We start from the raw sequence: 230,686 nt of genomic DNA on the forward strand, positions 1-230,686 counted from the left end.
ATCCAGAGTACGTGACTACGAACCTCTATTTTGGCTAAAGCTGGCAGGCGAGGCCTACATAAGAAAAAATAAAAGAGGGGCTGTCGCAGAGACAGCTCCTCTTTTATAGTAAGTAAATAGCTAGAAAAAGTTATATTGCTTGTTTTAAGGAAAGGAGAAGTCTATGTATGGTCGTTTTTTTGTGTTGTTTGCCCTGATGGCTACGGGGTATATTCTAGCTAGAAAAAAGGTTTTTGACCAATCCACTACACAGGCTATCAATAAGTTTATCGTATATTTTGCCTACCCCTGTCTGGTGGTGGAAAAAATCAGCGGTCTGGAAATGGCCGGGCAAACGCTGCTTGACTTTCTTCTGACTTTGGCGCTTTCCACGCTTTTACTGTATTTGGGACATGGAGCGGCCTATTTGTATAGCAAGGTCCGGCATTTTCCCAAAGATAACACGAATGTCGCAGAATTCGCAATGGCCAGCCCTAACGATGGATTTATGGGCTTTCCTGTAGCATTGATGTTCTTTGGCGATTGGGGTCTTCTCTTTATGCTGGCCCATAATGCAGCCTTGAACTTGTACTTCTTTACCTTGGGTATTTATACCATGAGAGCAAGTCGGCAGGAACGGCAGAAACTGACTTTTAGTCGTTTCTGGAAAGGAACTGCTGACTTATTGATGAACCCTAATATTTTGGCTCTTATGGCAGGACTGATTTTGTGTGGCACCGGGATTTCTCTGCCGGGGCCGGTGAAAGAGTATTTAGTATACATTGGTAATGTGTCCACGCCGATGGCTATGATTTACATCGGCACCTCTTTGGCAAAGAGTAACTTTCTGAAGATCGTTAAGAACAGACAAATCGTAGAATGCAGCTTGATGAAACTGATTTGGCTGCCGCTGCTGACTTACGGATTGATGCTGCTGCTGCCTGTCAGCCAGATTATTAAGATTACCTGTGTGCTGGGAGCTTGTTTCCCGACAGCGGCTACGGTGCCTATGCTGGCCCAGCAGGAACAGCAGGATGCAAAGCTAGCCAGTGAGATTTTGTTCTTGAGCACGATTCTTTCGGCAGCAACAATCCCCTTGTCGGTCCAGTTGATTCAGCTGTTTGTACACTAGGCTGGAAGATGTGAAAATAACTGGAATTTGATTATTATTAATGGTATACTTATGAATAATTTCATATGGAAATAATATGAAAAGGGTTATATCAGGCGAAAGCTTGAATATAGAAAATAATATTGATTATAGGAGGGAATTCATATGGCAGGTATTAAAGGATTTTTTACATCCATAGCCACCATGCAAGGCCTAGTGGCGGTGGTCATAGCGGTGGTGTTATGTACGGTGATTTTGTTCTTTGGCAAAAAATTTGGAAAGCCCATGAGCACCAAGACGGTGGTAGCTATCGGCATCGGAGCAGCTCTTTATGCAGCGCTTTCTACTCTTTCCATTCCAATTGGACCCAACACGTCATTTCGTATCGCTATTCTCTTACTGCCCATCTTTGGTGCTTTTTTTGGGCCTACAGCAGGTTTTCTGGTAGGCTTTATCGGCCATGCACTGAATGATGCATTCTTGTGGGGCAATGTGTGGTGGAGTTGGGTATTCATGTCTGCTATGCTGGGATTTTTTGGTGGCTTTGTACGTATGGACAGGCGGTTTGATCCGTTGAATGGCCTTTGCAATCGGTTTAACCTGCTTAGTATGTACATATGGTCTGCCGTGGGCATGGCTGCCGGCAGCTTCATGGCCTATTTTGGAGATGTATACCTGTATGGGGAGCCAACCGAGAAACTGTTTATTCAGATTACTTTGGCCAACATCTCTAATCTGGTCGTCATTTTTGTCATCGGCATTCCGGCCATCGGTTTGATTGCCAAGAGCCGGGCCAAGAGCAGCGGGTTAAAAAAGGAAGAATAAGAAGATGAGCATCATTTCTTTTAAGAACTTTTCATTTCGATATCACAACTTAGATGAAAGTACGCTGACAAACATTGACTTAGAGATTCAGCCGGGAGAAAAAGTTCTGATTACCGGAAAGAGCGGAAGCGGTAAATCTACCATAGCCCATTGTATCAATGGGCTAATTCCATTTAATTATAAGGGGGAAATGTCGGGGCAGATTTTGGTGGACGGTATTGTGCCGTCCCAAGCGTCTTTGTTTGAAATGGGTGGCCATGTCGGTACCATCATGCAGGACCAGGACTGTCAGTTTGTGGGCTTGTCTGCGGGGGAGGATGTGGCTTTTGCTTTTGAAAATGACTGTATGCCCGTTTCAGAAATGCGTCAGCGGGTGGACAAGGCCTTGAGGCAGGTCGGCATGCTGGAGCAAAAAACCGTCACGCCCCAGAATCTGTCAGGAGGGCAGAAGCAAAAGGTAGCTATTGCGGGTATTTTGGCCCTGAAGGCACCTATCCTGCTCTTCGATGAACCCCTAGCTAATTTAGATCCGGCCAGTGGACAGCGAGCCATGGAGACCATTTGTCAGCTGAATGAGCAGGAAGACAAGACCATCCTGGTCATCGAGCATCGCATTGAGGAGGTGCTGGAGCATGGATTTGACCGAGTCATCATCTTGGAAGGAGGAGGCATTGCCTTTGACGGCACGCCGGATGAACTTCTAGCCGGTGGGCAGCTAACGCAGTTGGGCCTTCGACAGCCGCTCTATGTAGAGATGCTTAAGCTGTGTGGGGCAGAATTGACTGCGGCAGACCAGATTGCTGACCTCAACCATGCTTTGCCTTTCAAAGAGTTGGTGGTATCCCAATATCTGGCGGATACGTTTAAAAAGAAAGACATTCAGCGGGAAGAACTGCTGAGATTGCAAGGCGTATGCTATAAATATTATAAGGAAGATCCTTACGTCATAGAAGATGTGAGCTTTCAGGTAAAAAAGGGAGAAATATTGGCCATTGTGGGAAACAACGGCTCAGGGAAATCCACCCTACTGAAAACCATTGCCGGCATCGCCAAGTACCAGGAAGGCTCCATGTTTTACCAGGGAGAATGTATGGACAAGTGGTCGGCGGGCAAGCGGGCTTCGGCTATTGGCTTTGTCATGCAGAATCCCAACCACATGATTACGAAGAACCTTATTTTTGATGAGGTGGCCTTTGGACCCAGGAATTTGGGGATGAAGGAAGATGAGGTGAATGAGCGGACAGCGGGCGTGTTGAAGACCTGCGGATTGTATGCTTTTCGTAACTGGCCGGCCGCTTCCTTGAGCTACGGGCAAAAAAAGAGGCTGACTATTGCTTCGATTTTGTCCATGGGGCCTAAGCTTATTATTTTAGATGAGCCGACGGCAGGCCAAGATTATACCAGTTATCGGGAATTTATGAATTATTTGACCCAAATACGAGAAATGGGTACGGCCATTATCATGATTACTCACGACATGCACCTGGCTCTGGAGTATGCAGACCGCGGGGTGGTTCTGTCCGGCGGACGGATTATCGCTCAGGATACGATGGACAAGATTCTGTCAGATCCTTCCTTAATCCAGAAGGCTAACTTGAAGCATACGTCTATAGAGCGAATGGGACGATTGTATGAGGTGGAAGATTTGAGCAGCTTTATTGCATACTTCACCAGGCGAGTGACAGGAGGCAGCGCACATGACTAAAAGTGGATCTTTATATATTGAAAGAGATTCGATCTTTCATCGGTTGGATGGCAGCATAAAGCTTTTATTGCTCATTGGTTGGACGGTTTTTGTCTTTGCGTTTTTGGACCTTCGGGTTTTCGCGGTGCTATTGCTCTTAGGTATTTGCATGCTTAAAGCCTCTAAATTGCCTGGCAAGGCTGTTTGGCCATTTTTTGTGTTCATCCTCTTATTTACCATTTTTAACTCCGCTTTTTTAGTAGCGGTAACCCCCGCGTATGGGTCAAAGCTGACAGGTACTTATAGTGAGGTGTTTACTTTATTTGGGGTGTATACGGTTACCTTCGAGACCGTTTTTTACTGTCTGACGCTGACCTTAAAATATATCTGCATTTTGCCGGTGACTATTTTATTTGTCTTTACCACCCACCCCAGCAGCTTTGCTGGAAGTATTAACCGATTGGGCATCTCCTATAAGGTCTCTTATGCAGTGAGCATTGCGCTGCGATACATACCGGATGTAAAATCGGAGGTGGAGCATATCATTCAGGCACAAGAGGCTAGGGGGGTAGCCTTTAAGAAAGGGGATGCAGGCATTTTCGTGCGGCTTAGAAACTATGGCAATGTGATGATGCCGCTGCTGATGTCTTCCTTCAGTCGGATTGAGGCCATATCTAACGCCATGGATTTGCGGGGATTTGGTAAAAGCAGAAAACGGACTTGGTATCACCGGGAGCCGTTGACAGCGGTAGATTTTGTGTTTGCGGCTGTATCTGTGGCAGCGCTGATGGCGGGAGTGGCAATCAAGGCTAGTGGGGCTGTCGGGTTTTGGTATCCGTTTTGAGGAATAAGCGTTGATTGCCAAGTGTGAGAAGCCTCATAAAGATATTCTCAATTAAAACTCAAGGAATACGAGATTAATCGTTAATTAAAAATATACGATATAACAAGTTATAATTTAAAGCTGGGAGCGGAATCTGTTCAGAAGATTCCGCTCCCAGCTTTTTTATAGAAAACCCCCTGACATTAAAGCTGCCGGGGGGCGTAGACTATTCTGTTTTTTCGCCGTTTTTCAATTGGCCCTTAAAGGTATCTATAGCAGAGTCCAAAGTGGATTGGGCACTGTCTACTTCACTTTGGGTCGCCTGCCTTTTGTCGTAAACAGTATTTGCTGAATTGATGGCGGCATTGAGAGTATCTCGCTCACTAGTGGTCACCCACTGATTCCCAGTAGGTACATCGGCGGCGGAATCCGCTATGCGGATGTTGTCCAGTGAGTTGTTAGCCTTGGTGATAGTGGATTTTAATGATGTCCGATTTGCCATTAAGCCTTCTTTTATGGTGGCTTCAAAAGCCTTTCTTGCCGCATTCAAGGTATCGGTTCTGGAGGATACTTCTATGGATGTACCAATATTATCCATATCTTTTTTTGCAGTGGCAATGGCCGAATTTAAAGCATCTTTGACACCTTGAGTCACCCATTCCTTGGCCGGAGAGACATCAAATCCGTCGGTGCTAATCACTACGCCGTTGATAGCATTTTCTGCATCGGATATAGCTGCGGTTAAAGCAGATATATTTGCACGGAACTTGCTTCCGGATGTTAATGTTCCCTTAAAGGTAGCCGTGGCTTTGTTCAAGGTGTCAGCAGCGGCCTTGGCTGCATCAGTAGTAGCGACGGTATCTCGCGTCTTGATTGCCGTGGTGAGGGCGGTGTCAAAGTCGTTCCATACATTTTGAGGTACCCACTTTAAATCTTCAAAGACATCGGTGCCATTAGTACTGATTTTTACACCTTTCTGTGCATTTTGTGCGCTGACAATTGCGGCCTCCAGTGCACTTAGATCGATATCCCTCTTGGCTGTAAAGTTAGAGCTGGTTCCAGCCACAAACAGACCAGAACTGTTCTTAAATCGGCTACCTACCACGGAAATGTTATATGTGTTTCCAGAGGTCAAGGCCTTAGATGGTGTCAAGGTGATAGTGGAACTGCTAATGTCGGCTTTGTAGTCCACGTTGGCATTGTTAGCGCTGGTATTCTTCAAAGAAACAGCGGTTTTCACATAAGCCTCTGTTAACGCACTACTGGAGTTATTGTATACGGCCTCCGAAAATCTTAACGTAATCTTAGAATCCAAAGCTACATCAGCAGCATTGTTGGCCGGGCTAAAACTAACAGTGGGTTCTGTTGGTTTAGTAGTGGTCCAGGTTACACTGCTTTCTTCGATAGCTTTTTGATCAGAAGATGTCCGGAATTTTTTAGCTGGGATTGCCAAATAATATTTTTGTCCTTCCTTCAACTTACTTTTAGGTTCAATCGTAATCTTCTTTTTAGCAGAATTGATTTCGGCATCAAAAGAAACTTTGGAGCCGCTGGAACTTCCTACCCTGAAGATAATGTTACTCTCTAGATAGGAATCTGTTATTTTACTGCCAGAATACGTTTCAATAGCATAGTCAAAGGTAATGGTCGGGCTGACAGAAAGGCTGACGCCAGTTTCGCTCTTCTTAGGTTTAAAGGTAATGTCTTTATCTGATTCATCGCCTGTTTTAAAGGAAGTCGTCTGAGCAGCATTGGTGTCATCGTTGCTGTATAAAAACTCTTTTTTCGGAATGACGACGTAATACTTAGTGTCTTCGTCTAAATCGTCATCTGGAGTTAAAGTGATGACCTTTTTACTGCTGTTGATAGTGGCATCAAAGGATACCTTAGAGCCGGAGGAAGAACCTCGGCGCAGCGTAACCATATCTTCAATGTCGGAATCTTTGATAGTGGAACCGTTATATTTTTTTACGGCTTTGTCAAAGGTCAGAGTAATCTCTGTATCCAGGTCCACTTTGGTGGCCCCGTTTTTCGGTTTTACGTCAATTTCTAAATTTTTATTATCGCCGTCGTCGTCTTTGTCCGGTGAAGAAACACCAGAACCCATTTTTAAATAACGCGGCTTGGTTTCGTAAGTAATGTTGCTGGAATTGGCATTCATGGTGTTGATGGTACCGCTCCCTTTGAAGGCAGAGGCGGCATTGACGTTGGCAGTACCGATGTTGCTTTTGCTATCTAAAGTGATTTCACTGTTTTTGCCGGAACTATTGACGTTAAAAGTGGTAATAGAACCAGATTCTACGTCAACATCTGCTGAAGAGCCGGTCAGATTAACTTTGACAAAGCTGCCTTTTAAAGTAGTTTTCGCAGAACCCTTGATATCTACCTCGTTAAAACCGGTTCCATACAGCCCACCGGATAAGCTGGAGGTTTCTAGAATGGCTGTGTTGCCAGCAGTCGTCTTGTTGATGGCCGTCTGGCCTTTGGCTAACAGCCGGACAGAGGAAGAACTTCTTTCTACATAAGCGTTGGCTACTCGGGAATTAGATACAGTGATTGTATCATCCCCTCCGCCGTACACGTAAAGGGTACCCAGAACAATACAGTTGGATAATTCGGCATCGCCATCACCTAAGTCAGCATGCATAGTTACATTATTGGAATAAATTCGGCCAGATAAAGTAGTCCCCTTACTCTTTACCGTGGCACTGGAGGATACAATATTTTCTTTTGCTAAAATATCACAGAGAATTTTGGCAGTCATGGATCTGGTCAAGGCGTCTGAGGGGTGAAATTTTCCGTCGTCATACGCTCCCATATAGCCCTTACCGCTGATTTTTGCCACCGCATCTGTGGCCCAACTGGAAATCGAGCCTTTGTCACTAAAGGACGAGATGCTGCCGGAGACCCCATAAGTAGGTACAAACCGAGCAATCATAGCCGCCGCCTCTTCTCGGGTTACCGCATTGTTAGGCCGAAATGTCTTATCATCATAGCCGCCGACAAAAGTCGCCGATACGCCTTTGGCTACATCGCTGTAAAACCATTCACTGTAAGGCACGTCAGAAAAAGAGACGGTGGTGGTGCCAGAATTGCCTAAAGCCTTGTTGACCATGCTAGTAAATTCTGCTCTAGTCACCGAGCTATCTGGCTGAAAGGTTCCATCGGGATAACCTTTAACAAAGCCGGCGGAAACCGCCTGATTTATGTAGGATTCTGCCCAGTGACCCCGTATGTCGCTGAAGGTAGCACCATAAGACGTGGATGGGATTCCAATAAAAGGAATGGCCACGATTATTGCTAAAAACCAGCTTAGTGTTCGTTTCATAATGTTAGTTGAGACGCGTTTCATGAGTTTTCCCCCTTTGATGTACATGGAATTGATATCCATTGTTTTGTTAATGATATATTAGCACTTAGGCGTGCGAAAAACAAGTCGAATCAGGCGAACAGGCAGCCTGTAAAGTTGAACCAGAATTATGCTGACACCCAAGCTAACAGCGAAAACAATCACTCCGTTGATGGGTAGTGAATTAGCCTGAACTGTGGGAAACAACCAATCCAACCGACGACACCAGTCGATAATAAACGGATGAAGCAGATAAACTGTCAGTAGATACTGAGGTAGGCAAGCAATCCCCTGTTGGATTGGCTTCGGTGGCTTTAGAAAGTCTAACTTAGCAAACAGCAGGAATACGCCAAAACTCATGAAGAAGATTGTCGGCGAGTAGTTGCTGAAATAAATCAGACTGGGTTCTCGGAAGCCAAACATGGGGTTCATCCGCCAAGTTTCTTGGTAGGTAAACCGAAAAGCCTCTAAGGCCAAGGCAAAAACTACCAGAGAGAGCTTCCAGCCGAATCGGTGTTGTCGAAACAGAAAACCGGCGAGGAAATAGCCAATATACCCAAGGAAAAAGCCAAGAGAAAGCTTTTCTAAAAACATATCCACGATTTTTAAGTGCCAGAGCACCTCGTTCATTTTGGTCACGGCAGTAACTAAGACGCACATTAGGACGAAATAAATCAGCTGCGTCCTAGAGGCTTGGGCGGCAATGTGCTTCAGCAGCGGCGTAATTAGATACAGACCCGCCAGCATGTAGAGATACCACATGTGATAATGCCCTTGTATGAAATAAGGCCAGAAAACCTTCCATTCCACAGCCTGCCAACTACGAGAGAAGCCCCACTGCGGAACATGATAGAAAAAGTTCTGTTCTGCCAGCGAGTAGAAAAATGACCAGCATACAAAGATGATAATCAACTTGGGCAGGTACTTTTTAAATATAGCAGATAGAGAAACTTCCTTGTCCGAGTGCAGCAGAAAAGCACCGCTGAGCATGACAAAAAGAGGAACCCCTACCCGGGAGGCTGCACTGAATTTGACGGCCTGCTGCCACTGGAGGTAACCCTCTACCGAATCTGGTGCTTTATTAATGTATTGTACGGAAAGATGCAGCATGACGATGAGGTAAGCGGCTAGTATTCGCAATATATCATAATGGAGTAACCGCTTTTCCTTATCTAAAAGATCTCCCTGTTTCTCTGTTGTTTCCATCGCTCTCCCCTGAGTGTTGTTATCTAAAATTATATAGGATAATATATGACTATTATTACCATTATAATGTTCAAATAAAGCTATATCAACACTGAAGGCCAATTTATCATGAAATTTTAATATAAGAGCAATTTTGCTTTCCAGAATGGTCACAAAAGTGCCTCGAGGGTTTTAGGTGCTAGACAGTGCCCGCCACAGGCGATATAATAAATTAGATAAAGTTTTCACCAAGGTATATTAGCCTTTGGGGAACAAAATAAGAAACTTTAGCGTCAGATAGATGAGAAGAGGAGGGGAAAACATGAAAAAGAGAGTGCTGGCTATGACACTTTCAGCGGTTATGGCATTGACCGTGAATGTCGGATTTGCGTCAGCAGGTACCGATAAATTTACAGATCTTAATGGCCACTGGGGGCAAGCTATCATCAATGAGGCCGCCTCCCTAGGGGTGGTAGGAGGTTATCCGGAAGGGTATTACCTGCCAGACAACCTGATGAAACGAGAAGAATTCTATAAACTGATTACCAACGTCTTGACCACAATACCGGAGACTTCTGGTACAGTACTTTCCTTTCGGGATGTGGACCCTATTGAATGGTATGTACCGACTGTTAAGATTGCTGTGGCGGCAGGTATTGCTAAAGGCTATGAGGATGGAACCTTTGGCGTAGGACAGATGATTTCCAGACAAGAAGCAGCAAAGGTGGTGGCTTCGGTTATTTCTACAAATAATTTAGACACCTCTAAAAATGCCTCAGGGGTTAAGGATGTATCCTTAATTGGGGATTGGGCCTTGCCTTATGTCAACATCATGTTCCAAAAAGGGTACATGCAGGGTGATGATCAAGGTAACTTCCGTCCCACTACAGCCTTAACTCGGGCAGAAGCTGCTACATTACTGCTGAACGTCAAGAAAAATGAGAGTGTAATCAAAGGCCCAGGCGTTACAGGAAGCGGGACTACCGTTACTCCGCCGACTACCTCGACTGGCATTGCGGTCTGCCAGCCTTCCCATGCTGTTACCGCCGGTGCATTTACTGTTGGGGAAGGTACGGCCAAAAATCCTTACAAGATTTCCACAGCCGCGCAGTTGGACCATATCCGCAAGCATTTGAGTGAAGGAGGATACTACATACTGACTCAAGATATCAAAGTTAGTGAGGATTTGGCCACCACAGCCCCAGCAGCAGGAAATAATTTACCGGACTGGAGTGAAGGTAATTTTGAGCCAATTGGAACAGAATCATCTCCCTTTGTAGGTCACCTTGACGGCGATGGCCACACCATCAGTGGATTGGAAATAAGTGGAACAGTCAAGGGGCAAGCTGATATGGGGAACATTGCAAGCAACGCGGGCCTGTTTGGCTACGTGGATGCAAAGAGCAGTGTTGAAAACCTCACCTTAGACCGCTCGTCCATCATTGGAGCAGTCAATGTAGGCGGTATTGCTGGATACAATAAAGGAAGCCTTATCAATTGTGTTCTGGGCGATGGCAGTTCTGTCAGTGGACAGACTAATGTAGGTGGTATTGCCGGATATTCTGCCAATCTAATGAAAAGTGACATCAACAAAGGTAAAGTTCAAGGCACCGTCAACACTGGAGGCATTGTGGGGCAGATTGATCTGGACGGTAAAGCCTTGTACAGTTGTGTTAATAAAGGTACCGTTTCTGGTAAATCTAAAACTGGTGGCGTGGTAGGATATATGCCAGCTTCTAGCGCTTCTATGACCATCGAAAGCTGCAGCAATTCCGGAGAGGTAAGCAGTACGGCCAATTATGCCGGAGGAGTTGCTGGCCAGGTGGATGGTAACACTTATGGTGTCTATGTGACAGATTGCTATAACACCGGGGCCCTTTCCGGGGAAGGGTCTAGCGGTGGAGTCGTGGGCTATGCCCGAGGCAGCCGTACTAAGATTAGTGACTGCTATAATACTGGTGCTGTCAATGGGAAGAATTCCGGAGGAATCGTGGGCAACAACGAAGGCGATGTAGAGTTATGTTATAACAAAGGACGAATTGTTGCAGATTCTGAAGCTGGAGGCATTGTCGCCTACCAAAATACCGGAGAGGGGCGAATCCAGAACTGCTATAACATGGCTAATGTGACCGCTAATTCCAATGCTGGAGGCATAGCAGGTTTGAGCAAGGATAAAATTTTTAATGTATATAATTCTGGTACGGTTAAGGCTACCAATACCGCAGGAGGACTGGTGGGCACCAATTATGCGGCTATCCAGAGGTCTTATAATGCAGGAGAGGTGAATGGAACCAACGGGGCAGGGGCCTTGGTAGGCCGTAATCGGGATAAATTGACTAACTGCTTCTGGCTGCTGGGGACCAGTGATGCCAGCATTGGCTATGAGGATTCAGGGTCGGAGAAGAGTATCGTCATGGTGTTATCGAAGGAACAGCTTTCCGGCCAGTTGAAGGTAAAGCTGGGAAATGGCTATCAGTTGCTGACTAATTATTTGAATGACAAGGCTGGTTCCAAGGTTTGGACTTATACCTATAGAGTGGATGAAGCTGCCAGCGGAGAAAGTAGCAATATCATCTCTGATGGGGGCGGCGTGGTTCCTCCTATTTCCATCTCTACCACAGAGGATAAGGGTAACGTGATTGCTACATCCGACTTGAAATCAGCCTACCTGTATCCAGAGCTGGTAGAAGTACTGCGGTAAGAGATAAAAAATTGTAATATGTGTGTAATAGCTTTCAGCATACACTTTGTTATAATGATATAGTAAACATAAAGAAATTGACATTTTTTAAGTAGCATTTATTGGATTAGGAATTTGTATGTTGGCGTAATACGATAGATGCGAAAAAATTTTATGAATCAGGAGGGAAAATGATGATTAGAAAAAAAATTACTGTATTGGCTTTGTCCACTATTATGATAGTGAGCAGTGCTATGCCTGCTTTTGCTGCTGGGGACACATCCACCTGGAATTCCGGTAATATTTATCCGCAGGATGTAATGAATACAGAGCTGCTTACACCAGTGAAGTATTTGATGGATAAGAAGATTATAACTGGAGACACGGATGGTCTGTTTCACCCAGAAAAAAGTATTACCAGAGCAGAGTTCGCTACCATGATGGCTAAGGCTACCAATCGCACCAATGAATTAGAGGTTGTGGCAAAACAAAACTACTATGATGATTTAGCCGGATATGATTGGGCTAAAGGCTATATTAACGCCTGTACAAAGGACAGCTTGATACAAGGTCTGGGCAATCAGAAGTTTGCTCCAGGCAAGGAAGTTTCCTATGCAGAGGTGATTACCATCATCATTCGAAGCAAGAACCCATCTGCCGTCGGTTCGGGAACCTGGCCCGACAATTACATCCAGTATGCTCAGATGTATATGAACAGCATGATTGCTGATCGAAACATCACTGACTGGTCTGCTCCTGCTACTAAGGGAGACGTGGCGACTATGTTGTACCGGAGCATGCCGAAAAGTTCTTAAAGATGGTGAGGACAAAAAGAAGACATTAGAAACAACAAATAAGGACGAATAGAGAAAGAAAGGATATATATCATGAAGAAGATTGCTCAGAAGCTATCACTTTTGCTGGCTTTCCTGCTGTTGTCTACCACTACAGCCTTTGCTGCAAATATTCCAGCAGATATAGTGGGGACTACTCATGAGGAGGCTATTAAAACCCTCATAGAAGCTGGTGCTATCACGGGAGATACAGATGGTCAGTTCCATCCCGATGCCCAGTTGACCAGAGCACAGGCTTGCATCATCTTGGTGAAGACCATTGACCCGCCGGCATCCATGGTAAACGGTACACCGACTCAATCGGTGACGAAGACTGCATTTAGTGATCTCAGCGGATACAGCTGGGCAGAGGGATACATCTCCTATGCAGTAGAGCAAGGCATTGTAAAAGGGTATCCAGATGGCACATTCAAGCCAGGGGCTAACGTAAGCACTAACGAAATGCTGACCATGATTCTGCGGGCAGCGGGTTATACAGAAAGCACCATCGGTGCCAACTGGCCAACCGATTACATTGCAAAAGCCAAGGAAATCGGCATTTTGAATAATGTCGATGAAGCATATCCGGAAAAAGCTACGAAAGGTATAGCTGCGCAGATGACTTTTAACCAGATGACTAAGCTGCAAGCTATGGCTCCTACAGAAGAGGGAAAGCCTCAGGGCACAGAGAAGGATCGGCCGGAAAACCTTCCTTCTACTTCAGGCATGACCTTTGCTACGGGCAGCTTTGACAACAATATGACAACTTTCGCAGGCAAAGCCGTGTCCAAGGGAGTGGATATCTATATCTACGGGCTCAAATCTGAATATAGCAAGGATATGTCTTTTTCAGATAAAGCGGACGACTATCGGAAAGATACTTTATATAAGTTTAAAGATGTGAAGACTCCGGCCTGGTATCTGGAGGAAGACGGAAAGATTATCAAGATGATTTTGCCTCAGAATGTTGGATTTTCCGGCTACGTATGTGCGGTAGTGAATGGGGTGATTACTGACGTCAATGGGGAGGGCGATTCAGTTGCTGGTTTTGAGACCTTAACAGCTACCAAGGCTATCACCTGGTTTGGAAAGAAAGGCCTAACGGCACCAAACATTGAGCCCGGAAACGGACAGTTATATGAGCTGAGAACCTCTGATGGCGAGGTGCAGAGTGTGGCTCCGCCAGCAGCTACCAAGAGCAAACGTTTTGTTGAGTTTACGGATAAAGAATGGACAGAAGTGACTGAGTACAGCGATAAAGTAATCACTATAGACAAAGGGCTAATTTCTGTTAAGACTAATGCATCGATTTACGTATGGGATGATAAAAAGAGCGAATATCGGCAAGGAAATCTATCCAGCATTAAGGCAGGCAAGGAAATACGTGCGTATGATACTAGCGATGATGATGTGCAATCAGCCGATGTAGTCATTATTAAGTAATAGAATATCAAACATTAATACTCCTGTAACATTGCTGTAATAGACATCGCTAAAATTTTTGGTATAATAGCAATGTACCAAGAAATGCTTTAAAACTCTTGGGAAAGGGGTTGGTAGAACTGTCTGTTACAGTTTTGTTACATTTCGTCCCATAGGTTGACGAAGGCAATTCGCACAGGGTATAATTCACTATGATAGGTTATGAGCGGAGGTATCTCTAAATCATATCCCATTCAACATGTCAAATTATCTTCGGAAGGGGAAGGTGGTTTGCTCACAATAAAAAAACGAAAACCCCTTCGAAGAACTATTCTAAAGGAGGAATATTAGAAATGAAGAAAGTACTTTCATTTGTGCTAATTTTAGCACTGGTACTGTCCAGTTTCTCTATGGCTTTCGCAGGAACTTCCACAGAGCTTAAGGAATTAAGCGATATCTCTGGAAATGCTAACGAAGAAGCTATTGAAGTAAACTATGATTTAGGAATCGTAACTGGTAATCCAGACGGTACCTTCCAGCCAGAGAAGGCTGTAACCAGAGCAGAGTTTGCTGCTATGATTACAAGAGCTTTGGCTATTCCTGACAGTGCACTTGCTGCTTATGCAACATCAAGCTTCAAGGACACTACTGGATACACTTGGGCAGTGCCTTACTTAGCATTTACCAACTCCAAGGGTATCATGCTGGGTGACGGAGCTGGTAACGCTATGCCAGGAAAGACTATCACTGTAAATGAAGCTGTAACAATGGCCCTGAGAGCTATTGGTTACACTGCAAACAGTGCTGAGTTAACTGGTGTTTGGCCATCTAACTATGTAACAAAGGCTCAGGAATTAAAGCTGTATGACGATGTAGCAAAAGATGCTACTGGCGTTGACAAGGCTAATGCTGCTCAGGTTATCTACAATGTGTTAGGCGTACAGAAAGTCGCTGTAAACTCAGATGGTAAGACTGAAAAGCTTTGGGATAAGACTCCAGTAGTTGGTTCCAGCGATCCTGCTAAAGAGGCAGGAACTCCTACAACTCTGTTATCTTCCGGTTTAAACTGTGAAGGATCCCTGGGTGTTGTAGGTGCTGATGTTGATTATGATGATTCATTAATTAACATTGCTAAGCACATTGGTAAGTATGGTACAATCTACAAGAACGATGACAAAGAAATCGTAGCATTTATTGCTAAGGATTGCGAACAGATTGTTGGTAGATTTACAGCTAACGATGAGTTTAAGACTACTGATGAAGAAAAAGACTACAATATTAAGGTTGAAGATGTTAATTTTGTAATCAAGAATGGTACAAAAACAGATAATGCTACTAGCATTTCTGCTATTGACAAGACTAAAGAATATGTTCTTAGCGGAGACATTTCTGGTAAGACTGTAAAGGAAATCTATTCTGTTGTTGCTTGGAATGTAACTTATGCAGACCAGATTGAAGCTGATGACATCGCAGACATCAAGGATGACCAGAGCTTATTGAGTTCTGACTTTGCTCTTGACGACGATGACAACATTGACTTTACTCAGTTCCAGTTAGTTGGTGTTAAGAGCTTATCCGAGATTAAGGCTGACAACATCGTATACGTATACGCTGACTCTTCTTCCGATAAGAACATCAGAAGAATTGAAGTAGGTACTCAGGTTGCTGAAGGTGTTGTTAAGAACTTCAAGAACGCTAAGGACGATGTAGCAACTAAGTTTGCTATTGGAGCTAACACTTACAAGAATGCTCTTGACGTTATCAATGACCTTCCAGAAGATGAAGATCGCGTTACTGCTGATGCCGTATCAGATGATGTAAAGGCATTCCTGGATGGCAGAGGCTATGTTTATAAGTTTGACAATGCAACTTCTGCTAACAACTATGCTGTAGTTGAGAAGGTAGCTTCAACTATCGATGATCAGGCGAAGTTAATGCTTGCTGATGGAACAGAAAAGACATTCACATTTGATCTTGATGATCCATTCTCAACTATTACTCACGCATCTGTAATTGGATATGGTTTAGACAAGAGTGGTCAGGTTACAGAAGTTAACACAAATGCTGCTGTTTCAACGAACACTACTTTAGACAGCATCAGTGTTGTTAAGTGGAACGATGGTACAACAACAAGATCTGCTAAGATTGACAAGGATGTAGTCGTATTCACTTATGAAGGTACACCAGGAACTAATGATTCATCTAAGGATTATGACGTAACTACTATCGACAAGGTTGACACTACTGAAGACATTGGCAAGGTTGTTCTGTTATTTGATGATGGCGATGGCTTATCTGTAAAGACTAAGGTTGTTGCAATGATCGTTAGTGATGAACATGCTAAGGGCGGAGATTCTTCTTACGCTGTATTCAATGAAGTAAACCTTTCCTCTAATGACGATAACGACAAGGCTTGGGAAGTTGTTGGATATATTGATGGTAAGGGCCTGAAGAGCTTCACTGATGGTGACACTAACATCTTTAAGAACCGCGATGGCGCTAAGGAAACTGACAATCCGGCTTACGTTAAGGGTGTTGGTATCACAGCTAACCTATACAAAGTAAAGGTTGATGCGAAGGGTCTTATCACCAGAGCAGAGTTGATTACTGACCAGCACGAAGGTAGTAGCGAAGCTAAAGATGTTCAGGTAGTAAAGAACATTAACGTTACATCTGTTGATGGTAAGAGATCTATCAATAATGGTGACTATGCACTTTCTTCCAAGGTTATCATTTATCAGGTAACTGATGATAAGGAATACAAGAATGGTTCCATTAAGAAGGGCGATTGCGTTACTTTATATGAAGTAGATGACGATGAAGACGGTTATGACGTTGTAATTGTTGCTAGACCTTCAGATTTTGAATAAGATTCTAAATCAATAATATTTCAAAAGACGAGCGAAAGCTCGTCTTTTGTTTTAGATTTATAGTATTAATATTCATAATAGAAGTTCAGGCAGATTCCGAAACAGACCATTATATATGGTAAATACCACTAAAAGAGAGGCTACATAAAATTAGTGGATTTAATTCTGTCTTCTGACAAACTATGCTTTGATTGTTCTAGTATTTTACAGTTGCTTTATTCCTTAAAGCCAAATAACATATGTTGAATTCCTTCCTTTAACCCGTATTTAGGTTGCCAGCCTAATTGCTCTAGTTTTTGGGTGTCTAATACACACCTTTGCGTTTTAAGAAATATGACATTGGAGGGAGCTGATCTCGGCTCATAACGGAGAGTTACGCCGCCAATATCCGCAAGAGCTTGTGCATATTCTTTTAACGTAACAATGCTTTTTTCATTTCCAATATTATAGACTTCACCACTGTCACCTAGGAGGGCAGCATAGAGCATACCAGAGATACAATCGCTTATATAGCAATAGGAACGGACTTGTGTTCCTTCACTGTACATGGGGATATCTTCATGACGAAGAACCTGTCTAAGAAAATATACATCAGCTCGTGTATTTGAATCAAGAATATCTTTTCCATAAATAAAAGCGGGCCGTACAATCACAACATCGGAGTTATATTGTTTTTTAAAACTCATACAAAGAGTTTCAGAAGCTCGTTTGCTTTCTGGGTAGCAAGATCGGAATTTTGTGTAATCGACTTGTCCAGGCATTTCTTCACTGAATTTTTCTACTCCATTTAGATTTTCTCCATATACCTCGGAGCTTGATATAAATATTAATCGGGAATTGGAATATTGTGCAGCATATTGCAGTAAATTCAGCGTACCGAGAAAATTTGACTTCATCACATCCACGGGAACGGAGTTAAAGGCCTCGGGGTCTGCTGAGCTTGCTCCATGAAAAATATATTGAAAATGAATATCAAGATCTAATGGACTAGAAACATCTTGGATAATTAAATGAAAATGGTCTATAGCTTTATATGCCCCAAAACGTTGGGCAGCTTTTTCGGCATTTCTGCACAAAACATATATATTTAAATCTAAAGAAAGTTTGCTGTTTAGCTCCATTAATGCATCGGCAAAGCTGGAAACAATTAATCCATTTCCGCCCGTCAATAGGATGTTTGCATGCTGCAGTTTTTTCCAGGGCAGTTTTAAGCTAAGTAATTCTGTATATTTCATTCTATTTTATTTCTCCAATCATATATTGTTGATACTCTTATTTCTAAGATTTAAAAGAGACTCACATAAGATGATATCCTCTTGTGTAGTCAATCTAATATTTACTTCCGAGCCTTGTGCAAAGTGAACCTTTTTATTTAATTCAAACATAAGTGTATTTGTTGCACCAAGAGATAATAATTGTTCTTCACTCGCCATATGAAATAATTCGTTAAGCAAGTTCATTTTATAAGCATCAGGAGTTTGTATGCGATAAAGGGTTTTGCGGTCTAGAAATTGTGAGGATTACATGCCAACGCCATCCGTTACCATGACTTCATCTGCGCATGGAACGGCTGCAACTGCAGAATCGTATACTTTGCTTTGTGCAATAACATCAGAAATGATGTCTGCGATCACTAAGGGCCTGTTTCCATCATGAATTAAGATGGTATCATCCGGAGCACAATATTCTTTAAGCTCCTGTATGCCCGCTTGAATAGATTTTAAAGAAGTTTCACCGCCATTGACGATTCTTGTTAATTTGGTAATACCAAATTTTTTTGCATATGATCTCAAGATTTCATGCCAGCATTCATGAACCGATGCCGCTGGCTTTGATTAACGCAATATTCATGGGTTACATCTCCCTTTCCTTTGTTTTAAATATGGATAGTTACGTTCTAAAATGTATAAAATATCCACTGCATGATAAAAATATATCATCCTATCCCATTTTTCTCTATATCTCAGGTTATCCTATTTTATTTTGATGAGCAATTGCCGAATATTCCGTAAATGCTGAAAAGGTGGTTTGCCTTGTATCCGCTGTAATTTAAGGTTATAATAAGCTTAGCGGTTAGAACGGTGTAGCCTTAAGGACATATACCGTGTGAAATGCTGATAAAAATGAATTTTAAGGGAAAAGGGACAGCAATGAAAGAAAATATGATAAAAACAGCGGCTGTGATGTCTGTGCTGACCTTGGGATCTCAATGCTTTGGATTTGTTCGAGAACTGGTGATGGCAAATTATTTTGGGACCAGTTATATTGTAGATGCTTTTGCCATGTCTACTACTATTTTAAACTTGCTTTTCGGTGGTTTGATTATGTCTATTACAGCTGCATATATGCCCTTGTATTCCAAAGTAGTGGCGCAAAAAGGACAAGAGGCGGGTGAGGTTTTAACATCACAGGTTATTAACTTACTTTTGATAATAACAATCGGAATATCTTTTGTAGGCATTTTATTTTCTGATCAAATTATAAACGTTTGTGCTAGTGGATTTACAGGTGAGACGGCCAGATTGGCTAGTTACTATACAAAAATTATCTTTTCATACATTATTTTTTCTTCTATAACAGGTATTTTGGAGCCATACCTACAGTATCGAGGCGTTTTTATTCCGCAGATTATCAGTGGATATTTTATTAGCATTGCTAGTGCTATTGCCATTGTTATTAGTGCATATACCTCATACTATTACATTGCCTATGGTATTCTAATCGGAAACCTATTACGTTTTATCTGTATATTTGCGGTGGCTAAGAAAAAGGGATATCGACATAGACATGCTTTTTCATTAAAAGGAGAAGCCAATGGAGTAATCTCGTTAGCGCTCCCTATTTTTCTAGGAAGTTCAGTTGACTCAATCAGTAAGTTTATAGACCGGACGTTAGCTTCACATTTACGAGAAGGAAGCATTGCGGCATTGAATTATGCTAACTTGATTGACAGTATGATTATTATTGTGACAATAACGGTGATTTCTACGATTATTTATCCAAAGCTGACACAGGCTCATGCGACTCACGATAAGACAAGCTTTAATAGTTTAGTAGGATTAGGTTCTAGTTTGGTAATGATGATTGCGGTTCCTTGCTCGTTAGGGGCCATGTTGTATAGTCAGCAAATTATTCATATTGTGTATGAGCGAGGGGCTTTTAATGCTGGAGCCACGGCAATGACATCAGGAGCTTTTTTTTATTATTCGTTGGGACTTATTTTCATTGCAATGAGTCAGTTTTTGACGAAAGTATATTATGCTATGCATAATATGAAAGTCCCGATGATTTTTGGTATTATAAGTGTTGGTTTTAATATTGTGTTAAATTTTTTATTGATTGATCCGATGAAACATGAAGGGCTAGCCCTAGCCTCTAGTTTGGCGTCTGGGTTTAATGTGTGCTTGCTACTTTTTTACATGAAATATAAATATAGGGATATAGTGATTTTTGCTTCAAAAAAGAAGCTAGCTTGTATACTTTTTTCCGCAGGACTAGCTGTGGCTTTCTCTTATGGACTGTATGGATTTATCTCGGCTGCTGTACAGGCAGAATTCATTAAGATGATGTTGGTTGTGTTATTTGCATCGGGGGTATATCTGGTATTGCTAAAACTTTTTAAAGTAGAAGAAGCAGATTTAATTAAAATGCTGCGTTAATTAGGGTAAATCCCGAAGAAAGCCTTAATAGTGTTCTCTATTAAGTAAGCCAAATATATTAAAGGAGTAAATTTGAAAGATATGAATATTGCGGTAATAATTGCGGGGGGCAGCGGCCAACGGATGAACCAGGATATCCCAAAACAATTTTTAAATGTCTACGACAAGCCGGTATTGATATATACGCTAGAAGCGTTCGAAAAGCATCCAGAGATTGATGCCATAGAAGTTGTATGTCTAGATGGGTGGCATGAAATTTTATATGCATATGCAAAGCAATTTAATATTACAAAATTAAAGTGGGTAATATCTGGCGGCAATACAGCTCAGGAGTCCATAAGAAATGGAGTCTTTCACCTTAAGAATACTTGCTCAGATTGCGACATTGTTATTGTGCACGACGGGATTCGCCCATTGGTGGATGACTTTGTTTTATCCGATATTATCGTTAAAGCGAAACAATATGGGAATGCAGTAACCTCATTGCCATATACAGAGCAAATATTTATTACCGAAGATGCGATTACAACGAAGGAATATATACCTAGGGATAGTTTGAGACGAGTTTCTACTCCCCAAGCATATCAGTTTGATAAAATTTTATGGGCATATGAAAAAGCTTTTAATGAAAATATTGGAATTGAAGCATCAACATACGCCAATACATTAATGGTAGATTTAGGTGAGATTCTTCATTTCGCAGCAGGTTCAGAAAAAAATATCAAGCTTACGACTAAAGAGGATTTAGAGCTTTTTAAAACCTACATAAAGATGGAAAAGGATACTTGGTTAAAGTAGGTAAAAGTTTGAAACCAAAAGTAGTGAGCAACTAATAAAAAAGCGGATAGCAAATAAGCCATTTACAATTACCGAATAACATAAATTACTATTGCAAAACTGGGATTAAATAGTGACAGAAAGATCATCTATTATTGTGTATCCTCTTTTTTTAAAAGTTCCAGAGCCTGCGTCTTCGTTAAAACCTTAGCTTCATTAACCGACTTATATAAATATGTGGGGTTGCCGCTATACAGCCCCATCAGGTTCTGTAGTATGCCAGCAGCTTACAAGAGGAGAATAACACAAAAAGGAGCAAAAGGGCATGGGGATTGACAATGTTTCATAACCCAATCGATGCCTTTCGCAGAAAGGCGGATTATAAATATGGATATAATTAAGAGCCAAAAATATAAAAATTCTCTAGGTGGTATTAATCTGACTGAGTTAAGACAATTAGAGAACAAAACAATACTAGTTACCGGTGCTACAGGGATGATAGGAAGTTGCATCATTGATACACTTTCTAAACTTAATGAAAAAGGCTTTAATTTGAAAATAATAGCGACATCAAGAACTTTGGAGAAGTTAAACCAGCGTTTTAGTCCTTTATGCCATGATGATAGATTTATACCAATCATATTTGATGCCAGCGATAATAAGCAAAGCTTAAACCTTGATATGAATATTGATTATATTATTCATGCTGCCAGTTACGCTGATCCGGTAAATTACGCACAATATCCCATTGAAACCATGTTGTCAAATATAATTGGAACTAAAAATTTGTTGGAGTATGGGGCAGAACATGGAGTAAAACGATTTTTGTTTATTTCATCCGGGGAATTTTATGGGCAGCCAGATGACAAGCTATCGGATTTCATAGAGAGTTACAATGGGCCTGTCGACTATTCTAGTGCTCGGGCATGCTACCCTTCTGGCAAAAGAGCCGCTGAGGCACTTTGTCAAAGCTATATAAGTCAAAAAAATATGGATTGTGTTATTGCAAGGCCATGCCATATTTTCGGACCAACTATGTTAGAACATGACAGCAGAGCCATTTCACAATTTCTACAGAAATCTATAAGAAAAGAAGATATTCTTCTCAAAAGTGCAGGGAACATAGAACGCTCACATTGCTATGTAGTCGACTGTGTGAATGCTATACTGACGGTACTCGTTAAAGGAAGATGCGGAGAGGCCTATAATATTTCTGATAAAAAATATCAAATGACGATTAGAGAATTTGCAGAAAAGATATGCCAGCTCACAAAGGTTGATTTGGTTTTTCAGAACGCATCTGACCTTGAAACCAGAGGGTATTCAACAATTTCCCGTGCAGTACTAGATAATACAAAGTTAATCAATTTAGGTTGGAGACCATTGGAAAATGACGGAGTAAAGGACACGATAGATATTTTAGTGGAACAAAAATTAAACCATTTTTCAAGGAGGTAAGCATTGAAGAAAAGATTATTGCTTTATACAGCATATGGAAAAATAAAAGGGAATATATGGAATTTAAATGATTTCTATGAAAGATTTTTGAAAGATAAGCTTCCAGAGTTAGAAGTTATTTTTCTTGATAGTCAAAGTATTGCTGCTACAAGTGTAGAGAAGAAAAGTGCATACCTTAGACGCAATTTGGCATTATTTTATCCAAGATTATTGTTGGATAGAAAGGTTGATTATTGGGTAAGTGATAGTGAGGGGAATTTTTTAAGCCGTTTTTCTAGAGGAATTGAACTTTCTCATGGATATGGTACGAAGAAGACTCCGGGAGAAGGAGAAACAAAAACGTTTAGATTTAAGGTAAAAGAAAAAACTTTTTTAGAAAAATTAGATACATTTATAACACTCTCTGATTTTGAGAAAACCTACTATTATAGTTCCGATACTACCCAGCATCATGCAGAATACCTGCCATTGGGTTTACCAAGAAATGACCGCTTATTTGATGAAGCATACATAAGCGAATCTAAGTGTAAATTTTATAAGGAACATGAGTTATCAGATGACACGCAGTTGGTCCTTTATGCGCCTACATGGAGAGAGTATGAGATAGAGAAGGATCCGATGTCTCGTAAGATGTTGGAAAAGTTCAATGAAGAATTGCGTAGATTAAATCTCGTGCTACTGTATCGCCCGCATTACTGTGGCCCGACAATAAAGACAGAACTGATTGAAGGCCTATCCAACTTTATATACTGCGGGAATGAGATTATGGGAGACAGTCAGGAAGCTTTAGTCATTTCGGATTATATGATAACCGATTATAGCTCGATTTTTGTAGATTATCTTTTATTGAACAGACCAGTATGTTTCTATACTTTTGATTTAGAACAGTATATTGTGCAGCGAGGCTTAGTTATAGATTATAACAACGATCAAATGACACCAGGACCTAAATGTAACAATTTGTTGGAGTTAATTCCGTATTTTCAGCAATTAAAAGACGGAAAAGATGAGTATGCGGAAATAAGGAAGGCAGGGACGCGCTTTTTTCACAAGTATGCAGATGGTAACAGTACCAAAAGAGTTTGGCAGCATTTATTGAAAAAATTGGAGATAGAATATATATTGGATGACGAAATTATAAAGGAGGAGGAAGGTGGACCGCAATAAAGAGACTATACTGATTATATCTCATTTTTCTGGCGGGGAGGATATAGAGAGTGGAGTAAAGAATCTTGTGAAAGACAATGACCGGTTTAAGTACATTGCTAATAAATTGGGCATAGGCTATTCTGTCAAAGTACTTACTTCGGCCTTTTTTCATACACAGAAAAAGCATACATCTAAACAAAGTGAAAAACTTGGCAACTATGAGCTTATTTACATTCAGGAACCAGGATACAAGAAGAATATATGTTTGAAAAGGTTTTACAGTCATTATATTTATGGTCGTAATATAAGAAGATATCTCGAGGCTTTGGAAAAGATGCCAGCAATCATATATTGTGCCGTTCCGTCTTTAAGTGGTGCTTTTTCTGCAGTTAGATATGCTAAAAACAAAGATATTCCTATTATTATTGATATTCAGGATATCTGGCCAGACGCTTTTAAATTAGTTTTTAATCCACCCATTGTAGGTTCGCTCATTTATTACCCAATTAAAAAGATGGCGGACTATATTTACAGGAATGCGACAGAGATTGTTGCTGTATCGGAAACCTATTGTAAAAGGGCAGCAGCTGTGAGAACACTTGAGTCGCCGGGTTCAGCAATTTACTTGGGGACTTCTTTTGATGCTTTTGACAGCATTTCTCCGTTAAGTGAAGCAAAGCAGGAAAATGAAATACGTTTGATGTACATAGGAACATTAGGTCATAGCTATGATTTAAAGTGCGCCATGGATGCGTACAGAGTTGCAATTGAGAAATTAAGTAGAGCTGCTCAACTCACTTTTTGGGTTTTGGGCGATGGCCCCCTGTTAAATGAGTTTCAGCAGTATGCACGAGACAGAAAATTAAACATAGTGTTTAAGGGCCGATTAAATTATCAAGATATGGTTGCTTACTTAAAGGATGCGGACATTGCGATTAATCCAATTGCTGGGACATCGATGGCCAGCATCATTAACAAGCATGGTGACTACGCCGCTGCTGGATTGCCAGTAGTCTCTACGCAGGACAGTGAGGAGTATAAAAGGCTATTAAATGATTTTGAGGCAGGCTTTACTTGCAAAAGTGGAGATGCGGAAGCTGTAGCAGAAAAAATATGTTTTCTCGTGGAGAATAGTGAGATTCGGAAAGCCATGTCCGCAAACAGCAGGAAAATGGGAGAGGCCTTATTTAATAGAGACAAGACTTATAACAAGATAGAGGAAATCATAGAAGCTGTCAAAAAAGGACGAACTGATAGAGAGGGGCAACTTTAAAGAAGGCCTTCTCCTTGTATCTTCTGACTAATCAGGTTATAATAGATAGGGGATAAGGGGAGCCTAATTCCCTATATTAAATAGGAACGTAGGAATTAGTAAATGTATAATCAAGTAATCAAACGATTTTTCGATATATGTATTTCATTGATAGCATTGGTGGTTTTATCACCACTATTTTTGATTGTTACTATATTGGTTCGTAAAAAGCTTGGAACGCCTGCGATTTTTAGGCAGGAGCGGCCAGGATTCCATGGTGAAATTTTTCGAATGTATAAGTTTCGAAGCATGACAGATAAAAGGGATGCAGATGGTAATTTGCTGCCGGATGAGATTCGACTGACTGGTTTTGGCAGGAGGCTTCGAGCAACCTCTTTGGACGAGTTGCCGGAGTTATGGAATATTTTAAAAGGGGATATGAGTTTTGTAGGACCTAGACCACTCTTAGTTCAGTATCTGCCCTTGTATAATGAAGAGCAGCGCAGGAGGCACGATGTGAGGCCGGGTTTGACTGGATGGGCTCAAGTGAATGGGCGAAACAGCATAAGTTGGACGGAGAAATTTAAGTTGGATATCTGGTATGTGAATCATTGTTCCTTTTTAGTTGATTTAAAGATTATAGGGACTACAATTAAAAAAGTTTTTTCTAGAGCAGATATCAACCAAGAGGGGCAAGCTACAGCAGAAGACTTTACAGGCCATAACTAAGGAGAGAAGCGATGAAAGAGAACATAATTGTTTTAGGTAGTGGGCAACATGCCAGAGTTGTGCTGTATAACATTGCAGAGCAAGACCGATATAATGTCGCTGCTTTTTTGGATGCCGATTTCAGTAAAGTTGGGCAGCAATTTGAAGGCATTCAGATTGTGGGAGATTATTCGCCTAAAAGTTTAGAGGTTGTTAGGGAGAGATACAAAACCAATAAGTTCTTTATTGGTTTTGGCAATATGGCATATAGAAAAATTGCTTTTCAGACTATGGTAGACAATGGATGGGAGGCAGTCAACATTATACATCCTAATGCAGTAATTTCACCACAGGCAAAAATTGGTGATGGAGTATTGATTGAATGCGGGTGTTTAATAACTCCTAATCCTGTTATAGGAGACAACGTAGTTGTAAATACAGGGACTCAGGTTAATCATGATAATCTTGTAGAAGATCATGTGTACCTCGCCTCAGGAGTGGTTTTATCCGGAGGAGTTACCATAAAGGAAAATACTTTAATTGATGATGGTGTTATTGTAACGTTGGGGCATGCGGTTGGTTCATGTTGCGTTATAGGAGCAGGAAGTGTTGTCACTAAAGACATCGAAGATGGCGTTATTGCCTATGGAAATCCGTGCAAGGTGGTTCGGACAAATAAATAGGAAAATTTTAAGAGGGTAAGCAAATGGAAAAGAAGCAGATACCGTTAAGTGTACCTAATTTAGACATAGAGATAGTAGATAATTTGAGGGAGTGTATTGAAACTGGATGGGTATCTACGGGAGGCCGATTTATTGCAGAATTTGAGCAGAAGATGGCCTCTTATGTAGGCATTAAAGATGCTGTTTCAGCTCAAAGTGGAACAGCGGGTCTTCATGTGGCACTGCGGATTTTGGGTGTGAGTGCTGGTGATGAGGTCCTAGTGCCTACGTTAACCTTTGTGGCAGGGGTAAACCCAGTAAAATATCTGGGCGCAGAGCCGGTGTTTATGGACTGTGACGATTCCTTATGCATGGATCCAGAGAAATTGGAATCTTTCTGTGCGGAGGAGTGTGCGCTGGAGGGAAATCAGCTGATTAATAAGGTCACAGGGCGAACCGTTAAGGCCATTGTAGTGGTACATATTTTTGGAAATCTAGCTCAGATGGAACGGATTATGGCTATTGCGGCGCAGTATAACCTAAAAGTTCTAGAGGATGCCACAGAGGCCTTGGGCAGTTATTATGCAGAAGGTAAATATCAAGGGTATTTTTCTGGTACGGTGGCGGATATGGGGGTGTACTCTTTCAATGCCAATAAGATTATCACTACCGGTGGTGGTGGCATGATTGTATCCCGCAATCAGGAATACCTGGATGAAGCCCGGTACTTGACGATAACGGCCAAGAAGACCTCAGCGGAAGAAATGCTTTTTTTTGTTCATGGAGAGGTGGGGTACAACTACCGAATGCTTAATTTGCAGGCAGCTTTGGGAGTTAGCCAAATGGATCAGTTAGAGCAGTTCATTGAGACCAAGAAGATGAACTATCGGGTATACCAAGAGCAGTTGAAGGACTTAGCGGAGGACGGATTGGTTTCCCTGCTGCCTTTCAGAGAGGGCATAAGAGCCAATCATTGGTTTTATTCCCTGTATATCGATGATAAACGATTTGGTGAAAGTCGGGATGAACTTATGCACCGCCTTATTGAAAATGGCATTCAGTGCCGGCCAGTGTGGAAGTTGATTCACACCTTAGAGCCGTATAAGGATGCTCAGCACTATAAAATTGATAAAGCAATAGATTATGCAGACCACATATTAAACGTGCCTTGTTCGACCAATTTGATGGCGGATGAGGTGCGGCATGTTTGTCAGATGATTAAAAATAAGTAGGAGGGGGAGACAATGAACCCAGTATTAAAATACCGCGGTGGTAAGTTTCGTGAAATTCCCCGTTTTTTACAGTATATACCTGATGATTTTGATCGGTATCTAGAACCTTTTTTTGGTGGGGGAGCCGTATATTTCTACCTGGAACCAGACTGTGCCATCCTCAACGATGTCAATACTCGGTTGATCAATTTTTATTCAGAGCTCCGAAACCATTACCCCGAGATGAGAAAACAGCTCAATCAGCTACAATCGGAATATGAGGCAAATCAAGCAGATTTTAAGGAGAGAAAGCTTTTACAGCCGGAGGCTATAGTGCCTAACGCCAATGAAGAGCTTTATTACCGGTTACGGACTTTATATAATCATCCCGATGAGACTTTTCTGGATGGGGTGCTGTATTTTTTTATCAATAAGACAGCTTATTCGGGAATGATTCGCTACAATAACAGTGGAGAGTATAATGTGCCCTTTGGTCGTTACCCTAATTTCAATACCCGGTTGATGACTCAGCAGCATAGTGATTTGCTCCAAGGGGCAGAGTTGTTCAATGTGGATTATAGTCAGATTTTTGATATGGCTCAGGAAAATGATTTTATGTTTCTGGATCCCCCGTATGACTGTGTATTCAATGATTATGGCAATGTAGATATGGCGAATGGCTTTGATGAGGAACAGCATCGGCGATTGGCGGCAGACTTTCGCAATTTGCCATGCCGGACTCTGATGGTAATTGGCAAGACCTCGCTAACAGAGGAGTTGTATGGCGAATACGTTATCGACGAGTATTACAAGAATTATTCGGTGAATATCCGAAATCGTTTTAACAATGATAAGATGCACTTGGTGGTGCAAAATTATTAAGAAATACAAGGCTTAGAGACCAGCAGGAACAATCCTGCTGGTCTTTTGATAATAAAAAATAATCGCCTAATAAGTCCAAGCCTTAGGCGATTACTTCAAAATACTTATTTATCTTCGGGGAGATCCACATAGAAGCAACGCTTTACAGGCTCCGTTGATCCCCTTTTCCTTTTTTTGGGGAGCGTTTCAGCAAAGGGTCTATCTGAACCATCTGGATTCTTATCTAAAACTTTAAGAATTTCGGCTTCACTGTATCCCAGCAATTTAGAAATCTCGTTCGGTTTCATCCCCTTTTTTACTAGACGGGTAAAAACTGCCCGTAGTGCCCGGTACATACCTAGCTGAAGTCCCTGTTGCCTTCCTTCTTTAAGTCCTATCGCTAGACCTTCTTCGGCACCTTCTTGCCGAATCTTTGCTTTCTCCATTGTGTCATTATATTGTTGGAGCAGTTCAGCAACATCTTCGTATTTATCCATATTTTAGTTCTCCCGAAATCATCAAGTATAACTACACTAAATACGCTGTCCCTTTTTTAACATGATATTGATAGCAATTCCTGTACCTAAAAGTCCATAAAACATCGGCATGACCGAAACAGTAGAATCGTCTACAAAACCAGAGACTAAGAAACCACAAATCCCCAAGAAGATTCCAAGTCCAGTGTATTCCGTAAAGGTATGAAATTCACGTTTCCAGAAACAGCGGATGCTTTGGGCGATGTAAATCAACCAGAGGGCGCACAGTGCCAGTACGGATATCCCGCCGGTACCAATCCAGGCATCGAGATACATGTTGTGGGGTTTATCAGTGACTATATTTAGCTTCCAATCTGCATTGTATTTTCCTACATAATCGTTTTGAGGGAAATAAATGCAATAGGTGTCTGCGCCGTGACCTATCAAGGCAGTAGATTTCATCATTGGGAGGGTCCGCGACCAAATATAGCCTCGGCCACTGCCAAAGTCTTGATTATCTGTCCATCCTATGGCAGGGACTTTGCTCAAAGGAACCAGATTGCCCAGGGTATTTCGGTAGCGGACATCTTGGCCTTCTATGATGGCAAAGGTCCATTCGGTGTCATCAATGCTGATAATAAAGTAGTTGATGCCGGCAGAGTCTTGTGCTGGACCGATAATGAAGTTGGCAAACCGTTCATCGTCAATACGGAAGGTATTGCTAGGGCTTTCAAGGGGGGTAATGTTTAAATCTTTTCCATCCCCATCGGTAATTTTAATAGCTATGGGGTTTTGAGGATAAGTGGTGAATGTTACAGCGTTGCCTTCATAGCTTATATTAATATCGTTGCCTTCTGTACTGATGTAGTCGATATAACCTCTGTCAGAAGAACTGTCCGAATCTGTTTTTGTCTCTGTTTTGTTCGTTTGCTCCGTACCCAGAACACCGTGGGCGGCTCCGGTTAATTCCGGCATCCATCGTTCATAAGTAATACCTCCGATAATTAATGTAAGGATTAATAGGCTAATCAGCGGCTTCCACCAATTGATTATTGTTTTGTTTAACAGTATTATGGCAATGACCACTACAGCAAACATCCCTAGAAATCCACCCGAAGACTGGGAGCCAATGAGATTATACATATTTAAACCAAAGAGGCCTGCCCATAGAAGTTTCTTCCAGAAAGGTTCAGTTTTGCCCTTCGATACAGAATGGATGAACAGTAGTCCAAAAAGTGGCAACAGTAGGGTTAGATAAAAGGATACATAATTAATATTGTAAACCGTCTGATAGATCTCTCGGTTCTTAAAAGTAAAAGTAAGGCTATCTACTTGGTCCCAGAACCAAGTAGGCGTAATCAATTTTTTCCCTAATGAAGTTTGAAAAAAATCGTGATTTAAAGCTTGAGAAAGCCCCAAAAGACTCAGCAGAAAGCTGACTGCCGCTGTAGGATAGATAATCCATTTCACATTTCTTTCATGGTTTATCGTATTTATCACAAAAAACAACATAACCATGTATGCCAGGAGGGTAACCGTACCCTCAAATCGATCATTCCACCCCCACAGGGAAAAATCCTTGTATTCCGACAATCCATGGGAAATCATTACAAAGAGCATATACACACCCATAGGTATGTAATAAGACGAACGCTTGATGAAAAAGGACTGGGTAAAAACCCGGTACAGCAGAAACACTAGCGCCAGCACTGCACAAATCACAATAGCCACCATCTTGTAATAACTAAAAAATTCGGTCAAGTCGTTACCGCTGTTAGTCCAAAAAAATTGGCTCATAGGACGTTGGTAGTCGTGCATCCTGACAATAGTGATGATGCAGGCTGTAAAAAACAAGGCCGGTAACATCTGGAACCAGTGAGATGCCTCGTCTATTCTCGGTGCCATACTCATGGAATAAAGATAATCGGATTTTCGTCCGGAGGTCACAGATTTGTGGGGCATATGCGTGTTGCCTTGCTGCTTAGAAGAAGTAGCTTTATTCCCCAATTTGTTTTTATTTTTCATGTATAAATTCCCCCAATGTACAATTTTAATTATAGCCACTTTATTATATCTCAGAGATGGGTAAATTGCAATTGCCTCGATGAAAAGAACAAATTTGCAAGAATTAAATCTAATAAAAAATGCAGGCAAAAATTTCTTCTGCCTGCATGAGAACCCCTGTTAAAATACTCAGAAGTTCAACTTATATTGCCCATAATCTTAATTAATGGAAGCAGTTTTGGTACCAATTCCGCTGGAAAGGACATAAACGTCCACTGCTAAATTGTAATCTAGTATAGTTTTGTAATAGGCCTGCTGGGTTTCGAAAGTTTTCAGGTTGGTTTCGGACAACTCCGTAACCGTGATAAGGCCACTGTCATATTGCAATTGACTTAGCCTAGAGGCTTCCTTAGAATTTTCATAAGATACCTTTCCAGAGCTGATTGCATCATACTTTTGTTTCATATCCATGTATTTTGTCCGTACGTCCACTTCGATACTTTCAGGCTTTGTTTTAGCCACTTCCTGAGCCATCTGCAACACGGTTTTAGCAGAGATGTACGTGGCCGAGCTGCTAGGATATGCTTTGACGTCATTCATGGCATGTTGAGCCATCTGAACGTTGTAATTGGCTTCGCTAACTTCGTTTCGGTTGGACTTAGCCTCCTTCACAGAATCTTCCAAAGATTTAGTAGGAAAAGCTAAAGGCGCCAAGCTGTCGGTCAAGGTGATCTTTTGGTGAATACCGTAGCCCATAAAAAGATTAAAGTTCATTTTTTCTGTTTCAAACTCATTGACCTTTACCGCATAGTCATCTTTCGCTGCGTTGAGAGCGGTTTCTGCTGTTAGAGTATCCAAGCGAGATACGTTGCCTAACTTATATTTCAGCATAGTGCTATTATAGACTTCCTGGGTTCTAGTCAGATTATCTTTGGCTACCTGAACTTGAGCTTCAGTATATTTGTAATTATAATATTTTTCGTAGGTGTCTGATTTTAGCTGATTGATGGAGGCTTCATAATTTTTTGGTGCTTGCGTCTTTCCAAAGTCTTTTTGAGCTTGCAGCATAATCTTGTTGGCGGTATCAATGCTCCAAGAGGCAGCTAACCTGTCTGACTCTGATAAGCTGGGATCTTTAGCAGCTCGTTCTGTTTTGTTTATGGAGGAAATCTTTTCACTGTAGCCTTTGGCTACGGAAAGCTCTGAATCCATGGTGTATTTAGCCAAGATGGCCTGAGGGCTGTCGGACAGCATTTTTTTGTAAGCCCCCTCTAGTGATAAGGTGGCGGGTGCAAGGGATTCAGTGGTTGATGTTGTTGTGGTTTCCGGGGGTTGAGCTTTGGTGGAGTCAGTAGTTATGCCGGAATCTGTTGTGGCAGTTGCCTTTTGGGTTGTAGGGTCGGAGCTTGTGGATTCCGTAGTGGTGCTTTCGATAGCGGAATCTGTGGTTTTGCTGGCGGCGTCTGAAGTTGTAGTTTTGGTGATGGCCCCTGTGCTGGTTGTTGTTGGGGCTGTTACTGCAGGGACTGTGTTGGTAACAGTATTGGCTGCTGTTAAAGCGGTAGCTGGTATAGTTGTTACCATTAGGGTGGTAGCCAGAAGCGCTATAAATAATTGTTTTTTCATCTCTAAGTTTCCTCCTCTTGTCTGTAAGTGGCTATCTATTTCCTGTATTTTATGATTTACATTGATCATAATTTTACTTAATTACATTATAACAAAAGATGTGGATGCAAATATTAAATCTTTCTTAAATAATTAACAGTGATTGCACTTTTGATGTGTAAATCACGTGTAAGCGCCTAAACGCAAGGGTGATAGATAGTCTTGGAAAGTTTTTCACGCTAGAATAGGAGGAAACAGCCATCACCGCATTTCAGTCGCAAAACTAAATTTTTTGTGATATACTATCCGAAGCAAACAAAAATATCGAAACTGTGAAATAGAGAGAAACATACATGAAAAAGATACTTTATGTGGCCTCCAGCTATGGGCACATACGCAGCTTTCATATACCATATATAAAAGGATTGCAGGAATCTGGATTTGAAGTGGATACAGCCGCAGCGGGGACTTGTGAGAGGTTAGAATTTTTGAATGGAAAGAAGATTATTATTCCCTTTGAAAAAAAAATGACTTCTCTTAAGAATATAAAGTGCACGGTCCAGCTGATACGCTTGTTAAAGGAAGAAAAATACGATGTGATAAGTGTTCACACGTCTCTGGCTGCCTTTTTTGTACGGATATCTGTTTTAATGTCTGGCAGGAAAGAGGTGAAGGTTATCAACACGGTACATGGGTATTTATTTGATGAATATTCTCCTTACCTTAAGCGCAGTCTTTTATTATGGGCGGAAAAGTTGACAAGATCAGTAACTGATATCTTAGTAGTAATGAATCGACAAGACTATGAGATAGCAGAAAAATATCATTTATATAAAAATAAATTGGTGCTAATTCCTGGGTTTGGTATTGACGCAGAACGGTTTTCTCGAAATAGAATTGAGGAAGAAGTTCGATTCAGTCAACAGGAGGAAGCCCGAGGAGATGAGGCGGCAGAAGGAAAAGAGTCAAATCGCGTGGAAAGATTGGTCCCGTTTGGCGTTACGCGCCAAAAAGAGCGGAAGAAGCTAGGAGTTGATCCAGATAATATAACGCTGATTTACGCTGCAGAGTTTTCAAAAAGAAAGAATCAACAAATGCTCATCGAGGCCATGAAGTTGCTTCCTCAAAAAGTGAAATTCCTCTTGGCCGGACAGGGTGAGTATTGGGAAGTCTGTCAGCGGCGGGCGGAGCATTTGGGCTTAAGTGATCGAGTGCGGTTTCTGGGTCACGTAAAAAATCTGGAATATTATTATTATCTGTCAGATATTTGTGTATCGGCTAGCAGAAGCGAAGGGCTGCCCTTTAACATTATGGAGGCCATGGCTATGGGGCTGCCAGTAGTAGCAACGGATGTGAAGGGGCATAAGGATTTGATTGAGCCGGGAATCAATGGCTACCTGTATGGGTTTGGTGATGACCAGGGATTCTCAGAGGCTGTCTTACGTTTGACAGAGGATCGAGAGCATGCTTGGCAAATAGCAGAGAACAATAAGGTCAAGGCAAGAGAATTCGGATTGAAGCAGGTAATAGAGACTGTACTGGCTGTGTATGAGGAGGAGAGGTAAAAAGGAGGAGCTATGGGAGTTAGCGTAATAGGGGGCACTAGCCCGGAAGTTTGGAAAATGCTTGGTATTGATTTCGACGAGTCGGGGGAAGAAGACAAGTCGGACAAAAGCGGCGGTAAGCAAGCGAATAAAGATAAGAAGAGGGCAAGCAATAATCAAGAGGAAAAAACCGTAGAACGCATGAGAAGAGATTGAGAGCGACATGGAATATAAGAATAATGATTGAAATTTAAGTCGATTGTCTGGGGATTATGTGGTATAATGATTGCATTCATTGACATGCGACGTTGTCGCAAAGTATTAAAAGCGGGAGTTCAATTATGAAGATACTGATAACAGGCGGAGCTGGGTTCATAGGCGGCAATTTTGTGCATTATATGCTTAAGGAGCATAAGGAGTATGACATCGTTTGTGTAGACGCCCTTACTTATGCAGGGAATTTGGAGACACTTAAGCCTGTTATGGATAATCTGAAATTTAAATTTATAAAAGCAGATATTACTGACAGAAGAGAAATCTATAAGATTTTTGAAGTAGAAAACCCTGACATTGTGGTTAATTTTGCTGCGGAAAGTCATGTAGATCGGTCCATAGAGGATTCTGAGATATTTTTAAGAACAAATGTGATGGGTACACAGGTCTTGCTGGATGCTTGCAAAAAATATGGCACAAGGAGGTATCATCAAGTTTCGACGGATGAAGTATATGGTGACTTGCCCCTTGGCAGAATAGACTTGTTTTTTACCGAAGAAACGCCTATTCATACGTCAAGCCCATACAGCGCTTCAAAAGCAAGTGCAGATCTCTTGGTCCAGGCATATCATAGAACCCATAAACTGCCGGTAACTATTTCGAGGTGTTCGAATAATTATGGACCTTATCATTTCCCAGAGAAGCTCATTCCATTGATGATCTCAAATGTATTAAATAGAAAGCCCCTTCCAGTCTACGGAAAAGGTGAAAATGTGAGAGATTGGCTTTATGTAGAAGACCATTGTCGAGCCATCGACCTTATCATTCACAGTGGGAAAGTTGGTGAAGTCTATAACATCGGTGGGCACAATGAACGGACAAATCTGGAGGTAGTAAAAACCATTATCAAAGAGCTGGATGCCAGCGAAGACTTAATCACTTATGTGACAGACAGGGCCGGGCATGATTTAAGATATGCAATCGATCCGACAAAGATTTACCAGGAGCTGGGGTGGTTGCCTACAACTGATTTTGAAGAGGGGATTAAGAGAACCATTACATGGTATTTAAACAATAAAAAATGGTGGGAGCACATAATTAATGGGGAATATCAAACATATTATGAAAAGATGTATAAGGATAGATAGGATAGAAATATCCATAGGGGAGAATTCATTGAATGTGGCAGGAAATTTATAATAAGGCTAAAAAGCATCAATTTCTTTTTGAAGAATTGGTAAAAAGAGATTTTAAGAAGAAATACAAGAGGACCAGCCTTGGGATGCTTTGGAGCATTTTATCACCATTACTGATGCTATTAGTTATGAGCATCGTATTTACGAACTTTTTTGGAAGAAATATGGAGCATTTTACAACATATTTGTTTTCGGGTTGGGCTGTCTTTAACTATTTTACAGAGGCAACAAATGGAGGTATGACCTCCCTAATAGCAAACTCGGATATATTCACAAAAGTAAATGTACCCAAATACTTATTTCTGCTCTCCAAAAATATTTCAGCTGTTATAAATTTTGCCATAGTTCTTATCGTATATTTCATTTTTGCAGCAATAGATCAAGTGGACTTTACCTGGAAAATTTTATTTTTAGTATATCCCATTGGGTGCCTTATCGTGTTTAATATTGGCATGGGCTTGATTTTATCCGCCTTATTTGTTCTATTTAGGGACATTCAATACCTTTATTCGATTTTTACTCAAGTTGTTATGTACTTGTCAGCGATATTTTACCCAGCGACGGCCTTTGGCAAGCTGCTTCCACTGTTTTATTTCAACCCAATATACGTGTATATAACTTACTTTAGGTGGATTGTCATAGAGGGTATCATACCATCTATACAGTTCCATTTATTATGCGGCTTTTATGCCATTTTGGTAGCTGTAATAGGTGCTGCTATTTATAAAAAATACAATTATAGATTTTTATACTATGTATAAGTAAAGGTATAGGGTAGGATGATTATAGAAGCAAATGATATATCAATTCGGTATATTTTAGGGGATTTTAAAGATATTGGCCTGAAAGAATACGTTATGAGAAAGGTCAAGAAAAACTATCACGTCAGAGAGTTTTGGGCAGTAGATGGCGTGAGCTTTTCCTTGGAAAAAGGAGATATGGTAGGTATCGTTGGCGGCAATGGCGCCGGAAAATCTACCCTGTTGAAAGCTATATCCGGCATTATGGTGCCTACAAAAGGTAGTATGAAAATAAATGGAAATATATCTGCCCTTTTGGAGCTAGGAAGCGGGTTTGATGGAGATTTAACTGTGCAGGAGAACACCTTCCTACGTGGTGCCATGCTGGGATATACAAGAGAGTTTATGAATGAAAAATATCCTGAGATTATATCCTTTGCCGAGCTTGATGAGTTTCAAGACAGACCCTTTAAACAGCTTTCCTCCGGTATGAAATCCAGGCTGGCCTTTTCCATAGCAAGTTTAGTAAAACCAGAAATTCTTATCTTAGATGAAGTACTTTCGGTTGGGGACGGTGCTTTTCAAAAAAAAAGTGAAGAGAAAATGCTGGAAGTTATAAATGGCGGGGTCACAACTATACTGGTATCCCATTCGCTGGATCAGATCAGACGGATGTGCAATAAGGTACTATGGTTGGACAAGGGAAAACAAATTGCTTTTGGAGAAACAGAAGAGATTTGCGATAGATATCAAGAGTTTTTGGAGAAGAAATAGATTGCTTGCAAAGAAAAGCTTGAAAGGGCAACGTATGAGGTTGGTTTGTAAAATTTTAAATTCTTGGCAGCATTTTGGAATTGTAGCTTTATTTGCTAAGGCTTGGGAAAAGTTTGCCATTGATAAATATAGGTTTCGCACTAATCTTCAAAGAGTTGTCCCTACTTTTCCAGATAGAAAGCATAAAACAGCAATTGAAAAACCTCTTGTTCAGGAGGATAAAGGACTTTCTATATGCTATTTGATACACTATTTCTTTCCCGATAAGCAAGGGGGAACGGAAAGGTTTGTATTAAATCTTGCTAAAGAACAACAGAAAATAGGAAATCAAGTCCGAGTAATAACCCTAGGGAAAAGAACATTAAAACAGTACAGCAATAAAATACAGAGCCTTTATTGGGAAGACTTTGTATTTGATGGGGTTCCTGTTACACAAATAAGGTATAAGAGAGCTCCAAGAGGATTGTATTACGATACTATTTGTGATGATGAGCCGAATATGATGGCTTTCGCAGAAAGCTTTTTTTATGAAAATAAGGTGGATGTCATACATGTGGCGTATCCTCAGCCATTTTCCTCTTTTTTAACAGTTTGCAAACAAAAGAATATACCCTACATAGTGACGCTCACGGATTTTAATATACTCTGTCACTATGCAACCATGGTGGCAAAAAACGGAGAGTTTTGTGATGGAAGCCAATGTGGAACTAAATGCGAAAGATATTGCCATACGTATGGATTATTAGATTCCAAGAGACGCTATATGTTGGCTAAGGAGCTTTTAAGCAATGCAGGCTATCTGACTGTACCTTCTGAATTTGTTGCAAAAATAATCGAACATGAATTCCAGAATATTTCAGTCGAGGTTATACCACATGGGATTAGTGAAAGTTTTGTAGTAAAGAATCAGCGGACAAACACTAAAAAATTTATGTATGCAGGAACCTTATCGGATTTAAAAGGAGTGGAATTATTAATTAAAGCCTTCCTTAGATTGTCTGATAAGGATATTTCTCTTCACATATATGGGGAAGGAGAACCGACTTATGTAAATACTCTAAAACGATTAGCTAAATCAGATAAAAGGATTTTGTTTCATGGGAGCATTTCTGCCAATGAGATCTCAAGGGCATATCAGGAGGCTGATTGTGTGATAGTTCCTTCTATTTGGTTTGAGACGTACAATTTTGTCCTGCGAGAGGCCCTTGCGTGTGGTAATCTGGTGGTTGTATCAAATATAGGAGCAATGCCTGAAGCAGTTTCTGCTTCTCAAAATGGTTTTGTTTTTAATGCTGGTGATGAAGCCTCTTTGCATGATGCTTTACAAAGGGCAAAGAGGTTTAAGTGGCAGCAATACCAACCATCTCAATTTCCTAAAATCGCGGATGAAGCCACAAAATATAATAGTATATATTATTATTTGATGGACGGGAGGATACAACATGCCCAAGATTAGTGTCATACTTCCCGCATATAATCACGAAAAATATATAGCCAGTACGCTGCAATCCTTGTTAAATCAAACTGTAAGAGATATTGAGGTAATCGTAGTTGATGATGGATCCACAGATAGAACCGGTGAAATCATAGATGAATATTCAGCGCAAGATAGCCGGATTAAAGCCTATCACAAAGAAAACGGTGGAGTCGTATCTGCAAGCAATGAAGCTATGAGATATGCAACCGGTGAATGGCTCGCCTGGTGCGGCAGCGATGACATCATTCCCCCGAATGCATACCAAGACTTGTTAAAAAAGAGCAAGACTGTGGATGTGGTTATCGGAGAATTTAGTGAAATTACTGATAGCGGTGAAAAAGTTAGAGTGCATATGCAGAAGTGGAGAAGAAAAAGTTGTTTTGATTCTCTTTTCGCGATGCCCGCTATGTGGTCAAAAATAATAAGGCGAGAGCTTATAACCGCAAACAAGCTGCAATTTCCTGATGTAAAATTATGTGAAGATTTAATCTTTCTAGCGAAGGTTGCGGCCTTAAGACCAAAGTATTCTGTAATTCATAAAGATATTTATCATTATAGAAATAATCCAAAAGAAACTTCCGGTTCTATGACCCATACCTATTCACTGGAATTATTTAAAGCACATGTGGCTGGAAGGTTTCGTGTGTTGAAAATCTGTGATAATGCAGGGTTGGAAAATGGAAGAAATTATATTTTTCTTGATTCTATAAAATATTTATCCGGCTATCTTCCAGAAATGAAACAGGAAGATGTAGAAGTCGCCATGGGTGCGTTAAAAAGGCTGGTTTATGCAAATGATTGGACAAACAATGAAAAATATTTTGAATCCGTATTTGGAGTAAAACCTGCCATATTTTTACGGCTTAGTGGTGAAGAATATGTTTATATGCTTTTGCACGAAGATGTATTTAAAAAAGTACTGAGAAAGTTTGAAGCAGGGGATATAGGCCTTCAATTTGCATTACAATGTGTCAAGGCTTGGTGGCGGTTTAAATCAGAATCTAAAATGCGTAAATAAGATAAGGATATTAAATATAGATATGGACGTAAAGAAAATAGAATTCAATCAAAGAAACAATACTACGGGCAAATTGACATTTTTAGAAGCAAAACGTGACATCCCATTTGAAATAAAGCGAATTTACTATGTTTATGATGTAGCTAAAGGCGAGCGAAGAGGGTTTCATGCACATAAAGAATTAGAACAATACTTAATTTGCATACACGGTGGGTGCACAATTTTACTGGATGACGGTTTAGAAAAAGAAAATGTTTTACTCAATAACCCAAGTGAAGGATTATATGTCGGCCCTGGAACATGGAGAGAAATGTATGGCTTTTCAGAGGGTGCAGTTTTGTTGGTTCTGGCATCAGAGTATTACGATGAAGCGGATTATATAAGGGATTATAGTCAATTTAAAAGATATATAACAGATAAGGAGGCTTGAGGTAATGAAAGGGATTATATTAGCAGGTGGGTCAGGAACAAGGTTATATCCACTAACTCTAGTAACTTCCAAACAATTATTGCCAATATACGATAAGCCGATGATATATTATCCATTATCAACTCTTATGCTAGCAGGAATAAGGGATATTCTTATTATTTCTACACCCGAAGACTTACCTAATTTTGAAAGATTATTGGGAGACGGGAAACAATTAGGATTAACTTTATCTTATAAAGAGCAACCTTCTCCAGATGGATTAGCCCAGGCGTTTATTATTGGTGAAGACTTCATAGGAAAAGATAGTTGTGCTATGATTTTAGGAGATAATATATTTTATGGTGCTGGATTAGTGGCAAATCTTAAAAAAGCAATGAATTTAAGTAGTGGTGCAGTAGTGTTCGGATATTATGTAGATGATCCTTCAAGATTTGGAGTTGTGGAGTTTGAAAAGAATGGAAAAGTAAAAAGGCTAGAAGAAAAACCAGAACATCCCAAGTCAAATTATGCAGTGACAGGATTATATTTTTATGATAATACAGTTGTTAGTAAAGCGAGACAGTTATCTCCTTCTATGAGAGGAGAGTTAGAAATAACTGATTTAAATAAGTTATATCTTCAAGAAGATAAGCTAGAGGTAATAACGCTAGGTAGAGGATTCGCTTGGCTAGATACGGGAACTGTAGATTCTATGAATGAGGCCTCAGAATTTGTTCGAGTTATTGAAAACAGGCAAGGAATTAAGATTGCTTCTATAGAAGAGATTGCTTACAGAAATCAATGGATATCAATGGATGTATTGAAAAATGCTATAGACAAATATGGAAAATCATCGTATTCAAAACATCTAACTAATGTTCTTAGTGGAAGGCTTTAATTAATTATTAAGAGACTATAATTTTTAGTTAATTCTATATTTAATAAACAAGTAAAAGAATAGGCTATTTTGAAAGGGAGATAAAAATGAAGATTCCATTCGCTACAGTTGAATACATTCATAAAGAATTAAAAGAAAGTCTTGAAGAAGCATATAAAGAAGTCTTTTCAAGTAATTGGTTCATTCAAGGTGAGGCCTGCAGAAAATTTGAAACAAACTTTGCGCAATTCTGTGGGGCTAAGTACTGCATTGGATGTGGCAATGGCTTAGACGCGATTACGATAGTATTAAGAGCGATGGGAATTGGTGTAGGTGATGAAGTAATTGTGCCATCCTTTACTTTTATAGCCACAGCAATAGCTGTTACTTATGCAGGAGCAAAGCCTATTTTTGTAGAAATAGATGAGGATACAGCATTATTAAATCCGGAATTAATAGAAAGAAATATTACTAGAAACACTAAAGCTATCATTGCAGTACATTTATATGGACAGCCTGCACAAATGGATATGATTTGTCAGATAGCAAAAAAATACAATCTTAAAGTTATTGAAGATGCAGCTCAAGCACATGGAGCTTTTTATCATGATAAGAGAGTTGGCACATTAGGAGACGCCGCTACATTTAGTTTTTATCCAGGGAAAAACCTAGGAGCTTTAGGTGATGGTGGTTGTATTACTACTAATGATGCTGTTATAGCAGAAAAAGCCAGGGCTATTGGAAATTATGGGGCAGATATAAAGTATCACCATGAGTATATGGGCTTTAATTCTAGATTAGATGAGATACAGAGTGCATTTTTGGATATAAAATTAAACAGTCTTGATAGATGGAATAATGAAAGAAAAGAATTGGCGCGCAAATATTTAGACGGGATAAATAATGAAAAAATTTATTTACCTATAGTTAATAACGGCGATCATATTTGGCACCTATTTGTAATTAAATGCGAAAAAAGAAATGAATTAAAACGGTATTTAGAAAATTTAGATATAGAAACCAATATTCACTATCCCATTCCAATGCATTTACAGGGGGCATTTAAACAGTTTGAATATGTTAAAGGAGACTTTCCAATAGCTGAGAAATTATCCGATACAGTATTAAGTTTACCTATGTATAATGGAATGAAAGAAGCGGAAATAGAATTTATAATAAAATCTATTAATAACTTTTAACAAGGGGATTTTATATTATGAGTGAAAATATGAGAGTTTCAGAAAAAGCTTATATTGGCAAAAATACGATTATAAAAGAAGGGGTAATTATTGAAGAAAATGCGATGATTGGCTCAAACTGTTATATTGACTATGGAGCAATTATTAAGGAGAATGTTACTATTGGTGACAATTGTTTTGTTGGATCAAACTGTGTTTTAGGAGAGTACTTAAGCGATTTCTTCGAAAAATTTATTAATAATAAGCATGAATTGTATATTGGAGATAATGCTAAAATAAGAAGCGGTACAATTATTTATGGAGAAACTTCCATTGGAATAAATTTTCAAACTGGACATAATGCAACAATACGTGAAAATACTCAGATTGGCGATAACGTCAGTATAGGAACACTGAGTGACATTCAAGGATTTTCTGAAATTGGAAATTTTGTTAGGGTTCATAGTAATGTTCATATTTGCCAGTTTAGTAAAATTAAAGACTATGTTTGGATTTTTCCCTATACAGTATTTACAAATGATAAATTACCTCCGTCAGATAATTTAAAGGGAGTTACAGTTGAAGAAGGGGCTGTCATTTGTACAAAATCAATAATTTTGCCAGATATATTAATCGGAAAAGAGGCGTTTATAGGTGCAGGCACGCTTGTAACTAAAGATGTCCCTGATGATTGCATATACTTAGGATATCCAGGTAAGATAAAAGGAAAGACATCTGAAATTCAGGATAAGGAAACCGGGCAAATTTTGTATCCTTGGAGAAATAGATATAAAAGATTGTAAGCAAAATGGTTTGCAAACAAAATGCAGGGTAGTGAGGTAAAAAGATGAAGGATGTAGTAGCATTGTTACCAATAAAGCTTAATTCAGAAAGAGTAAAAGGAAAAAATTTCCGAAATTTATGCGGTAGACCTTTGTATCAGTGGATATTAGAAACTCTACTTTCATGTAATAATGTTAAAAAGATTGTAGTGAATACTGATAGTCTAGAATTAATAGACAATTTAAATAAATCTTATCCTCAAATAAAAACAATATTGAGACCAGAATTTTTAAGGGGCGACAATGTTTCTATGAATAAGATCATAGAATATGATTTATCAGTATGTTTAGATGAAGAATTTTTTATTCAGACGCATACAACGAATCCTTTAATATCAGGTGAAACTATCGATTTGGCAATTGAAAGATTCTTTGAGAATTTAAATAAAAATGACTCGCTATTTTCTGTAAATCGTATACAATCAAGGACTTATTGGGGCAATGGAAAAGGGATTAATCACACGTTAGGTGAATTAAAACGTACACAAGACTTAGAACCAATTTTTGAAGAAAACTCAAATTTGTTTATTTTTTCAAGGCAATCTTTTTTAAATAGCCGAAGTAGAGTAGGTACAATGCCTATACTATATGAAACTCCTAAAAATGAATCATTTGAAATAGATGAAGAGGAAGATTTTGCTTTGATAGAACAATTAGTTAGGGGAAAATAAAATGCGTGAAGAGTTTAGGATTTTAGATTGTACCATTAGAGATGGGGGTTATATTAATAATTGGAATTTTTCCATTAAAGATGTTAAAAATATGTGCAAAGCCTTAGATTTAGCCGGAGTAGACATTTTTGAAATCGGTTTTCTAAATAATAAAGATGGATTGCCAATATGGAGGAACTGTGATAAGCAATCGGTTAAATCTATTAGAGAGGTACGACATAACATTAAAATTTCGGCAATGTTAGAAGTTGGAACTGTAGGTATGCAATTAGCCCTCCCAAATGAAACCGGTATTGACATTTTAAGAATTGCACTTAACAAAGACAAAGTATCTTGCTGCTTCGATCAAATAAAAAGATATAAAGATTTGGGTTATGAAGTGTTTATACAGTTGATGGGGATTACGTCATATACTTATGAAGACTTAATAGATGTTATAAAGAAATTAGATGATTTAAGTGTAGATTGCATAAATATTGGAGATAGTTATGGGGCGCTAATTCCTGAAAAGACTCATGAGATTATTTCTTTAATGAAAAGAACGGTTAAGGCTAAAGTAGGATTGCACGCACACAATAATATGCAATTAGGTATGGCGAATGCTTTAGCAGCAATAGAAGCAGGTGCGAATATTATTGATGGAAGTTTATACGGAATGGGTAGAGGCGGAGGAAACATCCCTACAGAATTATTAGTATCATACTTTCAGAAAATATACAATGAGAGATTCAATGTATTACCCTTGTTAGAATTTATAGATCGAACAATGTTAACCTGGTATCAACAACCTAACTGGGGCTACTCATTACCTAGTTTAATATCCGGAGTATATGAGTGTCATCCATATTATACAAGTAAATTAATTGAAAAAAGAGAGTTTACAATAGACCAAATTTTGAAAACCGCAAAGATTGTTAGCGAAAGAAATGTGACAGGGTTTTCAGAGAATTTACTTGAGGGCATAATTGAAAAAATTTTAATTCAAAAAACAGAATCTGGACATATGACTTTAGCCCAGTTTATTTCTGAAAATACAGGAAAAGTTAAATATTTAAATCGACATGATGGTAAGGACTTTTTAATTTTAGGAAATGGGCCATCAATTAAAGAATATTATAATGAAATCGAAATATTTATTAAACAAAAAAATCCAATTATTTTAGGAGCAAATAACTTAGGGAAAAATTTCATCCCTCATTATCACGCATTCAATAATCAACGCCGATTTGAAGCATATAGAGATAATGTAGATAAAAGAAGCATTTTATTATTAGGTCCAAGTATCCAACTAGATCAGATCACTTGGGATTATGAAAGAATATTTTGTTATAATTCATTCTTAAATGATGTAGATATAATTGAAGGAATAGTAACATCTAATTGTAGAAGTATATCAGCTTTATTAATAGCTGTGGCTATATCCATGGGGGCAAATAAGATATATCTTGCAGGTATGGACGGATACTCTGAAGAGTTAATAAAAAATGGACATACCATGTTTTATGAGGAAGATGAAAGTACTAAGTTAGAGGACACACAAGAGAAACATAAAAGTAATGGAAGGTTCTTGAATCAGTTGGATAACCTTTTATACAATAAAAATGGGAATAGACTATCATTCATAACACCTACTACATATAAAATTCCTTCAATGCATAAAGTATAGAGATAAAATTGCTAAAAAAATAAGGAAGGTTAGAAGATATGGAGATTGATGATTTCTTAAAAGAAAATAGAGAATATATAATTAGGGAATGTGCATCAGGAGTTAAAGGAGACTGCATTTTACCTGTGAGCACGATTTGTATTGCCCTTACAAATAGATGTAACCTACATTGTATAATGTGTCAATATTGTTCTAAGGAGTATTCAAATAAAACTTATAATAATGAAGAACCATTTAGTATTACAATTGACCAATATAAAGAATTATTTACTAAAGAACTAGTTGAAAGAATGTACAGTGAAGGTGATGCAAGATCTATTGATGGCGGGTTACCTTCTGTCTTATTTACTCATGGAGAGTCCTTTTTAAATAAAGATATTCATGGTATTATTTTACATACAAGGCGGATAATGCCGATTGGCTATATTCAGATTACAACTAATGGAACTATTTCTCCATATGCAATAGAAGGTGGAGAAGACTTATTGAAACATGTGAATATAATTTGCTTCTCAATTGATGGATGTACAAAAGAAACTTTTGAAGAAATTAGAACACCAGCTAATTTTGAAACGGTTTTACAAAATCTGAAAGATTGGACAAGTATCTCTAAGAAACTTAATAGAAAAAAACCATTTAGGATTGCTATCGTTTTATCAAAGAAGAATATTCATGAATTACCGGGAATAGTTAAAATGGCTGCCGAATTAGGCAGTTTTGAATCTATCTATATTCAGCCATTGCTAGTAAATCAAAAGCATAGTCATTTAGAGTCAATGAAATTAGAATATATTGAAAAGAATCTATTAATTGGAGCTATTAGTGAAGCACAAAATATTGCTTCAAGAGAAGGGATACGGTTAGATTTCGCAGTCTCACCAGATATTCTAATTTCACAAGCAAACAATTCTATTGAACAGAAGCCAAATTATAATAATTACATGCAGTATTGCTCATATTTTAGAAATGGCTTCATAGAAATAAATCCAGATGGAGCAATCAGGGAAATATGTTGTAATATGACGCCAGAAGATAATGCTTATTTGATGGATAAATATAACCTTAGTAATAATGACTATGGTTTTGATGCATATAACTCAATAGGATATTGGCAACTAAGACAAGATTTAATCAATGGGAAATTAGAAAAATATTGTAGGAATTGTCAACTTGGTTATTATGATGGATTAAAGTACACACAAAATCATTATAAGTACCATCTTGAAGATAAGAAGGAATTGTCTAGTAAGATAATTACATTGAGGAAGCTGCTTTTAAAACAAGAAAATGAGAATAAACTAAGCAAGGATTCTATAGGTAATTTAAAGAATACTAACGCTGAGTTGCAAAAAATACTTAAGCAAGAAGAACAAGAGAAAACTATGTATTTAAGCTGCATGGAGAGTTTAGAGAAAAGAGTTAAGCAATTAGAGAATGAAAAAATACAATTAATAGGAAAGAATAAAAGTTTGGAAGAACAAATCTATTTAATTTTTAATTCATTTTCATGGAAGATTACTGAGCCACTCCGTATTATAAAAAAAGCTTATAAAAATAGGAGGAAGCATGGAAACAAATAATAAACCGTTGGTATCAGCTTTAATTGTCGCATATAATAGCGGTGATTTAATATTTGAAACCATTGATTCCGTTCTAATGCAAGATTATCCTAATATAGAACTGATAATCAGTGATGATGCTTCTAAAAAAGGTTTCGATAAACAAGAAATAGAGGAGTATATTAAAAAAAATCGACAAAGAAACATTAAAAATTACAAGGTTTTTAAAAACACTGAAAATCTAGGCACGGTTAAGCATTTAGAAAATATGAGAGAAGTGGCAAAGGGTGAATTTGATATTTCGATTGCTGGTGATGATGTATGGATAGACAATACTGTTTTTTCAGACTTTATAAATCGATTTATTGAATTAGGAGATGCTGCAGAGTTTATAGTATCACAGGTACAAATGTGCGATGAAAAATTAGAAAAAATTATTTCAAACTTCATACCTGATGATGAAATTGAAATAATAAAAAAAGGCAATCAAAGTCAATTGTTAAATATTAGTATATATCACTGTATTCTTCCTGGATTAGGCTCAGCATTTAGATCTACATTTCATAATAAAATAGGTAAATTGTCAGATCAGTATAAGCTAATTGAAGATTGGACAACCCATATAAGAGCTTTAAAAAGAGGTATTCCAGTATTTTATCTTGATAGGGTTACTGCGAAACATAGGGATGGTGGCGTTAGCCATGGGAATTCAAGAAATTGTTCTGATACTTATTTTGATTACTGTAGGGATTTATTGGTACTTTTTGAAAATGAAATTATGCCTAATTCGCATGATTTCGACGAAAATGCTTTTGAAAAAGCACTATCAAATCATGAATTTCGGAAAGAAAAATATATAGAAGAGTTTAATGCTTATAAAAGATATTCATCTAAAAAAGAAAAAAAAATTCTTGGAATCTCAAAATGGAAAATTCAAGAGTATTTAAAGAATAAGTTAACAAAATTTTGCAATCTGAATGAAATTAAAAAAAATCTTATATGCAATGCCATTTTATTTATTGCGGTAAATTCTATTAGTTTTAAAAATAATACTTTAATGCCAAATTTTATAAATTATTTTATTTTTATATGCAGTATGTTTATGTTTTTTTTGTTAAATTTACAAATTTTATGCAAATTTATTATATTGTTAAATAAAATTAAAAAGCTGAAATAGAAAATAAAAAAGAGGTATACTGGCTGTGAACAATGAAGATTTAGTAAGTGTAATTATAGTAAGTTATAATAGTGAAAATACTATTATGCAAACACTAGAAAGTATAAAAAGTCAAACTTATAATAAAGTTGAATTAATAATTACAGATGATGCTTCCTCTGATAATACTGTAGAATTATGTAAACAATGGATAGCCAATAATCAACAAAGATTTATTCAATGTGAATTAATAGTATCAAAGGAAAATTGTGGAGTCGCAGGAAATTGTAATAGAGGTATAGAGAAAGCATTAGGAGAATATATCAAATTAATTGCTGCAGATGATATTTTAATAAATAATTATTTAGAAGATATGATAAATGGCATGGGTGATCATGATATTGCTTTCTGCTATGAATATTTATTTTGTGAATCAGAAGAATTAGAGAAAGATGTTAAATATCTAAAGGTTGCCCCAGAGAGTTTAGAAACATATCGTTTATCTTATAAAGAATTATATAAAAAGCAATTGGTAAGGAATGATTTTAATGCCCCTACAGCGTTAATTCGAAGCCGTGTATTTAAAAGTATTGGAGGGTATGATGAAAATTATCCATTTATGGAAGACTTACCTTTTTGGCTTAAATGTGTTAAAACAAAGCAAAAAATTTGCTTTGTAGAAATTTATGGTGTATTTTATCGCAGAAGTATGAAAAGTATTTCTAGAGGCGTTTCAGAATTTGGAATAGATGTTGAAAATGAAAAGCAAAAAAAATTCAAAAGTGATTACGATAGATTTTTAAAATTAAGAAAAAAGGAAATGTTTAAGCATGGTATGATAAAACAATATTATTTAACCTTTGGAGATGAGATCTATAGAGATTTTAAACTTAAGCATCCTGAGAAAAAAATTATAAAGCTGATTCTTTGGTTATTTACACCATTTATAAAGCATGATTTTCTTTCTCGATTCTTAGATAACTATTTTATTCAAAATCAAGAAAGATTAAATAAAAAATATACAGTTTTACAAAATTATATTGAACAGAAAAAAGAGTATTATATAAAAAAGAATGACTATTTTAGAGATTTTAAAAAGCAACAAATGAATTTAATAAAAAAACAAAAAATGAAATGTAGATATATGAAATTAGAACAACAAGATACTGTATTATATAATGATTTAAAAAAGAACTATAAAAAGAATAAAAATGAGTTAAGGAGAAATTTCCGTAAGCAAAAGTATGAAATAAAAAAACAGAATATTAAAGTAACTTTCTTAGGCTGGATAATATTAAAATGGGAAGTTATTATTAGAAGATATTATATAATATTACTTGAACAAAAAATTTCTCCATTTATATGTAAGTTATTTCTTTTGCTTTCGCCTATATCAATTTATCATTATATAAAACATTCTATAAATAATTTTAATAACTGTGTTTTTAAATCTATAAGATCTGAGGATAAAACTATTAATTTTGATATTTTAGAGATAAAATATCGTACTGCACCATCCTTTAAAGGTCAGATAAAAATAAAAAATGAATGGGAGTATCTTCTTAAAAGGGAATTAGCGTTACAAAAAAAATATCTTAATCATAAAACAAAAGGCCCCATTAAAATTGTATTTGTAATTCATCTCCTAGCAACCATTTCTGCAGTAGAGACTATATTTATAGCAATGGAAAAGGATAAAAAATTTAAGCCTATCATATTAATTGTTCCTGGTTTACAACCAGGAATGGAAAGCAATTATTATTATAATGACGGCCTAATAGAATATATACAGGAAAAAGGATACAATTATGCATTAGGTTATGAAAAAGGAAATTGGCATAGTATTTTTGAGTTTGATCCAGATGGTGTTTTTTTTCAAACGCCGTATGAGAGTCAACGGCATCCAATATACTCATATTCTAATGTGAAAGCATTCCCTAAGATTATGTATACGCCGTATGGACCTTGGGTGATGGATAAAAGTGTAGATGATTATATTTCTTGTGGAATAGATAAGAATTTTTTTAATACTTGTTGGAAGATGTTTGCAGACTCTCTTACAATAGAGATAATGCAATATGCAGCACCAGAATATCTTTCAAAGTGTATATTAACAGGTACACCTAAAGTAGATTATGTTTGGAAAACAAGTGGAATAGTGGATACATATTGTTGGAAAAATGTCAAAGGTAAAAAGATAATCTGGCTTCCACGTTGGGGAATTGAAGAAGATAGAACATCCTTTTTAGATTACTATAGATATTTCCTAAACATCATAGAGACGAAAGATATAAATTTTGTAATGAGACCACATCCACTACTATGGAAGGATCTGAAACAAAGCCAAGTCATGTCAGAAAAAGAAATAGAGAATATCATTAACCAATATGATAGGGAAAACTCGTTCATAGATGATGGTTGTTATGATTATAGAGAAGGATTGCTAAGCTGCGATTTTATAATTGCAGATTTTACTTCTGTAATATATGAATATATACCAACAATGAAGCCCATAGTTTATACCCCTAAGGATAATACATTAATAAATCCCCTAATAATGGATGTTTGTTATGTTGTCAGAAATGGTAATGAGATGAAATCTGTAATTGATGATTTATTGTTAGGAAAAGATCCAATGAGAGAAAAAAGGAAGAGACTAATTAATCAATTGAATTATTTCCCGAATGGCAAAAGTAATGGGGAAGATATTATGGAATATATAAAAACTAATATAGCAAATAATTAATAGAGATTCATACTATGAAGTTATCTTGAAACAATTTAGAGAGTTAAGTGCCATGGCAGAAGAAAAGGAAGAAAAATAGGGAACCAATAAGAGTTGTAGCAGCAAGTGTGAATAGAAATCATTGATTTCATTATTCACACTTTTTTCATTGTGTGGTAAACTTTAAGGAAAGAAAAGATTTCGGGAGGTTGGATATTGGTCAGAGAGATTATAGCCAAAAGGCCCTACAGGCATTTTAAGGGCAGGCTTTACTATGTCCACGATATCGTCATGCACACGGAAACCAGGGAATGGATGGTGTCCTATCAGGCCTTGTATGAGCCTTATGGCATGTTCGTCCGCCCACTTGCTATGTTTGCAGAGGAAATAGAATCAAATCGACCAGATAACGTGACAAAACAGATATATCGGTTTGAACTGTTTAAGGGCATGTGAAAAATTTGCTATAGCAGAATATCCGATGAAGGATGTGACAGTTATTCACTCAGGGGGGGAATATGAGAAGAAAAGAAATGGGAAAGCTATTTGTTCTGGCGTTTATCTGCATAACGTTACTGACCACTACAGGGATAGGGGTTGACGGGGGGATCCCGGTATTGTCTCAGGCGGAAAATACTCAGCTGACAGCTCTGTTAGGAGATTTGGATGGGGAGGCGCCGAGAACGGTTAGAGATCAGGTGGGCGCCTTATTGCACCAGGTCCAGCAGCTAGCTCAAGCCCGGGAAGCCGAAGGTAACTACGAAATGTCGGAAGAAGAAACGACTATCTGGAAAAAGATCACGGCCCAGCTGGATGCGGAAACCATCCGGCAGTTTGGGGAATATACGGATGATGAACCAGAAGAGAAGGCCGAAGTGGATTATGGAAAAACCACTATGTCCAACCTGAAAGGGACTCTTTCCAGAACAGACTGGAATGCGCTGAATACTCTGCGGGAGGATTATTTTAAGGCGGTAGAGGAAGACGATGAAGCCTACGACGTGGATGTAGAGGCAGAAATGAAATCTATTATCACCAAATATAAACGGCTGGATGCAGATGCGGTAGTGCTGAACCTGTTAGATGATAAAAATCAGAAGAACCAGGGGCTTTTTTACATAACCGCTAATCAGCAGGCCGTATACCAAGAGGGCTGGAAGAATGGTTTAGATACGCTGACATGGAAGGAGCAGAAGAAGCTGGCGGAAAGTTGGCAGCAGGTGACGGCCATTCTGCCTAAAGACTGGTTTGCGCCTTTTCAGTATTTTAAAGTAGGCGGAGATGGGGTGGATGGTACTTATGCGTATGTAATTCCAGTGGATGATCGGGGTGAGCGGTGGTGTATGGCGGTGGACCCAGCGGATATCACCGAAGATGGATTGTTCCCTTATACGGTTGTCCATGAAATGTGTCATTACTGGACCTTAAACGAAAAGCAGGTAGAGTACCTGGGAGACCAAGTGGCCTATTATCCGGCGGAAAGGTATAGCGACTGGGAATGTGTGGCCAAGGAGGATTCATACTTACAGGCCTTTTATCAGGCATTCTGGCAGGATATTATCAATGATTGGGCGACAGACCCGGAAAATCTGTATTTTTACGACCGCCACCAGTCTGAATTTGTTACGGGCTACGCATCCACAAACTGTGCGGAGGACCTAGCGGAAAGCTTTAGCGCTTATGTATTTCTAAAATCGGCGGATACGCCGGAGGTGCAGGCAAAGCTAGATTTTTTTGATAGCTATCCGGAGCTGAGACAAAAGAAAAAGGAAATCTTAAAGATGGTAAAAGAAAATAAGGTTTATGTTAATCCACAGATTGAACCGTATGAGGATAAGCACTTTGCAGAAGAGATATAAGTAGAAGATAGGGGAATAGGTATATGAACATTTTAGTCACCGGTGGAGCGGGGTATATAGGCAGTCACATTGCCTGGGAACTGCAGCAAAAAGGTTATTCGGTGGTGATATACGATAATTTGTCCACGGGACATAGCTGGGCAGCTAAAAATTGTGAATTGGTAATAGGCGATTTATTTGATGTCAAGCGGATGGAAACAGTATTGGAAGAATACGCTATTGATGGAGTTATCCACTTTGCTGCCAGTTCGCTGGTAGGCGAATCTGTTCGCAACCCAGCAAAATATTACGAAAACAATGTGCTGGGCAGCAAGCGGCTGCTAGATGCTATGAGGAGTAAAGGAGTGGATAAGTTGGTTTTTTCCTCCAGCTGTGCTACCTACGGATTGCCCACACGGATTCCCATTACCGAAAGCGAATTGCAGCAACCCATTAACACCTACGGATGGACGAAACTCATCATTGAGCAACTGATGAGGGATTACGGAAACGCCTACGGATTGCAGAGCATCGCCCTGCGGTATTTTAATGCGGCTGGTGCAGCCTACGAAGCCGGATTAGGCGAATCACACCAGCCGGAAACCCATGTCATTCCGCTACTGCTGGAAGCTGCCGCCAGAAAGCGAGAGCACTTCTCCCTGTTTGGGCAGGATTACCCTACAGAAGATGGAAGCTGCATTCGAGATTACATTCACGTAAAAGATCTGGCTCAGGCTCACATACTGGCACTGGAAAAGCTTATAGCCCAAGAAGAGGAGATAAAAACAACCAATGCCCCTAATTCAGGCAGTTTTGACTGTTTTAATTTGGGAACTGGAAGCGGGGTGTCCGTTCTGGAACTGATTCGTACTGTGGAATCGGTAACTGGCAGTAAGGTACCGATTGAAATTGGCCCAAGGAGGCTAGGAGATCCACCGATATTGGTAGCGGATAACAGCAAAGCGGTTCAAATACTGGGCTGGAAGCCAATTTATTCAGAGATACAAAACATTGTGGAAAGTGCCTATAAATGGGAAACGATTAAAGCCTTTTGGGCAGGGGATACAAATCAAATCAGTAATCGGATTTTCTAGGATACTTCTATTTCACGGAAAAATCTGCAACAAATCATAGTAAATATATCAAGACATACAAAAAGAGCCACAGATGTTTCTTCAGCACCATCTGTAAGGCTCTTTTTTTCTTTCTAGCGGAGGTTCACCGACTTGATGAGTATTGACATGGTTCCGTCCGTATTCATAATAAATTCAATGTTTTTTTGGTTCTCCAGATAGTCTACCGGAAGGCTGATTTCGATACCAGTATCTGTGGTGATTTTTTGTTTTCGAGCAACGTTTTTTTCAATTTCTGAAGTTACTTCAAAGGCTCGAGTGGATAAACCTTTTTGAGCTACTTCTTCTCGGTATCGCTGCTGGGCAGAAAGATTGCCATCAAATACAGAGTTGGTAATCCGGTCAATTTCTACAATGCTGCTTTCGTCCACACAGGTTTTTAGCTCCGTTTTCAGTTGGGAAATCTTCAAAGGGTCTTCTCCGTAATATTCCTTGATAACTTTTTCTGCTGCTTTTTCCACGATTTTAACTTTTGTCTTAGGGGAGAGGTCGGTGCCTATATGAAAAATTTCTTTGGACAGATAAAATTCTTTGGCACCGTTGATCTCGTATTTCCTCTCCTTAATCAGTACGCTGAGATCATCTAGGCGAATAAAGACAAATTCATCCAGCTTTTGGTTCTCATTAGCAATCGTGGCATTTTGTTGGATAATGCCCGTCTCCTTTTCCTCATCCACCATGGCGAAGTGGTGGATGTAAGACTGCTTGTAATTGAACTTCAGCAGGCCAAAATAAATGCCGTTGTCATATTTAAAGTGGCAAACCAGCAAATCGGCCGGTGGAATGTTGGGATTGGACAGAGCCAGTTGGAATATTTTTTGTGCCAGCTGTTGAGAGGCCTGGATAAAGTTTTGGGGTTCCAGGTTCTGGAGGGCAGTTTGAAAGGCTTTTGTGTCGAAGGGGTCTACCTCAGAGTTTGAAGAGGCTTCGCTACCCACATTTCCTTCTGAAACTTCCTCCCATGGCAGGTCCTCTGCCAGAGCGACCTGTTGGAATCCCCCCTTTTTAATGTCTCCGTCTTCCATAGCCCGCAGGATATGGGTTTTCAGAAATTCATCCGCTTGAGGACTGAAAGCCATAAGCCGGTCAGCCAGCACTGGTGTGTCAATACTGGTATCCAATATATGTAAAATGGCTTTATCTATTATAATATCGTTCATCTGATTTTACCTCCTGATGATGGGGATCAAAAGAAAAATACGGATGAGAAGCTCTCATCCGTATTGAGCCCTTCGGCTAATCAATTTGAGGCCTAAAGGCTGATTTACATTTTTATAGCACCAAGTTTCTTATTTCTTTAAGGTCATAGCGGTCATTTCCCCTCCAGATGGGAAAGTAAGTGTGATTTTCTCTGTACTGGCAGCCGTCGATTGAATCCCTTTTTCTTTGTCGGCAGTTGCAGCCCCTTTTAATGTTACCTGGATAAAAGCTCCGTCGCCATCGTATTGAACGGCCAGAGGTTGGCCGTCCAGTGCAGCAACGATATTCTGAGGAGCAGGACTACCGTTAATACCAGTCAGGCCAGACAGGCGGAGGGTATATTCCCCGCCTTTAACGCAGTACACGTTCAAGTCCATGGACGTATTTGATGAGGCTTTCATGCTGCCATCAAAGCCGCTTCCAGAAGGCGCCTGTTTCTCTTCAGTATTTACCGCCGAGGCCCCCCAGGATGTTTGGCCGGATAGGATGGAGATGTTATCTGGAATCTGATCGTTGTTCACGTCCACAGCAAAAGCTGAATCAAAAATAGTATTGGAGAACACATCGATGGCTTGGAGAAGGCCGGACTTATCCAGCTGTTCAATACCTAGCAGCTTGCCTATAAAGGCAGTATTGCCAGCATCCAGCATGGCATCATCCAGATAGGCCGCATTTCTTGCCTGCAAATCCCTATAATAGCCTAATAATCCGTCAATATAGTACTCCTTGTTCTTAAACAGATGAAGAATTATCGGCATTGGGTTGTCGCGATTAGGGTTCACAGCAGTGTCAAAAATCTCAAAAAGTCGATTCCAGGTTTCAGGAGACGCCTTGCCATCATGAGCAGCGATAGAAGCCGTCTCAAAGAGCTTATCATCTTGTCCCGTATTAAAATAGAATGGTAACAGATAATTGAGAACTACGTCCGGACTGTCGGTCAATTCCTCTGCATATTTGTTGGCCTGAACCATATTTTCTTGCAGGCCATAGGTGCTGGCCGTGACAATATAAGATGTTTTGTAATCGTCCCCCTCGAACTTGTCTAATTTGGACAGAGTGGCTATTTGATTTATAGTAGCATTTCCAGTGGAGGCCTTGTAATAAGCATATAGATTTAAGCTCAACAGCAGGCCCATGAGTAGGGATAAAGAGAAAATGCTGGCCCGGACGGCCATGGTGTATTTGTGTGCTGGGTGACTGGCAGAGGTTGCAGGATTAAAGCCTTTCGATGCGTAGTCCTCTAGAGGGTCCCAACTTTCTTTGCCAGAGGGTGATGTGAATTCCACAGTATCTAATGCAGCATTTTTAATTGAATGTGTCGTTATCTCCTGGCTTACTTCACCAAAGTTCTTGGAATTAACCACAATCGTCAGAGCTAGCAAGGAGAAGGCTGTAATCAGGAAAGTACCCATGGACCAGGTCAAGTCAGTGGCTGCTTGGCCAAACATCTGCAAAAGGCAGGCTGCCAGAACTGGCAAAGCAAAACTTCCTACATTCTGGTATTCTGATTTCTTGCTTACCTTTAGCAATTTGATGACAAAGAGCACGGAAAGAATCAGGATGGATAGAAAGAAGGCAAAGCCTATGATCCCCAAATCACAGAGAGTCTGGATATAGTGATTGTGCACGTAGTTGGTTTCGTAGTAAAAGTTTTGCACAGAGGCAATGCCTACTTCAAAGCCGCTGAGACCGTGACCGATGATAGGGCTTTGACGGAATAGCTTGAAGCCGTCCTCAAAAAATACCATACGTTGGATAGAGTTTTCGTTAGCTCCTAAATCCTGAATTCGGTTGGCTGCAATAGCTGGGAGCAATTTATAATTTAGCTTGACGGAACCGAATTCTCCCGCAGTGGGTTTCGTTCCGCTAACTGGTGCAGGGCCATAGGTAACTTGCTCCAGTAGGCTGCCGCTGGCGGCTCCTGTAAAGTACAGCTTAACAATCCGAGAATCTTCTGGAACAGTAAAAGCAGCATTTTCTAGAGGCCCGTTGTAGAGTTGCGTGGAAGAATGAAGCTTTAACTGCGTCTTGTTTTGGGTGACAATACGGACCGAAGCAGCTGTCTCGGAAGAAGGCTGATTGGCTGAGCTGGTTGTGGCAGTTAACTCATAGGACCCAGCATTCAGATAGGCAGCACGCATGACGGTCTCACTGGATGCCAGACTCAGCGGCCCAGTTACGTTTAAGGCCGCGATTAGGTACACCACCAGAAGCCCCAGTACAGCTGTACCAGTGATGAAAGTGCTTTTGCTGTGAGCGGTTAACCTTTGGGTCATGGCCTGGCGGATGAACTGGTCGACAAACCAAAGGACCACAGCATTCAATACCAGAGCCACCAGAGGCAGCAATGGAGTACTACCCAGGGTTATCAAGGAGATACCAGCAAAGAATAAGGTAACTAAACCGGTTTCCGCCATAAGAAGGAAGAGGGACAGCCGTTCTCCTTTCTTGCTGACAGCAATCATCAACAGGCAGGCTAGGAAGAATATGAACAAGGAGCCTAAGCTGAAGAGCAACAAATAAGGCAAAGAGTTCCACGCTAAAAGTGCTGTGGCAAAAGCTTTTTCTTTTTTTGACTGGCTGACCATGACTAAAGACAAGGACAAGAAGACTCCCAGAGCCATGAGCCCGGCAAAGGTGTTGGCATTGCCAAAAATACCGGTAATACGAATACCGTCCTCAAAGACACCCCAATTCTGCATGTTGCTGGTGAACAGACTCATGAAGGCTTTGAAAGCCCCAGCTAGCGGACCATTGGAGGCTGCATCCACGGAAATGATGCCGAAGAAGGCGGTAGATGTGGCCAGTAGCTTCCAGACCGTTTTTACACCTTTTTTCGTAGCAGGAGTCCATACTAGCACGGTGAGGAACACGGCAGCAGCCACGACCAGCTTGGTAAATTCGAACAAGGCTGCCTTGGTTACATCAGCATAAAAGATAGACAGGCCACTCCAGATTACATAGCCGAAGATGGCTATGTACAGTGGGGTAGTATAGATTGTCCACATCGATTTAAATTTAGGTATGCCCATCCATATAAGGATAATCACAAGAGCGGCCAAAGCCGCCCATTTCTGGACCAGTAGGTCAAAAGAACCCATCAGAGCAGTGGCAAATATCAGAACAATGCCAAAGACTATAGGTAAAAAAGTTGCTTTTTTTGTCATGTTATTTTTCCTCCTATTTTGTTTTCATTAATCTATAATTTCTCCCCATTGACCATACCTTTGAATAAGGTCAGGAATAAAATTCGTATATCAAAGAGCAAATCCCAATTTTCTATGTAATAGATGTCATGCTCGATGCGTTTCTCGATGGATGTATCTCCTCGAAATCCGTTGATCTGAGCCCAGCCGGTAATGCCGGGGCGGACCTGATGCTTGACCATGTAGAGGGGGATTTTTTCTTTAAATTGTTCCACGAAAAAAGGCCGTTCCGGTCTAGGGCCTACCAGGCTCATGTCCCCCTTCAGTACGTTGAAAAATTGAGGGAGCTCATCAATAGAAAATTTGCGGATAAAGGAGCCAAACTTGGTTTTACGTGGGTCATCCAAGGTGGTCCACTTGATGCCTTCCAATCCATTGACCCGCATGGAACGGAATTTGTACATGGTAAAGGTCTTTTTATTCAGCCCGATGCGCTCCTGTGTGAAGATAATCGGACCCGGCGATGAAAGTTTGGTGCCCAAGGCTGCTATCAACATGAGAGGAGAGGACAGCAGGATGAGAACCAGAGAACCGGTTATATCCAGCAATCGCTTGGCCATGGCGTTCAGCAGGTTGTCCAGCGGAATGCGCCGCATATTAATCAGGGGGATTCCATCAATCTCATCCATGTAGGGGTTAGAAGGCATGTATTTAGAATAGAAAGGAATGACGCAAAGCTTGGTGCCAGATTTTTCACAGCTGGCGATGATGCTGGGGAGCAGATGAAATTCGTCGGCTTCCAGAGCTACCACCACTTCATCAGCATTGAACAGGTCCAGTGTCTCGTAGATCTGCTGGTAATTGCCTAGGTAACGCAGATTTTTCAGACTTTTGTGTGCAGACATGTATCCTAAGATTGAAAAGCCTAGAGACTTATTTTTGTAGACTGCATGGAGATAATCCTGCGCTAGAGTACCGTCTCCGATAAGGATGACATGCTTGATATTGTAGCCCTTCTGTCGGTAACTCTTGAGGATGTTTCGCATGATATAGCGCTTGGCCGCCGTACCGCTAACGTTGAGGACAAAGAATAGAACCAGAGTCCACCGAGACAGATCGATTTTCTTGAAGATGAACAGGCAGGTTAGCAGGATGATGATGCCCAGCAGGTTTCCTTTGATAATTAGCCCTAATTCCTCAGAGAAGTCTTTTCGACGAAAGGATTCATACAGGCCAAAGCCCGTGTAGATCAGCAAATATAAAGGAATGACGACCAAGCCCAAGCTGATGTAGGTGCTTCCTCCCATGTGGTTGGTAGCCCCTTGAAATACCAAGAACCGCAACCCATAGGCCAAGCTCATAGCTAAAAGGATGACCACCCCATCTGTAAGCAAGTTTAATTGATTGAGTATTCGTTGATTTTCTTTAATCATGATAACATGTCCATTTCTAATCCATATATTGATTATAGCGTAACTAATTTACTCTTTACATTATCTAATCTCAATCACATAGTATAACATATGTAAACTTCTTTGTGGTAGCAAAAACAGCGTATTAAGGGCAAAAAACCATAAAAACAAAGACAACTCTTTAAATAAAAGGAAGGACTATGAAAAAAGTTCATTTTTTGTTTTGCTTTTCACCCATAAAATGGTATACTAAATAATAATACAGTTTTTTAAGTAGCATCTTTAACCGACTGGTAATGTTCATTGGGGAGAACGAAGCATGAATAGGAATAAGAGGATTATAGGGATTTTAATAACGTTGTCTTTGGTATGGGGAATACCGGGGGCGGTTTTCGCCGATACTGGAACTGGAACTCCTGGAAAATTTGCGGACAGCAAAGCCATTGCTTATGTGAAGCCGGAGTTTGCCGTGCAGATGGATCAGAAGTGGCTGATTTTTAAAGATGCCAATGGACAGCGGGTATACCCCATCGTCTACAACGGCAATACATATTTACCGGTACGGGCCATTTCTGCCTTGATGGATGAAGAAATTAGGTGGGATAATTATAGTAAGACGGTATACATCGGCAAGACTTTAAACAATCCCAACAAGTCCAAGGCCAAGAGAAGCGATGAGAATAAGGAGGCTGCTCAAGGAGTGGACAGGGATAGTTATGTAAAGCCCACTTGGAAATCTGCCCAGGTGACAGTTAGCCTACGGTCTGACATCACCATCATGTATGATTTTGAAGTACAAAAGTTTACGGATATCAGTGGAAACCGCATGTATCCGATTTTATATCAGGAGAGTACCTATTTGCCAGTGCGCTCTATTGCTCAGCTCATGGGTAAGGTCATCTCCTGGGATAATGTAGAAAAGACTGTCCTTATTGGAAGTCTCCAGGAAGAACCGGATAGTCAGGACAGTGAAAAAATACAGACAATCTATACGAAATCTTTAAAAGCAGAATTTGAAAGTGCCATTGAGCTTTATGATCAGGCTAATGCTAAAATTGTGGAGCTACAAAAAACCACTGACGGAGCTATGAAAGCGATGTTGGTTGCCTCTATCAGCGCCGATGTGAAAGATGCTGAAAAGCAGACTATCACTATTAATAATATGAAGAAGAGCAGGATGATGGAAGATGAGGTGGCTGCACAGAAGGCGTTGTACGAGTTTGCTCAAATTTCAGAAAATTATTTGCTAGTATTGGAGAATATTGCCTATTTGTCAGTTTCAGGAAAAGATTATTCTGTGCTGACCGATACTTTTGTGAATTTCGCTATGGATTCACAGCTGAAAATGAATGCTGCCCGAAAGCTCATTGAAGGACTTTGATGGATTCAGTGGGGCAGGCAGCAGATCTTCAGAGATATGGAACAAGAGAGCCGTCTACCTTAAAACGGTTTGCAGACGGGGCGGGTTTTTCAATCCGTCCTGTTTTTATTGCGCACTTGACCGCTTTTGAAAAGCAGACGGAAATTTCCATTTCTCCAAAAGACGGTTTGCATGTATAATACTAAGTGATATCATATCTGCCCGGGAACTCCAGGCGGATTAGCAGGACAGGAGACAACCAATGGTTAAGTTTTCAAGAATCATTATTCTTTTATTAGTAGATACTTTTATCGTGACTTTTTCCTATATTGCCGCATTTTTATTGCGGTTTGATTTTAATGTCAACGATCCGGTGTTTGATGCCTGGTTTGCCATTTACGCGAACAACCTTTTTTCTATTACTTTGGCTTGCATTATAGCATTCAGCATTTGCGGGCTGTACACCAGTATGTGGCGGTATGCAGGCACGGAGGAGCTGTTTAAAATTGTGGTGGCAGCAGGGGTAGCCCAGCTTTTGGTGATGTTTTACGTGACCTTTTCTGTGCTGACCATGCCCCGGGGAATCTATATCATTTCTTTTTTGTTCATGGTTTTTCTGCTGTCAGCCTTTCGTGTATCCTACCGATTTATCCGCAATGTGCGGTCTCCCGGTTCGCTTAATAGCTTTGTGCTGCGAATTGGTCGCAAGGACATCATCGGCGGCAATGTGACCAAGGTCATGATTGTAGGAGCTGGAGAGGCAGGGGCGTCTATGATTAATGAAATCAAGAGCCACCACGAGTACGGCAAGCGGGTGGTAGTGGCCATCGACGACGATCCGTCCAAGCAGAAGCATCGTATCTGTGGGGTGAAGGTCTACGGCGGACGCAATGAAATCCGCCATGCCGCTAGAAAGTATGGGGTGGACGAGATTATCATCGCCATTCCCTCCGCCAAGAAAAAGGCCATCCAGGCCATCATGGAGGAGTGTAAGCGGACTCGCTGCAAGATTAAGATTTTGCCCAGCCTTATTGATTTAATTAACGACAAGGTCAGCATCAGCAAGCTGCGGGATGTGGACATTGAAGACTTTTTAGGAAGGGAGCCGGTTCATGTAAATTTGCGAGAAATCAGCAGTTATATTGAAGGGAAGATTGTCATGGTTACGGGAGGGGGAGGATCCATCGGTTCCGAACTTTGTCGGCAAATTGGTCGCTTTCGGCCTCGACGTTTGATTGCTGTAGACATTTATGAAAACTGCGTTTTTGAACTTTCCAACGAGTTGAGGGAGTTATATCCCCATCTGGAATTTGAAATTGTTATTGCTTCCATTCGGGATAAAAAGCGCATGCGAGAGGTTTTCAGCAGATACAAGCCACATGTTATATTCCATGCGGCGGCTCACAAACATGTACCTCTCATGGAGAAAAATCCAAAGGAGGCGGTGGTCAACAACATTTTGGGTACCAAGAATATGATAGACTTGGCAGAAGAATTTGCTACAGAAAAATTTGTTATGATCTCCACCGACAAGGCGGTAAACCCCACCAACGTTATGGGTGCCACCAAGCGAGTGGGGGAGATGATTTTACAGGAAAAGAGTCAGCATTCCCGAACGACTTTTGCAGCGGTACGGTTCGGCAACGTATTGGGCAGTAATGGTTCAGTTATTCCAATTTTTAGAAAACAGATTGAAAAAGGAGGGCCGGTGACGGTAACCCATAAGGATATTACTCGTTATTTTATGACCATCCCAGAAGCAGTGGAGCTGGTGATTCAGACTGGAGCTATGGCCCAGGGAGGCGAAATCTTTATTTTGGATATGGGTGAGCCAGTGAAGATTTTGGACTTAGCAGAGAACGTAATTCGCTTATCTGGGTATGTGCCTTACGTAGATATTGACATTGCGGTGACGGGGCTGCGTCCTGGAGAAAAGCTCTACGAGGAACTGCTCCTGGATGAGGAGGGGCTGGAGAAGACCGCCCACAACAAGATTTACGTGGGTCACCCACTGCCGGCTAATCCAGCATTGAAGGCCATGCTGGAGGTGGAAGATGAGGTTCAGGCTGCCTCTATTGAGGGCCAGGTCAAAGGGGTCTCCGATATGACTGAGACCGAGGTAAAGGAATGGCTCCATGCGTTGGTGCCCAACTACACACCTCAAAAGTAGAGCGCAAAGGAGAGATGGGAATGGATATAAAAATAGATGTAAGCTGGTCTGGTATTTCCAAAGAGGGCATAGAGGTTCATGCTAAAGGGGTGGAAGGAGCCTTGGATAAGCTGTGGTCCGGCAAAGAATCTATGACCGGCTGGGTGAAGCTGCCCTTGGAGACGGGGCCGGATCAGTTAGAGGAGCTGTTGAATACAGCCATGCTGATTCAGAATCAGTGTGAAGAACTGATTGTAATTGGCATCGGCGGTTCGTACTTAGGCACTAGGGCGGCAGTGAATGCGCTGGTGGGCTATGATGAGGTCTATGGTACTGGTGTACCAGCCAGTCGCTATCCGGTGATTAAGTTTGCCGGCAATACCATGAGCGCCGTCTATCTGCACAAGCTGCAGGAAGATATCCGGACGAAGGAGGTTTGCCTGTGTGTCATTTCCAAATCTGGAACGACGGTGGAACCTAGTATTGCCTTTGCCGTGTTGAAAGAGGCCTTGATTGAAAAATACGGACGGGAGAAGGCAGCTAAACGGATATATGCGGTAACCGATGCAGAACATGGCGTCCTTCGCCAAGAAGCAGAAGCAGAGGGTTACGTCAGCTTTTCAGTACCAGAGAATATAGGCGGACGTTATTCTGTGTTGACTCCAGTGGGTCTGCTGCCCATGGCCGTGGCAGGTATTGATGTCAAGTCCATGCTGGCAGGGGCAGAGGCTATGGCCACTTCACCAGTGTGGGATTTAGATGGAACGGATTATGCCGCTGTCCGTTATGGGCTGTGGCAGTCAGGAAAGGTCTTGGAAATCTTCGAATATTATGAACCTCAGCTGGAGTTTTTTACGGAATGGCTGAAGCAGCTGTTTGGAGAAAGTGAAGGCAAAGAAGGCAAAGGCTTATACCCGGATTCTCTGCGGTTCAGTTCCGATCTGCACAGCATGGGTCAATTTCTTCAGGAGGGAAACCAAATATTTTTTGAGACGGTGTTGTACGTGGAGAAGCCTTCCAGGGATTTGCAGGTGCCAGCCGCCGCGGGAGATTTGTTGGCTGGAAAGAAGCTGAGCCAGATTAACCAGGCAGCCATGGAAGGGGTGGCCGCCGCTCATTATGCGGCAGGAATTCCCCTGATCAAAATTGGTATTCCTGAGATTAATGCCTTTTACTTTGGGCAGTTGATTTACTTCTTCGAAACGACCTGTGCGATTACGTCCTACTTGATGGGGATCAATCCTTTTGATCAACCGGGAGTAGAACGATACAAGGAAGAAATGAAGAAAAAGTTGCTGGAGTTGTAATTGTGAAAAACATAGCGAGATAGTGGGAGATTTGTTTTTGTTAAAACGTAAAAAGCACTGGAAGCCCTTGAAATTACTGATGTAAAATAAAATTTTATTTTGTTAAAAAAAAAACAACACAATATTCTGAAATATGCTATAATGAATCCATAGAGCGATACGGCTTTGCCGTAAGGTAGGATTCATTGAAGCATGCGGCGACACTGCTTGCATGTTATAGTGAATTCATAGAGCAATATGGCTTTGCCGTAAAGTAGAATCCATGCGAAGAACTCCTCAGCGAGGAACCCCTTTATAAAGGGGGTATGGGGAAGCGTTTTAACCGTGTGGCACATATAGCATGGCTCGTGCGAATATGAAGGATGAACATAGACTAAGGAGGATTATTGTGATGAAAAAAATTGGTGTATTAGGAACAGGCACAATGGGTGCCGGAATTATTCAGGTCCTTGCTCAGAATGGGTATGAAGTTGCAATTAGAGCGAGAAGAGAAGAGTCTGTCCAAAAGGGAATTGCCACGGTAAGCAAGAATTTAGACCGTCTGGTTGCGAAAGAAAAGCTGACAGCAGAAGCAAAAGAAGAGATTATGGGCAGGATTCATGGATCAACAGATATTGCAATCATTAAAGATGCAGATCTGGTTATGGAAGCTGCGACAGAGGACATGGAAGCAAAGAAAGCGTTATTTAAAGAACTAGATGCTCTTTGCAAACCGGAGACAATCATTGCTACAAATACATCAGCCCTTTCAATTACTGAAATTGCAGCGGCAACAAACAGACCGGATAAGATTATAGGCATGCATTTTTTCAACCCTGTTCCGGCCATGAAATTGGTGGAGATTGTTAAAGGTTTGACTACTTCAGAGGAAACGAGAGCGACAATCGTTGAATTGGCAAAGAATCTAGGAAAGACGCCGGTAGACGTAGCAGAAGCACCAGGCTTCGTTGTAAACCGAATCTTAATTCCGATGATTAATGAAGCAGTTGGCATTCTTGCTGATGGTGTAGCAAATGCAGAGGGTATTGATGAAGCTATGAAACTAGGTGCAAATCACCCGATGGGGCCTTTAGCATTAGGAGACTTGATTGGTCTGGATGTTTGTCTTGCCATCATGGAAACCCTGTACAAAGAGTTCGGTGACACCAAGTATCGGCCACATCCGTTGCTGACCAAAATGGTGAGAGCTAACAAGCTGGGAAGAAAGACTGGTGTAGGCTTTTTCGATTACAGCAAATAAGAACAAATTACAATAACGACGAAAGTATGGAATTTTTGGGCCGCCTTCCCCGGAGGGCGGCTTTTTTATAGCAGTTTATTGACATGATGGAGCACAACCGCAAAAAGCACCATTATTTTTGATAGTTCTTGCAAAAAAACGCAAATTGTTATATATTGAAATAATGATTTAAAAAGGGAAAAGGGATAAAAAAATGAGTAATAAAAAGCAATTTGCAATATTTTTTCTAACATTTTTTTGCATATTCATCTTGGCTTTTATGCCCGTGCGGTTTGCTTTAGGCAAAATGGGAGAGGTTCGTCTATTTGGGGGAGAGGAATCACTTGTGGATGATATGGATTACATGGTGGACAAAAGCGGGCCCTATTATGACCTGTTTTCAAAGAGCCAGCGGGTGAATATTTTGGTGCTGGGGGACAACGATGGCCTGACGGACACTATTATGCTGGCTAGCTACGACATGAAGAATCAGCGAGTAGACATAATCTCCGTTCCTCGGGATACGTATTATATGCGAAAGGATTATAAAGGAGCGGCAAATCAGAAAATTAATGCTATCTACGGCAGTGAAGGGGTCATTGGCACGGCCAAGGCTGTCAGCAATACACTGCTGGGGATACCGATTAATTACTATGCCGTTATTGAGTTCAGCGATGTAGAAAAAATTGTGGACGAGGTTGGCGGAGTGCCTATGGACATCCCTTTCACGATGAAATATGATGATCCTTACGATAAACCTCCTTTGCACATTTATATAAAAAAAGGGCAACAGACTCTAGATGGTGAGACGTCGGTGGAATTTTTGCGGTATCGGCATGGCTATCCAGAAGGGGACATTGGTCGAGTGAAGGCTCAGCAGACCTTTATTCAGTCTGCCTTGAAGCAAGCCATTGGGCCGAATTTGCCAGCGGTGGTGAAGGTTGGATTGCGGGAGATTGATTCGGATATCACGCTGGGCATGGCCACCAAAATTGCAACGAAGGCCATCGGTTTGGATTCGCAGAATGTGGCTACCTACTTGGCCCCAGGCGGTTCAAAGACAGTCAATGGTGCATCCTATTGGTTTGTGGATACAGAGCAGGCTGGAGATCTGGTAGAACAGATTTATAAGTCAGGAGACGTCTCCGAGGAGACAGGCGAAGCCGATTAATGACAAAAAATAATCATTTATTTTTTTTATTTAGTAGTATACAATATAGATTCAGGAGCCCGTGAGGTCGTATCAAAAAGGGAAAAGGGAACAAAGTACAAGAGAGGTTGTAGAAAGACAAATGAGCAGAGCTGAAAAGAAGCAAAGGGCAAGAGAGAGAGAAGAGAGAGCGCGGCAGCGGGGAACAGAGAATAGCACGTATGATGGGGAGGCAGCCAAAGCCTTGCAGGCGGCTAACAAGGGGAAAAGTAAAAAAGTAAGCAGCAGCGGGAAATTGTTTTTAAAAACATTTTTGATTGCGTTTATTGTTTTGACAGCCGGGAGCCTGGGGATTACCTCAGCAATCAGTAAGCTGTCCAATTATAATCCCTTCGATCCAGGAGAGGAATATACGCCGGTTTTGGAAGAAGAATTGAAGCTGGAATCGTTGGTAGATGAAAACAGTCCCTTTTTTCAGTCCTTTAAGGATTCTAAACGGGCCAATATCCTGCTTTTAGGGATTAATACCAACTTGACAGATACTATCATGCTGGTCAGTTTCGACATGGAAAACCAGAAAGTAGATGTGATTTCCATTCCACGAGACACGTATTATGTGAGAAAGGGCTATAATGGGCTGGCTGAAAAGAAGCTCAACGCAGCTTATAAGGGCAACCCGGTGAATACTGCTAAAGCGGTCAGTGAGCTGCTCTGTGGCATGCCTATCAATTATTACGCTGTCATTGAGTATGATGGTGTTGAAAAAATTGTGGATTCCATGGGTGGTGTGCCGATAGAAGTTCCTAATATCAATAACAAGGGCGGTATGTACTACAAAGACCCTTACGATACGCCACCACTAAAGATTGCGTTAAAGGCGGGTTATCAGACCTTAGATGGCAAGCAGGCTGTTCAGTTCCTTCGATTCCGCCATGGCTATTTGGAAGGTGATTTGGGACGGGTGAAAGCTCAGCAGGAATTTATGAAGAGTGCCTTTAGGCAGTGTATTGGCCTCAACCTGCCTTCCGTTGCAAAGACCGTGTTTCAAAACGTGGATTCTGACATTACCCTGGGAACAGCATTAGGGCTGGCGACCAAGGCCGTAGGAATTTCCGCTGATAATATTACCACCCATACCCTTCCTAACAATCCGGATCCGGAACCTCCATTTTATGTATATCCAGACAAAGAAAAAATAGAAGAGATGATTCGAACAATCTATTCCGTAGAGCCAGAGACTACTACTGAAGGTGGGGTGGAAGGTACGGATACCCCGCAGTGATCTACTGGAATTTAAATCAACTTTGAGCCAATAGGACGAAGCCGATCATAATAAAATATAAGTATAATTGTATGCCCCCCAAGTCTGGGGGCTATATAATATTTTTTTGAAAGAGGAATATTATGGAACAGCATGTGTTAAAAAGTAAAAAAATCTCCGAGTTAAGAGAGATCGCCAAGACCTTTTCCGTCGAAGGATATGAAAAGATGAAAAAGGCCCAACTGTTGGAGGTTCTCCTGACAAATGGCACGGAGATGCAGGAGCCGCCGGAAGGGATCGTTCCAGATTCTGATTTGGTTCGGGAAGCTGAGACAGAAGAAGCTCAGCGGGAGATGGCTGAATGCCAGGCTTTGGCACAGGCAGAAAACGAATTGAGACAAGGAGAAGAGCTTTCTGAAGCCGGGGGTTCTTCTACGGGAACTCGGGATTACAGAGGAGCTCGGGAAAGCCGTGAAAATCGGTATAATAAAGAAGATCGGCCCGAGGTGGAAGGCATTTTGGAGTTGGCAGAAGGCGGCTTCGGATTTTTGCGTTTTTCCAACTTTCTGACCAGTGATCAGGATATTTATGTTTCTCCTTCTCAAATTAGACGGTTTAACCTAAAGACTGGTGATAAAATTAAGGGGATTTCCAGAAGACCTAACGAGGGGGAACGCTTCGGTGCGCTGCTTTATGTGTTGACGGTTAATGGCGATGAACCTGGTGTGGCTATGAAGCGGCCTGATTTTGATGATTTGACACCGATTTTTCCAAAGGAACGATTGTCTTTAGAGACGGGGGCCAGAAACGATACGGCTATGCGCCTCATCGACTTGGTCGCTCCCATTGGAAAGGGCCAGCGCGGCATTATTGTGGCTCCGCCTAAAGCGGGTAAAACGATTCTGCTGAAAAAGATCGCTCACACCATTGAAATGAAATACCCAGATGTGGAGATGATTGTGTTGTTGGTGGATGAACGGCCAGAGGAAGTGACGGACATGAAGCGCTCTTTGGTTAGCGGAGAAGTTATCTATTCTACCTTTGACGAGATGCCTCAGCACCATGTAAAGGTGGCGGAGATGGTCTTGGCCAGAGCTCAGCGGCTGGCCGAGCATGGCAAGGACGTGGTTATCCTCTTGGACAGCATCACCCGGTTAGCAAGGGCTTACAACTTGGTGGTTCCTGCCTCTGGAAGAACGCTGTCTGGTGGTTTGGATCCGGGAGCGCTTCATAAACCTAAGAAGTTTTTCGGGGCAGCCCGAAAGCTGGAAGAAGGGGGAAGTATCACTATATTGGCTACGGCTTTGGTGGAAACCGGCAGTCGTATGGATGATGTAATTTTTGAAGAATTTAAAGGGACCGGAAATATGGAGCTGCATTTGGACAGAAAGCTGTCTGAGAAGCGCATATTCCCGGCTATTAATCTAAATAAATCGGGAACTAGAAGAGAAGACTTGCTGATGAGCAATGAAGAGATAGAGGCCGTATGGATGATGCGGCGAGCCATGGCCAATATGGGCACACAGGAGGTTACGGAAACGATTATCGATAACCTGGCTCACACTCGAAACAATGCGGATTTTATTCAGGTCATCAAAAAGAGCAAACTGGCAGAGCAGCAAAAGGACTCCTAGGGATGCGAAACTCGGGGATTTAGAGATATAACAGGAGAAAAGTATGGATTTAAGCAAGATATTTTTAAAAGAAGCTTGCCCTACTAGCGTAGGAGGGCAGGCAATAATGGAAGGCATCATGATGCGGGGGGCAGATCGTACAGCTATAGCGGTGCGCATGCCGGATGGTGCTATCCATTTGAAGACAGAGAAACTTAAACCGAAGAGTAGATGGATGAAAGTTCCTCTGCTGCGAGGTGTGGTGTCTTTCGGTTCTGCTTTGGTGACAGGGACCAAGACCTTGATGTATTCTGCCGAGGTATTGGAGAAATATGAAAATGACCATGCGGAGGAACTCGCTGAACTTCGAGAGCAGCAGCGGGCTGCCGGAGAGGCCAGTGGGGTTAAGGGGCCGGAATATTATGAAAAAGATAAATTTACCTTGTGGGTAGAAAAGCATTTTGGTGAGAAGGCAGCTTGGAATATCATGATTTATTCTTCGGTGGTGCTGGCACTGCTGTTTACCGTCGGTATTTTTATCGTAGTGCCCACTATTGTGGTTAATTGGTGCGGAGCCTTCATTCAAAATGAGATTTTGCTGAACCTGATAGAGGGAGTGCTGCGAATCGCCTTTTTCGGTGTCTACATCTTACTAATATCCAAGATGGAGGATATTCGGCGGGTATTTCAGTTTCATGGTGCAGAGCACAAGTGCATCCACTGTTTTGAAAACGGACTGGAGCTGACACCAGCCAATTGTCAATCTTTTTACACGCTGCATCCTCGGTGTGGGACCAGTTTCCTCATGTTTATTATGGTCATCAGTCTGATTCTTTTTTCACTTTTGGGTTGGCCTGATCTTGTTTGGCGGGTGACCTCCAGAATACTGTTAATTCCGGTGGTAGCAGGACTTTCCTATGAATTGTTAAAATGGGCTGGTCGCAGTGACAGCTTGCTCGTGCGTCTGCTGAGCATGCCGGGTTTGTATCTGCAAAAGCTGACCACCAAGAATCCAGATGAAAAGCAGCTGGAAGTGGCTATCGTGGCCATGAAAGCGGTACTGGTGCCGGAGGATACGGCAGAAGTGGATCTGTATAGACCAAGTTATCAGGACTATACACAGGAGTTGTTATTAGGGAAATAACGCAGACCGCGATTGACTGAAGGGTTAATCAGCCGGCCGTGTAATTGAATCGAGGGGGAACAATAAAAATGGCGATGGGTGTCAAAGAAGTATTGGAAATGGGACAGCGGGCTTTAGAGGGCGCTGGAATTCACGATGCAAAGGTGGATGCAGAGCTACTGTTGTGTTACATGCTAGGTCTGGAACGGGGAAGCCTCTTTATGATCTGGTCCAAAATTCTGGACGACAGCCAGTTTAACCATTATTTTGAGTTGATTGATGCTCGGGTGAAACGGTTGCCCCTCCAGCACATTACCGGCGTGCAACAGTTTATGGGTTATGACTTTAAAGTGGCTAAAAATGTACTTATTCCTCGGTTGGATACGGAGCTTTTGGCCGAGGCTGTCATGGAACATGCGAAATTTTTTAAAGGAAAAATTTCTGTGCTGGACTTATGCTGCGGCAGTGGAGCCATTGGCATCAGCTTGGCGAAGCTATGCAAGAATATGAAAGTGGTGTGCAGCGATGTCAGTGAGGATGCCGTGCGGCTGACACGGGAAAATGCGAAGGCATTGAAAACCAATGTTGTCGTTAAAAAAGGTAACCTCTTTGAACCTTTTGAAAGCCGACTTGGCAATACGAAATTTCACATGATTGTTTCCAATCCGCCTTACATTGAATCTCAGATCATCCCCACCTTGGAGGATGAGGTGCGGGTTCATGAACCTCTTTTAGCCTTAGACGGCGGCCATGATGGGCTGGATTTTTACAGACAGATTTTGAAGGAGGCACCAAAGCATCTGGAAAAGGGCGGGATGCTCTTTTTAGAAGTAGGTCACAATCAAGGGAATGTCATTGCGGAGAAGCTGGCTCACATGGGTCAGTACACTGACATCGAAGTGAGAAAGGACTACCATGAGCTGGACCGAGTGGTGGTCTGTAAAACTCAGGTAAAATAGAAAATATGAAAGAGCATAATCAGAAAAGAATCCTTTTATTTTTAGTCATTATTACCACAGCTATCTGCCTCAGAGCCCCCATCACCTCGGTGGGCTCTATTTTATATGCTATTACGGCGGACTTGCAGCTTTCCAATACGGTAGCGGGCTCTATCACTACCATTCCATTGATTGTGATGGCACTGCTGTCTCCTTGGGTTAGTCAGATTAGCCGACGTACAGGTATTATTCGAGCCTTGCTGATAGGCCTAAGCCTTCTGTTAGCTGGAATTTTGCTGCGTTCCTTCGGAGGCATCTATGGCTTGCTGACGGGAACCGCGCTGATTGGCGCAGGTATTTCATTTGGAAATGTGCTGATTCCCGCTGTTATTAAAAGTTTCTTTTCCGATAAGATTGGCGCCATGACTGGGGTTTTTACTACCACCATGTCTATCTGCTCTGGAATTGGGGCCGGTATCAGTGTTCCTTTGGCAGTGGAACTGGGCTGGGGCTGGCGGTGGACTTTCTGCGTCTGGGCGGTAACCGTGCTGGTAGCCATGGCAGTATCTGCGGCGCAGTTGAAGCACATGGGTCAGACGGATTCTGGACGGCAGCCGGAAATCTGGAGTCAGAAAGAGGAACACGTACAGAAGCAAAAGCCGCTGTATCAAGTCCCTTTGGCTTGGTGGATGGCGGTTTTGTTTGGGGGTCAGTCCTGTGTTTTTTATATGCTGGTCTCTTGGCTGCCAACCATAGCAGCGGATCGAGGTGTATCTGTGGTGGCGGCAGGTATGCTGGCCACCGTATTTCAGGTGGCAGCTATTCCGGCTAATTTCGGTGTGCCGATGCTAGCCGGGCGCTGGCGTAACCAGAGCCCTTTGGCGACAGCTATAGCGGGGCTTGGTGTTATCGGTCTGATTGGATTTCTTTTAGCGGGTTCGGTGTTTCAGATGGCTGTATCTGTGGCCATTCTTGCGCTGGGACTTGGTGGTACTTTTAGTTTGAGCTTGGTGTTCTTCGCCATGCGGGCATCGGATGGGAATCAGGCCGTTCGGCTGTCAGGTTTTGCTCAGAGCGTGGGTTATGTGCTGGCGGCCATAGGCCCAGCCTTGGCTGGGGCTTTATACGACTGGTCCCATAATTGGAGTATCCCTCTTCTATTGGCAGTGTTTATCATGGTGGTGGCTATGGTTGCAGGAACTGTGGTTGGGCGGGACCGGCAGATTTAGACGGTATAGCAGATTTTTTGCAAAAATTACTTGATAATAAAAATTATATTTGATATAATATACAGGCTGTAGTTACAGTAATAATGCGGAGGCCGCGGGGCCAAGAGCAAGGGAGAGGTGCATAGCATGAAGGAAGGAATCCATCCAAGATATATGGAATGTAAAGTTACTTGCGCATGCGGCAACACGTTCATGACAAAGTCCAGCAAGGACGAGATTAGAGTTGAAGTTTGTTCAGCTTGTCATCCGTTCTTTACAGGACAGCAGAAGTTCATCAACCGTGGCGGTCGTGTTGAAAAGTTTAAGACGAAGTACAATATCGACTAATAAAGTAGCTTTAAATTAACTGGAAATCTCAATTTCCAGTTTTTTTTTACAATAGATTATGTTATACTAAATAGTTAGTATGGAAGGAGCAAGCTCTGAGCAGGCTAGCTTCAGTTCGGCATTTTGATAGATGGCCAAAGGACGAAGGAGAACGATAAATGTTTGATAAATTAGATTTTATATTGGAAAAATATGAGGAGCTTTCCCTTAAGGTTTCCGATCCGGAGGTGATTAATAACCAGCCGGTGTGGCAGAAGCACATTAAGGAGATGGGAGAGATGGAGCCCATCGTAAACAAGTATAAGGAATACAAGAAAGCTAAGGCGGACATTCAGGCCGCCAAAGAGATGCTGGAGGAAAACGACGAAGAACTCCGGGAGATGGCTAAAATGGAGATTGGTGAGTTGGAACCCGCCTTGGCAATTATTCAGGATCAACTAAACGTATTGCTTATGCCAAAGGATCCTAACGATGAGCGAAACGTTATTTTGGAAGTCCGGGCAGGGACCGGCGGTGACGAGGCTGCACTCTTTGGGTCGGACCTGCTACGGATGTATATGAGGTATGCGGAACGCAGAGGATGGAAGACCGAAATCCTGGAAATGAATGACACGGGTATCGGTGGTATTAAAGAAGCAGTCGTATTAATCAAGGGAAAAGGTGCGTATAGTCGATTAAAATTTGAAAGTGGTGCGCATCGGGTACAGCGGGTACCGGAGACAGAGTCCTCTGGGCGTATCCATACTTCAGCAGCCACTATCGCTGTGCTGCCAGAAGTGGATGATGTAGAGGTAGAAATCAATCCTAATGACGTGCGAGTGGACGTATACCGGGCTTCCGGAAACGGTGGACAGTGTGTTAATACGACCGATTCTGCTGTGCGGCTGACTCATGTTCCGACGGGCCTGGTTGTTACCTGTCAGGATGAAAAATCTCAGATTAAGAACAAGGAGAAAGCCTTTAAGGTATTGAGATCCAGACTTTACGACTTGATGCAGCAGGAGCAGAACAAGGAGATTGCAGACCAGAGGAAGAGCCAAGTGGGCAGCGGAGACCGAAGCGAGCGGATCCGGACCTATAACTTCCCTCAAGGACGGGTATCCGATCACCGGATTAACTTGACCATCTACAAACTGGACTATTTCCTAGATGGGGATTTAGATGAGATTATTGATGGTCTGATTACCAGCGATCAGGCAGAAAAGATGAAGAATTTTTAATAGAAATGAATGCAACGGTAATGAACAATCTGTATAACTGAGAAAGACAGAAAGATGGAAACGAAGCTTTTAAATATTACAACTGAAAATTTGCAGCTGGCAGCTCAGATGCTGGCAGCGGGAAAGCTGGTGGTTTTCCCCACGGAGACCGTTTATGGGCTGGGGGCAGATGCCTTCAACGAGGAGGCGGTGAAGAAGGTCTATGAAGCTAAGGGCAGGCCCAGCGACAATCCGATGATTGTTCACATCTCAGATCGAGCGCAGTTGGAGCAGTTGACGCCCCAGATTACGCCAGTGATGGAGGCCCTGATGGAGGCCTTTTGGCCCGGACCGTTGACTATGGTGGTAAAGAAAAGAACGGGTATACCCGATGCCACCACTGGTGGGCTGAATACGGTGGGGTTGCGGATGCCTTCTGATGAAACAGCCAGAGAGCTGATTCGGCTGTCCGGCTGCCCCATCGCAGCGCCTAGTGCGAACTTGTCGGGAAGCCCTAGTCCCACCAGACCGGAGCACGCAGCAGCGGACTTGGAAGGGCGAGTCGATGCGATCTTGATGGGTGGTGATTGCCAGGTAGGCATTGAATCGACGGTGGTGGATGTCAGTGGCAGCCAGCCGATGGTTTTGCGACCGGGCATTATTACCAGAGAGGCGTTAGCTGAGGTCGTCCGGAGTTTGGGCATGCGGGTGGAAATGGATCCCGCATTGTTCATCAATCGACCTCGGGACGTGTCTGGTTCAGATTTTAAGCCGAAAGCTCCCGGCATGAAGTACAGGCATTATGCGCCTAAGGCGGATATGGAAGTTATTTCTGGACAGGCAGACGGGGTTCGGGCAGAGATTAACAGGCGAAAATTGGAACGGGAAGCGGCAGGCCAGAAGGTGGGAGTCATTCTCTTCGGGGAAGACCAGTATCGGCAAGCCGCTCACGATTTCTTTGCCAACCTTCGCCAATGGGATGACCAGGGCGTAGATTTGATTCTAGCGGGTGCTTTGGACGATGCAGATAGCGTTGGCTTTGCTGTCATGAATCGGATGCTGAAATCGGCAGGGTACCGGGTTATTCAGGTATGAGGTTTTAGTGAAGCAGCTAGAAGAAAAAATAATTTTATTTGCAGGAGAAGGAGAGAAGATGAAAATAGCTATAGCCAGTGATCACGGCGGATTAGATTTAAAAGAGCATCTCAAGGAATATTTGCAGGAACAGGGCCTGGAGGTTTTGGATTTAGGCACTCATACAGCAGAATCGGTGGATTATCCGGAGTATGGAAAGGCTTGTGCGGAAGCAGTTGTTTCCGGTCAGGCGCACCGAGGCATCGTTTGCTGTGGTACCGGCATCGGTATTTCTATCGCAGCAAATAAGGTGAGAGGCGCCCGCTGTGCTTTATGCACAGATGTGTATATGGCGGAAATGACGAGGCGGCACAATGATGCTAACCTGTTGGCCTTGGGAGGTCGGATAACCGATTTGGATACAGCTAAAAGCATTACGCAGGTATGGTTGGACACGCCTTTTGAGGGTGGACGGCATCAACGGCGGGTGGATATGCTCAACAATATGTAGTAATATCCTTTGGCCGAAAGGCAGCAGGCTAAAAGCTGTACACTTTGGCCAGAGAGTGATATACCAATTTAATAATAAACGAAACGCAGGCAATGCAAGGGAGGAAACAGTAAAAATGGGAAAAGTATATGTATTCGATCATCCGTTAATTCAGCACAAGACGGCGATGATCAGAAAGATAGAAACAAGTGTGAAGGATTTTCGGGAGATGGTCAAAGAGATTTCCATGCTGATGGGGTACGAAGCGACTAGGACGCTGCCGCTGGAAGACGTGGAGATTGAAACGCCAATGTGCAAGACAACAATGAAAATGTTGCAGGGCGAAGATATCGCCATCGTGCCGATTTTGAGAGCTGGTTTGGGCATGGTAGATGGCATGTTGGCCCTGGTGCCCAATGCAAAGGTGGGCCATGTTGGTTTGTATCGAGATCCAGAAACACATATTCCCGTTGAATATTACTGTAAACTGCCTACGGATATCGCGAAAAGACAGGTATTCGTAGTAGATCCTATGCTGGCCACCGGAGGCAGTGCCATTGCGGCCATCGACTTCATCAAGGACAAGGGTGCAAAGAATATTATCTTTATGTGTCTGATTGCCTCCCCAGAGGGGATTGAGGCTTTACAGGCTGCCCATCCAGATGTAGATATCTTCATTGCTGCGAAAGACGAACGATTAAACGAAAGTGCCTATATCCTTCCGGGTTTAGGAGATGCAGGGGATCGGCTGTACGGTACGAAATAAGCAGCGGCCCGAGCTGCTTTGCCTGCCTGAAATGGAGGAGCAACAAGGAAGTGGAGGAAAACCTATGAACTTTATACCAGATAATGTGAGCAAGCATGACAATGTATTTGACGTGCTGAAAGAGAGAGGCTTCATTGAGCAATGTACCAACGAGGAGGAGGTTCGGGAGCTTCTGGAAAAAGAAAAAATCAAATTTTATATTGGCTTTGACCCTACGGCAGACTGTCTGCACGTCGGACACTTTATGCAAGTCATCATCATGATGTATATGCAAAAGTACGGTCATACGCCGATTGTGCTTATCGGTGGAGGTACCGGCATGGTGGGTGATCCGTCAGGCCGGAGTGATATGCGCCAAATGATGACGCCGGAGACCGTGCAGAACAACTGCGATGCATTTAAGAAGCTTTTTGATCAGTTCTTAGAGTTCGACGATCAGTGGGTATACACGGGCGGCGACGGAAAGACCATCGGCAAGGCTACAGCCAACAAGGAACCGGATCCAGGCAAGGCCATCTGTGTGAACAATGCTTCTTGGCTGCTGCATCTGAACTATGTGGAGTTCATCCGAGACATTGGCCGTCACTTCTCTGTTAACAACATGCTGCGAGCTGAGTGCTTTAAACAGCGGATGGAAAAAGGGTTGTCCTTTTTAGAATTCAACTACATGATTATGCAGTCCTACGACTTCATGGTTATGGCTAGAGATATCGGCTGCCAGATGCAGTTTGGCGGAAACGATCAGTGGTCCAATATCTTAGGTGGGGTGAACCTGAGTAGAAAAGAACTGGACAAGCAGGTATATGGCATGACGTTCACGCTTCTGACTACCAGCGAAGGCATTAAGATGGGCAAGACTCAGAAGGGTGCTTTGTGGCTGGACGGCAGCAAGACATCACCATATGAATTTTACCAATACTGGAGAAATGTGGCGGATCCAGATGTGAACAAGTGTCTGCGGATGCTGACCTTCCTGCCGATGGAGGAAGTAGAACGACTGTCTTCTTTTAAGGATCAGGAAATTAATAAAGCCAAGGAAGTACTGGCCTTTGAAGTGACCAAGCTGGTTCACGGCGAAGAAGAGGCCCTGAAGGCCCAGGAAGCTGCCAGAGCAGCGTTCAGCGGTGGCGGAGACCTGAGCAACATCCCAACCACTAAGATGGCGGCGGCAGACTTTGCCGGTCAGGGTATGGGTGTGGTCAACCTGATTAAGACCTTAAAGCTAGTACCGAGCAATGGAGAAGGCTTCCGCACCATTGAAGGGGGCGGACTGCTCCTGAACGATGAAAAGGTGACAGATCCAAAGATGATGGTAACCACGGATTTCTTTAAGGATGGTGCGTTAATCATTAAAAAGGGTAAAAAGACTTTCCATAAGGTCGAAATTTAATTTGTTCGTGCCTTAAAGGAAGTGCTCCATAAAGTTTGGATAGCATGCTCCTGCCGGAGCATGAACGAATAAGTAAGATTGGTGAAAAGCTGAGCAGTTGTCAGAGGACAGAAGCTCAGCTTTTTTTATGGCAAATAGGCAGTGAGGCGTATAGGTTAGTGGGTAAGAGAAGCGGAGAAACAAGTTAAGTAGCTAAAACGAAGAAAAAAGATAAATTTGTCGAAAAATAAATTGTCTAGAGTGATTGACAGTGTACTATTACAGGTAGTACACTATAAGCACAGAAGAGGTATTGTCCAGTGCGTATCCAAGGTCAGGGGTATAGATGGATACAGACAGACAATGAATAGTTTTAAACGGCGGACTCTAAGAGTGGAGTTCGCTTTTTAAACGTGGATACAGTTAATACATCAGAGGAGACGCCATGGAACCATTGATAAAAGTGAAAAATGTCAGAAAAATTTACCGGATGGGCGATGAGAAGGTGGTGGCTTTGAACAATGTAAGCCTAGAAATTTATAAAGGGGAAATTGTATGTTTTCTGGGGACCTCTGGTTCAGGAAAATCTACCTTTCTCAACATGGTAGCTGGATTAGAAAAGCCCACCAAGGGTCAGATTTACATAGGAGGCATCCCCATACACAAGCTTAACGAGGAAAAGGTCACGTTATTTCGTCAGAAGAATATCGGGTTTATCTTTCAGGCCTATCACCTACTGCCCATGCTTACTGCCTTGGAAAATGTCAGCCTGCCATTGATCTTTCAGGGGGTGGAGAAGAGAAAGCGCAGCCGAATTGCAGAGGAAGCGTTAGTTGCGGTAGGGCTAAAGGGCTATGGCAACCGGAGGCCTACTCAGATGAGCGGCGGCCAGCAGCAGCGGGTGGGTATTGCCAGAGCCTTAGCGGGAACACCCAAGATTATTTTTGCGGATGAACCCACGGGAAACTTGGATACCAATACGACGAAAGAGGTTATGAACCTGATTTTGGGTCAGGTACGACGGCACAAGCAGACGTTAATTTTGGTTACTCACGACCGGAGCATTGCGGATTATGCGGATAAAATCGTGACCCTTCAGGATGGAAATATATTGAGTGTTGCAGTAAGAGATTATGCAGAGAAAGAAGAGGGAGAAAAGAGAGATGAACAGCAGGACATGCAGTAGAAATCGCAGAACAGGTTTAGCAATAGCAGTATTGGTGCTGCTGTTGTCTGCCTTTGTACAGGAGTTTGTACCGAATCAAGGGCTGGTGGTTTATGGGGCTACTAACGGGGGAGTAACGGCAGAGGTTATCGGTTCACCGGGCGGCATGCAAGGAGACGATAAGGTTACCGTTGGTTTTCAGATTGAAAATAACCGAGGGGAGACGGTGGTGGTCCAGGGTATGAAATTGACCATCAATGGTTCAGGGATTACGGTCAGTGAAAATACGGGCAGCATATCCATTCCTTCCGGGGGCGTGCAGACTGTGAGTTTTTCTGTCAATGTGGCAAAGCATGCGGACACAGGGGAACGAAACTGCAGCTTCAACGCCAACTTGAAAAATGTTGCAGGGGAAGACTTGCCAAATCAGAAAACATTAGAAGACAATACCACTTTTATGGTTTATGAAAAGATGGCTACTGACGGAGTCGATTCTAAAACGGTGGCAGGAGTAGATATTTCCCATTTTATTGAACCAGCAGACGGTTTTGTAGAGGGAAATAGCAATAAAATGAAAATTGAGGTGTACAATTACGGTAATACCACCATCAAAAATGCTGTGGTATCTGTGACTTTGCCAGAAGGGTTATCTATCTATAACGGCAGTAATCAGGCTCAACTGGGTTACGTTTCTGTGGGGTCCAGAAAGACAGCAGAATTTCCCATTACCGTTCAGTCCGGCTTGGAAAGCAAGAATTACGCTATAGAGGTTCAAGTCTTGGGACTGAACTTCATGAACGGTGACGTGGTGGCGAAGAAAACCTTTTACATACCCGTAGAGGGAACCGGCAGTGTAAACAGCAATAACATAGCAGTCACTGGCGTCAGCATTCCCAATGAAGTTCAGTCGGGTCAGCCCTTTGATCTGTCCTTCAATGTAAAAAATATGGGAACCTCCGATTTGAAAAATATTAAGATTACTGTAGAGCCGGCTGAAGGCATTATCAACAAATCTCGGAACATCTTTATTGATAATTTCTCCAAAGGAGCCAGCAAGGCTTATACCGTAAAGCTATATTCCTTCGATGGAGCGGACGAGAAAAGTTACCCGATTAAGATTACAGCTGGACCTGCCGCTACCTCTGAAAAAGACACAGCCGTAGGCGTGACAGAGTATGCCACCGTGTCTATTCTCTCGGATGGCAGCGGAGCGAAAAAGCCTCAGCTAATCGTGGATAATTACTCCTACGGGGGAAGTGTCGTTCAGGCAGGAACGGATTTCTATTTGAATGTTGGACTATTTAATACCTCGGGAAAGACCTTGACCAACGTGAAGGTCTCCTTGAGCAATGAAGACGGCGTCTTTGTGCCAGTGGGTGGAAGCAACTCCTTCTTTATCGACAGCATCAAAGCCAAAGCCCATTATACCAAGAGCATCCGCATGAGCAGCAAGCCTCAGGCAGAGCAGAAAACGGCACCTATCACTGTAAAGATGACTTATGAAGCGGGTTCTGGTGACCCGTTGGAATCTGAGGATATCATTGCGATTCCTGTGACTCAGCGGAGCCGACTGGTGGTGGATGATATTGTGCCACCGATGGAGGTTTATGCAGGCCAGCAGGGAAGTTGTGAGCTAGAGTTTTATAACATGGGGAAGACTCCTCTGAACAATCTGCGGGTCAACTGCGAGGGAAACTTCGACGTGATGGAGTCCAATAGCTATTATGCCGGAAATATGGAGAGTGGCAAAAGCGACAGCTATCGGTTCAATTTTATTCCTCGGGAGGCGGGGCCTGTAGAGGGAACGATTACCTTTACTTTTGAAGACGGCAATGGAGAACCGCAGTTTTTGGAGGTGCCTTTCAGCTTTGAAGCCATGGAAATGCCGGCGGACGACGGCATGAATATGGAGGATCCCATGGAAGAGAAGCATACTCCGTGGGCTTTGATTATTGGTCTGGGTGTGGTGTCTGTGGCCGTAATCGGTGGTTTATTGTTTAAGCGCCATCGGAAGAAGAAGCTTGATGCAGCGCTGGAAATTGAGGATGAGCTGGATGTGGAGGTAGCTGAAAGCCATGAGGCGGCTGCTTCTGAGGCTGGCGGAGCTCAGAAATAAGGAGCAGGGTATGAGTAATAGAGATTTAATCGACCTGTGCCTGAGAAACTTGCTCCGGCGGCGGACTAGGACGCTGTTGGCGGTGGTTGGCGTTGTGGTGGGTACTTGTGCCATTGTGGTCATGATGTCCATTGGCTTCGGCCTCACTGACAGCTATCAGGAGCAGATTGAAAGCTACGGCAATCTGCATATGATAACCGTTACGAGCATGGGCGATAGCCAGATGCTCCAGCAGATGAAGGATGCGAAAGGAGTTATCACGGATAAATCCTTAGCGGAAATAGAAAAGATGGAAGGAGTAGGCGCGGTGACTCCAGTAATCAGCGAATACATGACCATCGGCATTGGCAAAAAAGTTACACAGACCAGAATTGTAGGTATACGGACAGAAGTGCTGGAAAAATTCAACTATAAGGTGTTGGACGGAGGACGATTACTGAATGTATCAGATAAATACGATCTCCTGTTCGGCAATCAGGTACCTAGTTGGTTCCAAGATCCCAACAGCGATCAGTGGAGCAGTGATTCTATAGATGTCATGTCAGCGAAAAAAATTATCCTTACGGGAGATGACTCTTACGGACAGAAAAAGAAAAGCGGTGGCGGAGAGGATGAGGAGGACAAAATTGTCTACAAGGAGTATGAGACGAGGGCAGTAGGGGTGCTGGAAAACCCAGATGATGATTCGGCATACGAAGTCTATATGAATATCACAGCCTTGGAGCAGATCACCAAGGAGTTGAAAAAGGCCAGAAAGGAAAGTACTTTTTCTTCAGGAACCAAGACTTATGATGAAGCCTTGATTTATGTAACAGATATAAATGACTCAGCAGATATCAGCAATGAACTGAGAGCTCAGGGCTATCAGACCTCCAGTCCCAGCGACTGGTTGGAATCCATGAAAGAGACGGCCAAGATGATTCAAGGAATCCTGGGAGGCATCGGCGGCATTTCCTTGCTGGTAGCCGCCTTAGGCATTACAAACACCATGATTATGTCCATCTATGAGCGGACCAAAGAAATCGGTGTCATGAAGGTAATCGGGGCTAATCTGCGGGATATTCGCAAGATGTTTCTGTTGGAAGCAGGGATGATTGGGTTTATCGGCGGTCTCATGGGACTGATTTTTAGCTTAATCGTTTCTCTGCTGATGAATACGGTGCTGAAAGATATCATCAGTATTGCTCTGGGCAGTTTTGGCGGTGGCTATGGTTCGTCTATTTCTCGAATTCCGCTGTGGCTGGCCGCAGCGGCGGTGGCCTTTGCTACAGGCATTGGTCTTATGGCTGGATATTACCCAGCCAAGCGGGCGATGAACCTCAGTGCCCTGGAGAGCTTGAAGAACGAATAAGGCTACAGCGGGTGGAACAAGAGGGTCAGCTGGAGATATTCCCATATTATCTAGAAAAATAGAAGACTGCTGCGCCATCTGCAGCAGTTTTTTTGTTAAGGAAAGCTGATTGTGGTAAGATAAGCTTAAGAAATTTGTAAGAGTCTCCATAGTTTTTTTGTAAGATTTGGATTTTAATATAGAAAGAGAACGGAGAGGGCGGAGGTCTGGCCAGATGCGCAGTCAGGATAAAGTACTCTCTGAGCGGAGGAAAGAAGATGAATATTTTAGTATGCGATGATGATAAAGAGATTGTAAACGCCATTGAGATCTATTTAAAGAACGAAGGGTATGAAGTTCTTAAGGCGTATGACGGTTTCCAAGCGTTACAGCTGGTAGAGAAAGAAGCCATTCACTTAATCCTTATGGACATCATGATGCCTAACTTGGATGGAATGCGCACAACCATGAAAATCAGAGAAGATAAGAATATTCCTATCATTATGCTTTCCGCAAAATCAGAGGATTACGACAAGATTACGGGTTTAAACGTAGGGGCGGATGATTACATAACCAAGCCCTTTAATCCACTGGAATTAATTGCTCGGGTAAAATCTCAGCTAAGGAGGTATGTAAGCCTGGGCAGTCTGGAGCAGAAGAAGGGGGTTTTTAAAACAGGGGGATTGGAGATAGACGATGAACAGAAGATTGTAACTCTGGATGGGGAACAGGTTCTGGTGACGCCTATTGAGTACGGAATTTTAAAGTTATTAACAGAAAGCGCCGGACGCGTATTTTCGATGGAACAAATTTATGAGGCCGTTTGGAAAGAACCGGCCTACAATCCAGAAAACACGGTAGCCGTCCACGTGAGGCGGATTCGGGAAAAAATTGAGATCAACCCGAAGGATCCGCGATATTTAAAGGTGGTGTGGGGAATTGGATACAAGATGGAAAAATTTTAATGAAAATATGGCGGTGCGAACGCTGGCTTTTGCTCTCTGCGTTCTGCTGTTTGCAGCCGCCCTTATGGGTAGTATCGCTACGGTTCTTCGTATTGATAAGGCCGGGCGAAGCTTTACGTTAGAAGAAATCTTCAGTACAACGAATTACTTGGACAGCAGTGACATGCAAGAGGAATTCAATCAAGATGCTCAGCTTTTGAGGCAGCTGATTGGAGAATACAAAAGTGAAGCAAACATTCAGTCGGGCAACTTGTTAATGGACCGGGACAGCGAGCTGGATACAGCCATAGCTACTCTTTATAGCGATGGGGTTTATTACTATGGAGATAAAAAGCTGACGGCTAACCCAGTCAACGTTTCCTATGACGTGTTCGCAGAGGATGGTCGATTTAAGCCAGTGATGATTATAGAAGGCACGCCCTATCTGATTAAAGATTATGTGAATGAAGAAGAGTATCCAGATTATGATAACATGGGACGAGAAGAAGCGCGAAGCTTTGCCCGGGAATATGTAAATTATTATCTGGATACGGGCAACGACCAGCTGCGAGAGGCTTTTATAGCAGCCAATCAAAGTCAAGTGGAGGAAATCAAGACGATTCTGATTAAAGATCAGCTGAGAAGTTTTAGCAATTTGAAGGATCGATTAAATGAGCAAAAGGGTATGCTGTACTTTGTCAGCGATGGAGTAAACAGCTATACCAACATGAAGAAAACGGCATTGACCGGCAAGGACGGTGCTACACCGGATGTGAAGGCTTTTGAAAAAAATCCGGCCTATATGATTTATGCGGACGGAAAGTTGAAAAAAGTTCCCTCGGCTACTGCCAAAGCCAGTTACTTGGGAGACTGGGACAGCAACCTGGAAAACCGTTTCTTTACTCTATATAATGATAATTTAGAGGTGTACCTGGCCTTCGATGAAAGTTTTATTAAGGAAAAGCAGATTGCCTACAGGGACACTTCGGATATCTTGGGCTTGGCACCTATGGTTGCAGGCTGTGCAATCGGTACGCTGATACTTTTCTTGTATCTGGCAGTGACCACTGGGCGGCGGGATGATCAGGGCCAGCGGAAGCTTTACGGCTTAGATGGGATTTGGACGGAGTTACAGGTAGGCGGAATATTTGCTGCCATGGGTTTGGGCCTGTGGGTAGCAATGATTGCCTTAGGCGTATGGGGGTATTGGACTGCATCCGCCCGGCAGATTTCCTCTTTAGAACTGGGACTATTCTTTATGGCATGGAGTATTTTGGCTGCCATAGGGTTGTGGTTTACACTGTCTTGCATTCGTCTTTTAAAGGCTCGGCAGTTTTGGAAGAATACATTGATTTATAAGCTATGGAATGCTATTGTTTGGAAACTTTGCAGGAAGGTATGGCAGGGGGCAGTCAGCATCTATGAAGGCAGCAGCCTGATGAAAAAAGTGGTACTCATCGCTTTAGCTGTATGCCTGTTATCGGCTACGGTTTTCTTGGCACCGGTGGTTTTGTTGGCCATCCTGGCCTTGGCTCCTAAATGGGTGCAGAAATTTGAAGGCATTAAACAGGGAGTGGAAGAAGTAAAAAACGGTAATTTATCTTATAAGATTCCTGTAGAGGGACAGGGGGAATTGGACCGGTTGGCAGGAAGTATTAACCAGATTTCAGCGGCTTCCAGTACAGCTGTACAAAATGAACTAAAAAATCAGCGAATGAAAGCCGACTTGATTTCTAATGTGTCTCACGATTTGAAGACTCCGCTGACCTCCATGGTCACCTACATTGATTTGTTAAAAAGTGAGGGACTGGACAGCAGCGATGCACCGGAATATCTGCGGATTTTAGATGAGAAGACGGAGCGGCTGCGCCATTTGACCGAGGATTTATTCGAAGCGGCCAAGGCCTCTAGTGGAGCGATGCCAGTCCAGTTGGAAAAAGTAGAACTGTTATCGCTGATTAATCAAGGGTTAGGTGAGCTGGATCAACGGATTCGAGCTTCTGGGCTGGAATTCATTATCCACGCGGAGCAGGAGAAATATTATGTGTTGGCAGATGGACAGCTGCTCTGGCGGGTGGTGGAAAACCTCCTAGGTAACGTGCTCAAATATGCCTTGGAAAACAGCCGGGTTTACATTGACGTAAAGGAAGTTGGGGCAAACAGCCAGAAGGCTGCCAGCCTGATTACCTTGGAGATTAAAAATATTTCCCGGGAGCCTCTGAATATCAGCGCAGACGAACTGATGGAGCGATTCAAGCGGGGGGACGAATCTAGAACAACAGAGGGCAGTGGCCTGGGCTTGGCTATTGCCAAGGATTTGGTAAAGCTGCAAAACGGTTGGTTTGAGGTTTTTATCGACGGAGATTTATTCAAAGCTCAAGTTCTTCTGAGTAAATATCAGGAAACGGGAGCCAAAACAGAGTAAAAGGGGTTTTATATATAAGCAGGTTGACGGCGTGTTGACTTAAGTAGATGGGAGCATGGAAAGAACTTTTCCTGCTCCCATCTTTGTGCGCTGATGGATAGATAGAAAAAGGCTTTTATTCAGAGAAAAAAGGACAAACAGACTTGTAAAAAAAAATCAAGTTGAATATAATGAGAAAATAATAATAGCTTACATTCGTATTGGAGATAATCGGGTTATCTTCTGCGGCTTTGCCGAGAGCAAAATCGTATTGCGTGAAAATAGAAAGGGGAGCATTATGGCAAACATGGGTTTAGTCAGAGTGGCCGCCGCATCGCCTAAGGTGAAGGTCGCCAATGTACAGTACAACGTGGAGCAGATTATCCGTTATATAAAGCAGGCGGCTGATGAAGACGTTCAGGCAGGGTTTGTTCTGTTCCCGGAGCTGGCCATCACCGGCTACTCTTGCGGGGACTTGTTTTACCAGCCGCACCTGTATCAACAGAATCTAAATGGCCTCAAGGCTATTCTTGAAGCCTCCAGGGAATACGATTTGGGGATTCTTGTGGGATTTTATCTGCGCATTCGGGATAATCTGTATAACTGCGTTGCCGTCCTTCAGCAGGGGAAGATTAAGGGTGTGGTGCCTAAGATGTTCATTCCTAATTACAAGGAATTCTATGAAGGACGATGGTTTGCACCAGGAGCTCAGGTCGTAAAGGATATTCATTCTGTTCACCTTTTTGATGAAGAGGTGCCCTTTGGGAACCTGTTGTTTTGCGATTCTCAGTCGGGATTCAGCATTGGAGTGGAAATCTGTGAGGACCTATGGATGCCTATTACGCCAGGGGCACAGCTCTGCCTGAACGGAGCGCACATCATCTTTAATGCTTCTGCCAGCAACGAGACGGTGGGTAAAGCTCCTTACCGGAGAAATTTGGTGTTGACAGAGAGCGGAAAAAATAATTGTGGGTATGTATATGCTTCGGCAGGCGTCCATGAGTCGACTACAGACTTGGTGTTCAGCGGCCACACGATGATTGCAGAGAACGGTTCTATGATTCAAGAAGGCTCTCGCTTCCAACGTGAAGGTACCTTATTGACTGGGGATGTGGATTTTCAACGGATTCAGTTTGAGCGGAGTCATGGACAGACTTTTAATAGCAGTGCAGCGGCTTATACGGACGCCAGTATGTTTCATCAGGTGGAACTCAATCCGGTGCCATTAGTAGAGTCTCAGATGAAGTTGATTCGGCCGTACGAGCGCAATCCTTTTGTACCAGACAATCCGGCTGTGGTAGATGATAGCTGTCAGGAGATTTTCAGCATTCAGACGGCAGGGCTGGCCAAGCGGATCGAACATGCTCGGGCACAGAAATGTATTCTGGGCATATCTGGCGGATTGGATTCCACGCTGGCACTGCTGGTAACAGCTCAGACCTGTAAGTTGCTGGGACGGCCGGCTTCCGACATGATTGCCATCACTATGCCGGGATTCGGCACGACGGGAAAGACTTATCGCAATGCCCTGACCATTATGGAATTGCTGGGGGCAGAAATTCGAGAGATTCCTATTGGAGATGCCGTGCTCAAGCACTTTGAAGATATTGGACAGGATAAGGAGCTGAGAGACCTGACCTATGAGAATTGTCAGGCCCGGGAGCGCACTCAGATTCTCATGGACGTGGCCAACAAGGAAAATGGTTTGGTGGTTGGAACAGGAGATTTGTCAGAGCTGGCTTTGGGCTGGTGCACCTACAACGGGGATCATATGTCCATGTATGGGGTGAATGGCGGTGTTCCAAAGACCCTGGTTCGGTTCGTGGTCAAGTGGGTCATGGACAATCTGCTTCTGAATGAAAAGACCGGCAAGGGTTTCAGCAAAGATGATTTGCTGTTGAAAGAGACCTTGCAGGACATTTTGGACACGCCTATTTCACCAGAATTATTGCCACCTGATGAGAACGGTGACATTGCTCAAAAAACGGAAGACAGCGTAGGGCCCTATATCCTTCACGACTTTTTTATCTTTTACACCCTTCGCCACGGTATGCCACCGAAAAAATTGTTGTATGTGGCTAGTCAAGTCTTTAAAGGGGAGTATGAAGAAGACTTTATCCGCAAGTGGCTGACAGTCTTTTACAGACGGTTTTTTAGTCAGCAGTTTAAGCGCAGCTGTATGCCGGACGGACCAAAAGTCGGGTCGGTAAGCTTATCCCCGCGGGGGGACTGGCGGATGCCTAGCGATGGAGATGCGGCGGCCTGGCTGACAGAGTTAGAATAGCTGAAAGGCATTTAACGGAAATAGTCAGAGAGTCTTTGTAAAGAGGATATTGAATTAACATGCAGAATGCGGCAGACTAAAATCTGCCGTATTTTTTCTATGGATGTAAAGACGGAGGGGAAAGAAAACATTTTTTCTTTACAAGCAACTAAAACAAAAACTTGACTGGAATATATTTGAATAATATAATAAAAATGTAAATATATACTAAAAGAAAAATCCTGTCATGGAAAGACAAAGTTCCTGGAATGGATTGCACCAAGCGGCAGATTTGGTATATACTTATATAGATGCCCACAAATAGACTAGTAGGCAGAGAAAGGGTATAGAACAAATGAAAGAATTTTACATTTCTGATCTCCGAGTAGATGAAGAGATAACAGACTTTTTTATCATAAAGACCATCGCATTAAAGCTGGGGTCTAACAAAAAACAGTATTTGGATTTGCTGTTGGCAGATTCCACGGGAGAAATCACCGCGAAAAAGTGGGATGTCGCCGATACAGAGTTGCCTTCGGTGAACGAAATCAAGGATGGAGACATTGTCAAAATTAAAGCTCAGGTTACCCAGTGGAATGGATTGAGGCAGCTACGAGTACTGAAAATTCGTAAAAAGGCAGCAAACGATCCCGTGGAAATGGTGGATTTGATTAAGGCGGCTCCCGAGAGGCCTGAGGATATGTATCATTATATCTATGCGCGGGCGGAAGCCATGACAGATGTAGATTTAAAGGCTATCTGTCTTCGACTTTTAACCGAAAACAAGGAACGGCTGATGTACTATCCTGCCGCTCAGAAAAATCATCACGCACAGCTGGCGGGTTTGTTGTACCATGTGAAGCGAATGCTTATGAACGGGGAACGGATGTGCCAAGTATACACCAATTTAAACGCCGATTTAGTGGCAGCCGGTGTTATCCTTCACGACATAGAAAAGCTTAATGAAATCGATTCCAACGAGTTAGGGATTTCTACCGGCTACTCTTTTGAAGGCCAGCTGTTGGGCCATCTGGTTCAAGGTATTAAAACCATCGAAAAGATTGCAGACGAAATTGGTATGCCACGGGAAAAAGCAACCATGCTGGAGCATATGATTCTCACCCACCACTACGAACCAGAATACGGAAGTCCTAAAAAGCCCATGTTTCCAGAGGCTGAGATTTTACATTACCTGGATATCATCGATGCCAGAATGTTCGATATGGAGGACGCACTACAAGGCGTTCAGCCGGGAGAATTCTCGGATCGCGTATGGACTCTAGACAATCGCAAAGTCTATAAACCATCAGAGATTTGATGGACGACTAGCTGTGATTGTTATGGCAAGGCAAAGGAACTGGTGCTTGTTGACGGAGATAAAAAACGGAGAGCAAAAATAGTAGATAGGAAAAAAGAATGGCGCTGACGGAGATAAAAAACGGAGTAATTGGAGATATTATTTTCAGGAATAAGGAAAACGGCTACACTATAGCAGTGGTGGAAAATGAAGAGGAGACCTTTACGGCAGTGGGGTATCTGCCCTTTGCCGATGCAGGCAGATGTTACGAGTTGACGGGTTCATGGAAGACACATCCCTCCTATGGGGAGCAGTTTGAGGTGTCAGAGGCCAAGGAGACTATGCCCGCCTCCCTAAAGGGTATGGAGGAATTTCTGGCTTCCGGAGCGGTCAAGGGGATTGGCCGGAAGACGGCGATTCTTATTGTGGCAAAGTTTGGCATGGATTCCCTGCGCATCATGGAAGAAGAGCCCCAGCGCCTGGCGGAGATTGATGGCATTGGTCCCAAAAAAGCGGCTTCCATTGGGGAGGCTTTTCAGGAGAAACGGGCTTTAGCGCAGGTGTCCATGTTCTTTCAGCAGTTTGATATATCCGCCAGTTGTGCGCTGCGTCTATATCGAGAATATGGAGAAGCAGCCATCGATATCGTCTCAGAGAACCCCTATCAGCTGGTCAGCGACATGTACGGCATCGGTTTCAAGAAGGCCGATGCCATTGCAGAGAAGCTGGGAATTGACCGGAATGATGAGTTTCGCATCCAGAGCGGAGTGAAGTTTACCTTGAATTATTACGTAGGGGAAGGACATACCTATGTACCAAAAAAGCTACTATGCGAAAAAGCTGGTCAGCTAATGGACGTAGCGACGGAAACCGTCTATGAGAATCTGGTGGGCATGGCCTTTGAAGGGTTGATTCAGATTGAGAACCTGGAGGGCCAGGAGGTGGTATTCCTCATGGCCTATTATCTGGCGGAGCAGAACGTATGCCGGCGGCTAGGGGCAGTAAATCAGGCCAGTTTAAAGCCGATTCAGGCTGACTTGGATACGCTGATTCAGATTACGGAAAATGAAAAAGGCATTCAGCTGTCGGACAATCAGAAGTTTGCCGTCAAGAGCTCTTTGATAAATGGCATATCTGTCATAACCGGCGGCCCAGGTACCGGAAAAACTACCATTATCAATGCCATCATGAATATTTTGGATCACAGCGGATTAAATACAGCCATAGCGGCACCGACTGGGCGAGCCGCCAAACGGATTACCGAGACTTCTGGGTATTACGCTTCTACGATACATCGATTGCTGGAGTACTACTATTCTGAGGGTGAAGACTTGATGCGTTTCGGCAAGACAGAGGAGAATCCGCTAGATTATGATGTGATTATCATTGACGAAGCTTCCATGATTGACATCTTGCTGATGAATGGCCTCATGAATGCGGTGGTACCGGGAACTCGGCTGATTTTTGTTGGGGATTCGGACCAGCTTCCTTCCGTAGGGGCAGGCAATGTGCTGCGGGATATGATTGACAGCGAAGTGATTTATGCAGTTAAGCTGACAGAAATCTTTCGTCAGGCAAAGGAGAGCCTGATTGTAGTCAACGCTCACCGGATTAACAAAGGGGAATATCCGGAGTTTAACGAGCGGGACAAGGACTTCTTTTTCCTGCAAAAAAACGGGGAAAAGGATATGCTGGAAACGGTAAAAGACCTGTGCGCTCGCCGACTGCCGGCTTACTTTACGGACTGCGATGCCATGAAAGACATGCAGGTGCTGACGCCGGTACGCAAAGGCCTGTTGGGGAGTCTCAATCTAAATAAGGAATTGCAGGCAGTGCTGAACCCTCCGGACCCACAGCTGGCAGAACAGAAATATGGAGAGCGGGTTTTTCGGGTTAAGGACAAGGTCATGCAGATTAAAAACAATTATCAGATGAATTGGAAAAGACTGGATGACTTTACGGAAGGCCAAGGTGTCTTCAACGGGGATGTGGGCTTTATCAGCCAGATTGATAAGGAATTCAACGAGATTGTGGTCGTCTTTGATGAGAATAAGTTTGTTACCTATGATGTGACCCAGCTGGATGAACTGGAACTGGCCTATGCGGTAACGGTTCACAAGAGCCAGGGGAGTGAGTTCCCTATTGTCATCATGCCGGTAAGCTGGTTTCCGCCAGTGCTGGCTACCAAAAATCTGCTGTATACAGCGGTGACCAGAGGAAAACAGGCGGTAGTACTAGTAGGGTCCATGAACAAGATGTATGCCATGGTGGACAACAATCGAATTATGGATCGATATACGGGTCTAAGCTTTCGGCTGAGAAATCTGCTGTAGGCATGGGGGAGAGGCTAAATCTGTTTGTTGCTGCCAGAAGGGACGGCAGGATGCAGATAACGTGTTCTGGGAGGTAGAGATGGAGTTAGATTGGGGAATTGGTATCCGAAATGTAAAAGAGTGGTTGCTGGATGGACTTTTTCCCGCCAACATCTACTGCATCTGCTGCGGAAATTTAATCGATAAAACTAGACCGTATGCTTTGTGTGACTCTTGTTTGGAAAATCTCAATTGGGCCAATGCCCGGACCTGCATCAAATGTGGCAAAGTACTTAACGAGACGGACAAGCGCAGGCTGCTGGACGAGATTGGCCAGACCCATCAACTGTGTGACCATTGCAAGCAAAACCGCCACTTCTTTGAACGGGGGTTTACCTGTATGCAGTACAGTACTATGGCTAAGGAGATGATTCATCATTTTAAATTTAACGGCTGTGCCTATATGGGGGATAAGCTGGGAAAGATTATGTTAGACCGAATTCGGTTGGAGCAGCTATCGGTGGATTTGGTGGTAGCCGTTCCCATGCATCCCAAGAATCGCCGGAAGCGGGGATATAACCAGTCGGAGCTGCTGGCGAAAGTAGTTGCAGAAGGCTTGGGTGTAGTTTATAATAGTCAGGTATTGATTCGCCGACAGTATAAGGCACCCATGAACAAGCTGGGAGCAGAACAGCGGTATGCTAACATTCAAAACGCCTATGCTCTTGCAGGCAACGCTGCTTTTTTACAGAGTAAAAGTGTATTGCTAATAGACGATATATATACGACGGGCAGTACGGTAGATGAATGCAGTCGCCTGTTGAAAGAAGCCGGAGCAGGGGTTATATATGTGCTGACTCTGGCGGCAGGGGCAAACTAAATATTGAGTTAAGACGACCGCTCAGGTCTGTGGTTGAAAGTCCATGCCAGTTACGGGCGAAGGGACCCACGTAAGCTGATCCGCAAGGCGGCAGTGATCATGGCGTAGCTTAGAAGTAAGTCCTCTGACAAAGTCAGGTAAAGGCAAGTGTGGGGGCAAAGACCAGGTCAGCTGAACGGCCGTCTTAATTCAATAATTAAAAAGTTTTTTCTGAAAATTGTGGTAATTGTCGAAAACAGGTGATATAATAGCATTAACAACTCAAGAAAAAGGGAGGGCTATATATGAAAATTAAGATTACGACTAAAAACCTGAGTTCAAGCGATTATTTGAAAGATACCATTGAAAAGAAGCTGGAAAAACTGAGTAAGTATTTTAGCAACGATATCACAGCAAACATCATGGTTTCTGTAGACGGAGACAAGCAGAAGATTGAGGCCACCATTAATGCAGGGGGGACCATTTTCCGGGCAGAAGAAGCAGCGGATAATGCGTATGATGCGGTGGACGGAGTTGTGGACAAGCTGTCTTCTCAGATGTCCAGATTCAAGACGAAGCTGCAGAAGAAGCATAAGGACAACAAAGGCTTCAAGTTTGCAGAAATCCCGGATTACAGCCGCGAGCCAGAGGAAATTGCGGTGGTTAAAAAGAAGAAGATGGATATTTTCCCGATGAACACCGAAGAAGCTATCGTGCAGATGGAGCTGATTGGACATCCTTTCTTCGTATTTATGGACATGGAATCCGAAAGCGTCAACGTGGTGTACAAGAGAAAGAATGGAGATTACGGTCTGATAGAAACCGTATATTAAGACATAAAAGGATGATAGCAGGGAAAATTTCCCTGCTATTTTTTTGTTCACGAGGGACTTTGGTATTGAAAAAGACCCTTATTTTTTGTACAATGGAAAAAGGGTAATTAAGCGGGATAGAATAGGGGAAAGCGTATGCAGAATTACATTACCAATATTGTTTCCGGTCTCAGCATTACCGATGCCATTGATGTGTGCATTGTTGCCTTTATTATTTATAAAGTGCTGGGATTTATCAAGGAGTCGCGGGCAGAGCAGCTGGTAAAAGGGCTGCTGGTTTTGGTGCTGGCAACTTTAGGTTCGGAACAGTTTCATCTATACACATTAAACTGGATATTAAAAGGGACCATGACCTTAGGCGTGCTGGCTCTAGTTATTGTATTTCAGCCAGAGCTGCGGCGGGGGCTGGAATATGTGGGCAGAAGTAAGCTGGTCAAGGCACCCTTCGGTCAGTTCGACAAGGAAAAGGCCAAAAACATCACCGCCCAATTTATACGGGCTATCGATGATTTTTCAGCCCATAAAGTAGGAGCTCTCATTATATTGGAACGAGAGACTTCTCTAACGGATATTGCCGAGACCGGTACCTTACTTAATGCAGAGATTTCCACAGAGTTGTTGGGAAACATTTTTTACGAAGGGGCGCCTCTCCATGATGGAGCGGTTATCGTCCGAGGCGACAAAATCTATGCGGCAGGCTGTGTTCTGCCTTTAACACAGAATAAGAACTTATCGAAGGAGCTGGGGACAAGACACCGAGCTGGTATTGGCATCACCGAGAATTCCGACGCTATTACCCTCATCGTTTCAGAAGAGACAGGTATCATCTCTATCGCCGTAGATGGAAAGCTCTCTCGTTTCTTGGATATTAAGACGGTGGAGAAAACTCTGCTCAACCTGTTCCTCAATGCAACAGTGGATGAAAAAAATGTGGCGGTGAAGAGTTTGACTGCCTTTTTCAATATGTTTGGGAGAAAAGACGATGCTGCAAAATAAGAATTTTACGAAATTGCTGTCCATCTTGTTGGCAGTGTTCTTATGGGTATATGTTGTAGCTGTTGAAAATCCGCCGACAAAGGTGAGGATTCCCAATGTACCCATCACACTGGTAAACGTAGACAGCCTAAATCAGCGAGGGCTGGCCATCAGCTCAGATGAAGATTACTTTATGGATGTGGTCATTGAAGGAGCCCGGTCCGATGTGCTCAAGGTATCGGCCAGCGACATTGTGGCCAAGGTGGATGTGTTTGGCTATGGCGTAGGGGAAAATGAGATTCCGGTGACCGTAACACTGCCGGATTCCGTCAGCGTGGCTAACCAGAAAGACAATCGGATTGTCATTAACATTGAGGAAATGGTCTCCGTTTATAAGACGGTCAACGTAATCTTTAATGGCTCGGTGGATTCAAAGCAGGAAGCAACGGTTTCCAGCGTAACGCCGAAAGAGGTGGAGGTCAAAGGGGCCAAGTCCAAGGTGGCCAGTGTGAAATCAGTAAATGCTTACATTGAATCCTCGGAGTTGACGACAGAAGAAAAGAGTTTTACTGCCGATTTGACGGCAGTGGATGCCAATGGACAGACTGCTAAAAACATTCAGCTATCTTCCGATACGGCAGATATTAAAGCAGTAATTTATCAAATTAAGGAGGTCCCGTTGGAAGTGGCGGTGACTGGCGAGGTAAATGGTGCTTATCAGGTGACTAGCATGGATGTGCCAGAAAAAGTAAAGATCAAAGGTCTAAAAGAAGATTTGGCGGGAGTGGATAAGATTACAGCTGATCCAGTGGATATCAGCACGGTGACGGCTACCACCGAGTTGCCGTTGAACATGAAACTGCCTCAAGGGGTGATGTTGGCTCAAGACTCCACCAAGGCAGCAGTGAGCATTGTCATCAAGGGGATTACAGTGAAAGAATTTGAAATTCCCAATAGCAGCATTACGGTAAATGGCTTAGGGGAAAAACTTTCGCTGGTAATCAATACGCAAAGTGTTAATGTAAAAGTGTCGGGGAAGGAAGCCAGCGTGGAGAAGATGACGGCAGCAGATATCAGCCTGTCCATCGATCTTACTGGCCTGGAGACGGGCATTTACACGGTGCCTTTGACCGTTCACAAGGCGGCAGGCATATCGGATATCACTGTGGACACAGAAGAAATTCACATAACGATTAACGAGGCCGTATAACCTCGTTTTTCGTATTTTAATCATATTATCTGATCGGTAGGAGGACTAAAAAATGGGTAGATTGTTTGGAACGGACGGCGTGAGAGGAGTTGCTAACACCGAGCTTACGCCGGAGCTGGCTTTTAACCTGGGAAAAGCGGGTGCATATGTGCTCAGCAAGGAAGAGCAGAGGCCGGTAGTTCTAATCGGTAAAGATACGAGAATATCGGGAGATATGCTGGAGGATGCCCTCAGTGCAGGAATTCTTTCTATGGGTGGCAACGTGATTAAGGTAGGAGTCCTGCCTACTCCGGCGGTGGCCTATCTGGTGAAATATTACAAGGCCACAGCGGGGGTGGTCATATCTGCTTCTCATAATTCTTTTGAATACAACGGCATCAAGTTTTTTAACGGAGAAGGATTTAAGCTGGATGATGCCTTGGAAGAGCAGATTGAAGAGCTGATTTTGGATAAGGTGGATATCAACAGCCACATCACTGGAGATAAGTTAGGACGTTGTTTGACGGCGGAGGACGATGCGCTGGAACTGTATGTGCAGTTTTTGCAGAGTACTATCGACGTTAGCCTAGAGGGCATGAAGCTGGTACTAGACTGTGCCAACGGGGCCGCTTATCAGGCGGCGGAGGCAGTATTTCACCGTCTGGGGGCAGAGGTGACGGTATTATCCAACAGTCCCAATGGGATTAACATCAATGCAAGCTGTGGGTCCACCCACCCGGAGAACCTCCAGACTAAGGTTTTGGAGCTTCAGGCGGATCTGGGGCTGGCTTTCGACGGTGACGCGGATCGCTTGATTGCGGTAGATGAATTAGGCCGGATTATTGACGGGGATAAGACAATCCTTTTATGTGCTAGAATGTTGAAGGACTGCGGACTGCTGGCAAAGGATAAGGTTACGGCCACGGTTATGAGCAACCTAGGGTTCCACAAGGCGGTATCCGAGATGGGCTGTAATGTGGAAGTGACCCAGGTAGGCGACCGCTATGTGCTGGAGAGCATGCTGAAAACAGGTGGTGTCATCGGTGGTGAACAGTCAGGCCACATTATCTTTTTAAATTATACCACCACAGGGGACGGTATTTTGTCTGCATTGCAGTTGGTGAAGGCTGTGAAGGCCAGCGGGAAGAAGCCATCGGAGTTGTCTGACGGCATAACTATCTACCCCCAAGTATTGAAAAATGCCCGCATTAAGAACGAATACAAAAAGACTTATATGGAAGATCCGGAAATCAGCGCAGCCATCACCAGAGTAGAGGCGCAGATGCATGGAGAGGGCCGGGTTCTCATACGGCCGTCAGGCACAGAGCCACTGGTGCGGGTGATGCTGGAAGGCCAGGACATTGAGGTCATTACAGAGTTAGCACAGGAGCTGGCTCTGCTCATCACAAAGAGATTGGGATAGGAGGCACGAATATGTGTGGAATAGTAGGTTATGTAGGAAAAAGTCATGTGAAGGACGCCAAGGATATTATCCTGGACGGCCTGAAAAAATTGGAATACAGAGGGTATGATTCTGCTGGAGTCGCCTTGAATATAGGTCATAAGCTGGAAGTTCGCAAGCATGTAGGTCGAATTGCCAATTTGGAGCAGTTGATGGAGGGAGAGGTGCTGAAAAGCAATATCGGCATCGGTCACACCCGTTGGGCTACCCATGGCGCCCCGTCAGACTTGAATGCGCACCCTCATTGTAATGGGGATGGTTCCATTGCTGTGGTACATAACGGTATTATTGAAAATTACGTGGAGATTAAGGAGTGGCTGATAAACGAACATGGGGTACAATTTGCTTCAGAGACGGACACCGAGGTCATTGCTCATTTAATCGGCCTCTACTACGACGGTGATTTGGAAGATGCCGTATTTAAGGCAGTGGGCCGAATGAGGGGGGCCTACGCTATTGGCGTGGTAGCAGCAGCGGAGCCGGATAAGATTGTAGCCGTCCGTAAAGATGCACCGCTGATTGCAGGTTTGGGAGAAGGCTGCAATTTCATAGCATCAGACATTCCAGCATTGCTTAAACACGTGAGAAAAATCTACTTGATTGAAAACAACGAGATGCTGGTGGTAACTGCCGATCAGGTGAAGATCTACAATGATCAGCGCCAAGAGGTCAAGCGGGAAGTCTTTCATGTGACCTGGGATGCGGAAGCCGCCGAGAAGGACGGATATGATCATTTCATGCTGAAGGAAATCCACGAGCAGCCAAAGGGATTGGATGAAACCTTTAACCGTCGAATCCAGGAGGATGGCAGCATTAAGCTGGACGGCATTCACCTGACGAAGGAAGACATTGAAGGCTTTAACAAGGTGTTTATTGTAGCTTGCGGTACGGCTTATCACGCTGGGCTGGTGGGCAAGTGTGCCATCGAAAATCTAGCAAAGATTCCGGTGGAAATTGACGTGGCATCGGAATTCCGGTACCGGGATCCGTTTGTGGATGATAAGACTTTATTCATCGCTATCAGTCAATCCGGGGAGACACTGGATACGTTGGCTGCCTTGAGGGAAGCAAAGCGGAAGGGCGCACGAATTTTATCAGTGGTCAACGTGGTAGGCAGCTCGGTAGCCCGAGAATCCGACGATGTGTTTTATACTTGGGCGGGACCGGAGATTGCGGTGGCCTCCACAAAGGCCTATACCACTCAGCTCATGTGTATGTATCTGATTGGTCTTTACATGGGTCGGGCTAAGGGTGTAGTCCCTGATGAAAAATACAACCAGTATATGTCGGAGCTTCAGGACATACCAGAAAAACTGACCAAACTGCTTAAAAGTGAATCGACTATACACGATTTAGCAAAAGAACTTTATAAGCGGGAGCAGGTATTCTTCATTGGCAGAGGGCCGGATGCAGGAGTTTCCTATGAAGGATCCTTAAAATTGAAAGAGATTTCCTACATCAACTCCTTTGCTATCGCTGCAGGAGAATTGAAGCACGGCACCATAGCCCTGATTGAAAAGGATACCCTGGTCATTGCTTTGGCTACCCAGGATAAACTGTATGAAAAAATGCTGTCCAACATTCAGGAGGTGAAAGCCAGAGGGGCTTATGTTATCGGCGTAGCCAAGGAAGGCAACCGAGAGATTGAAAAGCAGGCAGATCGAGTGATTTACATTCCAAACTGCATGGATGAGGTCTCCCCATTGCTTTCAGTCGTACCGCTGCAAGTTTTGGCTTATTATATTGCTAAAGAGCGGGGCTGCGACATTGACAAGCCAAAGAACTTGGCAAAGAGTGTTACCGTGGAATAAGAGCGGGAAAAATAGAGAAAAATTATTAGAGATCTCGAGATAACAAGGGATGAGAGGACTTCAGCAGACAGGCTAAAGTTCTCCCGTCCTTTTTTTATGTTTTCAGTTTTCATTTTAAGTTGTATTTGCCAAGCTTATAGTTAAAAGCCTGGCGTGACATATTGAGTTTTTTTGCTGCTTCCGTCTTCGTTTTGGTTTCATTTAAGGCGCGGGTGAGGATCTCTTTTTCACAAGAAGCCATTTAAGTGATATAATCAATGCTCACATCATCATCCGCGGTGTCTTCAACAACCAGAGACGCGGAAAGGAGACAGCTTTCGCTGTCTTGTGTTTCTTTAATATAATCTGGTATGTCGTCAAGTGTTATGCTGCGCCCCTCCGCCAGATTAAAGGCGCCTTCAATGACGTTGCGTAATTCGCGTACATTTCCGGGCCAGGAGTGATTAGAAAAGATATGCTCGACAGAAGGATGTAAGTCGGAAATATTTTTTCCCATGGTATTATTAAAGGCCGCGATAAAGTAGCTCGTGAGAAGGGAGACATCATCCTTTCGATCTTTCAGATCCGGCAGCTTTATGGAAACCACGTTAAGACGATAAAATAAGTCCTGACGCAGTCTATTTTTACTGATGGCATCAAAAGGGTCTTCATTTATTGCGGCTATAATGCGTATATCTACGCTTATGTTTTTGTGCCCTCCCAATCTTCTGATGTATTTATCCTCAATTGCTTTCAATATTTTGCATTGAAGAGGGAGCTCCATGGAATTGATTTCATCCAGAAACAATGAACCACCATCCGCCAATTCAAAAAGGCCTTTGTTGGTGATGGCTCCAGTAAAACTGCCTTTTTCTGTGCCGAAGAGTGTGCTTTCCAGCAAACTTGCCGGAATTGCTGAACAATTTTGTGATATAAAGGGCTTGCCAGCCCGTTGACTAGCATAATGGAGAGATTGGGCGATGATTTCCTTGCCAGTGCCCGTATTTCCTTGTATTAAAACAGAAGAGTTGCTTTTTGCTACCTTTTTCACTTTATTTTTGATACTTAACATATAGGGATTGGTGGTAATGAGATCATCTATCGTGTAATTGTTAATGCTGTGGTTTCGGATCCCGTCATTGTTAAGAAATATTTCAATAAACTCCTCGTGAAAATCTGAATCGATAAATTTTAAAGCGACGGCAGCGCCTACCTGATTTTTGTTTCTAAAGATGGGGTAGATGCTGCTATAGCCTTTAATAATATCGCCTTTGTAGGTTGTGCAATTTTCATAAAAGTTGCTGATAGGTTTTCCAGACTTTAGAACCTGGCAAATCTCGCTGGTTTCTGCACTTGAAGTGGTGAATACTTCAAATATATGTTTCCCTATGATTTCGTCAGCGGTAAATCCGTATACACCGGGGACGAAGATTTTACAGTATTGTATTATTCCATTCATGTCGATGATGGATATTTCATCAAAAAAATTCTGTATATCAAATATGGAAGCGGCCACTTCTTCATAGCTCTTATCTATTGTTCCCTTCATCTCTCCTCCTTGAAAGCCAGTACCTAAAGGGCTATATCTAGGCAAAATAATTTAATTCATAGATATTGTATCAAAAATTTTTACAAAAATCAAAAAATTTATAGTTTGTAAAATATAGATTTACAGTTTTGTGAATATTTGTTGTTGTGCTAAGATTCAAGGCTTAAAAATAACCAATTGCAAGGCAGACTCCAATTGGCATTAAATTTGCGTATATTAAAGACAGCTGCAGCAGAATAATTTTAGGAGGGTAGAAAATGAAATGGAAAGATAGCACGCCGAGAGAATATTACAGCAAATATGAAAAGGTAAATTTAAAGAATGCCCAGGGATGGTTTGAAGTATATAGGCTTCCCGGAGATGTGTATGCAATTTGTGAACCTCAGCATTTTCAGGAGGTAAACGCCTATTTAATTGTAGGAACGGAGCAGAGTGTACTCTTTGACACTGGTATGGGCATTTGTAATATCAAAGCAGTGGTAAGTGAGCTTTGTTCAAATAAAGTTGCTGTGGTGAACAGCCATTTTCACTTTGATCACATTGGCGATAACCACAGGTTTAATGAGATTTATATTTTTGATGATCCGTATGCAAAGGCGATTGCTTCAGTGGGACTGACCAAAGAAGGCATGGGCAATCAATTGGATGAAGATATGTTTCTTTTTGGTTATCCAGAGGGATTTGAACCGAACAACTTTAGAATTAAGCCTTACAAAGTGAAAACACTTTACGACGGATACCGGTTTGATTTAGGAAACAGGAGCTTAGAGGTCATTCACACACCGGGGCACAGTAATGACAGCATCATGCTGTTTGACAACGGCAATAAGATACTTTTCACAGGGGATACCTTTTATTTAGGAGCGCTGTATGCTCATTTCGATTGCAATGAGTTTGGCAAATCCAATATAGGCGATTATTACGCAACAATGAAGAACCTTTTTGAAAGATGCCCTGATGTGAAAGCACTTTATTGTTCTCACAATGATTTCATAGTTGAACCGGTTAAAATTGCTGAAACTACACAGGCACTGAAAAGTATATTGAACAATCAGGAAGGGGATTCCATTGCCACGAAGTCGCATCATGCTTATCTGGAAAATCAGAATAGAATAAAGGAATACAAGTTCGACGGCTTCTCTATAGTCGTGAAAAGTTAAGGTTTTTAGTTCTATGCGCTAGAAAAGTATAATGAATAAAAGGAGAATTGATATGGATACCAACAATGTAAATAGTCAAAATGGGCTTGGTGTTGTGAGATTGACTGCGTTTGCCATCGGTTCGACCCTGGGCAGCGGTGTATTCAGCATTTCTGGAGATATGGCGGCAAATGGGGCTGGTACAGGGGCTGTTCTAATCGGTTGGCTAATTTGCGGGATCGGGATGTTTGCCCTGATGATGTGCTTTTATGAATTAAATCAGTACAGGCCTGATTTAAAAAGTGGGGTTTACAGCTATGCTCGCGAAGGCTTTGGCGATTATATGGGCTTTAATTCTGCATATGGGTATTGGATTGGTGCCATGCTTACAAATGTGTCTTTTGCCACATTGCTCTTTGCATCCTTAGGATATTTTTTCCCAGTCTTTGGCGAAGGTAATAACTTGATTTCTATAAGTTGTGCCTCTGTTTTTATCTGGTTTACGGTTTTTCTCGTACTTCGAGGTGTCAGTCAGGCAGCTACTATAAACTTGATTGTGGTCATCGCGAAGATTCTTCCAATTATTGTTTTAGTTTTATCCATCCTCTTTGTACGAGCTTTTAAGTTGGAGATCTTCTTAGACAATTTTTGGGGCGAGCCTGGAGGGTTGTCTTTGGTGGAACAGGTAAAGGCAACAACATATGCCACTGTTTGGACGTTTATCGGCATTGAGGGGGCTGTTGTTATTTCAGGAAGAGCAAAGAAATCCAGAGATGCCGGAACCGCAACTATTATTTCCTTTTTCTGCCTATTGTTAATCTATGTGATGATTTCAGTATTGAGCATGGGGGTGATGACAAGAGCAGAGCTTGCAGCACTGGGCAACCCGCCGATGGCAGGGGTGTTAGAACATGTCTTGGGAAGCTGGGGTGCAATATTTGTCAATATTGCTGTTATTGTTTCGTTGACAGGGGCGACCTTCACCTATACGATGCTTGCTTCAGAGGCAGCATATGAACCGGCTGTTCAAAGATGTTTCCCAAAGTTTTTTGCAGGAGAAAACAAGCGGAAGGCCCCAGCAAGTGCATTGATAATTTCAAATATCGTTATCCAGGTTTTTTTAATTATTGTGCTGTTCAATGAATCCACATACCAGGTATTTTACACGCTTTCTGCCAGCATGGTCATGCTCCCGTATCTGTTAAGCTCCATGTTTTATCTGAAACTGGTATTTAGAAAGGAAGGGGAACTTGGTCAATTACGTGGCCGTCAGCAGCTGGTTCAAAGAATTGTTGCTATAGGAGGTACCATATACGGCGCCTGGCTCTTTTATGCAAGCGGAATTACATATATATTAATAACAGCCATTCTCTATACTCCAGGCGTGCTTTTGTACATCTGGAGCAAAAATGAGGCAGGAGAAAAGCCATTCTGTAATAAAATAAATTTAATTATTTTTATTGTTCTTGTAATCATGTTTGTGGCATCTGTTGTAATGATTGGAAATGGAACCATTAAGCCATTCTAATTTTATAAGAATATATGCAGAGAGGAAACAACGATAATTTCTTTTGATTATTGTTGTTTCCCTTTTTATATAAACGAGAGCCTGTCTCTATATATTCGATAGCTTTTGGTTTTGTTTTTTTAAACAAAAAATATTGACATTTTTAGTGTTCAGGTATAGTCTATTACACGAAAGCATACTATAAGTAGATGCATATGTAGATATCTGTGGCCTTCAATGTGTTGTATCTTTTGGCATCTGCAAGTAATACGTTTGCTTATTATTAAATTTTATGAAGAGGTGATATCTAATGAGTTTTTCCCCAATTATTGCTTTTTTGTGTGTAGCAGCGTTCCTGGCTATCGGTGAAGCTGTCTCTACAAGAACAAAAGCATACATACCATCCGTTTTTGTAACGGGAGTTTTGTTTCTAATCGGATATTGGACCATTATGCCAAAGGATTTGGTAGACCTGGGTTCTTTTGGTCCCCAATTCGTATCCGTCTGCATGAGTTTGCTTTTAGTCCATATGGGAACCCTGATGGACATTAAAAAGTTGATTGAGCAGTGGAAGGCTGTTGTAGTGGCTGTGGTAGGGGTTGCTGGAACCGTACTTTTGGCTATGACCATCGGCAGAATGCTCTTCGGCTACCAGTTCGTAGTTGCCCTGACTCCGCCACTGACCGGCGGTATTGTTGCAGCGGTGCTCATGTCCAATGCTTTAACGGAAAAGGGATTAGTAGCCATGGCGGCCTTCCCGGTAGCCATGTTCATTGTTCACAGTTTTATCGGATATCCGGTTACTTCTTGGTGCCTCAAGAGAGAGGGAAAGCGGGTATTGGCTGATTTCCGCCTGAACGGCGGAGCGGCAGTTACACTAGCTGACAACGCTGAAGTAGCTGCTGTAAAGAAAAAATGGTTTCCACAGATACCAGAGAATTATCTGACCAGTTCCCTGATGTTGGTAAAGGTTATGGTCGTAGGCATCATCGCCCATCAGCTTTCGGTCTTGACGAATGGTATGGTTAATGAATACATTATCTGTTTGGTGTTAGGCGTTCTCTTCTGTGCCATGGGATTTCTGGAAGAAGGGGTATTGGTCAAAGCTGGTGTATTTAACTGGCTGATGATGGGGTTGTTAGCCTATATCATGTCTAAGTTAAACGAGCTGACACCAGCGTTATTCCTGGAGATTATCATCCCGATTATTGTATTAATCCTTATTGGTATCGCGGGGATGTTTGTTACGTCAGCTATTTCAGGAAGACTGGTAGGGTTATCGAAGGAAATGAGTTTTGCCTGTGCATTGACAGCGTTGTTCGGCTTTCCAGCAGACTACATCATTACCAACGAGGTCTGCGATTCCATTAGTGAAACCAAAGAGGAAAAAGAGCACGTGGCCAATATCCTGGTGCCGCGAATGTTGGTAGGTGGATTTGCTACGGTTTCTATCGCTTCCGTCATCATCGCCACCATCTTTGTCAACCTGATATAGGCGGGCACATTTCAGATATAAAAGGTAAAGAGGCAAGATTTGATGGAAAATATAATTGTAAAAAGAGCTGCGGAATTAAAGGATTGGATTGTAGGCCACAGGAGAGATTTTCATCGAAATCCGGAATTGGCGTACCGTGAAATCCGCACGACGGCTATTCTTAAGGAAGAATTGGAAAAGCTGGGAATAGAGACAGTATCCGTGGGAGAAACCGGTATTATGGGTATTCTACAGGGAAGAAGTACTGGCAGAACAGTCGCTCTCCGGGGGGACATTGATGCGCTGCCTATCACTGAAGAATCCGGTGTAGACTTTTCCTCTTCCCAGCTAGGTCTGATGCACGCTTGCGGCCATGATACCCATACTTCCATGCTTCTGGGAGCCGCCAGAATTCTTTCGGAACAGAGAGATGCTTTTGAGGGCACAGTAAAGCTGATTTTCCAGCCAGGAGAGGAAGTGGGCAGTGGCGCTCGAAAGTTAACCGAACTGGGGGTTTTGAAGAACCCTGATGTAGATGCCATCGTAGGCATGCACATCATGGCTGATTTTCCGGCCGGAACGTTAGTGGTCCAAGAAGGTCCCTTGATGGCTAGTGGAGATCAATTTGATTTGGAAATCACTGGAGATTCTTGCCATGGCTCTGCTCCATGGCAGGGAAATGATGCCAACATGTGTGCCGTAGCGGTTATACAGGCATTTCAGACGATTGTCAGCAGAAAGAACGATGTGCGGGTGCCTTTGGTGTTAAACGTAGGCACAATCCAAGCCGGAGAGCGCTTCAATGTGACCTCGGGCAAGGCTGTTCTTACGGGTACAGTACGGACTTTTGATGAGCATGTTCGTCGGCAGGTACCGGTTTGGATGGAAGAAATATTGGCGGCTACCTGTGCGGCTTACGGGTGCACCGGAAAACTGAATTATCAGTATGTATGTGCCGCTGTATACAACGATAGCCCGGTGATTCAGCGTCTGCAAGAAGGGCTGACGGAGGTATTGCATCAGAAGAACATATTTAAAAAGGTACCGCTGATGATGGGCTCAGAAGATTTTTCAGCCTATCAGGAAAAGGTGCCAGGGGCCATGTTATTCTTGGGCACGAGAAACGAAGAAAAAGGGTGTGTTTATCCCATTCATTCCAATCGCTTCAAAGTGGACGAAGATGTGTTGCCAATCGGTGCGGCAGTTTATGCCCAGTCGGCTCTGGCACTGCTGAAATAAAGTAATTGTAAAGCGAAAAGAGGTTTTAGTTATGAAGGATACAGCAATTACAAGAAAAGTAAAAGATATAGAAGAGTGGGTCATTGCCCACCGAAGAGATTTCCACCTTCACCCGGAATTGTCCCTACAGGAGTTCAGAACTACGGCAATTGTTAAGGAAGAGTTGAAAAAGATGGGCTTGAAGACCATTGACCTGGGGGAGACCGGCGTGGCTGGTATCTTGCAGGGCAAAGGAGAAGGAAAGGTCGTAGCACTCCGTGGAGATATGGATGCGCTGCCAGTGACGGAAGACACAGGACTGCCTTTTACCTCTGAAAACCCTGGGGTAATGCACGCTTGCGGTCATGATACGCATACTTCTATGATGTTGGGGGCAGCGAGGATTTTGTCAGAAATGAAAGAGGAGTTCGACGGAACCATAAAGTTTATCTTTCAGGCGGCAGAAGAGGTTCCGGCTGGTGCTAAGGCGGCTATCGCCAAGGGAATCTTGAACGACCCGCCAGTGGATGCCATTATGGGCATGCATATTTTTTCTGATTATCCAGTAGGCACAGCCGTGGTTCAGGAAGGTCCGTTTATGGCCAGCTGTGATTCCTTTGACATTGAGATTATCGGAGATTCTTGCCATGGATCGGCTCCTTGGCAGGGGAATGACGCCAACATGTGCGCCGTAGCGGTCACGCAAGCTTTGCAGACCATTGTCAGCAGGAAAAATGATGTACGGGTGCCATTGGTGTTAAATGTAGGTACCATTCAAGCCGGAGAGCGGTTTAACGTCACCTCAGGCAAAGCAGTTATGACCGGTACCACCCGGACTTTTAATGAAGATGTCAGAAAAAAAGTGCCGGAGTGGATGGAAACCATTGTGAATGGCATTTGTACAGCCTACGAGTGCAAAGGAAAGGTGGATTATCACTTTCTTTGTCCTGCTGTAATTAATGATCAGGAAGTGTCGGCTAAGGTAAAGGTTGCGGCTGCTGCTGTTTTGGGGGAAGAGAACGTTATTCGAACCGAGATTGTAATGGGATCGGAAGATTTCTCTGAATACCAGCTGCTGGTTCCGGGACAGATGGTGCTCTTGGGCACCGGAAATCCAGAAAAGGGTTGTATCTATCCGATTCATTCTAATCATTTTAAAATTGATGAGGATGCGCTGGCAAACGGCGTAGCCGTATACGTTCAGTCAGCGCTAGAGCTGCTGAAATAGGCAAGTGTTGTAATCAAATTAAAAAGCATGATAGGAAAAACGCCCTTAGGGGCGTTTTTGTTTTTTTAATATAAAGAATCCGCCTTAAATAATAAAGAAATAATCGGCATAAGAACCCCTCGATGTGATTGGCAGGAACTAATTGGGGGAATAATAGCCCCTATAAAGGCATTTAATGTGGGCTATTTTGCAATTCTCACACCATTCTCACACGAAGCGTGCTATCGTATAGTGAGCAATAGAGCGCAGATTTACTCAAGCGGCTATGGTTAGTGTGAGAAAGAAAGGAAGAGCACCGTTCCATCCCGCCTTAGAAAAGGACTCTGGGAATGGTGCAGAGAAAAATGATAAAAAAGTTTTCAGATTTATTAATTGGGCGGCCTTTGGCTAACGAAAAAGGCAGCCGGGAAAAATACAATATCCCCTTTGGACTAGCCATTATGGCTAGTGATGCCATTTCCTCGGTAGCTTACGGTGCCCAGGAGATTTTGTTTGTACTGATTGTTCTGGGCGCGACAGCTTACCAGTGGCTGACTTGGACCTCCCTGATGATTATTGGCCTGCTGGCTATATTGACCATTTCCTATATACAGATTATTAACGCTTACCCTCAAGGGGGAGGGGCTTACAAGGTAGCCAAGGAGAACTTAGGAGCTAAGGCCGGCTTATGTGCCAGCGGAGGGCTGATTATCAGCTATATTCTTACGGTGGCAGTTAGTGCCAGCGCTGGTGCGGATGCAATTATTTCAGCCTTTGAAAATTTGGCGCCGTATAAGGTACAGATGGTTGTCCTGCTGATTATAATTTTGACGGTATTGAATCTTCGAGGAATTAGTGAATCCTCCAAGATTTTTGCCTTGCCTACCTACATCTTTATTTTTAGCATGATCTTTATGATTTTGTATGGGTTGTTTAAATATTTTGTGCTGCATATTCATCCGGAACCGATGTACACTGTACCGGATCGGACGGTGTCGGGCATCACGCTATTACTGTTATTAAAGGCCTTTTCTTCTGGTTGCTCCGCACTTACTGGTGTGGAGGCTGTCAGCAATTCTGTGCCGAACTTTCAGGAACCTAGTCCCAGGAATGCCAAGATTGTCATGGCACTTTTAGCATTGTTGATTTTTTTCATTTTTGGTGGGACTTCGGTGCTGGCTATTTTTTACACGGCGGTACCGCTAGAAGGCGGACCTACAGTGGTGTCTCAAATCGCTTTTGCCGTATTTCATAAGAGCTTCATGTATTACGTACTTCAATTCAGTACGGCTACTATCTTGCTGATGGCTTGCAATACGGCTTTTACAGGGTTTCCTATGCTCATGTATATCGTTGGTAAAGATGGCTATGCGCCAAAACAGTTTACCCTCCGAGGAAAACGGCTTGGCTTTTCCGTGGGAATCGTGGCCTTGTCTTTCATCGCTTGCCTGCTGGTCATTTTCTTTCAGGCAGACACCCACCGGATTATCCCGCTTTACGCTATTGGGGTATTTATCTCCTTTACCTTGGGACAGTTTGGTATGGTCACCCATTGGGTAAAGACCAAGGGGAAAAAATGGAAGCAAGGGGTGGTTATCAACGGCATCGGCTCGGTAGTAACACTCTGTACCACTCTTATTATTCTGGTGGAGAAATTTACAGAAGGAGCTTTTATCGTTATTATTCTTATTCCGTTATTCATTCTGGGACAGCTAAAAATAAAGGCTCATTATGATAAGATTGCGGCGGGACTCAGCGTAAGCCGCTTGAGATTAAACAAGGTAGATTTCAAGCTACACTACGAGCACATTATCGTGGTTCCGATTGCTTCGTTGAACAAGGCATCTATTGGGGCTTTGCAATATGCTCACAGTCTGAGTGGTCGGGTTATCGCCCTGAACATTTCCCCTGATACGGAGGCTATGGAAAAGTTGAAGCGCCGATGGAATCAATTGAACACGGATATGGAGTTGATCAGTAAATATTCGCCATACAGAGCAGTTGTGACCCCTCTTTTGGAGAACATCTATCAGATTGCCGATGAAGCTGGAGATAAAGAAAAACTGACAGTTATCGTTCCACAGTTTATGACCAAGGAGCCTTGGAGCGGATTGCTTCACAACCATACAGGGCTGTTCATTCGGGAAAGCCTATTGAAAAAGGGTAATATTATTGTAGCCACCTATCCTTATAATTTAGACCAAGAAGAGGATGAGGAAGAGTAAGGCAGCAGACCCTCAGTAGGGAAATAAAGCCTGCTTACATTTTTATAAGAAGGAGAAGCTAGAGCTCTGAATGAACTCTAGCTTTTCCTTTTTGTGTTCATCCAAAAAATGCTCAATTTTAGAACTCCTGGCTTTTTCTTGCAAAAATTAACTAGGAGGAATATAATTCTAGATGGTTTGCAAAGGCTGTAGCGATTGAAATCATTAGCAGGAGGAGAAAGTATGCAGACTGAAAAGCATTCAGTAAAAAACAACTTAAATCGTTTCCGCAGTTTTCGATACGTATTGATATTAGAAGGAATTGTTACGGGAGTTGTTGGGGGCGGGGTAGTAATTCTTTTTCGGTATCTATTGACTTATGCGGATAAATTATTACAAATGGTATTATCTCACGGGCAAAATCACATTGGGGTGGTGGCCTGTTGGTTTATAGTTTTGGTGGCAGGAGCTATGATTGTTGCCAGACTTCTCAAATGGGAAGGCTTTATATCTGGAAGTGGAATTCCACAGGTAGAAGGAGAAATGATTGGAGCATTAGATCCTTGTTGGTGGAGAGTACTTGTAGCAAAAATGACAGGGGGACTTTTGTCTATTGGTTGCGGTTTATCTCTCGGCAGAGAAGGGCCAAGCATTCAACTTGGGGCCATGGCAGCCAAAGGCTTTTCTCGAATTACAAAAAGGGCAAAAACCGAGGAGAAGCTGCTCATTACCTGCGGAGCTAGTGCAGGACTTTCGGCAGCTTTTAATGCACCCCTTGCTGGTGTATTGTTCTCCCTGGAAGAGATACATAAGCACTTTTCTCCAGAAGTACTTCTGTCAACTATGGCGGCTTCCATCACCGCAGATTTTCTTTCCAGCAATGTCTTTGGGTTAAAGCCTGTGTTTGGTTTCCACATTACGCAGATGATGCCTTTAAGTACCTATGGACATGCAATTTTATTAGGTGTAATCCTTGGAGGGTTAGGGGTTGTATACAATACTTGCCTCGCTAAAACTCAGGACCTATTTCAAAAAATACCTAATCAGTTCGGTCGGCTTTTGATTCCATTTCTGTTAGCCGGCGTTTTAGGCTTTTCCTATCCATATGTACTTGGAGGCGGACATTCTCTAGTAGAAACCCTGACTTCTGAACAGCTAATGGTGGGAGCTTTATGTCTTTTATTGATTTTAAAATTTAGTTTTTCCATGTTAAGTTTCGGCTCTGGTGCACCGGGAGGCATATTTTTGCCCCTCTTAGTTCTTGGTGCGGTGATGGGAAGCCTTTATTATAGTATAATGGGTCAATGGACTGATTCGCTAAACGGACTTTTGGATAATTTTATTATCCTTGGTATGGCTGGCTATTTTGCTGCTATTGTTCGTGCACCAATTACGGGGATTATTCTGATTAGCGAAATGACAGGCAGTTTTTCTCACTTATTGACGCTTTCTCTAGTCTCCTTAATCGCTTATGTTATTCCGGACATGGTTCATTGTCCTCCGGTGTATGACCAACTGCTTCATCGTCTTCTTTTGAAACTGAATCCCGAGCAAAAAAACGTTTATTCCGGGGAAAAGGTTTTAGTGGAGGGGATGATTTTTCACGGCTGTGAGGCGGAGGGGAAAATGGTTTCTCAGATTCCTTGGCCCGCAAAGTGCCTTCTGGTATCGCTCATACGAGGGCAAGCGGAATTTGTGCCAAGAGGGGAGACGATTTTTGCTGCCGGCGACAAAATTGTGGTTCTCTGCGATGAAGCCGACCAAAAGGAGCTTCACGAGGTTTTACGTGATGTATGTGGGACTGTGAAGAGGTAGGGTGAAGCGAAAAGATTTTTCTATCAGAAGGTAAAACGTGCGGAAATAAAGTTTTTTTATATTGGGGAGGAAATATAAATGAAATATCAAGGTGTATGTATAGCGGTAAAAGATGTGAACCTTGCTAAAAAGTTTTATCAGGATTTATTTGGACTTGCCGTATTTCAGGATTACGGTATAAATGTCTCTTTTGGAGGCTTATCTTTGCAGCAGAAATTTGATTGGCTGTTAGGTATTCCGAAAGAACGTGTCTTGAAAGAATCCCATAATATGGAGTTGTACTTTGAGGAGGATGACTTTGATGCCTTTATTGCCAAATTGGAGCAGCGTGACGATATTCGCTATCTAGGGGAAGGCGTGAAGGAAGCTGGATGGGGACAGCGATCTATCCGCTTCTATGATTTGGATGGACACATTATTGAAGTTGGTGAGGATATGCAGATGGTTGTAAAGCGTTTTCTTGATTCGGGTATGTCGCTGGAGGAAACCTCAAAACGCATGGATGTGTCGGTGTCGGATCTAGAAGCGCTCTTGAATAGCTAATTTTCATGTTTATTTGGGTGAAAATTATCTTTTGTTTATCTTCACCCTTGGAAAATATATAAAAGAAAATAATCGCACGCTGATGCTGTTGTTATACAATATCCTCATGCGGTTGCTAGGCGGGACGGTTGTATCCGCCTTCTTTTTTTGCACCTGACAAAATTTATGAAGAAGATTTTTTGTTTTTGTAGTATACTATAAGGGAGACCAGCCAAAAAATCTGGCAGGCTTCAAAAGACCTGTTTCATAGAGGGCTGAGGGGCGGCAGCTACACAGCTCTAAGAAGAAGAATGAGGGGGGACTGGAAATGGAAAAAAGACAACATAGGACATTCGGACTGTTCAACAAGAGGATGCTCTGCCTAGTTATGAGTTTAGTACTCATAACGGCTACCGCTGTAGCGCTGACAGGCTGCGGACAGAGGCAGCAGGAAGTCCAGCGGGTGGAAAAGGCATTGAAGCTGTATTATGTAAACAGCCAGTTCGTGGAGACGGGCGATGAGAGCCAGGGAACCCTGGTGGAATACGACGGTATTTCCATTTATCTGCCGGAAGAGACTCCCGATGGCATGTCTTCTGCTGATGTGACCTCTCGCAGCTATACTGATGCGGTCATTCAGCTGTGGGAAGTGCCCAAGGACCTGACCAATGCTGTCACAATGGTGACGGAAAGGTATGGTCTGAATGACATTACTGTCAAGGATGGGACGGCTTATGTAGACCTAAAGGGAAAAGACCTGCAAGAGGGGAGCGGAGGTTCCTTGGAGGAGCTCTGTTTCATCAGTCAGATTGTAGAGACTCTGACAAACAGTTTTGATGAAATAGATCAGGTGCAGTTCTTAGTGGACGGCCAGGAAGCGGAAACGTTGCTGGGACATTGTGATGTTTCGGAACCGCTGAGCGACAGTCTGCTGGAATCGGCAGCTGCTGATACCATACAAGAATAAAAAGGAGAACTTACAACATGGAAAAATACGAAATCAGGGATTTAGCGCTGGCCCCTTCCGGGCATCAGAAAATTGAATGGGTAAGGAACAACATGCCGCTGCTGCGGGGCTTTGAAGAGGAATTTGTGAAGACAAAACCTTTTGCAGGCATCAAGGTTTCCCTTTCTGTTCATTTGGAGGCGAAAACAGCCTACCTGTGCAAGGTTTTGGCTGCAGGTGGGGCCCAGATGTCTGTCACTGGCAGCAATGTATTGTCTACTCAGGATGACATTGCTGCGGCCTTGGTGGAGGATGGCCTGATGGTATACGCTTACCACGGCGCGACCGCAGAGGAATACGAGCGTCATATCGAAATGTGTTTGTCCCATAAGCCTAACATCATCATCGACGATGGCGGGGATTTAGTGGGCATGGTTCATGGTAAGCGACCTGACTTGGCAGAAGAGGTCTGGGGAGGCTGTGAAGAGACCACCACAGGCGTTATTCGTTTAAAGGCTATGGAGCGGGAAGGCGTATTGAAATTCCCGATGGTGGCGGTAAATGACGCCCAGTGCAAGCACCTGTTTGACAATCGGTATGGCACGGGGCAGTCGGTATGGGCCAGCATTATGACCAATACTAATCTGATTGTGGCAGGTAAAACGGTGGTAGTAGCTGGATACGGCTGGTGTTCCAAGGGGATTGCCATGAGGGCAGCAGCTATGGGCGCCAACGTAATTGTTACAGAGATTGATCCGGTGAAGGCCATTGAGGCTCGTATGGACGGGTATAGCGTCATGACTATGGCTAAGGCTGCGCCTTTGGGGGACATGTTTGTTTCGGCTACAGGCTGCAATCACACCATTACCGTGGAGCACATGTTAACTATGAAGGATCGGGCGATTTTAACCAACGCCGGACACTTTGACTGCGAGATTGACATGGCCGGTTTGGAAAAGGTTGCTGTGGAAAAGATGGAGGCCAGAAAGAATATTATGGGCTATAAGCTGGAAAACGGCAGAATGGTCAACGTCATTGCAGAGGGCCGTCTGGTGAACATTGCAGCAGCTGACGGACATCCGGCAGAAATTATGGATATGAGTTTTGCGGTGCAGACGTTGTCAGCCCTGTATATCCGCGACAATTACAAGACCTTGAAGAAGGGTGTTATTGACGTATCCGCTGAGATTGATGACGTGGTATCTAATCGAAAACTGGAAGCTTGGGGCATTGAAATTGACAAGCTGACCCCGGAGCAGGAAAAATACTTAAACAGCTGGCAATTATAAAAAAATTATAGAAGTATATGGGAAAAGGATTTATTCCTTTAGAAAATAAGGAACACATTCTGAAGAAAAGACATATCATATCATACAAACAATAAATTTTAAAGGAGCAGGTGATTATAAATGTCAAACGGTTGTGGTTTATTTAATGGCGAAGGCGTTGATACGAGCTTACTGTTTTTCTTCTTACTATTAGTTATTATTTTCTGCAATTGCTATAGCTAAATAACGCGGTACATCAACCCATATAAAGTCAGAAAAAGGAGCGCCTCATATTGAGGCGCTCTATTCATTATGCCAGTATTTATTTATCCGCCTCTAACTGCTGAATTCTACAGCGGCAAAGGTCTGGTTCGCCTGATCAGAGAAGACCACGCAGAACAGCCCTTCCTGTTGGGCCTGACGGACGGAAACCCGAGCACCAAGAGCAGCCGGCTTTTTATACTCCACTCGGAATTGGTTTACTTGGAACCCATCGGGCAAATAGTTATAAGCGATGCGTACATATTGACCATTGTTCATGTGGTTGTTGATGTCCAGGTGATGAATGTTGACAGTAAATTCCTCTACCATTTGTAAATCAGCGGGCAGCGGAATGCGTTTTTCTTGAAACTGAATTGATGTGCAAGGGGTTTGAGGCTGCACATCGCATATTTCCCATTCCTCTGGTGAAGTTTTCAGAGGCCGTCCTGTGTGGATATCAATGAAGGCACCCAAGGAGTGGGAAGCAACGCACAACTGATTTTGCTCATCCCATATCATGCAGTGGCGGAGGCCTGTGGCAGATTTATAGCCGTAAACCTGAGTGCCGACAGTAATCTGCTGGAAGAGTGTAGGCAGCCGGAAAATCTTCACCTGCCAGCTGGTAACGACCAACGCCTTATTTTGTTGATCCAGCACGTCAGGACCGATGCCTAAGTCCTCTAGTTGAAACATGACACAGTTTTGCATGGCGTCGATAATAGCAGGCAACGTCCAGTTTCGCCGCTTGTCCGTCTCGCTGAGCTTGATTCGATCTTTATACGTGTACATGGGTTAGCCTCTTTTGTATGCGGATGCGAGTCCGCTCCGCTCCCAGGATTTGCTGAATTTCCCACACATCTGGAGATTGAGAGCGGCCCATGAGCGCGATACGGATTACTGTACTCACGTCTCCGACGTGACCCTTATACTGATCCGGGTTTTTCTTGTAATCTTTTGGCTTGGCGGCATAGCCCAGCTCTGTAGCAATATTGCGTATTTTATCAAACCACAGCGACTGATCATCAGCGTGATCGTAGCTGTCCAGATAGGCGGAAAGGATGGCCTTTGCATCTTCTGGGGTGACGTTTTCAGGGTTCTCATCCTGAATGATGAAATAGTCGTCAAAGAAATAGCTGATAAATTCAAAAATCTGCTTTGCATAAATCAAGTCTTTCCGTGGCTTTGCCCCATCCCGACCTAAATCAAGAATCTTCTCTACATAGGTCTCTTGACCTTCAAACAGCGGCAAAATTTCCGGTTTAAATTCTCGGGACCAATCCTTCATAAATTGGCAAAGCTGAGCTGCCGGAATTTTTACCAGTACATCTTTGCAAATGTCATTCAGTTTATTCAGGTCAAAGAGAGCCCCCGAATTGCTCATCTTTTCTACCGTAAACACAAATTCATCGATGGCTGTATCCGGGTTGGCAATGCGCCATTCCTCAAAGTTGGAATTTAAAATGGTCATCAGATATTCCCGAACGGCAGCCGGATGGTAGCCTTCGTTTCTGTAGTAGTCCAGCGACAGCTCCGGGTCTTTTCGCTTGGACAGTTTCCGCTTGTTGCCTTCTTCATCCAATTTCATCAGCTGCGCTGTGTGGCAGAAAACTGGCAAAGGAAAGCCCAGCTTGTGGAACAGCTCCACATGAATAGGCAGAGATGGCAGCCATTCAGCTCCCCGAACTACATGGGTAGTTCGCATAAAGTGGTCGTCGACTGCGTGTGCAAAGTGATAGGTTGGGATACCGTTAGCCTTTAAGATAACGACATCCTGATTGTTTTCCGGCATGGTTAGGGTTCCTCGGATACCATCCTCTACCGATATTGTCTTAATTTCTTCTGACGGCAAATCATGGTTTCCATCAGATTTTAACCGAATGACGTAGGGTTTTCCCGCCTGAATCCGTGCTTCGATTTCCTCTAAGGAAAGGCTGCGGTTTACGGCCCACTTCCCGTATATGCCAAAGTTCTCTTTGGCGGATTCCTGCTTAGACCGTATATCTTCCAATTCTTCGGAAGTGAGGAAGCAAGGGTAAGCCTGTCCGGCTTTAATTAATTCTTTAACAAAGCACTGGTAAATTTCTCCTCGCTGACTCTGATAATAAGGGCCGTAATCACCGATGTGACCGTCGATGGTAGCCCCTTCATCAAAGTTGATATCAAAAAAGCGCAGGGAGTTAATAATGACGTCTACGGCACCTTCTACGTAGCGTTTGTCGTCGGTATCCTCAATCCGTAAATAGAACGTACCGCCGCTCTGATGAGCCAGCCGTTCGTCAGCGAAGGCCCCATAGAGGTTTCCTAGATGAATGAAGCCTGTAGGGCTGGGACCCAGTCTAGTGACTTTGGCGCCCTCGGGCAGCTGCCTAGGAGGAAATAAAACCTCATAGTCGGTTGGTGATTTGGTAATGTGCGGAAACAGCAGCTCCGCTAATGTATTGTAGTTCATAGTAGTCCTCCATTTTTGTCTTTTCTTAATATATTTATAGTCTAGGAAGGATCAATAAAAGTTTAATTTTTCCTAGACCTCATTAGCTTACGGATAATATGTATGTTCTATTAAGGCAACAGTTGCTTTGGATTGCAAGGTATTTTGGTCAGTCTATATAGTTGAATGCCACAGGACGGACCTCTTTAGTCAAAGGATAAAAGCTGTATCCTTCTTCCGTCAGCTTGTCAATGATAGCTGGCAGAGCAGATGCCGTATCCGTCTTATTGCTGAGATCGTGGAGAAGGACGATGGAACGGTCATATTTCTGTACCTCATTGATCACGTTGCTGTAAATCTGCTGGCGGGTAGCTCCGCCGGTGGCATCGTCGGCAGATACGTTCCAGTCATAATAGGTGTATCCGCGGCGCAGCATCTCTGCAATAATCTGTGGGTAGACCGCTTTATTGTAGGAGTTAATGCTGCCTCCTGGAAAGCGAAATATTTCAGGCTTTACGCCGGTGGATTGCTCCAGCATCAAGGCTGTTTGAGCGAAGTCGTCTAAGAAAGCACCCGCAGACCGATAGATGGTCTGGTATTGATGGGTGGTGCTGTGGACGCCGATGGTGTGGCCTTCGGCAATCATACGCTTATATAATACCTGAGCCTCGGGACTGTCGTTATAAACAATGAAAAAGGTAGCCTTAATATGATATTTCTTTAAAATATCCAGTATCTGTGAGGTTAGGCTGGAAGGACCATCGTCAAAGGTCAGGTAGACAGAATGAGGTTGATCTGGCAGATAGTTGTAATCGTTATCAATGAACAGATTCGGGTAAAGCTGCTGATAGTCGAAGGAAGCGGGGTAATAAAGGCGCTGTGCTTCCGTCTGTTTTTTTGCAGGAGAAAAAGAAGCAGCGTTTTCTCCGGTCAAAGCCAGCCCATTTTCCTTGAGGACTTTTTTCATCTGGTGGTTAGAGACGGCTAGTAAGGCACAGGAGCCGATGGAAGCCAGTACCACCAAAGCTATCGCGATCAATATAAGATGTTTATAAAACTGGACACTGCGAAAATACATGAGGCGATCCCTTCCTTCATCTAGTAAGCGGCTACAATCATCGGATTTATTATAACAGGCAAGCTGCGTCGCCGCAGGTTTCAGTGAATTCTACCTTGCAGCAAAGCTGTCACAATTACCGGATTCATTATAACATATATTCCAACTGACGGACCACAAAAAAGCAGATTTTTTTAGGTTCTGTGAACAAAAATATTATGGTGGAATCATTAGAATTCCTTGAAATTCACTAACTATTTTGGTACAATGAGGGACAATAGTTTTAGGTGAAGGAGGAAGGTTATGATACATTACACAAGCACCCGCGGGAGCAAGCAGATAAAGACAGCGGCACAGGCTGTTATACAAGGAATCGCAGAGGACAGAGGGCTTTATGTACCGGAGGAGGTACCAGCGCTGCCTTTCAAGCTAGAAGACTTGCGGGGAAAGACTTATCAGCAAGTAGCTTTTCAGGTGATTTCAGCATTTTTTACTGATTACACAGAGGAAGAAATGCAAGCCTGTGTCAATGGCGCTTATGACAGTAAGTTTGAAGAAAAGGAAGTCGCTCCTTTGGTAAAAGGTGGAGACGTTCATTTTCTGGAATTGTATCACGGAAAGACAGCGGCCTTTAAGGATATGGCGCTGTCCATTCTGCCTTACCTCCTGACTACGGCCATGAAAAAGGAAAAGGAAGAAAAGAAAATCTGCATTTTAACCGCTACTTCTGGGGATACCGGCAAGGCTGCTTTGGAGGGCTTTGCAGACGTGCCGGGAACCGAAATCGTGGTGTTTTACCCAAATCAAGGTGTTAGCCAAGTTCAAGAACGGCAAATGGTTACCCAGGAGGGAGCCAATACCCACGTCTTTGCTATCAACGGGAACTTCGATGATGCCCAGACTGGCGTGAAAAATATCTTTAACGATGATGCCTTTGCGGAAGAGCTGGCGCAGATGAACTGCAAATTATCCTCGGCAAATTCCATCAATATTGGGCGTTTAGTGCCCCAGGTGGCTTACTACGTTTATGCCTATGGAAAGATGGTAGAGCAGGGAGTTCTAAAGTCAGGTCAGCCGATGAATGTGGTGGTTCCTACGGGGAATTTTGGGAACATTTTGGCAGCTTATTATGCCAAGCAGATGGGTATTCCAGTAGGTAAACTAATTTGCGCCTCAAACGAAAACAAGGTATTGACGGATTTCATCAATACAGGCTGCTATGATATTAAGCGAGATTTTTACCTGACCAATTCGCCATCCATGGATATTCTGATTTCAAGCAACCTGGAACGGTTATTGTATCATCTGGCAGGCGGGGATGCGGCTCAGGTGAAGGAATTGATGGATTCCTTGGAGAAGGACAAGATATATCAGGTCAGTGAAAAGATTAAAGCCGGTTTGAAAGACTTTTACGGCGGCTTTGCTACGGTGGAGGAGACCAACCAGGCTATCGCTTCTATGTATGAAGAAAACGGCTATCTAATGGATACCCATACTGCTGTGGCCTATAAAGTATATCAGGACTATCTAGGGGAAACTGGAGATCATACGCCAGCGGTCATTGCTTCTACGGCCAGTGCATATAAGTTTGCAGACAGTGTGGCTCAGTCTATTGGATTGGGCGCAGAAGTGGACGGTTTTGCGTATGTGGCGGCACTGCATCAGAAGACGGATGTACGTATTCCAGCAGGATTAAAAGATTTAGAGAGCAAAGCGATTCGCCATACGGGTGTTCTGAATTTGGATCAGATGAAAGATTCCGTGCGGGAATCTCTGCAATAAGCTGGATTGCTCAGAAGAGCAGTCTTAGAAGATGCGAAATCCGCGGGTAAGAGCCGGCGGATATTGGCAGATGGAAGAGGGGAGATGAGAAAGTGTCTTATCAGGCAACAGAACAAGTCTTAGACAAGCACAAGCGAATCGCTTTGGTGGCTCATGATAATCAAAAATCAGCTTTGGCTAAATGGTGTGAAGACAATAAAAGCATATTGAAGCGGCATTTTCTGCTTGGCACCGGTACCACATCAAAACTTATAGCAGAGGCTACTGGGCTGCCTGTGAAAGGGTTTAAAAGCGGTCCTCTGGGAGGAGATCAACAAATCGGTGCTCGGATTGCCCAGAGCGAAATCGATATGCTGATTTTCTTCTGGGACCCCCTAGAAGCCCAACCTCATGATCCCGATGTCAAAGCCTTGCTGCGAATTGCAGTGGTCTACGACATCCCAGTGGCTAATAATCGGGCGACAGCGGATTTTCTCATTTCCTCTCCATATATGAATGAGGAGTATCGGCATCAGGTTCTGAATTACGACAAGGTACTGGAAGAGCGGGTAAAGAATTTGAATGCTAAGTAAAGGTCTTTAAAACGTTAATTTGAAGGTCACTGTGACCGTTGGACAGGGGGGAAATTCCCCTGCGAGAAAGACGGTAAAATTTATTGGCAAAAAATAAAAAAACAGCTTGAAATCTATTTTCTTATGTCGTATAATAGTAAATGCGTGTTGAGAAAAGAACAACACGCAACAGTCTGGAGGATTGACCGAGTGGCTAAGGAGCCTGATTGGAAATCAGGTAAGGTGTTAAAGCCCCGTGGGTTCGAGTCCCATGTCCTCCGCCAGATTAAGAACCGCTAGTGATGGCGGTTCTTTGCTTTATGCATTGAAATTTAAAGAGTTTCGGGTTGCTATCATTTTTAATATTTTGTAATCATTTGCAAACATTCTCATTCTTTTTCGCTTGTATGCAACATGGCGTGCAACACGATAATGCTTAAAAATTAGAGCAATTTATCGAAATACTCGTCTATTTTTTTATCAACTATCTTTCTTTCGGTGCTGAAAGTATGCTGATAAACCTTTTTCATCGTATGGGGAGTTTTCCAACCGCCGCGCTCCATGGCGTATTTTTCAGGTATATTGAGCATGAGCATGACAGAGGCATTTAGATGCCGCAAGTCATGAAAGCTTATGTCAAAGTTCGCATTTTCCATAATCGTTTTGAACCTTCCATAAATTTGATTTCGCGTCAGTGGCACGAGATGACGATCTTTCCCCGTTTTTTTATAGTCGATATAAGATTCCTGTCGAGCTATAAGGTCTGTTATATACGCCGGAAGCTGATGTTTCCTTATCCTTCTTTCTGCCTTGCCTGTTGATTTCTCGTAAGACTTATTTTCTACATCTACAAGCACTTGATCAATATATATAGTCCCGTTTTTTACAGACGAACACTTTAAACCTCTTATTTCGCTCATAGAGAACGACAACCAAATGGCAAGCATACAAGGAAGCTCTACCCAGGTGCCTTTTATGACCCTTATCACCTCTTGTGGCTCGGGCAACTCTACGTTCTTAATAGGTCGCTTAGGAAGTACGATATCGAAGCGCAGGGCGTGTATCTTGTGTATTGCGGTAGATAGTAGCCCATATTCGTTAGCAACCGTCTTAGGCGAGATTACGGTGCCTTTAAGACTAATTCGTTTGGCCTCGTCATTGATGGCTATTTGCATATTTTCATTATCTAAGTTTTTAACCTTTACATTCATGATGTTTTGAAAGGCGTACTTCTTAATTTTCCTATACCCTTCTATGGTTGTGGGTGAAAGAAGTTCTCTCATGGTTAAATATTTGTCTATAGTCTCACTAACAGTCAAATCATTATTGTTTGACTTCTTTTTTTTGTGCGTGAGTTTAAATTCTGCCGCTAAAAACTCTGATTCATCCTTGTCCCATGATGTAAACGATTCGTAAACTCTTTTATCTTTCCCGTCTACTTTCGCGGTGTGTGAAAATACAAGGGTTCTCCATGCTCCGCTAGGGAGCCTTTTTGCGTTTGCCATATTCCCTCCTCACTTTTTATCCCTCGCCATTCTCAACAAGCTTAGGGCTAGCTTGATATCATCCGGCGAAAACCCTTCATCTTTGGCCTCTACCATTATGTTTATATATTCCGGTGATAGCCCTGCGACAGTTTCTATTGGGGCGACCGTTTTATTTAGCCCCATAAGATAGTCAACGGAAACACCGAAATAATCAGCTAGTTTTTGTAGTTTGTCTACTTTGGGTATGCTTCTGCCCCTTTTCCAATCAGATAGGGTAGATTGCGGTACTTTGGCTTCTTGGGAAACTTTATAAGCAGTCAACCCGTTGTTTTTTAACAATTCTTCAAAAATCTCATACATAAAATACACCTTAATAAAATAATAACGGAAATGCGATAAAAAGTATTGACATTACCGCAAAAGCGTAGTACAGTATGAGTATGCAAAGGAAATGCGATAAATATACCTTTACATACTCTGGAAATGCGATTAATTTTTCAACAAAACTAATATATCACATTTCCGAAGTAACTTCAAGAACTTTTATGAGAGGAGGTGTTTTTTTGTATCAAAAATTTGAAACTTTAATAAGCGAAAGAGGAGTAACGCCATACCGAATATCTCAAGACACGAAAATCCCACAGACTACATTTAGTGATTGGAAAAGCGGTAGAAGCAAACCAAAAGCTGATAAGTTACTAGTTCTAGCTAAATACTTTGACGTTCCAATAGAATACTTTTTAGAAGGAGATACACCATGATAGAAATAATTTCGCTGGAGCAGATTATGGTAGATTATGCACTCACTAGACGGCAGGCCACGAAGTATTTGAATAAAAAAGGCTGTCCAGTTCTGCCTAGATTCAAAAATCAACCTTACAAGGTTGTACGACACAAATGGGAGGAATGGTTAGAATCTCAACGGAGATAAGTCACTTGTATTGGACAAGCAGTATATAGAAAGGAGGAAAAAGAGTTGACTAAATTTGAAGTATTAAAGTCAATTACAGATGTTAAAGAGTTTTCGTCAGTGGTATTTGAGCTTTCAAAAGATAAGCAGACACCGCAAGAGATTGAAAACCTACTTACGGAAGAAATAACAGAAAAGGAGCTACAGATGTTGAAATCTATAGCTCAAACAGACTACCCATTATCTTTAGATGGTAAACAATAGTGGCAACCGTTAGGGGCCGCGTTGCTCGAAAATATGGACTGTATTAGAGCATTTTCATAACTCGTACAGTTCAGCACGTGTTCGGGCTTGATCTCATTAATTTGGCAATTTACATTTTCGTTATCAAGGTCATGTATTTCGCCAGTATTCTTATTCAACACGAAACGGCCACCGTTATACGGTGCATTGTATCGTCGCATAATATATCTCCTTTCAAAGTATTTCAGAATAGCGGTTCTGATAAGGAGATTATACAACAAAAAGTAAAATTTTGCCAATTTAAAAAGAAAGGAAGTAGATTATGAAAACAGAAATTTTAAAAGTATCAGCAACTTCTAGCCCTAACGCAGTAGCGGGGTCAATAGCAGCAGTCATCCAAGAGGGCAAGAATGCAGAAGTACAAGCTATCGGCGCAGGGGCTGTTAATCAAGCCATTAAGGCTGTAGCAATCGCTAGAGGGTACGTAGCGCCAGTAGGGTTTGATTTGGTGTGTGTGCCGGGATTTAAGGCTCTGGAGATTGAAGGAAAAGAGAAGACGGCCATATCGCTGTATGTAGGCAGACGGTAGCTCAAACCATTTAGAAAGGGGGCTCGCACATGAATGGATAAAGGATATTTCAAGGTGTACCGCAAGGTGTTTAACAATCCTATCTGGAGCATAAAACCTTACTCGAAAGGACAGGCCCTGATAGAGCTTATAGGCACCGCAAATTATAGGCCGCAAACGATTATTTTAGGTAATGAGGAAGTGGAAATAAAGCGGGGTCAACTACATACATCAGAGGTCAAATTGGCTGAAAAATGGGGCTGGAGCAGGAAGAAAGTTCGGACGTACCTTGAGCAGTTGGAAAGGCTCAAAATGGTTACAACGGTAGGCACAACAAAAGGTACAACGATAACCATTGAAAATTACGAGCTTTACCAGGGTGAGGGCACAGCGGACGACACAGCAGACGGAACATTGCAGGAACATCAAAAGAACATCAAAAGAACATCAAAGGATACACGAACAATAAAGATAAAGAAAGAGAAGAAGGATAAGAAGGATAAGAATATAAAGAAAGATATAGCACCCTACCCCCTAGCCGAGTTTGGATTTTCCTCTAGTGTTGAATCGAAAATTGAAGAGTGGGTTGCATACAAGCTAGAGAAGAAAGACACGTATACCGTTATTGGGTTTAAAAAGCTTATGACAATAGTTCAGAACAATATAAGCCAGTACGGGGAAAATCGTGTTTTAGCACTAATCGACGAGTGCATGGCTAATAACTGGAAAGGGGTTATATGGGAAAAGCTCAGGAAGGAAGGCGGTACTGAGAAAGCAAAAAACAATGCTAGAGACGAAAGCGAAGGGGGTGAGTACGATTACAACAAGTTCTTTGAAAATTGATGCTGCTATAGGAGCAGACGGAGCATGCAAGTTCTGTGGGCAGCACACACAGCCTCACGAACTATCAAGATTCCTTCTAGCAAAAGGCCGAATACAGTCGGCTCTGTATAAGCGGTGCGACTGTAAAAAGGCAGTAGCCTTTTACGAAGCACTCGACTATCAGCAAAGAGAAGCTCAGGCCGTAAAAGAACAAGAGGAACTAGAGAAGATACAACTAGAAGGTCGAAGGGCTCGAATAGCCGGATATGAAAAGCAGCTAGGGCGCAGATTCACCGGGCGGACGTTCCAGAACTTTGATAGAGCTGGCAACGAAAAAGCGTTTGATATCTGTCTGGAATACGCTAAGAACTTCAAAAACAACAAAGGCGAGGGGCTTCTGTTCCTAGGTTCAGTAGGGACAGGAAAAACACACCTCGCTGCTGCAATAAGCAACTTGATTATAGCACAACATGTTATCCCTGTAAAGTTTGTAAATATCACACTGCTACTGGCAGAGGTGAAGGACACATACGAAGAGGGCAAAGATAAATCAGAAAAGGAGATTATCCGGCAGCTGTCGGAGGTTGAGCTACTTGTTATTGATGACCTTGGCAAAGAAAAGCCAACGGAGTGGAGCAATAGCGTAGTCTACAGTATCGTGAATAACCGGTACGAGAACTACAGGCCGCTGATCATAACCACAAATTGTTCAGTAGATGAACTAAGAGAGCGATTGGGGGAAGCGACGGCTTCACGGATAATTGAAACATGCAAAGGCATCAGGCTAGATGGACCAGACCGCCGGATGGAAAAGTTGAGAAAATGAAAGGATGGATAAATCGATGAAAAAATATAGTTTTACAGGAGTAACAAAGGTTGTTTTCGGAATCACTCTGCACCAGATAAGAGCAGAGGTTAGCTTTGGAGCAGTCATTAAAGGAGAAATCGGAGGTTTTGTAGAGAAAGAAGAAAACCTTAACCATGATGGCGATGCGTGGGTCTCTGGCGATGCGCGGGTCTATGGCGATGCGCGGGTCTATGGCGATGCGTGGGTCTCTGGCAATGCGAGGGTCTCTGGCAATGCGTGGGTCTCTGGCGATGCGAGGGTCTCTGGCGATGCGTGGGTCTCTGGCAATGCGAGGGTCTCTGGCAATGCGTGGGTCTCTGGCGATGCGCGGGTCTATGGCGATGCGTGGGTCTCTGGCGATGCGTGGGTCTCTGGCGATGCGCGGGTCTCTGGCGATGCGTGGGTCTCTGGCGATGCGCGGGTCTATGGCGATGCGCGGGTCTATGGCGATGCGCGGGTCTATGGCGATGCGTGGGTCTCTGGCGATGCGTGGGTCTCTGGCGATGCGCGGGTCTATGGCGATGCGCGGGTCTCTGGCAATGCGAGGGTCTCTGGCGATGCGAGCCTTATGTGGATATCTAAAATCGGCAGCCGAAACGGCACAACCACTTTCTTCCATTCCAAGCTTGGGATTGAAGTTTCCTGCGGTTGCTTTCTAGGCACGATAGAGCGATTTACAGATAAGGTTGAGCAGACACATGGAGACAACGCACACGGCAAGGCGTACCGACTTGCGATTGAGATTGCCAAGCTGCGCATAGATACCAACGAGGAAATCCCGGAAGTGGAGGCGTAGATGGATAGAAGAACAAAGAGGCTCATATGCCTACTGTGCGCGCTCATGCTGGTACAGCCAGTGTACTACATAGGCATAGCATACCAGCTATGCAAGGTCAAGCTGATTCAAGAGGACACGCTAAACACGCTGGTGGACGTGGAACATCAAATTGACGATTTAAGCTTGCAAAATAGTCACGTGGATAACTTGCTTGATGAAGCCAATAAAAACGTGTCGCAAGGCTCTGAGAAGACGGCAAAGCTGTCACAAAGCGACAGAGAGCACATACAGCGGGTTTGCATGGCGGAGGCCGGAGCGGATATTACGGGATTGATGGCGGTGGCACAGACTATCCATAACCGGGCAGCTCTGTGGAACATGGACCCCATAGAGGTTGTCACCCAGGATGGGCAGTATGCTCCACCAAGAGAAGGAGAGATTTACCCGGAGGCTGTACAAGCCGTGTGGGCGGTCTTTGATGAAGGGATGAGAGCGTTTGACGGTGACAATGTAACCCACTTCTACAGCGGAGAGGCTGAACCGTACTGGACAGATGGTAAGGAGTATGTGGGAAGCCGTGGAGGGAACCGGTTTTATCGGTGAAAGGAGAACCCATGAAACAGAAAGCAATTAAGGAGCTGCGGAAACTGATAGATTTAAGCCTTGAAATCGGCGAGAAAACAAACCACCATGTAAGCTTTCATCTCAGCAAGTCAAAAAACGTAGAGTTGTTTGACATATCAGTTTACAAGGACAGTGAGATAACAAGTCTATCGGTGGATAGTGTAGCAGTAGCAGAGAGCCTGACCCTTAGAAATCTTAGTGAGTGCCGGCAGAGGTTGTTGAAGTACAAGGAGTGGTGAGTATGAATGGCATCACACTTGAAACCCGTCAGGAAAGCTACATCAAGACTGAGACAGGGGAACGAAGACGACTAATCTCATCGGTGATGGACAAGCCTATGACGGCTAGACAGATAGCTTATAGGCTAGGGTTTAAGGATTTAAACGCCGTGAAACCCCGCTTGTCGGAGATGATGCGGGACGGCACGGTTGAGACTGTAGGTAAAGCTTATGATGAAGCCACAGAGCGGAGCGTGGCGGTGTATAGGAGGGCGGGTGTCGATTAGATGCACTACTGCAATGATTGCGGACATTTTGGAGCTGCCGTTTACAGCAAAGAGACTTACACCAATGTATGTACAGGCTGTGGCAGCGAGGATATAGAACCAGCCGGAGAGTGCCGGATATGTGGGTTGCCCGTAAAGAGCAGCGAGGACTACTGCGAGGATTGCCTAACGATGGGCGGACGGTACGTGCTGGAGCTGGCGGTAGAGATGGAAACGACAACGGACAAGGCCAGGGATTTGCTTCTGGCGGTGATGGAAAAGGAGGATGGAAGTGGCGTTAAAAAATTATAAAGAAATGCGTGCCGTAGATGTTTCTAAGCATGTCGAACAGCGAGACAAGATGGACTACATAAACTGGGCGCAAATCGTTGAGCTATTACACGAAAACGGAGCAGAGACCGTGTATTTCGAACCACTAATAAATGAAAAGGGTTCAAGCCTGTTCATGACAGACCAAGTGTTTACAGACAAGAACGGGGTTACAAACAGGTGTTACGAAGTTGGAGTAAAGGTTGTAGTTGATGATAATATCTGGGAGTTCAGAGGGCCTTTAATGAACGGCTCAAATCCAGTAAAAGACAACTCCATATCTCAGCAAAGAATCTGGAACTGTCAGACCCGTCTCTTTGTAAAGTGCGTAGCGATACACACAGGGCTTGGGTTTAATCTCTGGCTGAAAGAAGAACAGGATGCAGAAAAATCTGATAAGTGGGACGACATAAACAATCATAGTCTAGCGGCCATCAGGGAACGTATTGAGAGACTTGTGACGGTAAAGATGGATGGTGGTTTCTCCGCAGAGGAAATCGCTGTAAAGGCCGGACTGAAAGATGCCGACGAGATGCGGGAGTATATCAGAATGTTTAAACGAATCCATGATTTTGAAACCAAGCTGAGGGCGTTATGATTGCGGATAAATCCAGAGCATTTTGGATTGGAGCTAGTGACACAAGCTATGCTATAGGCAACCGCAGCACAGCTAGCTTTAAAAAGTGGTGGCTAGAAAAATTGGGGCTTAGGCAGAACGACATATCAACCAAGGCTATGAAGTGCGGGAATGCCTTTGAGCATAAAATCCTGGAGTGTATCGGCTGCCGGAAAGACCATCAAATTCTTGTACCAGAGCTGCACTTAAGGGTTAATTATGACGGCGACAAGGACGGTACGATATACGAGGTTAAAACGCATAAAGCGGACAAGCCTTTTAAGGTCTCGAAAGCATATTGGAGACAGGCCCAGGTGGAAATGTATGCAATGGGCACTAAAAGCCTTTATATCGTGTCCTATGCCCTCACAGAGCAGGAGTATTTAAACTACTTTACACCGATTGAGCCAGACAGGATTGAGTACCACAAAGTGGAGTATGACGATGAGTTTATTTTGAACGAGTATCTGCCAAAGCTGAGGGAATTGTGCGGATATTTAGAAAGGGGAGAGATGCCAAGATGAGCACACAAAACCCGGTTGACTTGCTGGAAACAGCACAAAACCATATAAACGGCATGAGCCTTAGCGAGTTAGGAATGACAGCCAAAGAAAAGCACACCATCTTACAGGATATCAGTAAGATAAGGCGGCTAATAAAGAGGAGGGGGAGGCAAAATGAAGAGCATAATGCAATCCGAAAAATGCTGCTACATAACAGGGAACACGATAGGCCTTGAAGAACACCATATTTTTGGAGGGTCAAACCGAAAATACTCTGAAAAATACGGCTTGAAAGTGTGGCTGAGGCACGATTGGCATAATGAACCTCCTTATGGAGTGCATCACAACAAAGATTTCATGCAACAGTTGCACGAAGTAGGGCAGAAAGCCTTTGAGGAACGATGGGGCAGCAGAGAAGAGTTCAGAAGCATATTCGGAAAAAGCTACCTGTAAAAAAGGAGGTTGGCATGCAAGTAAAGTCCATAGATGCCCGCCTCACCCTGGGAGGGGACTATGAGGTAATACTCACAGTCCCCCGGGGAGAACGGGAAAACGTGAAAATCCTCCTGGAAGAGTTTAAGGCTAAAGCTGAAAAGGTCTGGGAGGCGGTCATAGGCGTAAAGAAAAGGCGGCGCTCCTTGGATGCCAACGCTTACATGTGGGTTCTGTGCGATAAGATTGCCGAGAAGCTGCGGACGACAAAGGAAGGGGTGTACAGAGAAGCTATTAAGCAAGTAGGAGTGTTTGACACTCTGCTCCTCCAAGATAAAGCCGTTGAAAGCTTCGTGAGCATGTGGAACCGTCAAGGGGTTGGCAACTATGCCGAAGTGTTATATCAGAGCCATGCGGTGGAAGGCTGCACTACTGTCAGAGCATATCACGGCAGCCACTTATATGATACAGGACAGATGACAAGGCTTATAGACCACATAGTAGAAGAGGCTCAGGGGCAAGGGGTTGAGACTAAAACGCCTGATGAGCTGGAAAGGCTGAAAAGCCTATGGAGGTAGCTATGGACAATAAACAAGCCTTTGCTGGCTACATAACCAGACGACAAGCGGAGCACCGAAAAGAGCAGATTATGAAGCAGAAACGGATTGAAAACCAACTGGACAGTTTTGCTCTTGAGGGTAGAGAAAAGGCGAGAAGAAACCACTATAACAAAGGCCGCAGGGCGGTGAATTAAACGGAGGGAAAAGATGAAAAAAGTATTCTTAATTATTACGTGTATGCTTGTCCTGTTACTTGCAGGGTGCGTAACAGAGGCGGAAAGGGTTTCTTATAACCTGTCGCAAGAAGCAGATAACTTTAATTCTGTTCGTCAGCTTACTGTGATTAATTGCATCGGCGGCGATGTTCTATTCCAAATGACCGGGAAGATGTCCATAACTGCAGATACGGCAGACAACCAACTTGAAGTAATCGTAGAGGACGAGAACGGCAAATATCAAAAACATTTTATTGGGTTAAGTGACAACGTTACATATGTGGTTGAGGACACCGGAATCAATAATGTAAGTAAATACAAGTATACGCTTAACTATAACCCGAAGATGTGGATTCCGATAGACATAGAGACGATTGATTAGGGGAGGGAATATGAAAGAACAACTAGAAAAGATTGCTGACCACTACGGCAAGGATGCACAGGCGGTACAGTGCGTTGAAGAATTGAACGAGCTTGCTGCTGCCATACTCAAATATCGCAAGCGAAGGTTTAGCGAAGAGTTTGACCACGTAATCGAAGAGATTGCAGATGTTGAAATTATGCTGGAGCAAATCAAATACCTGTACGGCATAGGAAGCGATTTTATTGACGAGATAAAGCAAGAGAAGATTGACAGGCAGCTTGCCAGAATCGAAAGAGAGGAGAAGACAGCATGAATGTAACAGTGCTTATTGGCCGTCTCACACGAGACCCAGAGGTGAGATATACACCAAACAGCCAGATGGCCGTGGCTACTTTCACTTTAGCCATTGACCGACCCACAGGGAAGGACAAGGAGAAGCAAACGGACTTTCCGCGGATAACCGTATTCGGTAAGCAGGCTGAAAACTGTGAGCGGTTTTTAGCAAAAGGCCGGCTTGTGGGCATCCAGGGAAGAATCCAAACTGGAAGCTACAAAAATAAAGAAGGTGTGACGGTGTACACGACGGACGTTGTAGCGAACAACGTGCAATTCCTTGAATGGGGAGAAAAAAGAGAGGCAGACAACGGATTTGCGGGTGATACAGGCATACCGGAAGGGTTTAGTTCGGTGGACGATGATATGATTCCCTTTTAAAGGAGGTAGGCTATGGGATATACACATGGAAAAAGGTGGAATAAGGAATTAATAGTATCCGGAATAATGGAAATCAAAAAGTATTACGGGCTGGATAGGATGCCAACCCGTAAGGAAATCGAAAATTTCTGCATGGACACAGCCCTAACCAATAAAATTTCAAAAACTGGAGGTTTCGCTCAATATGCAAAAGAATTAGGTCTAGAAATTAAAGAGAGCGAAAGCAAGTTGGGAATATATTTTGAAAATTATGTACTTAAACTGCTCCAAAGGCGCGGATATGATGTTGAGCTCACGACAATTAGATACCCATACGATTTACTTGTTAATGGCAGGGTAAAAATTGATGTTAAAGTGAGCAGGAGCATAGTTAACAAGGCTGGAGAATATTACACATTTAACTTAGAAAAGAAACAACAGACCTGCGATGTTTACATAGCTGTATGCATTAACAACAGCAAGGAGGTCCAAAAAGTATATGTGATTCCGGCAAATGTTATGAAGGGAAAAACCCAATTAAGCATAGGCTTAAATAACAGTAAATACGACTGTTATTTAAACAAATACCGCATCATACGGACGCTGGATACTGCTATGAGACAATTAGAATTGGAGTTGGGATGAGCTATGAAAAATGATACAACGAGAATGATCGGGAGTGCCTATAAAAAAGGGCACTCTGACGGATACAGCAAAGGCACAGATGACGGAATCACGCTTTTTCTGGTACTGGCCTACTCTTCTCTGGTTGACGAGTTCAAATTTGACACGGACAAGCTGGACAGGTTGAGAGAGCGTATGGACAGATACGCCATGCACCTGGCGGATGAAAGCATAGTCTTTCAAGACCTAAAGGATTCCCTACTAAAGCAAGGTGTTGACTTATCAGTGATGGGAGAGATAAAGGAGCTGAGCGTATGAAAATAGAGTGTTGTGAGTGCAAGTATGGCAGACCCAAGCCGAACATGAAATTCCGCTGCATAGTAGACGGCTGGGAACATCAAAGAGAGGTTAGTGCTACGGACACATGCGAAAGGAGTGAGGACAACGAAATACTGCAAGGACTGCAAACCTCCGACTAAGTGCAAAAGTTTTGGAGATTTCGATATGTATGGCAACCAATTCTACTGGTGCAGAAAAGCCAAAATGTACGTGACTGATGAACACCTGGCTGAAAATTGCTTGCACCCACATAGACCAAAGGAGAAAAATTATGGGCAAAATGAGCAGGGATAAAGGCAAGAGGGGAGAACGCGAGCTGGCGAATAAGCTAAAAGAACACGGCTTTAATGCCAAGCGGGGCCAGCAATACTGCGGAGCCAATGGCGATGCCGATGTTATAGGACTGCCGGACATACATATAGAGGTCAAGAGGACGGAAAGGCTTAATCTGTATGAGGCACTGGCACAAGCTAAGGCGGACAAAAGGGCGGGCGAAATGCCAATAGTCGCCCATCGCAAAAACAACTGTGAATGGGTGATTATACAGCCCCTAGAGGACTGGATAGAGATGTACAAGGAGGGCGTGAAGTGACAAACAAAAGAGCCGAGTGCCTAGACAAGGCGAAGGAGTGCGTATGCCAGAGCCGGGAAAGTGACCACGGCTCCCCGGAGGACAGTTTCAAAACGATCGCTAGCCTTTGGACTGGATATCTGGATAAGACGGTCACGCCAACGGACGTGTGCATGATGATGGCGCTGCTAAAGGTAGCCAGGGTAAAGACTGGACACGGGAAAGATGACAGCTTTATAGACCTAGCTGGGTACGCCGCATGTGGCATGGAAGTAAACCGGCGGGCGGACAGGCTGGAGCAGATACAGGAGATAGCGGAGGTAAGCTATGAATGATACAGAAGCGATACAAAGGATAAAAGAGTTTGGACTACACCATGCAATACAAGACTTGCCACACTCTAGCCGTACAGTGGAGGCCTTTGAAATAGCCATCCAAGCCCTACAGGAGAAAGCAGCCCGGGAGAACCCACGGCCCCTTACGCTGGAGCAGCTGAAAGAGCGGATAGGCAAACCCGTATGGATAACAGATAGACATGGTAAAGGCGGTATATGGGCCATCGTTGTGTCACAGGAGGAACACCAGCTTGTTAAAAGCGCATACGGCACTGTGCGGTACTTTAGCGATTATGGCTTGCACTGGCTGGCATACGACCATGAACCAAAGGAGGCTGCCAATGTTTGAAACAAGTGGATGCCCGTACTGCTCAGCCGGGTATGGGAACGAACGCGAGCTGCTGAATAATGGCAATGGCACCATACTAGTGTACATCAGACAAACCAGTATGGTGATGAGGATCGCAAATCTGACTGGCGAGACTTCGGTATCTAGCCAGCATGTAAAGTTCTGCCCGATGTGTGGGCGAGAACTGGGGAAGGAGGAACGCAAGTGAACAAATTTAAAAAATATTGCCCTAACGTGTGGGTGGCAGAATGTGACGAAGAATACGAAAAAGGTAAAACCATTGAGCTTGAGACGAAATACGGCAAAACGGTTGAGTGCGAAGTTTACAACCTAATCGCACAAAAAGACGGTAAGTTTTACTACTCTATCGTCAGGCTTGAAGACCAGACATATGCACAGCGTAAAGCAGAGCGGTACAGCAATTCTGCTGCTAATCATATAGCTAAAAGCGAACATTATTGCGAGGCCGCACAAGAGGGTGGGGAGTTTTTATCTCTAGGTGAGCCTATAAAAGTAGGGCACCACAGCGAGAAGAGACACAGGGCCTTAATTGAAAGGAACTGGGCCCGCATGGGGAAAAGCGTAGAGTGCGAGGAAAAAGCAAAAGCAGCAGAGGCAAAAGCGGAGTATTGGGAAAGCAAGGCAAGCGAAATAACTCTTGCTATGCCAGAGAGCATCGAGTGCTTCTCGGAAGAGCTCGAAAAGGCAGTCACTTATCATAAAGGATTAAAAGATGGTTCGATAGAGAGGAAACATTCTTATTCCTTGGCCTATGCAAGCAAAGAGGTCAAAGAACTAAAGAAAAAGGTTGAAATTGCAAAGCTACTATGGGGAGAGGAGGCCACCGATGATAGATAAGATAATAGAGAGGCTGGAAGCAGAGCTCATCCTAACAGTAGAAAATGAGTACGATGACGGAAGAAATGGCGGCATATGTGAAACAATCACCATAGTCAAGGAGGCAGCAGCAGAGGGCGGATGTAAGCATTGTGAGGGAAACGTACGGACAGGGTGTATTTGCTATTGCCCTATGTGTGGGAAAAAGTTGGCTGAGCCATACAAGGAGCGTGACTAGATGCTAAAGATATGCCCTATATGCAACCAGGAGTTTGAGGGCCACGGGAACAGAAAATTTTGCTCGGAGACCTGCAAGGACACAGACGAACTGCTCAACAGGACCAAACCAGAGCCAGAGATACTCTTTGAGGAAAGGCCGAGGCGCGAATCGGAACTTGATGCAAAGAACGCAAAAGCCCGAAGCAAGGGCCTTACATACGGACAGATGGAAGCCATGAAGTATGCTAGTGAGCATAGAGTGGAGGTATGATGACCAATCAAGAAAAAATTGAATACCTAAAAAGATACGGCGTTTGTCTGAAAGAAGTTGAGCGGCTGCAAGATGAAAAAGAGCGCTTAAAGTCTATCAGGGATAAAGTAACACCGACATACTCCGATATGCCAAAAGGTGGGGGAAGTGATAAGACTGATATTTCCGCGGCTATTATCGACTTAGACTTAGAAATCGACGACCAGATAGTAAAGTGGATTGCGCTTGGTGAAGAAGTCAGACAAGCCATAGAAGGGGTGGACGACTATAATCTAAGGCTGCTGCTAAAGTACAGGTACATAAGCATGATGACTTTTGAGCAGGTGGCAGTTACCATGAATTACAGCTGGAGGTGGGTGCACAAGCTACATGCTCAGGCATTAAGTAAAGTGGACATATTAGTTCATACTGATAGTGTGCTATAGTATATATGTAAGAGATTGCAAGTAAGAGCATTCCTCCTTTCATCATACCCGCTGGGAAACTGGCGGGTTATTCATTTCAACTATAAAGAAATACTTAGATAGTTGAACTACTCGAAAAATTAGAGCAGTTGGCTATCATTGAATAAAAGAGGGCGATTATATGTCAGTAGGTGAAAATATTAAAAAGGCAAGAAAAGCACGAGGGTTAACACAAAAGGAGCTTGGTACATTGCTTGAAACAAGCCAGCAAATGATAGCACAGTACGAGAACGGGGATCGTAATCCTAAATTAGAAACTTTGCGCAAAATTGCCCAGGCACTAGACACAAACCCTTTCCAACTACGCCGTATGGCTAAGGAAGACTTAACAGATAAACAAAGACGATTTGCAGATGAATACCTTATAGACCCTAATGCTACAAGAGCGTATAAAGCGGCTTACCCGGATGTAAAGAAAGACGAAACGGCAAAAGCAGCAGCGAGCAGGCTGTTAACCAATGTTAACGTAAAGGAATACATCGACGAACAGCTCGCAAAAATCCAAGGTGATAAGATAGCGGATGCAACAGAGGTCATGGAATACCTGACATCAGTAATGAGACGTGAACATAAGGAGAACATCGTTGTTACCATAAAAGAAGAGCAATCAAAATATGTGCCAGACGAAAACGGCACCATGAGAAAACAGACGGTCAAAACGGAAGTTCCGAAGACAGTAGAGATTCCGGCAAGGCTGGCAGATGCAAACAAGGCAGCTGAACTGCTGGGAAAAAGATACAGGCTGTTTACAGATAACCTTGATATTAGTGTCGAAACCTCTGAGAAATTAGACGACATCATAAGTCAGACTGGCGGTGAGGGGATTGAAGAATAGTTTCCCACTATCGCAGAAATACATAGACTTTATAAACACCGTGGATAATGTGGATGCTGACTTTCTGGAAGGGACCACCGCATCAGGCAAGACTACCGTTGGCGCAGGGGTTAAGTTCATGCGTATGGTTTCCCGCAGCAAGAAGAAACTGCACATTATAGCATCCAAGACCACAGGTACAGCGGAGAAAAACATCTTGCAGCAGGATAACGGGATACTTGATATCCACCGGGGCAAGGCGAAGTACTACGGCAACGGGGATAAAGACTATAAGATACCGCACCTTAAGTTTGAGGGTAAAGTCATATTCATCCTGGGGTACGACAACAAAGACAAGTGGGAGCTGGTCTTGGGGTCGCAGTACGGTTGCGTGTACATGGATGAAATCAACACAGCCAATATCGACTTTGTTCGTGAAATGTCCACCCGTAACGACTACCTGCTGGCTACGCTTAACCCGGACGATCCGAGTTTACCGGTATATAAAGAGTTTATAAACCGCTCACGCCCATATAAAAAGTATGAGGGTGATGTGCCGGACGAAATCATGCAAGAGTTGATAGAGGAACCAGTACCCAAATGGCGGTATTGGTTTTTTACGTTTAGGGATAATTTGAGCCTCACGGAAGAAGCGATAAAAAAGAAGATACAGTCCGCACCGCCAGGCACTAAGCTTTACAAGAACAAGATACAGGGGCTTAGAGGGCGTGCGACAGGACTTATATTCAACCTACGCAAAGAGAATATCATCACGCACAAGCAAGCCTCAGACCTTAAATTTAAGCTTTATTCGTGTGGTGTGGATACTTCATACTCCCGCAACTCTGACGACACTTTTTCGCTGGTTTTTGGGGGCGTGACAATAGACAAAAAGTGGGTGACACTGGCGGAAGAGGTATACAACAACAAGGACAGAGCCATACCACTGACACCGTCAGATATTCCACCGCTGCTAATCAAGTTCTTAGAGAAGTGCAGAGCCGATTTCGGATTCGGGAAAAACGTGTTTATAGACAGCGCGGATTCAGGGACCATACTAGAATGCCAGAAGTATAAAAGAGCGCATGGCAGCCCTTATGTGTTCCAAGGCGCATGGAAAAAGACCGTCAACATAGACCGTATCAATCTGCAAGGCGGCTGGATGGCTCACGATGACTTCTTAATCGTTGAGGACTGCAAGGAGTGCATAAGAGAGCTAAATTTATATAGCTGGAAAGACGACAAGGACGAGCCGGAAGACAGAAACGACCACACAGTGAACGCCACACAGTACGCATGGTTGCCATTCAAAGATAAAATAGGAGGGGTTAATGGAGATAACAAAAGTAATCGAGTGGATAAATAAAGAAAAGCAATGCAACATATCTGCTGACTATTACAAGAATATAGACAAGTGGAAACAATGGTGGATGGGAGATTGCAAAGAGTTCCACGAGTTTAAGACGATTGAGAATGATAAAGTTGTAGCAAGAAAGCTTTTTACGTTAGGCATGGCGAAAAAGGCGAGCGAAGACTGGGCCTCCATCCTGCTCAACGAAAAAACAGAGATTGCCGTACAAGACCCCGAAAACGCGGATTTCATCGACAGCGTGCTCGAAGAGAACGGTTTTTGGAAGCTTGGGAATGAGCTTGTAGAAAAGGCGTTTTATAGTGGAACAGGGGCATTTGTAGTAAAGATAAAAGATATGGAGCAGTCGGGCGAAGCAATTAAGAAAAGCCCTGGCGCAAAGGTACACATCGACTATCTCCCGGCAGGCAACATCGTACCGCTTACGGTTCGCAACGGTCAAATCGTAGAGGCGGCCTTTGCATCTGAGGTGTTCGACAAGGGCCAAACATATATCTACTTGGAGATGCACGAGCTAGTCCTGGGTAAGTATGAGATAACCAACAAGTACTTTGAAACCACAAACGGGCAACTTAAGCTTACGGCCTTGCCGCATGGTGTGCTGAATGTGGTCAAAACAGGTTCAGACATACCACTTTTCACTATCTTTAGTCCGAACATAGTAAACAACATCCCAAAATCAAACGGGCTTGGTGCAAGTGTTTACGCCAACGCCATAGACAACTTGCAAGGCGTAGACCTTGCTTTCAACAACCTATGCAGAGATTTCAAGCTCGGAGGCAAGAAGGTATTTTATTCTGAAAGTCTTATACTGACTAACGAAGAAGGAAAGAAGATTACCCCGGACGATGTGATGCAACAGTTATTCACCTACACCGGAGACGGACCTATGACGGAGAACGGGCAGAACACTCTCATAACGGAGTACAACCCCGACCTCAGAGTACAGGACAATAAGGACGGCATACAGGCACAACTTGACTACTTATCATTCAAGGTAGGGTTTGGCACAAAGCACTACCAGTTCAACGGGGGACAAATCGTAACCGCCACACAGTACACCGGTGATAAGCAGGAACTTGTACAAAACGCGTCTAAGCACTACATAGCCATAGAGAGGGCGTTAAAAACACTTGTACGGGCCATTTTGTGGGTTGGCAAGGAAGTAATGGGGAAGCCAGTAAACCCCGATTCAGAGGTTACCGTGCAGTTTGAGGATAGCTATATCATAGATAAAGAATCTGAACGCTTACGGGACTTGCAGGAAATCAGAGATGGGCTCATGCAGAAGTGGGAGTATCGTGTCAAGTGGTACGGAGAAGACGAGAAAACAGCCAAGCAGATGATAGGGGCTGACCTGTCGGATGCAGCCCTGATGGGTTTCACTTCACCGAACGAAACAGGGGGGGCAAAGTGAGCGAGACAACAAAATCATTAAACGGAGCGCAGACACAGAGCTTAATTGCTATCATGGCACAGTTCTCCTCGAAGGCTATCACCGAAGGGCAGGCGGTTAACTTAATCAGCACAGCTATTGGGATTAGCAAGGAGGAGGCAGCAAAGATACTGCAAGGGGTGATATAAGATGCTTAAACCGAGATACTTAGAGCAGTTACCAGACAATCTCCTGGAGATTTATTCTCAGGCAGAGCGAGATATCATTGTTGACATGGTTCGTAGGATAACTACCTACGATTTTTTTATACCCTCAGCAGAATACCAGCTCAAGAAGCTTCAGGACATGGGGCTACTCCATAACGAGATTATACGGTTGCTTTCAAAGTCAAGCGGGATAGCTGAAAAGGAAATAAAACGGCTTATGAAAGAGGCTGGGGCAACTGCACTAAAGACAGACGATAGTATCTATCGAAAAGCAGGACTTGACCCCACACCTCTTGACGCTAACCCTGCCTTACAAGCGGTCATGGCATCCGGGATAAAAAAGACCGGCGGGCTCTTTAAGAACCTTACCAACACGACAGCCAACACGGCTACAAAACAGTTCGAGCGGGCTTTAGACAGGGCTTATATGCAGATAACAAGCGGAGCCTTTGATTATAATAGTGCTATTCGAATGGTAATTAAAGACCTATGCAGTAAGGGCGTTGCGGTTATAGAATATCCGTCTGGCCATGTTGATTACATGGAGGTGGCAGTCAGAAGAGCAACAGTCACAGGGGTTAACCAGACTGCCGCTAAGTTGCAAGATACACGAGCCGATGAAATGGGCAGCGATCTAGTAGAGACAACCGCCCACGCTGGAGCAAGGCCAGAGCATACCGCTTGGCAAGGAAAGATATTCAGCCGCGGTGGTAAACACTCGAAATATCCCGACTTTGTCACCTCTACTGGTTACGGCACTGGCACGGGTCTTTGCGGGTGGAACTGCCGGCACAACTTCTTTCCGTATTTTAAAGGGATTTCTAAACCGGCTTATAGTAAAGCTGGCCTTAAGGACATGGACGCTAAGAAGTATACTTATAACAGCCAGGAACTCACCGAGTACGAAGCCACACAGAAGCAACGCACAATCGAGAGAGCAATCCGCAAGTGGAAACGGGAAGAAGTAGCAATGAAAGCCGCAGACCAGCCCACAGATGAAGCTACATCGAAGGTTAGACAGTGGCAGGGGGTGCAGAGAGACTTTATAAATCAAACAGGCTTAAAGCGGCAATATGACCGCGAACAGGTCGGGAAGTAGTGGGGTGGATGTTTGGTAGAGGCATATGTTGCATATAAGATCATATCTTCCATTGTCCTGATAGGAGCCGCCATATTAACCATTCTGGTATATGGAGTAATTGGTATCTTCAGGAGGTGATCGCCATCTCGCCCTGAACACGGCGTTAAAAGGTTCCTTTTTTATAGTCAAAATTCGCCTACCTGCGGGCGTAATAAGGCAGGACGGCACGGGACGCAACCCCGTAAAAAGCGTAGTCGAGAAAGGAAGTATACATGAAACGCGAAGATTTAAAAGCTATAGGTCTGACAGATGAGCAGGTCGATAAGATAATGGCTGAGAATGGCAAAGATGTTGAGAAGCACAAAACCGAGGCCGAGACTGCGAAAACGGTGTTGAGCCAGACAAAGACACAGCTTGACGAAGCTAATAGCAAGATTGAGGAGTTTAAGGGGCTAGACGTTGACGGAATCAAAGCGGCAGCGGAGAAGTACAAGACGGATTTTGAAAAGGCTCAGGCTGATCACAAAATTGAGCTTGATAGAATTGCCTATACCTCTGCGAGTGAGAAGTTCATCGACAGCCTAAAGCCGAAGGACGGCCTTTCAAGAAACGCAATCTTGGCGGAGTTTGCGAAAAAGGAATTTAAACTTGATGGTGACAATTTCCAAGGGGCTAGTGAGTGGGCCGAGACTTTCAAGAAAGACAACGCTGCGCACTTCTCAGATGGGAATGACGGAAGTTCAACATCTGTATCGTCTGGTAGAGAGCATGGGGATTCATTATCAGGAAGCATTGACAAGTTTGTTTCTGCTGCCATGTCGGGAGCAGGTCTATCAACAGAAAGTAAATAAGAAAAGGAGAATTTTAAATGGCAAATAGTATTGAGTACGCAAAACGATTTATGCCCGTTATCGACGGGATTTACAAGGCTGCTGCCGTAACAGAAGGGATGGATGCAGCCACAAGATTAGACTTCACAGGTGTGAATGAGGTTAAGGTGCTAAAGGTTAGCACGACAGGGCTAGGCGATTACAGCCGCGCCAATGGGTACCCAAAGGGTGACGTAACCGCAGCATGGGAAACCATGACATTGACCGAGGAAAGAGGAAAAGAATTGTCTGTTGACCGAATGGACGATGAGGAAACCTTGGGAATGGTGTTCGGAACGGTTACTGGTAACTTTATGCGTGAGCATGTGGTTCCTGAGTTGGATGCTTACAGATTCGCAAAGTATGCAAGCAAGTCCGGCATCTCCACAACAACAGGGGCAGTTCTGACAAAAGAGACTGTGATTGCGGCGATTGATGAAGCCGTAAGAAAGATGAATGCCGACGAGGTTCCTTTGGAGGGCAGACGGCTTTATATCAACTCTGACTTGCAACCAGTACTCAACAGTGCCTTAAATCGGCAGTGGGGAAGCGACGGCAGTGTAAACACTGTGCTTGCGGGATATAACAACATGCCTATCACATGGGTTCCGCCTACACGCTTCTACACAGCGATCACTCTAAACGACGGTTCCTCAAACTGGGGATACGCAAAAGCATCTGGCGCAGCAGATATCAACTTCATGGTTGTTTATCCGCAGGCCATCTTACAGGTGACAAAGTTTGCTCTGCCTAAGATTTTTAGCCCGGACGAGAACCAGGAAAAGGATGCTTGGAAGTTCCAGTTCAGGCTTTACCATGATGCCTTTATCTATGACAACAAAGTTAAGGGGATCTATCTGCACAAGAAGCCTACGGCGTAGGAGGTGTGAATGCTTATCACTAAAGGCGGCATAAGCCGAGAGATTGACGAAAAGAATTTACAACCGTACCTAGATAAAGGGTATGAGGTTGTAAAAGAAACAGAAGGGCCTGGCGAAGAACAGAGGAGGCCAGCAAAACCAAAGAAAGGGTGATAACTATGACCCCTGACTATGAATTTTACACAGACGTTTATTTTGGCAACCAAATCACAAAGGCCGATTTCCCCCGCTTAATTGCGAGGGCATCGGCTTATTTAGATGGTATCTGCAATCTGCAAAGTGCACCCCCAGAATCTGCAAAGATGGCCTTGTGCGCTGTAGCCGAGGCATGGCAGACAAACGAGCAAGGTGGTGATGTTGTGAGCCAGTCCGTAGGTAGCTGGAGCAAGAGCTATGCACAGAAAAAGATTAAGACTGACGATGTAAGGCTGACGGATGCTGCAAAGCTATACTTAGGACAGTACTGCAACTTGACTGTGAGGTGGGTGTAATGTTTCCGCATACTGTAACAATCTACAACAAATACAAGGATGGCAGCACCGAGAAATGGCAGCGCACCGTCCTTCGCGGCGTATTCTGGGACAGCTCCAAGGGTGCTATCACAAGAAAAACAGGCGTGTCTTCTGCTGACGGGCTGATGATGATAGTCCCTATGAGCCTACCGGGATATAAGAAACCCAAGGAGTGGGCCGACCTTGAAGACAAGGCAGGTGCATGGACTTTGCAGGGCGGTGATATTGCCATACTCGGGGATATATCTTATGAGGTCGTGCGGTCTTCTAAAGAGCTTCTAGGCTATGATGATGTGCTGACCATCACTACTGTAGACACAAGGAACTACGGAGGTGATATGGCACACTTTGAAGTTTCAGGGAAGTGATGACATGAAGTTCGATACTGGAATATCCAAGACAAGGAGAGGGTCGCAAAGGGTATCTACCCCCAAGGGTGTTGTTGTAAAAACCAAGGGTGGTAATGTGCGCCTCGAGTGGAACAAAGATTTTGTTTCAAGCTGGGATGGTACTTTTTCAAAGACCCAAATGTTTATCGATAGCGAATCCCTCAGACTATCTAAGCCGTACCTACCAATGCAATCCGGCATGTTGCAAAAACTCGGTATATTAGGTACGGAGGTCGGCAGCGGTGAGGTTACCTATTTAGGCCCATACGCACGCTACTTGTACTATGGAAAGGTAATGGTCGGACGTGCTCCAAAGAAGCTCACAGACCGCAATCTGACCTTCCACGGGGCTCCACAACGTGGGGCTTTCTGGTTCGACCGGATGAAGGCTGACAAGAAAGATCAAATCCTCCGGGGGGCTGCCAAAATCTCAAAGAAAGAGAGTAAGACATGAGTATCATAAAAGCGGTGCAAGACTTTCTTTGCACCTACAAGGGGATGGACCTGCAAGAGGTTGAGGTAGAAGAAACCGAAGCGGGTCCAATCTTCAAAGCGATTAGCGCGGTACTGACAGACCGTACGGATGAAGGACCGTCCAGTTACGCCTTGCAACCCACAGGAAACAGCGTGACTAGAAAAGACATCCTGGGCAATAAAACATATGAGCACGACTATGTTTTTTATGCCAAAGAGGCCGCCGGAGACGAAGTTGACCGCCAGGACAACTACAGCTTCATGGAGGGCCTTTTTTCATGGCTTGAAGACCAGGACGAGGCCGGGAATTTCCCGGAGTTGCCAACAGGTTACACGGCGGAAGGGCTGACGGTAGCCAACATCATCCTCTTTGAGCTAGAGGAGCGTGTGGGCCTTTACCAGGTACAAATCAAACTTAGATATAGAAAGGAGAATCCAAATGGCTAAAATTAAACGAGAACTTTTTAAGACCTTCATTAACTGCACACCAGATGCTGAAGCGGCAACATACCAAGTGCTGGGTGACGACTTGGAGGAATTGAACATTGAAATGAGTGCGAACGTGTCCAGGACTTCAAACATCCTTGGCGAAAACAGCATCACCATAGACAGATATGAAAAGACCGCCAGTGTGGAGCCGTACAAGGCCGACAGTGGTACACCACTCTTTACCTTCCTTAAAGGTATCATCGACGATGAAAAAACGTTGGATGAGCTTAAAACCGATGTTGTGAATGTGGACGTGTTTGGAACTGAAACCTCTGGCGCCTATCCGGCCTACAAGGAGGAAGTCTTTGTTGAGGTAACCTCCTACGGCGGGTCTACCGAGGGCTTTCAGATTCCGTTCAACGTCCACTTTACAGGCAAGAGAACTAAGGGCGCCTTTAACCCGGCCACAAAAGCTTTTGTGGCAGCATAGGAGGAATTATGAAAGACTTAAGTTTTAACACTGGTATGATCGAGCTGGCTATCCAAGGGGATGAGAACCGGGTGCTGAGATTTAACCCATCAGACGAAAAGATTGCTGATGGGTTTTTAAATCTCGTCAAGACAGTAAACGGACGGATGAAGGGGTTTGAAGAAAGAGAAAAGAAAATAGCAGAAGACAGCTTGACTGACCTAGAAAGAGCAGAAAACATGGTCGGTCTTGGGTTGGAAATAGATAAATTTTTCAGAAGCGAACTGGACGGTCTTTTCGGAGAAGGTACGTCTTCCATTGTGTTTGAAAACTTGAGCACTTTTGCCATAACCGAAAACGGACAATGCGTATTTGCTAACTTCCTTGCTGCGCTGCTGCCGTTTTTTGAAAAAGAAACAAAGGTAAGAAGTGAAAAGGTAGCGCAGATAGTGCGGGAGAATAGACCATGATATCCAAACTACCCAAAACATTGACAGTTGCGGGCGTTGAGTATGAGATTCATAGCGATTTCAGACCTTGCTTTAACATCATGCAGATATTTGAGAGAAACGACCTTACAGAGCCGGAGAAGTTGGTTGCGATGGCTGGGGTGCTGTACGACAAGGCCCCTTTTGACTACATTGAGGAAGCTATCGTAAAAGCCTTGTGGTTTCTGGATGGCGGAGATGCCAAACACACAAAAAAAGGTGCGGATTACGGTAAGCTGTACTCATGGGAGCAGGACGAGCAGTTTATACTATCTGCTGTGAATCTTACACTTGGTATATCTTGCAGGGGGGCTGAATACCTGCACTGGTGGGACTTTATGGCGGCCCTCATGGATTGTAAAGAATGCACTTTTACGACGCTGATTCACCAGCGCAAGTTAAAAAAGCAGGGCAAGCAGCAAAAATGGGATAAAGAGTGGTGGGCCGAGAACAAAAATATCGTTGAACTGGATAAAAAATCTGTTCTCACATCGGAAGAGCAAGCCCAACTAGATAAATTCAACAGTTTGTTAGGATGACCTTGCAAGACGTAGAAATATTTGGTATTATTTTGGCAAAAGGGAGGGAATCGAATGGATAAGAAAGGTAAGATAAAAACTAGTGAAAGAGCATTTCAAATAATTTTAACAGTTTTAAGCATTATTTTGTTTTCATACGTATGGTATACGGCGATTGGCTCCGAAAAGTCTGATCAAATAGTAATGTGGTCGCTAAAGGAGGATTATTGCTTTGCAGTAGACGCCCCATTTGATGGCGATGTATTTGAACCCGGCATCTATCATTTTCGCAACGAAAGGCTGTCCGATATAAGGAAGGTGGCTGCTTGGGAAATCTACGCATCAAAGACACCCCGCAAGAACAGGAGCGAATTGAGAGAAGATGAAAGTGTCGCAATCGTTGGAGGGACGGAAGACTTGGAATACACTGTAGATATAAGCCCCGGGAATTACATATATGTGAAATATAGGGGTGTTGAGGAAAGAAGCGAGGCAAACAGCCTAGTCGTAGACTGGATGCCTTCATCTAACTAATAAAATGACGCAAAAATAAAGCACGTCGAAAGGCGTGTTTTTTCTTTGCCAAAAGGAGGTTGTAATGGCAGGAACAATCGCTGGCTCGTTGATCTTCGATACAAAAACTAATACCGACGGTTTTAATGATGGTACGAAGAATATAAAAAAAATGACAGAAAGTATATCCGATTCTTTAAATGATTTAGGGAAGGCAGTCGTGGCCGCTTTTAGTGTCGCAGCCATCAAGGAATTTGTACAGACACTGGTGGAAACAACGGCGAATCTTCAAGCATTAGATGCTCAGTTCAATCAAATATTTAAGGGCGCAGAGGGCGAGGCTGCAATGGCAGCAATCAATCAGCAGTCCGAAGAGCTCGGGATACATGTTGATTTGCTCAAACAAGCATTCAGCTCATTCGGCGCTCAGCTAAAGGGCGCGGGTCTTGATGCTCAAAAAACTCTTGAAGGGACTACTAAGGCAACGAGCCTTGCAGCCGATGCGGCGGCGTTCTATGATATGTCATTGGAGACAACATCGGCTAGCTTGGCTAGCTTCTTAAAAGGTAATTTTGAGGCAGGGGACGCCATAAAAGTATTTACGACTGCATCCCAGATGAGTACTAAAGCGGTCGAGGTATACGGAAAATCCTGGGACAAGTTGACAGAAGCCGAGAAACAATGGCTTTTGCTTGATAAGGTACAAGAGGTTTTTGAGTTAAATGGAGCAGTAGGTCAAGCTACGAGGGAACAAGACAACTGGGCTACCTCGATGGGGAACCTTAAGGCAACGTGGGACAGATTCCTAGAAAACATAGGTACTGGGACTCTAGATGCGGTTAATACGGCCGTCCAGAATATAACAGCTGCCATTAGCGGCTTAACCGACTTTATGAAAAACAATACAGGTGCCATAGATGCTTTTAAAATTTCTATCGAGGCACTCACTACTGCGCTAGTCGCATATTTCATCGTGGCGAACAAGTGGACCATACTACAAAAGTTTTTAACAATAACTATACAGCTGGAAAGCGCAATGAAGCTTTTCGGGGCCGCATTAGCTTCCCCGGCGGGACGGTTGGGTATAGTAGTTGGAATATTGACGTTATTTATAGGGCTGGCCCTAAAAGCAGATGAGGTGTGGGGGAACATGACTGGCATGGAAAAAGCGGCGTATGTTTTGGGAACAGTGGCTTTAGCCGCGGGAACATTGGCAATTGCTTTTGGTGCGGTACAGTCGGCGGCATCTTGGGGGGCTGCAGGGCTGGCAATCGCGGCAGGGACACTGGCAATAGGTGCGGCTATCAGCAGAGCCCAAAAGCAAGCTGAAGCAGGTATGGTTTCAAGTGGCGGTGTTAGATTGCCGCGTCTAGCCACCGGTGCAGTCATACCGCCAAACAGCGAGTTCTTAGCTATCTTAGGCGACCAGAAACACGGTACTAACATCGAGGCCCCTCTATCTACGATTGAGCAGGCTGTTGATAATGCATTATCCAGACGAGGCAACGCTGGTGGGACATCCGGCAGTGCTGTAGCTGTTTTCAACATCGACGGCCGGGAGTTTGCGAGAGCCATGGCACCATATACTGCTGGAGAAAACATGAGACAAGGCACAAGACTTATCAACGGGGTAATATAATGAACAGCGTTTTGACAATAAATAGCATCGTGCCAGATGTACACTTTACAGGGCTAGAAAGAGAAGCTGTTATCTTAAGTGGAGATAACTCCGGCAGACTGAAAAACGGCCACATGGTCAGGGATGTAACTGGCACGGTGTATAACTATAACTTCGAGGTAATACCTAAGATAGAGAATCTGACCGCCTATGATGAGCTGTACGAGCTTATCACCGCCCCGGTGGACAGTTACCCTGTCAGCGTACCTTTCGGACAAGGCTATCTTGATTTTGATGCATATGTCTCTAGTGCATCAGATGGGCTGCAACTTATAAATGGCATAAAAAAGCTCTGGACTGAGCTGAGCTTTACAGCAACAGCCATAGAACCTCAGCGGTACTACGGCGAAAACTGGACCATAGGACAGGGAACAGATAACGGGGTCTTCACCATAGACGGCACAAGCTTTAACGCCTCTGTGACAAAACTACAGCGTAGCGGTGAGGTCTTGGAGACAGGCCAAACCGGGAGGCTAAAGTCAGGCAGGGCAAGTAGGGAAATAATCGGAACTATCTACAGCTACTCTATGGAGATTGAGCAGAAGATGGAGAATATAGAAGAGTATGACCGACTGTACTATGCCCTCACAAGCCCGGTAAACAGCCACGAGATATCTGTGCCGTATGGTCAAGGTACTTTGACCTTCCAGGCATATATCACAAAGGCCCATGACAAACTCCCTTACCTTGGCAAATATCGCCGATGGGAAGGGCTGTCTATAGACTTTATGGCAATGTCCCCAGCAAGGAGGTGAGCGGGTGACCGCATTTAACACAACCGTCCAGTTCGTCACATCGGACGGGCTGGATTTTATAACAAAGGATAGCGAGGACTTCCATGTCCGCGCGAGCGAGTACGGCGAAGATGACTACTTCCAAGACACGAGCAACCCACAACTAGACCTCAACGTGATAGCCTTTAGCGGTTACTCTTTCGGAGGAAACCGAATAAAAAAACTAAAGGTCCACTTTGAATCCGGGCTGCTTACCGACAAGCTGGCACTGGATACCATGTCTGCTGAAATAGAAAGCCATACAAGGCCAGAACTGAGCCGCTACACCCCGATAACCGTCTATAGGGACGGAGATATCAAAGGGGTGTTTTTTAATGGGAAAATCGAAGAAATAGGCTCGAATCTATACTCCATACAAGGAGAATCCTATCTATCGCTCTTGGACTACGACAATCACCCTGGGGGGATATATCGAGGGGAAACGGCAGGCGATGTGATAGCAAGTATCATGGGGGGCGTGGCGTACACTATCCACCCTGATGTGGCAGCGCTAAGGCTCTTCGGATATCTACCATACACTTCCAAGCGTGAGAACCTGCAGCAAGTCCTTTTGGCTACGGGTGCAGCACTAAAAAAGAACCCTGACGGGACTGCTGCTTTCACCGTGCTGACCAGTACTGTCACAGGAACTTTCAACGATGGTCAAGTCTTTATAGATGGTTCCCTAAAAGAAGACACGGAAGTGACGGCTGTGCAGGTAACTGAACATGCCTATGTTGCCATCAATGATGAAATTACGCTTTTTACTGAAGCTTTCACGGACGTAAAAACAAGTATCTTCCCCGAGCCCGCGCATGACTTGGTATGTACCAATGGGACCATTCTGGAGAGCGGCGCCAACTATGCGATTATACAGGGTACTGGCAATGTCACCCTGACAGGCAAGAAGTACCAGCACACAACCAAGGTTGTAACCAGGGGGACAGTTTTAGGAACTCCTGATGATAAGATTCTATCGGTATCAAACGGAACTTTGATAACCCTTATCAACAGCTCTTCGGTGGCCCAGCGGCTATACAAGTACGCCAGTTGCAAGCGGAGTATCAATCAAAATGTTTTGCCCACCAGCGAGCATACAGGCGAAATGGTCCAGGTAGTCCATCCATATAAGAGTAATATGCTTAGCGCGGCAGTGCAGAGCTTAGACTTTAATTTCAGCAATACCTTACGGGCGGCAGGTGAGTTTCTACTAGACTACGAGCCACAGGGTATCTCAGAGGGATACAAAAACCGAGTGCTCATCTCTTCTGACGGCGACTTCACAGTGCCGGCAGGGGTGGAAGAAATCCGCGTGGTCCTTATCGGAGGAGGCAAGGGCGGAGCTGCCGGAAAAAGCGGAGAAAGCGGCAGCAGCGGTTCTAGCTCTTCAAGTCTGTCCAGAGGCTCAGCAGGAAAAGGTGGCAAGGCTGGTGACGTGGGTACTGGTGGCAAAGTCTTTGATACCACTATCGCAGTAACACCAGGCCAAATCCTAGCGGCGCAGATAGGCTCCGGAGGGCTAGGAGGCCAGACCAACGGTGTAGAAGGTGCAGAAGGAACACCAACGACGTTCGGTAGTGTAAGCTCAGCCTTGGGAGCTATTGGCGAGTACGTAGACGCTATGACAGCGGAGCGATTCGCAATCACCGGAAACACGGGCGTTGCCGGTGCCGATGGTCAAGGCCCAGGCGGAGTAAGGGGCGGAGACATACAAGAAGCTGGCAGCATCATCAACGTCGGCGGGTTGCCCGGGCAGCTGGTAACTATGAAAATCTCATCCAACAATACTATTGCTGGCCAAGGCGGCGGTGGTGGTGGTGCTGCTTACGGAAACAATGGTAAGCCGGGTAGCGACGGGCATGTCTCACCCAATGCTGGCGAAGGCTGGGCTGATGGGGGTGATGGCGGCCATGGTGCTGATGCTATCGCTAGACCAGCGGCGACCATACCTGGCTCTGGCGGAGATGCTGGCCACGGTGGAGGCGGTGGCGGTGGGGGCGGTGACTGCTACAACCGAAATTCTGCAAACACGTGGCCCGGTGCTGGTGCACCTGGTGGCCTAGGCGGACCCGGAGGCAAAGGGGCCAGCGGCGGCATTATCATTTATTACTAAGGAGGAACTATGGGGCAATATAAAAGTAAATATACAGGGATACGGATAGATCACATCCTTGAAAACGCCGAAAATATGACGCACTTTACCATCAAAGATATCTATCCAACCTTGGCGGCCCTAAGGGCGGCATACCCGACAGGCAATGAATATGTCTATCAGGTAGAAGAAGACAGAAATGTATACCTATGGTCGGGCATCGAAAACGACTGGGTAAGCCTAGGGGGGATAGGCAACGGAGACATGCTGAAGTCCGTGTATGACACAAACGGCAACGGGGTCGTGGATGATGCGGAACGGCTTGGCGGTGAGCTGCCTAGCTACTACGATAACAAAAGTATAAGTTATGCTGGTAGCCTCGTGGATATCACAGGTACACAAACCTTTGACTATCTCGATGCCATAATCGAAGGGAACACCGTAGTAACACCTGTGAACTCATCAAACCCTGTCAGCCCGGATAACCCCCAGGCCATAACAAGTGTAGGCGGGGAGAATCTGATTGGAAACGATTCTGACACTTACTATCCCGTTGCACTATATGCTGGGCAGACTTTGACGGTTTCAAGAACAAACGCTACTCAGCAAGCAAATATCAACTTCTACAATGAGATTGGCGGAGCACGTGTTGATTTCAGAACCCTGGCTGTTGGTTCTGCCTCACGTACCTTCGTCATGGACTTCGGTGCTAAGTTTGTAAAAATAGATGCAAATTTTGGCACGGGTGCTAAGCTACAAGTAGGCTCTGTAGCTACGCCATATGTACCATATAGAAGCTTTATGGTGAGCAAGAGGGGGAAGAATCTGCTAAATATGCCTACACATGTTAGCTTTACAGCGGGAGCAAGCGGGTATCAAACTTTTCCGGTTACTAATTTTAGTTTGATGCCAGGTAATATGACTGCTATCTGTGATAAGAATTTTGGTGGCAATAGTAAAATTTGGATGTATGATAAATCTAACACATTGGTGGTGAATAATGTCTTGCCCACCACTATCAATATGACGGAAGAGATGGTTAAAAATATCAATCGCATATCAATAGTGGTAGAAGGTCTTACCTCTGGAACTGTATATACTGGCGATATACATCCTCAACTCGAACTGGGCTCAACCGCAACCCCGTACGAGCCATACCAAGGACGAGACTATACCGTACAGTTAAAAGATACCGCAGGGAACCTGCTAGAGCCTATGCTTAAGTTGCCAGACGGCACAGTGGACAAAGTCTTTAAGGACACAGACGGGCTATGGAAGGTGCGGAGATATGTTGGGAAAAAGATACTTAACGGCAGTGCTGGAGAGGCGTGGTCGGTGCTCACTACATCGACAGGAAAAAACAGATTCCTCCTGACCGGCTTTAACGGATTAGTGCCAGAGGTTCTTCCTAATACCTCGGCCAACATCATCTCTAATCTGCTGCCACGGCAGTCCCGAACTAATATCTCAAATGGAGTAAATGGTATATCTACTGGTGGATCAGTGTCTGCTCCCGATATGGCTTTATACTATGAACCTATATCTAGCTATACGGTGGCTCAGCTTAGAACATGGCTTCAGAGCAGCTCGATAGAGGTAACCTACGAACTGGCGACCCCAACTACCGAAACCCTCCACCCTGACACCCAAGCCGTACTAAACGACTTATCAAAGCCACTAAATGGACGTACTATCATCTATGGTACAGATGCAGTTGTTCCGAGCTTTGATGTGAAGCACTACAAGGGGGTAAAGGGGTTAGAAAGTGTCAAAAGTGCGTACCAGGCAGCGGTAGAAGGCGGGTATGTCGGTACTGAGGCGGATTTTAGCGTAATATTAGCTACCGCTCAGGCGCAAATAGGAATCTTAAGTTATCTTACCACTACTGAAAAAGGAAGTTTGGTGGGTGCAGTTAATGAGATTGACGCTGCATTAAGTACACATACAACCGATTTAATAACCGATGCAGATGGAGCACATGGATTCAAACAGGAAGTAATATCTTTTACTCCTACAATTTTAGGTACAACCACAGCTGGAATGCCCACATACACATCACAATATGGTAGGGCAGTTAGACAAGGAAAGCTGGTTAACTTTGTAGCACAAGTTCAAATAAGCAATAAAGGTGGTATGACTGGAAATTTAAGATTAGCAGGACTGCCTATTGCATCTATAGCTACCCTAGCAAACGGATTGCCGATAGAACGTATTGAAAACTGGACTAAGCCAGCAAACTTGCTGTTTTTAACACCAACCATAAACAGCGGTACAACAATAGAATTTCGGTACTCTACAGCCACATTACTTGCTGCCTTACAAGCAAGTGACGTATCTGACACGTTTGGTATTCGATTAAGCGGTCAATATGAAATAGCATAGGAGGAAAAACAATGAATGAAAAAACATATCTTGATATGCTTACACAAAATAGTGTGAGCCTAAGAAAACAACAATATGTAATCGTAGACGGTATAGAATATCCCGTTGGTATATGCTGGGGAAAAGCATATATAAATAGCACAAGAGGTAGAGAAGAACTACAAGCAGAAGTTGGAGAACCTTACTTGTCCTCAATTTTAGGAATTTGGGGAACAAAGCCGACAGTTACGGAAGTATCCGAACAATACAATTAACACTTTATCAGAACAGAAAAAATAAACAGCCTCAACTGACACGCAGAAATGCGTGTTTTTATATGCTTTTTTGGACTAAAAGCGGAAAGGAGCATGATGGTTTTAATATCGCAGCTAAAAGAGAGCTATCTCACAGCAGACCCAGCTATCTGGCTAACGGGGCTATGCGAAGGTATAGACCCGGTGCTTGCTGGACGGTTGGCTTACGTAGCCCAAACCACAGGCATAAAAATCAAGATAACTGAGGGCTACCGGTCTACGGCTCGGCAAACGGAACTTTATAACCAGTATCTGGAGTACAAGCGCACCGGTAAAGGGTCTATAAAGTCAGCAGCTAAACCAGGCACTAGCTGGCATGAATATAGGCTGGCGGTAGATACGTCAACGCAGCCTATAAGGGGCTGGACTGATGCCATGCTACATAAGTATGGTCTATGTAAACCCATTGCAAGCGAGGGCTGGCACATACAGCCGATTGAGACCAAGGGCCAAACCGATAGAGTAAAGTTTCAACCAGAAGAACAGGAGGAAGAAGACGTGACAGAGACAAGGGTAAGGGAGATTATCAAAGAGATGCTAGCAGGTAGTGGGGACACCCCATCTAGTTGGGCGAGTGAGGCATGGGAGAAGGCGAAAAAAGACGGCATCACGGACGGAAAAAAGCCACAAGGATATGCAACCAGGGAGCAAGTTATTATCATGCTAGACAGGAGATAGGGGGAGCTATGGACGAAGGCACAATACTACTACTTATCGCCCTTATTGGTTGTTTTGTAGGTCTTGCGGGCTGGCTAAGTGGCAGAGAAAAAAAGATGGCCGGCGATGCACACTGGCGCGGAACTATCGACGGCAAGCTCGATGCTATTCTTGGAATTGATAAAAGAGTTGTAGCCCTGGAGGGTGAAGTTAAAGAGCATGGCAAAGCCATTGCTAAAGTAGAGGAATCCGCCAAGTCGGCTCATCATAGACTTGACGGAATGGAGGAAAACAAATGAAAATTAACTGGAAACTTAGGTTAAAGAACAAAACCACACTGTTGTCTCTGCTGGCCTGCCTGGCAGCTTTTGTCTACCAGGTGCTAGGCGTCCTGGGTATCACGGCACCCATTTCAGAAGAGCAGATAACTCAGGTGTTCGGCCTGATCGTAAACCTGCTGGGGGCTATCGGCATCCTGGTAGACCCGACTACCTCCGGAGCAGGGGATAGCAGCAGGGCGCTGGGGTATCGGGAACCGAATTAAGCATTGTACAGTATGATGGCCCAGGGAGAAACCCCTGGGCCATTTTTAGTTTTTTTGCAAAAACACAAGATATAGTACTTGACAAATAGAAAAACAATATGTAGTACTTTACCAAAGAGGGAATACATGGTAAAATTATGCAAAGAGCAATAATAGCTCATCTTGGACGGGCTTAAAACATATTGTTTAATATGTTTAGTTTAAACCCCAGCGTTAAACTAAAATTTAATGTTAGGGTTTAAACTATAAAAAGGAAGCATTAGGAGAAATAAATGAGTGGCATGCAATATCTGGACACAGCCTTTTCTTTACTAGCTAAACAATCCCCCATTATACTATTCTGTATAATAGCATTTTGGATACAATCCCATACCAATTCAAAGGCTCTAGACAGACTTGGCAAATCTCACGACAAATCTCTAGAGGTGATTGAAAACAATTATGGCAGAAGTTTAGATTTATTAAAAGAGGTTAATAATACATCAATAGTAAGAAAAATAAAGGAAAAATAAAGGGGTGATAAGAATGTCGAATATAATATCATTTATTTTTGTTCTATTCTGGTTCACGTTATTTAGCTTAATGAGTAGAAGACATTATAAAAAAATAATGAATAAGTTTACAAATAAGGCTGAAAAATCAAGGATTTATGTAGAACTGCTTGAGGCAGAGGTAGACTATAAACGTTTATCCGCCGCGGGCAGTCTCAAGGAATATCCTATGATAAATAAATCGTTAAAGGAAATATCAATCATTCTTGAACGAGTGGGCTTCAATATGAACTTAGATAATATCAATGTGGAACCAATTAAAGAAAAGGGGCAGGTAGATTTTGCCATTCAACTGACGAAAGAAATACGTGAGGCGCCTGAGGAAGTAAAATCCCTAATTGATAAAAAACTTCAATTAGTTAATTCTATTGCACAGGTTAAATACCCAATAAATTACTATATAAATAAAGTCTGGTGGAGATTTCAAGTAAAAAGTGCATTGATTTTAGTACGAGCTATTATTATGGTAATTTATTGGTTTGATTGTAAGTGTTTAAATAACGGGAAAAACACTAAGAAAAAAGAAATTTTAGATACATATCCAGTTATTATTGCACAGTAAAAGAATAATAGTTTCTGATTGCATCACAAACCGTGCAATCCTCATGCACCAAAAATAAAAATAACCCCAGGGAACATAAAACTCTCTGGGGTTATTTTTTATTTTTTGTCCCTTTTCAGTTCGGGGTGACTGTCGAAGAACTCACCCCACAAAATATCCTCAGCTTGTCTTCTGGCAGCTTCAGCATCTTTTATGGTAGAGTATCGGCCAAGGTGGTGGCGCTTGCCTTGAAAAGTGATGTAGGCGCGATACTTCCCCGCGTCGAAGCATACCCCTTTTACTTTTGCCTTTGAATTTGAGTTGGGAGTTGTGGTAAGTTTGGACACATTCGTACCATCCACAAGGCTATCCCTGAGATTCGCCTCCCTCATCCGCTCGTAGCCCTTTTCCCAATTTTCTTTGGACAGACACCCGCAGGACTTTACTATACCGGCAGTCAGGCTGCCAAGAGGCACATGACACTCTTGCCCACAGTCACAGAGACATACCCAGACCCGGGTGTGATGACGAACCTGGTCCGTTGGCCGTATAGCCGTTAGCCGACCATACCGGAAACCAGTGATATCCTTTTTGATACACCCGCAGTTTTTGGTTCTTCCGGAGGTAAGGCCGAGAGACGTAGCCTCACAACTTCTCCCACAGTCGCATTCACAGTGCCACACAACAGCCGTCCCCGACCTTTTATCTGTCGGATACTTGGCTACCAGTCTTCCAAAACGCTGGCCCGTTAAATTTCTTGCCCGCCTTCCCACTTACTTAGCCCCTACAGGCTTGATGGTGATAACTCCATCCTCTAGGGTGGCCGTAACTTCCCGGCTGTCTACAGTCAAGCCCATCTCTCTAACCCAGCTTATAGGAAGGGTTAATTTTGCGTTCACGCCGTTCTTGCTGGCCGTACCGCCAGTTTTATTAAAAGATATTTTTAGTACTCTCTGCTCCATAAAATCTCCCCACAATTCATATCATATACCCCCCGGATATACCGCCGGGTCCGGTGCTTGAAGCTCTTTAATACGTTAAATTTATTTGTTGTAGTCCTCCAGGTCAGAGAATGTCATCTCTGAAAACATATCGCTTGATTCGTACCAGTCTTTAAATTCGTTGTATACCTTTTCTTTTGACATGCCTGCGAAGTCCTCCAAGGAGCTGTCGTCCCTGATTTGGTCCATGTAGCTTCTGTATGCTTGACAGCCAGTTGCATAATCACGTCCTTTACTCTCGGCGATATCGGTGAAAGCTTCCTGTATGCCTTTACCATAAGCCTTCTTGTAAGTGTCATTGATAGCCTCTTCTGCTACTTCCCAAACTTCCTCGACAGATATTATTTTTTTCATTTTCTCTACCTCCACTTTCCGTTCGTGTTATCTTATATACTTATAATACAATATTGGTAACCAATAGTCAATACCTTTTTTAAAATATTTTTATTTTAACGCAGCCCCAAGGCGATGATATGCCAAAATTTGGAGTATTACTTTTCTGCATGCCGTCCCATAAACTTGAAGCATGACAAAGGACGAGTTCAAACGCCTAGCAGAAGGCTCTTATAAAAAGTTGTACCCCTACATATACAGTCTTGTAAAAGATGAGCAGGATACGTGGGATATCGTCCAAGACACTATGGAGAGAGCCCTCAAGAGCATAGACAAAATCGAAAGCTCGGATGGCCCTGAAGCTTTTTTGAGGGAAATCGCCAAAAACGTGATGCTTGATAAGAAGAGACGGGTGGACATAAAACGGGAAATTTATGAAAAGGTAAAGAAGAAGGAAGCGGAAGGGCAAACCTTTAAGGAGAGTGTTTTGGACACCCTGGTAAAGAGAGGACGGAGCAAGGAGATAAGCAGAGCGATCTGGAAGCTGGATAAAACAGAAAGAAAAATAATCTTGCTTCACTACTACTTTGGCAAATCCTTGATAAAGATATCTGAGCGTACAGGGATAAAGTACACCACAGTCCTATATAAGCACAAAAAGGCCCTAAGGGCCTTGAAAGAAAATCTAAAAAAGATGCGATAATAAGGCCTAGAAAAGAGGCCTTATTTTTTTATGTTCTTTAAAAAAGACAAAATTATTTTTCAAAATCTTTGTTTTTTGTCGTTGCTTATTCGTATATATTATACAAGTATTTTCCATGGTTACCAAAAGGAGGCGATATATGTAAATATATGTTGAATAATGTCGATAATGTTATGTAAGTTAATGAAAGCAAAGAGGCAAAGTATATGGAAAAAGACGAGACAGGATTTAAAATTAAAACTAATACAGTCGACGAACAGTTGCGAGAAATTATAAACAGCAGTAATAGCCTTTGGATGATAGCACTCAAGGCTTACGCATTGGGTAGAAGCGCATTGAACAATACATAATAAAAGTGGGCATATGCCCACTTTTTAATTGAAATAAGATAAAGTGCAACACAAAATGCAACACATACCTTAAAAACGTTGAAAAATAGTCGTCACAGTGGGGTTCGAGTCCCATGTCCTCCGCCAGAAGATTAGGTCAAAATAGATACAGGGCTGAAAAAGCCAGTGTTTATGCGGCCTGACGAGGGTTTTGAATGAAAAATTCAAGACCCTCGTTTTTCATAGATGCACCCTGCTTTTTAACAAGAAAGCAGGGTGTTTCTCGTTTTTGGCCGGAATCAGTCCGGTTACAATTAAATAAAGCCAATACCCTACAGGGCAATTTTGAAGCGGCTGTGTTCTTCGTAACTGAAAAACACAGCCGCTTTTTGCGCCCAAAATCAAAATTAAAGGATGGATGAACCATGAAAAACGAACTGCAGACACTGCGGTTATTCAGCCCCCTCTTCCCCCATATCTACCGAAAAAACGAATGGGGCGATCTTGACGATTATCGGGAGGATTTATCTGCCGGTGAGGTTTTGGAATATGAGGATAAAATCCTTGCCCTCATTCAGAAAGAAAGGCTGCCCAGCGAGGGCGAGCGTGGCCTCGCCGTTTACCTTGATGACGATCTCATCCGAAAGGTACACAGCATTAATCCCTCTGTGGAGGAATGGAATGGCGAGCTGTGGGGCGTGACCGAGGTGCAAACCCAAGGTGCGCTTTCTGCCTCTGAGCTTGCGGAGCTGACAGAATGGCTCTCTTCTCAATTTAGTGACGGCTGGGGTGAGGGGCTGGAACAAAGGGAAATCAAGGTGGATGACGGTGAGCTGTATGTCAGCTTTTGGGATAGCAGCGACCGCTTCTTTATTAGGCCGGAGGATGAGCTGAAAGGTAGCCAGTCCTATGGCTTCGGCATGACGATGGGAGGAATGCGCTAATGCCAAATCATCTAACCAATATTTTAAGAGTATCCGGCGATTCGGAACAAGTCAGCGCCATGTTCGAGGCCATCAAGGATGATAAGATTGGCCTCGGCAGTATTGACTTCAACAAGGTCATCCCGATGCCTGAGCATATCTTTCGTGGAAATCTCGGAATGGCCGAGCGTGAGAAGTACGGCAAAGACAACTGGTACGACTGGTCGATTTCCAATTGGGGAACCAAGTGGAACAGCTACGGCTACGATGGCGCATATACCCCGCAGGATTTTGACGGCGAGCATATCGAGTTCCAGACTGCATGGAGCCGTGCCGATCCGGTGATCCGCACACTTGCCGAGCAGTACCCTGATCTCTCTTTTGAATATCTGTGGGCTGACGAGGACTTCGGATATAACACAGGAAAAAAAGAATATGAAAATGGTGAGGAAATGTTCTGTGACATCCCTCCCGGCGGTTCCAAGGAAGCGCTGGAAATGGCCTCTGAGGTTCACGATGTGGATTTGGCCGATGAGGGATATCTGTACAATGAAGAAACCAACGAATATGAATATCATAGTCCAGACGAGCCGATGTCACTGAAAATGTAGTGACTATCGGCTTTTTTCTTTTTCAGAGGGAGGTGATGGAATATCAATAGCTTTATCAGCTGGGTGGGCGGCAAGAAAGCCCTCCGCAATATCATTTACCGGCTCTTCCCCAAGGACTTCGGCAGATACATCGAAGTCTTTGGCGGCGGGGGTTGGGTTTTGTTCGGCAGGCCGCCGGACTGCAAGGGTATGGAGGTCTACAACGATTTCAACGGAAACCTCACCAACCTGTTCTACTGCGTAAAAAACAGAACGCTGGCGTTCCTCAAGGAGCTGGGCTTCCTGCCCCTCAACTCCCGGCATGAATTCAGTGTCCTGCGCCGCTTCTTTGAAAAGGATGAATTTGATAATAAATATCTACAGGAAGAATTGGAGCTGGCGCAGCAGAACCTCCCGCCGCCTGAGTTTGAGGAACTGAGAGCAATTATGTTGGAGCAGGAAGAGCCAAGCGATGTGTGGCGAGCGGCGGCCTTTTTCAAGCTCATCCGTTATAGCTATGGCAGCGGATGTACCTCTTACGGCTGCCAGCCCTTTGACATCCGCAAGGTGTTCGCTGTGATATGGGAGGCATCAAAGCGGCTTGCAGACACCGTGGTGGAAAATAAGGACTTTGAGGCATTGATCCGGCAGTACGACCGGGATGATGCCTTTTTTTATTGCGATCCGCCGTATTACATGACCGAGGGTCACTATGCGGTGGAGTTTCTGAAAACCGACCACCAGCGACTTCGGGATGCACTGGCAGGCAGCAAGGGCAAATGGATGGTCAGCTACAACGACTGTGAATTTATCCGGGAGCTGTATCAGGAGTACATCATCACACCGGTCACCCGCCTGAGCAATCTGGCGCAGCGGTATGAGGGCGGCTGTGAGTACCCGGAGGTCATCATTACCAACTATGATCCCAATGAGCGGGAAAAGGATACGTTCCAATTAAATCTATTTGATTTTGGAGGTGAATACGAAGAATGACTGGACTTGAAAAAATCCGCTGGGCAAAAGCCCTGATTGAAGATGAAAGCGGCGGCAGATATCAGTTTGTGGTGGGCAATGTTCACGATGACCTATATTTGGATTGCAGCGCTCAAACCAATGCAGGTTTATATCTGACCGTGCAGCAAAACAGGGAAACTGGCAGCTATGACTGCATTTTCAAGGGATATACCCGCATCAGCAGCGGCTACCACAACGCCAAGGGAATGCAGCAGCTGGCTGACGAGTACAAGCAGGCTGCCTATTTCCTCAAAGAAATGGAGATCGCCAACATCTCTCTGGCCGGGGATGAGCTTCGCACCTTTGTGTCGGAGCTGAAATCGGCAGAAGAACAACAAATTAACGCCCCTCAGATGGGGATGTAAAAGGAGGCTTATGCCATGAAAATCATTGAAACGAAAGGCCAGATTGCCGATAACGGCAGCATCATCCTGCCGCCCGGTGTTTTGGAAACCATGTGCGTCACTGCCGGAGATACCGTGCATCTGGCGTATTTGTCCCATCACCCGGTAAAGCAGATCAACAGCTACGGCGAGTTTTTTCTCACAAAGGACGGTATCGACAACGTGAGTGAACCGGTGGAAGCACCGGAATCCGCAGAGCTGTCGGTGCCTCATGCGCTTTTGGCGGCGGCGGGCATTCCGCTGGATGACGATTTGGACATTCGCTGCGAGGACGGTGTCATCATCATCGGCAGCGCCGATCCCTTAAAGCAGCTGCCGCCCCAGCTCATGGAGCTGTTCGACAGCCTCGGCGTGAGCCACGATACCATCCGCTGTGTGCTGGAGGGAGGTGTGGAGGATGAATAAGAAACCCATGTACAAGCTGATGGACAGCAAAGGTCGGGTGCTGATTCCCAAGGAGCTGCGCACTGCCAGCGGTATGGATTACGGCGATATTGTGCGCCTCGGCTTGTCAAACGGCACAGTCAGTGTGCAAAAGGTGGATATCATCGAAATCGGTGATCAGTCCACAGAGGCGGTGGAGGCCTATGTCCGTGCAGCCTTCAAGACTATGCCGGACGATACAAGGCTCTCCCTCATTTCCGACCTGACCGCCCTGCTGCAGCAGAAAAAGGAGGGCTGACGGATGGAACGAAATACTCTCTACACGGAAAAAGACTGTTCGACAACCGGCTTGGGCTGCGGTATTCAGGGAAAGGTTGTCGTAATCGGTCAGGATAGTCCTGATATGCAACTGTACTTCTGCCTCTGCGGAAACGGAGCCGGTGCCAATCCAAGCGGCTCCGCTGTCTTTTTGGTGTCCCTGCGCACCGGGGAGTTTGCCTTGAAAACCCGCAGTGAGGTTATCGGTATTCTCAAGCCGGAGATTTTGCTGGACAGTGCCAAGCTGCAGCTTTCCCAAATCAGGCCGGTGGGGGCGCTGGATTTGAAGAATCACGAGCCGAAATACAGCGGCTACAGCTTTCTGCCCGATGGCTGCTATGCCTCCGGCGTATGGCTCTGTACCGAGCAGGAGGCGCTTGATTATGTGGAGATGCAAAAGCCCTACCAGCACCGCATCATGCTCTGCGACCGGGATGACTTTTGTGTGCTGGAAATGGAAAATGGCAGACTCCTGCATCCCTCCGGTGAGGAAATGGAAGCTCTCCAGAATCCGCAGAACGGAGGCCTGACTATGACATAAAGGAGGTACCCTCATGCGAAATATCCGGATGGAAAAAGACATCATCCTGTACTACGGCAACCCTGCCGGTTATGTCAGCGGCGGCAAGGCAGTGGTCGATCCTCTGTTTAAGTCGGAGGAACTGAACGCCTTTCTCAGCCGCCAAAAAGACATCGGCGAGGTGAAATGGACAGACGGTGTGTATGACCGCCTTGTCAACGGTCAGCGGGATAATCAAGAACTCACTCTGCTGAAAAGCTGCCGTGTGTGGCAGTTAACGCCCGAATCGGATCTTCGGATGCGCTTCATCAGCCTTGCGGATTTTTGCAAGGAATTCGGAGAACCGCAGATGTCCGATTACCAGACGATCTATGACGGCGAGGTGGAAACCAACAATCTGGAGGCGCTGTACACCAAATTCAATGTAGACCATCCTCCCGGCTATGCAGGGCATTCCCTGTCCATGTCGGATGTGCTGGAGCTGTACGATGAAAACGGCAGCAGCTTCTTCTATTGTGACCGCTTCGGTTTTCAGGAAATCGGGTTCACACCACCGGCGCAGAACCAAACCATGCAGCTCTAAAGGGGCTGTTTTTTTTATTGGCAAAAGGCGAAAGGAGAAAGAAATCATGCCTGATGTAGAAGTAAAAATCAATTCCATGTACCCACCCGGAGCCAGCGGCGGTATCCGTGCTTACGCTTCGGTGACAGTGGACGGCTGCCTCGGTATCCAGGGCATCAAGGTGGTGGAGGGAGGCCGTGATGGCCTGTTTGTCTCCATGCCCAGCCGTAAGACGGAAAACGGCTATAAGGAGGTCTGCTTCCCGGTGACTAAAGAGTTCCGGGAGCAGCTGCACAAGGCCGTGCTGGACAGCTACCAGCAGACTGTAGCCATGAACCAAGCCCCGGCGCAGCCGCAGGAGGCCGCACCGGAGCAGTCCCAGCCGCCCATGCAAATGGGCGGTATGTAAGCAATTCAATAAAAAATTTGGAGGTAAAACACCATGAAAAGAATCATGAACAAGGTAACTCATAAGGCCAATATGCTGGCAATTAAGGCAAAAATGGCGCTCACTAACAACCACGCTGAGGGCTTCGTGGATACCGCAATAAAGATTTTGATGGCCGTGGTCATCGGGGCTTTGGTGCTGGCCGGATTGTATATGCTCTTCGACAAAACCGTGCTGCCAACTCTCGTACAGCGCATTAAGGATATGTTCAACTATGCCGGATAAGCTGGCCGCTGTGCAGGCGGTCTTTTTTATTGCCCTGCTGTGTGCGGCATCGGTAACGGACTTGACAAAACGCATGGTTCCAAACTGGCTCTGCCTTGGAATCGCAGGCATTTCCGTAATCGGATTTACGCCGGTCAAGCTGCTGGGAATCCTGATCGCCCTGCCGTTCCTGTTGGCCGCTGTCTTTTTTGGCGGCATGGGCGGCGGCGATATCAAACTGGTGGCAGCCTGCGGCTTGGTGCTGGGGCTGCCGAAAGGACTACTTGCGGCGATGGCCGGACTCAGCCTGCTGCTCATCTATGTAGCTATATACCGGATTGTTTGCAGGGTGCAAAGGCGGGAGGCAAAGAAAGCCTTCCCCCTTGCTCCTTTTTTATCGGCGGGCTGTCTGCTCGCCTATTTCATTTCGTGAAAGGATGGATGATATGAAGAAATCAAATAAAAGAACAATTGTAAAACTGCTGTGTGTGGTACTGTCGCTTACTGCTGTTGCTGTCGGCGTTCCACACGTTATCCGTAGATATAAGATCAGAAAATATGCTGCGCAGTAATCATCTTTAATCAATCAAAGGAGGACTTAAGCTATGAGCTTTTTCAAGAACAGAACGGTCATCGGTGTAATTTGCATCGTGCTGTCGCTTCTGATCTGCTTTGCGATCACACCGCTATTTAATCAAAGCATCAGCCGGAAAACTGAAATCGTGCGGGTGACCAAGCCCATCAAAATCGGAGAGGCCATCACCAAGGACATGGTGCAGACTGTGGAGGTGGGCGGCTATAATCTGCCAGAGGATGTGGTAAGGCATACGGATACCGTCATCGGTAAATTCGCCTCCGCCGACTTAGCGCCGGGAGATTACATCATCGCCTCCAAAATCGCCGATGCCCCTGCTGCAGAAAATACCTATCTCTACAATCTGACCGGAGAAAAACAGGCCATCTCCGTATCGGTTAAGAGCTTCGCCGCAGGGCTGTCCGGCAAGCTGATATCCGGGGATATCGTGTCTATCGTTGCGCCAGATTACAAAAAACAGGGCATGACGGTAATTCCGCCGGAGCTGCAGTATGTGGAGGTCATCGCCGTCACTGCAGGCAGCGGTTACGATGCCAATACAGGTAAACAGAAAGAAGCCGAAGCTGAGGATGAAAAGGAGCTGCCTGCCACCGTTACGCTGCTGGTCACGCCAGAGCAGAGCAAAATCCTTGCCGAGCTGGAAGCGGACGGTACCCTTCATGTGTCTCTCGTTTACCGTGGCAGCAAGGAAAATGCGGCAAAGTTTACCGAGGCTCAGGACTCGGTGCTTTCCCAGCTGTACCCAGAGGAAACGGAATCTCAGGAAAGCGAGGATCAAAGCCAGCTGGAATCCCCTGCGAATGCACCGGCAGAAAGCGGGGCTGAGTAAATGCTGAACTTCAAAAAAGGCGGCCTGTTCAGCCGTAAAGACGAGCCGGAACAGGATGTGCTGCAGGAAATCGGCGCACAGGTTCTGGCGGTTTGGGGCAGCCCCGGCTGCGGCAAAACCACGGTGGCGGTGAAGCTAGCCAAATATCTGGCAGACAGAAAAAAGAACGTGGTGCTGCTTTTGTGCGACTGTACCACGCCCATGCTTCCCTGCATCTGTCCGTCTGGTGAGCTGGAGGGTGATCATTCCCTCCGCAGCATTCTGGCTGCCAATTCCATCACTGAATCGCTGATAAAAAACAACTGCAACACCCATAAGCGGATGAGCCATCTGGCGGTCATCGGCCTGCAAAAGGGAGAAAACGAAAACTGCTATCCTCCTGTGAACGAAAAGCTGCTCCGGGAGCTGATGAGCGTGCTGCATGATATGGACAGTCATATCATCATCGACTGCGGCAGCTCCATCTTTTTTGATGAGCTGTCCACCATTGCCATTCTGGAAGCCGATGCGGTGCTGCGGCTCATAAACTGTGACCTGAAATCGGTGAGCTACCTGTCCAGCCAGCAGGAATATCTGCGGATGGCAGGGTTTGACTCTGACAAGCTGTATAAGGCGGTCAGCAATGTGAAGTCCAACGAAGCCAGCCAGAACATGGAGCAGGTGCTGGGCAAAGCTGTGTTTACTCTTCCTCATTCCCCGGAGCTGGAGGCTCAGGTGCTGGCCGGAAACCTGTTTGCCGATTTGTCTCTGAAAGACAGCCGGGGCTTCCGAAAAGAGATACAGAAAATCTCGAAGGAGGTGTTCGGCGTATGAGCAGGCATAATCTGTTTTTTACTCCGGAGCAGGAAACCGGGGATTTCCACAGTGTGCTGCAGCAGGTGCAGGAATATATCGCTGGTCAGCACAGTGAGCTGTTGTCGGACGGCAATGCTGCCGAAGCCAAGACCAATATTAAGCGGTATATCGCCAAGTTTGTACAAGACAGCCGTGTGGCGGTCAAAGGTATGACACCACAGCAATTGGTGGATGCCCTGTATACGGAAATGGCCGAGTATTCCTTTCTCACCAAATACATCTTTGCAGACGGTATCGAAGAAATCGACATCAACAGTTGGCGGGATATTGAAATCCAGTATGCCGGTGGGCGCTGCGAAAAGCTCACAGAACACTTTGACAGCCCCGAACACTGCATTAATGTGCTGCGCCGGATGCTTCATGTGTCCGGCACGATTCTGGATGACCAGTCCCCGCTGGTGGTAGGTACCCTTGCGGAAAATATTCGGATTGCCGTCATGAAAAGCCCCATTGTGGATGCCAATATCGGCGCTGCCGCCTCCATTCGTATCGTCAATCCCAACCACATGGAAAAGGAAGATTTCATAAACGGCGGCACGGCTACCGCCCAAATGCTGGATATGCTCTCGGAGTTCATCCGCTATGGTATTTCGGTGTGCATTGCGGGAGCCACCAGCAGCGGTAAAACCACGGTAGCTGGGTGGCTGCTCACCACCATCCCTGACAACAAGCGCATCTTTACCATTGAAAACGGCAGCCGGGAGCTTTCACTCATCCGGGAAAAGGACGGCAGGGTTACCAACTCCGTGGTTCATACCCTCACCCGCAACAGTGAGAACGAGCTGTACCGCATCGAGCAGATCGACCTTGTGGACATCTCCCTGCGCTTTAATGCGGATATTGTTGTGGTCGGCGAGATGCGTGGTGAGGAGGCCAACGCCGCACAGGAGGTAGCCCGAACCGGTGTGGCGGTGGTCACCACCATCCACTCCAACTCCTGTGAATCCACCTACCGCCGCATGGTTTCCCTGTGCAAGCGAGCGGTGGATATGTCGGACGAAACCCTGATGGGCTATGTGACCGAGGCCTATCCCATTGTCGTGTTCTGCAAGCAGCTGGAAAACAAACAAAGGCGGCTCATGGAAATCATGGAGTGCGAAATCCTGCCGGACAACAGCCGGAATTACCGTACCCTGTTCCGGTATGAGATTACTGAAAACCGTTATGAGGACAACCAGTTTTTTATCACCGGACATCATGTAGCTGTCAATCCCATCTCCGACAGCCTGTGTAAACGGCTGCTGGAAAACGGAATGCCGCAGGAGCGCATCAATCGTCTGAAGAAAGGAGGGCAAATAGCCGTATGACAACCATTCAACTTTTGGCCTGTATCGGTATGATTACAGGCTTTTTTCTTTTACTTGGCCTAAACCCAATGGAATTCACCGATGGGCTGTTTTCCTTTCTCACCAGAGAAAAGAAATCCATCAGGGATGAAATCAAGGCGGCACAGCGCCGCCAAAAGCCGGGGTTTTTGAAACGGCAGATCCAGATGGCACAGGAGGTGCTGGCCATGACCGGCAGGAGTAATCACTTTTCTTTGGTTTGCGCCTGCTCTCTGCTGTTGTTTGCCATTGGTGCCGCTATCGCCATTGTGCTGGGCAATTTCTTTCTGGCTCCGGTTATGGCGGCAGGCTTTATGATGCTGCCCTTTTGGTATGTGCAGCTCACCGCCAGCCATTTCAAAAAAGACATTGCCGCTGAGCTGGAAACGGCTCTATCTATTGTCACCACAGCCTACCTGAGAAGCGAAAATATTCTCACGGCTGTGGAGGAAAACATGAATTATCTGAACCCGCCGGTGCATCAGGTGTTCAAGGATTTTGTCCTGCGGGTGAAGTTCATCGATCCCGATGTGCTGGAAGCCATCAAGGTTCTACGCACCAAAATCGACAACGAGGTGTTTCGGGAATGGTGCGATGCCCTGTGCGACTGCCAGCACGACCGCAGCCTGAAAGTTACCCTGACTCCTATTGTCGGCAAGCTCAGTGATATGCGGATCGTCAACGGCGAGCTGGAATATTTTGTCTTTGAACCCCGCAAGGAATTTATCATCATGGTCATTTTCGTCATCGGCAACATTCCGCTGATGTATCTCCTCAATAAAAGCTGGTACGACACGCTGATGCACACGCCGCTGGGTCAGATCATTCTGGCCATCAGCGCCGCCCTGATTTTTATCTCTACGGCCTGCGTGCTTAAACTGACAAAACCAATTGAGTATCGGAGGTGATGGAGATGGGATTACTGTTTTTATTCGGAATCACCTTAGCGGCGGGGCTGTTCTTTATCCTTTTGGATGTGCTGCGTCTGCCGTACCTAAGCACCGCCAAGGCTATGCTGAATACCACAAGATCAGAGAAAAAAGCGGCAAAAACCTTGGAAGCCTACTTCATGACATGGGCGGTAAAGCTCGCAAAGCTGATCCACATGGATGAATACCGCAGGCATCGGCTCAAAAATGTGCTGAAAGCAACCGGCATGAACATGGAGCCGGAGGTCTATCAGGCCTATGCGCTGGTGAAGTCCGGCGTAATTTTGCTGCTGGCGGTTCCGGCAGGTTTTGTATTTCCCCTGCTGGTGCCGGTGGTGGTGTTCCTTGCAGTTATGGTGTATTTTAAGGAAACCAAAAAGACAGACGAAAAGCTGTCCGCCAAGCGTGCTTCTGTGGAAAAGGAGCTGCCTCGCTTTGTTGCCAACATCGAACAGGAGCTGAAAGCCTCCCGTGATGTGCTGGCCATCATAGAAAACTACAAGAAAAACGCCGGGGAAGCCTTTGCCGGAGAGCTGACCATGCTGGCAGCGGATATGCGTTCCTCCAGCTATGAGGCAGCCCTTACCCGGTTCGAGGCAAGGCTCAATTCGCCCATGCTGTCGGATGTGGTGAGAGGCCTCATCGGTGTGCTGCGTGGAGATGACAGCACGGTGTATTTTCAGATGCTGGCGCATGACTTCAAGCAGCTGGAGCTGCAAAGGCTCAAGGGTGAGGCACAGAAAATACCGCCGAAAATCCGTGTGTTTTCCTTTCTCATGCTGATGTGCTTTCTCTTTACCTATCTGGCCATCATCGCTTATGAGATCATCAAGTCCCTTGGCGGGATGTTTTAAGGGGGTGAAAGTGTGATTGTTCAACAAACGCTGATCAAATATCCGCAGGCGTCCTTTGATCTGATGACACCGGTCGGGTTTGTCTTTTTAACGCCGGAAGCAGCAAAAGAGCTGCTGTCGGGAAAGAGCGTGACCGGGCATCCCGGTGTTTCGGAGTGCGCAAGGCTCGTAACCGCTGATGAGCTTTTGAATCAGGAGGTCATCAGCTCTGATTACAGCAACAATGTGTGGCATATATTAAGCGATTTTCCACAGATGGAGCAGGACTCCGCCCCGCCTGAACAGGGGGTGAAGCTATGCTGAAGCTCTTAAAATCCAAGCGTGGCGAGGGATATATTGATGTGTGCGTCCTCGTCCTTTGCGCTATGCTGGTCATTGCGCTGGCGGTACAGGTGCTGCCGGTGTTTATTGCTAAAAACCAGATGGATACCTATGCCACCGAGCTGTGCCGGGAAGCGGAAATCTCCGGCAGGGTAGGCAGTGAAACCAGCCGCCGTGCGGCAGTTCTTACCGAGCAGACCGGGCTGAGTCCCCGGATTTCATGGTCAAAGACCGGCAATATCCAGCTGAATCAGGAAATCACCGTGACCCTGACCTTAGAAAGAAACATTGGGCTGTTCGGCGGTTTTGGTTCGTTCCCGATCACCCTGCGTTCGGAGGCCTCCGGGAAAAGCGAGGTGTACCATAAATGACCAAGCTAAAACAAATATTCAAGGATAAGGCCGGGAACGGCTTTCCCTTGGTGGTAGCCATTACGCTGGTACTTGTCATTATTCTGTGCGGCGTGATGGAGTTTTTCCGGCTGAATATTATCGCCACCGGTGTAAAGGAAGCCTTAGAGGATGCCATTATCGTGACAGTTAACGACAACTATGCCGATGTGTATCACGGTGTCCGGGAGGGCTATAGCGGCGGCTACCAGCCGGACGGCTCCTCCTTTTCCTACAGCGTGAACACTGGCGATATTTACGGTTACATGGACAGTGTCCTCGGTATGGAAGCTGTGGGCAGCAGCCATGTGAAGTATACCGGGGATGCTTTGGAATACAGGCTTTCCGGCTTGGATGTCACGATCCGCAATGCGCTGCTGGCTCCTTCCTCCCCCAAAAACGCACAGCGCTTTGAAGCGGATGCGGTAATCTGGCTGGAGGTTCCGGTGTATTTCGGTGGCAAGGAGCTGGCTCCCATGAAGATAAAACTCAAGGTTCAGGCGGGATACACCGAGGTGTTTTAACTGTTCGGGAAATTGTCTGGACTTCCGAAAAAATATGTAGTATGGTGAGAAATACAAAGAGGTAACATTTTACACTTCTCAAAGGAGGTTGTTTATATGAGTGATAAAACCAAAAGGAGGCTCGCCATTGCGGGTGCTACTGTTATCTGAATAGCACTGGTGGCTGCTATCGGAATGCGGTTTGCTAAGGAACCCGTAATGCCGGATGCTTCCTCACAGGAACCGGTCAGCTCTTCGGATGTGGCTCCTGATATACAAGATAAGACAGAGAAAAAAGAGGTGGTAGTTTCTCCGCAGCCTGCATCGGAGCCGGAAAGCTCGGAAACGCTGCCGCCCCAAACCGATCTGCCGGAGCAGAAGCTCCAGCCCGATCCGGTAAAACCGGAAGCTCCCGCAAAGCCTGAGCTGCCAAAGGATGCGGATACCACGAACCCATCCAAGCCGCCGGAATACAAGCCGGAGGATACGGAAAAGAAACCGGCTGCTGAAAGCAAGCCGCAGGGTGGCGAAACTAACGATAAAGGTCAAACTTACTTCCCCGGATTTGGCTGGGTTGATGGTACAGGTGATGCGCATGGAACAACAGCCGATGATATGTATGAAAATGGCAACAAGATCGGTGACATGAATTAGATATAGAAGATTTTAAGGAATTGCACAGCAGAAATGCTGTGCTTTTTCTTTTGCAAAGGAGGCGCTATATGAAGCGGATTTTTAGTGTTTTTCTCGTGCTTGCCGTGTTATGTTCCTCCCTGTGTGCTGTACCAGCTTATGCAGTCGGGGATGGAAACGTAGATGGAGGTGGCGGCGGTATGGGCGATGGTACCAGCACCAACTCGTGGACTCCGGGCAACGAGGGTGTTCGGGTGACGGTGGTTCGGGCTTCAGATTGTTCTGTTGTCACGACTCCTATTGACCTGACCAACAAGAAACCAAATGGAATTGGACATTTCAATAAAGTTTCTAAGCTGCAATATAATAGTGGTTCAGGATTAACTCCAAGCATGAAAAATTATACCTATACCAACCCTGCACAAGCTCTGCCCAAAATCATTAGCACTAATGGTTCAAACAACATTGCCGCCATCAAAAGCTATTTTACTGATGAACAGGTAATTAGAAGCATCGCCGGTCTCACTGGAATGGACTTTGATGTGTTAATCGGTGGCAAGTACAAGTTACTTCTGGAGCCAATCGCCTATTACAAATTTGAGGGCGTGATGATTGCCACCACAGCCACAGAAGCTGCCATGTATGACGAACAGGTCGGCGGTCTTTTGCGAAAGAGAATGGTATCCCTATCCCATAAGAACCTGCCACTGGCCATGTTCTTGGAGGTGGCGGATCTCGGCTATCCGGCATGGTCGGGAAGCCGAAGCAAGGCAGCTTCCAATGCGGAAATCAAGTCCTCCCTTGGTCTTGGTATCGTGCGGTTTAAGGATAAGCCTGCCGAACCTCCGGAGGTTTTCGTGTATGACTACGAATACCGGGTAAATACAGAGGTCATCACAGCGATTACCGTCAGCGGCGGTCAGAGCGATCCGGATCATCCGGTATCGGCAACCTTTTATGTGAACGGCAGGAGCCACAAGGTCAGCAACATCTACTATCCCGATGGCGACAGCCAGCTGGCATGGATACGCTGGACAACGCCGAATACTCCACAGCATATGACAATTACGGTTTCTGTGTCCGGTGGCGGCAGCTCCAGCAAGGCGACAATCAACGTCAACATCGTTGACCTGAACAAGAATCCACCGCCCAACCCCGTAGCCGATGATCGCAATGACAGCTTTAGAAGATCGGCTGTTCCCAATAATCCGCAGCAAACCTCTGCAAGCTGGACAATATGGCGACCTTGGTGGCAGGAGCATTGGGTATGGCACAGTGACTGGAACTGGTACAGCGATGGTGACGGAGGCGGTCATTGGGAGGATGACGGTGAATGGGTAGACGAAGGCTGGTGGATGTTTGACCTTGACCGCTATCAGGCCAGCCTGTCGGCAAGCATGGCAATTAAGCCCGATGACAAAAGTCCTACCGCCAGCGGAAAAAACATGAAGTCCGGCTATGGCATCAATGAAACGGTTTCTGCCAAAGTCAGCACCAATCAGTCCTCGGCGGTAACCGGGGCGCAGACGGCGGTGACCTACTTCCCGGAATTCGGGTATCAGACCTACTGGAGGCTACTGGAGCGAATGACTTCCGGCTACAGCACCCGGTTTGAGTTTCAGAAGAATCCCTACAGCACTTATAGCCGCAGGACGCATTTTTCACCCATCTGGTTCCCGGACGGAAGCTATACCCCGTACACATGGCTGATAGACAGCTGGTCACCCGCCGGAATGCTTTCTATGAATCTCACGGACAGCGTCACCATCCGGGATAATTTATGGACGGACTGGCATATTGCACCGCAGAAACCCCATTAAAAACAGAGAAAAAAACAAGACCGCAGCCAATCGAAAGCTGCGGTTTTGCTGTTTTCAACCCTATGATGAAAGGTGGAAAATCAATGAAATCGAAACGAATTGCAATGCTCCTGTGCGTAAGCTTACTGCTGTGCCTGATGTTCAGTACAACGGCCTATGCAGCGGGAACCGGGGATGTAGCTGGAGCCATTGAGGGAACGTGGACAACGGCCTCCCAACAGATTAAAACCGTGGTCAACAAGGTGGTATTTCCCGCCATTGACCTGATTCTGGCGGTGTTTTTCTTTGCCAAATTAGGCACGGCTTATTTTGATTATCGCAAACATGGTCAGTTCGAGTGGGCGGCACCGGCAATCCTGTTTGCCTGCTTGGTGTTCACATTAACAGCCCCGTTATACATCTGGACTATATTGGGCATGTAGATACAGCAAGGGCCGTTGCATCAAAGTAAGGTGCAACGGCTCAATTTTGTGGTAAGTCAGATTTGATTGTGTGGGTGAACTTAGTCACCAACAGAGGGTTTGCTCATTTGGTTTGTTCAGAACATTCATGAAGTAAAATAGGCAATAATGCTTTACACTATGGCATTTTATCAAAACAATCTATTCCCATCTGAAATATCAATACTGAGCTCTTTTGCCACACTGGTTTGCTTAAATGGATTTATCTTTTCCGCTACACCGTCACGTTTGAAAAGTGAGCCTGTATTTTTGAACCAAAATGTTACATCTGCTTTTGCGCATTGTTCACGGATATTAAGCACCCAATCATAATCACACAAACGGGCTTCTCGTCCTGTTTCGCCGCCAACGGTAACATGGTCTATGCCATCAAGATATGGTGTTAAATCTATCGCTTCTAAAAGTGGAGCGCAGGCAATAAAACGCCTTTTTATCGGATAGGATAAAAAGAGCGGAAGCCTGTAATCGGCGAGTGTTTGATTTTCGACAGTACAGCCAATATTCACATTGTCATAGCCTGTACCCCAATCAGACGGAAGCGATTGGGGAAATCGGTCAATTCGCTTTGTCAAAATCAAAAAATCAATATCTGTTCTTTCCTTGATGATTGCCCAAGCCTCTTTACGCCATTCATCCGCTTCTGGTAGGAAAAAGTCAGTCGCAAAGCAGGTTGCAAGAATTTTGTTTCCTTTGATATTGTATTCGCCCTTTGCACTTTTCCTTGCAGGCCAATCAAATTTATCTGTTTTTTGTATTGTGCTTTGACCATAGCGTTTTGCATACGGCCCATAAAAATAGCAATTTGTACAGCCATCACTTAATTTGTAACAGCCTGTCCATGGTTCCCAGTTCATAGTGTTCCTCCTCTTGGATGGGTGAAGCCGATGATGGCAGATACGCAGCCGATTGTCAAACGCAGCGTTTGAACGTCACCGTCTGTGCCTTCATGGAGATCTTACCCACCTCGTAGCAGTAGGCGGGCAGCTCCTTCTTAAAGGTTAAAAAGGCATGGTCGATAGGAAATCCCAGAATCTGTTCAATCTCGGCATAGGTCAGCGTGAAGCTGTTTTCCGTGCGTCGACCTATCGCCTTCCAAAGCGGCTCATATTTACTCATTGCCCGTCTCCTCCGATCTTGTTTGGAATAAAATAGCGGCTTTGATTTACCAAAGCCGCCGTGTATCACATACCAAAGCCTAACGCATACTGTTTTACAACCTCAAGAGGAAACATTGTGCGTGTAGCAACTTCTTCTGCCGACATACCTTGCTTAAAAAAGCGTTTGATAACCGTGGTCATATCCTCTGCAATTTCTACAATGTGCTTGTCGGGGTCATATACCCGAACATCACGCTGCCCCCACGGGTATTCTTTGATTTCGTGTATCCATTGCAAACTGGATATGCTTTTCATTTCGGCATACACCTTGTCCAAATCGTCTACTTCAAAATAGACTTGAAAGTTATGTGACTGCTCTTTCACGCTATCGACTGACACACCGACGAGTTCGGCATATCCTTGTTGCAGTGAAAAGCCCTCAAATGTCACATGTACGCCAATATCCATTACCGCATTTTGATGAAGTACCTTTTCATAAAAGTGTTTAGAGGCGGCTATATCCTTAACCGCTAAAAGACAACCTTGATATTTCATTTTTCAATCCTCCTTTGAGGATATTGTATTATATATCTCCGTTCCGTCATAGTAAAAATCCGACATTGTTTTCAGATACTTTTGAGGGGTAACACCACTGATAGCCTTGAAATCTTTATCAAAATGGGCTTGGTCAAAATATCCGGCTTGTTGCGATAATGCCGCAAAAAAGCAAGGCGATGTTTGAATGTGCTTTAATACGTAATTAAAGCGAGTTAAGCGTGCATAGTTTTTAATATTCATTCCGATTTGTGCAAGAAATAATCGGTTTAATTGTCGCTCACTATAATGGGATTGTCTGGCAACTTCTTTCACTTGTATTTGTCCATAATTATCAGAAATTACTTTAGTTGCCAACAGCAAAGAGTCCGAAACAACGTGCTTTTCCATGCGTCGGTATAAAACCTTTTCACAAGTATTTACCAAATTGGATACAGTTTTTGATGCTACAAAAGCCTGATGCAGCGAATGAAACAGCTCATTATCAATATCCGTAAGCGAAAGTCGTTTATCTGCAAACTCCGCTTGACTTTGACGGGTGATTTGATACAAACCATAGGGCGAAAGCTGGATAAGTAGCAGAACATGATAACTATTTGGTTCCATTCCTAACAAAACAGGAGTTAAAGATGCTCCCCACAGTTCAGCAATGACTGCGTTTCCGTTAAAAGCAAGCGACAATGTTCCGCAAGCGTTAGGCATAAGCGTATATTGTGCTGTAAATGTCTCATTCGATGGAAATACGATGTTGTAATATTGAATGTATTTTCTCAGCCCCACATGGGAGGGAAACATATTGAATTGTTTGTCATTTTTGATAATCAAATCGTTCCCTCCTTACTTTTATAATTTTTATTAGTCTTATCCATCTAATGCGAATCAAGCAAGTATAAATTCGCTCATCAAGCATTGAATTTCTGAACTACCGTTTAAAAAAATTACTCGGTAGGTATGGAATGATTTTACCATAGTAAAGCAGGATTTTCAATCAAACAAATATGAATAATGGAAAGGACACAGTTACTATCAAAAAAGTCCGTTCACCATCCTTTTGCAAGGATTGACTGGACTATTCTTGGCATGTAGACAAAGCAAGAGCCGTCGCGTCAAGTTAGATGCAACGGCTCAATTTCGTGATAAGTCAGATTTTATTGTGTAGGTGAAGTTAAACACTAACAGAGGGTGTGCTCATACCCTTACACAATGTTTTCACCCAAAATAATTTTTGGCATAGTGGTTAAGCATCTGTTCCACCGCTTGTAAAAATGCTCTAACCCTAACTTTGACACCCTTGCGTGAGTTTCTTCATCTCTAACAGTCTAATGTAAAACATAAGTGACTTTGCCTACATTGCGTGTGAGGCGAACAGGCAATGCCCCTTCTTTAACGGCATTAAAATCTGTTTGGCGGTGGGTGCGTTTGATATATCTAACTTCAATAACACCATCCTGCTCCATATAAAAGGCGGCAACCTCTTTCATAAGTTGCTCAATTTCCTCTTGCTTTTCAATCTTTGCCTCATAGATACAAATTTCATTAAACATTTATTGCACCACCTCGCACATTATATAAACTTGCTCACCGAGCGTTAATTTCCCATGCTACCGTTTCACAAAAGTTTTACACGGTAGATATATAAAGTGAGTTTACCATAGTAAATCGGAACTTTCAATCAAACAAATATGAACAATGGAAAGGACACAGATACTATGAAAAAAGTCCGTTCACCACCCTTATGCAAGGATACTCTGGCAGGTGCTGGGGATGTAGCATAGGAGTCGCAGAGTTTTACTCCTCCGGCTTATCTGTCAGGCGCAGCGGGGTTTCATCTGAATCCATATATGTTTCCTCGCACTCCTGCAGGGCGGTGCGCATAATACAAGCAGCCTGAGAAATGAGCTTCTCGGCATCAGTTGCTGCGTTAAACATTTTATAGTAGAGCTTTTTGTAATCTGCCACACAAATACCTCCTTTGAAATTATTTCGGCGGCCTCCGTTGTGTGGTATTAAAGCTCTGAACAAGCGGATTGTCAAGTCATAAATCAGAAAAAGAAAAGCACCGGGCAGCTTTCACGGCTGCCCGGTGCAATGTGCGCAAATCTACTTTTTTAGCTTGAGCCAAATTTCCATGCTTGTGGTTTCAGGCGAATGGCTTGCATATCGCTCCGCACAAAATGCTTCTGTTTGTAGTTTGTGATTTGGCAGCCATGTGTTGTAAATATATTGCTGTGCTTTATAAATTGCGTCCATAACAAGTGCTTCAAAATTTTCAGCTTCAAAGGAGCAGACGATATATTCTCCAACTGGCAGTTGCCAGCTCATGAACTCGTCCGGAGCCTCTCCCGCTTTTGACTTTGCCCCTGCAAAATAGCTAAAATACCCTTCTTCTAAAGATGGCAAAGTTACACCGACTTCTTCAGCATCCTCAGAAAGACCAAGTACTGTTTGCTTCTGTTTATGGAAGCTTTTCCAAAGGGCATCCAGCGGATCAATGCCAGATTCTGTTCCCAATCCATCCAAATGCTGAATGGGCACATCCTGTTTAGCACCGATAAAACAAATCGGTTCCGCAATTTCTCTTCGGTTTATTTCCAGAACAATGCCATCGGTGATGAGCGGTACCCCTTCATCAATTAAGGTGTAGTGAAGCAGAAACTCCGGCTTGGTCATATGATTGAGCGTTTGCGGATTTTTGCGATATTCCTCCGGTGTCATACCAAAGGTATCCTTAAAGGTACGGGTAAAGTGTTCGTGAGAGGAAAAACCAAGCTCCAATGCAATATCCAAAATACGTTGTTCTTTTTGCAGCAGTGCTTCGGCTGCCTTTGCCATACGGCGCAGCTTAACGTACTCAGCAACCGGCTTTTTAACCAAACGGCTGAACAGGCGCTGATAGTAAAAAGGCGACAGTGCTGCCATCTTTGCGAGGCTGTCAATATTTAATTCCTCGCCTAAATGTTCTTCAATAAATTCTATGGTTTCCTGTATTTGTTCCCATGCGTGCATGATAAGCACCTCCTTTGACCATAGAATACCACAGCTCAAAGGGATGCCGCTTGACTGTGTATGCTCTTTTTTATTGGTACCAAATTCATTTTACCATAAGCAGTTTGTTTTCACACGGAAAGGAGTGATAACTTCAAATGTTCATATGGGATTTTGTCGCCGACACTGTCCTCGGTCAGATTGTAGATTGGATCTACGGTCAGATCGTGGGCTTCCTCGGCGACTTTTTTATGCAGATGGGAAACATGGGAGCAGACCTGTTCGAAATGAACTGGGTGCAGTCTATTGTGCTGTTCTTTTCCTATCTGGCATGGGCGTTATACGGTGTTGGTCTTGTGGTAGTTGCCTTTGAATGCGGGATTGAGTCTCAGTCCGGCAGAGGCAGCATTAAGGATACCGCCCTCAACGCCATCAAGGGTTTTATGGCCGTGGGGCTGTTCACCACGGTTCCGGTGGAGCTGTATAAGCTGTCGGTGTCTTTGCAGGGCAGCTTCACTGCCGGGATTACCGGTCTTGGAACCGACTTCGGCACAGTAGCCCAAGGCATCATTGCATCGCTACAGGATGCGGGAAATCTGGAGCAGGCCATGACCAGCAGTGTGTTCGGAGGCTTATCTGCTATTACAAGCCCGATCATGATGATTTTTATTCTCATACTGATGGGCTATGCGGTGATTAAAGTGTTCTTCGCCAACCTCAAGAGGGGCGGCATCCTGCTCATCCAGATCGCTGTAGGAAGTTTATATATGTTCAGTGTTCCCCGTGGCTATATTGACGGCTTTGTGTCATGGTGCAAACAGGTCATCGGCCTGTGCCTTACGGCGTTTTTGCAGGCAACGGTGCTGATTGCCGGACTGATGGTAGTAAAAGACCATGCCCTGCTGGGGCTTGGCCTGATGCTGGCAGCTGGAGAAATCCCCCGCATTGCCGGACAGTTCGGACTGGATACCAGCACCAAAGCCAACCTCATGAGTACGGTGTATGCGGCGCAGACTGCGGTGAATATGACCAAGACGGTAGTACAGGCGGTGGCGAAATGAGCGAGAACAAGCTGGTCTATATCGCCTCACCCTATGCCGGGGACATACAAAAGAATGTGGAATTTGCAAAGGCGGCCTGCCGGTATGCAATGGAGCAGAATTGTACGCCGGTAGCTGTTCATCTTCTGTACCCGCAGTTTTTGGATGACAATGACCCCGTCCAGAGAGAATCCGGTTTTCACATGGGGCATCGTGTGCTGGAGGCCTGCGATGAGTTGTGGCTCTGCGGCAGCCGGATTTCCACCGGCATGACGATGGAGCTTAGAGAAGCCAAAAAGCTGGGTATTCCTGTCCGGGAGATATCCGCAGAACAAATCCAAGGAGGTTTTACTATGGAAAAGAAATATGGTGTGTGGGCGATGCGCAGTGCCGGTTCGGTGTGCGGAGCCGCTCAAAGCTGGTGCAAGCATGGCGGCAAGCCGATGGAGTTTGACACGATGGAACAGGCTGAAAGCTACGCCAATCAGCTGAATGAATCGTGTTATTCTCCCAATGTACGCTATGCCGCAAAAGAAATGGAACCGGAGCTGAATCAAGGCTCCGGTTTTTCCATGCGGATGTAAGGGAGGTGCCTCATGCATATTTACCCCGATCACTTAAGAGCAAAAGCAACCCTATGGCTGTGGCAGCTGCGGGATATCGGCATCATCGGTGTGGCGCTGCTTATCTCTGTGCTTGCGATTTCCCAGCTGGGATTTGTGCCACCCATCGTGCTGACCGCCGTTTATGCCTTTTTAGCCATCCGCTTTGAGGACACAAGCATTCTGGATTTTCTCCGGTATGCCTGTGCCTTTTTTATCACCAAGCAGCAATTCTATGAATGGAGGTACACGCCCAATGCGCAGGAACGATAAGGCAGAAGCCAAAAAAAGAGCCTCCACCCGGCAGCTTATCGGTACCAAGGAAATCACCGAGTACAGCCTACAGACCTATGGTCACGGAGAACTGGTGTATTTCATCATTAAGCCCAGCAACATATCGGTGCTGTCTGAGGCCAGCATCAGCACCCGCATCTATGCTCTGATGACTGTTCTCAAAGGAATCGCCGAAATCGAGATTTTGTGCTTAAACAGCCGGGAAAACTTCGAGGACAACAAGCGTTTTCTCCGCAGCCGCATAGAGCAGGAACAGAACCCGGTGGTGCGAAAGCTCCTCGAAAAAGACCTGTCCTTCCTTGACCGGATACAGGTGCAGATGGCGACAGCAAGGGAGTTTTTAATCCTGATTCGCCTGCGGAATGAAAAAGAAAAAGAGGTGCTCCCGTACCTGTCACGCATAGAGAAGTCCTTGAAAGAGCAGGGATTTTCCGTAAAGCGAGCGGACAAAGAGGACATCAAGCGCATCCTTGCGGTTTACTTCGAGCAGAACGTCACGACCGAAAAGTTTGAGGATTTCGATGGGGAACGATGGGTTATTTTGAATGAGTAAAAGATAAACGTACAGGGTAGCTTATCTATGTAGCTATCCTGTACGCAGTAATTGTATTTCGGTTATTCCTTAAAGGGAACCTGTTTCGATTCTTGTTTTAAGATTTTTTATGTGCTGGCCAATGTCGTGTATGACCGCAATAAACTCGTCATCACATTTGCCGGTCGGATCATCAAGTCCCCAATCCTCTCGGTGCTTGCAGGGTAAAAAAGGACACTGAACATTGCAGCCCATAGTAATAACAATATCTACTGGAGGAATTGAGGAAAGCAGCTTGGAACGCTGTGTTTTCTCCATATCAATGCCGTAAAGCTGTTTCATTAATCGAACAGCGTCCTGATTGATCTGTGGCTTTGTTTCTGTTCCAGCCGAATAGCTTTCAAACACATCAGTGGCAAGGTGTTTACCGAGTGCTTCCGCAATTTGGCTTCGGCAAGAGTTGTGAACACAAATAAATGCCACCTTGGGTTTGTTTATTTCCTTATTCATGAAAGACCTCCCTTTTTATAGCTCTCTTAGCTTATCTCCCTTTATATCATCTGCGTGCCAAGCGATTAAAGCAAAATTTCCACTTGTATGTTCCGCTATCTTGTTTATCCACGGAATTTCATTGCTGGCTTTTGCAGCTAACAGGGCGTTTGTTGTTTTTGTATGATAAAGAGAAGTATTCACAAGCCACCACTTTGTAGCAATATTGGCACGTTTCAAGTCTTCTTCCAGACGTAATGCTTCGTAAACTGGGGTAGTTTCAGGCAAGGCTACAATAACGACTGCTGTTTCAGCACTTCGCAGACGTGGCAACAGCTTTCTTACGGAATCGGGGATATTGCCTTGTGTCCTCTGAACCTCTTTATGATAGCTCAATGTAGAATCCAATAGCAGAAGTGTATGCCCTGTAGGTGCGGTATCAATGACAACAATTTCATTTTCGGCACGCTCTACAACTTCCGCAAAAGCTCTGAATACGGCAATTTCTTGTGTACAAGGAGAACGCAGATCTTCTTCGATATAGGCAATATCTTCTTCCGACATGGTTTCCCGTGCCTTTGTTATAACTTCCTCCTGATAGCGTGCCAGTTCCTTATGCTCGTCAATATGGCTCATGGTAATGCCGCTGTTTTCATCGAGAACAAATTTTAAGTGTGCTGCTGGGTCAGTAGTGGTTAAATGCACCTTTTTACCCTTTTCAGAAAGCCCTAAGGCAATAGCGGCGGCAAGTGTGGTTTTGCCAACACCTCCCTTGCCCATTGTGAAAACGACTTTTTTACCGCTATGATATAAGTCATCAATTACATCCTTTAGCTGAGGAATGCTCTTTGCTTTGATGGTCTCATCGCTGATGACATAGCTATTCTTTGTGAGCAGTGACCTGACATTCTCCATACCTGTAATGTTGTATGCCCTCAAGGGAACCATGTAGGCATTGATTGCCTGTAACGGTTTTGGCATATTTGCAAGGGCATTTTCCTGTTTATCAAAAAGACTTTTAGAAATGGTATCATCATAATCAGCCAATACGCCATTGATTACCATAGCCTGATTGAGTACGCCAAGCTCCGCTAATTCGTGAGAAGCCCGCTCTATTTCTTTGAGGGGGGCTGTTTCGGGGCGGGTTACAAGAATTAAGGTTGTTTGTGCGCCGTCTGTCAGTGTTTCAACCGCAGCTTTATACATTTCCTTTTTACTTTCAAGCCCGGATAACTGTCCCAAACAAGAGGCACCATGTGTACTTTCGCTGATGAAATTGCTCCACGCAGAGGGAAGCTGCAACATTCTAAGTGTATGCCCGGTCGGCGCGGTATCGAAAAGAATATGGTCGTATTTTTCCTCCATCTCTTTATTGGTAATGAAGTTGGAAAATTCATTGAAAGCGGCAATCTCCACTGTGCAGGAACCAGAAAGCTGTTCTTCCATATTAGCGAGGACTGATTCCGGAAGCTTACCACGATAAGGCGCAAGCACGCTTTCCCTGTATTCTGCCGCTGCCTGCATAGGGTCAAGGTTGGCTACATCAAGATTGGCTACCTCTGCAATGGGCGTGGCTTTCCCTGTAAGCGGGGTGTTAAACACATCCTGCAAGTTGGAGGCCGGGTCTGTACTGACAAGAAGAACCTTTTTGCCACTATCCGCAAGATTTACCGCCGTTGCACACGCTACAGATGTTTTCCCGACACCACCTTTACCTGTGTAAAACAAGTATTTCGTTAAGGTGATTTTGTTTGGGTCAAAGATTTGCATTGAGGAACCTCCTTTCTTTTAGCAGCAGTTCCCGTCAGAACAGCAGCAACCGCCTTGCTTTGCGGATTTTGCTTCGGTCAAATAGCTCGTGGGAACCTCCAGCAAAGAAACAAGCTCCTCATTGGTTGGATAGCGGCCTGTCATCACGATTTTTTCATCGATCATAACAGCGGGCAGTTCCTCAACACCTTTTTCGTTGATAAAGTCGTTGATCGTTTTGTTATTGACAAAAGCCATCGGCGCACCGCTTAGATTAAAGCGGTCAACTGCCACTCCGTTCTTTTTCAATGCATTTAAAACAGTAGAAATGCGGAGCAGCTCCGGGTCAACACTCACACCGCAAAGGCCGGTGTCACAGCACATGGCAGGTTCAAATATTTGCATTTTTTTCATGATAAGTCTCTCCTTATATATGATTATATTAAATTGCTTCTTCGTTCCATAAGAACGGTATTACGCCACTGTCCAAAACGGTCTTGCCCAATTCGTTCACGGAATCCCACTTGACGGAATCCGCATTTTTCATGCAAACGAATGCTTGCTTTGTTGTCAGCCATAATTCCCGATTGCAGTGTCCAGATACCATCTTTTTCAGATTGCTTTGACAGAAAGTTCAGTAGTTGGTTCCCTGCACCTTTTCCTCTATGGGTATCATGGATGTAAATACTGACTTCCGCCACGCCACGATAGACACAGCGGCTTGACACAGGAGTTAATGCTGCCCAACCGGCAATGACATCACCATCGGTTATTACAAAGCGGCATTGCTTGATATGGGACTGGTCAAATTCTTCATTAGTGGGGCATTCCGTTTGAAATGTTGCAAGGTTGGTATCCATACCTTGCTGGTAGATTTCGCTGACTGATTTCCAGTCGCCTTTTTGCATTTCTCTAATTTTGTAATTCATTTTGAGGAAACCAGCCTTTCGTTTTATTGACAAACCTTACAAGCAAGAGCATAACCGGCACTTCTGTCAGAACGCCAACGGTACAGACCAGCACCACCGGGGAAGTCGGCCCGAACAGTGCGATAGCGACAGCCACCGACAGTTCAAAAAAGTCCGATGCACCAATGAGTGCGGCAGGAGCCGCAACATTATGGGGCTGCTTTGTTATCTTGCACATCCAATAGGCAAAGGCGGCAGTGAGGACATTTTGCAGGATCAGCGGAATAGCAATCAAAAGGACATGTAAGGGGTTTTCCAGTATGGCATCTCCTTGAAAAGAAAAGATGATAACCAATGTCAGGAGAAGTCCAACAGTTGTCACATTATCAAATTTAGGGATAAACCTTTGCGTGAAATATTCCTCGCCTTTGTTTTTTACCATGAAATATCGGGTAAGAAAACCGCCCACAAGAGGAACGACAACAAATAGAACAATGGAAAGAATGAGTGTATCCCACGGCACGAAAATATTTGTCACACCCAGCAGAAAGGATACAATCGGGACAAATGCCACGAGGATAATCAGGTCATTCACTGCCACCTGCACTAAGGTATGAGCAGGGTCGCCTTTGGTCAGATTACTCCAAACAAATACCATTGCGGTGCAGGGGGCTGCACCCAGCAAGACGGCTCCGGCGACATAGCTTTGTGCAAGCTCGGTCGGTATGAATGTCTTAAAAACAACGTAGAAAAAAAAGGAGGCAAGACCAAACATGAGAAATGGTTTAATCAGCCAGCTTGTTCCGCTGGATATAAGAAGCCCCTGCGGATTGTTGCGTACATTTTTGATGGACTGAAAATCCACTTTCATCATCATGGGGTAAATCATCACCCAAATGAGTACAGCAATCGGAATGGATATTTGTGCGTACTCAAAGCGGCTTAAGAATTCAGGGATACCTGGCAGGAACTTGCCGATTAAAATTCCCGCCGCCATACAGATCAGCACCCAAATGGTCAGGTATTTTTCAAAAAAGCCGATACCAGTGTTTTTCTCCTTATTCATTATCATCACATCCTTTGCAGCAGCCTGTATCTTCTTTGCAGATGCAGTTTTCCTTATCAGAGGTGATGGAGCAGAAAAATTGTTTTGTTTTGCCGATGGTTTCCTCATCCAAAGAGTAATACGTCCATTTGCCCTCGTTTCGGCCTTTTACAAGCCCACATTCACATAGAAGTTTCATGTGGTGGGACAGCGTAGATTGGGACATTTCAAATTTCTCTAAAATCATGCAGGCACAAAGCTCTCCGCAAGAGAGCATATCAACAATCATAGCTCTTTTGGGGTCACCCAGCGCCTTAAACACTTTGGTATTTTCTAAGTAGTTTTCCATATTAACACCTCACATCTATATTTTTCGATATGACTATTATATGCATCAAATCGAAAAGTGTCAATATGAAATTTTGTGTAAAATTGAAGATATCCGCAATATCAAGTAATATCAGTGTATTTTCTCAAGCCGTCACATAATGTGGCGGCTTTTGCTATGCCCCAAATCTAAAACAGAAAGGAAAAAATACCGATGGCAAGAAAAAGAAACCCACAATCTCCACCGCAGGAGGATGCCAGAATCCAAGAATTTTTGGATATGATTGCCCCCTCAGTAATCAAATTTAACACCGACCACTTTATCTGCGGGAACACCTACCGCTGCGTTTGGGCGCTGCGGGAGTATCCCACCGCCACGGAGGAGCAGGCCATCCTGCGCCACTTGGGAGAAAAGGATGGCGTGACCCTACGAATCTATACCCGCCATGTCACGCCGGTGGAGGAAAAGAAAATCATCAGCAATGCCGCCAATAAAAACCGTTTGAGCAAGTCCAACACCAACGATTTGCAGCAGACGGTTATGGCCGAAAGCAATCTGCAGGATGTGGCCACCATCGTGGCGCAGGCGCACCGGAACCGGGAACCCTTCATTCACTCGGCTGTGTACATTGAGCTGTCCGCACACGATCTGGATCAGCTGAAGCTATTGCAGACTGAAGTCATGACCGAGCTGATTCGCTCTAAACTCAACGTGGACAGACTGATGCTCCGCCAGCAGCAGGGCTTCCAGTGCGTGATGCCCAGCGGCTTTAATGTGTTCCGTGACCAGTTCGAGCGTGTTCTCCCGGCAAGCTCTGTGGCTAATCTCTATCCCTTTAACTATTCGGGCAAAACAGATGGCAATGGCTTTTATGTGGGACGGGATAAGTTTGGCAGCAATGTGCTGGTGGATTTCAATAAGCGAGCCGATGACAAGACCAATGCCAACATCCTGATTCTCGGCAACAGCGGTCAGGGCAAATCCTATCTGCTCAAGCTCATCCTGTGTAATCTGCGGGAATCCGGTATGAATGTGTGTGCCCTCGATCCCGAAATGGAGTACGAGGATTTGACCAACAACCTCGGAGGCTGCTTCATCGACCTTATGTCCGGGGAGTTCATCATCAATGTGCTGGAACCCAAAACATGGGATGAAAACGGCAGCCCGGAGGATAAGGATGCGCCTCAGACCTTCCGCATCAGCAGCAAGCTCAGTCAGCACATTTCCTTTCTCAAGGACTTTTTCAGGACATATAAGGACTTTTCCGACCGGGAGATCGACACCATCGAAATTATGCTGCAAAAGCTGTACGCCAAGTTGGGCATCAGCGACAGCACGAAATTTGATCGCCTGACCGCCAAGGACTATCCCATTTTGTCAGACTTGTATGGTCTGATTGAGGAAGAGTACAAAGCCTTTGATGAGAACAGCCGCCAGCTTTATACCGCAGATCTGCTCCAAAACATCCTGCTGGGGCTGCACTCCATCTGCAAGGGTGCAGAGTCGAAATTCTTTGACGGACACACCAATATCACCGATTCCAGCTTTGTGACCTTTGGGGTGAAAGGTTTGCTGCAGGCTAGCAAGAGCCTGAAAAATGCCCTGCTGTTCAACATTCTATCCTACATGAGCAACGAGCTTCTGACTAACGGCAACACCGCCGCCAGCATTGATGAGTTCTACCTGTTCCTCACGAACCTCACCGCCGTGGAGTACGTCCGCAACTTTTCCAAGCGTGTGCGTAAAAAGGATTCGGCGGTGATTATCGCCTCGCAGAATTTGGAGGACTTCAACATTGAGGGTATCCGGGAGTACACCAAGCCCCTGTTCAGCATCCCGACCCATCAGTTTCTGTTTAACGCCGGAAATATTGATGCCAAGTTCTACATTGATACGCTTCAGCTGGAGCAGAGCGAATACAACCTGATCCGCTACCCGCAGCGTGGGGTGTGCCTCTACAAATGCGGCAATGAGCGGTACAACCTGATGGTGAATGCTCCGGAGCATAAGGCAAAACTGTTTGGAAAGGCGGGTGGCCGTTAATGGGAGGTGAGAAAAATGGACATGAAAGATCAGCGGTTCGGTATTGAGGTAGAGCTGACCGGCATCACCCGTAAGGCTGCCGCCGATATTGCCGCCGCCTATTTCGGCACAACGGCTGTGTATGATGGTAGCTATTACGACACCTATGCCGCTATTGACTCCCAAGGCCGTAAGTGGAAATTTATGAGTGATGCCAGTATTACGCCGCAGAGAAAGGATGGCAGACAGACGGTATCGGCCTCTTCGGAATATAAAACGGAGATGGTCAGCCCCATCTGCCGCTGGGAGGACATCGAAAAAGTACAGGAGCTGGTACGAAAGCTCCGGGAAGCCGGTGCCATTGCCAACAGCTCCTGCGGCATCCATGTTCATGTGGATGCCTCGCCCTTTGATGCGAATACTTTGCGGAATATCACCAACATCATGGCCGCCAAGGAGGATTTGATTTACAAGGCGCTTCAGGTGTCCGTGGCCAGACAGCACCGCTGGTGCAAGCCGGTGGATAACCGGTTTCTGGAGGAACTGAACCGTAGAAAGCCTCGCACACTGGATCAGGTCGGTCGTATTTGGTACAACGGCGAGAGCCGCAGCAACATCCACTATGATGACAGCCGGTACCACTGTTTGAATCTTCATTCTGTGTTCCAGAAAGGTACGGTGGAGTTCCGTTTGTTCAACGGAACCACTCATGCCGGAAAAATCAAGGCCTACATTCAGCTGTGCATGGCTATTTCCGCACAGGCGCTCAATCAGCGCTGTGCCAGCCGTACAAAGACACAGACCACCAACGAAAAGTACACCTTTCGCACTTGGCTGCTGCGCTTGGGGCTGATCGGGGATGAATTCAAGACCGCCCGTGAGCATCTGCTGAAGAATCTGGATGGCTGCATCGCTTGGCGTGATCCGGCGCAGGCAGAAAAGCAAAAGGAACGAATGCGGCAGAAAAAAGAAAAAGAGCTGGAGCAGGCACGGCAGACTTCCACAGAAGTGCAGCCTACCGCTCCCGAACCAACCGAAGCCGAGGCAGAAGATGCCCCGGCTTTTACTATGCGTATGTAAATTTATATGTGAATGATAGGAGGAAAACATGGCTAAATCCCGTTTATACATTGCCTATGGCAGCAATCTTCATCTGCCGCAGATGGCATTCCGCTGCCCCACCGCCAAGGTGGTGGGAGCCAGCGAGGTCAAAGGATATGAGCTGCTGTTCCGTGGCGGCAGCCGTGGAGCCGTTGCTACTATTGAGCCGCTGGAGGGCAGCTCCGTACCTGTGCTTCTATGGAAAATCAGGCCGCAGGATGAGCTTTCCCTCGACCGTTATGAGGGCTACCCGAATTTTTACCGCAAGGAAATGCTGGAGGTGGAGCTGAACGGTAAGCCTGTGAATGCAATGGTGTACATCATGAATGACGGCAGGGAGTTCGGCGCACCCTCGGATTTTTATCTCCACACCATTGCCGAGGGCTATGAAACCGCAGGCTTTGATACGGATTTTTTGGATCAGGCGATGGAGAAATCCATCCGTCTGGCGCAGGAGCAGCAGGATGCGGAGGATGCGCAGTTCAACCTTTGGCAGCAGAAATGGTGGTGATCCCCGATGGCAGACCCGGCAACCATTACCCTTGCGGTGAAAGCGGCAATCGCCGCTGCTACCGACAAACGGACATGGAAAACGGTGGGAGTGGTCATCGCCGCCATCCTCACCCCGTTTATTTTAATCATCGTCATGATCATGAGCCTGCTGTCCGGTACCGCAGACCATAACAATTCTGCTGTGGATTTGAGCTTTCACGGCGGCAGTATCTCCTCACAGGTGCCAGCGGAGTACCGGCAGTACATCGAGGATATGCGGGGCAGCTTCTCTGATTTGGATGAAGCTGTGTCTGAGATTACGCCCATGATCGAAAGCGGCAGCATCGACAGCACCCGCATGAAGTCGATTTTTTATTCTCTGTATTTCGGCGCTGAAAACCTGCGGATAAACGCTTCCGATTACCGAGCCTTTGCGGATTGCTTTGTCCGCTACGAGGAGCGCACCCGCACCGTCACCGATGCGGATGGCAACGAAACGGAGGAAACCTACACGGTGGCTGTCCCCATTACCGATCCGAATGAAATATATGCAAATCTTGAAAGCTCCCTCGGCAGAACCATTACAGAGGAAAACAGGATCAATGCACAGCAGATTTACTCCCATGCCAAGTATGGCAGAGCTATCCCCGGTGCGGAGGATGGAGAATATCCCGGAGAGATGGGCGATGGTACCTATCAGGTGTTGATGGAGGAAGCCCAAAAATATATCGGCTACCCGTATGTTTGGGGCGGCTCTTCTCCGCAGACTTCCTTTGACTGCTCCGGTTATGTGTGCTGGGTCTATTCGAAATCAGGCGTATATTATCTGCCCCGCACCACGGCATCGGGTATTTTTAATCAGTGTGCTGTGATCTCCCGTGAGGAAGCAAAGCCCGGAGATTTGGTGTTTTTCCAAGGAACCTATGCCTCAGCCGGAATCATAAGCCACATCGGAATCTATGTTGGGAACGGTCAGATGCTGCACTGTGGAAGTCCAATCGGCTATGCGGATCTAAACAGCCGCTATTGGCGCAGCCACTTTTATGCTTACGGCAGGCTCAAATAGACAAAAGGAGATGATGTTTCATGAAAGCGATTTTTGAACGGAAGGCCTCAGATTTCGATCTGTGGAGCTTTGAGGTATCAAAAACCATTCGGCTTCCCGCTGAAGTTTTTGAAGCCGTGCTGCAAAAACCTATGAGGGATTACGACTTTATTCAGGACAATATAGCGCAGATGCACTGCGACAGCAGTGGTGTGTATCACTGCCTGCTGCTGACCGGCGAGGACAGAAAAGACGGATTGCTGGTGGAATCGGAGGGCTATGGCTACTGCCGGTACGCCTCCTATGTTCCCGATATTTCCGCTCTTACCTCCCCGGCCTTGCAGCACCTCAACGAACGGATGACAGCCGCAGCTGACTACATCGTATCCACTGGAACTCAGAATACGACTGAGGGCAACTGGATCATTAGCTTTGATGAGCTGGCACAGCAAACCGGCTTTGAGCATGATTTTAACAGCATGGATACGCTACTGGATATGCTCCATGAGCGTGAAGAAGTGGCAAATGTAGAGCTGGGCGACACCGCCATTGACGTGTGCTATTACCTTGATTTCTGTCCGCAGTATGGCGGTCACCCGGAGGAAGCAGAGCCGGGACAGCTATCGGAATCCGCTGCGCCTGTCAGCAGACTGAAAGAATTGCTCCATCTTCATTGGGAGGATATTCATCTGCTTCACAAGGATGTGGAGGTACAGCCTGCCACCATCGTGGAGCTGGATGAGCATACCCTGACCGATGCCGGGAAAGCGGGCTTGGGCTGATGTTTTGGATGCCGAGGTGGTCAAGGTTTACAACGGCTACTACGGTTTGCAGATGGAGCTGGACAAGGTAAAGCCCTCCCGTTTGGAGGAATTCTCGTCCATGCTTGCCGGATACTGCCCGGTATCGAATTATGAAAAATGGATCACGCAAGAGAATGATGCCCCCTCACAGTCACCCGAAATGAAACTATGAAATGGAGGAAAGTACGATGAAAAAAGCAACACTGACCGTCAGCTTTGACAGCGAAAAGCTGGATGCCCTGACCTACCACATGAGCAAAAAGGATGCAGATTTGCAGACGGAGCTGGAGGATACTGTCCAAAAGCTCTATGAAAAGCACGTTCCGCAGGCCACCCGTGAATACATTGACGATAAGCTCTCCCGTGAGGCCGCCACCAAACAGAAGCCCCAAAGGCCGGTTCGCCCTGCTGCGGCAGGCGGCTCTGACAACAGGCTGGTGTAAGCAGGAACGCTGTCCGGGCGTGTGGGCGGCGGTGTTGCCCTGTGTGGCCTTTTGGCAGGCGTGGTGGCATCCTGATACCCATTAGCATCGTACCGCCCACGTTGCGCCCATGTGGAGAGAATGTGAGAAAGCCCCGGATGCGGTGAAGAAACCTCAGAATGAGGGCGTTCCGGTAGGGTCGAAAGTGGTGCAGGTTAAAGGGTTTATGCTGCTTTGGCAGCCTAAATCCGAAAAACACCGACCGGCAAAGCCGTTCGGGGATTCCGAAGTGACATAACTTTCTGACCGAAGTCCTGATTTGTTATGCTGGTTTCAGAAAAGAGCAAGGAAAATCGGGTGTTTCCGGAGCTTACCCTGCATACCGGGGCAAAATTCACAGAGAAAAGGAGGCATTATGGCAAAGGAACCGGAAAAAATCCGCACCGGCTTTTATATCGAAAAGGAAGTGCTGGATCGGTGCGATGAGCTGCTGGAGCAGGCCAACGTGAAATCCCGAAATGAATTTGTCACCGAGGCGTTGAGGTTTTACTGCGGCTATCTTACCTCGCAGAAAATTGAAAACTATTTGCTGCAGAGCTTATCGTCCGTCCTCGTCAGTGCCATTCGAGATACGGAAAACCGTCTGGCCAGAATGGATTTCAAAATCGCTACCGAGCTGTCCAAGCTCTCTCATGTGGTAGCGTATACCCATGCGATTGACGAGCAGGCACTGCAAAGCCTACACTTAAAATGTGTGGAGGAAGTGAAACGAATCAACGGTGCGGTTGATTTTGAGGACGCATATAACTACCAAAAGCGGCGAACCTAAAATGATAGGAATTATTTGTTTCTTTTGGGTATGGACTATGGAAATACATTCGTTTATGGTGTGTTGCGAAAGGAGGTAAAAGTGCAATGGAGAAAAATGAAATCTTTGAAACAGCTATCCGTGAGCTGACGGAAGCTGCAATCAGCAAGCTCAAGGAAAATCTGGATGATATAGAGCGGCAGCTTTACGCTGAGGTAAAAGCTCTCAGCTCTCAAGCTCGTGAGATTGTCAAAACGCTACCGGCGGATCAGCAAAAAATTCTTACTGATTATTTTGAGAAAACCAATTTGATTGCCGACCATGAGTGCCAGCACCTCTATGTGCAGGGTGCAAAAGACTGCGTGGAGCTGCTGCAAAGGCTCGGTGTGCTGTAAGGAACATAGGTGGACGGCCTCTGCACATGCGGTATAAAATCGCAAGATTTGTACCGCTTTGTCCTGCTTTCCAATTTAGCAAATGAATACTTGACTAAATCTTAGGCTGTTAATATAATTACTAAAAAGGAGGTGCCGGAATGAGATTGGTTTTAGTAAATAGCAATATAAAAATTAACGAAAATTCCATCTCTGTTTTTGGAGAGTAAATTTCTAACAGTGGATAACTGTGTAGTATTGATGGTATATAGTGTTAGAAATTATTTATCCAACAGAGAAAGGATTTTACCAAATGAATAACAATGTAGTTACAAGATTATCTTCATCAGGAAAAATAAGCAAAGCAGTAGGAAATTATACTCATATAACTAAAATTAAGCCAAATTCAACATTTTATACATTTTCAGGTCAAATTGGAGCAGATTTGAGCGGAAATATTCCTGAAGAGTTTAATCAACAAGTAAAGAATACATTTATAAATATAGCAAATCTCCTGAACAGTGTAGATTTGAAGTCGGATAATGTTATAAAGGTAAATATATGGTCAACAGAAGAAATTGATTGGGATTATTTTGATAAGATATATGGTGATTTTTTCGGAGAAATCCCTCCTTCTATGACAATTGCTTATGTAAATGCTTTAGGTTTAGAAACAATAAAAATAGAAATAGAAATATGGGCGGCAGGATAATCAAGAAGTATATTTTTTCGAGCGATCATTTACCACATGGTCGCTCTTTTCTTTTGCCAATAACATAGAAAGGAGGCCGCCATGCCGAAAATCATATTCACCTCGCAATATATGCGGGATGCTCCACCCGCTCAGCTTGAAAACTATGTGAAGTACATTGGTACCCGTGAGGGTGTAGAAAAAATTGATGAGAGCAAGCTGCTGCTTCTGGCTACCGTAAAGCAACAGCAGCTCATCCATCAGCTCATCCGAGATATTCCCTCTACCAAGGAAATGCTGGAGTATGCTGATTACTGTGAGAACCCCACCATCGGCAATGCTACCGAATTTATCTCCCTTGCCTTGGAACAGAATCTCAACCTCATCGGTAAGCGCGAAAATTATGTGGAGTACATCGCTGGCCGTCCCCGTGTGGAGCGTATCGGTGAGCATGGTCTATTCACCGATGCCGGAGTGCCGGTGGTGCTGGCTCGGGTGCAGGAGGATGTGTGCAAACACAAAGGCGCTGTCTGGACTCATGTCATCAGTCTGCGCCGGGAAGATGCCGCAAGGCTTGGTTATGACAGTGGTAAGCAGTGGCAGGATTTACTCCGCAGCAAAAAAGCTATGCTCTGCAAACATATGAAAATCGACAGTGAGAATCTGCGATGGTATGCCGCTTTTCATAATGAAAGCCATCATCCCCATGTGCATCTCATGGTCTACTCCGCCAAAGACAATGATGGATTTCTCACCGAGCCTGCTATCGAAGCTATGCGCTCAGAGCTGGCGCACGATATTTTCCGTCAGGACTTCGCCCATATTTATGAGCATCAGAATGAAGCCCGCAATCAGCTTAAACAAAGTGCCGCTGAGGTGATGGCTGAACTGCTTTCACAGGTACAAGATCATGTTTGTGAAAACAAAGCCATCGAAGTGGATCTGCTGCTATTATCGAAACGGCTTCAAAACACAGGGGGCAAAAAGGTATATGGGTTCCTCAAGGCAGATGTGAAAGCTATCATTGACCGCATCGTGGATGAGCTTGCCAAGGAGGAACGCATCGATAAGCTGTACCGAACATGGAACGACTGGCAGAATGAAATTCTAAAGACCTATACCAATAAGCTGCCACCCCTCCCTCCGCTCTCTCAGCAGAAACAATTTAAAAGCATTAAAAACATGGTGATTGCCGAAGCGTTGCGCTTCAGAAGTCACCATGTTTCATTTGAGGATGAAGCTGCGCCGGAACCGGAGATGTCCGAGCCTGCGGATGTTTATCCGGATGATCGGCTGTTCATTCTTGAAGCAGAACTTGGAAATGCTCTGGCCATGCATGACCTCGGCAGGATGTTTGCGGACGGCTTGGAACGTGATATTGATTTACAGACAGCTCATGTTTGGTACGAAAAAGCCCTGACCGCTTTTTTATCCGCAAAGGAAGAAAGGCCAAAGCCCTATCTGGAATACCGCATTGGAAAAATGTACGCTGCCGGTCTCGGTACAGAGCAGGACTATGGGCAGGCCGCCTCATGGTTTCAGGAGGCAGTGGATAAGAACCACAAATACGCCCAATATTCTCTCGGCAGTCTGTACTATCGTGGTCCGGGTGTTTCACAGAATTATGCGGAGGCGCTCCGCCTCTATACTCTCTCTGCCAATCAAGGAAATCCCTATGCGGATTATGAGCTTGCCAAGATGTATCGTGACGGTGTCGGTACGCCGGTGGATGCCGCTTTATCCAAGCAGTATTTCAAAGCCGCCTTTTCCGGATTTTATCGCCTGGAAAAGGACAGCCATGATGACAAGCTACAATACCGCCTCGGTCAGATGCTTTACACCGGAATCGGTACGGATAAGGATGTGCAGGCGGCGATTTCCTACTTAGGAAAATCGGCACAGCTTGGAAATATAAATGCTCAATATCTGCTGGGCAAGGTATATCTGGAAAACGATATTGGCAATCCGGCACAGGCGGTGGCATGGATGATCAAGGCGGCAGATGCCGGAAACGCTGGGGCACAATATGCGCTTGGTAAGCTGTATCGGGATGGTACTCATATGGAGAAAGATATTCCAAAAGCGGTGGCCATGTTTACTGCTGCCGCAGAACAGAAAAACGAATATGCCGCCTATCAGCTCGGCAGGCTTTACCTCTCTGGTGAGGATATCAGTAAAAATGTTTCCGAAGCGGTCAAGTGGCTTACGCTCTCCTCCAATCTCGGCAATGCCTATGCCCAATATGCCTTGGCAAAGCTGTATCTTAGCGGTGATGGCGTTCGCAAGGATGTTGGCGAGGCAATCCGGCTGCTTACCTTATCCGCAGAGAAGAAAAATGAGTATGCAGCCTATCAGCTCGGCAAGCTCTATCTCCAAGGGGAAGATGTTCCCCGTGACAAGGAAAAGAGTCTCTACTGGCTGGGGCAGTCTGCGGCGCAGGGCAATATCTATGCGCAGTATCTGATTGACAACATCAACAGCTATCGCAATCCCTCGGTGTTGCTGGCCGCCACTCGGCTTATGCATCAACTGGAAAATCTGTTCCGTGAGGATTACCGTAGAACCGCCGGAGCTGCCGCTGATCACATCGACCGCAAGCGCAGACGGAAGCTGCAGGAGAAAAAGCAGGCGCAGGGTCACAAGCGTGACGATCATGTATCACAACAAATTCATTTATGATGGGAGGTTTTTTTGTGTCAGGCTATATCTATTTTACAGATGAACAAAAGGAGCGAGCCAATTCGGTAGATTTGGTGGACTTCCTCCAGCGGCAAGGCGAAAAACTCCTGCCCTCCGGCAGAGATAAACGACTGGCCAGAGATCACAGTATTACTGTCCGTGGAAACCGCTGGTACGATCACTCCGCTCAGGAGGGCAGCTATGCCATTGACCTTGTGAAACGGCTCTACAACCTATCTTTTCCGGAGGCGGTCAGCCTGCTGCTGGGCGGCGAACAGGGGGTGGAATACCGGCAACACAACAAAAGCAGCGAACCAGAGCAGCGAAAGCCCTTTGTGTTACCGCCTGCCCATACGGATATGCGCCGGGTATTTGCTTATCTGATCAAGCAGCGCTGTATCAGCCGTGAGGTGCTGTCCGAGTTTGCCAGAGAAAAGCTGCTGTTTGAGGATGCTGAATACCACAACGCTGTGTTTGTGGGCTTCGATGAAAAAGGCATGGCCCGTCATGCCCATAAGAAAAGCACGGTGACCGACAGCGGGTTCCGTATCAATGTGGAGGGCAGCAATCCAGCCTACAGCTTTCATTATATATCTAAAAGTCCCTATCCCCATAACCTGTTTGCGTTTGAAGCGCCCATTGATCTGCTATCCTACATTAGCCTACATCCGCAGAACTGGAAAAACGCCAGCTATGTAGCGTTAAACGGTGTGTCTGAACAACCGATCCTGAAGCTGCTGGGGATGTATCCGCAGCTCGATCATGTGGTGCTGTGCCTCGATCACGATGCGGCAGGCATTGAAGCTACCGAGCGCATCTATGATATTTTAATGGAACATGGGCAGTTTGCAGCAGGTCAGGCGCAATCCAAATATAAAGACTGGAATGAGGATTTGAAAGCACAGCACGGTTTCACACCAATTCCTGCCGAGGAACATCCGCAACTGTTACTTCGTGATGAGCTATGTGAAGAAATTAGTAAATTCACATGGGAGCATCAAAGTGCCGACTGCTCCGTTGATGTGTTTCGGAAAACACTGCAAAACTGCCGAGGCAATCCACAGCAGAGGAAAAATGCACTGGTGAAACTGGCTGGTCTCTCTGTGTTGGCTGCTACCAAGGAATACAAGCGCATCAGTCACTGCCGGGATTTGTCCACAGTGGAAAGCAGATTAAAATACAGCTTTAAAACCTATCAAAACCATGGCAGGCTGGAAAACAAACTAAGCGACATTGGAAACTCTCTGATGCCGCTTTTTTTATGCTCCCAAATAGAAACACAAAGCGAAAAACAAAGCTGTGCGGAGAGCTTCGAACAGCTGGCGTCCGAATGCTTAAAGGGCGCTGTCCTCGTGGAGCTTTCCATTCAGAAGGCGGCAGAAAAGAAACAAGAGCAGGGCGGCTTGTGCTTATCATGAGCCGCCTATCGGAAAGGAGTTCTCTATGCAAACAACACAAATTATAACCTTAATTGTAATTGGGCTGGGGATGTTTACTGTCATCGGCTTCATTTCCCTGCTGGCACATTACTATACCTTAAACGGTATCAAATCCAAGACCGTAGGTGACGGTCAGCACGGTACCGCTCGTTTCGCCACAGAAAGCGAAATCAAACGGACATACGCCCATGTACCCTATGAGCCGGAGAAATGGCGGCGTGGGCAAAATCTGCCCGCCCTGCAGGGGCTTGTGGTGGGCTGCAGACAAAAGGCAGGCTCTACCACCGCTCTAATTGATAACGGCGACATTCACTGCCTTATGATCGGCGCTGCCGGTGTAGGTAAAACTGCCAATTTTCTTTATCCCAATATCGAATATGCCTGTGCTTGTGGCATGAGTTTCCTCTGTACTGATACCAAAGGTGACCTGTTCAGAAATTACGCTGGCATCGCAAAAGATTACTATGGCTATAAAATATCGGTGCTGGATCTGCGTAACCCCACCCGCTCGGATGGCGATAACATCCTGCAGCTGGTCAACCGCTATATGGATGCCTACATGAAAAATCCGGAGAACCTCGCTTTAAAAGCCAAGGCCGAGAAGTATGCCAAGATTACCGCCAAGACCATTATCTCCAGCAGCGGCGAGGACTCGGCAAGCTACGGTCAAAATGCATTTTTCTACGATGCCGCCGAAGGTTTGCTGACATCCGTCATCCTGCTGATTGCGGAATACTGTCCTCCGGAGAAGCGGCACATCATATCGGTGTTTAAAATGATACAGGACTTGCTGGCTCCCTCGCCGGTGAAGAATAAAAGCCAGTTCCAGCTTCTGATGGATAAGCTGCCGTCTGACCATAAGGCAAAATGGTTTGCGGGAGCAGCACTAAATACCGCAGACCAAGCGATGGCTTCGGTACTGTCCACAGCTATGTCAAGGCTCAATGCGTTTCTGGATTCAGAGATGGAGCAAAGTGCGACACGTTCCTAACTGAAAAGGTTAGGCACAAGGTCGAATAAAAGGGAAATTGAAAGGAGTTTCGCAAACATGAACTTGTAGAACTGATAATCCGACAGGTGGAATGATGGGGTAACGCCCTGAAGCGCCGCCCTAATACTCCGATATGCATAGTCAACGCAATCACGGCTGTGTGTAAAGCTCGGAGAAGTCGGCAGAGAGCAGCCCAAACAGGTCAAGCTGTGGAAAGCTGTCCAGAGGTGGACGGTGCGGCCTATATGCCGGGGGTCTACAAAATACCTATGGTGAGAATGAGAAATCTGACGAACTTGCGAAGGTACGAGTCTAAACCATTAGTATGCAGAAATGCATATCTTCATTTGAAGGTGCGTGTGGTAAAGTAAGAATTTTGTTTATGAAATACCATGTGGAGTTACAGGCTTCACCCAGCGCACAGGCTTAAAGCAAGCACCTACGGGTATATGAAAAGATAGGATTATCGGAACGTGGAAAGCTGCAAACGCAGAGGTAATTGCATACCGTTGAGGCGTTGGAATCGAATAAATAAGGTTCCTTTATTGCAGTGAGAGTAGTGGCACGAGCGATGAAGTCTTTGTAATGAAGATGGAGCAACAGCCACAAGTCATTTTAGAGAATAACAGATAACAGGTATATTCTTCGTAGCTTCGAGTATGACTAAGGCAATTTTGCCTGAGAAAATCATGCTCCGAGAGGAGGATGATGCCTATGACGAAACAAAAGAAACTAAGAAATATTGAGTATTATGGCTTGCAGGAAACGCTTGATGATCTATATGAGAAAAGCAAAAACGGTGCGACATTTGACAAGCTCATGGATTTAATTCAGTCAAAGGAAAACATCATGCTTGCGTATCGGAATATCAAGCGCAACAGCGGCAGTGGTACTTCAGGCGCAGACGGCAGAAATATATCGGATATCGAAAAGTTGTCCGCTGAACAGTATGTCAAATGTGTACAAAACAAACTGGCATGGTACAAACCAAAACCTGTACGGCGTGTTGAAATCCCAAAACCAAACGGTAAGACACGCCCACTCGGAATCCCTACAATTTTTGACAGGCTGGTACAGCAGAGCATTTTACAAGTGTTAGAGCCTATCTGTGAAGCTAAATTTTATGACAGGAGCAACGGGTTCAGACCGAAAAGGTCTGCGGAAGATGCGATTGCCCAATGCTACCGCATGATACAACGGCAACATCTGCACTTTGTTGTGGACATAGATATTAAAGGCTTTTTCGACAATGTGAACCATGCAAAGCTGATACGGCAAATATGGGCGATGGGGATACGAGATAAGAAGTTACTATGCGTGATTAAAGCAATGCTGAAAGCACCGATAGAAATGCCAAACGGTGAAATGCAATGCCCCATAAAGGGAACGCCGCAGGGCGGAATATTATCACCGCTATTATCCAATATAGTGTTGAATGAATTGGATTGGTGGGTAGCCTCCCAATGGGAAACAATGCCGACACATACGTCTTATGAAACAATGTGTAGCGATAAACTCAACCGTGGGAATGTATATCGGGTACTCAAGAAAACTGGCTTAAAAGAAATGTTTATCGTCAGATATGCGGATGATTTCAAAATTTTTTGCCGTACTAAAAGCGATGCCGACAGGGTGTTTCTGGCGGTCAAACAATGGCTAAGGGATAGATTAAAGCTGGAAATCAGCGAAGAAAAGTCCAAAGTCGTTAATCTGAAAAAGCAATATTCAGAATTCCTTGGGTTTAAGCTCAAAGCGGTAAAAAAAGGCGATAAATATGTGGTGAAATCTCATATGAGCAACAAGGCGTTGCAAAGCGAAAAACAGAAACTTTCAGCTAAAATCAAAGGAATGCAACGGCCTAAAGATTTGCTTGATGAGAAACGGATGCTCAATCTCTACAATTCAATGGTATGGGGTATCCACAATTACTACAAGTTTGCCACGCACATCAGCATTGACTGTGCCAAAATTCAACGCAGTCTTAGCATAGTAATGAAAAACAGGTTGGGAACTCGTCTTGGGAAAACAGGGGTAACAAACAATGTGTACATTTTGAAAAACTATGGAGCAAGTAAACGGATGCGGTATCTTAATAAATATCCGCTATGCCCTATTGGTTATATTCAGACAAAAGCACCTCTGTACAAGAAAAAAGAGATATGCAAATACACGCAAGCAGGCAGAGCCGAAATCCATGAAAACTTAAAGTTTGACATTACGGTGTTGCTCCTGCTTATGCGGGAGCGGCACACGAATAAGAGCATTGAATTTATGGACAACAGGCTCTCCTTATGGGCGGCGCAGTATGGGAAATGCGCTGTAACTGGAAAAGTGTTGTGGATAGATGAAATCCACTGCCATCATAAAGTTCCAAGGGAAAACGATGGTACTGACAGGTACAGCAACCTAATTATTCTACACAAAGAGGTACACACTCTCATTCATGCGGTACAGCCCGAAACAATTCAAGCATATCTCGGCAGAATCAATCCTACCCAAACCATGCTAAAGAAAATCAATAAACTAAGGCTGATGGCTGGTAACTTTGCCATCTGAAAGTTTCTAAAGTTTCGAGAAATATCCTGTTTATCTACAACTCTAAAATGATGGAACGCCGTGTGCGGGGAAACTCGCATGCACGGTGTGGAGCGGGGGAAAATCCTACGATAACATCAAGGGATTACCTATCGCTATTCCTGTGCTTTGACAGCTCTCTTGATACGGAAACCTTCTGTAAAGAAAAGTGTGCCATCTTTATCGTACTGCCGGAGGAAGATAATACGAAATACTTTATGGTGTCGCTGTTCCTGCAGCAGCTCTACCGGGAAATGCTGACGGTGGCTGATGAATACGGTGGAAAACTACCTAACCGGATAATGATATTTGCAGATGAGATTGGAACTATCCCGAAAATCCAGTCGATGGAAATGATGTTCTCCGCAGGCCGCTCCCGCCGTATCAGTATGGTACCCATCATCCAGTCCTTTGCTCAACTTGAGAAAAACTACGGCAAAGAGGGTTCCGCCATCATCATCGACAATTGTCAGGACATTCTGTTCGGTGGCTTTGCCCCAAACTCCGAAAGCGCCGATATTCTATCCAGAGCGCTTGGCAACAAAACCGTCATGTCCGGCTCCATCAGCAGGGGGAAAAACGATCCAAGCCAGAGCCTGCAGATGATCCAGCGACCGCTTATGACACCAGATGAGCTGAAAACCCTGCCCAAAGGCAATTTTATTCTGGCCAAGACCGGCTGCTGTCCCATGCGCACCAAGCTGCCACTGTTTCTGAAATGGGGCATCCAGTTTGAGAAACCCTATGTGGTAGATGAACGTGCCGCCCGAAAGGTTCATTATGCTGACCGCTTTGAGCTGGAGCAGGAAATCCTCCAGCGAGGCTGTGCCTATGAGGAAGATGATTTTGCCGAGTTCCCGGAGCCACCCGGTGGCGACCGCAGCGGTGGATCTCTGCATACTCCAGTGCAGATTCATGAGCCGGAGCCTCCTGCCATGCCTCTGCGCACCGATTAGGGGGTGTTCGTGATTGAGCTATCTTTCCTCTCTCTACGCTGAAAATGTCCCTCACCGTGCTGTGGTGGTGTACCGCTATCTGAAAGATCGGGCGAACAAGGACGGAACCTGTTACCCTGCAATCGGTACCATCGCCAAAGATTTGAAGCTCTCCCGCCGCACGGTGCAGAGAGCCATCGCTGACCTTGAAAAGACCGGCTATCTTCAAAAGGAACAGCGCTGGCGGGAAAACGGCGGTAAGAGTAGTTTACTGTTTACGGTGAAATGAAAAAACACATACCCTGCCGCCAAGGGAGTAGTGCGACCTGTTGGCGGCATATGGTATGTGTCATCATGACCTATGCAGTGAACCTTTCACTCTAAGGATTTCTTTAAACACAGAGAAAGAACCGTATTGGGGGGTAGAGATAAGGAAATCCACCTCCGAAGAAAGAAGATGGATTTTGCTTATCTGGCATCCAATAACGCCTTGACGGTTGCAGCGGCTATTTTGATTTCCTTTTCGCTGCACAGCTGGATCATATGCATGAGCTGTTCTTTTTCTCTGTCCGTATGTTGAATTTCAGGATAAAAGATCGTATCGGTTGATATTTTTAAGATGCGGATTATCTTAAACAGCACCGGCATACTTGGGTGCTTGTTTTCATTTTCAATGGCCATTATGTATCGTGTCGTGACTCCAGCCTGTTCAGCAAGAGCATCCTGTGTCATGTCTGCTCTATGCCGTGCATCTTTAACGATCTGGCCAAATAAGTTCAGTAGTTCCTCCACTGTCAGTTCACCTCCCAACTTATTGTACAGTATGGACATAGGATTGAGAACGAACCAACAATGACTATCATCACGAACATATTTGTATAAAACGAATTGTTGATTTCATTCGCTTTTGCGTATATACTGTAATCAACATACATGATGGAGGAATACAAATGCTTGATTATATATCCGTGCAGCAGGCTGCTGATAAATGGGGAATCTCCAAGCGGAGAATACAAAAGCTCTGTGAAGAAAACAGAATTGACGGAGCGGTTCGCTTCGGTTATGCATGGGCGATTCCAAAGGATGCACCAAAGCCTGCAGATGGCAGACTGAAAGAGAACAGGAAAAAGGATTGATACGATGAAACGATTCTTGTGGTGAAAGATAAAGATATCCAAGCAAACCGCATTCTTATGAAAATCTTAATAATTTCTCATGCGAGAAATCACAAATCTGGCCGATGGATTTAGTAAAATAGTAAAATATAGTTTTTTTCTGGAAGGAGTTGAAATCATGAGTGATAAAGTTCTCGTCGTTGATGACGAACATGAAATAGCAGATTTGATAGAAGTGTATCTGCAAAATGAAAATTACGAGGTATTAAAGTTTTATTCTGCAAAGGAAGCTCTTGCCTGCATTGAAACGACGGAAGTTGACCTTGCAATTTTAGATATTATGTTGCCGGATATTAGCGGTTTTACGCTTTGCCAGAAAATACGGGAACGGCAGCATACCTATCCCATCATTATGCTGACTGCTAAAGATGAAGAAATCGATAAAATCACCGGCCTTACATTGGGTGCCGACGATTATATCACAAAGCCCTTTCGCCCGCTTGAAGTTGTAGCACGAGTAAAAGCACAATTACGGCGGTATAAAAAGTATAATACCAGGCATGGTGAAGATGTGGAAAAAGATATCATCTTTCATTCCGGTCTTGTAATGAATATTAAAACACATGAGTGTTTTCTAAACGAAGAGCCGATCACACTGACACCTACGGAATTCTCAATTTTGCGTATTCTTTTAGAAAGCAAAGGTAATGTTGTAAGTGCAGAGGATTTATTCCATAAAATTTGGAGGGATGAATATTACAGCAAAAGTAACAATACGATCACGGTCCACATTCGTCATCTTCGGGAAAAAATGAATGACACTGTCGAAAATCCAAAATATATTAAAACAATATGGGGGGTTGGCTATAAAATTGAAATCTAAAAATAATAATGAATTTGATTATACCCGTTTGCAAATTAAAATTTTGTTTGCGCTGATTGGAGTATTGGCAGCTTTTCTTTTGGCGATTGCTCTGATGTATTTTTTTCATTGGAGCAGCATCGGCGGAAGATGGATTACTCAGATAGCAGCAGATTTCCTTCAAGTGGGTTTTTTTGTAGCACAAAACATATACCAGCCATTTTTCATCTTGCTGATACTGCTTATCTGTGTAGGATTATTTTTTATTATCCGTGCATTCTTACGCTATGTGACCAAGCCACTGTGTGATGTTGAGCAAAGTCTAGGGATGATTCTCATCGATAATTCGGAGGAAATCCGCTTATCGGAAGAACTCACTGCCATCACCCAAAGGCTAAACGCCATGAAGCAAACCTTGGAACGTCGGAAGCTAGAAGCACAATCGGCGGAACAGCGTAAAAACGAACTTGTGATGTATCTTGCCCACGACATCCGCACTCCGCTTACTTCTGTAATAGGATATTTAAACTTGCTGGAAGAAGTGGAAAATATGCCGCCGGAGCAGAAAAAAAAATACACGCATATCGCACTTGATAAAGCATACAGGCTGGAAAAAATGATTAATGAGTTTTTTGAAATAACACGGTACAATCTACAACAAATTAAAATAGAAAAAGCAGATATAGACCTCTACTATATGCTGGTACAATTAACCGATGAACTGCTGCCCGTTTTGTCAAGCCACGGGAATACTGCCGTTTTACATGCGGATGTAGAACTAAAGCTTTATGGAGATGCTGAAAAGTTGGGACGGGTTTTTACCAATGTTCTGAAAAATGCCGCTGCTTATAGCTACCCTAATACAGTAATTCAAATCACAGCCCAAAAAAGTGGCAGCAATACCGTAACAATTACATTTCAAAACAAAGGAGATACCATACCTCCTGAAAAATGCAATGCTATTTTTGAAAAATTTTATCGTCTTGACGAAGCCCGAACAAGTGATACCGGGGGTGCGGGATTGGGACTTGCAATTGCTAAAGAAATTATTATTTTGCATGGTGGTTCAATTACCGTAGAAAGCCGTGAACATATAACTTCTTTTATTATTACACTTCCGTTAAATCACACCGCATCTTAGTATTTTCTTAGGAATTAATCAAGAAAGTATTAAATTTGATCCGGCACAGATGTTTTATACTGTAATTAATGCATTACAAAGACTTTTGCATTGAACTACAATATATAAACGGAGGATGTCGCATGGACATTATTACAATTTCTCAAGTATTGCTCCGATGGTGTGTGTTTGCACTCATCGGAGGCCTTTTATTGGCACTTACCATTTTTGTCAGCTACATGATCTATAAAAAGGCGTTTCATGGCCAAAGGAGTATGTCGAAAACACAGGTGATTGTCCTGTTTCTTTTATGCTGCTGGTTGTTGCTGGTACTGGCACTGACCACCTTAAGCCGTGGTGCAAACTTCACCGGAAGCTTTAATATCGACTTTTTCAGTGCCTATGTGAACGCATGGAATAAGTGGTCAATCAGCGAATTGCAGCTTATTATCTTCAATATGCTGATGTTTACACCGTTTGGATTTTTATTACCGCTTTTCTGGAAGAAGGCAGAAAAGTTCAAGGTAACTTTTTTCGTGTCCATTGGGCTGACTATCTGTATTGAAATCGTACAATTATTGACGGGGACGGGGATATTCGAACTTGATGATTTATTCCACAATTGCATTGGAAGCTTATTTGGATATTTTTGTATTATGGCAGTGCTTTCCATTATTAGAGAAAAGCGCATTCGTTTTGCTCCCATTGGCAAAGTGCTTATATTTCCATGTGTCATTGGAATGATCATTGGGACCGTGTCGTTTGTTTATGAGCAGCAGCCTTACGGAAATATGCCGATTCGGCCTGCATCAAAGCAGGATATGTCAAAGGTTCAAATTAACACTGATCTTTCCCTGTCAGATCAACCGGCGACGGCCTCCATATACAAAAATAAATATACAGAAGATCAAGACTATATAGAACAAGTAATCTCCCCGCTTGCCAAATTGGAAGATGTTATCTTTTCTGGTATTCAGCGACGTGAAGGCGAAAACCGTGTTTACACTGGCAAAAGTCCCAATAGTGAAGACGTTCAACTCAACTTCTTTTTTAGGACAGGACAATGGAGCTACACAACATGGCGTGATACCGCTACATTGACAGACGAAGCAGCGAAGAACTATGCGGATTTTTATGAAAACTGGCTGAAAGAAAATGGACTACTTCCCGATTCCGCTGTTTTCAGCTTACAAAACAACGATACGCTTCGATGGGACACACCGGAAAAGAACGACCTGCCAATTGCCAAAACCGCATTCACATCCGGCTCTATCTTCATGCAGTTTGATAGCAATTTGGAACTTACCTCCATGCATTACGGAATCAGCTGGAATGAATATGTAGCAACAGAAGAAATTATTTCTCCCAAAGCAGCCTTTAAAGAGGTTGAAGATGGAAACTTTGAACAATATGTCCCCTTCCAGCAGGGAGATACCCTGTGGGCAAAAGAATGCAAGCTCGCTTATGTTTACGATACAAAAGGATTTTATCAGCCGGTTTATCAATTTACTGGATATATCAACAATAAGGATAATTCATGGAATTGTCAGATCCCTGTTTTGGCAAAATAGCACTTCATGTTCTTGAATTTTCCAAGACGGATAGGAAGGCGCATATTGGGCTGTTATCTGGTTTGTATGCATCTTCATTAGGAAAACATCAATCTGACATTAGGATTTTCTTAGGAATTAAACAACTCAATATTAAAATACGGCCTGTCCGCTTTTGATAGCATAATCTTATCAAAGCAGACAGGCTTTTGTTATGTAGGAAGGAGATTTTAACATGCCGAGAAAACGAATCACACAGATTTTCCCATGGTTGCTGCCGCTGAGGATCTGGCAGCGCCGATTTTGCTTCTATACGAGGATGCGTTTGGACGGAAACCGATATGCTGTGGGCAAGTCCGAAACCACGCTGCCATATCAGCTTTTTGAAACAAGCTGTCCTCTATATAACCGGGAAACCGGCTTTGACATGGTGTATCAGGGAAATAAGGTTTTTAACCTGAAACTGGCCGCAGCCACTCTTGATAAAGTGATTATCGGGCCAAATGAAACCTTCTCATTCTGGAAGTTGGTCCGATATGCGGACAGGGATATTCCCTATAAAGATGGTCTGACCGTAGTTGATGGGAAGCTCACAACGACCTCTGGCGGCGGGTTGTGTCAGATGAGCAATCTGCTCTTTTGGATGTTTATTCATACACCGCTTACTGTTGTGGAGAGGCATGGACATGGCATAAAGGATTTCCCGGAGCCGCCCAGCGATGCACCTATGGGTGTTGATGCGACCGTATCAGAGGGCTGGCTCGATCTGAAGGTAAAAAACGAAACAGAAATGTCCTTTCAGATCAGCATTACGTTTGATGAAGATCACATTATCGGACGACTACTGACCGATCAGGATAACGGGCAACTTTATGAGGTTATAAATGGTGAGACATTGTATTATTGCAAGAACAACAAGGTTTATGAAGAAGTGGATGTGAAGCAAAAAACGATTCTGACAGCAACCGGGGCCTATGCCTCTGAAAAACTTCTCTATCGAAATAAATGCGAAATCGGCTATCCGCTTCCCGAAGGGACGGATATTGTTGAGAAAGGAGCAAAAGCAAAATGAACAGATTAAATATTGCGATCTTATTCGGGGGATGTTCTCCTGAGTATAGTGTGTCGCTCCAATCGGCCTACTCTGTAATTACACATATAGATACTGACAAATTTATGCCCGTACTGATTGGGATTTCATCAAAGGGAGACTGGTATCGGTTTGAAGGGGATAATGAAAAAATTGCATCTGACACATGGTGCAATCCCTCGGACTGCTTGCCGGCGGTAATTTCACCGGATCGTAAAGCGCATACCCTGTTGGTATTTCACCCTGACAAAGTTGTAAAACTCCCGATTGACGCCGCGTTTCCTGTTCTCCATGGAAAAAATGGCGAGGACGGTACAGTTCAGGGCTTATTCGAAATGGCGGGAATCCCGATTGTCGGCTGTAGCACACTGGCATCGACGCTTTGTATGGATAAAGACCGTGCGCACAAGCTGGCACATATCGCCGGTGTGCAGGTTCCCACTTCCTTCGTTTTGAAAAAGAATATGGATGCCGGAATCGCCCTGGCACAGGCTGAGAGTCTCGGATATCCCCTGTTTGTAAAGCCGATCAGGGCCGGTTCCTCCTATGGCATTACTAAAGTGATTGATCGGCACTATCTTCCTGCCGCCATCAAGTTGGCTTTTGAATATGATGATGAAGTCATCGTAGAGGAAAGCATAACTGGATTTGAAGTTGGCTGCGCCGTGATGGGCAATAATGAGCTGACAGTTGGAGAGGTCGATGAAATCGAATTATCGGACGGATTTTTTGATTTAACGGAAAAGTACACCCTGAAAACCTCGGCCATTCATGTCCCGGCACGAATCTCAAAAGAAAAAGCGGAGGAAATCAAACAGACCGCAAAGACGATTTATCAGGCCCTGGGCTGCCGTGGCTTTGCGCGGGTGGACATGTTCCTGAACGCTGACGGCAAGATCATTTTTAATGAAGTCAATACGATTCCCGGCTTCACCTCTCACAGCCGGTATCCCAACATGATGAAAGCCATCGGCATTTCTCTTGAGCAGATTATTTCTCGCGTGATTGGATTGGCGGTCGGCGTATGAAAATGCTTGTGATACCGAAAAAGTCTATCAATGCGGGTAACCTGATTTTGGTCAATGCTCAGTATCCCTACTGTTCGGGAAATGCGGAAAGTTCTCTTGTCCCAGCCCATTCAAAGAGCAGTGTCTTGCTGGAACGCAGAGCCGCCGTTTTGCTTTCCAAGCTCATGAGCAGTATCGAGGGCTGGGAGCAGATCAGCGCGGTGAGCGGCTGGCGCTCCAGAGCGGAACAGCAGGACATTTATAACCAGTCTCTGCGAGACAACGGGGCTGCTTTTACAGAGCAGTTTGTGGCGAATCCGGATCACAGCGAACATCAGACCGGACTTGCCATCGACCTGGGCCTCCGCAAACCGGAGATTGACTTCATCAGGCCAGATTTTCCCTATTCAGGCATCTGTCAGACGTTTCGGGAAAAAGCCGTGGCCTACGGCTTCATTGAACGCTATCCAAATGGGAAAGAGGCTATCACAGGAATTGCGCACGAACCATGGCATTTCCGCTACGTTGGAGCGCCTCATGCTGCAATTATGACAGAGCTTGGGCTGACACTGGAAGAATATCATGCTTTTCTAAAGCAGTATCCCAACGGAGAGAAACGCTTTTTGTATCGGACGGGGAATCAAAATATTGAGGTTGCCTATGTAAAGACCGCGGCTGGAGCGGACGCCGAATTTGAAATTGAGGACGACATTCCATACTCGGTATCCGGCAATAACGCAGACGGGTTTGTTCTGACCAAGTGGAGGAATTGCAATGACAAAGGATAAGCAATACGGAGGATTGGATACGTTCAAGCTCATTGCTGCCTTACTGGTCATTTGCATCCATACCTCGCCTCTGATTACATTCAGTGTAAATGCAGATTTTTTCCTGACCAGAATCGTCGCCCGGATTGCCGTGCCATTTTTCCTGATGGTATCTGGCTTTTTCGTCCTGCCCGGCTACCTGTTTGAAAGGAGCCGTGACACCCATCCGCTCATACAGTTTTTCAAAAAAGCCGCGTTTCTGTACGCTGTGGCAATCATCATTTATCTGCCGGTCAATCTTTACGCAGGCCTGTTCAAGGGGCTTGACGTAGCGGACGTTATTCGCATGGCCCTGTTTGATGGCACGTTCTACCATCTGTGGTATCTGCCAGCGGTCATCCTGGGCGCTCTGATTGTATTCCTTTTGAGTCGCAGGCTGCCGTTCCATGCGGTTATGGTTGTCAGCCTGTTTCTGTATGGCATTGGCTTGATGGGAGACAGCTATTTTGGTGCGATCTCCGGTGTGCCGGTTCTGTCCACGGCCTATGACGCTATGTTTCATGTATTTTCCTATACCCGTAACGGACTCTTTTACGCGCCTGTCTTTTTGACGATGGGCGCATGGCTTGGTCATTCCACACGGACTTGCAGCATGAAAATGAGCGCGGTTGGGTTTGCGTTTTCCATGATGCTGATGACCGTCGAAGGATTTGCCCTTCATCATCTTGGCTGGCAACGCCACGATAGCATGTACCTTGCTCTGCTGCCGTGCATGTATTTTCTCTATCAGCTTGTAATGAAGTGGGATCGCAAACCGGGACCATTTTTACGGTCTATTTCCACCTGGATTTACCTCATTCATCCTCTTTTTATTGTGGTTGTACGGGGAGCGGCAAAAGTAACTGGCCTTGAGGATATGCTGGTACAAAATAGTCTGATCCATTATCTTGCAGTATCAGTGTTGTCTGTTCTGTTTGCTGTGTTGATAGCTAAGTTGCCCATTTTTAGAAAGAAAAAAGTATTCCAGAAAGGGCGGGCATGGATAGAGCTTGACCGTGCTGCGCTGCACCATAATGTGGACGCCCTTCGCGCTTTGCTTCCTAATGGCTGTGAGTTGATGCCCGCCATCAAGACAAATGCCTACGGGCATGGTGCGGTCTTGATTTCACGGGAGCTGAATTGTATGGGCGTAAATGCCTTCTGCGTCGCAACTGTTCAGGAAGGGGCCGAGTTGCGTAAAAATAGCGTCAACGGAACGATTTTAGTTTTGGGCTATACCCACCCGAGGGATTTTTCACTTCTGCGCCGCTATAACCTGACGCAGACCGTGCTTGATCTTTCTTATGCGAAGGTACTCGACCGATATGGTAAAAAGATTTCGGTGCATGTCAAAATTGATACGGGAATGAGCCGTTTGGGAGAGCGCAGCGAAAAGATAGAAGAAATCATCAGAATTTTTCAGTGTAAGAACTTGAAAATCGAAGGTGTTTTTACCCATCTCTGTGTGGCTGATGAAACTTCCCATGAAAGTATAAAGTTTACTCATACCCAGGCAAAAGCCTTTTACGACGTCATTGCCGAGCTTCATCAGCACGGATTCACATGCCCTAAAAAGCACATCGTCAGCAGTGACGGCCTTTTGTACTATCCAGAACTAGCTGAAAACTATGCAAGGGTTGGGATCGCACTCTATGGAATACTCAGCACCCGCGCCGATACGGAACGCTGCGGCATTTCCCTGGAGCCGGTTTTGTCCATAAAGGCGCGAATCGCCTTAGTCAAAGATTTATTTGCAGGTGAAGCAGCCGGTTACGGACTGCAATTTGTCGCTTCGCAGGATAATAGAATAGCGGTTGTGGCAATGGGATATGGTGACGGCATCCCGCGTTCCCTGTCGTGTGGGGTGGGAAGTGTTTTGATTCAGGGCATCAAAGCCCCTATTGCTGGACGGATATGTATGGATCAAATGCTGGTGGATATCTCCAACATTCCGAACGTCAAGTCTGGAGATGTTGCTGTGATTATTGGGCAGTCTGGAAATGAGAGAATAACCGCCTGTGATCTTGCGGAGCAGGATGGGACAATCTCTAATGAAATCCTTAGCCGTCTGGGTGAACGGTTGGAAAGGCTGTTAATTTAAGATTTTGAAAGGTCTATTTTAGCAAGTTTATATCTATATCAGAATCAAAGATAGAGAAATACCCGCCAAATAAAAAAAACGGCGCTTTGGCGGGTCATTTTTCATGCCTAAATATTCTAAAGCAACTCAAGTAACCCTCCAAACCCGTGAAGTTTGGAGGGATTTCTTATGTGTTGGTCTCTACAGACTACACCGCTGCGCATCTGCTGCAGCGATATTAGGCTATTTGCATAATCAGTGATTACATAGGTGATTCGTCAAAAAAAGACTATGTTCCTCAGCGGATAGCTATGCCCACCAACACGAACCACCAGAGCAGGTAGAACGTGAAATAGTATATAAGAGCGTACTTATGGACGGTCATGTCCACAGGTGCGCTCTTTTTTTGCTGCACAGAATCATACCTCGATGCCGGTCACCGCCTCTTGTCCTTCGTTTTCAATCACATTTTGAAAATTAGGAGGACAAGCATATGTCAGAGAACAAAAAATATACCATCGTAGTAAAACGGCAGCGTGTCGAGGTCAGTGAGGCCGTCTACCGTGCCTACCATAAAGAGCGGGAAGCGGAACGCTACCAAAACAAGCTGATCCATCAAAATGAGCTTTCGCTAGAGCGGTTCCGAGAGGACGGTGTCAACATTGATTACCTCATTGTCCGTGTTCAACCAGATATCGTGGACAAGCTTATTCGTCAGGAACAGCTGGAGGCGTTATGGATCGCTCTTCAATTCTTACCGGAGGATGAACGTTTCCTCATTGATGAACTATTTTTCAATGATAAAAGCGAGCGCAAGTTGGCCACGGAGCTTGGAATGGCCACCATGACACTCCATGACCGCAAGCATCGTATACTCAAGAAGCTGAAAAAACTCCTTGAGAATTAAAAATTAATCCGTACACCCCCCTCACTTTTTCCTTTATAGAAGTGAGGGGGATTTTTCTATCTCTCGTGTTCCTTGAAAAATACCGAAACTATTCGGTCATATCCAGCAGCTTAAATACGTTAGCTGTTCAGCTCCGATGAGGGGAAAGCGGCTTCGGAGGACACGCCAAGACCATCTGCGGATAGGTCAGAGCTATTCGTAAACACGATAGCATCAAAGATGTCGAGCGAAAAATGTCCGTCCATAAAGCAATCTGTGGTAGATTGCCCCGCCATGATCTGAACAGCCTACAATGATACTTCCGCATAGCCACAGACATCGCAATGGGTGCGGTCACCGGAGAACCCGGTGAGGGTGAGAGTCCCATGACAGCCACTAACCAAGGCTGGTTTAAGCTGACTGCCCAAAGGACGAAATAGTCCTTATGCCGCAGACAATCTGCCTGTGGTGTTCTGCTTCGGGGAGTAGTGTCGAATAGAAGCAGCAGAAAACGAAGAACAAGAGTTTTGTTATATTAGAAACTATGAGGACAGCCACCCTGCCGAATACATCAGATCAAACTTGGTGGCTGTCCTTATCCTTGTGATATAACAACTAATTTCACGCAAAGGAGGAATGCAAAATGCGTATCTACAAAGGCGATATGTTCTACGCCGATTTAACCCCTGTGGTTGGCTGTGAGCAGGGCGGCATCAGGCCGGTACTGATTATCCAAAATGATATTGGAAACCGCTACAGTCCCACCGTTATCGTGGCCGCTATTACCAGTCGCACCGAAAAGAACCTGCTGCCCACTCATATCCAGTTGTGCAGCCAGCAGTATGGGCTACGGCAGAATTCCCTTGTGCTTTTGGAGCAGGTGCGAACCATTGACCGTTCCCGCCTGCGTGAGTACATAGGCCATTTAAGCGAACCAAAGATGCAGCAGGTCAATGAAGCCTTAGCCGTGAGCTTCGGTCTGGATGCCCTGTTGCCGGAACCGCAAATGAGCCTGAGTTTGTAAAAGGAGGTGCTTTATATGGACAAGAAATCCGCTTGGATTTATTGCCGCATCGATGCGCCGGAAGATATCCACGGAGTTTTAAAAGGACAATACGAGAGGTTGGAAACCTATGCAGCACAGATGGGGTTTGCCGTTGTCGGCTCCTCACAGGACTTGGGCAGCGGTCTGCATTTTGACCACCCCGGCCTGCAGACTGTTCTGGAAGCAGCAAAAGCCGGGAGCTTTCATATCCTGCTGGTGGATTCGGTAAGCCGGATCGGGCGGGATATGGCAAAGACCATGAACTTTATTCAAACAATCAGCAACTGTGGAATCAGCATTTATTCCCCGATGGAGGGCGAAATCAAGCTGTCTGATTTGGCAATGCTGCTGTTTCAATTGCGATAGGAGGAAACGCTATGACAAAAACAGAGCCGGTAAACGAAGTCCGTTATTTAATGGCACACAACTTTCTCACCTATCTTCTGGAGCAGGGCAAAATTAGCCTTAAGGAATTTCAGATTGCAGATGGGTTTGCGGTCGAGAAGTACAAGCCGAGGCTCCGGATTATTTAGTGGATTTTGTGATAGCTTTCTCTGCATCTCTGTGGTAGTGTATGTGCTAATACCCAAGGGGTATTGAACTTACACGAAAGGAGAATCCACGATGCAAAAAGAAAAAACAATCAGGGTTGCTGTTTACTGCCGTGTAGCAACAGAGGCACAGTTAACAGCTGAAAGCTCAGAAAAAGAGCAGACCAAACGGTTGCAGCAAGCTCTGAAAGAACAGGAGGTGCCGCCATGCCGCAGGTACAGGTTATTGAACCGGTAAATGCCATTTACCGCTATGCACCGCCCAAGCTGCGTGTCTGCGCCTACGCCAGAGTCAGCAGCGATTCGGCAGACCAGCTGAATTCCTTTTCCGTACAAATGGAGCATTACACTTCTCTGATTTCCGGAAATGATGAATGGGTGCTGGTGGACATATACGCCGATGAGGGTATCACCGGAACCCGGTCGGATAAGCGGGAGGAATTCCAGAGGATGCTTTCCGACTGCAGGAAAGGCAAAATCGACCGCATCCTTGTAAAGTCCGTTTCCCGGTTTGCAAGGAACATCCACGACTGCCTCTCCACCGTCCGGGAGCTGAAAGCCCTTGGCATCGAGGTGGAATTCGAAGAAGATGGCCTCAAGACAGCGGATATGCATGATGAGATGATAATCGGAGCCTTCAGCTCCATCGCTCAGGAGGAATCCACCTCCATCTCCAACAATATGCGCTGGAGCTACGCCCGTAGGATGCAAAACGGCAACTTCACTTGCTGCTGTGCTCCCTATGGATACGACCTTGTAAATAACACGCTGGTTCCCAATCTCAAGGAAGCGCCGGTGGTGCACCGGATATTCGGAAGCTATCTCTCCGGCAAGAGCATGGATCAGATTGCGGCCGAGCTGAACGCTGATGGCATCCCCTGCAAGAACGGCGAGGTTAACTGGCTCTATACCGCCGTCAGCTATATCCTCAAAAGTGAGCGCTACATCGGTGATGCCCTGCTGCAGAAATCATACACCACCGACACCATGCCCTTTCAAACCAAGCGCAACAAGGGCGAGCGTGACCGCTATTATGTCACTGGTTCCCATGAGCCGCTCATCAGCCGGTCGGAGTTTCAGCAGGCACAGCAATTAATGAAAGCCCGTAACTCCCTCTGCCAAAGCAAGGGGAATTGTAAACAGTATGTATTTTCTCAAAAAATCAAATGTGGGAAATGCGGCACAAACTTCTCCCGCCGGTTAACCAACGGAAAAACCTATTGGGTCTGCCATAAGCACTTCCGCAGCAAGGAGCTGTGCGAAATCCGCCAAATCCGGGAGGATGCCATCATGCAGGCCTTCCTCCGGATGTACAACAAGCTAAAACAGAACAGCCGAAATATTCTCTCCACCACTTTAACAGAACTGATGGATCTCAAATCCAAAATCACCATGAGCGACGTAAAAGTCGGAAGCATCAACAAAGAAATAGCGGAACTCACCAAGCAGAGTCTGGTACTGAATCGTCTCAGGACGAAAGGTTACATGGACTCTGCTATTTTTATGCAGAAAAACAATGAAATCAACCAGCAGCTTGACCTTCTGAAGCGCAACCGCCGCAGATTGCTGGAAAGCGATGCGGACGATGAGATGATTTCAGAATGCAGGCTGCTGGTTGAGCTGATAGAACAGGGAGCGCCGTACCTGACAGGGTTTGACGAAACTCTGTTTCACAGTATTGTCAATCAGATTGTTGTCACCGAGCAGGATCAGCTGAAATTCTGCCTCATCGGTGGGTTTGCCTTTACGGAGCAGTTGCCAAAGGAGGTGTTCGGACGATGAAGAAAAACCGATACCTTCCTTTCGGTTATCACATTCAAAACGGTACGCTGTGCATTCATGAAGTGGAAGCCGCTGTGGTACGGCAAGTTTTTGAGGATTACCAAGACGGGATGTCCTATCTCCGGATTGCCGAGCGGCTTACTGCCAAAAGCGTCCCCTATATGGAGAACCGCACCGACTGGAACAAGCATAGGGTCAAGCGGATGCTGGAGAATTCTCGCTACTGCGGCGATGATGACTTCCCACTGATTATCCCTGCCGACACGTTCGATGCGGTAGCCGCCCTGATCGGGCAGAAAAGCCAAGTGGAGCCTTTATCCGAGGAACTGGACAGCATCCGCAGTAAGGCGATTTGTGGGGCTTGTGGAGCCAAATACAAAAGGGATGGCAGAAGCAAAAATTATGAAGCATGGTGCTGCTCCGCCGAGGGGCGCATCACACCCAAGCGCATTACCGACCAAGCCCTGCTGGAGAGTGTAACAGAAATACTAAATGTGATTATCAGCAATCCGAGCCTGCTGGAGCTTCCTTCACCGCACAGGGAGAACTATTCTCTTGATGTTGCCCGGACGGAAAACCAAATCAATCGGGAGATTGAAAAAAGCGAGGTGGACAGCGACTACATCAAGTTACTCATATTCGGCTGTGCCGCCGCAAAATATGGAGCTTGTGCTGATACGGAGCCGGTATACTTAACCCGCCGGTTACTGGTGATATTCGAGCAACAACAGCCGCTGGATGCTTTCTCAGTCCGGCTCTTTGAGGATACGGTCAAGCAGGTGGTCATTGATGTGGACGGTAGCCTGTGGCTGCGGATGATTAACGGAAAACTGATCGGAAAGGAGTAACCGCCATGCAAACACAAACTATAACACCGGTACAGAAAAGGGTCGATGTGATCCCTGCCAATGTTCTTTTAACCAAACCCAATGCCAGAAAGAGAAAGCTCCGTGTGGCGGCCTACTGCCGGGTCAGCACCGAACAGGAAGAACAGCAGTCCAGCTACGCTGCGCAGATTGCTTATTACACGGAGAAAATCAATAAAAACAAGGAATGGGAGCTTGCCGGTATTTTTGCCGATGAGGGTATCACCGGAACCAGCGTCAAGAAACGAACCGAGTTTCTCAAGCTCATAGCACTGTGCGAAAAAGGCAAGATCGATATGGTGCTGACCAAGTCGGTCTCCCGGTTTTCCAGAAACACGCTGGATGCCATCGGATATATCCGCAAGCTCAAAGCAAAGGGCATCCCTATCATCTTTGAAAAAGAGGGCATCAACACGATGGAGATGGCCAGCGAAATGGCACTGTGCTTCCTCAGCGGCTTTGCACAGGCAGAGAGCGAGTCCATCAGCCGAAATGTAACATGGGGCAAGCGCCAGAGCTTCAAAAGCGGAAAGGTACCTTTTCAATACTCCCGCCTGCTGGGTTACCAAAAAGGTGAGGACGGTCAGCCCAAGGTTGTGCCGGAGGAAGCGGAAATCGTCAAGCGGATTTTCAGAAGCTATTACTCCGGTGCCAGCGTTCGAAAGATAAAGGAATCGCTGGAGGCAGACGAAATTCTCTCCCCCACAGGTAACGCAGAATGGTCAATCGGCGCACTGCAATATATGCTCCGCAACGAGCGATACATCGGAGATGCACTGCTGCAGAAAACCTATGTGGTGGATTGCTTAACCAAGGAAACGCGAAAAAACAACGGTGAAATCCCCCAGTATTATGTAACCGGAAACCATGAGCCGATTATTTCAAGAGATTTATTCAACCTTGTGCAGGAGGAAATTACCCGGAGATCTGTTAAGCGAAAAGTGGCCAAGAAAGCTGTAAAAACCGAAAAAGGGAAATACAGCAGCAAATACGCCCTGACCGAACTTCTCTGCTGCGGTGAATGCGGAACGCAGTACCGCCGGGTCACTTGGGCAAGGAATGGCAAGAAAAAGGTGGTCTGGCGTTGTATTAACCGCTTGGAATATGGCACGAAATACTGCAAGGAATCCCCCACCATTGAGGAAAGCCGGTTGCACCAAGCCATTGTCATCGCTCTGAACCGTCTGGATGAGGATAAGGCTGATGTTATCGAAACCCTCAAGGCAGGACTACGGCTGGCCATCGGTTCACAGGATGATGACAGCTTCAATGAAGCGGCTGTCCAAAACCGTATCGCCGAGCTGCAGAGCGTAATGATGGATTTGGTGGAACTCAGCTCCAAGTCCAGCGCCGGTGCGGATTACTTCGATGCCAAGTTTGAAGAAATTGCTGCGGAGATAAAAGCACTGCAGGGGCAACTTGGGGAGCATCAAGAGCAGACCATGCTCGCCCAAAACACACAAGCCCGAATTCATGAACTGCTTTATACGATGGAACATACAGATCTCAGCCTCAAAGAATACCGGGAGGATGTGGTCAGGGCAGTGATTGATAAGGTGGTGGTTTTATCCCCTGAATGCATCCGGATTACCTTTAAGGGAAATACGGAAATGGAGCAGGAACTGCCAAGTGAGTAAAAATAGCAGGAGAAGCCGCCACAAAGCTGGCGGTTTTTCTCCTTTGGGCAGATTTTTGCTATATTCCGATGGGTTTCACCAAAATGCTGTGAATATTTCCATAATTTACACGAATCCGATTGCTTTATTCGCCGCTGCGATATATAATATATATAATATTTATTTGGCAAAGGATAGTTTTAATGGACTACATGACAGCAAAAGAAGCAGCGGAAAAATGGTCAATCACTCCACGACGGGTGCAGGTGCTTTGCGCACAGGGTAAAATACCGGGTGCTGTTCGATTTGGGGTTACTTGGGCAATACCTAAAGATACGGTAAAACCTAAAGATGGCCGATGTAAAAGCAAAAAATAAGGAAAAGCTGTTATTTAAGGATGGTATAAATTATGGAAGCTCAGATTACTATAAGCGGTGGTATAATTGGAGAATTATCAGAAAAAATCCCTTCGAACATTATTGCGTTAAATGAATTGATTAAGAATTCATATGATGCAGGAGCAAATAAGGTAGCTGTTACCCTTGATTCGCAAAGTAAAACTCTTACTATTGTTGATGATGGTTGTGGAATGGATGAGAATTCCATCAATATTCTTTTTCATATCAGCCAAAGCGAGAAAACATATGGTGTAAAAAATCAATATGGCAGATACACACAAGGCTCTAAAGGTCTTGGCTTTCTGTCTGTTTTTAAATTTGGTAAAGACGTGTGTTGGATTACCAAAAAGGAAAAAGGCTTAAAATTTTGTGCCCAATACGACACGCTAATAAACAGCGATAATATATCTTCGTTGGTAATTCCTATTGAGCCTTGTCCAGAAGCTCAAAAAGGAACTAAGATAGTTATTAAATTAGAAGAATATAGTGCTGATTCTTTAATTTCGTATTTGTCAGATTTATCAAACTTGCAAAAAGTTATATATTCTTTTGAAGATAGCAGTTTCGAGATCACTTTAAATGTGAATGGCACATCTTATTCCAGTAAAGATAAGCAGCCATTAATTCAAATATACCCTGAGCGTCAATTGTACTATGTTAAGTATAGTTCACAAGAACAAAAAATTAAGTATTATCATAATGGCGTATTAATCTTAAGTAAAGATTATCTATTCAATGCCAATGAATATGAAATAGATATTGAAATTGTAATATATCAATTAAAGTCCCGAGGGAAAAATAACATTATCCCATTGTTTTACAACCCCCAAGGTGATTTGACTCCACTCATTTATATAAACACAAATCTATTTAATAATTTTAACATTTTTGATCCTAATATTATGAAAAACATTAAGACAAGTGATGTTCTCAACCAAATGATAGGATCTATTCGAATTTTTAGTAGTAGTTCATCATTGAGTTTCAATTCCGATAGATCTCAATTTTTGCAGAATCCTTTAACAGATGGCATTAAAGAATTTCTCTATAATATTAATAAAACAATCCAGACTTTAGGTTCACAATATAAAAAATATTTATTAGATTTTGACATTCTTACAACTCTAACTCTTCCTTCGAATCGGCTTAATGATAATAGCTTTTTAAGAAGTATTATCAAAGACCAGTTTGCCTTTAAGGATAAGGTTGAAATTCATAAGATTGATAAGAAAGTGGTTTATTCTTTCGCTAAGAAAGAATGCTATGCAAATATATATCAAGTCAATCCTAATGATGAGGCTTCTTCTGCTTCAAGCAAGGGTCAAACACAAGAAGCTGGTGCAACCACGAAAGGTGCAGAAGGTAAGGAAAATTCTGGAGAAGATAATTCCGTAACTACGGCAAAGATAATTTTGAAACAATTTAATAAAAAAATCGATGTGCCCTCAGGACAAATTAATTTGTATGATGAAATAATAGGGGCATATGATAGTAAGGGCAATTCTATTTCAAAAAACAGTATTATTGTTAAAGAGGAAAATGCAGAATTGCAAAATGCAATCTTACAGAGTGTCATTATTCCTTGCAAAAAAAATATATACTATTCATATACAGATTCGATTACAGGTCTCGTTACAGTTCGAGTGGAATTTGAGTTTGTTGAACCTAAATCACCTGTTAGGTCATCATCACAAAAGATGCCGTTAATTTACATACCAGCACATCAAGGATATAATATATCTTTTAATGTTTCCTTGGGCAATTTGATTAACCAAATTAATATGTTGGACGTAGACAAATATACTGAAGTGCTATCTTGTACTTTAAGAGCAACTTTTGAATTAAGTATTGATTCAATCAAAAAATGTTCTAAGTATTCATCTTTAACGTGGAATAAAGAGTTAAAGGAAAATATAAAGCTTGTAATTTCTTATATAAAAAGCAAAAAAAGTTTCATAGGTGCAGTTGCGACTTCTACAAAAGTTGATTTTGATAGTTTGAAAAATATTTTAGAACCATCGGATGTAGATGTTTATGTTCCCAAATTGCATTTAGGTGCTCATAAATCAATGCAGTACGTTACTAAAGATGAAATTGTAAAGCTTGGTAAGTTAGCAGGAGTATTTGTAGTTGTTGCTAATGAAATGATAAATAACCCCAATATAAATTAGTGAGTAGTGAGGCATTTATGATAGAAGATATTTCATTCAAAAATTATAAGAAAAAAAGCGATATTCATGGTACTTCACTATATCCTGCTGTTATGGTGGCGCCTGTACAAAAAGCTATACTAAGCAATTTAATATCTCAAGGTGGAATTAAAACTGTATTTGATCCTTTTCATGGATCAGGCACGGCTCTATATGAGTGCGGAGAAATTGATATCAATATACATCTCATTGGTTGCGATATTAATCCACTTGCTAATCTTATAACAAAAGTAAAATTACAGGGTATAGATAAAGACTTTGAAAGAGATTTTGACCAGTTGAAAAAGTTACTGACGCAAATCAAGCAAGGAGAAACTTACGAATTTACGAATATAAAAAAATGGTTTAAAGAGGATATTATCGAATCATTAAGAATACTCCGAACAGCCATTATTCAAATTCAAAAAGATAAAAGTAGATTGTTTTTTTGGTATATTCTTTGTGATATTATTCGTAAATATAGCAACACAAGGAGTTCAACCTATAAATTGCACATACGAACAGACGATGCAATTAACAGGATAGAAAATAGTGTTATACCTGACTTTTTAGCTGCAGTAACAAAGTCATATCCCAAATTTTATAATACATTTAAAAATTTCACCTTGTTCAAATGTGATATAGTGGACCAAATGAAACAATTTGAAGATAATTGTTTTGATATTACTATTACATCCCCTCCTTATGGTGATAATGGAACTACTGTTCCCTACGGACAGTTTTCAATGTTAGCTTTGTTATGGATAGATAACAAAGATTTAGAATTAGAGGGATGGGAGCTTGAAAATTATTCCATCATAGATTCTAAGAGCATAGGAGGATGTCAGAGTAGCCAAAATTTGAGTGAATACGGCCTGAGTTTGATACAACCTTATTTAGATAAAATATGTGAAAGCAAGCATAAAAAGGTAATACGTTTTTTCTCTGATTATTTTAATGTTTTAGAAGAAATTTGTAGAGTTACAAATAAATATATAGTACTGACATTAGGAAATCGAACAGTTGATAGAGTGAAAATAAATTTAAACCACATTACAAAATGCTTCTTAGAAAACAATAACTTCTATCTTGTGGAGGTTTATGAACGAGATATTCCGAATAAAAGGACTCCTAAAAAAACATCCAAGGTTCACAACAAACCTGTGGAGTCTATGAACTCTGAATTTGTTTCTATATATAGAAAGTGATTTTTGTGCATTAATGGTTTGCATCTATTTTGACCTAATGATACAGAAAAAGAACCGCTATTTTTAGCGGTTCTTTGTTTTTTTGCGTTAAATTTTAAACGTGCCGTCATTGCCGACGAAATACTCCTTTACTTTTCTATCTGTGCTGATTCGAAGCACTTATTTTCAACATCTATAATTATCCAAAGAATATCTATAATGCTATTATTCGCAGATGAACATTTTAAATTCCTTATTTGCCTCACGGAGAACGGTGAACATGTAATAGAAACAAATTCAGGCGAAGGATTTCTAGCAGTAAATTCGGATACGTTTATTGCAGACACAAGGAATTGGATAAAAATTGACGAAGGCAACAGGCTGCTATAGTAAAAATGATGTAGGCCTTCCGGCCCCTGTATTTCAAAGATAACCCTTTATTATATAATAGTAAATTATGGAAAAATAGAATTGAAATAAATGTGGAAACATGAAACAATATTGTTAAAATATACAACAAAGAAAGAAGGAAACAATATGAAACGATTTATAGCAATTTTAATGACATTGTGCATGGTACTAGGCGTGTCGAGTGTGAGTGCGTGGGCAGCAGAAACAGAAGGGTGGCAGACTAAGATGATGATGCCCACGTCCCCAGGATCCTTTGGAACGTGCGTAATCGGAGATCGTATATTTGTCGTGGGCGGATATAAGAGTAACTTAGTTACAATTTATAATACGAAAACTGATACGTGGAAAATGGGAACACCTATGCTTAAAACCCCATATAAAGTAGAAACCGTTGCTATAGGTAATAATATATATGCCATGTGTAATGGTGATGTTAATGGTGATGTTTCTAAGACGTATATGCAAATTTATGATTCACAGGCAGACACATGGACAGTAAAAGAAGATATACCAGGGTTTTCAGATCGGCTAACGGTCGTAGCTAATGGAGAAAAACTATATGTAACAGACTATGACGCCGGAAAAAGTATAATGAGCATGCAGACATATGATACTTTATCAGAAACTTGGACAAGTAGTAAGGCCTTAGCCGCGTTACATTGTTATTCTTTTGGGATGTGTGTGCAAGGGGATAACGTTTATATAGTTGGTGGTTATGGCAAAGATGGTTCAAGTAGCAAAGATACCAATACTTTGCAAGTATATAATGTGACGTCAGATACATGGAAATCCTTAAAAAAAATGCCAACACCTAGGCGGAATTTGACTGCCGTAGCGGTAGATAATAAAATTTACGCCATAGGAGGGGAGAATACAAAAGGAACTAATGTAGTGGAGATTTATGACATCGAACAAGATAGCTGGAGCACTGGAATACCAATGAATACAGTGAGATATTCCTTTGCGGCAGAAATAGTCAATGGGAAGATTTATGCAATAGGAGGAACTGGAACCTCTGGACGCTTAAATTCAATAGAAGCTCTTCAAGTAGGGAACTCAGCAAATGAAACATTTAGCAAATTATCGGTATTGTTAAATACTGGAGAAATCGTCCAACTCAGCACGTCCTTTGATTTAGCCAACAACCAGAACTTCACCTGGACTTCTATCAATGAAGCAGTAGCTACAGTAGACAGTAATGGTAAGGTAACTGCTGTTAGTGCTGGCGATACGGATATTTATGCGGAAAACTCAGACGGCACTTTTAAGGAGTATATCCCTGTGAAAGTAGTAGAAGGCATTGCAGATGAATTACGATTGGCGGTTCATCTAAAAGCAGGAGAGAAGGCAAAGCTATATCTGACCGATGATCCTAGCCAAGCGACCTGGAGTTCTCTGGACGAAAGCATTGCGACAGTATCTGCTGATGGACAGGTTACAGGTGTAAAGAAAGGTCTAGCTATCGTTAAAGCGGAGCTAGAGGGAGAGACCTATCAAATCTATGTACGCGTAAACGGATAGTTTATCGAAAATTTAGAGCCACGGAGCAATCCGTGGTTTTCTTGTATTTTGCATTATGAATTGAAGGTAATCAAATAAAATAAACCTTTCCAAAGAACTGCTAACTATCTATATTGGTTAGTAGTATTTTAGTTATACAAACTAAAACAGCAGGAGTATAAATCAATAATACGTGTGATTGCCGAGCACGATAGAATGAAGGGCATAACAACAATTGCGTATAACAAAATAACGCATTTATACCGCTTACTAAGGATGCCATAAGGGCGCAGAAAACGAAATTTTTAATCAGGAAATTCCTATTCATAGGCCTTTCCCTATTTGACACAAAATAAACAAAATATATTTATAAATTTACACAAATTATAACTGGACAAATAGATTTCTTGCATGTACAATATGACCAACCACATGCAACTAGGTGAAATATTCTGAAAATTGCAAAACGGTGAGAGGAGTGGAATTTATGAACGTATTGAAGAAAAGTATATTGCTAAAGTTTTTGTTTGGAATCATTCTACCCGTTATGATTTGTCTATGTATTTTGCTAGTGAGCATTTTTGTCCTGGTAAAGGATAACGTGGAATCCTCCACGGCAGAGACCCTTACCGCAAACTCGAAGCAAGCTTCGTATCAGGTGGAAGGCTTTTTCACCGAGTATATGATGATTACGGAGACCCTGGCCACCAATCCGGAGGTGCAAGCGCTTTTTTCTGAGGCCAACAAAGAAGTGAGCATTTCTGCTGTGACAACTTTTCCAGTAGTAAAGACCAACTTGGTAGAGTCGCAGGAGCTGGACCCTGAAACCATTTTATCCGTCTGGATTGCAGATGTAGATGCCAGCCAGCTGTTTCAGCACGATGGCTGGGAATCTGGGCCGGACTGGGATATTACAACCAGGCCTTGGTACGTAACCATGGAGGCGGAGGATGCTACTATTCTTTCTGCCCCGTATATTGATTCTGTTACCGGTAAACTAGTGGTGACAGCAGCCACCCCTGTATATGACAGCCGAACCGGGGTATTGCTCGGTGCTGTGGGCTTGGATATTGCCTTGGACCAACTGAATCAAATTATGGCTTCCTACACCCTCGGCGACACGGGATTTTTTCTCTTCCTAGCAGGAGATGGTTCTGTTATTTATGACAAGAATCAGGACAACATCATGAAGAATGTGTCCGAAATCGGGCTTTCTGCTCCGCTGCTGAAGGCCTTTGAAGACAAGAAAGAAGATTACTTTGCTTATGAAAAGGACGGAATGCCAGCCTATGGTTATTATAGCCTGATTGGTGACACCGGGTGGAGTGTTCTCTCCTCCCTGCCAGAAGCTGAGTTTTATGAAAGCTATAATAGTTTGATGAAGGTTAGCATCGGTATCTTCCTAGGAGCATTGATTATTTTAGGTGCAGTTATCACGATGATCAGTCGGGGCATCGTTAAGCCGTTGAAAAAGCTGGCAGTCAATGCCCACGAGATTGCAGCGGGCAATCTGAGCGTAGAGGTGGATACCCGGGCTGTGGATGAAACCGGGCAGGTTGCAGAAGGCTTAGCCAATACGGTAATCCGTTTACAGGAATATATCAAGTATATAGATGAAATTTCCGCAGTTTTAGATGAGATTGCTTCTGGGAATTTAGTCTTTGAACTAAAGCACAACTATGTAGGCGAATTTGCGAAGATTAAAACAGCTTTGGAGAATATTCAGGGCACCTTTAGCCACACTTTTTCTGAGATTGCCAGCGCAGCAGGTCAGGTTGCCTCCGGATCCGAGCAGTTGGCCCAGGGAGCACAGCTGTTGTCTCAAGGATCCATGGAACAGGCCAGTTCTGTGGAAGAATTGTCGGCAACCATCCTAGAAGTTTCAGAAGGAATTAAAGGTAGCGCCCGCAATGCGGATCAGGCCCGAGACATTACGGTGGCTTCAGAGGAAGAGGTGGAGCACGGCAATCAGCAGATGCGAGAGATGATTGGCGCCATGGAGGAAATTAAGGATGCCTCCCGGCAGATTAGTAATATTATCAAGGCTATTGATGACATCGCCTTCCAGACTAACATTTTGGCGCTGAATGCAGCGGTAGAAGCCGCTAGAGCAGGGGAAGCAGGAAAGGGCTTTGCGGTGGTAGCTGACGAAGTGCGAAATCTGGCTGGAAAGAGTGGTGAGGCCGCCAAGGATACGACAGACCTCATCGAAACCGCCATTCGGGCCGTGGAAAACGGCAATCGAATCGTAGCCGAGACAGCGGTTTCTTTGGAGAAAATTGTAGCTAACACAAAGCAGTCGGGCAAAATGGTGGGAGACATCTCTACAGCCAACAATCAGCAGGCTAATGCGATGCACCAAGTGACCGAAGGCGTAGAGCAGATTTCCACCGTTGTTCAGACCAATTCGGCTACCGCAGAGGAGACCGCCGCGGCCAGCGAAGAGTTGTCCAGTCAGGCCAATCTGCTGAAAGAGCTAATCAGCCAGTTTAAGTTGCAATAGGTTTGTTCAGAATAAGAACGCAGTAGAAGAGAAATAGTCCGTCACCCCTTAACGGGGCGGCGGACTATTATTTTTTCTTAGGGACAAGGAGGAAAGAAGTCGCCAAACAGGTAGAAAGGGACTTTTCAGTGTCAAACAACGCGTTGCTTTCATATACTGTAGGAGAAATAATAAGAGGAGGGCGAGGTATGCGATTGATTGGGAAACTGCAAGGAAGCTGCATTCCTACCAGCCAGCTGAATTTCATCTTTCAGTCCAGAACGGCTTGGCGGGATATGTCCACCTGGATTCGGGCTTATTTGGCCAGCAAGCATGGCGGGCTGGGAGACACGGAGACTATTCGCAATAAATTGAAAGAGCTCACGCACAAGTATGTGGGAACTTTTAGCATGATATTCGGCGAGCATGTGGCCGAGCAGTACATATTGATGTTGACAGAATACATGGATCTTTTCGATAAGTTGATAGATGCGCAAATTCAGGAAGATCAGGCAGCCATAGAAGAATACACCCGACTGCTGTACGCAAACACGGATCAGCGGGCAGCTATGTTTGCTTCCTTAAATCCTTATTGGTCGGAATCGGAATGGAAAAACCTTTTATACCAGTTCAATCAGAAGACTATTGACCAGTCCACCACTTTTCATAATAAGGAATTTAGGCAAAATGTAGAAATTTTTGATTCCATTCTCAATTTGACTTCGCTTATAGGCGACTATTTTTCCAGCGGAATGCTGAGCTACCTGACTTATTCTGGGCGATGATAAAGATTTTGCAGACAGAAAAAAACTCCAGTTGAGACGTTCGCTGGAGTTTTTAAGGGTGCATATGTAATGGATTAAAAGTTCACCGCTAATTCGATTCATTAGCTAGACTGTCTTCCGGCTCGGACAACGTACCGAAGCTTTGATCAAAAGTTTCTTCTCTTAGGTCTAGCAGGCCATCTGTCTTGTCGTAGACTAAGGAGGCAGAGCCATTTAGATTAGGCACGAGCCATACCAGAGATAGATTCTCTAGGCTGCCCAGTTTACCATCAGCAGCCCCAGCAATACTGCTGGAATAGGTTTGCAGGAACTGACGGCTATCTGCGGGACTATAGGTGTCCTTCCAAGTAAGAATAGCGTAGACCTTATAGCCGCCTTCAGCAGCGAGGTCTGCATCCATTACCGTCAGTGAGTCAATTTGTATGCTGCTGGAAACAGAAAGAATCACGCTCTTCATGGTATCTTCGATATTGCGGATATCTGTTGGATTGCTGGTCAAGCTGTTGTCATAGCGGGTCTTTAAACCAGTGGTACTGCTGTCAGGGCTGCTTCCAGCGGAACTGGTATCGGCCGCTGCCGCCTCAGAGGATGTTTGCTGGCTCATGCTGTCCCCACTTGCTTGGATGTCCTCCTCTTTTTTTCCACAGGCGGTCATAGTCAGGAGTAAAGTAATCAAAAGGATGGATAATGCAATTTTTTTCATGAAAATCTCCTTATCCCATGGAGTTGTTGAAAACAATCAGCTCCCGTTGCTGGGCAAAGACCAACTGTATCAAGGCTTCGATGGTTTTGGGGTTAGCATTGGTCCAGCGGACCCGATATTTGTAATCCCAGTCTGCCCGGGTATCTGTATAATCGATTCGATCTAAGACTTCACTCTGGAAGGTGAACGGTGTATGCCGGAAGGTGAATTCGGATAGTATTTGGGTACGAAGCATGATGGATTCGTTACACATAAAAGAACAGCCTCCTCCGCTTAGATCGAGGATGCGCCCCTTGTAGACGGTTTGATAGTCTATATTTTCGGCATTGTCCATAAGGTAATATTGAAAGTCGATGCTGACCGGCTGCCGGAAGAATTCTCGGCGCTGAGTGATCTCTGGACCAGAAACAACCTGAAACTTGCAGGCCGGCAAATTGTCTACCTTGCCCATGCCCAGATAATGGACTGTCCACAGAACGATGCCGGTTGATCCTTTACTATAGAGTTCATATTTACGATCCTTGAAAAAAATCACCGGTCGGCCTGTATCGGAAGACGGAATCATGGTAGAAAAGGTACCCTCCGTGCCGATATCCTGAACTTTGGTCCGGTAATAGGTTTTTTGTTGTTTTTGATCTGTAACACAAATCTCCACGGTATCTAATATATTAAAATTGGCATCCATTTTTTTCTCCTAAGACATGCTGATGTGTCATATTTCATATTTGTAAATCTTCAATAATTTTATAATATCTATTTGGTGAAGTAAAGTGGTTTCAACAAATTTCGCTGAAATTCGAAGTTTTTTTACCCAATATTTTTCGTATTAATCCTTGATATGACAACTAGAGGAGAATATAATATGAAGAAGGACAACCTTTCTTTGATAGAGACAGTTGTGACTGTTTCCGACAGGACAACTTTCTGGGCGAGCGCGCAGAAGGTGTGATGTGCCGGAGGAGGCTATCTGAAAGGTGCCTTATCACATTAAAGGTTTATGATTCACAAGGATTTATCAGGGCAGGATAGGCATATCTTGCCCTGTTTTTATGTTACTGACAATCGACTCGGTTTAAGGTCTCTCCTTTTAAAAACGACTGGAGATTAGCGGCGCAGCCGTCGATAATGATTTGCCGCATCTCCTCCGGAGACCAGCACATGTGCGGAGTGATGAAGCAGTTGGGCAGTGGAATCAGCGGATTAGCCGGGTCGGCTGGTTCTTTTGACAAGACATCCATGCCAGCAGCGGCCAGCTTACCTGACTGGAGAGCTTCCGCCACATCCCCTTCATTAAGAAGAACACCTCGGGCGGTGTTGATGAGGATGGCCCCATCCTTCATCCGGCTAATGAACTCTTTATTGACAAAACCGGCATTGCTGTCTGTAGCCGGGCAGTGGAGAGACAAGATATCGGATGTTACCGCAGCTTCCTGATTTTGGCTGTACACGTTAATCGTCATGCCGAAAGCAGAAGCAATCTCCGCCACTTTTTTGCCGATGTTGCCGTAACCCACGATACCCAGACTTTTGCCTTTCAGTAGGCGAATTGGCGCTTTCCAATAGGCAAAATCTTCTGAACGAGCCCAGTCCCCGGCCTTGACCGACTGGTCGTGAAGCGCAACTTGACTGCATATTTCTAAAATCAGCGCAAAGGTGTGCTGTGCTACCGCGTCGGTAGAATAAGCTGGAATGTTGCACAGGGCAATGTTCAACCGACGGCAGGCTTCCAAATCTATGTTGTTGTAGCCGGTAGCCATAACGCCAATAAATTTTAAATGAGGGCAGTTGTCTAAAACCTCCTGATTCATGGAAACTTTGCTGATAAACACGGCTTCTGCATCACCAATTCGCTGAACAACTAAATCCGCTGGGGTTCTCGGGTATACCTCCAGTTGGCCAAGGGCCTGGAGAGGGGCCCAGGAAAGACCTGGATCAATGGTGGCCCCGTCTAAGATGACAATTTTCATGATTAATCACACTCCTTTGACAGAAATCTTCAGACTTCTGATAAATTTGCACATAATAAGGTGTAATATAGGCAGCTAAAACTGGATAGGCTTATATTACAGGATTTTGTAGGTTTATCATACATGATTATTCTTTGAAGGTCTAGTAATTTATGGTATGATAATGAATTAGAGAAAATAAGCAAAATAAAAAGGGCGAGAGAAGGAAACAAATAAATGGCAGTTGCAGAAATTATGTTAATTGGTGCAGGGCTGGCCATGGATGCCGTAGCGGTAGCTATGACAAACGGTATGGTATACAAGGGTTTAAGAAGACGGCACTGTCTGGCGATGCCCCTGCTGTTCGGATTGTTTCAGGCATTGATGCCTCTTTTAGGCTACGGTGCAGGAAGCTTGTTTTCCGACTTTATTTCCCGATATGCAGGCATCGTTATCTTTGTGATCCTAGGGGTCATCGGCGGGAAGATGCTGAAAGAAGGCATGGAGCACTGGCGGATATCCAAAGGAGTCTGTCCGGTGAATCATCTCAGTCTGAGCATTCTATTTTTTCAAGCAGTGGCTACCAGTATTGACGCTTTTGCAGTTGGCGTAGGCTTTAGCGCCATGCGGGTTAATATTTTGGAGGCCGTGGTCATCATTGCTGTCGTGACGGCAATACTGACGATGTCAGCCATTTTTATTGGCCGAAAATTTGGCGATATTTTGGGCTGTCAAGCAGAGATGTTGGGCGGAATTATTTTAATGCTGATTGGGATAAAAGCCATTATCTAATTTTATGAAAGTATACATTTACTAAAAAACGTTGAAAACGAGACAATAGAGTCCAGACCAAAGAGAATCTGGACAAATAGGAGGAAGAAAATATGACAATGCTTGTAGTAGCTGCTTCGCAGAATCAACATAAGATTGACGAACTGGAGGCCATCATGAGGCGGTTCGGTATGAGTATCATCGGCAGAGACCAATTTGGCTTGCCGAAGACCAAAATTGAGGAAGACGGAGATACTTTTGAAGCCAATTCCCTGAAGAAAGCCAATGAGATTAATTTGATCTGTCATCAAATCACCGTCGCTGACGATTCTGGTCTGATGGTGGATGCCCTGGATGGAGCACCGGGGGTCTATTCCTCCAGATTTGCAGGGGAGGAAGGCAACGATCAGAAGAATAACGAGAAGCTGTTGGAGATGCTGAAAGACGTACCGCTGGAGAAGCGAACGGCTCGGTTTGTTTCGGTTATAACGATGGTTTATCCCAACCGCAGCAGGGTGGTAGCCAGGGGAGAATGTGAAGGACACATCCTCTTTGAGGCTTCTGGCGAGCATGGTTTTGGTTATGATCCCCTCTTTCGGCCACTGGGTTATGATGTAAGCTTCGGACAGCTGACCGCAGAAGAAAAGAATAAGATTAGTCATCGGGCCAAGGCCTTGGAAGACTTGCAGCGTCAATTAGAACTGCTCCATTATGTGAAAGGTGGCATATGAGCAAAAAACGCCTGATTGAAATGATTGCCCTGGGGCTGCAGCAAATTCGGGATCCATATTACCACGGGTTTGCTGCCCAGCTGGCTTTTTACTTCTTAATGTCCATTGTTCCTACCCTCATCGTGCTGTCTCAGCTGCTGGGGTTATTTTCAGTGTCTTTAGACGCCCTAGGGGATTTAATTCAAAAATACGTGGCAAAGGATGCAGCGAATGTTATGCTGAAGCTGATTTCCAGCCAGTCCACTAAGGGCATGAACACCATCTTTATCGTGATTACCCTGTGGGCAGCTTCTCGGGCAGAGTTTGCGCTGATGCGGATTGCCAATTATACCTTGACCGGTGGGCGAAGTACGGGAAACGGCTATTGGCGGGAGCGAATACGAGCAATCAAGACCATGGCCATCACCATGTTCACCCTGGCCTTCGGCCTGATTATTCTGGTTTACGGGGAACTGATTATTGAAGTGGTGGCAGCGGCTCTGATGAATACCATCGGTGCACATTATGAAATCAATATGTTCTGGTTGTTCATCCGCTGGCCGGTGACAATGGCCTTGTACTTTCTCATGGTCAGTTACAGCTATTATATCTTGCCTTCTCAACGTTTGGCGTTCAAGCAGATTATGCCTGGGAGTATTTTTGCCTCGGTGGGCATGTTGGTCGTCACCTTTGGTTACAAGATATATACAGACTATATGTCTAATTACAATATTCTATACGGGTCCATGGCCGCCATCGTGGCTGTGATGATGTGGTTCTTTTTCCTGGCATGGGCCTTAGTGTTGGGCATTCTCTGCAATAAGGTTTGGGCAGATACTCGGACTGATAAAGGTAGCAAGAAGCGTAAGGGGCGGCAAGCAAACCCTGTGCAGGTGAAATAAGCAGAATTAACAAAGCCTGCCGTGAGTTTAACATGAAACTCACGGCAGGCTTTGTTTTTATATTTAAAGAGTGTTGGCTATTGCAAGGCGGCTAACTTATTTCGCAATGATCCGGATTTTAATGATGCCCGGAACATTCAGTTTCGCCGTCACATCTGCTTCGTTGACCGTGCCGTCGATATCCAGCAGGGTGCAGGCGTAGTCGCCCAGGCTTTTGTTCAGCAGATTGTTAATATTTAGATTCAGGTCAGACACTGCACTAGTAATCGCACTCAGCATCGCCGGAATATTCTTGTTAAGAACACAGATTCTGGTACCCGTTACTGGTCCCAAGCTGCATGCTGGATAGTTGACGGAATTGGTGATGTTACCGTTTTCCAGATAATCCATCAGCTGATTCGTTGCCATGACAGCACAGTTGTCCTCTGCTTCTTCGGTGGATGCACCTAGATGTGGAATGCAGATAACCCCTTCCTTGCCCACCAGCTTGTTGTTCGGGAAATCAGTGATGTACTTTTGAACTTTGCCAGTAGCTAGAGCGGCCAGCATATCTTCGTCGTTAACCAGCTTATCTCTGGAGAAGTTCAGGACAATGATACCAGTCTTCATCAGCGCGATGGTGTCCGCGTTAATCATGCCTTTTGTCTTTTCCATGGCCGGAACGTGGATGGATATATAATCGCAGTTTGGCAGCAGCTCTTCCAGAGTTCGTACCACCGGAATCGTATTGGACAGGTTGTGCGCTGCTCGCAGAGTCATATATGGATCGTTGCCGATTACCTTCATTCCCAGCTTTTCAGCAGCATTAGCTACGGAGACACCGATGGCACCCAGCCCGATGACACCCAAGGTCTTCCCTTGAATTTCTCGTCCGGCG

Annotated in this window: 242 protein-coding genes, 1 tRNA gene and 3 pseudogenes (2 of these 246 cut by a window edge); 207 read left to right on the top strand and 39 right to left on the bottom strand. The window is 44.4% G+C overall.

Annotated elements, in window-relative coordinates; all coding sequences use genetic code 11:
- The 5 genes from Ami103574_RS01875 to Ami103574_RS01895 all read left to right on the top strand — a co-directional run.
- Nucleotides 1-38, top strand: the end of a protein-coding gene (locus tag Ami103574_RS01875; protein WP_163065055.1) for a DUF1846 domain-containing protein. Its footprint begins 1,477 nt before the window's first position; the window shows 38 of its 1,515 coding nt (coding positions 1,478-1,515); its start codon lies off the left edge, out of view; the stop codon is at nucleotides 36-38.
- Between the two features lie 125 nt (nucleotides 39-163).
- Entirely contained in the window at nucleotides 164-1,111 is a 948-nt protein-coding gene (locus Ami103574_RS01880) for an AEC family transporter (RefSeq protein WP_163065056.1), read from the top strand.
- Between the two features lie 144 nt (nucleotides 1,112-1,255).
- Nucleotides 1,256-1,915, top strand: a complete 660-nt coding sequence (locus Ami103574_RS01885) for an ECF-type riboflavin transporter substrate-binding protein (protein WP_163065057.1) — start codon at nucleotides 1,256-1,258, stop codon at nucleotides 1,913-1,915.
- A 4-nt stretch (nucleotides 1,916-1,919) separates the two neighbouring features.
- A complete protein-coding gene (locus tag Ami103574_RS01890) occupies nucleotides 1,920-3,620 on the top strand; it encodes an ABC transporter ATP-binding protein (protein WP_246213181.1) in 1,701 nt (566 codons plus the stop codon).
- Complete coding sequence (locus tag Ami103574_RS01895; RefSeq protein WP_163065058.1) at nucleotides 3,613-4,443, top strand: energy-coupling factor transporter transmembrane component T family protein; 831 nt, start codon at nucleotides 3,613-3,615, stop codon at nucleotides 4,441-4,443. Before Ami103574_RS01890 ends, Ami103574_RS01895 begins: the two co-directional genes overlap by 8 nt.
- 205 nt (nucleotides 4,444-4,648) lie before the next feature.
- Here the strand turns inward: Ami103574_RS01895 and Ami103574_RS01900 are convergent, their stop codons facing one another.
- Nucleotides 4,649-7,774, bottom strand: coding sequence for an S-layer homology domain-containing protein (locus tag Ami103574_RS01900; RefSeq protein ID WP_163065059.1), 3,126 nt, complete (start codon nucleotides 7,772-7,774; stop codon nucleotides 4,649-4,651).
- Between the two features lie 57 nt (nucleotides 7,775-7,831).
- Complete coding sequence (locus Ami103574_RS01905) at nucleotides 7,832-8,977, bottom strand: acyltransferase (RefSeq protein WP_163065060.1); 1,146 nt, start codon at nucleotides 8,975-8,977, stop codon at nucleotides 7,832-7,834.
- Nucleotides 8,978-9,278: 301 nt separating this feature from the next.
- On the opposite strand from Ami103574_RS01905, the gene Ami103574_RS01910 reads away from it, so the two are divergent.
- The 4 genes from Ami103574_RS01910 to Ami103574_RS01925 all read left to right on the top strand — a co-directional run bounded on the left by Ami103574_RS01910 (nucleotide 9,279) and on the right by Ami103574_RS01925 (nucleotide 16,761).
- Complete coding sequence (locus Ami103574_RS01910) at nucleotides 9,279-11,657, top strand: S-layer homology domain-containing protein (RefSeq protein ID WP_163065061.1); 2,379 nt, start codon at nucleotides 9,279-9,281, stop codon at nucleotides 11,655-11,657.
- Between the two features lie 173 nt (nucleotides 11,658-11,830).
- On the top strand, nucleotides 11,831-12,451 hold the full coding sequence (locus Ami103574_RS01915; protein ID WP_163065062.1) for an S-layer homology domain-containing protein: 621 nt from the start codon (nucleotides 11,831-11,833) through the stop codon (nucleotides 12,449-12,451).
- Between the two features lie 72 nt (nucleotides 12,452-12,523).
- Nucleotides 12,524-13,912, top strand: coding sequence for an S-layer homology domain-containing protein (locus tag Ami103574_RS01920; RefSeq protein WP_163065063.1), 1,389 nt, complete (start codon nucleotides 12,524-12,526; stop codon nucleotides 13,910-13,912).
- 332 nt (nucleotides 13,913-14,244) lie between these two features.
- Nucleotides 14,245-16,761 (top strand): S-layer homology domain-containing protein, encoded by a 2,517-nt coding sequence (locus Ami103574_RS01925; RefSeq protein WP_163065064.1) that lies wholly within the window; start codon nucleotides 14,245-14,247, stop codon nucleotides 16,759-16,761.
- Nucleotides 16,762-16,976: 215 nt separating this feature from the next.
- On the opposite strand, the gene Ami103574_RS01930 is transcribed toward Ami103574_RS01925, so the two are convergent.
- Nucleotides 16,977-17,996 carry an NAD-dependent epimerase/dehydratase family protein gene (locus Ami103574_RS01930; RefSeq protein ID WP_163065065.1) on the bottom strand — a complete coding sequence of 340 codons (1,020 nt, stop codon included), beginning with the start codon at nucleotides 17,994-17,996 and terminating at the stop codon, nucleotides 16,977-16,979.
- Nucleotides 17,997-18,014: 18 nt separating this feature from the next.
- Nucleotides 18,015-18,554, bottom strand: a pseudogene (locus Ami103574_RS15775) (IspD/TarI family cytidylyltransferase).
- A 357-nt stretch (nucleotides 18,555-18,911) separates the two neighbouring features.
- On the opposite strand from Ami103574_RS15775, the gene murJ reads away from it, so the two are divergent.
- From murJ to Ami103574_RS01985, 9 genes are all read left to right on the top strand, one after another.
- Nucleotides 18,912-20,420: a murein biosynthesis integral membrane protein MurJ gene (gene murJ / locus Ami103574_RS01945; protein ID WP_163065067.1), complete on the top strand. Its 1,509-nt coding sequence runs from the start codon at nucleotides 18,912-18,914 to the stop codon at nucleotides 20,418-20,420.
- 81 nt (nucleotides 20,421-20,501) lie between these two features.
- Nucleotides 20,502-21,218 carry an IspD/TarI family cytidylyltransferase gene (locus Ami103574_RS01950; protein ID WP_163067897.1) on the top strand — a complete coding sequence of 239 codons (717 nt, stop codon included), beginning with the start codon at nucleotides 20,502-20,504 and terminating at the stop codon, nucleotides 21,216-21,218.
- 366 nt (nucleotides 21,219-21,584) lie between these two features.
- Nucleotides 21,585-22,655, top strand: coding sequence for an NAD-dependent epimerase/dehydratase family protein (locus Ami103574_RS01955; RefSeq protein ID WP_163065068.1), 1,071 nt, complete (start codon nucleotides 21,585-21,587; stop codon nucleotides 22,653-22,655).
- 3 nt (nucleotides 22,656-22,658) lie between these two features.
- Nucleotides 22,659-23,822 (top strand): CDP-glycerol glycerophosphotransferase family protein, encoded by a 1,164-nt coding sequence (locus Ami103574_RS01960; RefSeq protein WP_163065069.1) that lies wholly within the window; start codon nucleotides 22,659-22,661, stop codon nucleotides 23,820-23,822.
- Entirely contained in the window at nucleotides 23,809-25,077 is a 1,269-nt protein-coding gene (locus tag Ami103574_RS01965) for a glycosyltransferase (protein ID WP_163065070.1), read from the top strand. The genes Ami103574_RS01960 and Ami103574_RS01965 overlap by 14 nt, the downstream gene beginning before the upstream one ends.
- A 102-nt stretch (nucleotides 25,078-25,179) precedes the next feature.
- Complete coding sequence (locus tag Ami103574_RS01970; protein WP_163065071.1) at nucleotides 25,180-25,785, top strand: sugar transferase; 606 nt, start codon at nucleotides 25,180-25,182, stop codon at nucleotides 25,783-25,785.
- Between the two features lie 11 nt (nucleotides 25,786-25,796).
- On the top strand, nucleotides 25,797-26,447 hold the full coding sequence (locus Ami103574_RS01975) for a NeuD/PglB/VioB family sugar acetyltransferase (protein WP_163065072.1): 651 nt from the start codon (nucleotides 25,797-25,799) through the stop codon (nucleotides 26,445-26,447).
- Between the two features lie 23 nt (nucleotides 26,448-26,470).
- Nucleotides 26,471-27,658 carry a LegC family aminotransferase gene (locus Ami103574_RS01980; RefSeq protein WP_163065073.1) on the top strand — a complete coding sequence of 396 codons (1,188 nt, stop codon included), beginning with the start codon at nucleotides 26,471-26,473 and terminating at the stop codon, nucleotides 27,656-27,658.
- Nucleotides 27,659-27,670: 12 nt separating this feature from the next.
- Nucleotides 27,671-28,519, top strand: coding sequence for a DNA adenine methylase (locus Ami103574_RS01985; protein WP_163065074.1), 849 nt, complete (start codon nucleotides 27,671-27,673; stop codon nucleotides 28,517-28,519).
- Between the two features lie 104 nt (nucleotides 28,520-28,623).
- Here Ami103574_RS01985 and Ami103574_RS01990 read toward each other — a convergent pair whose 3' ends face one another.
- The 3 genes from Ami103574_RS01990 to Ami103574_RS02000 form a co-directional block, all read right to left on the bottom strand.
- On the bottom strand, nucleotides 28,624-28,995 hold the full coding sequence (locus Ami103574_RS01990; protein ID WP_163065075.1) for an RpnC/YadD family protein: 372 nt from the start codon (nucleotides 28,993-28,995) through the stop codon (nucleotides 28,624-28,626).
- Nucleotides 28,996-29,031: 36 nt separating this feature from the next.
- Nucleotides 29,032-30,999, bottom strand: a complete 1,968-nt coding sequence (locus Ami103574_RS01995; protein ID WP_163065076.1) for an O-antigen ligase family protein — start codon at nucleotides 30,997-30,999, stop codon at nucleotides 29,032-29,034.
- 198 nt (nucleotides 31,000-31,197) lie between these two features.
- On the bottom strand, nucleotides 31,198-32,604 hold the full coding sequence (locus Ami103574_RS02000; RefSeq protein WP_163065077.1) for a TolC family protein: 1,407 nt from the start codon (nucleotides 32,602-32,604) through the stop codon (nucleotides 31,198-31,200).
- 332 nt (nucleotides 32,605-32,936) lie between these two features.
- Between Ami103574_RS02000 and Ami103574_RS02005 the strand changes: the two genes are divergently transcribed.
- The 19 genes from Ami103574_RS02005 to galE all read left to right on the top strand — a co-directional run bounded on the left by Ami103574_RS02005 (nucleotide 32,937) and on the right by galE (nucleotide 53,560).
- Entirely contained in the window at nucleotides 32,937-34,148 is a 1,212-nt protein-coding gene (locus tag Ami103574_RS02005) for a glycosyltransferase family 4 protein (RefSeq protein ID WP_163065078.1), read from the top strand.
- A 12-nt stretch (nucleotides 34,149-34,160) separates the two neighbouring features.
- The gene (locus Ami103574_RS02010) at nucleotides 34,161-34,343 is read left to right on the top strand and encodes a hypothetical protein (protein WP_163065079.1); all 183 of its coding nucleotides are present in this window, start codon (nucleotides 34,161-34,163) and stop codon (nucleotides 34,341-34,343) included.
- A gap of 125 nt (nucleotides 34,344-34,468) precedes the next feature.
- The gene (gene rfbB / locus Ami103574_RS02015; RefSeq protein WP_163065080.1) at nucleotides 34,469-35,488 is read left to right on the top strand and encodes a dTDP-glucose 4,6-dehydratase; all 1,020 of its coding nucleotides are present in this window, start codon (nucleotides 34,469-34,471) and stop codon (nucleotides 35,486-35,488) included.
- Between the two features lie 32 nt (nucleotides 35,489-35,520).
- The gene (locus Ami103574_RS02020) at nucleotides 35,521-36,297 is read left to right on the top strand and encodes an ABC transporter permease (protein ID WP_163065081.1); all 777 of its coding nucleotides are present in this window, start codon (nucleotides 35,521-35,523) and stop codon (nucleotides 36,295-36,297) included.
- Between the two features lie 18 nt (nucleotides 36,298-36,315).
- Nucleotides 36,316-37,050 carry an ABC transporter ATP-binding protein gene (locus Ami103574_RS02025; protein WP_163065082.1) on the top strand — a complete coding sequence of 245 codons (735 nt, stop codon included), beginning with the start codon at nucleotides 36,316-36,318 and terminating at the stop codon, nucleotides 37,048-37,050.
- Nucleotide 37,051: 1 nt separating this feature from the next.
- Complete coding sequence (locus Ami103574_RS02030) at nucleotides 37,052-38,506, top strand: glycosyltransferase (RefSeq protein WP_163065083.1); 1,455 nt, start codon at nucleotides 37,052-37,054, stop codon at nucleotides 38,504-38,506.
- Nucleotides 38,493-39,545: a glycosyltransferase family 2 protein gene (locus Ami103574_RS02035; protein ID WP_163065084.1), complete on the top strand. Its 1,053-nt coding sequence runs from the start codon at nucleotides 38,493-38,495 to the stop codon at nucleotides 39,543-39,545. Before Ami103574_RS02030 ends, Ami103574_RS02035 begins: the two co-directional genes overlap by 14 nt.
- 22 nt (nucleotides 39,546-39,567) lie before the next feature.
- The gene (locus Ami103574_RS02040; protein ID WP_163065085.1) at nucleotides 39,568-39,975 is read left to right on the top strand and encodes a sugar 3,4-ketoisomerase; all 408 of its coding nucleotides are present in this window, start codon (nucleotides 39,568-39,570) and stop codon (nucleotides 39,973-39,975) included.
- Nucleotides 39,976-39,979: 4 nt separating this feature from the next.
- On the top strand, nucleotides 39,980-40,852 hold the full coding sequence (gene rfbA, locus Ami103574_RS02045) for a glucose-1-phosphate thymidylyltransferase RfbA (protein ID WP_163065086.1): 873 nt from the start codon (nucleotides 39,980-39,982) through the stop codon (nucleotides 40,850-40,852).
- A gap of 86 nt (nucleotides 40,853-40,938) precedes the next feature.
- Nucleotides 40,939-42,030 (top strand): DegT/DnrJ/EryC1/StrS family aminotransferase, encoded by a 1,092-nt coding sequence (locus Ami103574_RS02050; RefSeq protein WP_163065087.1) that lies wholly within the window; start codon nucleotides 40,939-40,941, stop codon nucleotides 42,028-42,030.
- A gap of 17 nt (nucleotides 42,031-42,047) precedes the next feature.
- Complete coding sequence (locus tag Ami103574_RS02055; protein WP_163065088.1) at nucleotides 42,048-42,812, top strand: acyltransferase; 765 nt, start codon at nucleotides 42,048-42,050, stop codon at nucleotides 42,810-42,812.
- A gap of 44 nt (nucleotides 42,813-42,856) precedes the next feature.
- Nucleotides 42,857-43,522: an acylneuraminate cytidylyltransferase family protein gene (locus tag Ami103574_RS02060; RefSeq protein ID WP_163065089.1), complete on the top strand. Its 666-nt coding sequence runs from the start codon at nucleotides 42,857-42,859 to the stop codon at nucleotides 43,520-43,522.
- 1 nt (nucleotide 43,523) lies between these two features.
- Entirely contained in the window at nucleotides 43,524-45,188 is a 1,665-nt protein-coding gene (locus Ami103574_RS02065; protein WP_163065090.1) for a hypothetical protein, read from the top strand.
- A 38-nt stretch (nucleotides 45,189-45,226) separates the two neighbouring features.
- Nucleotides 45,227-46,768: a radical SAM protein gene (locus Ami103574_RS02070; protein ID WP_163065091.1), complete on the top strand. Its 1,542-nt coding sequence runs from the start codon at nucleotides 45,227-45,229 to the stop codon at nucleotides 46,766-46,768.
- Entirely contained in the window at nucleotides 46,755-47,924 is a 1,170-nt protein-coding gene (locus tag Ami103574_RS02075) for a glycosyltransferase (RefSeq protein ID WP_163065092.1), read from the top strand. Before Ami103574_RS02070 ends, Ami103574_RS02075 begins: the two co-directional genes overlap by 14 nt.
- A 25-nt stretch (nucleotides 47,925-47,949) precedes the next feature.
- Entirely contained in the window at nucleotides 47,950-50,649 is a 2,700-nt protein-coding gene (locus tag Ami103574_RS02080; protein WP_163065093.1) for a glycosyltransferase, read from the top strand.
- 195 nt (nucleotides 50,650-50,844) lie between these two features.
- Nucleotides 50,845-51,084: a DUF1653 domain-containing protein gene (locus Ami103574_RS02085; protein WP_163065094.1), complete on the top strand. Its 240-nt coding sequence runs from the start codon at nucleotides 50,845-50,847 to the stop codon at nucleotides 51,082-51,084.
- Between the two features lie 62 nt (nucleotides 51,085-51,146).
- A complete protein-coding gene (locus tag Ami103574_RS02090) occupies nucleotides 51,147-52,487 on the top strand; it encodes a hypothetical protein (protein ID WP_163065095.1) in 1,341 nt (446 codons plus the stop codon).
- A gap of 23 nt (nucleotides 52,488-52,510) precedes the next feature.
- Nucleotides 52,511-53,560 carry a UDP-glucose 4-epimerase GalE gene (galE, locus tag Ami103574_RS02095; RefSeq protein ID WP_163065096.1) on the top strand — a complete coding sequence of 350 codons (1,050 nt, stop codon included), beginning with the start codon at nucleotides 52,511-52,513 and terminating at the stop codon, nucleotides 53,558-53,560.
- Nucleotides 53,561-53,673: 113 nt separating this feature from the next.
- Here galE and Ami103574_RS02100 read toward each other — a convergent pair whose 3' ends face one another.
- The 3 genes from Ami103574_RS02100 to Ami103574_RS02110 all read right to left on the bottom strand — a co-directional run bounded on the left by Ami103574_RS02100 (nucleotide 53,674) and on the right by Ami103574_RS02110 (nucleotide 59,378).
- Nucleotides 53,674-54,759 carry a nucleoid-associated protein gene (locus Ami103574_RS02100; protein WP_163065097.1) on the bottom strand — a complete coding sequence of 362 codons (1,086 nt, stop codon included), beginning with the start codon at nucleotides 54,757-54,759 and terminating at the stop codon, nucleotides 53,674-53,676.
- 129 nt (nucleotides 54,760-54,888) lie between these two features.
- Entirely contained in the window at nucleotides 54,889-57,966 is a 3,078-nt protein-coding gene (locus tag Ami103574_RS02105; RefSeq protein ID WP_163065098.1) for an O-antigen ligase family protein, read from the bottom strand.
- A 32-nt stretch (nucleotides 57,967-57,998) separates the two neighbouring features.
- On the bottom strand, nucleotides 57,999-59,378 hold the full coding sequence (locus Ami103574_RS02110; protein WP_163065099.1) for an undecaprenyl-phosphate glucose phosphotransferase: 1,380 nt from the start codon (nucleotides 59,376-59,378) through the stop codon (nucleotides 57,999-58,001).
- Nucleotides 59,379-59,676: 298 nt separating this feature from the next.
- Here Ami103574_RS02110 and Ami103574_RS02115 point away from each other — a divergent pair, with 298 nt between their 5' ends.
- From Ami103574_RS02115 to glmS, 31 genes are all read left to right on the top strand, one after another.
- Complete coding sequence (locus Ami103574_RS02115; protein WP_163065100.1) at nucleotides 59,677-60,738, top strand: stalk domain-containing protein; 1,062 nt, start codon at nucleotides 59,677-59,679, stop codon at nucleotides 60,736-60,738.
- Nucleotides 60,738-60,917 carry a hypothetical protein gene (locus Ami103574_RS02120; protein ID WP_163065101.1) on the top strand — a complete coding sequence of 60 codons (180 nt, stop codon included), beginning with the start codon at nucleotides 60,738-60,740 and terminating at the stop codon, nucleotides 60,915-60,917. The genes Ami103574_RS02115 and Ami103574_RS02120 overlap by 1 nt, the downstream gene beginning before the upstream one ends.
- A gap of 62 nt (nucleotides 60,918-60,979) precedes the next feature.
- Nucleotides 60,980-62,887, top strand: a complete 1,908-nt coding sequence (locus Ami103574_RS02125) for a polysaccharide biosynthesis protein (protein WP_163065102.1) — start codon at nucleotides 60,980-60,982, stop codon at nucleotides 62,885-62,887.
- Nucleotides 62,888-62,907: 20 nt separating this feature from the next.
- A complete protein-coding gene (locus Ami103574_RS02130; protein ID WP_163065103.1) occupies nucleotides 62,908-64,173 on the top strand; it encodes a glucose-6-phosphate isomerase in 1,266 nt (421 codons plus the stop codon).
- 391 nt (nucleotides 64,174-64,564) lie between these two features.
- The gene (locus Ami103574_RS02135) at nucleotides 64,565-65,413 is read left to right on the top strand and encodes a 3-hydroxybutyryl-CoA dehydrogenase (protein WP_163065104.1); all 849 of its coding nucleotides are present in this window, start codon (nucleotides 64,565-64,567) and stop codon (nucleotides 65,411-65,413) included.
- A gap of 334 nt (nucleotides 65,414-65,747) precedes the next feature.
- Complete coding sequence (locus tag Ami103574_RS02140) at nucleotides 65,748-66,563, top strand: LCP family protein (RefSeq protein ID WP_246213220.1); 816 nt, start codon at nucleotides 65,748-65,750, stop codon at nucleotides 66,561-66,563.
- A 121-nt stretch (nucleotides 66,564-66,684) separates the two neighbouring features.
- Nucleotides 66,685-67,824 (top strand): LCP family protein, encoded by a 1,140-nt coding sequence (locus Ami103574_RS02145; RefSeq protein WP_163065106.1) that lies wholly within the window; start codon nucleotides 66,685-66,687, stop codon nucleotides 67,822-67,824.
- 122 nt (nucleotides 67,825-67,946) lie between these two features.
- Complete coding sequence (gene rho, locus Ami103574_RS02150) at nucleotides 67,947-69,437, top strand: transcription termination factor Rho (protein ID WP_163065107.1); 1,491 nt, start codon at nucleotides 67,947-67,949, stop codon at nucleotides 69,435-69,437.
- A 43-nt stretch (nucleotides 69,438-69,480) separates the two neighbouring features.
- The gene (locus Ami103574_RS02155) at nucleotides 69,481-70,560 is read left to right on the top strand and encodes a DUF1385 domain-containing protein (protein WP_163065108.1); all 1,080 of its coding nucleotides are present in this window, start codon (nucleotides 69,481-69,483) and stop codon (nucleotides 70,558-70,560) included.
- Nucleotides 70,561-70,628: 68 nt separating this feature from the next.
- Nucleotides 70,629-71,498, top strand: coding sequence for a peptide chain release factor N(5)-glutamine methyltransferase (prmC, locus tag Ami103574_RS02160; protein ID WP_163065109.1), 870 nt, complete (start codon nucleotides 70,629-70,631; stop codon nucleotides 71,496-71,498).
- Between the two features lie 5 nt (nucleotides 71,499-71,503).
- Nucleotides 71,504-72,706, top strand: a complete 1,203-nt coding sequence (locus Ami103574_RS02165; protein WP_163065110.1) for a CynX/NimT family MFS transporter — start codon at nucleotides 71,504-71,506, stop codon at nucleotides 72,704-72,706.
- Between the two features lie 126 nt (nucleotides 72,707-72,832).
- Entirely contained in the window at nucleotides 72,833-73,033 is a 201-nt protein-coding gene (gene rpmE / locus Ami103574_RS02170; protein ID WP_163067898.1) for a 50S ribosomal protein L31, read from the top strand.
- A gap of 158 nt (nucleotides 73,034-73,191) precedes the next feature.
- Nucleotides 73,192-74,253: a peptide chain release factor 1 gene (prfA, locus tag Ami103574_RS02175; protein ID WP_163065111.1), complete on the top strand. Its 1,062-nt coding sequence runs from the start codon at nucleotides 73,192-73,194 to the stop codon at nucleotides 74,251-74,253.
- A gap of 54 nt (nucleotides 74,254-74,307) precedes the next feature.
- Entirely contained in the window at nucleotides 74,308-75,327 is a 1,020-nt protein-coding gene (locus tag Ami103574_RS02180; RefSeq protein WP_163065112.1) for an L-threonylcarbamoyladenylate synthase, read from the top strand.
- 58 nt (nucleotides 75,328-75,385) lie between these two features.
- Nucleotides 75,386-75,817, top strand: a complete 432-nt coding sequence (rpiB, locus tag Ami103574_RS02185) for a ribose 5-phosphate isomerase B (RefSeq protein ID WP_163065113.1) — start codon at nucleotides 75,386-75,388, stop codon at nucleotides 75,815-75,817.
- A gap of 115 nt (nucleotides 75,818-75,932) precedes the next feature.
- Nucleotides 75,933-76,562, top strand: a complete 630-nt coding sequence (upp, locus tag Ami103574_RS02190) for a uracil phosphoribosyltransferase (protein WP_163065114.1) — start codon at nucleotides 75,933-75,935, stop codon at nucleotides 76,560-76,562.
- A 64-nt stretch (nucleotides 76,563-76,626) separates the two neighbouring features.
- On the top strand, nucleotides 76,627-77,952 hold the full coding sequence (gene tyrS, locus Ami103574_RS02195) for a tyrosine--tRNA ligase (protein ID WP_163065115.1): 1,326 nt from the start codon (nucleotides 76,627-76,629) through the stop codon (nucleotides 77,950-77,952).
- A gap of 424 nt (nucleotides 77,953-78,376) precedes the next feature.
- Nucleotides 78,377-79,117, top strand: coding sequence for an ABC transporter ATP-binding protein (locus Ami103574_RS02200; protein ID WP_163065116.1), 741 nt, complete (start codon nucleotides 78,377-78,379; stop codon nucleotides 79,115-79,117).
- The gene (locus Ami103574_RS02205; protein ID WP_163065117.1) at nucleotides 79,095-81,212 is read left to right on the top strand and encodes a COG1361 S-layer family protein; all 2,118 of its coding nucleotides are present in this window, start codon (nucleotides 79,095-79,097) and stop codon (nucleotides 81,210-81,212) included. Before Ami103574_RS02200 ends, Ami103574_RS02205 begins: the two co-directional genes overlap by 23 nt.
- A 10-nt stretch (nucleotides 81,213-81,222) precedes the next feature.
- Entirely contained in the window at nucleotides 81,223-82,563 is a 1,341-nt protein-coding gene (locus Ami103574_RS02210) for an ABC transporter permease (protein WP_163065118.1), read from the top strand.
- 257 nt (nucleotides 82,564-82,820) lie between these two features.
- Nucleotides 82,821-83,507, top strand: coding sequence for a response regulator transcription factor (locus tag Ami103574_RS02215; RefSeq protein WP_163065119.1), 687 nt, complete (start codon nucleotides 82,821-82,823; stop codon nucleotides 83,505-83,507).
- Nucleotides 83,482-85,911: a sensor histidine kinase gene (locus Ami103574_RS02220; protein ID WP_163065120.1), complete on the top strand. Its 2,430-nt coding sequence runs from the start codon at nucleotides 83,482-83,484 to the stop codon at nucleotides 85,909-85,911. The genes Ami103574_RS02215 and Ami103574_RS02220 overlap by 26 nt, the downstream gene beginning before the upstream one ends.
- A gap of 277 nt (nucleotides 85,912-86,188) precedes the next feature.
- Complete coding sequence (locus Ami103574_RS02225; protein WP_163065121.1) at nucleotides 86,189-88,174, top strand: NAD(+) synthase; 1,986 nt, start codon at nucleotides 86,189-86,191, stop codon at nucleotides 88,172-88,174.
- Between the two features lie 334 nt (nucleotides 88,175-88,508).
- A complete protein-coding gene (locus tag Ami103574_RS02230; protein ID WP_207710517.1) occupies nucleotides 88,509-89,471 on the top strand; it encodes a 3'-5' exoribonuclease YhaM family protein in 963 nt (320 codons plus the stop codon).
- A 98-nt stretch (nucleotides 89,472-89,569) separates the two neighbouring features.
- A complete protein-coding gene (gene recD2, locus Ami103574_RS02235) occupies nucleotides 89,570-91,783 on the top strand; it encodes an SF1B family DNA helicase RecD2 (RefSeq protein WP_207710518.1) in 2,214 nt (737 codons plus the stop codon).
- A 79-nt stretch (nucleotides 91,784-91,862) separates the two neighbouring features.
- Complete coding sequence (locus Ami103574_RS02240; protein ID WP_163065122.1) at nucleotides 91,863-92,642, top strand: ComF family protein; 780 nt, start codon at nucleotides 91,863-91,865, stop codon at nucleotides 92,640-92,642.
- Between the two features lie 284 nt (nucleotides 92,643-92,926).
- Entirely contained in the window at nucleotides 92,927-93,454 is a 528-nt protein-coding gene (gene hpf / locus Ami103574_RS02245) for a ribosome hibernation-promoting factor, HPF/YfiA family (protein WP_163065123.1), read from the top strand.
- Nucleotides 93,455-93,589: 135 nt separating this feature from the next.
- Nucleotides 93,590-94,450, top strand: a complete 861-nt coding sequence (cdaA, locus tag Ami103574_RS02250) for a diadenylate cyclase CdaA (protein WP_163065124.1) — start codon at nucleotides 93,590-93,592, stop codon at nucleotides 94,448-94,450.
- Nucleotides 94,437-95,639: a CdaR family protein gene (locus Ami103574_RS02255; RefSeq protein WP_163065125.1), complete on the top strand. Its 1,203-nt coding sequence runs from the start codon at nucleotides 94,437-94,439 to the stop codon at nucleotides 95,637-95,639. Before cdaA ends, Ami103574_RS02255 begins: the two co-directional genes overlap by 14 nt.
- Before the next feature lie 52 nt (nucleotides 95,640-95,691).
- A complete protein-coding gene (glmM, locus tag Ami103574_RS02260) occupies nucleotides 95,692-97,041 on the top strand; it encodes a phosphoglucosamine mutase (RefSeq protein ID WP_163065126.1) in 1,350 nt (449 codons plus the stop codon).
- An 11-nt stretch (nucleotides 97,042-97,052) separates the two neighbouring features.
- Nucleotides 97,053-98,891 carry a glutamine--fructose-6-phosphate transaminase (isomerizing) gene (gene glmS, locus Ami103574_RS02265; RefSeq protein WP_163065127.1) on the top strand — a complete coding sequence of 613 codons (1,839 nt, stop codon included), beginning with the start codon at nucleotides 97,053-97,055 and terminating at the stop codon, nucleotides 98,889-98,891.
- 109 nt (nucleotides 98,892-99,000) lie between these two features.
- On the opposite strand, the gene Ami103574_RS16145 is transcribed toward glmS, so the two are convergent.
- Together Ami103574_RS16145 and Ami103574_RS02275 are read right to left on the bottom strand one after the other, a co-directional pair.
- Nucleotides 99,001-99,132 carry a helix-turn-helix domain-containing protein gene (locus Ami103574_RS16145; protein WP_163065128.1) on the bottom strand — a complete coding sequence of 44 codons (132 nt, stop codon included), beginning with the start codon at nucleotides 99,130-99,132 and terminating at the stop codon, nucleotides 99,001-99,003.
- The gene (locus Ami103574_RS02275) at nucleotides 99,133-100,419 is read right to left on the bottom strand and encodes a sigma-54 interaction domain-containing protein (RefSeq protein WP_163065129.1); all 1,287 of its coding nucleotides are present in this window, start codon (nucleotides 100,417-100,419) and stop codon (nucleotides 99,133-99,135) included.
- Nucleotides 100,420-100,676: 257 nt separating this feature from the next.
- Here Ami103574_RS02275 and Ami103574_RS02280 point away from each other — a divergent pair, with 257 nt between their 5' ends.
- From Ami103574_RS02280 to Ami103574_RS02325, 10 genes are all read left to right on the top strand, one after another.
- Nucleotides 100,677-101,579, top strand: coding sequence for an MBL fold metallo-hydrolase (locus Ami103574_RS02280; RefSeq protein ID WP_163065130.1), 903 nt, complete (start codon nucleotides 100,677-100,679; stop codon nucleotides 101,577-101,579).
- 52 nt (nucleotides 101,580-101,631) lie between these two features.
- A complete protein-coding gene (locus tag Ami103574_RS02285) occupies nucleotides 101,632-103,086 on the top strand; it encodes a basic amino acid/polyamine antiporter (RefSeq protein WP_163065131.1) in 1,455 nt (484 codons plus the stop codon).
- A gap of 289 nt (nucleotides 103,087-103,375) precedes the next feature.
- Complete coding sequence (locus tag Ami103574_RS02290) at nucleotides 103,376-104,560, top strand: hypothetical protein (protein ID WP_163065132.1); 1,185 nt, start codon at nucleotides 103,376-103,378, stop codon at nucleotides 104,558-104,560.
- 42 nt (nucleotides 104,561-104,602) lie between these two features.
- Entirely contained in the window at nucleotides 104,603-105,778 is a 1,176-nt protein-coding gene (locus Ami103574_RS02295; protein WP_163065133.1) for a M20 metallopeptidase family protein, read from the top strand.
- A gap of 31 nt (nucleotides 105,779-105,809) precedes the next feature.
- The gene (locus Ami103574_RS02300; RefSeq protein ID WP_163065134.1) at nucleotides 105,810-106,985 is read left to right on the top strand and encodes a M20 metallopeptidase family protein; all 1,176 of its coding nucleotides are present in this window, start codon (nucleotides 105,810-105,812) and stop codon (nucleotides 106,983-106,985) included.
- A 329-nt stretch (nucleotides 106,986-107,314) separates the two neighbouring features.
- Nucleotides 107,315-109,189 carry an APC family permease gene (locus tag Ami103574_RS02305; protein ID WP_330587153.1) on the top strand — a complete coding sequence of 625 codons (1,875 nt, stop codon included), beginning with the start codon at nucleotides 107,315-107,317 and terminating at the stop codon, nucleotides 109,187-109,189.
- Between the two features lie 222 nt (nucleotides 109,190-109,411).
- A complete protein-coding gene (locus Ami103574_RS02310) occupies nucleotides 109,412-110,983 on the top strand; it encodes a ClC family H(+)/Cl(-) exchange transporter (protein ID WP_163065135.1) in 1,572 nt (523 codons plus the stop codon).
- Between the two features lie 78 nt (nucleotides 110,984-111,061).
- Complete coding sequence (locus Ami103574_RS02315) at nucleotides 111,062-111,526, top strand: VOC family protein (RefSeq protein ID WP_163065136.1); 465 nt, start codon at nucleotides 111,062-111,064, stop codon at nucleotides 111,524-111,526.
- 307 nt (nucleotides 111,527-111,833) lie between these two features.
- Nucleotides 111,834-112,472: a GerMN domain-containing protein gene (locus Ami103574_RS02320; RefSeq protein WP_163065137.1), complete on the top strand. Its 639-nt coding sequence runs from the start codon at nucleotides 111,834-111,836 to the stop codon at nucleotides 112,470-112,472.
- Between the two features lie 17 nt (nucleotides 112,473-112,489).
- Nucleotides 112,490-113,740 carry an adenosylhomocysteinase gene (locus Ami103574_RS02325; protein ID WP_163065138.1) on the top strand — a complete coding sequence of 417 codons (1,251 nt, stop codon included), beginning with the start codon at nucleotides 112,490-112,492 and terminating at the stop codon, nucleotides 113,738-113,740.
- A 315-nt stretch (nucleotides 113,741-114,055) separates the two neighbouring features.
- Here the strand turns inward: Ami103574_RS02325 and Ami103574_RS02330 are convergent, their stop codons facing one another.
- From Ami103574_RS02330 to Ami103574_RS02340, 3 genes are all read right to left on the bottom strand, one after another.
- Nucleotides 114,056-114,769, bottom strand: a complete 714-nt coding sequence (locus tag Ami103574_RS02330) for an acyl-[acyl-carrier-protein] thioesterase (protein WP_163065139.1) — start codon at nucleotides 114,767-114,769, stop codon at nucleotides 114,056-114,058.
- On the bottom strand, nucleotides 114,756-116,429 hold the full coding sequence (gene gltX, locus Ami103574_RS02335; protein ID WP_163065140.1) for a glutamate--tRNA ligase: 1,674 nt from the start codon (nucleotides 116,427-116,429) through the stop codon (nucleotides 114,756-114,758). Before gltX ends, Ami103574_RS02330 begins: the two co-directional genes overlap by 14 nt.
- 148 nt (nucleotides 116,430-116,577) lie before the next feature.
- The gene (locus Ami103574_RS02340; RefSeq protein ID WP_163065141.1) at nucleotides 116,578-117,486 is read right to left on the bottom strand and encodes a polysaccharide deacetylase family protein; all 909 of its coding nucleotides are present in this window, start codon (nucleotides 117,484-117,486) and stop codon (nucleotides 116,578-116,580) included.
- A gap of 282 nt (nucleotides 117,487-117,768) precedes the next feature.
- On the opposite strand from Ami103574_RS02340, the gene thrC reads away from it, so the two are divergent.
- From thrC to Ami103574_RS02355, 3 genes are all read left to right on the top strand, one after another.
- Nucleotides 117,769-119,247, top strand: a complete 1,479-nt coding sequence (gene thrC, locus Ami103574_RS02345; protein WP_163065142.1) for a threonine synthase — start codon at nucleotides 117,769-117,771, stop codon at nucleotides 119,245-119,247.
- Nucleotides 119,248-119,339: 92 nt separating this feature from the next.
- Nucleotides 119,340-119,819: a methylglyoxal synthase gene (locus Ami103574_RS02350; protein ID WP_163065143.1), complete on the top strand. Its 480-nt coding sequence runs from the start codon at nucleotides 119,340-119,342 to the stop codon at nucleotides 119,817-119,819.
- Nucleotides 119,820-119,994: 175 nt separating this feature from the next.
- Nucleotides 119,995-120,082 (top strand) — tRNA-Ser (locus tag Ami103574_RS02355).
- 159 nt (nucleotides 120,083-120,241) lie between these two features.
- On the opposite strand, the gene Ami103574_RS02360 is transcribed toward Ami103574_RS02355, so the two are convergent.
- Both Ami103574_RS02360 and Ami103574_RS02365 read right to left on the bottom strand, forming a co-directional pair.
- Entirely contained in the window at nucleotides 120,242-121,303 is a 1,062-nt protein-coding gene (locus Ami103574_RS02360) for a tyrosine-type recombinase/integrase (RefSeq protein ID WP_163065144.1), read from the bottom strand.
- A gap of 9 nt (nucleotides 121,304-121,312) precedes the next feature.
- Nucleotides 121,313-121,645, bottom strand: coding sequence for a helix-turn-helix domain-containing protein (locus Ami103574_RS02365; RefSeq protein WP_163065145.1), 333 nt, complete (start codon nucleotides 121,643-121,645; stop codon nucleotides 121,313-121,315).
- 203 nt (nucleotides 121,646-121,848) lie between these two features.
- Between Ami103574_RS02365 and Ami103574_RS02370 the strand changes: the two genes are divergently transcribed.
- From Ami103574_RS02370 to Ami103574_RS02635, 55 genes are all read left to right on the top strand, one after another.
- A complete protein-coding gene (locus Ami103574_RS02370; RefSeq protein ID WP_163065146.1) occupies nucleotides 121,849-122,046 on the top strand; it encodes a helix-turn-helix domain-containing protein in 198 nt (65 codons plus the stop codon).
- Nucleotides 122,043-122,216 carry a hypothetical protein gene (locus Ami103574_RS02375; RefSeq protein ID WP_163065147.1) on the top strand — a complete coding sequence of 58 codons (174 nt, stop codon included), beginning with the start codon at nucleotides 122,043-122,045 and terminating at the stop codon, nucleotides 122,214-122,216. The genes Ami103574_RS02370 and Ami103574_RS02375 overlap by 4 nt, the downstream gene beginning before the upstream one ends.
- A gap of 45 nt (nucleotides 122,217-122,261) precedes the next feature.
- Nucleotides 122,262-122,459 carry a hypothetical protein gene (locus tag Ami103574_RS02380; protein WP_163065148.1) on the top strand — a complete coding sequence of 66 codons (198 nt, stop codon included), beginning with the start codon at nucleotides 122,262-122,264 and terminating at the stop codon, nucleotides 122,457-122,459.
- Between the two features lie 301 nt (nucleotides 122,460-122,760).
- Nucleotides 122,761-123,027, top strand: a complete 267-nt coding sequence (locus tag Ami103574_RS02385; protein WP_163065149.1) for a stage V sporulation protein S — start codon at nucleotides 122,761-122,763, stop codon at nucleotides 123,025-123,027.
- Nucleotides 123,028-123,060: 33 nt separating this feature from the next.
- Entirely contained in the window at nucleotides 123,061-123,849 is a 789-nt protein-coding gene (locus Ami103574_RS02390; RefSeq protein WP_163065150.1) for a hypothetical protein, read from the top strand.
- A complete protein-coding gene (locus Ami103574_RS02395; RefSeq protein ID WP_163065151.1) occupies nucleotides 123,791-124,654 on the top strand; it encodes an ATP-binding protein in 864 nt (287 codons plus the stop codon). Before Ami103574_RS02390 ends, Ami103574_RS02395 begins: the two co-directional genes overlap by 59 nt.
- Before the next feature lie 16 nt (nucleotides 124,655-124,670).
- Nucleotides 124,671-125,471: a polymer-forming cytoskeletal protein gene (locus Ami103574_RS02400; protein WP_163065152.1), complete on the top strand. Its 801-nt coding sequence runs from the start codon at nucleotides 124,671-124,673 to the stop codon at nucleotides 125,469-125,471.
- Nucleotides 125,472-126,056, top strand: a complete 585-nt coding sequence (locus Ami103574_RS02405) for a cell wall hydrolase (RefSeq protein ID WP_163065153.1) — start codon at nucleotides 125,472-125,474, stop codon at nucleotides 126,054-126,056.
- A gap of 11 nt (nucleotides 126,057-126,067) precedes the next feature.
- Nucleotides 126,068-126,316, top strand: coding sequence for a hypothetical protein (locus Ami103574_RS02410; RefSeq protein ID WP_163065154.1), 249 nt, complete (start codon nucleotides 126,068-126,070; stop codon nucleotides 126,314-126,316).
- A gap of 2 nt (nucleotides 126,317-126,318) precedes the next feature.
- The gene (locus Ami103574_RS02415) at nucleotides 126,319-126,582 is read left to right on the top strand and encodes a DNA gyrase (protein WP_163065155.1); all 264 of its coding nucleotides are present in this window, start codon (nucleotides 126,319-126,321) and stop codon (nucleotides 126,580-126,582) included.
- Nucleotides 126,583-126,873 (top strand): hypothetical protein, encoded by a 291-nt coding sequence (locus tag Ami103574_RS02420; RefSeq protein WP_163065156.1) that lies wholly within the window; start codon nucleotides 126,583-126,585, stop codon nucleotides 126,871-126,873.
- On the top strand, nucleotides 126,854-127,489 hold the full coding sequence (locus Ami103574_RS02425; RefSeq protein WP_163065157.1) for a Sak single strand annealing protein: 636 nt from the start codon (nucleotides 126,854-126,856) through the stop codon (nucleotides 127,487-127,489). The genes Ami103574_RS02420 and Ami103574_RS02425 overlap by 20 nt, the downstream gene beginning before the upstream one ends.
- Complete coding sequence (locus Ami103574_RS02430) at nucleotides 127,486-128,031, top strand: PDDEXK family nuclease (protein ID WP_163065158.1); 546 nt, start codon at nucleotides 127,486-127,488, stop codon at nucleotides 128,029-128,031. Before Ami103574_RS02425 ends, Ami103574_RS02430 begins: the two co-directional genes overlap by 4 nt.
- A gap of 153 nt (nucleotides 128,032-128,184) precedes the next feature.
- On the top strand, nucleotides 128,185-128,463 hold the full coding sequence (locus Ami103574_RS02435) for a hypothetical protein (RefSeq protein ID WP_163065159.1): 279 nt from the start codon (nucleotides 128,185-128,187) through the stop codon (nucleotides 128,461-128,463).
- Between the two features lie 14 nt (nucleotides 128,464-128,477).
- Complete coding sequence (locus tag Ami103574_RS02440) at nucleotides 128,478-129,020, top strand: hypothetical protein (protein ID WP_163065160.1); 543 nt, start codon at nucleotides 128,478-128,480, stop codon at nucleotides 129,018-129,020.
- Nucleotides 129,021-129,022: 2 nt separating this feature from the next.
- The gene (locus Ami103574_RS02445; RefSeq protein ID WP_163065161.1) at nucleotides 129,023-129,196 is read left to right on the top strand and encodes a hypothetical protein; all 174 of its coding nucleotides are present in this window, start codon (nucleotides 129,023-129,025) and stop codon (nucleotides 129,194-129,196) included.
- Between the two features lie 13 nt (nucleotides 129,197-129,209).
- Complete coding sequence (locus tag Ami103574_RS02450; RefSeq protein WP_163065162.1) at nucleotides 129,210-129,599, top strand: beta-sandwich lipoprotein; 390 nt, start codon at nucleotides 129,210-129,212, stop codon at nucleotides 129,597-129,599.
- Nucleotides 129,600-129,609: 10 nt separating this feature from the next.
- Nucleotides 129,610-129,894, top strand: coding sequence for a nucleoside triphosphate pyrophosphohydrolase family protein (locus Ami103574_RS02455; RefSeq protein WP_163065163.1), 285 nt, complete (start codon nucleotides 129,610-129,612; stop codon nucleotides 129,892-129,894).
- Complete coding sequence (locus tag Ami103574_RS02460; RefSeq protein ID WP_163065164.1) at nucleotides 129,891-130,295, top strand: single-stranded DNA-binding protein; 405 nt, start codon at nucleotides 129,891-129,893, stop codon at nucleotides 130,293-130,295. The genes Ami103574_RS02455 and Ami103574_RS02460 overlap by 4 nt, the downstream gene beginning before the upstream one ends.
- 12 nt (nucleotides 130,296-130,307) lie before the next feature.
- Nucleotides 130,308-130,919: a hypothetical protein gene (locus Ami103574_RS02465; protein WP_163065165.1), complete on the top strand. Its 612-nt coding sequence runs from the start codon at nucleotides 130,308-130,310 to the stop codon at nucleotides 130,917-130,919.
- 3 nt (nucleotides 130,920-130,922) lie between these two features.
- Nucleotides 130,923-131,216, top strand: a complete 294-nt coding sequence (locus Ami103574_RS02470) for a hypothetical protein (protein ID WP_163065166.1) — start codon at nucleotides 130,923-130,925, stop codon at nucleotides 131,214-131,216.
- The gene (locus Ami103574_RS02475) at nucleotides 131,213-131,377 is read left to right on the top strand and encodes a hypothetical protein (protein WP_163065167.1); all 165 of its coding nucleotides are present in this window, start codon (nucleotides 131,213-131,215) and stop codon (nucleotides 131,375-131,377) included. Before Ami103574_RS02470 ends, Ami103574_RS02475 begins: the two co-directional genes overlap by 4 nt.
- 131 nt (nucleotides 131,378-131,508) lie before the next feature.
- Nucleotides 131,509-131,829, top strand: coding sequence for a hypothetical protein (locus Ami103574_RS02480; RefSeq protein WP_163065168.1), 321 nt, complete (start codon nucleotides 131,509-131,511; stop codon nucleotides 131,827-131,829).
- Complete coding sequence (locus Ami103574_RS02485; protein WP_163065169.1) at nucleotides 131,826-132,143, top strand: DUF6378 domain-containing protein; 318 nt, start codon at nucleotides 131,826-131,828, stop codon at nucleotides 132,141-132,143. Before Ami103574_RS02480 ends, Ami103574_RS02485 begins: the two co-directional genes overlap by 4 nt.
- Nucleotides 132,136-132,492 (top strand): hypothetical protein, encoded by a 357-nt coding sequence (locus Ami103574_RS02490; protein ID WP_163065170.1) that lies wholly within the window; start codon nucleotides 132,136-132,138, stop codon nucleotides 132,490-132,492. Before Ami103574_RS02485 ends, Ami103574_RS02490 begins: the two co-directional genes overlap by 8 nt.
- A 204-nt stretch (nucleotides 132,493-132,696) precedes the next feature.
- Nucleotides 132,697-133,350 (top strand): DUF3560 domain-containing protein, encoded by a 654-nt coding sequence (locus Ami103574_RS02495; protein WP_163065171.1) that lies wholly within the window; start codon nucleotides 132,697-132,699, stop codon nucleotides 133,348-133,350.
- Entirely contained in the window at nucleotides 133,340-133,567 is a 228-nt protein-coding gene (locus tag Ami103574_RS02500) for a hypothetical protein (protein ID WP_163065172.1), read from the top strand. The genes Ami103574_RS02495 and Ami103574_RS02500 overlap by 11 nt, the downstream gene beginning before the upstream one ends.
- Nucleotides 133,568-133,819 carry a DNA gyrase inhibitor YacG gene (locus Ami103574_RS02505; RefSeq protein WP_163065173.1) on the top strand — a complete coding sequence of 84 codons (252 nt, stop codon included), beginning with the start codon at nucleotides 133,568-133,570 and terminating at the stop codon, nucleotides 133,817-133,819.
- Entirely contained in the window at nucleotides 133,819-134,244 is a 426-nt protein-coding gene (locus tag Ami103574_RS02510) for a DUF1492 domain-containing protein (RefSeq protein ID WP_163065174.1), read from the top strand. Before Ami103574_RS02505 ends, Ami103574_RS02510 begins: the two co-directional genes overlap by 1 nt.
- A 160-nt stretch (nucleotides 134,245-134,404) precedes the next feature.
- Nucleotides 134,405-135,118: a terminase small subunit gene (locus Ami103574_RS02515; protein WP_163065175.1), complete on the top strand. Its 714-nt coding sequence runs from the start codon at nucleotides 134,405-134,407 to the stop codon at nucleotides 135,116-135,118.
- Entirely contained in the window at nucleotides 135,108-136,463 is a 1,356-nt protein-coding gene (locus tag Ami103574_RS02520; RefSeq protein WP_163065176.1) for a terminase large subunit domain-containing protein, read from the top strand. Before Ami103574_RS02515 ends, Ami103574_RS02520 begins: the two co-directional genes overlap by 11 nt.
- Nucleotides 136,429-137,883 (top strand): phage portal protein, encoded by a 1,455-nt coding sequence (locus tag Ami103574_RS02525; RefSeq protein WP_163065177.1) that lies wholly within the window; start codon nucleotides 136,429-136,431, stop codon nucleotides 137,881-137,883. The genes Ami103574_RS02520 and Ami103574_RS02525 overlap by 35 nt, the downstream gene beginning before the upstream one ends.
- Nucleotides 137,880-138,050: a hypothetical protein gene (locus Ami103574_RS15645; RefSeq protein ID WP_207710519.1), complete on the top strand. Its 171-nt coding sequence runs from the start codon at nucleotides 137,880-137,882 to the stop codon at nucleotides 138,048-138,050. The genes Ami103574_RS02525 and Ami103574_RS15645 overlap by 4 nt, the downstream gene beginning before the upstream one ends.
- A 1-nt stretch (nucleotide 138,051) precedes the next feature.
- A complete protein-coding gene (locus Ami103574_RS02530) occupies nucleotides 138,052-139,167 on the top strand; it encodes a phage minor capsid protein (protein ID WP_163065178.1) in 1,116 nt (371 codons plus the stop codon).
- Nucleotides 139,168-139,421: 254 nt separating this feature from the next.
- Nucleotides 139,422-140,000: a phage scaffolding protein gene (locus Ami103574_RS02535; protein WP_163065179.1), complete on the top strand. Its 579-nt coding sequence runs from the start codon at nucleotides 139,422-139,424 to the stop codon at nucleotides 139,998-140,000.
- A 17-nt stretch (nucleotides 140,001-140,017) separates the two neighbouring features.
- Nucleotides 140,018-140,899: a hypothetical protein gene (locus Ami103574_RS02540; protein WP_163065180.1), complete on the top strand. Its 882-nt coding sequence runs from the start codon at nucleotides 140,018-140,020 to the stop codon at nucleotides 140,897-140,899.
- A gap of 9 nt (nucleotides 140,900-140,908) precedes the next feature.
- A complete protein-coding gene (locus tag Ami103574_RS02545; RefSeq protein ID WP_163065181.1) occupies nucleotides 140,909-141,052 on the top strand; it encodes a hypothetical protein in 144 nt (47 codons plus the stop codon).
- A gap of 5 nt (nucleotides 141,053-141,057) precedes the next feature.
- The gene (locus Ami103574_RS02550; protein ID WP_163065182.1) at nucleotides 141,058-141,390 is read left to right on the top strand and encodes a head-tail connector protein; all 333 of its coding nucleotides are present in this window, start codon (nucleotides 141,058-141,060) and stop codon (nucleotides 141,388-141,390) included.
- Nucleotides 141,390-141,779 (top strand): hypothetical protein, encoded by a 390-nt coding sequence (locus Ami103574_RS02555; RefSeq protein WP_163065183.1) that lies wholly within the window; start codon nucleotides 141,390-141,392, stop codon nucleotides 141,777-141,779. Before Ami103574_RS02550 ends, Ami103574_RS02555 begins: the two co-directional genes overlap by 1 nt.
- Nucleotides 141,780-141,783: 4 nt before the next feature.
- Nucleotides 141,784-142,254 (top strand): minor capsid protein, encoded by a 471-nt coding sequence (locus Ami103574_RS02560; protein WP_163065184.1) that lies wholly within the window; start codon nucleotides 141,784-141,786, stop codon nucleotides 142,252-142,254.
- Nucleotides 142,251-142,721 (top strand): hypothetical protein, encoded by a 471-nt coding sequence (locus Ami103574_RS02565; RefSeq protein WP_163065185.1) that lies wholly within the window; start codon nucleotides 142,251-142,253, stop codon nucleotides 142,719-142,721. Before Ami103574_RS02560 ends, Ami103574_RS02565 begins: the two co-directional genes overlap by 4 nt.
- On the top strand, nucleotides 142,714-143,193 hold the full coding sequence (locus Ami103574_RS02570) for a hypothetical protein (RefSeq protein WP_246213182.1): 480 nt from the start codon (nucleotides 142,714-142,716) through the stop codon (nucleotides 143,191-143,193). Before Ami103574_RS02565 ends, Ami103574_RS02570 begins: the two co-directional genes overlap by 8 nt.
- 8 nt (nucleotides 143,194-143,201) lie before the next feature.
- Nucleotides 143,202-143,642 (top strand): hypothetical protein, encoded by a 441-nt coding sequence (locus Ami103574_RS02575; RefSeq protein ID WP_163065186.1) that lies wholly within the window; start codon nucleotides 143,202-143,204, stop codon nucleotides 143,640-143,642.
- Complete coding sequence (locus Ami103574_RS02580) at nucleotides 143,639-144,199, top strand: Gp15 family bacteriophage protein (protein ID WP_163065187.1); 561 nt, start codon at nucleotides 143,639-143,641, stop codon at nucleotides 144,197-144,199. The genes Ami103574_RS02575 and Ami103574_RS02580 overlap by 4 nt, the downstream gene beginning before the upstream one ends.
- Nucleotides 144,200-144,253: 54 nt before the next feature.
- The gene (locus tag Ami103574_RS02585; protein WP_163065188.1) at nucleotides 144,254-144,712 is read left to right on the top strand and encodes a hypothetical protein; all 459 of its coding nucleotides are present in this window, start codon (nucleotides 144,254-144,256) and stop codon (nucleotides 144,710-144,712) included.
- 64 nt (nucleotides 144,713-144,776) lie between these two features.
- Nucleotides 144,777-146,330, top strand: a complete 1,554-nt coding sequence (locus tag Ami103574_RS02590; RefSeq protein ID WP_163065189.1) for a hypothetical protein — start codon at nucleotides 144,777-144,779, stop codon at nucleotides 146,328-146,330.
- On the top strand, nucleotides 146,330-147,124 hold the full coding sequence (locus tag Ami103574_RS02595; protein WP_163065190.1) for a hypothetical protein: 795 nt from the start codon (nucleotides 146,330-146,332) through the stop codon (nucleotides 147,122-147,124). Before Ami103574_RS02590 ends, Ami103574_RS02595 begins: the two co-directional genes overlap by 1 nt.
- 4 nt (nucleotides 147,125-147,128) lie before the next feature.
- Nucleotides 147,129-149,255, top strand: a complete 2,127-nt coding sequence (locus Ami103574_RS02600; protein WP_163065191.1) for a hypothetical protein — start codon at nucleotides 147,129-147,131, stop codon at nucleotides 149,253-149,255.
- A gap of 9 nt (nucleotides 149,256-149,264) precedes the next feature.
- Entirely contained in the window at nucleotides 149,265-151,616 is a 2,352-nt protein-coding gene (locus tag Ami103574_RS02605; RefSeq protein ID WP_163065192.1) for a hypothetical protein, read from the top strand.
- Nucleotides 151,617-151,627: 11 nt separating this feature from the next.
- The gene (locus tag Ami103574_RS02610) at nucleotides 151,628-151,870 is read left to right on the top strand and encodes a hypothetical protein (RefSeq protein ID WP_163065193.1); all 243 of its coding nucleotides are present in this window, start codon (nucleotides 151,628-151,630) and stop codon (nucleotides 151,868-151,870) included.
- 93 nt (nucleotides 151,871-151,963) lie between these two features.
- The gene (locus Ami103574_RS02615; protein ID WP_163065194.1) at nucleotides 151,964-152,587 is read left to right on the top strand and encodes a M15 family metallopeptidase; all 624 of its coding nucleotides are present in this window, start codon (nucleotides 151,964-151,966) and stop codon (nucleotides 152,585-152,587) included.
- An 8-nt stretch (nucleotides 152,588-152,595) separates the two neighbouring features.
- Nucleotides 152,596-152,865 carry a hypothetical protein gene (locus tag Ami103574_RS02620; protein ID WP_163065195.1) on the top strand — a complete coding sequence of 90 codons (270 nt, stop codon included), beginning with the start codon at nucleotides 152,596-152,598 and terminating at the stop codon, nucleotides 152,863-152,865.
- Nucleotides 152,862-153,110, top strand: coding sequence for a phage holin (locus Ami103574_RS02625; RefSeq protein WP_163065196.1), 249 nt, complete (start codon nucleotides 152,862-152,864; stop codon nucleotides 153,108-153,110). The genes Ami103574_RS02620 and Ami103574_RS02625 overlap by 4 nt, the downstream gene beginning before the upstream one ends.
- A gap of 272 nt (nucleotides 153,111-153,382) precedes the next feature.
- Complete coding sequence (locus Ami103574_RS02630) at nucleotides 153,383-153,622, top strand: hypothetical protein (protein ID WP_163065197.1); 240 nt, start codon at nucleotides 153,383-153,385, stop codon at nucleotides 153,620-153,622.
- Between the two features lie 97 nt (nucleotides 153,623-153,719).
- On the top strand, nucleotides 153,720-154,223 hold the full coding sequence (locus Ami103574_RS02635) for a hypothetical protein (protein ID WP_163065198.1): 504 nt from the start codon (nucleotides 153,720-153,722) through the stop codon (nucleotides 154,221-154,223).
- A 98-nt stretch (nucleotides 154,224-154,321) separates the two neighbouring features.
- On the opposite strand, the gene Ami103574_RS02640 is transcribed toward Ami103574_RS02635, so the two are convergent.
- The 3 genes from Ami103574_RS02640 to Ami103574_RS02650 all read right to left on the bottom strand — a co-directional run bounded on the left by Ami103574_RS02640 (nucleotide 154,322) and on the right by Ami103574_RS02650 (nucleotide 155,557).
- Complete coding sequence (locus Ami103574_RS02640; protein WP_163065199.1) at nucleotides 154,322-154,975, bottom strand: hypothetical protein; 654 nt, start codon at nucleotides 154,973-154,975, stop codon at nucleotides 154,322-154,324.
- Complete coding sequence (locus Ami103574_RS02645; RefSeq protein ID WP_163065200.1) at nucleotides 154,976-155,164, bottom strand: hypothetical protein; 189 nt, start codon at nucleotides 155,162-155,164, stop codon at nucleotides 154,976-154,978.
- 81 nt (nucleotides 155,165-155,245) lie between these two features.
- A complete protein-coding gene (locus tag Ami103574_RS02650; RefSeq protein WP_163065201.1) occupies nucleotides 155,246-155,557 on the bottom strand; it encodes a hypothetical protein in 312 nt (103 codons plus the stop codon).
- 172 nt (nucleotides 155,558-155,729) lie between these two features.
- Between Ami103574_RS02650 and Ami103574_RS02655 the strand changes: the two genes are divergently transcribed.
- The 26 genes from Ami103574_RS02655 (at nucleotide 155,730) to Ami103574_RS02775 (ending at nucleotide 171,410) form a co-directional block, all read left to right on the top strand.
- Nucleotides 155,730-156,239 (top strand): RNA polymerase sigma factor, encoded by a 510-nt coding sequence (locus tag Ami103574_RS02655; protein ID WP_163065202.1) that lies wholly within the window; start codon nucleotides 155,730-155,732, stop codon nucleotides 156,237-156,239.
- A gap of 206 nt (nucleotides 156,240-156,445) precedes the next feature.
- Complete coding sequence (locus Ami103574_RS02660; RefSeq protein WP_163065203.1) at nucleotides 156,446-156,589, top strand: hypothetical protein; 144 nt, start codon at nucleotides 156,446-156,448, stop codon at nucleotides 156,587-156,589.
- Between the two features lie 194 nt (nucleotides 156,590-156,783).
- Nucleotides 156,784-156,990, top strand: coding sequence for a hypothetical protein (locus tag Ami103574_RS02665; protein WP_163065204.1), 207 nt, complete (start codon nucleotides 156,784-156,786; stop codon nucleotides 156,988-156,990).
- 3 nt (nucleotides 156,991-156,993) lie between these two features.
- Nucleotides 156,994-157,512, top strand: coding sequence for a hypothetical protein (locus tag Ami103574_RS02670; RefSeq protein ID WP_163065205.1), 519 nt, complete (start codon nucleotides 156,994-156,996; stop codon nucleotides 157,510-157,512).
- On the top strand, nucleotides 157,512-158,102 hold the full coding sequence (locus Ami103574_RS02675; RefSeq protein ID WP_132383364.1) for a DUF1281 family ferredoxin-like fold protein: 591 nt from the start codon (nucleotides 157,512-157,514) through the stop codon (nucleotides 158,100-158,102). The genes Ami103574_RS02670 and Ami103574_RS02675 overlap by 1 nt, the downstream gene beginning before the upstream one ends.
- Before the next feature lie 63 nt (nucleotides 158,103-158,165).
- Nucleotides 158,166-159,074, top strand: a complete 909-nt coding sequence (locus tag Ami103574_RS02680; protein ID WP_132383362.1) for a DNA adenine methylase — start codon at nucleotides 158,166-158,168, stop codon at nucleotides 159,072-159,074.
- Nucleotides 159,071-159,460 (top strand): hypothetical protein, encoded by a 390-nt coding sequence (locus Ami103574_RS02685; RefSeq protein WP_132383360.1) that lies wholly within the window; start codon nucleotides 159,071-159,073, stop codon nucleotides 159,458-159,460. Before Ami103574_RS02680 ends, Ami103574_RS02685 begins: the two co-directional genes overlap by 4 nt.
- A gap of 15 nt (nucleotides 159,461-159,475) precedes the next feature.
- Nucleotides 159,476-159,904 (top strand): hypothetical protein, encoded by a 429-nt coding sequence (locus Ami103574_RS02690; RefSeq protein WP_132383358.1) that lies wholly within the window; start codon nucleotides 159,476-159,478, stop codon nucleotides 159,902-159,904.
- Nucleotides 159,897-160,181: an AbrB family transcriptional regulator gene (locus tag Ami103574_RS02695; RefSeq protein WP_132383356.1), complete on the top strand. Its 285-nt coding sequence runs from the start codon at nucleotides 159,897-159,899 to the stop codon at nucleotides 160,179-160,181. The genes Ami103574_RS02690 and Ami103574_RS02695 overlap by 8 nt, the downstream gene beginning before the upstream one ends.
- A gap of 3 nt (nucleotides 160,182-160,184) precedes the next feature.
- Nucleotides 160,185-160,742: a hypothetical protein gene (locus Ami103574_RS02700; protein ID WP_132383354.1), complete on the top strand. Its 558-nt coding sequence runs from the start codon at nucleotides 160,185-160,187 to the stop codon at nucleotides 160,740-160,742.
- Between the two features lie 13 nt (nucleotides 160,743-160,755).
- Nucleotides 160,756-161,304 (top strand): YodL domain-containing protein, encoded by a 549-nt coding sequence (locus Ami103574_RS02705; protein WP_132383352.1) that lies wholly within the window; start codon nucleotides 160,756-160,758, stop codon nucleotides 161,302-161,304.
- Nucleotides 161,305-161,350: 46 nt separating this feature from the next.
- Nucleotides 161,351-161,692, top strand: coding sequence for a SpoVG family protein (locus Ami103574_RS02710; RefSeq protein WP_132383374.1), 342 nt, complete (start codon nucleotides 161,351-161,353; stop codon nucleotides 161,690-161,692).
- 33 nt (nucleotides 161,693-161,725) lie between these two features.
- Nucleotides 161,726-161,956 carry a DUF6133 family protein gene (locus Ami103574_RS02715; RefSeq protein ID WP_132383350.1) on the top strand — a complete coding sequence of 77 codons (231 nt, stop codon included), beginning with the start codon at nucleotides 161,726-161,728 and terminating at the stop codon, nucleotides 161,954-161,956.
- A complete protein-coding gene (locus tag Ami103574_RS02720; RefSeq protein WP_132383348.1) occupies nucleotides 161,946-162,368 on the top strand; it encodes a prepilin peptidase in 423 nt (140 codons plus the stop codon). Before Ami103574_RS02715 ends, Ami103574_RS02720 begins: the two co-directional genes overlap by 11 nt.
- Before the next feature lie 13 nt (nucleotides 162,369-162,381).
- Nucleotides 162,382-162,507 (top strand): hypothetical protein, encoded by a 126-nt coding sequence (locus Ami103574_RS15925; protein ID WP_279233369.1) that lies wholly within the window; start codon nucleotides 162,382-162,384, stop codon nucleotides 162,505-162,507.
- Nucleotides 162,508-162,540: 33 nt separating this feature from the next.
- Entirely contained in the window at nucleotides 162,541-163,359 is an 819-nt protein-coding gene (gene cpaB, locus Ami103574_RS02725) for a Flp pilus assembly protein CpaB (protein ID WP_163065206.1), read from the top strand.
- The gene (locus Ami103574_RS02730; RefSeq protein ID WP_132383344.1) at nucleotides 163,360-164,172 is read left to right on the top strand and encodes a ParA family protein; all 813 of its coding nucleotides are present in this window, start codon (nucleotides 163,360-163,362) and stop codon (nucleotides 164,170-164,172) included.
- Nucleotides 164,169-165,521: a CpaF/VirB11 family protein gene (locus Ami103574_RS02735; protein WP_132383342.1), complete on the top strand. Its 1,353-nt coding sequence runs from the start codon at nucleotides 164,169-164,171 to the stop codon at nucleotides 165,519-165,521. Before Ami103574_RS02730 ends, Ami103574_RS02735 begins: the two co-directional genes overlap by 4 nt.
- A complete protein-coding gene (locus Ami103574_RS02740) occupies nucleotides 165,518-166,447 on the top strand; it encodes a type II secretion system F family protein (protein ID WP_132383340.1) in 930 nt (309 codons plus the stop codon). The genes Ami103574_RS02735 and Ami103574_RS02740 overlap by 4 nt, the downstream gene beginning before the upstream one ends.
- 5 nt (nucleotides 166,448-166,452) lie before the next feature.
- The gene (locus tag Ami103574_RS02745; protein WP_132383338.1) at nucleotides 166,453-167,322 is read left to right on the top strand and encodes a secretion protein F; all 870 of its coding nucleotides are present in this window, start codon (nucleotides 166,453-166,455) and stop codon (nucleotides 167,320-167,322) included.
- Nucleotides 167,323-167,334: 12 nt separating this feature from the next.
- Nucleotides 167,335-167,625 (top strand): hypothetical protein, encoded by a 291-nt coding sequence (locus Ami103574_RS02750; RefSeq protein WP_132383336.1) that lies wholly within the window; start codon nucleotides 167,335-167,337, stop codon nucleotides 167,623-167,625.
- The gene (locus tag Ami103574_RS02755; protein ID WP_132383334.1) at nucleotides 167,619-168,014 is read left to right on the top strand and encodes a DUF4320 family protein; all 396 of its coding nucleotides are present in this window, start codon (nucleotides 167,619-167,621) and stop codon (nucleotides 168,012-168,014) included. The genes Ami103574_RS02750 and Ami103574_RS02755 overlap by 7 nt, the downstream gene beginning before the upstream one ends.
- Nucleotides 168,011-168,556 carry a hypothetical protein gene (locus tag Ami103574_RS02760; RefSeq protein ID WP_132383332.1) on the top strand — a complete coding sequence of 182 codons (546 nt, stop codon included), beginning with the start codon at nucleotides 168,011-168,013 and terminating at the stop codon, nucleotides 168,554-168,556. Before Ami103574_RS02755 ends, Ami103574_RS02760 begins: the two co-directional genes overlap by 4 nt.
- 159 nt (nucleotides 168,557-168,715) lie before the next feature.
- Nucleotides 168,716-169,189: a DUF6550 family protein gene (locus Ami103574_RS02765; protein ID WP_330587157.1), complete on the top strand. Its 474-nt coding sequence runs from the start codon at nucleotides 168,716-168,718 to the stop codon at nucleotides 169,187-169,189.
- A 68-nt stretch (nucleotides 169,190-169,257) separates the two neighbouring features.
- The gene (locus tag Ami103574_RS02770; RefSeq protein ID WP_132383330.1) at nucleotides 169,258-170,988 is read left to right on the top strand and encodes a hypothetical protein; all 1,731 of its coding nucleotides are present in this window, start codon (nucleotides 169,258-169,260) and stop codon (nucleotides 170,986-170,988) included.
- A gap of 83 nt (nucleotides 170,989-171,071) precedes the next feature.
- Nucleotides 171,072-171,410 carry a DUF3852 domain-containing protein gene (locus tag Ami103574_RS02775; protein ID WP_132383329.1) on the top strand — a complete coding sequence of 113 codons (339 nt, stop codon included), beginning with the start codon at nucleotides 171,072-171,074 and terminating at the stop codon, nucleotides 171,408-171,410.
- Between the two features lie 170 nt (nucleotides 171,411-171,580).
- Here Ami103574_RS02775 and Ami103574_RS02780 read toward each other — a convergent pair whose 3' ends face one another.
- From Ami103574_RS02780 to Ami103574_RS02805, 7 genes are all read right to left on the bottom strand, one after another.
- The gene (locus Ami103574_RS02780; protein ID WP_132383328.1) at nucleotides 171,581-172,303 is read right to left on the bottom strand and encodes a DUF5131 family protein; all 723 of its coding nucleotides are present in this window, start codon (nucleotides 172,301-172,303) and stop codon (nucleotides 171,581-171,583) included.
- Between the two features lie 55 nt (nucleotides 172,304-172,358).
- The gene (locus Ami103574_RS02785; protein ID WP_132383327.1) at nucleotides 172,359-172,565 is read right to left on the bottom strand and encodes a hypothetical protein; all 207 of its coding nucleotides are present in this window, start codon (nucleotides 172,563-172,565) and stop codon (nucleotides 172,359-172,361) included.
- A 65-nt stretch (nucleotides 172,566-172,630) separates the two neighbouring features.
- A complete protein-coding gene (locus Ami103574_RS02790; protein WP_132383326.1) occupies nucleotides 172,631-173,101 on the bottom strand; it encodes a VOC family protein in 471 nt (156 codons plus the stop codon).
- 3 nt (nucleotides 173,102-173,104) lie between these two features.
- The gene (locus tag Ami103574_RS02795; protein WP_132383325.1) at nucleotides 173,105-173,926 is read right to left on the bottom strand and encodes a helix-turn-helix domain-containing protein; all 822 of its coding nucleotides are present in this window, start codon (nucleotides 173,924-173,926) and stop codon (nucleotides 173,105-173,107) included.
- Nucleotides 173,927-174,420: 494 nt separating this feature from the next.
- Nucleotides 174,421-174,645, bottom strand: a complete 225-nt coding sequence (locus Ami103574_RS15780; RefSeq protein WP_246213184.1) for a hypothetical protein — start codon at nucleotides 174,643-174,645, stop codon at nucleotides 174,421-174,423.
- 244 nt (nucleotides 174,646-174,889) lie between these two features.
- Entirely contained in the window at nucleotides 174,890-175,060 is a 171-nt protein-coding gene (locus tag Ami103574_RS15650) for a hypothetical protein (RefSeq protein WP_165920956.1), read from the bottom strand.
- A gap of 141 nt (nucleotides 175,061-175,201) precedes the next feature.
- Nucleotides 175,202-176,107, bottom strand: coding sequence for an AraC family transcriptional regulator (locus tag Ami103574_RS02805; RefSeq protein WP_163065207.1), 906 nt, complete (start codon nucleotides 176,105-176,107; stop codon nucleotides 175,202-175,204).
- Nucleotides 176,108-176,244: 137 nt separating this feature from the next.
- Between Ami103574_RS02805 and Ami103574_RS02810 the strand changes: the two genes are divergently transcribed.
- Genes Ami103574_RS02810 through Ami103574_RS02825 form a run of 4 tightly spaced genes read left to right on the top strand, consistent with a single transcriptional unit; the run spans nucleotide 176,245 to nucleotide 178,575 of the window.
- Entirely contained in the window at nucleotides 176,245-177,147 is a 903-nt protein-coding gene (locus Ami103574_RS02810; protein WP_132383323.1) for a conjugal transfer protein TrbL family protein, read from the top strand.
- Nucleotides 177,144-177,710, top strand: a complete 567-nt coding sequence (locus Ami103574_RS02815) for a DUF7768 domain-containing protein (RefSeq protein WP_132383321.1) — start codon at nucleotides 177,144-177,146, stop codon at nucleotides 177,708-177,710. The genes Ami103574_RS02810 and Ami103574_RS02815 overlap by 4 nt, the downstream gene beginning before the upstream one ends.
- A gap of 12 nt (nucleotides 177,711-177,722) precedes the next feature.
- Entirely contained in the window at nucleotides 177,723-178,001 is a 279-nt protein-coding gene (locus Ami103574_RS02820) for a hypothetical protein (protein WP_132383319.1), read from the top strand.
- Nucleotides 177,985-178,575 carry a hypothetical protein gene (locus Ami103574_RS02825; RefSeq protein WP_132383317.1) on the top strand — a complete coding sequence of 197 codons (591 nt, stop codon included), beginning with the start codon at nucleotides 177,985-177,987 and terminating at the stop codon, nucleotides 178,573-178,575. The genes Ami103574_RS02820 and Ami103574_RS02825 overlap by 17 nt, the downstream gene beginning before the upstream one ends.
- A gap of 69 nt (nucleotides 178,576-178,644) precedes the next feature.
- On the opposite strand, the gene Ami103574_RS02830 is transcribed toward Ami103574_RS02825, so the two are convergent.
- From Ami103574_RS02830 to Ami103574_RS02855, 6 genes are read right to left on the bottom strand one after another with little or no spacing between them, the layout of a single operon-like run.
- Nucleotides 178,645-179,064: an arsenate reductase ArsC gene (locus tag Ami103574_RS02830; RefSeq protein WP_132383315.1), complete on the bottom strand. Its 420-nt coding sequence runs from the start codon at nucleotides 179,062-179,064 to the stop codon at nucleotides 178,645-178,647.
- 15 nt (nucleotides 179,065-179,079) lie between these two features.
- Nucleotides 179,080-180,813: an arsenical pump-driving ATPase gene (gene arsA, locus Ami103574_RS02835; RefSeq protein WP_132383313.1), complete on the bottom strand. Its 1,734-nt coding sequence runs from the start codon at nucleotides 180,811-180,813 to the stop codon at nucleotides 179,080-179,082.
- Between the two features lie 18 nt (nucleotides 180,814-180,831).
- The gene (gene arsD / locus Ami103574_RS02840) at nucleotides 180,832-181,206 is read right to left on the bottom strand and encodes an arsenite efflux transporter metallochaperone ArsD (RefSeq protein WP_132383312.1); all 375 of its coding nucleotides are present in this window, start codon (nucleotides 181,204-181,206) and stop codon (nucleotides 180,832-180,834) included.
- Between the two features lie 23 nt (nucleotides 181,207-181,229).
- The gene (locus Ami103574_RS02845; RefSeq protein ID WP_132383311.1) at nucleotides 181,230-181,721 is read right to left on the bottom strand and encodes a GNAT family N-acetyltransferase; all 492 of its coding nucleotides are present in this window, start codon (nucleotides 181,719-181,721) and stop codon (nucleotides 181,230-181,232) included.
- Nucleotides 181,705-182,766 carry an ACR3 family arsenite efflux transporter gene (gene arsB, locus Ami103574_RS02850; protein WP_132383310.1) on the bottom strand — a complete coding sequence of 354 codons (1,062 nt, stop codon included), beginning with the start codon at nucleotides 182,764-182,766 and terminating at the stop codon, nucleotides 181,705-181,707. Before arsB ends, Ami103574_RS02845 begins: the two co-directional genes overlap by 17 nt.
- The gene (locus Ami103574_RS02855; protein WP_024345932.1) at nucleotides 182,759-183,094 is read right to left on the bottom strand and encodes an ArsR/SmtB family transcription factor; all 336 of its coding nucleotides are present in this window, start codon (nucleotides 183,092-183,094) and stop codon (nucleotides 182,759-182,761) included. Before Ami103574_RS02855 ends, arsB begins: the two co-directional genes overlap by 8 nt.
- A 192-nt stretch (nucleotides 183,095-183,286) precedes the next feature.
- Between Ami103574_RS02855 and Ami103574_RS02860 the strand changes: the two genes are divergently transcribed.
- The 15 genes from Ami103574_RS02860 to Ami103574_RS02930 all read left to right on the top strand — a co-directional run bounded on the left by Ami103574_RS02860 (nucleotide 183,287) and on the right by Ami103574_RS02930 (nucleotide 199,738).
- Entirely contained in the window at nucleotides 183,287-185,116 is a 1,830-nt protein-coding gene (locus tag Ami103574_RS02860) for a VirB4 family type IV secretion system protein (RefSeq protein WP_163065208.1), read from the top strand.
- A gap of 15 nt (nucleotides 185,117-185,131) precedes the next feature.
- The gene (locus tag Ami103574_RS02865; protein ID WP_132383305.1) at nucleotides 185,132-186,175 is read left to right on the top strand and encodes an amidoligase family protein; all 1,044 of its coding nucleotides are present in this window, start codon (nucleotides 185,132-185,134) and stop codon (nucleotides 186,173-186,175) included.
- Between the two features lie 28 nt (nucleotides 186,176-186,203).
- Nucleotides 186,204-186,707 (top strand): gamma-glutamylcyclotransferase family protein, encoded by a 504-nt coding sequence (locus Ami103574_RS02870; protein ID WP_132383303.1) that lies wholly within the window; start codon nucleotides 186,204-186,206, stop codon nucleotides 186,705-186,707.
- A gap of 6 nt (nucleotides 186,708-186,713) precedes the next feature.
- Entirely contained in the window at nucleotides 186,714-187,754 is a 1,041-nt protein-coding gene (locus Ami103574_RS16235; protein WP_132383300.1) for a C40 family peptidase, read from the top strand.
- Nucleotides 187,755-187,774: 20 nt separating this feature from the next.
- On the top strand, nucleotides 187,775-188,515 hold the full coding sequence (locus tag Ami103574_RS02880) for a DUF6329 domain-containing protein (RefSeq protein WP_243117447.1): 741 nt from the start codon (nucleotides 187,775-187,777) through the stop codon (nucleotides 188,513-188,515).
- 209 nt (nucleotides 188,516-188,724) lie between these two features.
- Nucleotides 188,725-188,979, top strand: a complete 255-nt coding sequence (locus tag Ami103574_RS02885; RefSeq protein WP_132383297.1) for a DUF6103 family protein — start codon at nucleotides 188,725-188,727, stop codon at nucleotides 188,977-188,979.
- Between the two features lie 394 nt (nucleotides 188,980-189,373).
- Nucleotides 189,374-189,787 (top strand): ribbon-helix-helix domain-containing protein, encoded by a 414-nt coding sequence (locus tag Ami103574_RS02890; protein ID WP_132383294.1) that lies wholly within the window; start codon nucleotides 189,374-189,376, stop codon nucleotides 189,785-189,787.
- Between the two features lie 86 nt (nucleotides 189,788-189,873).
- Nucleotides 189,874-190,161: a hypothetical protein gene (locus tag Ami103574_RS02895; protein ID WP_132383292.1), complete on the top strand. Its 288-nt coding sequence runs from the start codon at nucleotides 189,874-189,876 to the stop codon at nucleotides 190,159-190,161.
- 292 nt (nucleotides 190,162-190,453) lie between these two features.
- The gene (locus Ami103574_RS02900; RefSeq protein WP_132383891.1) at nucleotides 190,454-190,852 is read left to right on the top strand and encodes a RidA family protein; all 399 of its coding nucleotides are present in this window, start codon (nucleotides 190,454-190,456) and stop codon (nucleotides 190,850-190,852) included.
- 81 nt (nucleotides 190,853-190,933) lie between these two features.
- Complete coding sequence (mobP3, locus tag Ami103574_RS02905; protein WP_132383863.1) at nucleotides 190,934-193,510, top strand: MobP3 family relaxase; 2,577 nt, start codon at nucleotides 190,934-190,936, stop codon at nucleotides 193,508-193,510.
- A 14-nt stretch (nucleotides 193,511-193,524) separates the two neighbouring features.
- Nucleotides 193,525-194,928 (top strand): DUF3991 and toprim domain-containing protein, encoded by a 1,404-nt coding sequence (locus Ami103574_RS02910; RefSeq protein WP_132383865.1) that lies wholly within the window; start codon nucleotides 193,525-193,527, stop codon nucleotides 194,926-194,928.
- A gap of 25 nt (nucleotides 194,929-194,953) precedes the next feature.
- Nucleotides 194,954-195,940, top strand: a complete 987-nt coding sequence (locus Ami103574_RS02915) for a type IV secretory system conjugative DNA transfer family protein (RefSeq protein WP_330572205.1) — start codon at nucleotides 194,954-194,956, stop codon at nucleotides 195,938-195,940.
- Between the two features lie 714 nt (nucleotides 195,941-196,654).
- The gene (gene ltrA, locus Ami103574_RS02920) at nucleotides 196,655-198,496 is read left to right on the top strand and encodes a group II intron reverse transcriptase/maturase (RefSeq protein WP_163065209.1); all 1,842 of its coding nucleotides are present in this window, start codon (nucleotides 196,655-196,657) and stop codon (nucleotides 198,494-198,496) included.
- A 62-nt stretch (nucleotides 198,497-198,558) separates the two neighbouring features.
- The gene (locus Ami103574_RS02925; protein WP_330572206.1) at nucleotides 198,559-199,470 is read left to right on the top strand and encodes a type IV secretory system conjugative DNA transfer family protein; all 912 of its coding nucleotides are present in this window, start codon (nucleotides 198,559-198,561) and stop codon (nucleotides 199,468-199,470) included.
- Between the two features lie 13 nt (nucleotides 199,471-199,483).
- Complete coding sequence (locus Ami103574_RS02930) at nucleotides 199,484-199,738, top strand: helix-turn-helix domain-containing protein (RefSeq protein ID WP_132383869.1); 255 nt, start codon at nucleotides 199,484-199,486, stop codon at nucleotides 199,736-199,738.
- Between the two features lie 179 nt (nucleotides 199,739-199,917).
- On the opposite strand, the gene Ami103574_RS02935 is transcribed toward Ami103574_RS02930, so the two are convergent.
- A complete protein-coding gene (locus Ami103574_RS02935) occupies nucleotides 199,918-200,241 on the bottom strand; it encodes a helix-turn-helix transcriptional regulator (RefSeq protein WP_132383871.1) in 324 nt (107 codons plus the stop codon).
- 158 nt (nucleotides 200,242-200,399) lie between these two features.
- Here Ami103574_RS02935 and Ami103574_RS02940 point away from each other — a divergent pair, with 158 nt between their 5' ends.
- The 10 genes and pseudogenes from Ami103574_RS02940 (at nucleotide 200,400) to Ami103574_RS02980 (ending at nucleotide 209,986) form a co-directional block, all read left to right on the top strand.
- Nucleotides 200,400-200,585, top strand: coding sequence for a helix-turn-helix domain-containing protein (locus Ami103574_RS02940; RefSeq protein WP_132383873.1), 186 nt, complete (start codon nucleotides 200,400-200,402; stop codon nucleotides 200,583-200,585).
- Between the two features lie 157 nt (nucleotides 200,586-200,742).
- On the top strand, nucleotides 200,743-201,447 hold the full coding sequence (gene vanR / locus Ami103574_RS02945) for a VanR-ABDEGLN family response regulator transcription factor (protein WP_132383893.1): 705 nt from the start codon (nucleotides 200,743-200,745) through the stop codon (nucleotides 201,445-201,447).
- On the top strand, nucleotides 201,425-202,567 hold the full coding sequence (locus tag Ami103574_RS02950; RefSeq protein WP_163067903.1) for a sensor histidine kinase: 1,143 nt from the start codon (nucleotides 201,425-201,427) through the stop codon (nucleotides 202,565-202,567). Before vanR ends, Ami103574_RS02950 begins: the two co-directional genes overlap by 23 nt.
- 122 nt (nucleotides 202,568-202,689) lie before the next feature.
- The gene (locus Ami103574_RS02955) at nucleotides 202,690-204,117 is read left to right on the top strand and encodes a VanZ family protein (RefSeq protein WP_163065210.1); all 1,428 of its coding nucleotides are present in this window, start codon (nucleotides 202,690-202,692) and stop codon (nucleotides 204,115-204,117) included.
- Nucleotides 204,118-204,331: 214 nt separating this feature from the next.
- Nucleotides 204,332-205,168, top strand: a complete 837-nt coding sequence (gene vanW, locus Ami103574_RS02960; protein WP_132383877.1) for a glycopeptide resistance accessory protein VanW — start codon at nucleotides 204,332-204,334, stop codon at nucleotides 205,166-205,168.
- Nucleotides 205,165-206,214, top strand: coding sequence for a D-alanine--D-serine ligase VanG (gene vanG, locus Ami103574_RS02965; RefSeq protein ID WP_132383879.1), 1,050 nt, complete (start codon nucleotides 205,165-205,167; stop codon nucleotides 206,212-206,214). The genes vanW and vanG overlap by 4 nt, the downstream gene beginning before the upstream one ends.
- Before the next feature lie 164 nt (nucleotides 206,215-206,378).
- Nucleotides 206,379-206,663: pseudogene (locus Ami103574_RS16155) on the top strand (D-alanyl-D-alanine carboxypeptidase family protein); the annotation flags it as partial.
- A pseudogene (locus Ami103574_RS16160) lies at nucleotides 206,637-206,790 on the top strand (D-alanyl-D-alanine carboxypeptidase family protein); the annotation flags it as partial. The pseudogenes Ami103574_RS16155 and Ami103574_RS16160, both read left to right, overlap by 27 nt.
- A 177-nt stretch (nucleotides 206,791-206,967) precedes the next feature.
- Nucleotides 206,968-209,100: a serine racemase VanT catalytic subunit gene (gene vanT, locus Ami103574_RS02975; protein ID WP_132383883.1), complete on the top strand. Its 2,133-nt coding sequence runs from the start codon at nucleotides 206,968-206,970 to the stop codon at nucleotides 209,098-209,100.
- 472 nt (nucleotides 209,101-209,572) lie between these two features.
- Nucleotides 209,573-209,986, top strand: a complete 414-nt coding sequence (locus Ami103574_RS02980; protein ID WP_132383885.1) for a sigma-70 RNA polymerase sigma factor region 4 domain-containing protein — start codon at nucleotides 209,573-209,575, stop codon at nucleotides 209,984-209,986.
- 119 nt (nucleotides 209,987-210,105) lie between these two features.
- Here Ami103574_RS02980 and Ami103574_RS02985 read toward each other — a convergent pair whose 3' ends face one another.
- The gene (locus Ami103574_RS02985) at nucleotides 210,106-210,261 is read right to left on the bottom strand and encodes a hypothetical protein (RefSeq protein ID WP_163065212.1); all 156 of its coding nucleotides are present in this window, start codon (nucleotides 210,259-210,261) and stop codon (nucleotides 210,106-210,108) included.
- Between the two features lie 347 nt (nucleotides 210,262-210,608).
- Between Ami103574_RS02985 and Ami103574_RS02990 the strand changes: the two genes are divergently transcribed.
- The 13 genes from Ami103574_RS02990 (at nucleotide 210,609) to Ami103574_RS03045 (ending at nucleotide 224,777) form a co-directional block, all read left to right on the top strand.
- Nucleotides 210,609-210,989: a type II toxin-antitoxin system PemK/MazF family toxin gene (locus Ami103574_RS02990; protein WP_132383887.1), complete on the top strand. Its 381-nt coding sequence runs from the start codon at nucleotides 210,609-210,611 to the stop codon at nucleotides 210,987-210,989.
- Nucleotides 210,990-211,004: 15 nt separating this feature from the next.
- Entirely contained in the window at nucleotides 211,005-211,376 is a 372-nt protein-coding gene (locus Ami103574_RS02995; protein WP_132383889.1) for a recombinase family protein, read from the top strand.
- A gap of 11 nt (nucleotides 211,377-211,387) precedes the next feature.
- Entirely contained in the window at nucleotides 211,388-211,543 is a 156-nt protein-coding gene (locus Ami103574_RS15655; RefSeq protein WP_165920982.1) for an SHOCT domain-containing protein, read from the top strand.
- A gap of 91 nt (nucleotides 211,544-211,634) precedes the next feature.
- Nucleotides 211,635-211,799 carry a hypothetical protein gene (locus tag Ami103574_RS03000; RefSeq protein ID WP_163065213.1) on the top strand — a complete coding sequence of 55 codons (165 nt, stop codon included), beginning with the start codon at nucleotides 211,635-211,637 and terminating at the stop codon, nucleotides 211,797-211,799.
- Nucleotides 211,769-213,343: a recombinase family protein gene (locus Ami103574_RS03005; protein ID WP_163065214.1), complete on the top strand. Its 1,575-nt coding sequence runs from the start codon at nucleotides 211,769-211,771 to the stop codon at nucleotides 213,341-213,343. The genes Ami103574_RS03000 and Ami103574_RS03005 overlap by 31 nt, the downstream gene beginning before the upstream one ends.
- A complete protein-coding gene (locus tag Ami103574_RS03010) occupies nucleotides 213,340-214,191 on the top strand; it encodes a recombinase family protein (protein WP_132384094.1) in 852 nt (283 codons plus the stop codon). Before Ami103574_RS03005 ends, Ami103574_RS03010 begins: the two co-directional genes overlap by 4 nt.
- 5 nt (nucleotides 214,192-214,196) lie before the next feature.
- Nucleotides 214,197-215,846, top strand: coding sequence for a recombinase family protein (locus Ami103574_RS03015; protein ID WP_163065215.1), 1,650 nt, complete (start codon nucleotides 214,197-214,199; stop codon nucleotides 215,844-215,846).
- Between the two features lie 182 nt (nucleotides 215,847-216,028).
- Complete coding sequence (locus Ami103574_RS03020; RefSeq protein WP_163065216.1) at nucleotides 216,029-216,202, top strand: helix-turn-helix domain-containing protein; 174 nt, start codon at nucleotides 216,029-216,031, stop codon at nucleotides 216,200-216,202.
- A 32-nt stretch (nucleotides 216,203-216,234) separates the two neighbouring features.
- Entirely contained in the window at nucleotides 216,235-218,394 is a 2,160-nt protein-coding gene (locus Ami103574_RS03025) for an ATP-binding protein (protein ID WP_163065217.1), read from the top strand.
- Nucleotides 218,395-218,411: 17 nt separating this feature from the next.
- On the top strand, nucleotides 218,412-219,620 hold the full coding sequence (locus tag Ami103574_RS03030) for a modification methylase (protein ID WP_163065218.1): 1,209 nt from the start codon (nucleotides 218,412-218,414) through the stop codon (nucleotides 219,618-219,620).
- A gap of 516 nt (nucleotides 219,621-220,136) precedes the next feature.
- Entirely contained in the window at nucleotides 220,137-221,531 is a 1,395-nt protein-coding gene (locus Ami103574_RS03035; RefSeq protein WP_163065219.1) for a Kelch repeat-containing protein, read from the top strand.
- 466 nt (nucleotides 221,532-221,997) lie between these two features.
- Nucleotides 221,998-224,013, top strand: coding sequence for a methyl-accepting chemotaxis protein (locus Ami103574_RS03040; protein WP_163065220.1), 2,016 nt, complete (start codon nucleotides 221,998-222,000; stop codon nucleotides 224,011-224,013).
- Between the two features lie 188 nt (nucleotides 224,014-224,201).
- Nucleotides 224,202-224,777 carry a hypothetical protein gene (locus tag Ami103574_RS03045; protein ID WP_163065221.1) on the top strand — a complete coding sequence of 192 codons (576 nt, stop codon included), beginning with the start codon at nucleotides 224,202-224,204 and terminating at the stop codon, nucleotides 224,775-224,777.
- An 88-nt stretch (nucleotides 224,778-224,865) separates the two neighbouring features.
- Here Ami103574_RS03045 and Ami103574_RS03050 read toward each other — a convergent pair whose 3' ends face one another.
- The 3 genes from Ami103574_RS03050 to Ami103574_RS03060 all read right to left on the bottom strand — a co-directional run bounded on the left by Ami103574_RS03050 (nucleotide 224,866) and on the right by Ami103574_RS03060 (nucleotide 227,447).
- Entirely contained in the window at nucleotides 224,866-225,480 is a 615-nt protein-coding gene (locus Ami103574_RS03050; protein ID WP_163065222.1) for a hypothetical protein, read from the bottom strand.
- 10 nt (nucleotides 225,481-225,490) lie between these two features.
- Nucleotides 225,491-226,165, bottom strand: a complete 675-nt coding sequence (locus Ami103574_RS03055; protein ID WP_163065223.1) for a flagellar brake protein — start codon at nucleotides 226,163-226,165, stop codon at nucleotides 225,491-225,493.
- Nucleotides 226,166-226,532: 367 nt separating this feature from the next.
- Nucleotides 226,533-227,447, bottom strand: a complete 915-nt coding sequence (locus tag Ami103574_RS03060; protein ID WP_163065224.1) for a D-2-hydroxyacid dehydrogenase — start codon at nucleotides 227,445-227,447, stop codon at nucleotides 226,533-226,535.
- A gap of 216 nt (nucleotides 227,448-227,663) precedes the next feature.
- On the opposite strand from Ami103574_RS03060, the gene Ami103574_RS03065 reads away from it, so the two are divergent.
- The 3 genes from Ami103574_RS03065 to Ami103574_RS03075 all read left to right on the top strand — a co-directional run bounded on the left by Ami103574_RS03065 (nucleotide 227,664) and on the right by Ami103574_RS03075 (nucleotide 229,809).
- Complete coding sequence (locus Ami103574_RS03065; RefSeq protein ID WP_163065225.1) at nucleotides 227,664-228,218, top strand: manganese efflux pump MntP; 555 nt, start codon at nucleotides 227,664-227,666, stop codon at nucleotides 228,216-228,218.
- A gap of 92 nt (nucleotides 228,219-228,310) precedes the next feature.
- Nucleotides 228,311-228,928, top strand: coding sequence for an RdgB/HAM1 family non-canonical purine NTP pyrophosphatase (gene rdgB / locus Ami103574_RS03070; RefSeq protein ID WP_163065226.1), 618 nt, complete (start codon nucleotides 228,311-228,313; stop codon nucleotides 228,926-228,928).
- Nucleotides 228,925-229,809: a YihY/virulence factor BrkB family protein gene (locus Ami103574_RS03075; RefSeq protein ID WP_163065227.1), complete on the top strand. Its 885-nt coding sequence runs from the start codon at nucleotides 228,925-228,927 to the stop codon at nucleotides 229,807-229,809. Before rdgB ends, Ami103574_RS03075 begins: the two co-directional genes overlap by 4 nt.
- A gap of 96 nt (nucleotides 229,810-229,905) precedes the next feature.
- Here the strand turns inward: Ami103574_RS03075 and Ami103574_RS03080 are convergent, their stop codons facing one another.
- A protein-coding gene (locus tag Ami103574_RS03080) for a 3-phosphoglycerate dehydrogenase family protein (RefSeq protein WP_163065228.1) crosses the window boundary here: on the bottom strand, nucleotides 229,906-230,686 show its 3' portion. The gene runs 383 nt beyond the window's last position; the window shows 781 of its 1,164 coding nt (coding positions 384-1,164); the start codon falls outside the window, past its right edge; it ends in the stop codon at nucleotides 229,906-229,908.

Source organism: Aminipila butyrica, from assembly GCF_010669305.1.
Classification (GTDB): domain Bacteria; phylum Bacillota; class Clostridia; order Peptostreptococcales; family Anaerovoracaceae; genus Aminipila; species Aminipila butyrica.

Coding starts and splice junctions, on each gene's coding strand:
- Ami103574_RS01880 (WP_163065056.1), top strand. CDS start 164: ATGTATGGTCGTTTTTTTGTGTTGTTTGCCCTGATGGCTACGGGGTAT.
- Ami103574_RS01885 (WP_163065057.1), top strand. CDS start 1,256: ATGGCAGGTATTAAAGGATTTTTTACATCCATAGCCACCATGCAAGGC.
- Ami103574_RS01890 (WP_246213181.1), top strand. CDS start 1,920: ATGAGCATCATTTCTTTTAAGAACTTTTCATTTCGATATCACAACTTA.
- Ami103574_RS01895 (WP_163065058.1), top strand. CDS start 3,613: ATGACTAAAAGTGGATCTTTATATATTGAAAGAGATTCGATCTTTCAT.
- Ami103574_RS01900 (WP_163065059.1), bottom strand. CDS start 7,774: ATGAAACGCGTCTCAACTAACATTATGAAACGAACACTAAGCTGGTTT.
- Ami103574_RS01905 (WP_163065060.1), bottom strand. CDS start 8,977: ATGGAAACAACAGAGAAACAGGGAGATCTTTTAGATAAGGAAAAGCGG.
- Ami103574_RS01910 (WP_163065061.1), top strand. CDS start 9,279: ATGAAAAAGAGAGTGCTGGCTATGACACTTTCAGCGGTTATGGCATTG.
- Ami103574_RS01915 (WP_163065062.1), top strand. CDS start 11,831: ATGATTAGAAAAAAAATTACTGTATTGGCTTTGTCCACTATTATGATA.
- Ami103574_RS01920 (WP_163065063.1), top strand. CDS start 12,524: ATGAAGAAGATTGCTCAGAAGCTATCACTTTTGCTGGCTTTCCTGCTG.
- Ami103574_RS01925 (WP_163065064.1), top strand. CDS start 14,245: ATGAAGAAAGTACTTTCATTTGTGCTAATTTTAGCACTGGTACTGTCC.
- Ami103574_RS01930 (WP_163065065.1), bottom strand. CDS start 17,996: ATGAAATATACAGAATTACTTAGCTTAAAACTGCCCTGGAAAAAACTG.
- murJ (WP_163065067.1), top strand. CDS start 18,912: ATGAAAGAAAATATGATAAAAACAGCGGCTGTGATGTCTGTGCTGACC.
- Ami103574_RS01950 (WP_163067897.1), top strand. CDS start 20,502: ATGAATATTGCGGTAATAATTGCGGGGGGCAGCGGCCAACGGATGAAC.
- Ami103574_RS01955 (WP_163065068.1), top strand. CDS start 21,585: ATGGATATAATTAAGAGCCAAAAATATAAAAATTCTCTAGGTGGTATT.
- Ami103574_RS01970 (WP_163065071.1), top strand. CDS start 25,180: ATGTATAATCAAGTAATCAAACGATTTTTCGATATATGTATTTCATTG.
- Ami103574_RS01975 (WP_163065072.1), top strand. CDS start 25,797: ATGAAAGAGAACATAATTGTTTTAGGTAGTGGGCAACATGCCAGAGTT.
- Ami103574_RS01980 (WP_163065073.1), top strand. CDS start 26,471: ATGGAAAAGAAGCAGATACCGTTAAGTGTACCTAATTTAGACATAGAG.
- Ami103574_RS01985 (WP_163065074.1), top strand. CDS start 27,671: ATGAACCCAGTATTAAAATACCGCGGTGGTAAGTTTCGTGAAATTCCC.
- Ami103574_RS01990 (WP_163065075.1), bottom strand. CDS start 28,995: ATGGATAAATACGAAGATGTTGCTGAACTGCTCCAACAATATAATGAC.
- Ami103574_RS01995 (WP_163065076.1), bottom strand. CDS start 30,999: ATGAAAAATAAAAACAAATTGGGGAATAAAGCTACTTCTTCTAAGCAG.
- Ami103574_RS02000 (WP_163065077.1), bottom strand. CDS start 32,604: ATGAAAAAACAATTATTTATAGCGCTTCTGGCTACCACCCTAATGGTA.
- Ami103574_RS02005 (WP_163065078.1), top strand. CDS start 32,937: ATGAAAAAGATACTTTATGTGGCCTCCAGCTATGGGCACATACGCAGC.
- Ami103574_RS02010 (WP_163065079.1), top strand. CDS start 34,161: ATGGGAGTTAGCGTAATAGGGGGCACTAGCCCGGAAGTTTGGAAAATG.
- rfbB (WP_163065080.1), top strand. CDS start 34,469: ATGAAGATACTGATAACAGGCGGAGCTGGGTTCATAGGCGGCAATTTT.
- Ami103574_RS02020 (WP_163065081.1), top strand. CDS start 35,521: ATGTGGCAGGAAATTTATAATAAGGCTAAAAAGCATCAATTTCTTTTT.
- Ami103574_RS02025 (WP_163065082.1), top strand. CDS start 36,316: ATGATTATAGAAGCAAATGATATATCAATTCGGTATATTTTAGGGGAT.
- Ami103574_RS02035 (WP_163065084.1), top strand. CDS start 38,493: ATGCCCAAGATTAGTGTCATACTTCCCGCATATAATCACGAAAAATAT.
- Ami103574_RS02040 (WP_163065085.1), top strand. CDS start 39,568: ATGGACGTAAAGAAAATAGAATTCAATCAAAGAAACAATACTACGGGC.
- rfbA (WP_163065086.1), top strand. CDS start 39,980: ATGAAAGGGATTATATTAGCAGGTGGGTCAGGAACAAGGTTATATCCA.
- Ami103574_RS02050 (WP_163065087.1), top strand. CDS start 40,939: ATGAAGATTCCATTCGCTACAGTTGAATACATTCATAAAGAATTAAAA.
- Ami103574_RS02055 (WP_163065088.1), top strand. CDS start 42,048: ATGAGTGAAAATATGAGAGTTTCAGAAAAAGCTTATATTGGCAAAAAT.
- Ami103574_RS02060 (WP_163065089.1), top strand. CDS start 42,857: ATGAAGGATGTAGTAGCATTGTTACCAATAAAGCTTAATTCAGAAAGA.
- Ami103574_RS02065 (WP_163065090.1), top strand. CDS start 43,524: ATGCGTGAAGAGTTTAGGATTTTAGATTGTACCATTAGAGATGGGGGT.
- Ami103574_RS02070 (WP_163065091.1), top strand. CDS start 45,227: ATGGAGATTGATGATTTCTTAAAAGAAAATAGAGAATATATAATTAGG.
- Ami103574_RS02075 (WP_163065092.1), top strand. CDS start 46,755: ATGGAAACAAATAATAAACCGTTGGTATCAGCTTTAATTGTCGCATAT.
- Ami103574_RS02090 (WP_163065095.1), top strand. CDS start 51,147: ATGAGAAGAAAAGAAATGGGAAAGCTATTTGTTCTGGCGTTTATCTGC.
- galE (WP_163065096.1), top strand. CDS start 52,511: ATGAACATTTTAGTCACCGGTGGAGCGGGGTATATAGGCAGTCACATT.
- Ami103574_RS02100 (WP_163065097.1), bottom strand. CDS start 54,759: ATGAACGATATTATAATAGATAAAGCCATTTTACATATATTGGATACC.
- Ami103574_RS02105 (WP_163065098.1), bottom strand. CDS start 57,966: ATGACAAAAAAAGCAACTTTTTTACCTATAGTCTTTGGCATTGTTCTG.
- Ami103574_RS02110 (WP_163065099.1), bottom strand. CDS start 59,378: ATGATTAAAGAAAATCAACGAATACTCAATCAATTAAACTTGCTTACA.
- Ami103574_RS02115 (WP_163065100.1), top strand. CDS start 59,677: ATGAATAGGAATAAGAGGATTATAGGGATTTTAATAACGTTGTCTTTG.
- Ami103574_RS02120 (WP_163065101.1), top strand. CDS start 60,738: ATGGATTCAGTGGGGCAGGCAGCAGATCTTCAGAGATATGGAACAAGA.
- Ami103574_RS02125 (WP_163065102.1), top strand. CDS start 60,980: ATGGTTAAGTTTTCAAGAATCATTATTCTTTTATTAGTAGATACTTTT.
- Ami103574_RS02130 (WP_163065103.1), top strand. CDS start 62,908: ATGGATATAAAAATAGATGTAAGCTGGTCTGGTATTTCCAAAGAGGGC.
- Ami103574_RS02135 (WP_163065104.1), top strand. CDS start 64,565: ATGAAAAAAATTGGTGTATTAGGAACAGGCACAATGGGTGCCGGAATT.
- Ami103574_RS02140 (WP_246213220.1), top strand. CDS start 65,748: ATGGATTACATGGTGGACAAAAGCGGGCCCTATTATGACCTGTTTTCA.
- Ami103574_RS02145 (WP_163065106.1), top strand. CDS start 66,685: ATGAGCAGAGCTGAAAAGAAGCAAAGGGCAAGAGAGAGAGAAGAGAGA.
- rho (WP_163065107.1), top strand. CDS start 67,947: ATGGAACAGCATGTGTTAAAAAGTAAAAAAATCTCCGAGTTAAGAGAG.
- Ami103574_RS02155 (WP_163065108.1), top strand. CDS start 69,481: ATGGATTTAAGCAAGATATTTTTAAAAGAAGCTTGCCCTACTAGCGTA.
- prmC (WP_163065109.1), top strand. CDS start 70,629: ATGGCGATGGGTGTCAAAGAAGTATTGGAAATGGGACAGCGGGCTTTA.
- Ami103574_RS02165 (WP_163065110.1), top strand. CDS start 71,504: ATGAAAGAGCATAATCAGAAAAGAATCCTTTTATTTTTAGTCATTATT.
- rpmE (WP_163067898.1), top strand. CDS start 72,833: ATGAAGGAAGGAATCCATCCAAGATATATGGAATGTAAAGTTACTTGC.
- prfA (WP_163065111.1), top strand. CDS start 73,192: ATGTTTGATAAATTAGATTTTATATTGGAAAAATATGAGGAGCTTTCC.
- Ami103574_RS02180 (WP_163065112.1), top strand. CDS start 74,308: ATGGAAACGAAGCTTTTAAATATTACAACTGAAAATTTGCAGCTGGCA.
- rpiB (WP_163065113.1), top strand. CDS start 75,386: ATGAAAATAGCTATAGCCAGTGATCACGGCGGATTAGATTTAAAAGAG.
- upp (WP_163065114.1), top strand. CDS start 75,933: ATGGGAAAAGTATATGTATTCGATCATCCGTTAATTCAGCACAAGACG.
- tyrS (WP_163065115.1), top strand. CDS start 76,627: ATGAACTTTATACCAGATAATGTGAGCAAGCATGACAATGTATTTGAC.
- Ami103574_RS02200 (WP_163065116.1), top strand. CDS start 78,377: ATGGAACCATTGATAAAAGTGAAAAATGTCAGAAAAATTTACCGGATG.
- Ami103574_RS02205 (WP_163065117.1), top strand. CDS start 79,095: ATGAACAGCAGGACATGCAGTAGAAATCGCAGAACAGGTTTAGCAATA.
- Ami103574_RS02210 (WP_163065118.1), top strand. CDS start 81,223: ATGAGTAATAGAGATTTAATCGACCTGTGCCTGAGAAACTTGCTCCGG.
- Ami103574_RS02215 (WP_163065119.1), top strand. CDS start 82,821: ATGAATATTTTAGTATGCGATGATGATAAAGAGATTGTAAACGCCATT.
- Ami103574_RS02225 (WP_163065121.1), top strand. CDS start 86,189: ATGGCAAACATGGGTTTAGTCAGAGTGGCCGCCGCATCGCCTAAGGTG.
- Ami103574_RS02230 (WP_207710517.1), top strand. CDS start 88,509: ATGAAAGAATTTTACATTTCTGATCTCCGAGTAGATGAAGAGATAACA.
- recD2 (WP_207710518.1), top strand. CDS start 89,570: ATGGCGCTGACGGAGATAAAAAACGGAGTAATTGGAGATATTATTTTC.
- Ami103574_RS02240 (WP_163065122.1), top strand. CDS start 91,863: ATGGAGTTAGATTGGGGAATTGGTATCCGAAATGTAAAAGAGTGGTTG.
- hpf (WP_163065123.1), top strand. CDS start 92,927: ATGAAAATTAAGATTACGACTAAAAACCTGAGTTCAAGCGATTATTTG.
- cdaA (WP_163065124.1), top strand. CDS start 93,590: ATGCAGAATTACATTACCAATATTGTTTCCGGTCTCAGCATTACCGAT.
- Ami103574_RS02255 (WP_163065125.1), top strand. CDS start 94,437: ATGCTGCAAAATAAGAATTTTACGAAATTGCTGTCCATCTTGTTGGCA.
- glmM (WP_163065126.1), top strand. CDS start 95,692: ATGGGTAGATTGTTTGGAACGGACGGCGTGAGAGGAGTTGCTAACACC.
- glmS (WP_163065127.1), top strand. CDS start 97,053: ATGTGTGGAATAGTAGGTTATGTAGGAAAAAGTCATGTGAAGGACGCC.
- Ami103574_RS16145 (WP_163065128.1), bottom strand. CDS start 99,132: ATGGCTTCTTGTGAAAAAGAGATCCTCACCCGCGCCTTAAATGAAACC.
- Ami103574_RS02275 (WP_163065129.1), bottom strand. CDS start 100,419: ATGAAGGGAACAATAGATAAGAGCTATGAAGAAGTGGCCGCTTCCATA.
- Ami103574_RS02280 (WP_163065130.1), top strand. CDS start 100,677: ATGAAATGGAAAGATAGCACGCCGAGAGAATATTACAGCAAATATGAA.
- Ami103574_RS02285 (WP_163065131.1), top strand. CDS start 101,632: ATGGATACCAACAATGTAAATAGTCAAAATGGGCTTGGTGTTGTGAGA.
- Ami103574_RS02290 (WP_163065132.1), top strand. CDS start 103,376: ATGAGTTTTTCCCCAATTATTGCTTTTTTGTGTGTAGCAGCGTTCCTG.
- Ami103574_RS02295 (WP_163065133.1), top strand. CDS start 104,603: ATGGAAAATATAATTGTAAAAAGAGCTGCGGAATTAAAGGATTGGATT.
- Ami103574_RS02300 (WP_163065134.1), top strand. CDS start 105,810: ATGAAGGATACAGCAATTACAAGAAAAGTAAAAGATATAGAAGAGTGG.
- Ami103574_RS02305 (WP_330587153.1), top strand. CDS start 107,315: ATGGTGCAGAGAAAAATGATAAAAAAGTTTTCAGATTTATTAATTGGG.
- Ami103574_RS02310 (WP_163065135.1), top strand. CDS start 109,412: ATGCAGACTGAAAAGCATTCAGTAAAAAACAACTTAAATCGTTTCCGC.
- Ami103574_RS02315 (WP_163065136.1), top strand. CDS start 111,062: ATGAAATATCAAGGTGTATGTATAGCGGTAAAAGATGTGAACCTTGCT.
- Ami103574_RS02320 (WP_163065137.1), top strand. CDS start 111,834: ATGGAAAAAAGACAACATAGGACATTCGGACTGTTCAACAAGAGGATG.
- Ami103574_RS02325 (WP_163065138.1), top strand. CDS start 112,490: ATGGAAAAATACGAAATCAGGGATTTAGCGCTGGCCCCTTCCGGGCAT.
- Ami103574_RS02330 (WP_163065139.1), bottom strand. CDS start 114,769: ATGTACACGTATAAAGATCGAATCAAGCTCAGCGAGACGGACAAGCGG.
- gltX (WP_163065140.1), bottom strand. CDS start 116,429: ATGAACTACAATACATTAGCGGAGCTGCTGTTTCCGCACATTACCAAA.
- Ami103574_RS02340 (WP_163065141.1), bottom strand. CDS start 117,486: ATGTATTTTCGCAGTGTCCAGTTTTATAAACATCTTATATTGATCGCG.
- thrC (WP_163065142.1), top strand. CDS start 117,769: ATGATACATTACACAAGCACCCGCGGGAGCAAGCAGATAAAGACAGCG.
- Ami103574_RS02360 (WP_163065144.1), bottom strand. CDS start 121,303: ATGGCAAACGCAAAAAGGCTCCCTAGCGGAGCATGGAGAACCCTTGTA.
- Ami103574_RS02365 (WP_163065145.1), bottom strand. CDS start 121,645: ATGTATGAGATTTTTGAAGAATTGTTAAAAAACAACGGGTTGACTGCT.
- Ami103574_RS02375 (WP_163065147.1), top strand. CDS start 122,043: ATGATAGAAATAATTTCGCTGGAGCAGATTATGGTAGATTATGCACTC.
- Ami103574_RS02385 (WP_163065149.1), top strand. CDS start 122,761: ATGAAAACAGAAATTTTAAAAGTATCAGCAACTTCTAGCCCTAACGCA.
- Ami103574_RS02390 (WP_163065150.1), top strand. CDS start 123,061: ATGGATAAAGGATATTTCAAGGTGTACCGCAAGGTGTTTAACAATCCT.
- Ami103574_RS02395 (WP_163065151.1), top strand. CDS start 123,791: ATGCTAGAGACGAAAGCGAAGGGGGTGAGTACGATTACAACAAGTTCT.
- Ami103574_RS02400 (WP_163065152.1), top strand. CDS start 124,671: ATGAAAAAATATAGTTTTACAGGAGTAACAAAGGTTGTTTTCGGAATC.
- Ami103574_RS02405 (WP_163065153.1), top strand. CDS start 125,472: ATGGATAGAAGAACAAAGAGGCTCATATGCCTACTGTGCGCGCTCATG.
- Ami103574_RS02410 (WP_163065154.1), top strand. CDS start 126,068: ATGAAACAGAAAGCAATTAAGGAGCTGCGGAAACTGATAGATTTAAGC.
- Ami103574_RS02415 (WP_163065155.1), top strand. CDS start 126,319: ATGAATGGCATCACACTTGAAACCCGTCAGGAAAGCTACATCAAGACT.
- Ami103574_RS02420 (WP_163065156.1), top strand. CDS start 126,583: ATGCACTACTGCAATGATTGCGGACATTTTGGAGCTGCCGTTTACAGC.
- Ami103574_RS02430 (WP_163065158.1), top strand. CDS start 127,486: ATGATTGCGGATAAATCCAGAGCATTTTGGATTGGAGCTAGTGACACA.
- Ami103574_RS02435 (WP_163065159.1), top strand. CDS start 128,185: ATGAAGAGCATAATGCAATCCGAAAAATGCTGCTACATAACAGGGAAC.
- Ami103574_RS02440 (WP_163065160.1), top strand. CDS start 128,478: ATGCAAGTAAAGTCCATAGATGCCCGCCTCACCCTGGGAGGGGACTAT.
- Ami103574_RS02445 (WP_163065161.1), top strand. CDS start 129,023: ATGGACAATAAACAAGCCTTTGCTGGCTACATAACCAGACGACAAGCG.
- Ami103574_RS02450 (WP_163065162.1), top strand. CDS start 129,210: ATGAAAAAAGTATTCTTAATTATTACGTGTATGCTTGTCCTGTTACTT.
- Ami103574_RS02455 (WP_163065163.1), top strand. CDS start 129,610: ATGAAAGAACAACTAGAAAAGATTGCTGACCACTACGGCAAGGATGCA.
- Ami103574_RS02460 (WP_163065164.1), top strand. CDS start 129,891: ATGAATGTAACAGTGCTTATTGGCCGTCTCACACGAGACCCAGAGGTG.
- Ami103574_RS02465 (WP_163065165.1), top strand. CDS start 130,308: ATGGGATATACACATGGAAAAAGGTGGAATAAGGAATTAATAGTATCC.
- Ami103574_RS02470 (WP_163065166.1), top strand. CDS start 130,923: ATGAAAAATGATACAACGAGAATGATCGGGAGTGCCTATAAAAAAGGG.
- Ami103574_RS02475 (WP_163065167.1), top strand. CDS start 131,213: ATGAAAATAGAGTGTTGTGAGTGCAAGTATGGCAGACCCAAGCCGAAC.
- Ami103574_RS02480 (WP_163065168.1), top strand. CDS start 131,509: ATGGGCAAAATGAGCAGGGATAAAGGCAAGAGGGGAGAACGCGAGCTG.
- Ami103574_RS02490 (WP_163065170.1), top strand. CDS start 132,136: ATGAATGATACAGAAGCGATACAAAGGATAAAAGAGTTTGGACTACAC.
- Ami103574_RS02500 (WP_163065172.1), top strand. CDS start 133,340: ATGATAGATAAGATAATAGAGAGGCTGGAAGCAGAGCTCATCCTAACA.
- Ami103574_RS02505 (WP_163065173.1), top strand. CDS start 133,568: ATGCTAAAGATATGCCCTATATGCAACCAGGAGTTTGAGGGCCACGGG.
- Ami103574_RS02510 (WP_163065174.1), top strand. CDS start 133,819: ATGACCAATCAAGAAAAAATTGAATACCTAAAAAGATACGGCGTTTGT.
- Ami103574_RS02515 (WP_163065175.1), top strand. CDS start 134,405: ATGTCAGTAGGTGAAAATATTAAAAAGGCAAGAAAAGCACGAGGGTTA.
- Ami103574_RS02525 (WP_163065177.1), top strand. CDS start 136,429: ATGGAGATAACAAAAGTAATCGAGTGGATAAATAAAGAAAAGCAATGC.
- Ami103574_RS02530 (WP_163065178.1), top strand. CDS start 138,052: ATGCTTAAACCGAGATACTTAGAGCAGTTACCAGACAATCTCCTGGAG.
- Ami103574_RS02535 (WP_163065179.1), top strand. CDS start 139,422: ATGAAACGCGAAGATTTAAAAGCTATAGGTCTGACAGATGAGCAGGTC.
- Ami103574_RS02540 (WP_163065180.1), top strand. CDS start 140,018: ATGGCAAATAGTATTGAGTACGCAAAACGATTTATGCCCGTTATCGAC.
- Ami103574_RS02545 (WP_163065181.1), top strand. CDS start 140,909: ATGCTTATCACTAAAGGCGGCATAAGCCGAGAGATTGACGAAAAGAAT.
- Ami103574_RS02550 (WP_163065182.1), top strand. CDS start 141,058: ATGACCCCTGACTATGAATTTTACACAGACGTTTATTTTGGCAACCAA.
- Ami103574_RS02555 (WP_163065183.1), top strand. CDS start 141,390: ATGTTTCCGCATACTGTAACAATCTACAACAAATACAAGGATGGCAGC.
- Ami103574_RS02560 (WP_163065184.1), top strand. CDS start 141,784: ATGAAGTTCGATACTGGAATATCCAAGACAAGGAGAGGGTCGCAAAGG.
- Ami103574_RS02565 (WP_163065185.1), top strand. CDS start 142,251: ATGAGTATCATAAAAGCGGTGCAAGACTTTCTTTGCACCTACAAGGGG.
- Ami103574_RS02570 (WP_246213182.1), top strand. CDS start 142,714: ATGGCTAAAATTAAACGAGAACTTTTTAAGACCTTCATTAACTGCACA.
- Ami103574_RS02575 (WP_163065186.1), top strand. CDS start 143,202: ATGAAAGACTTAAGTTTTAACACTGGTATGATCGAGCTGGCTATCCAA.
- Ami103574_RS02580 (WP_163065187.1), top strand. CDS start 143,639: ATGATATCCAAACTACCCAAAACATTGACAGTTGCGGGCGTTGAGTAT.
- Ami103574_RS02585 (WP_163065188.1), top strand. CDS start 144,254: ATGGATAAGAAAGGTAAGATAAAAACTAGTGAAAGAGCATTTCAAATA.
- Ami103574_RS02590 (WP_163065189.1), top strand. CDS start 144,777: ATGGCAGGAACAATCGCTGGCTCGTTGATCTTCGATACAAAAACTAAT.
- Ami103574_RS02595 (WP_163065190.1), top strand. CDS start 146,330: ATGAACAGCGTTTTGACAATAAATAGCATCGTGCCAGATGTACACTTT.
- Ami103574_RS02605 (WP_163065192.1), top strand. CDS start 149,265: ATGGGGCAATATAAAAGTAAATATACAGGGATACGGATAGATCACATC.
- Ami103574_RS02610 (WP_163065193.1), top strand. CDS start 151,628: ATGAATGAAAAAACATATCTTGATATGCTTACACAAAATAGTGTGAGC.
- Ami103574_RS02615 (WP_163065194.1), top strand. CDS start 151,964: ATGATGGTTTTAATATCGCAGCTAAAAGAGAGCTATCTCACAGCAGAC.
- Ami103574_RS02620 (WP_163065195.1), top strand. CDS start 152,596: ATGGACGAAGGCACAATACTACTACTTATCGCCCTTATTGGTTGTTTT.
- Ami103574_RS02625 (WP_163065196.1), top strand. CDS start 152,862: ATGAAAATTAACTGGAAACTTAGGTTAAAGAACAAAACCACACTGTTG.
- Ami103574_RS02630 (WP_163065197.1), top strand. CDS start 153,383: ATGAGTGGCATGCAATATCTGGACACAGCCTTTTCTTTACTAGCTAAA.
- Ami103574_RS02635 (WP_163065198.1), top strand. CDS start 153,720: ATGAATAAGTTTACAAATAAGGCTGAAAAATCAAGGATTTATGTAGAA.
- Ami103574_RS02645 (WP_163065200.1), bottom strand. CDS start 155,164: ATGGAGCAGAGAGTACTAAAAATATCTTTTAATAAAACTGGCGGTACG.
- Ami103574_RS02650 (WP_163065201.1), bottom strand. CDS start 155,557: ATGAAAAAAATAATATCTGTCGAGGAAGTTTGGGAAGTAGCAGAAGAG.
- Ami103574_RS02655 (WP_163065202.1), top strand. CDS start 155,730: ATGACAAAGGACGAGTTCAAACGCCTAGCAGAAGGCTCTTATAAAAAG.
- Ami103574_RS02660 (WP_163065203.1), top strand. CDS start 156,446: ATGGAAAAAGACGAGACAGGATTTAAAATTAAAACTAATACAGTCGAC.
- Ami103574_RS02665 (WP_163065204.1), top strand. CDS start 156,784: ATGAAAAATTCAAGACCCTCGTTTTTCATAGATGCACCCTGCTTTTTA.
- Ami103574_RS02670 (WP_163065205.1), top strand. CDS start 156,994: ATGAAAAACGAACTGCAGACACTGCGGTTATTCAGCCCCCTCTTCCCC.
- Ami103574_RS02675 (WP_132383364.1), top strand. CDS start 157,512: ATGCCAAATCATCTAACCAATATTTTAAGAGTATCCGGCGATTCGGAA.
- Ami103574_RS02685 (WP_132383360.1), top strand. CDS start 159,071: ATGACTGGACTTGAAAAAATCCGCTGGGCAAAAGCCCTGATTGAAGAT.
- Ami103574_RS02690 (WP_132383358.1), top strand. CDS start 159,476: ATGAAAATCATTGAAACGAAAGGCCAGATTGCCGATAACGGCAGCATC.
- Ami103574_RS02695 (WP_132383356.1), top strand. CDS start 159,897: ATGAATAAGAAACCCATGTACAAGCTGATGGACAGCAAAGGTCGGGTG.
- Ami103574_RS02700 (WP_132383354.1), top strand. CDS start 160,185: ATGGAACGAAATACTCTCTACACGGAAAAAGACTGTTCGACAACCGGC.
- Ami103574_RS02705 (WP_132383352.1), top strand. CDS start 160,756: ATGCGAAATATCCGGATGGAAAAAGACATCATCCTGTACTACGGCAAC.
- Ami103574_RS02710 (WP_132383374.1), top strand. CDS start 161,351: ATGCCTGATGTAGAAGTAAAAATCAATTCCATGTACCCACCCGGAGCC.
- Ami103574_RS02715 (WP_132383350.1), top strand. CDS start 161,726: ATGAAAAGAATCATGAACAAGGTAACTCATAAGGCCAATATGCTGGCA.
- Ami103574_RS02720 (WP_132383348.1), top strand. CDS start 161,946: ATGCCGGATAAGCTGGCCGCTGTGCAGGCGGTCTTTTTTATTGCCCTG.
- Ami103574_RS15925 (WP_279233369.1), top strand. CDS start 162,382: ATGAAGAAATCAAATAAAAGAACAATTGTAAAACTGCTGTGTGTGGTA.
- cpaB (WP_163065206.1), top strand. CDS start 162,541: ATGAGCTTTTTCAAGAACAGAACGGTCATCGGTGTAATTTGCATCGTG.
- Ami103574_RS02730 (WP_132383344.1), top strand. CDS start 163,360: ATGCTGAACTTCAAAAAAGGCGGCCTGTTCAGCCGTAAAGACGAGCCG.
- Ami103574_RS02735 (WP_132383342.1), top strand. CDS start 164,169: ATGAGCAGGCATAATCTGTTTTTTACTCCGGAGCAGGAAACCGGGGAT.
- Ami103574_RS02740 (WP_132383340.1), top strand. CDS start 165,518: ATGACAACCATTCAACTTTTGGCCTGTATCGGTATGATTACAGGCTTT.
- Ami103574_RS02745 (WP_132383338.1), top strand. CDS start 166,453: ATGGGATTACTGTTTTTATTCGGAATCACCTTAGCGGCGGGGCTGTTC.
- Ami103574_RS02755 (WP_132383334.1), top strand. CDS start 167,619: ATGCTGAAGCTCTTAAAATCCAAGCGTGGCGAGGGATATATTGATGTG.
- Ami103574_RS02760 (WP_132383332.1), top strand. CDS start 168,011: ATGACCAAGCTAAAACAAATATTCAAGGATAAGGCCGGGAACGGCTTT.
- Ami103574_RS02770 (WP_132383330.1), top strand. CDS start 169,258: ATGAAGCGGATTTTTAGTGTTTTTCTCGTGCTTGCCGTGTTATGTTCC.
- Ami103574_RS02775 (WP_132383329.1), top strand. CDS start 171,072: ATGAAATCGAAACGAATTGCAATGCTCCTGTGCGTAAGCTTACTGCTG.
- Ami103574_RS02780 (WP_132383328.1), bottom strand. CDS start 172,303: ATGAACTGGGAACCATGGACAGGCTGTTACAAATTAAGTGATGGCTGT.
- Ami103574_RS02785 (WP_132383327.1), bottom strand. CDS start 172,565: ATGAGTAAATATGAGCCGCTTTGGAAGGCGATAGGTCGACGCACGGAA.
- Ami103574_RS02790 (WP_132383326.1), bottom strand. CDS start 173,101: ATGAAATATCAAGGTTGTCTTTTAGCGGTTAAGGATATAGCCGCCTCT.
- Ami103574_RS15780 (WP_246213184.1), bottom strand. CDS start 174,645: ATGTTTAATGAAATTTGTATCTATGAGGCAAAGATTGAAAAGCAAGAG.
- Ami103574_RS02805 (WP_163065207.1), bottom strand. CDS start 176,107: ATGCACGCATGGGAACAAATACAGGAAACCATAGAATTTATTGAAGAA.
- Ami103574_RS02810 (WP_132383323.1), top strand. CDS start 176,245: ATGTTCATATGGGATTTTGTCGCCGACACTGTCCTCGGTCAGATTGTA.
- Ami103574_RS02815 (WP_132383321.1), top strand. CDS start 177,144: ATGAGCGAGAACAAGCTGGTCTATATCGCCTCACCCTATGCCGGGGAC.
- Ami103574_RS02820 (WP_132383319.1), top strand. CDS start 177,723: ATGCATATTTACCCCGATCACTTAAGAGCAAAAGCAACCCTATGGCTG.
- Ami103574_RS02825 (WP_132383317.1), top strand. CDS start 177,985: ATGCGCAGGAACGATAAGGCAGAAGCCAAAAAAAGAGCCTCCACCCGG.
- Ami103574_RS02830 (WP_132383315.1), bottom strand. CDS start 179,064: ATGAATAAGGAAATAAACAAACCCAAGGTGGCATTTATTTGTGTTCAC.
- arsA (WP_132383313.1), bottom strand. CDS start 180,813: ATGCAAATCTTTGACCCAAACAAAATCACCTTAACGAAATACTTGTTT.
- arsD (WP_132383312.1), bottom strand. CDS start 181,206: ATGAAAAAAATGCAAATATTTGAACCTGCCATGTGCTGTGACACCGGC.
- Ami103574_RS02845 (WP_132383311.1), bottom strand. CDS start 181,721: ATGAATTACAAAATTAGAGAAATGCAAAAAGGCGACTGGAAATCAGTC.
- arsB (WP_132383310.1), bottom strand. CDS start 182,766: ATGAATAAGGAGAAAAACACTGGTATCGGCTTTTTTGAAAAATACCTG.
- Ami103574_RS02855 (WP_024345932.1), bottom strand. CDS start 183,094: ATGGAAAACTACTTAGAAAATACCAAAGTGTTTAAGGCGCTGGGTGAC.
- Ami103574_RS02860 (WP_163065208.1), top strand. CDS start 183,287: ATGGCAAGAAAAAGAAACCCACAATCTCCACCGCAGGAGGATGCCAGA.
- Ami103574_RS02865 (WP_132383305.1), top strand. CDS start 185,132: ATGGACATGAAAGATCAGCGGTTCGGTATTGAGGTAGAGCTGACCGGC.
- Ami103574_RS02870 (WP_132383303.1), top strand. CDS start 186,204: ATGGCTAAATCCCGTTTATACATTGCCTATGGCAGCAATCTTCATCTG.
- Ami103574_RS16235 (WP_132383300.1), top strand. CDS start 186,714: ATGGCAGACCCGGCAACCATTACCCTTGCGGTGAAAGCGGCAATCGCC.
- Ami103574_RS02880 (WP_243117447.1), top strand. CDS start 187,775: ATGAAAGCGATTTTTGAACGGAAGGCCTCAGATTTCGATCTGTGGAGC.
- Ami103574_RS02885 (WP_132383297.1), top strand. CDS start 188,725: ATGAAAAAAGCAACACTGACCGTCAGCTTTGACAGCGAAAAGCTGGAT.
- Ami103574_RS02890 (WP_132383294.1), top strand. CDS start 189,374: ATGGCAAAGGAACCGGAAAAAATCCGCACCGGCTTTTATATCGAAAAG.
- Ami103574_RS02895 (WP_132383292.1), top strand. CDS start 189,874: ATGGAGAAAAATGAAATCTTTGAAACAGCTATCCGTGAGCTGACGGAA.
- Ami103574_RS02900 (WP_132383891.1), top strand. CDS start 190,454: ATGAATAACAATGTAGTTACAAGATTATCTTCATCAGGAAAAATAAGC.
- mobP3 (WP_132383863.1), top strand. CDS start 190,934: ATGCCGAAAATCATATTCACCTCGCAATATATGCGGGATGCTCCACCC.
- Ami103574_RS02915 (WP_330572205.1), top strand. CDS start 194,954: ATGCAAACAACACAAATTATAACCTTAATTGTAATTGGGCTGGGGATG.
- ltrA (WP_163065209.1), top strand. CDS start 196,655: ATGACGAAACAAAAGAAACTAAGAAATATTGAGTATTATGGCTTGCAG.
- Ami103574_RS02940 (WP_132383873.1), top strand. CDS start 200,400: ATGCTTGATTATATATCCGTGCAGCAGGCTGCTGATAAATGGGGAATC.
- vanR (WP_132383893.1), top strand. CDS start 200,743: ATGAGTGATAAAGTTCTCGTCGTTGATGACGAACATGAAATAGCAGAT.
- Ami103574_RS02955 (WP_163065210.1), top strand. CDS start 202,690: ATGGACATTATTACAATTTCTCAAGTATTGCTCCGATGGTGTGTGTTT.
- vanW (WP_132383877.1), top strand. CDS start 204,332: ATGCCGAGAAAACGAATCACACAGATTTTCCCATGGTTGCTGCCGCTG.
- vanG (WP_132383879.1), top strand. CDS start 205,165: ATGAACAGATTAAATATTGCGATCTTATTCGGGGGATGTTCTCCTGAG.
- vanT (WP_132383883.1), top strand. CDS start 206,968: ATGACAAAGGATAAGCAATACGGAGGATTGGATACGTTCAAGCTCATT.
- Ami103574_RS02980 (WP_132383885.1), top strand. CDS start 209,573: ATGTCAGAGAACAAAAAATATACCATCGTAGTAAAACGGCAGCGTGTC.
- Ami103574_RS02985 (WP_163065212.1), bottom strand. CDS start 210,261: ATGGCGGGGCAATCTACCACAGATTGCTTTATGGACGGACATTTTTCG.
- Ami103574_RS02990 (WP_132383887.1), top strand. CDS start 210,609: ATGCGTATCTACAAAGGCGATATGTTCTACGCCGATTTAACCCCTGTG.
- Ami103574_RS02995 (WP_132383889.1), top strand. CDS start 211,005: ATGGACAAGAAATCCGCTTGGATTTATTGCCGCATCGATGCGCCGGAA.
- Ami103574_RS15655 (WP_165920982.1), top strand. CDS start 211,388: ATGACAAAAACAGAGCCGGTAAACGAAGTCCGTTATTTAATGGCACAC.
- Ami103574_RS03000 (WP_163065213.1), top strand. CDS start 211,635: ATGCAAAAAGAAAAAACAATCAGGGTTGCTGTTTACTGCCGTGTAGCA.
- Ami103574_RS03005 (WP_163065214.1), top strand. CDS start 211,769: ATGCCGCAGGTACAGGTTATTGAACCGGTAAATGCCATTTACCGCTAT.
- Ami103574_RS03010 (WP_132384094.1), top strand. CDS start 213,340: ATGAAGAAAAACCGATACCTTCCTTTCGGTTATCACATTCAAAACGGT.
- Ami103574_RS03015 (WP_163065215.1), top strand. CDS start 214,197: ATGCAAACACAAACTATAACACCGGTACAGAAAAGGGTCGATGTGATC.
- Ami103574_RS03020 (WP_163065216.1), top strand. CDS start 216,029: ATGGACTACATGACAGCAAAAGAAGCAGCGGAAAAATGGTCAATCACT.
- Ami103574_RS03025 (WP_163065217.1), top strand. CDS start 216,235: ATGGAAGCTCAGATTACTATAAGCGGTGGTATAATTGGAGAATTATCA.
- Ami103574_RS03030 (WP_163065218.1), top strand. CDS start 218,412: ATGATAGAAGATATTTCATTCAAAAATTATAAGAAAAAAAGCGATATT.
- Ami103574_RS03035 (WP_163065219.1), top strand. CDS start 220,137: ATGAAACGATTTATAGCAATTTTAATGACATTGTGCATGGTACTAGGC.
- Ami103574_RS03040 (WP_163065220.1), top strand. CDS start 221,998: ATGAACGTATTGAAGAAAAGTATATTGCTAAAGTTTTTGTTTGGAATC.
- Ami103574_RS03045 (WP_163065221.1), top strand. CDS start 224,202: ATGCGATTGATTGGGAAACTGCAAGGAAGCTGCATTCCTACCAGCCAG.
- Ami103574_RS03050 (WP_163065222.1), bottom strand. CDS start 225,480: ATGAAAAAAATTGCATTATCCATCCTTTTGATTACTTTACTCCTGACT.
- Ami103574_RS03055 (WP_163065223.1), bottom strand. CDS start 226,165: ATGGATGCCAATTTTAATATATTAGATACCGTGGAGATTTGTGTTACA.
- Ami103574_RS03060 (WP_163065224.1), bottom strand. CDS start 227,447: ATGAAAATTGTCATCTTAGACGGGGCCACCATTGATCCAGGTCTTTCC.
- Ami103574_RS03065 (WP_163065225.1), top strand. CDS start 227,664: ATGGCAGTTGCAGAAATTATGTTAATTGGTGCAGGGCTGGCCATGGAT.
- rdgB (WP_163065226.1), top strand. CDS start 228,311: ATGACAATGCTTGTAGTAGCTGCTTCGCAGAATCAACATAAGATTGAC.
- Ami103574_RS03075 (WP_163065227.1), top strand. CDS start 228,925: ATGAGCAAAAAACGCCTGATTGAAATGATTGCCCTGGGGCTGCAGCAA.